This window comes from Colwellia sp. BRX8-9 (assembly GCF_014077245.1).
Lineage (GTDB): Bacteria > Pseudomonadota > Gammaproteobacteria > Enterobacterales > Alteromonadaceae > Colwellia_A.
In genome coordinates this window covers 173,015-352,426 of sequence record NZ_JACGVN010000001.1, presented here as the reverse complement: position 1 = coordinate 352,426, position 179,412 = coordinate 173,015, and the positions used below count along the sequence as shown (strand labels likewise).

Genomic DNA, 179,412 nt, shown 5'->3' with positions numbered 1-179,412 from the left:
TACAAGCAAGTAATGCCCCTTCATCGAGCAGGGCTTGAGATTTAAAGCGTCCTTCCCAAAAGTGCCCAGTACATTCATCTTCTTTATTGGCTTGTCGAGCAATAGGCTCGTTTAATGCCCGCATATACCAACTGATATCGATTAAGCGCTGTTTATAGACCTGTGCTGTTTCTTCAACCATTTCCATTTCGAATGTCGTTAATGATTGCTCTTGTTGATATTGACGGGTCAACAGGGTGCCTTTAAACAACTTATGCCAACGGAACAGTACCTCGAGCGTCGTCCAGTTGTTAGCTTTTTCACTATCAACATGAAGGACTAAATGTAAGTGATTATTCATGACAGCGTGAGCACAAATATCAATAGCAAAGACTTGAGATAATGTAAAAATACGCTGTTCAATCCAATGACGCCTGTGCTCGTAACTGACACCGGTTTCTTTATCAACACCACATAAAAAGGCTTTTCGAACGGTTTGACTGCAAATATGATAATACGGTGTATCAGATAAACTAATTTGTTGTGAACGAGGCTTGGGCATAATAATCACCACACTTATAAGAGGGTAATTTAAGTGTAGTTTATTATTGAAAATACAAACAAGTTATTATGGGTGGCTTAATTAATGTTTTTTATGAGGAGTACCGATAACACTACTTAAATCACATCTAAAAATAGACTAGTTACCATCATCATGAACGTTTAAGAAACATATTACCCTATCTCCTAAATTTTGCTTCTAAAGGCATAGATTTATTTGGTGTTAGTTACCTGCGGAACTAAAAGATATATTCTGATATCATCAAAAAAACTGTTTTTTGCTTAATGGGTTTAGTCATATAATCATTCATTCCTGATTTAATCGCTTTTTCAGTATCTTGGATACTAGCATGAGCTGACATACCAATAATTACAGTATCATTATCAAACATTCTAATTTGTTCTGTGGCTTGTAGTCCGTCTAACTCAGGCATTTGTATATCCATTAACACTAAAGAATAAGTATTGTTTTTCATTTTTTCTACTGCTTGTAAGCCATTCTCTGCTATATCAATTGAAATACTTAATGGCTCTAGTGTTTTTTTAGCTACAATTTGGTTGATTCTATTGTCTTCAACTAGCAAGATTTTTTTTCCATACAAAGCTGCTTTTAATTTTACTAAATCAAAATCAGCTGATTCTTCTATTTTTTTCTCTAACTTTTCAGTAGAGTATGTCAAAGGTATGGTGAATGTGAATTCAGTGCCTTTATCTCGTTCACTTTTTAGTGTGATTTCCCCCCCCATCATTTCGACTAATTGCTTACTTATCGCTAATCCTAATCCTGTGCCACCAAACTTTCTAGTGATTGAATTATCGGCTTGAGAAAAAGCTATAAATAAGTTTTTTTGTTGTTCTGGCGTTATACCTATTCCTGTATCTTTAACACTTAACTCTATGATAACGTTATTTTCGTTTTGTCTTTTTAGACGAGTGTTAATATCAATACTGCCATGTTCCGTAAATTTTATAGCATTACTAACCAAATTAATGATGATTTGTTCTATTTTTAGTGGATCACCAATTAAGTGGCTAGGAATCGAATCATCTAATAGGAAATTTAATGATATATTTTTTTTATCAATATCCGACTTACAAATTTGTGTTATTTTTTTAAGAATAGCACTAAAGCTAAATGAGATTTTTTCCAACTCAAGTTGCTTGGATCCTATTTTAGAAAAGTCTAATACGTCATTAATTATTTGCAGTAAGTGTTCACCTGAACGTTGTATTTGTTCAAGTGAATCATCTTTTTCAAATAAAACTTTGGTGTTTCTTCCTATTTCAGCAAAACCTAACACTGCATTCATAGGGGTTCTTATTTCATGGCTCATGTTTGATAGAAAAATAGATTTTGCATTATTTGCTGCATTTGCTTTATCAATAGCATCATTTAGCGCATTATTCTGAGACTTTATCTTTGATAGATTCTTTGAAATTTCTTGGCTCATGGTGTTTATCCCTTGAGCTAAAGTACCTAATTCATCCGAACGACAATCTTTAATTAAGTCTTTATAATTACCTAATGCAATGTTATTAACTGATTTGTTCATCACGATAAGTCGTTTAAAAACCAGCTTGTTCAAAAAATAAAGTGTAAGTGCAATAACGCTAAAAAGAAGTAGGGTGCCAACTAAAAAGAGAGGCAGAATAACAATACTTCCTTCCATTGCTTCTTTTGAAAATAAACTCATTGCATACCATTCTATTTCCTCGATATACACAATAGCGGCTATATAATTAATTTCATTAATTCTGATATCAATCGTTTTTACCAAATGACTATTAGTATTATTTTTTAGTTTTATTAAGCTGCTTTTATCTAGATCATCCCCGATGACTTGATGCCATTCTTTGTTGGACAAAAACTTTGAAAGAGAGGGATGATAACGACTGGTATTTTCATTCAAACTAGTACGAAATACACCATGATTATCAATAAGTACATCTAAAATATCTTGGTTAGAGGTACTGAGTAATTGATTAGTAATAGTTGAGACTAATGCGTAGCTTCCAACCGTTCCAATGACTTGATCATTTTCTCTTACTATATAATCAAAAAAAACATAGGTGTTTCCATCAATAGTATTAATATCAGCATCGACATAAAACTCATTATTTTCTTTTAGCTTTTTTGGTAGCCAAGAATTTTCTTCTAATTTCAGCGGAACCGTTTTTATGGTATTGCTCTCTTTATTCCAATCAATACTAGTAAGGGGGGCAATTGAAAGGATAAACCAGCCATAGCAATCTATAACTTGACAGTCTTTTTCAACAGACTGAATCGCTTTTGTTTTAAATTTTTCATTATCGTTATTTTTCATCCAGTCTTGATATGTATTATTGAGCAAGGAACGTTTAACTAGATTTAAGTTTTGTGTAAAATGACTGAGGGCTTTTTCTTTGTTGATAATGGCATGTTGAAGCACCATTTTTTTACCTAAATCTTGTTCAACTCCAGTAATAAAATCTTTTAAAAAATATGAAAAAAACACTAATACAAGAGTAAAAACCAAAATAATTAAAAAGATTATTCTAAGACGAATCGATTTGTTTTTTATGGATTTATTAGTCATCAATTGGGGCGATTTATTAATATTCTTACCGTAGTTATAAACCAAATATCATTATTAAGCAAAGCAAAGTCTATACTGATAAGGCAATACATTATATGTAACCTTATAGCTAAGGGCACCTGCTGTTAGCGTTTGATATCGGGTATGTTATCTCCCCACTTAATTTAGGAGATAAACATGAGAATTACGCTTAGCCAAGAACAATGGCAAACCATCATTGACTATTGCCAGTGATCAACTTCGAGCTTTTATGCGTGGTGATCTGCTAATCATTGTAGGCGGACACCTGAAATAATTTATAATTTTTCGCGTCAAAATTAGTAAGAAAAAACAGTCATGAACCTTTTATAGTTTGGATGAAGTAGAATATTACTTTTAAGGTGATTTAGGTGAAATCGTCATATAAATTTAGATTGGTTTGGCGAATATTACTCAGACATCTCAATAAGCTGAACATAAAGAAATTGTAGATTTTATTTTAATAAAAATATTAATTGTAACTATATACGGTATCACTATTTTATCGGCTTACTATTTATCAATACACACTAAAGATATAGTTAATTTATTAGAACACTTTAATTACCATCGGGGGAAAGAGTTTCTTTCAAGGAGTCTCTATAAGTTTTTTCATAAATATCAATATTCATTTGTTGCAATATTAAAGTCAGTTTAGGAACCAATTTGTGATGTTTTTTATGGAGATAATGAAACAACGGTTCACGGCCTAGTGATTCACTGTAATGGCTGGTAGAAAATTTAGAATCGACGCTCTTAAAATAGGCACCTATCGTTAGAGGTAAAAGTAACACGTCAATTCTATTTTTATTTAACATATTAATACCTTCTTTGTGGCCATTAACTTTATAGCAGTCCACTTTCATTGTTGTTGATATTTTTTCCACAAGAATAAGTCCTCGAACACATCCCATCCGATAAAAACCATTTATGTTATTTTTCTTCTCCAATAGCTTTTTATTATAAGTAAACATTCTGATATCAATATGATTAATTGGTACTGGAATTTTTATTAAGTTGCCATATTGATTTTCAATTTTTGAAATTCTTGAGACATCACCATCTATTATGCCATTGTTTGCCAAGACCAAAGATCTAGCAATGGGTACATGTATTACCTTTAATTCAATACCTATTTTTTGATATGCTTTTTGAAGTATTAATTCAGAAAAATTTTGTAATACAGCATCTTCCCCTCGACTCAACGTTATTGATTTTGAAAACGTTGATAGTGAGAAAAACGATAATAATATAACAAAAGCACAAAATTTCATAAAACACCCAACCTTTAGAGCGAAATATAATTATAGCAGATGTAAATTGAGGGAAAAGAAACGTTATTGTTTTGTTCAAATACCCTAGTGGACTTCCTTGACTTTGCTTATAAACACCTCTAGTTGAGGTTACAATGTAACTCATTTGTTTTCTAGCAAGGTTAGGGAAGTTCATAATGTCTGTTTTGATGACACTGTGGGCTAATTATTGAATTGAAATAAACCTAAAAAATGTCGGCTTTCGGCTCATTGTGACTGCTAGGAATAGTGATTATGTTCTCAATTTACGAGCGCTTACTGTCCCAAAGCTGTAGGTATGGTTCTAACACCTTAGGTCTTCAAATCGGCATAAGTGACGGTTAAACAAAAGTCCAAACCAATTTAGTTTTAGCCTAATATTTGTAGGTTCTAATGTCCCCTTGGTGCGCTAAAGCGGAAATTAGCAAGTAGTTATAGCTAACGTCTAGTTCAAGGCTCAAAAAAGACACTCAGCGTTATTAGCAATAATGACTTAATTGAACGATAAGCAATGATTTAATATACTTCATTTCTCAGATTGTGAAATCATTTAACTTTATAAGTGACTATAGGTATGAAGACAATTGGCAAGCTCGCCAAAGAGTTAGATATAAATATTGAGACCATAAGGTTTTATGAAAAAAAAGGACTTATTTCTCAACCTATTAAGCCAGAAAATGGTTATCGTTTATATAGTAGTGCTATTGCAGACAAGCTTAGGTTTATCGCTAAAGCAAAAGCTCTTGGCTTTACATTAAAAGAGATATCCTCACTAATGTCTATGGAAAATAACTGCGCCCAAGTAGAAAGCCTAGGTTTGCAAAAATTGGATATAATTCGAAATAAAATATTTGATTTACAGCGTCTAGAGAGCGTTATTAGTAAAATGACAAATTCATGTAAAACCAATCAAGACCAATATTCTTGCCCTATTATTGACTCATTAAAGTAATTGTTGACTCCGTATCTGTATACGGGGTTTATCGTGATGATAAATTACTTAGGAATGATTCTATATGATAAACAAATTACTCGATAAAGTTGGCTCTGGTGGGGTTTGGATAGCAGCCCTTAGTTGTACTGCCTGTTTTCCTGCATTAGGCTCGTTGGTATCCGTATTTGGTTTGGGATTTCTTTCGTCTTTTGAAGGCGTTGCAGTAAATACTTTACTACCTATTTTCGCTACCCTTGCGTTACTCGTAAATATATATAATTGGTATCGCAATAAAAGCCATTTAAGAGGTGCTTTAAGTATTCTTGGTCCTACAGCTGTTTTACTAACACTATATCCTCTTTGGCAATATGGTTGGAGTACCTATTTATTCTACTTTGGCATAAGTTTAATGGTCGTAATGTCAGTATTAGATATTGTAAAACCTATAAAGGAGATAATATGCAAAGTATAAAATTAAACTCAACAATAACTTGTCCTGAGTGCGGACATAATAAAACAGAAAAAATGCCAACCAATGCCTGTCAGTGGTTCTATGAATGTGAATCATGCAAAGCATTATTAAAGCCCTTAAAAGGTGATTGTTGCGTTTTCTGTTCTTATGGAACTGTTAAATGCCCACCAATTCAAGAAGGACAAGGTTGCTGTAATAGCTAACCGTCTATGTCCGCTGTGGTGGCATTTTTGCCAGTAATGAGAGAATTATTGGTTCGGTCAAATCTATGTGTTTTGAAATACCCATAGTTGACGTAACCATTTGAAGTGGCTTGATTTAAGCTTGGTAATAAACAGTTCATATTGAAACCATAATAATTATATTGGACAAAAATGATAAAATTTAAAAAGTTATTAATTTCTTTACTAGGGTTTAGTTTTTCGATAGCAACTCATGCTAATTCTTTATGTTATAGCTCATGCACCTTTGTTCTAAAAAGTGAACAGTCTGGTGAATACAGCATTATAAATCCCGAAAGGGCTGTTAAGCGAATGACACCTTGGTCAACATTCAAAATTCCACATTCCCTTATAGCTTTAGATACAGGCGTCATTAAAAATACTGAAGTAGAGCTTACTTTTGATATAGCGGATTATCCAATTCAAAAGTGGTGGCCTAAAACTTGGTATGAAGCACCTATTTCTTTAAGGGAGGCTTATAAGTATTCGGCAGTTCCTATCTATCAAGATACAGCAAGTAAAATTAATAAAAAGAGAATGAGTCAATACTTAGCTGATTTTCAATATGGTAATCAAGATATATCATCAGGTATTGATAATTTTTGGTTGAATAAAAGTATAAAAATAAGTGCTAAAGAGCAAGTCGACTTCCTTCAACGCTTATATAATCATAAGTTAGCAGTATCGAAAAGTTCATTGATGCAGTTGAAAGACATCATGTTAGCTGAAACTACCGAAGATTATAAACTATATGCCAAAACGGGAGCTGGTGGAGTCGCTAAAGATAAGGCCCTAGGCTGGTATGTAGGGTTTATTGAAACCAAGAAAGAAACTTATTATTTTGCTTTAAATATTGATGGTAAGTCTTTCAAAGAGGTCATCAACACTAGGATTGATGCTGCAAAAGAGCAACTATCGTTAGCGGGAATAATATAACTTAATAATAAATAGCCACTTCAGAATAAAATGCCCTATTGGTACTGAGCTAGTATTCGTTTTATGATGAATGTCGGCAATGGCCAAGCAGACCTTTGGCTATGATAAATTAAACAAAAATTAAGACCGCTTTGTAGCTTCCTGACATAATCGATTAGAACAACCCTTCTTAATAGGAAACACCAACCTAAAGTAGAACATACTTAAGGTCTTTATAGTCTCTGATAACTGTTGATGGGTTTAATAGATGTGTAGATTTACGGTTAAGAGGTGTAAAAAAGTCAATTAAAGTCTAATTACATTGTTATATAACAGGACGATTATTTACAATTTATTTTGTTACATTAATTGCTACAATCTATCGATAAATTCGCAATATGTAATTTTTTGAATCAGCGAGTATATATGAGCTTGCAACACCTTCATGTGTACCGAGGCGTTACTTCTTGGGTCGCACGGAATCATCATGTAATTTATCCCCTAAAGACCTTATATCATCAGACTCACTTAGTTTAGGATCTGTCCGTAGTAAATTGGTCACTTGTTGAAGGGAATTTCTTTAGATACCATCTACAAATCAATAAGAGATAGTTATTTAGATTAGCCGTAACAATTTGTTTATTAAAGCAAAAACGGGATTACATCGCTGTAATCCCGTTCTTTAATTTGGTGCCGCTACTGGACTCGCTTTATGGTTTTAACCTTATGATTCTTAATGCTTTATTCTTTGTTTTCTTTTGGTGGTACTGCTTTTGGTACTGCTTTTTAAAAGTGTTACTCACCCAAAATATAAAAACAATTATACGTCGTCGGTTCGAGTTCTATCGATAATCATTTTATCGAAAGTCGATTTAAACAACCCGCGCCCTATAGTTAGAGCCTCTGCGTAAGAGGTCAGATGATATAGGTCATTGTTCAAAAGGGCATATACAACTTGCCTGACAATGCCCATTATTTAGAGTAATAACAACAAAAATGTCTATTAGAATACAGGTATACCTCCCTTTAGCGCTATTTCAAAAAACAACCGTGATAACTAATTAGTATCTCGGCTGTTCTTCTTAAACACACGGAAATAATGGCGTTCGTCAAGTCATAAATGATACACATTTCGATTTAGTACACCATTTAGTACACCATTTAGTACACCATTTAGTACTATAAAAATAATTTTATTTTTTGTTTGTAATTCAAATAGATAAGTGTGAATCTATAGCTGTCCGATATGGTTTTACACGACACTATAACGAATGAATATTAGCTGACGGTTTTGTTTTTAATTAAGATTGAATGCTATAAATGAATGCGACCCCAAGACGGCAATCTTGAGGTCGCACGGACAATAACGTCCACTAACAAAACAGGAGTCTCACCACAAATGAGCACCCCCAAACCAAATGTAGTCGATCCCGTTGATCAGATCAACGAATACAAGCTTCTAAACTTCCCTCTAGCAGTTGATAAGTTAAAGCTTATAAGAAAAACAGAAGTTTTAGCCCTAACTTGTATGTCAAAAAGTACCTTACATTTAAAACTCAAAGACGGCCTTTACGCACCATCAATTTCAATTGGTGATCGGGCGGTTGCATTCATTGAATATGAAGTTTTATCGGTTATTTCAGCGCAAATTCAAGGGAGAAGCAAAGAAGAAATACGCTTGCTTGTAAAAGAACTTGTAGCTCAACGTCAAAATATCACCGTAGGAGCGTAAGCATGGAATATATTAATGAAATGATCACATTCGCTCGTGAACAAGGTGCGTCGACAAATACCATAATTCCTGATGGAAAATTACGCCGCTATAATTCAGCTGAGAAGCCAAAGAGTCATGAAATTTGGGCAGTAGCGTCGCAAACGCATATTACTGTAGGCAATTGGCGAACTGGCATTCAACGTACATGGCATCCAAAAGGGCATGTGGTAACATCCCAAGATAAAGAAGTACTTAGGCTTGCCCGTTTATCATATAAAGCAGAGAGCGCTAAAAAGCAGCTTGAAGCAGCCAAAGAATGCAATCTTATTTGGTCGCAAACGTTGCCAAGTCATGAGCACCCTTATTTAACGCGTAAAAATATTCAAACTGGTATCGCTCGTGTCGATCGATTCAATAATCTAGTTGTACCGTTAAAATCACTCGCTGGGGAGCTTATGTCGCTTCAGTTCATTACCCCTGCAGGTGATAAACGCTTTAAAAGTGGTGGGAGTCTGAAAGGTAATGCCGCAATGATTGGAAGCCTTAAAAGCGCTACTACTTTACTTGTGTGCGAGGGCTATGCAACAGGTTGCTCATTGCACGAGGCAACAGCATTAACCGTCGTTGTCGCATTTAATGCCGGCAACTTAGATAGCGTCTGTACTTCACTCAAGCTTAATCATCCAATGTTAGAAATCATTCTTTGTGCCGACAACGATCACCGAGCAGAACAAAACGGTCAAAAAAATGTGGGGCTAGATAAAGCGAACGCCGTTGCTAAGGCTTTAAATCTTCAAATGATATGGCCTAAGTTTGATACCGACAGTTTAGGTAGTGATTTCAATGATGTGCACTGTCAGTTTGGCTTAGATGGCTTGCGAATAATGCTATCACCTTCTTTAGATTGTGAGATTTCATAATGACATTTTCAATGAATGTTGAAGAGTATGCGATAAAACAAGGCTTCCTTCATTTGCTACGACCATTACCAGATCCAATAAAGCCATCCGATTTAAAACCGTTAGAAAAGTGTACGAAAACCGAACCTATTGTTAATAATCCAACCCTTGGTGAAACCTTGCCTGAAAGGCTGGGTATGAGAACAATTTCTAGTGACTTTGATGCTGCAACTATCCCAAAACGTAACTGGATCATTGAACGCTACGTTTTAGGTAACTACATAGCAATTATTGGTGCTGGTGGCGCTACAGGTAAATCAATGATTACACTCTGCCTTGCTGTTTCAGTGGCATTGGGGAAAGATTTACTTAACTTAGGCGATACGGTTCAAGGCAATGCTTTAGTGATAAATAACGAAGATGACGATGACGAATTAGATCGACGACTTGCCGGCATCTTTAAGCTTTATCGAATAAAGAATCATGAAGTAACCGATAAGCTTTATATAAAAAGTGGTTATGGTGAACGGGTCACTATTTCAACTAACTCAACTATTACAGGTAGTACGTCTATGATGTCACCAAACGTTGAAAAAATTATTAAAGAAATTAAACGTTGTGATATTAAGTTGCTAATCGTCGACCCTTTTGTGAGTACTCATCAGGAGAGTGAAAACGACAACTCAGCTATCGACAATGTGATGAGCTACTACCGCCATATTGCGAGTGAAACGGGTGTGGCTATTTTCCTTGTTCACCATACGAGAAAAGATGGTGATGAAGCTGATAGTCGTGCCGGTGATGTTGATGTAATGAGGGGCGCGAGTTCATTAAAAGATGCCGCAAGACTTTGTTTCACCTTAGCAAAAATGGGAAAAAAAACTGCGAAGGATCACGGAATAGATGATAAAGCTAAAAATCAATTGTCGCGCTTAGACGATGCAAAAAACAACTTCACATTATCAGATGGCAAAGCCAAGTGGTTTAAAATGGAAAGTGTACAAATAGCTAACGGTGAGTGGCTGGGCGTACCTCGCTCTTATGACCTGCCAGATGCCATAAACGGCAAGGAGGCTAGCAGTGAGTCAAAAGAACACACCACCTTTAGCTATATCGTCCGTGGTGTTCTTTCGCTTAAAGGCCCAGAAGGTGGCGCTGTAAAACGACCTGAGCTGATGGATCAATTGTCAAAAGAGTCCGGTCATAAAAATACTAAGTTAGGTGATGACTTACAAGCACTACCTACAGGTTCATCTAATGCAAGGCGTGTAAATGTATATGGCCGTTTTTATCGAATCCATCAAGTTGAAGGTAACCATAGTAAGGCTGCAAAAACTATACACGTAATACTAGATGAATAGGTAATCCACATACCCGTTTATCCCCCATATTTAAGCGGACAACCTATTTCTATTGACCTAGAGAGAAGTTTATCCGCATATCCGCTAAAACTTCAGGGTATGACCGTGAAACATACCGTGAAACCACTGTCAATGCTGAATACCCGCATACCCGCATATCCGTCTACTACGTAGATGAACCAAGGTTGGGTATGGCTCAACTGCCGTAGTACTCATATGTTAAAACATTAAACTAATAATAAATAAAGAGGTAAACCATGAGCGAACTAACCACTAAGCAAGATCGTTTCGTTGAGGAATATGTAACAGACTTTAATGCGAGCCGATCGGCTGTCAGCGCCGGTTATTCTGAGAAAACAGCTCGTTCTATTGCTAGCGAGTTATTGACCAAACCTGACATTCGTAGCGCTATTAAACTGCACTTAGAAAAGCTATCGACTGAAACATTCATTAACCGAGAAATGATTTTAACCGGTTTATTGAAAGAAGCTATGGATCGAGGGGAACGAAGCACTTCAGCATCTCGTGTCAATGCGTGGGACAAGCTAGCTAAGGTTTCTGGACTTTATCTTGATGTTCAGGTGACAACGACTGTTGATGATATTATACGTGATATAACACAACGTAATGCGGATAGTCGCGCTGTAAAAGGCTTGCTGCCGAAGGATAATTGTTGGATGCCGCCGTTAGAAGTTGACGAACAACGTGAGTATTATACTCGAAGAAAATAAAAGTAATATTAGCCCCCCCCCATAGTCCATACAAATAAATGTGGCGGGGGCATCTATATATACAGATCAATTATGGGAAAAATATTAAATTTTAAGCTTCAACACGTCTTTGGCTAATGCTAGCCTTATGTTCGCTTGGTACGATTAGTTGGCGTAAGGGATTGAAAATATTAATGTCTCCTTAGAGCGAATTGCAGACGTACAGCCAGCACCTTTTGTGCTACCATCAGCCCAATAAATATTGATCATAGTGATACTTGAACATGGATGGAAAGCAGCAAATCACGATTGAAAAGCATCATGCGAAATCAGAAAAGATAGATGAACTTTGCGATGCAAATGATTTTGATGGAATCATATCGATTTGCCGTGAGCTTGTCTCATATACGCATTCTTCTGCATTAATCAGACTTCACATTTACTACAACATAGGTTCTGGTTACAGCCATGTGGCTTCTCGACGTGACAATCAGTTTGGCAGCAAAACATCCGGCCTGGCGCTTCTTAACTTTCGCAAAGCAATGGCGGAGGCTAGTTTAATTGAGCAAGAAAGGTTTACAGGTTTATACACCCAAAACGAGATACTGGCCTTTGATGAACTCAAAAGTAGGCTTCAGACGAATTTGGCAAATGAACTCGATTATCAAGGTCGTCGATTAGAGGCACTTGCAGCATATGAGCACCCGATAAAATCTGGAAACGTTTACGCTGTTATGGGAAGAGCCAGATGCGTTTATCGTTTGGCAGAAAGTGTTTATGATGGCGGTCATGCTTTTTATCTTTACCGAGAATCAGCCAGATGCTACGAAGAAGCGTTAGCCAGGATCAATGAGTTCGCACCAATACAGCGAGCAGCAATTCAGAGTGACCCGTTTTTTCAGCATTTTTTGAATTGGTTTCAGCAGGAAGAGCAAAAAATCGGTTCCGATTATGCTGAACTTGAAGATCTCCCTGGTACTATGTTCGATACCAGAAAAGAGAAGGAGTACTTCGCTTGGTGTGCTGAGCATCGACTATTCGTAAATGAGTTGAATGCAATTTCAACGGCAGAAGTCGTTAATCATGACATATTAAGCTTGCCTGACTTTTCGGCTCGTATTAATCCACTCCTTACCTCTTCAGAAGAGCTTGGTTTCCACGGCCACTTCGACGAACTCAAAACAGACTATTGTTACGCAAGATATTTGGCCTATATGGGAAGCTCTATTCCCTTGTTCGACGAGCATTTCTTTAACTCAACATTCGAACACGTTGACACGCTAGATTACGAGATAAACAATTTAAAAACCAATCATCTCAAATCTTGCTTCAGGATCAACTATTCCATCTTCGACAAGATTTCATTTTTTCTTCACCGTTTTTACAGAATTGATGGAACACAGAATGATCACAAAGTAGATTTCAAAACCCTTTGGTTCAAACCAGGCAATCAACACTTGAAGGATATGTTTGAAAATAGCGATAACGAACACTTCAGGGCCTTATACTTCCTTTCTCATGAGATAAGACAAGGTAATAGGAATACTCCAGAAGACGAAGATTTGTCTTATTGGTTTGATCCAGACACTCAGCGTCTTTTCAGAATCAGGAATGCGATGGAACATCGCTCCCTTAAACTGGTGGATAACTTTTGCCACAGACATGTTGGACATTTCAGTAACGACCAAGATGCCATTGATAACCACGTTTCCGATATCGATAGAATACGTTCGGAACTGCAACAACTACGCAAAGCAAAACTGAAAGATCCATCTTCGGATCTGGACAACCAAATATTGGCGTTAGAAAAGCGTATTGTTAGACTTGAACAGGATTTAGATGAAAAAAATCGCATGTCCAATTATGCGTTGGTAATTGGCGTGGAGGAATTTGAAAAGCTGACTCTGAAGCTTCTGACGTTGGCTAAAGATGCATTGATATATCTATCTCTTGCGATACATCATGAAGAGATGAAAAAGCCACAAGATGGCTTAGTCATTCCAAAGTTGATACCAAAAAAGTAAAACGTTCCTTTTTACGTAATGAAGCTTTCTAAAAGCATAATTGAAGCTTAGTATGCTCATTAGACGTCTAATCCTGCATCCACTACGACCGTCTGCTAGTGGTACTAAAAAACCGTCTCAAAAGTACGGTTTAGTACCTATAATATGTCAGTAATGTGGCATTACTAGCCCTTAGTTGGTAACAGTAATATCTTATATTAAGCACTACTGAGGTATACAATTACCAAACACCAGCAGACTTACACCTGCTTTTGACAATATCGTTATCGCTTTGCTGTATGCCAGTGATCTTCTTAGCTCTCGCACACTCCCAAGCATTTACAGGGTACATTTTATCCCAAGCATTCATAAGCTGGCGCTGTGGTTTACTCATGTTATATCGCTTATAAGTGCCTTCCATATATAGATACGTGCGAGCTATTTGACCTCTAGCAGCTTCAGGCGGTTCTGCTTTATGGTTATCTATTTTCATGGTGCAACTACCAAAGTCACTTTTTACATTAGGTAGCATGGTGAAGTTATAATTACTTCTTAATGCGTTCACAGCTCCAATAGCAGGGTAAAGGTTAAACATGTCGGCTTGCATGTAACGATATTCAGTATTTACTTTCTCAGCGCACTTACGGCCTTTAAATGCTTTGCCTTTATTACCAATACACTTTTTATGGCCATCACGCCACTCACTAAAGGTACGGCCAAAGTTTTCAGCCGGCACAACATGTTCCCATTCGACTTTTTTAGCCCGCTTAACATATTTAGTCGTAGTGAAGCCTTTTGGTGGTTTTACCTTTTTCTTAGCATCAAAAGTAGCACCACAATAGAGAGTCTTGCGGTAATTGTTGTAAACCTGCTTTTCTAAGATCTTTTTAGCTTTACCAAATGATTGAACTTCTTGGTTGGCTGCTAAGGTTGAAGTGGTGACTAATGATGTGAAGAACAGTATTGTTATTGCTTTCATTTTTGTTCTTGAAGTTTAATTTGGATGTGAATATGCCAGTAATTTTTAATTGGTGCAATGCGTGAGTGTGCTGTGTAGGTTATTGTAAACTGATTTTCTACCTTAATAGCCCATTATGATAATCCTAACTTTTAACTCAGTAAGGGGATTTATGATCGAGTAAATGTGGCATATCTTTTTACCGTGGGGCAATGATAGCCTTCACATTAATACTTTCTTGTTCTTATTAATTAATCTTTCTATGCCCCTGTAACTCAATCCTAGAGCATATTTTAATCGGAGTAACATACTGAGCTTATATCTCATAAAGCTTAGTTTTTTGATCTGTAGAGCTAAATTGAAGGGGATAACGATGTTAGATGTTGATTACAAAAATGCCTCACAGGTTATAGCTAATATCTTCGTTAATTCCTGTAAATAAAGCTCTCTAATGTAATGATGGTTTACGGACAGGACTTAAATGGATAAAATATAGCTTTTATAAAGCTCTTTTACATTAACTTAAGGTTGTACGAAAACTATATGGATATTTCAGATTACGCGAGTAAGTTTAAAGACTGGAAAGAGCAGTACGACTGGGATACGTGTAAAACAAACAGGAAAGAGTTTGGCTCTTTTATTGCGAACTTCCTCACGACTGAGAGTCGGGTTATAAACTTGGATGGTACATATGGTTCAGGTAAGACCGAGTTCATTAGGCGTTTATATGTAGAGCTTGCAAAGAAAGGGCATCCTGTAGTTTATATTGATGTTTGGGAGAGTGATTTTTCTAACAACCCTCTTGCTGTTATCTGTAGTGAGCTACTCCAGCAGATTGAGTTTGTACTTAGAGAAAAAGCACCCAACGGAAAAGCTAAAGAAAAAGGTGAAGCCAAGAAAGTATTCAACAAGATGAAAGATAAGCTAGGTATTTGTTTGAAATACCTAGCGACCATGAGCCCACTGATAGGAGAACCTGTCGTTATAGGTAGCACGAAAGCAGCATCAGCAATTGTAAGTGCAACACCTGATTTAAAAACTCAAACAGATTCTCAGAAGTATGTAGAGATAGTTCAAAAAAATCACATAGAGGCTGTTCAGGCCGTTAAAGATATAAAGGAATACATAACCTATTTGTCTGATTTGATTGAAATTATTTACGAATTAAGGATCCCGATAGTCATTTTAATTGATGAATTAGATAGATGTAAGCCTACCTATGCTATCGAAGTCTTAGAAGTCATAAAGCACTTCTTTGAAGCGAAAGGCTGTACGTTTTTAGTGGCTACTAACACAAGCGTTTTGGAGCACTCTGTTGAATCAGTTTACGGTCAAAATTTCGATGCAAAGCTTTATTTGAGAAAGTTTTTTGACCGAAAGATTAACCTGCCACAAGTTTCTCTGTTGGAGTACTTAATGGCCAAAGATCTTGATTTTGATAAATATAAGACCGGCTCTCTTCTTCTTTATCCATTTACTGAAAATCAGCAGGGTAATATTGGACTGTTTGCGGCTTTGTTTGAAAATAACAATATTGAATTAAGGGATGTTGAGCAAATACTTAATAGGTTTTTTGCTAGCTTAGATTACGCTTTAAAATTCTTGTCAGCTTCCGATACACTTGTAAATACTGTGGTATTGATGGTCGGGTTAATTGAGCAGCACTTAGACAAAGATATGCTCAAGAGTCGAACCAACAAAAGCGACACCTCTGTTGCGATAAATATTAATGATAATGATGTTATTGGTTATTCCTTAAGTGGTATGGTTCGGCACATGTTGAGGTGCGTAACTACGACAACATCTAAAGAAAGGCATGAGGATGGTCGGACTAAAACTTATAGTGTACCCCAAGAAATGCTAGCAATACAATCTAACTCCTTCTCAGGTATTCAATTGTTAGGTCAAAATAACTTTTCTGACAAGTTGATTATTGAGTTGATTAAGTATGCAGATAACGCTAATTGTAATTATTGGATGTGGAAAGATTACCAGAAGGTAATTGAACTATCTGGGCATATTGAGTAAGAGAAAGTTATTAAGACACCCATGATAAATTAACAGGGACAGTCATTCAAAGTAGCGCGGATATCGATACAATTTCTAATATAAAGTGTGAGTTGGAGTTAATTCATAATGACCGTTTTGTGCCTAAGCAATCCTTAAAATGCTGCTTTTTAATTTCAGTATTTGGTCAGCAAAGTGGCAACAGCAGTCTTTTGCACTGACCACACCCACCTTAACAGTTGCTTTTTTATTGGGGCAACTTAAGTGTTTGCTGTAGTGAGTGATGTCGATATGCTCCACATTGATAGCAGTTGGCTAAAGTCTTTTAGTTCATTGTCGGTGGCGCTGTCGTTAAGCACTTTATCCGCCAAAATATTCAAACGGTCAAAGTCATCAGTAGTCATATTATCTTCCTTGATTATATTGATACTGAAAGCTTAGATTACAGCTGAACATATGCAAGCTGTGCGGCTGTTTAAGGGGTGATATGATGTTATTGAATAATGTATGGCCGCGGCGAATAAAAAGGCTTCATCAGACCCTCGGAACATAGCGGTAAGTAAGGCCGGGGCTTTATATAGATAAATGGTTACCGATAAAACTATTGGTTATCGATAATTATACCTTCTTAAAATTTAGTTCCTAAATAATAACGGCAACGTAAGTAATTGATAGAATTTCGTTAAGGGACTTTAAGAAGCAAACTAAAAGCCAATATGCCGCCTCTTAGTTCTTGTATTAAATAAACTAATCTGTACCGCCATTGTGGTTAACATCCAAAATTTTTGATCTTAGCGTGCCTTGGCGTTAACTGTTTTTTACTTTATTTATCTTATTACTCAAACACTTGATTTAAGGTGGCTTTCATCTATTTCTATTGACAATAAGTTACAATTATCGCACCTTGTATGCTGCATAACGGACAAGCAGTAACACCAAGGCAAAATCATGGACAAAAAAAAGCTCTCCGAAACCGACATAATCAGCAAATTTATCATGCCCGCAGTACAAAGCGCTGGTTGGAATTTGATGAAGCAAATACGCCAAGAAGTTAAATTACGTGATGGTAAAGTTATCGTTCGTGGTCAACTCGGAGTACGTAAAACCGTTAAGTCTGCTGACATTGTGCTTTACCATAAACCTAATATGCCACTGGCTGTTATTGAAGCTAAAGCCAACAAGCATGAAATAGGCAAGGGCATGCAACAAGGGCTTGATTATGCCCGTTTGCTTGAAGTGCCCTTTATCTTTGCCTCAAACGGCGATGGCTTTATCTTTCATGATAAAACGAACCCAGCACAACTTGAATCACGCATAGAGCTTTCAGACTTTCCAACCCCAGAACAACTATGGCAGAAGTACTGCGCTTATCGCGGCTTTACAGCAGCACAGCTACCGTTAATTACGCCAGACTATCATGATGATGGCAGTGGAAAAGCGCCGCGTTATTATCAACTACAAGCGATTAATAAAACCATTGAAGCGGTATCTAACGGGCAAAACCGTATTATACTGGTTATGGCTACGGGCACTGGTAAAACCTATACCGCCTTTCAAATTATTTGGCGCTTATGGAAGTCTCGTCAGAAAAAGCGTATCTTGTTTTTAGCCGACCGCAATATATTAGTCGATCAATCAAAAAATAATGACTTCTTACCTTTTGGCTCAGCCATGACCAAAGTGACGAAGCGAACAGTCGACCCAGCTTTTGAGATACACCTTGCACTTTACCAAGCATTAACCGGCCCTGAAGAAAGCCAAAAGGCTTACAAACAAGTTGATAAAGACTTCTTTGACCTTATCATTATTGACGAGTGCCATCGTGGCAGTGCAAGTGAAGACAGCGCATGGCGTGAAATACTAGAATACTTTAGCGCTGCGACTCAAGTTGGTTTAACGGCAACACCCAAAGAAACCGAAGAAGTATCAAACATCGACTACTTTGGTGAACCGGTATACACCTATTCACTTAAAGAAGGCATTGAAGATGGCTTCTTAGCACCCTATAAAGTCGTGCGTGTTGATATTGATGTTGATCTACAAGGTTGGCGACCCACCAAAGGGCAAATTGATAAACAAGGCGAACTCATTGATGACCGTATTTATAACCAAAAAGACTTTGATCGCACCTTAGTCATCGACGAACGCACAACACTGGTGGCACAAACCATTACCAGTTATTTAGAACGTACAGATCCTATGGCTAAAACCATCGTCTTTTGTAACGATATCGATCACGCTGACCGTATGCGCCGCGCCTTGGTTAACTTAAATCCTAAACAAGTGGCTAAAAACGAAAAGTACGTGATGAAAATCACCGGTGATGATGAAATAGGCAAAGCACAGTTAGACAATTTTATTAACCCCAAAAAAGCTTATCCGGTTATTGCCACTACCTCTGAATTAATGAGCACAGGTGTTGATGCTAAAACCTGTAAGCTCGTTGTGCTTGACCAAAACATTCAATCGATGACCAAGTTCAAGCAAATCATTGGGCGCGGCACTCGCATTGACGACAGATACAATAAACTTTGGTTTACCATTCTCGACTTCAAAAAAGCAACAGAGCTGTTCGCCGATGAGAAGTTTGATGGCGAAGCCGTTAAAGTCATGGTGTCGAAACCAGAAGATATTATTGACGATGAAAACGACTCATTTATTGATGAACTTACAGGTGATGAGCAAGTAGACACAAGTGAAGGTGCTAATAATACAGTTACCGAACCAGAGCAAGACTTTGACACTGGTGCTAACCAAGATGATGGAGAAATTGATGCAGACTGGGGCGATGATGAAGACGAAAAACGTTTTATCAAATTCCAAGTATCAGGTGTTAAGGTTAAAAAGATGGCCGAACGTATCCAGTATTACGATACCGACGGCAAGCTAGTCACCGAATCGTTTAAAGACTACACCCGTAAAACCATTCAAAAGCAATTTACCTCACTTGATGACTTTACCCGTAAGTGGAATGCGAGCGAGCGTAAACAAACAATTATTGACGAATTAGCCAACGAAGGTGTTATATGGCAAGCACTCGAAGACGATATAAGCAAAGAACTCGACCCGTTTGACCTTATATGTCATATCGCCTTTGACCAGCCACCATTAACGCGACAAGAGCGTGCTAACAACGTTAAAAAGCGTAACTACTTCACTAAGTACTCAGAACAAGCACAAACAGTCCTTAATGCCTTACTCGATAAGTACGCTGACTCAGGTGTCACCGAGATAGAAAGTATACATGTGCTTAAAGTTCAGCCGTTCGATCAAATGGGCAAGCCAATGGAGATAGCAAAGCAAGCCTTTGGCAACAGAAAAGGGTATGATCAAGCCATAACCGATTTAGAAACAGCGCTTTATCAACATAGTAAAATCGATAAAGCCAGTTAACCTTAAACAAACAATTTTTAATGCACCATGAGCCAATCATAGGTGCATTTTATTATCCGAAGTAATAAGTAGAGCCCAATATGTCTGTCAGTTCAGTGATCAAGTCCATTCAAGATATTATGCGTAAAGATGCCGGTGTAGACGGCGATGCCCAACGATTAGGGCAAATGTCTTGGTTACTTTTTCTTAAAATATTTGATGCCCAAGAAGAAGCATTAGAGTTTGAACTTGAAAACTATCAAGAGCCAATACCAACGCAGTATTTATGGCGTAACTGGGCACAAGATAATGAAGGCATAACGGGTGACGAATTATTAGAATTTGTTAACGACCAACTCTTTACCGATCTTAAAAACTTAACCGCACCAATAAAGCTTAACCCACGCGGCTATGTCGTGCGTGAAGCCTTTAGCGATGCCTTTAACTACATGAAAAACGGCACACTACTGCGCCAAGTGATCAACAAGCTTAACGAAATTGACTTTACCGACTCACAAGAGCGTCATCTGTTTGGTGATTTATACGAGCAAATACTAAAAGACTTACAAAGCGCTGGTAATGCTGGCGAGTTTTATACGCCACGCGCCGTTACCCGTTTTATGGTTAACCGTGTTGACCCTAAGCTTGGCGAAAGCATAATGGATCCCGCTTGTGGTACAGGTGGCTTTTTAGCCTGTTCGTTTGACCATGTTAAAGACAACTATGTTAAAACTTCTGCTGATCACCAAATATTACAAAAGCAAATTCACGGCGTTGAGAAAAAACAATTACCGCACTTACTCTGTACCACCAATATGCTACTACACGGCATTGAAGTACCGGTACAAGTAAAACATGGCAATACCTTAAACAAACCGCTTTCAAGCTGGGATGAAGAATTAGACGTTATTGTAACCAACCCACCTTTTGGCGGCACGGAAGAAGACGGTATTGAAAAGAACTTTCCTACGGAAACCCGTACCCGTGAAACTGCTGATTTATTTTTACAGCTAATTGTTGAAGTGCTGGCGTCACCAACTGTTGGCAAAGATAACGAAAAGCAGGGTGGTCGTGCTGCGGTAGTATTACCCGACGGCACTTTATTTGGTGAAGGCGTTAAAACCAAAATCAAAAAGCTATTAACCGAAGAATGTAACTTACATACTATTGTGCGTTTACCTAATGGCGTTTTTGCCCCATATACCAGTATTAAAACTAACATACTGTTCTTTACCAAAGGCAAACCCACGTCAAAAGTATGGTACTACGAGCACCCATACCCAGCCGGCGTTAAAAACTACAACAAAACCAAACCAATGAAATTTGAAGAGTTTCAAACAGAAATTGACTGGTGGGGTAACGAGGCTGACGGTTTTGCCTCGCGTGTAGAAACCGAACAAGCATGGCAAGTGAGCATTGACGACATTATTGCCCGTAACTTCAACCTTGATATTAAAAACCCACACGTTGGCGAAGTGATCAGTCATGATCCACAAGAGCTATTAAGTAACTACGCTAAGCAGCAAGATGATATTCAAGCACTACGCGATCAGCTTAAAGGTATTTTGTCCGCGGCACTTGCAAGCGATGGTAAGTAATCATGACTGATGTTAATAAGCTAATTACCGACAATATCGATGTTTGGACTAGCGCCATTAAAAAGCGTAATGCCGTAGGGCGCGGTTCAAGTAATAAGATTGAATTAACCGGTATAAAAAAGCTAAGAGAGCTGATCTTAGAACTCGCCGTACGTGGCAAGCTAGGCACACAAAATGTTAATGATGAGCCTGCGAGTATTTTACTTGAAAAAATAGCAGAAGAAAAAACACAACTTATTGCACAAAAAAAGTTCAAAAAACAAATAGCGCTTCCTGTCATCACAGATGAAGAAAAAACGACTGAATTACCTATAGGTTGGGAGTGGGCAAGATTACAATCTATTATTCAAATATCATCAGGAAATGGTTTAACATCTAAACAAATGAACATGGAAGGAAAAGTTCCTGTCTATGGTGGTAATGGTGTTACAGGTTATCATGATGCTCATAATGTTGATAAGCGCACATTGGTTATAGGCCGTGTTGGCTTTTACTGTGGTTCAGTACATATTACTCCTGTAAGAGCGTGGATCACTGATAATGCATTTGTTACAACATTTTCTGAAGAAAATATTTATATTGATTATTTGTCTTGGCTATTAAAAGCAACAAACTTAAATGAGAATGATAGTGCAACGGCTCAGCCTGTAATTTCTGGCCGTAAGTTATATCCAATAGTTGTATGTTTACCACCACTAGCCGAACAACACCGCATCGTCGCTAAAGTCGATAAACTAATGGCCTTGTGTGACCAGTTAGAGCAACAAACCGAGCAAAGCCTAACTGCACACCAAACCTTGGTTGAAGTGCTACTAGCGGCGCTTACAGATGGTGCTGACGCAGATGACTTCCAAACAAGTTGGCAACGTATCGCCGAGCACTTCGACATCCTGTTCACCACCGAACACAGCATAGAGCAACTAAAACAAACCATCTTACAGCTAGCGGTCATGGGAAAACTCGTCCCACAAAACCCAAGCGACGAACCCGCAAGTATCCTCTTAGAGAAACTTTCTTTTGAGCAAAAGTCTTGGTTAGAAAGTAATTTAGCTGACAATGCTGAATGTAAGACCATGCTGCGTAAACTTAATAAGTTAAAGTCAGCAAATGCTCCATTTCTTTTACCAAAGAGTTGGGCTTGTGTTCATTTAATTCAAACAACACAGCTTTTAGTCGATTGCCACAATAAAACAGCTCCATACACCGACTCAGGGATTCCAATAATAAGGACAACGAATATTCGTGAACGTGAATTTCGCTTTGATGGCTTAAAGTATGTGAACGAAGAAACATATGATTATTGGTCACGCAGGTGCCCCCCTAAGAGTGGTGACATAATGTTTACTCGTGAAGCACCAATGGGAGAGGCTGCAATCATACCAGAGGATGTTAAGTGGTGCTTAGGCCAAAGAACAATGCTTATAAGGCCTATGCATGAGTACGTTTCTAACAAGTTTATACTTTTAGCTTTAACTGAACCTCATTTATTGGAACGAGCGTCGGAGCATGCGGTAGGTTTAACTGTAAAACACTTAAGAGTCGGTGATGTAGAAAACTTGAACATACCTTTGCCACCACTAGCCGAACAAAACCGCATCGTAGCAAAACTCGACGAACTAATGGCCTTGTGTGAACAACTCAAAGCCCGCCTAAGTGACGCACAAACCACCCAAATCCACCTCGCCGATGCCGTTGTTGAAAATGCATTAAGTGCTCCGGCATCAAGTTAATCAGCGGTAAATTAACGCGAACAAATTAAAAGGACTTTCATGTTTAAAATTGATTCAAGCAGTAACCGTATTTCACGTATTCAAAGTAAGAGTTTTTCTGAGCTAGGCTTTACAGAGCGGGCACATCTCCAAGAATGGTTAGCTAATGAACCAAATGCATTGGGTGAAGAGCTGTTGATCATTCAAAAAGAGTTCGATGGCTTTGATGATACGCGTGAGCGTCTTGATTTACTCGCGTTAGATAAAGACGGCAACTTAGTTGTTATTGAAAATAAACTCGATGACAGTGGCCGTGATGTGCTTTGGCAGGCGCTAAAATATGCGTCTTATTGTTCAAGCTTAACTAAACAACAAATAGTCGATATTTATCAGAAATATTTGAACCGTTACTGTGACGGTGAAGATGCTAAAGCTAACTTATGCGAGTTTTTTAATCTTTCCGATCTTGAAGAGTTGGTACTTAATAGCGGCAATGCCCAACGGTTAGTGTTTGTAGCAGCTAATTACCGTAAGGAAGTTACCAGCACTGCTTTGTGGCTGCTTAGCCATAACATTCAACTACAGTGCTTTAAAGTAACGCCGTATGCGATGAGTGATGAACTATTTTTAAACGTTGAACAAATTATTCCGACACCTGAAGCCAAAGAATTCATGATTGGTATTAACGCTAAAGAAGCTGAAGAAATCCAAACTAAAACAGAGATAAGCAACCGGCATAAAATACGGTCAGAGTTTTGGGGGCGTTTGTTAGACGTTCTACATCATAGTGATTGTAAGTTATTCAACAATATAAGCCCTAGCAAAGACAATTGGGTCTCTACAACGGCAGGAGTTTCAGGTTGTGGTTATTTCTTAATTTTCAACAAAAAGGAAGTACGAATCGAACTTGTATTTCAACGAGGTAAAGCTGAACGTAATAAACAATTTTTTGATAAATTAAAAGTAAATGAAGATGTTATCAATGACACCTTTGGTCAACCCCTTACATGGTTAAGGCAAGATAATGCCAAGCAGTCTAAAATAGTGATAGTAAAAGAATGTGATGCTTATGAAATTGACAACTGGCCCGAACTTATTCAGTGGTTTCTTGCTACCACAATAAAATTTGAAAGTGCGTTTAGGGTGCATTTACCTAAAACGAACCAACAGTTAAAAAGTATGTAGGGTGATAAATTATGGATGATTTACTAGAACAATCAGAAGCCCTTAACAGTGAATTCAGTCGTTATTTTGACATTTAGATAACGACTCTATTTTCGCGTTATCTTCGAATTACCCTAGATGTGTACTAAATGACGGTTCTATATGAGCCGTTTTTTTATGCCTGGTCTTTGGTGAATTCGTAGCAAATCGCGCAACATTCTTTGTAACGGGGCTAGTTTTGGGCGTATCAAACCGTCAAAATACGCTGTATAAAAAATAGGCGAATGCTCTACAGAGCAACGCTTCCACGTACCTCCAGAGAAGTTACGTTTGTAACGGTGCTGAAAAGCTAATAGGAATTAGAGTAAATACTTCAAACATGGCTGTAGGCGTTGGTATATAAGGGTTTGTTTTTGGTTTTATTGGTTTTGAATGTTTGAATCGGTAATACTATGGGGGGTATATTTGGATAAGCTCCGCTTATCTGTTCGGCGTGACAAGTTGGAAGTTCCTTCCTTTGTCTCGTCCGACAAATATATCCTATGAATACATAGTTTGTCTATAGTGACCGACGTGTTTTAATTACTAATTTTTGTACTAAATAGGCTAGAGGTCAAAAAAGCCAGTCGAAATTAAATGAGTGATTTTCTTGTTTGAAAGATGAATGTTTAGAAGTGAATATATTTGTACGTTCAATTGATAGTTGATTATTGATGTATAAATTTACCTTGCCGTTTCCACCATCGAACAATACTTATTATAGACATGTTGATGATAGGGTGTTGTTGAGTAAGAAAGGGCGCGATTACAAGCAAGCTGTTGTTGAAATATTGCAAAGGCTTGGACTTGCTAAAATAATGATTGAAGACGCTGTATTGATTCGTTTAGAGCTTTATCGCGGTGATAGACGTTCTTATGATGCTGATAATTTTAACAAGGCTGTTTATGACTCATTATCTCACGGTGGCTTCTGGGTCGATGATGAATTTCAAGTTGAGGGCATCGTTACGCGATCAATACGCATACACCGCAAAACAAGAGAGTTATCGAATGTATGCTTTCGTTGATGAAGCTTCTACTATATGTCAGCAGAGAAGGGTTTGATCCCTTAATCCGAAACAAGTCAGTTGTAGTGCTAACTAATAATTACGACTTCACTTGTGCTGACCAGTATATTAATCCAATAGTGAGTCGTTTCTTCAGGTTACAAAATTACGGCAACTTGATTGATGACTGGCATGGGTATCCACATGACCATAGTAAAAAAGTTCGGCGAGAAGAACGTTTGCCTGAGTGTGTTGCTTTAGGTAAACTCCTACACTTGCTTACACAGCTAGCAATTCGTCTAAAAAGCTTTCCGGCTATTAGGTTGTTGCCGTTGAAAGAACGAGCAAAAAACAGCATGTGAAGCGAGGCTTTTACCGCCAAGTTACACTAGTAAGTGGCGAGATATTTCTAAGGTTTTGTGTTTAACATACCTATTGTTGCGCAATATTCGTAACAGGGTGGTATTTTGTACAGCTTTAGTTGCTATTCACTAACTTAAGCTCATTTAAAGTACTCGCTAAGCTTAAATTCCCCGTTGAAGCATGCTCGATATAATTTGACCACCAAGCCATCATTACCGTTCTTGGTATTAGATAATCAGCACGGTTGTATGCTCGGCGTACTTTATCTTTAATTAGATGAGCTAATGCAGCTTCAACAACGTCAAAGTCGAAGCCTTGTTCATTTTGGGCTGTACTTGCAATTGAACGCATACCATGTGCTACTAATATCCCATGATAGCCCATACCCTTAATTGCGTTATTCGCAGTTGATTCATTTGCATGTCTGTTTGGATTTGTGTCCCCAGGAAATATAAACTCACGATGGCCGCTAATTGGCCTTATTGATTCAAGTATTTTTAATGTTTGCTCAGTTAATGGCACTGTATGATCGCGATTTTTTTTCATGGTCTCTGCCGGAACATTCCACAGCTCTTTGACAAAATCAATTTCTGACCATCGCGCTTTTGCAGCTTCTCCGGGTCTAACCATAGTATGAAGTTGCCATTCGATTAAAAGCCTCGTCACAAGTTTTGCACGAGAAAGGCTTAATGCTTTCATGAACTTTGGTAATTCTTCAGGCCTGATGGTTGGCACATGTTTGGTTTTAGGTGTTTCAAAAACAGATTTTATGCCAGCTAGCGAGTTATGGTCAATAATGCCGGCGTTAACTGCATGGGTCATAATTTCGTTTAAATATCGAATTATTTTAGTGTTAGTTTCGAGAATGCCACTTGCCGCAACTGGCTTTAATATTTCGATGACCTCTGGCGCTGATATTTCTTTAATTGGTCTTTTTCCTAACTCCGGAAGAATATACTTGTCGAGTTTCCGGAAAATACCGTTTGCGGTATTTGCTTTAACCTTGGTTTTTTTCAATTCGAACCAAGTAAGCATAACGGCCTCGAACGTATTATTAGTCGATAGCACTTCTTTGCGCTCTAATTCTTCCCGATGTTTTTTGGGATCTATATTGTTGTCTAGGAGTCTTTTTGCATTCTGTCTATGCTCTCTGGCTGATGCCAGTGATACGGTAGGGTATGTGCCAAAACTGATGCTTACACGCTTTTTGGTATATGGCTGTACATAGTCTAAACCCCATGATCTTGATTTATTCGGCCTTATTCTGAGGTGTAGGCCACCACCATCACGCAATATAAACACTTTACCTTCTGCCATAGCAGCTTTAACTTTTGGGTTAGATAACGATTGCTTGACTTCCGTAGAGCTTAGGGGGGTTACTTTCGGCATAAAGCAGTACCAGTTGTATGCTATTTGAACGGTACTGTTTACAGTACTGCTTTTTTTTGAGGATGTCACGAGTTTATATCGGAAGCTATAAGACATAAAAAAACCGGAAAACCTTGTTTGATTAGGGTTTTCCGGTCTCTATTGGTTCTTAAAGAACCTATGTTTGGTGCTCGCTACTGGACTCGAACCAGTGACACCTTGCATGTCATGCAAGTACTCTAACCAACTGAGCTAAGCGAGCAATTGTTAGTTGCTTTAACCAACGGGCGTCATATTATCGATATGAAATGTTAGTTGCAAGTAGTTTTATGTATTTCAATTTAAATAATTAACTGTTTGCTTATTAATGCGCCATTTCGACTCTTTTTTGAATGATACTGAGTCGCCAAGCTAATAATACGGCTGCAGTTGTTAAGCCAAAAATTATACCTATCCAAAAACCATAAGGACCAATCGGGTCAATTATCCAGTTGGTTAACCCTAAAATTAGCCCTAAACTTAAGCCAATGACCCAATATGAAAAGAAAGTAATGTATAAAATAGACTGCGTATCTTTATAGCCTCGCAATGCTCCCGCAGAAATAACTTGTATTGCATCGGAAAACTGAAATAAAGAAGCTAAAAACATTAGGCTAGCGGCTAACTCAATCACTTTTCTATCTAGCGTATATATTTCTGCGATGGGGTAGCGTAAAGCAATCGTTAATAGTGCAGTACCAACTGCAATAACAAGTGACAATATCAGTGAATAATTGCATATTTCTTTCGCGTTAGCTAAATCATTATTACCAACGGCATAACCCACCTGTATAGTCACGGCCATAGCTAAACTTAATGGCACCATAAATACTAAGCCTGAAAAGTTAATGGCTATTTGATGGCTTGCAACAACCTCTGCACCAAAGGGCACCAAAATAATTGCGACTACGGCAAATAAACTCACCTCAAACAGTAATGACATTGCAATAGGAAAACCGATCGTCAGTATTTCTTTTATTTCTAGCCAGTTTGGCCAGTAAAAACGTTCAAATAATGAGGCATGTTTTAATTTTTTTGATACGTAACAATAAATAAACATCGAGACAAACATAACCCAATAAACGATAGCTGTGGCGATACCACAACCGGCACCACCTAGTGCAGGCATGCCAAACTCACCGTAGATAAAAATATAATTAGCCGGAATATTAATTAACAAACCTATGATACTGATGATCATTGTTGGTTTGGTATGCGACAAACCTTCAGAGTAGTTTCTTAAGACAAGATATAAACAAAAACCTGGCCCCCCCCAAACGATATAGCCTAAGTAATCAAAAAGTAATTGTTTTAAATGGCTTTCTAGTGGGATTTGTTCAATGACTAAGGGGGTGATCGCATAATATAAAACGATCAACAACAAACCTAAGGTTAATGCTATCCATGCTGTTTGATAGGTCGCTTTGGCAACGTAATGGAATTTTTTTGCTCCAGCAAGTTGCGATACTATGGCAGCAAGTGCCATAACTAAACCATATATAGTTAGTATTAAGGGTAGCCAAACACTGCTAGCAACGGCTACTGCAGCCATGTCGGTAGCGCTCACTCGACCAGCCATCACCGTGTCTGCAAATCCCATTAGGGTTTGCACAAGTTGAGCGATCAAAATAGGATAAGCCAATTTCATTAGGCTTTTGGTGTTTTTTCTAAAGTCAGTAATATTCATTAGGGAAGAGTGCTTATAAAACCATCATTTTAAGAAGAAAAATGATCAAGATGAGAATGATATAGGTTTAAAGCAGTTGTGCAATGTTTCTCTAGTGAATTTAGCCTTTATAAAAAACAATGGTGAAGCGAAAACACGAGTAATAATTACTAAAAAACTTGTTCGTCATCACTGTCTATCGCTAATTGAATTTTTTGGCGGTATTCATCAATATGCATATTTAAGTGAATATCTCGACAACAAGAAGGGCACTCTTCGTAATAATCTTGATCACCAGCCGATGTATCTAAAGATAAATGTAAGTGATGACCGCAATGAGGGCAGCTAATACGTTTTTCTTTTATCGCTTGTAAGCTTGATTCCTGGGACATTTTGCCTCCTAGATTCTTTTGGTTACTGATGATTAAGTATGTTCATATTTGTAAAAATCGCTAACAAAATCAAAAATAAAGTTGTCTAAATTATTTAACTTATTGTGTGCAATCAATTTTATTTTAACATTAATGTAATGATAAAATTCGAGATAACAAAGCTCTTGATTGATCAATATAGATACCACCAAATAGATTCGCATGATTTAGGATATGATAAAAATTATAAATGAGCTTTCGTTGCTCATAGCCTTTTTCAAGGGGGAAAATATCTTGGTAACCCTGATAAAAATCATAAGGTAGTTGGCCAAAGAGTTCGGTCATCGCAATATCGACTTCTCGGTCACCATAATAGCAAGCAGGATCATAAATGACTGACAAAGAGTCTGTGAAGCCTAAGTTACCCATCCATAAGTCACCATGAACTAGGCAAGGTTTAACATCGTGATGATTTAATGCGTCGTGGCAAATATCAGTAATATGGTCAATGTTACCCAGTGTTATTGATTTTTCGCTCAGTAATTGTAATTGCCAAGCAACTCGTTGTTCTGAGAAGAAGGTTTTCCAATTACTACGCCAGTTGTTCGGCTGTAAAGTGTCGCCAATATAATTGTCGTGTTGCCAACCAAATTGTCCATGTGGCGAACCTTTATGCATCAAGGCGAGCTGTGCACCTAAATTATACCAATGTTTTTCGGTAGCGTGTGAAAATGGAATGTAATCAAGCACAATAAAGCTTTTATCAAGGGTGCTTCCTAATGCTATAACTTCGGGGCAAGTGATTTGTTTAAGAGAACGTATTTGATTTAGGGCGTAAGCTTCTGATTCAAAATGGTTGAAGTGATTTTTATCTTTAATTTTAATAAAGTAATGATCATGCTTATTGCTTAGTTGGTAAGCTAAATTGCTTTCACTTGTTGAAATAAGGCGCTTTTTTTCAATAGTGAATTGCTCACCGGTTTCAGTTTTGATTGCTTGCTCAATAGATTGCCACATAATGCACCAATTATTCATTGACCCTGTTGGTGTGAGTATAGTTAATAATTGAGCAATGTGTTTATTTTGCTGAGCTGATTTTAATTTTCAATAATTAAGTGAGCTATTTTATTGGGTACGCCATCCCATTCCTGTGCATCGGCAGGTGCGGGTTTTACTTCGGTTATTCTCGGCCATACTTTAGCTAACTCAGCATTGAGTTCGATAAATTCTTTTTGATCTTCAGGAACGTCATCTTCTTGATATATAGCGCCTGCAGGGCATTCAACCGGACATAAGTCACAATCAATACAGTCTTCAGGACTGATGACTAAAAAATTAGGACCTTCATAAAATGCATCCACTGGGCATACTGCTACACAGTCGGTATATTTACATTTTATACAATTGTCGGTAACTACAAATGCCATAACGTACTCTTTTGATGAGATGAAATATTTTCGAGCTGATCATACCTAGCTTAGCAATAATTTCAATTGTTGATTTAACTGAGAGGTATGTTCAGGTAAAATGCCGAAAAATTCCCTTTTCTCTTTTTGGAACCGCTCACTATGTTGCGTTTAACAAATATCCAACTGCCGCTTGATCATGAAGAAGCTGATATAAAACTGGCTATTCTAGATACATTATCAATTTCTGAAGATCAGCTAATTGATTTTACGGTTCATAAGCGCGGATATGACGCACGTAAAAAAGCAAAAATAGTGTTGATTTATACGCTTGATGTAGACACTCGCCTTAATGAAGAATTACTTGAAAAATTTGCTAAAGACAGCCAAGTAAAAGTAAGCCCTGACATGAGCTACAATTTTGTTGCCCAAGCGCCAGAAGTCTTATCACAACGACCTGTTGTTATTGGCTTTGGTCCATGTGGCTTATTTATCGGATTAGTACTTGCTCAAATGGGATTTAAGCCGATTATTTTAGAGCGCGGTAAAGAAGTACGTCAACGCACCAAAGATACCTTTGGCTTTTGGCGCAAAAAAATACTCAATACTGAATCTAATGTACAATTTGGTGAGGGTGGTGCAGGTACTTTTTCTGATGGTAAACTCTATAGCCAAGTTAAAGACAAGAAACATTATAGCCGTAAAGTGCTGCATGAATTTGTTGATGCAGGCGCGCCTGAAGAAATTTTATTTGTGAGTAAACCGCATATTGGTACCTTTAAGCTCGTTACTATGATTGAGCAAATGCGCGCTAAGATTATTGCGCTTGGTGGTGAAATTCGTTTTGAACAACGCGTTGACGAATTTCATTTTGATGAAGAGCAAGGTGCTGATGGACACAAACGTATTAATGGCTTAACACTGGCCAGTGGCGAACGTATTGATACCAATTATGTTGCTTTAGCCGTAGGTCATAGCGCTCGTGACACCTTTGAGATGCTTGTTAAAAATAAAGTCTCGGTAAAAGCTAAACCTTTTTCAGTTGGCTTTCGCATAGAACATGAGCAATCAGTTATTGATGATGCACGTTTTGGTGACAATGCCGGTAATGAAATATTAGGCGCTGCAGATTATAAATTAGTACACCATTGTAATAATGGTCGAAGTGTTTACAGCTTCTGTATGTGTCCTGGCGGAACTGTAGTTGCAGCGGCATCAGAAGAAGGGCGCTTAGTCACTAATGGTATGAGCCAATACTCGCGTCATGAGCGTAATGCGAATAGCGCAATTGTTGTTGGTATTGAGCCTAGCGACTTTGCTAATAAAGATGATCCTTCAGACGTATTATCGGGTATTGAATTTCAACGCCGTTTAGAAGAAACAGCCTTTAAACTCGGTGGAGAAAATTATGATGCGCCAGTGCAGTTGGTTGGTGATTTTCTTGCTGGACGTAAAAGCGGTGAGCATGGCGAAGTTAGCCCTTCATACAAGCCCGGCGTTAAATATTGCGACTTAAGTGAAACCTTACCTGATTACGCTATTGCCGCTATTCGTGAAGCATTACCTGCCTTTGAACGTAAGATAAAAGGTTTTTCAATGAATGATGCGACATTAACGGCTGTTGAGACAAGAACATCATCAACCATTCAAATTACCCGTGATAGAGAGTCACTGCAAAGCATTAATGTCGAAGGTCTTTATCCGGCTGGTGAAGGTGCTGGTTATGCAGGTGGTATATTATCAGCGGGTATTGATGGTATTAAAGTCGCAGAAGCGATGGCGCTGGCAATGATGGCAAAAAGATAAGTCTGTCTTTATATTGCAAATAAAGGGGAATTCCCCTATATTTGCGACCTCAAATATTTCCCAAAAGAAATAGTTTATATTATTAAAAATATATTCAAGCGTCACTTTGTGTGTGACGCCACTGAAATAAAGGAAAATTAATGCCTGTTATCACTCTCCCTGACGGTTCAAAACGTTCATTCGACAATGCAGTATCGGTAATGGATGTTGCCTTAGACATAGGACCTGGTCTTGCTAAAGCAACCATCGCGGGTCGTATCGACGGAAATCTTGTTGATGCTTGTGAATTAATTACCCAAGATGCTTCTTTACAACTTATCACTAATAAAGATAACGAAGCTCTTGAGATTATTCGTCATTCTTGTGCGCATTTACTAGGGCATGCTATTAAGCAGTTATACCCAAATGTTAAAATGGCGATTGGACCAACGATTGATAACGGCTTTTATTATGATATTGACCTTGAAGAGTCAATTACTGAAGACGATTTAGTCAAACTTGAAAAACGTATGACTGAACTAGCACGCACCGGTTATGAAGTTGTTAAGAAAACAGGTTCATGGCAAGACGCTTACGATGCGTTTACTGAGCGTGGTGAAACCTACAAATTACAGATTCTTGATGAAAACATCGAGAAAACTGATACGCCTGCTTTATATCATCACCAAGAATACATTGATATGTGTCGTGGTCCTCATGTACCTAGTATGCGTCATTGTCATCATTTTAAATTGATGAAAGTTGCTGGTGCTTATTGGCGCGGTAATTCTGACAACAAAATGTTGCAACGTATTTACGGCACAGCTTGGGCTGATAAAAAGCAACTTAAAGCGTATATCGTTCGTTTAGCAGAAGCTGAAAAGCGCGATCACCGTAAAATTGGTAAAACATTAGATTTATTTCATTGGCAAGAAGAAGCACCAGGCATGGTGTTTTGGCATAACGATGGTTGGACAATTTACACTGAGTTAGAGAAATTTATTCGTGAAAAATTACACGAATATGATTATGACGAAGTTAAAGCGCCGATGATGATGGACAGAAGCCTTTGGGAAAAATCAGGTCATTGGGAAAAATATGCCGACGGCATGTTCACCACTGAGTCTGAAAAGCGTGAATACGCGATAAAACCAATGAACTGTCCAGGTCATGTACAGATATTCAACCAAGGTTTGAAATCGTACCGCGATTTACCTTTACGTATCGCTGAGTTTGGTTGTTGTCATCGTAACGAGCCATCAGGTTCATTACATGGCTTAATGCGCGTTCGTGGTTTTACTCAAGATGATGCTCATATTTTCTGTATGGAATCACAAGTACAAGCCGAAGTAAAAAAATGTATCGAGATGGTATACGATGTCTATGGTTCATTTGGTTTTGAAGATGTTGTTGTTAAATTATCAACGCGTCCTGAAAATCGCATTGGTAGTGATGAAATTTGGGACAAAGCTGAAGCGGGCCTTGCACAAGCATTAACCGACAGCGACATCAAATTTGAATATTTACCAGGCGAAGGAGCATTTTATGGTCCTAAGATTGAATTTACCTTAATGGATTGTTTAGGTCGTGCTTGGCAATGTGGTACAGTGCAGCTCGATTTTGCTTTACCAGAGCGTTTAGGCGCAACTTATGTTGGTGAAGACAACGAAAGATACATCCCAGTGATGATTCATCGTGCTATTTTAGGTTCACTTGAGCGTTTTATTGGAATTTTGATTGAAGAGTTTACCGGGAAGTTTCCGACCTGGTTATCTCCAATTCATGCAACTGTGATGAATATTACCGACAAACAGGGTCAATATTGTGAAAAAGTTGTTAAAAAACTAAAAGAAAGTGGATTTAGAGTAAAACTAGACTTGAGAAATGAGAAGATAGGCTTTAAAATCCGCGAGCACACTTTGAAGCGTGTTCCATATTTGTTAGTTGTTGGTGACAAAGAAATGGAAGCAGGCGAAATCGCTATTCGAACGCGAAGTGGTGAAGATTTAGGCAAAATGTCTGTTGATGACTTTATTTCTAAACTAAGTGAAGAAGTTAACTCTCGCAGTTAGCGTTTAAATTACTTATAATAACGTTTATAACATACATCAAAATATTTTATTAATCTGAGTAGTTGTTAAGTTAAAAATAACACCAGCTACTCGGAACAAAGTTCTTTGGAGGAACATGGCTATTAAAGGTGGACAACGAGGCGGGCAAAAAGAGCCAGCACATCGTTTAAATGAGTTAATTACAGGTATTGCTGATAATGAAGTTCGTTTGATTAGATTTGACGGAGAGCCTGGTGGCATCGTCACATTAGATGAAGCAATGGATCAAGCTGACGAAGCTGGTGTTGATCTTGTTGAAATAAGCCCTACGGCTAAACCTCCTGTACTCCGTGTTATGGATTACGGTAAGTTTATCTATGAAAAAGCTAAAGAACAAAAAGAACAACGCAAAAACCAGAAACAGATACAGGTTAAGGAAATTAAATTCCGTCCTGGAACAGATGAAGGCGACTATCAGGTAAAACTACGCAACCTGAAGCGCTTTTTAGAGGGTGGCGATAAAGTTAAAGTAACTTTACGTTTCCGTGGTCGTGAAATGGCTCACCAAGAACTCGGTTTACAACTACTAACTCGCGTTAAAAACGATTTAGAAGAGTTAACTGTACTTGAATTCTTCCCGCGTCGTGCGGAAGGAAGACAAATGGTGATGGTACTAGCACCTAAAAAATAATCAATAACCGGTATTTCAAGTAACTTAGTTTGATGTAAATTAAAATAAGTTCACCATTATTGATTTTAACGGGTAACTTTAGGCCTGAAAGTAAAAACTAACGTTTATTTTTGTTTATCCTTAAATAAACGCGTTAAGTTTTTCGCCTAAGTTGCTAAATTTCAATGGCAATGTTTATGTGTAATAGCACAAACATGAATGCGGAGTAATATTCATGCCTAAAATGAAAACTAACAAAGGTGCTGCGAAGCGCTTTAAAAAAACAGCCTCTGGCTACAAGTTCAAACAAGCTGGCCTTCGTCATATCTTGACTAAGCGTCGTACTAAAGTTAAACGTCATCTTCGTGCTAAGTGCATGATTTCGGCGGCTGACATTAAGTCAGTTAAAAAACTTTTACGTCACGGTTAATAGGAGAGATATAGAATGGCTAGAGTAAAACGTGGTGTACAAGCTCGTGCACGTCACAAGAAGGTTCTAAAGCAAGCTAAAGGTTATTACGGAGCACGTAGCCGTGTTTACCGTGTTGCTTATCAAGCAGTAACTAAAGCAGGTCAGTACGCTTACCGCGATCGTCGTCAACGTAAACGTCAATTCCGTCAGCTTTGGATCACTCGTATAAATGCAGCAGCTCGCATAAACGGTTTATCTTACAGTGTTTTCATTAATGGTCTTAAAAAGGCTGCTATTGAAATCGATCGTAAGATCCTAGCTGATATTGCAGTATACGACAAAGCAACATTCACATTCTTAGTTGAAAAAGCGAAAGCTGCTTTAGCTGCATAGAACTTGAAAAAGCTTTGAGATAAGGACGCCATTAGGCGTCCTTTTCTTTTTTTAATTATACTAACTTGTTCTTTAGCTCACTTTCTGCGTTTTAAAGTACTTACTAATAGTTATTAGCACCGTTCTTTACTTTGGAAATTAAACTAAACACCTTGGTTATAATGTATTAAAATGTTTTTATTAATTATACCGAATACTATTTTATCTTTTGGGATAACGCGCAAAGATATTATTCGCTACAATTAATATTAACTTGATAATTAAGGTTTAAACCGATGAGTCTTGCAGATCAAATTTTAGCGGTAAATAATGATTTACCTATTCGTACCGATGCACCAGTTCACAGCGGTAAAGTGCGCAGTGTTTATTGGTTAACCGACGCGGATAGTAAGCGACTAATTCAAGAGAAAGGCTATGATGTTGCCGACGACACACCTTTAGCCATTATGGTTATTAGTGATCGTATTTCTGCTTTTGAATGTATTTGGCAAGGCGAAGGTGGTATGCAAGGTGTACCTGGAAAAGGTGCATCACTGAATGCTATATCAAATCATTGGTTTAAATTATTTAAAGATCAAGGTCTAGCCGATAGTCATATTCTTGATATTCCACATCCGTTTGTTTGGATCGTACAAAAAGCTAAACCTGTAATGATTGAAGCTATCTGTCGTCAGTATATTACCGGTTCTATGTGGCGTTCATACGTAAAAGGTGAACGTGATTTTTGTGGTATCGAATTAGCTGAAGGATTATTGAAAGATTCAAAGCTACCTGAACTTCTACAAACACCTTCAACAAAAGGTATTTTAGAAGGCATTCCGGGCGTTCCTGCGATTGATGATGTTAATATTACTCGCAAAAATATTGAAGATAATTTTGAAGCCTTTAATTTTAAAACGCCTGATGATATTACTTTATACGAAAAATTATTAACGGAAGGTTTTGACGTTATTTCTGATGCGTTGGCAAAGCTTGACCAAATCTTTGTAGATACTAAGTTTGAATTTGGCTATGTAAAAGATAAAGCTGGCAACGACAAGTTAATTTATATGGACGAAGTGGGTACGCCTGATTCTTCACGTATTTGGGATGGCGAGCAATATCGTGCCGGTAAAGTGGTTGAAAACTCGAAAGAAGGTTTCCGCCAATTACTTTTAGCACATTTCCCTGATGCTGATATTTTATTAAATAAAAATCGCATGGACGAGCGCTTAGCTTTAGCTCGCAACAATGAGTTACCGGCATCCGTATTAATGGATGTGTCACAAACATACACAGCGATCGCTGAGAAAATTACCGGTCAAAAAATTGTTTTGTCTGCTAACCCTAAAGCTGAAATTATTGATATTTTACGCGAGCAGTATCAGCTAATCGATTAAGTCGTTATTGTCTCTGCTTAAAAGCTCTACACCCGTAGGGCTTTTTTTTTGTGCGCTATTTACCATCTCTAACCTTTGCTAATACTAAACCTTCAATTTTGCCCTTTACACTTTTTCTTAAACATAAAATCTGACTAATGGTCATAATCTGCGCACCAATATGGTGTTTGGGTTGTGTTTGTGTGTAACATTTTGGTGCATTTGAGCGGTGTAATATTAATTATTATTTTTTAACTTATTGTTTTTTAATTGATTGTCTCTTTGGGCACAAATGGTGCTTAAATAAATTTATATAAACAATCTTAAATAATATGCACTAAAGGTGAACAAATGAAGTTGATAACCGCAATAATCAAACCTTTTAAACTCGATGATGTTCGTGAAGCACTCAGTGAGATAGGTCTAGAAGGATTAACGTTAAGCGAAGTTAATGGTTTTGGCCGTCAAAAAGGTCATACCGAACTTTATCGTGGTGCCGAATATGTTGTCGATTTTTTACCAAAAATGAAACTTGAGCTCGCTGTTAAGGATGAAATGGTTGAGCGTGTTATCGACACTATTCTCGAAACAGCACAAACAGGAAAAATAGGTGACGGTAAGATATTTGTCACTAACATCGAACATATTGTTAGGATCAGAACAGGTGAAACAGATAATGAAGCTATTTAAACAGTTACACTCAAGCATAACGATGAATAAAGTATTAACACTTTTTGTTTTACTTTTGTCCGCGGTCGCATTGCCAAGTTTTGCCAGCAATGACGAATTGAACGGCGCAAATACGGCGTGGATCCTCACATCAACGGCTCTAGTCCTAATGATGACCTTACCCGGACTCGCTTTATTTTACGGTGGATTAGTTCGACGTAAAAATATTCTTTCTATTCTTATGCAGTGTTTTTCAATTGCTGCTCTTTCTTCGATACTTTGGTTTGTGGTCGGTTATAGCTTAGCCTTTGGTGAAGGTAATGCGTGGATAGGGGATTTTAGCAAAGTACTTATGATGGGAATAACCAAAGAAACCCTTGTTGGTGATATTCCGGAAAGCTTGTTTGCTTTATTTCAAATGACGTTTGCGGTTATTACTCCAGCACTTATTATTGGCGCTTATGCAGAAAGAATGAAGTTTTCTGCAGTCTTAATTTTTAGTGGCTTATGGTTGCTAGCGGTTTATGCTCCGGTAACTCATTGGGTTTGGGGCGGCGGTTGGTTAGGCCAAATGGGCATTTATGATTTTGCCGGTGGTATTGTGGTGCATATTACCTGTGGTGTTGCCGCATTGGTTGCTGCTGTTGTTTTAGGTCCTCGATATGGTTTCCCTCGAACGCCTATGTTGCCACATAACTTAACCATGACTATTACGGGGGCAGGTTTGCTTTGGGTCGGTTGGTTTGGTTTCAATGGTGGTAGTGCCTTAGCCGCCAATGGTGACGCAGCAATGGCTATGTTAGTCACGCATTTATCCGCTTCAGCAGGTGCACTGACTTGGGCTGCTATTGAATGGAAAAAATTTGGTAAAGCGAGTGTCTTAGGCGCGGTAACGGGCATGGTTGCCGGTTTAGGGACAATAACACCTGCATCAGGTTTTGTTGGCCCAGGTGGCGCACTAGTTATAGGAATTTCTGCGGGTTTTATTTGTTTTTATTCAACGGTCTATATTAAACAAAAGTTAAAAATTGACGATTCTTTAGATGTTTTTCCCGTGCATGGTGTCGGGGGTATTTTAGGCACTTTATTAGCGGGTGTGTTTTCTTCTACAGAGCTAGGCGCTTTTAGTGGTTATGGTTATGCAGAGGGTATCACCACGATGTTAGGGCAGGTCAGTGTTCAATTAGTGGGAATTGGCGCTGTTATTGTCTATACGGCGGTTGTCTCTTACCTGTTGTTTAAGCTTGTTTCCTTGATGACTAAAGGCTTAAGGGTTGATAAAGAACAAGAAATAACGGGCCTTGATTTAATTGAACATGATGAATCAGGGTATAATTTGTAGTTAAATTTTGTGATTTAGACGTCAAAAAACAGCAAGGCCTTTATTGAAATAGAGGCCTTTTTCTTATCTGAGCTGTTTTTTCAGTAAAAGCACTCTTTTCACTACATAATCAATTGATTTTTGTGTAAAATCATACACCATTTATATTAATACCATCAGTCTAGCCAAAACCTTCAAATTTACTGAACGGTTTTAGAGCCGTTTTAGAGGAACTCATGAATTTAGACGATATAATATTGCAGGCAGAACAAGCTATTTCTGCAGCAAAAGATCCAGTAGAGCTTGATCAAGTTCGCGTTAATTTTTTAGGTAAGAAAGGTTTGTTCACTGAGCAAATGAAGGGCTTAAGTAAATTACCTAAAGAAGAAAAACCTAAAGCAGGGCAAGTGATCAATATTGCTAAGCAGCAAGTACAAAAATTATTAACCGAACGTGGTGAGTTATTGCGTGCAGAGGTTATTGCTAAACAGTTAGCTGCTGAGTCTATTGATGTAACATTGCCAGGGCGTAGTAATGACCTAGGTGGTTTACACCCAGTAACACGTACTATTGAGCGTATAGAAAGCTTTTTTGGTGATTTAGGTTTTTCTGTTAAAGAAGGTCCTGAGGTTGAAGACGATTTTCATAATTTTGATGCACTGAATATTCCAGAGCACCATCCTGCACGTCAAGACCATGACACTTTTTACTTCAATCCTAAGTTAGTTTTACGTACACAGACTTCTGGTGTACAAATTCGTACTATGGAAAAAGAGCAACCGCCTTTACGTATTATATCTCCAGGCAAAGTTTATCGTAATGATTACGATCAAACGCATACGCCAATGTTCCACCAAGTTGAAGGCTTAATGGTTGATAAAGATGTTAGCTTTACGCATCTTAAAGGTATTTTACACGACTTCTTACATCACTTTTTTGAAGAAGAAGTTGAAATTCGTTTCCGTCCTTCTTATTTCCCTTTTACTGAACCTTCAGCAGAAGTGGATATTATGGGCAAAAATGGCAAATGGTTAGAAGTTTTAGGTTGCGGTATGGTTCATCCTAACGTTTTAAAATCAGTAGGTATTGACCCTGAAGTATACACAGGTTTTGCTTTTGGCATGGGCGTTGAACGCTTAACCATGTTGCGCTACGGTGTAAACGATTTACGTTCATTCTTCGAAAATGATCTTCGCTTCTTAAAACAGTTCAAGTAGGAAAGCCAACAATGAAATTTAGTGAATCTTGGTTACGTGAGTGGGTTAATCCTGCTATTTCATCGAGTGAGTTAGCTCATCAAATAACTATGGCCGGCTTAGAAGTTGACGCTGTAGAACCTGTTGCGGGTGAATTTACCGGTGTATTAATTGGTGAAGTTGTTGAATGTGGACCTCACCCTGACGCAGACAAATTACAAGTAACAAAAATAAACCTAGGTAGCGAGTTTAATGATGGCGAGTTAGTTGACATCGTTTGTGGCGCTAAAAACTGTCGTTTAGGCCTCAAGGTTGCTGTTGCAACGGTTGGCGCAGTTTTACCGGGCGACTTTAAAATTAAAAAAGCTAAATTGCGTGGCGTGCCTTCTCATGGCATGTTGTGTAGTGAGTCAGAAATTGGTTTGTCTGAAAGTGCTGACGGTATTATGGAGCTTGCACCCGATGCACCAATCGGTATGTGTGTTCGTGAATACTTAGACTTAAATGACGTTACCATCGATGTTGATTTAACGGCTAATCGCGGTGATTGTTTAGGCCTTAAAGGTTTAGCACGCGAAGTCGGGGTGTTAAATAGTGCTAATATTACTGAACCTGAAATTGTTGCTGTTGTTGCAACGATTGATGATGTGCGTGACATTACTTTATCTGCACCACAAGCTTGTCCGCGTTATTTAGGACGAGTGATTAAAAATATAGATGTAACCGCGAAAACACCGTTATGGATGGTAGAAAAATTACGCCGTTGTGGCACTCGCTCAATTGACCCTGTTGTCGATGTAACTAATTACGTGTTGCTTGAGCAAGGGCACCCGATGCACGCTTTTGATTTATCAAAAATCGATGGTGGTATTAATGTTCGTTTTGCTACGTCAGGTGAAAAACTTGTTTTACTTGACGGTAATGAAGTGACGCTTTCGAGCGAAACATTAGTGATTGCTGATGAAAGTAAAGCCTTAGCGATGGCTGGCATTTTTGGCGGAAAAGAATCGGGTGTTAAATCTGATGAAGAAGAAAAATCAACTGATATTTTCTTAGAAAGTGCTTTCTTTGCTCCCTTGGCTATTTTAGGTAAAGCCCGCCAATATGGTTTACATACTGATTCATCACATCGTTACGAACGTGGTATTGACCCTGAATTGCAGCGTAGTGCTATGGAACGTGCAACGACCTTATTATTAGCTATTGTCGGTGGCCAAGCAGGACCTATCGTTGAAGCATTAAGTGATGAACATTTACCAAAAGAAAAAACAGTAACCTTACGCCGCGAAAAACTTGATGGACGCATTGGTCATCATATTGAAGATGCTAAAGTGACTGAGATTTTAACGCGTTTAGGTTTCGAAATTGCCTTTGTAAATGATGTTTGGACCGTAGTGGTACCAGCATATCGTTTTGATATTAAAGTTGAAGTCGACTTAATTGAAGAAGTTGCGCGTATTTTTGGTTACAACAATATTCCAAATGTGTCGCCTAAAGCAACGTTGGCGATGCGCGAACAAAAAGAAAAGTTCATTCCGTTGAAACGTTTACGCAACGTTATGGTTAATCGTGGATATCAAGAAGCAATAACTTATAGTTTTGTTGACCCAAAAGTTCAAGCGCTTATTCACCCTGAACAAGCGGTGATGACTTTACCGCATCCAATTTCTTCTGAAATGTCGGTGATGCGTTTAAGTATGTGGACAGGCTTATTGCAATCGGTTATTTACAACCAGAACCGCCAGCAATCTCGCATCCGTTTATTTGAAACAGGTTTACGTTTTGTTCCAGATGAAGCCGCAGAAAACGGTGTTCGCCAAGAACAAATGTTTGCAGGTGTTGTGACCGGCCAGCGTAATGAAGAACATTGGGATATGGAAAAGTCTGCAAGTGATTTTTTTGATATTAAATCAGACGTAGAAGCCTTACTGGCTCTTACTGGCGATGCTTCGTTATATCAGTTTTCAAAAGATGAAATAGTCGCACTTCATCCTGGCCAAACCGCCGCAATCCATAAGAATGGTGTGCTGGTGGGACATGTTGGTACCTTACATCCTGAATTAGAAAGAAAATTAGGACTAAACGGTCGTACATTTATTTTTGAGCTATTATTGTCTGAAATTTCAACACAACAAATCCCTGAAGCTGGTGATATATCTCGCTTTCCTGCCAATAGACGTGACATAGCAGTGATCGTTGAAGAGCAAATTAATGCAAATAATGTCTTACAACTTATTGAAAAGGTTGGCGGAAATTATTTAGTTGATCTAAACTTGTTTGACGTATACCGAGGAAATGGTATTGAAGAAGGGTTTAAGAGCTTAGCGATAGCGATGACTTTACAGGATTGTGATAAAACCCTCGAAGAAAAAGACATTAATGAAGTCGTTGAACGTGTCGTAGACACATTAGAAACTGAGCTAAATGCATCACTGAGGAATTAGGTAATGGCGCTTACTAAAGCAGAAGTAGCAGAACATTTATTCGAGAAAGTTGGGCTGAGCAAACGCGACGCAAAAGATATGGTTGAGGTGTTTTTTGAAGAAATACGCGAAACGTTAGAAAGTGGCGAACAAGTTAAGCTTTCTGGTTTTGGTAACTTCGATCTTCGTGTTAAAAGCGAACGCCCAGGTCGTAACCCTAAAACGGGTGAAGATATTCCAATTTCTGCTCGTAAAGTTGTTACTTTCCGTCCTGGACAAAAATTAAAGAGTCGCGTTGAAAACGGTAACGGCTAATTAATAACGTATAAAGTTAGAGCATGCTTTTCTATGTATTCAATAATAGATGAGATGATGTTTATAGAAGGTTGCTACGGCAACCTTTTTTTATGCTTGCGAGAGAGCTGGGATAGATAAAATAGAGCCAAGCAAGGGTGGCAAGGGTAGTCTTTATTGATATCGTTTAGTTACGGTATCAATGTGTCTCTATGCGTGATCTAGAGTAGCGCTTAACTATCTTGCTTTAGTGTGAACTTTTTTGATGATTTAGTGACATCTTTTTACCTAGTAACTTAAGCAAAGAAACAATTATTTCCTTCGCTATTAAACCAACAATAGCGATGACCGCTCCAGTACTTAGTGCATTTATCTCAAGTGGGATAGTCAGTGAAAAATCAGTTAAGGTATCTTTAATAATGACTTTATCGCCATAAACAATAAAGTTATAAATCCGTTCAATATAAACGTCGCTAGTTATCACGCTAAGTTGTGACTGCAAATACTCAACCCGTATGACCAATTGGTTAATAATTTCGGCAGTATTGACTATTGACGGCTCAGAATTAGCTTGATACTTCGTTATCATCGCTGATAAATTACCTTGGTAGTGCAGATCTGCAATGTTTTGAAATTCTACTAGGTGCAGTTTTGCTTCAGATAAGTGTCCGGACAGGCGATGTTTATATTGAATGATAAATGCCGGTAATTGCACACCTACTATAAATGTTACAGTGAAGAAACAGCGGTCAATAATATTATTAATCACTCTAAACATAGCTAACTTATCGCTTAAATATATATTCACAAAAAATAACATTAGCATATATTTGTTTATATTTTAAAATTTTTATGGTTTAAAAATTGCATATTTATAAAATAGATTATGCATTTGATATGAATGCAATAAAGAGTCAAATTTTTGATGGTGGTATCAATAGTGAAAATTAATATAGATAACAACGAACAAGAAAATTTAATATTGCAACACTCTCATTTGGGAAGAAATATAATGGTTAAAAATTTAAGTAAGCTGCGGAACACTTTTGCCGTTGGCGGTATCTTTATTGCTTCAAGTCTTTTTTCATACAGTGTTAATGCTTTAGAAGTAGCAGGTAACATTCACAAAGGTCAAGACGCTAACAGCCAAGGTTATAGTTTTTCTTTAGCAGACAGCTTTACTAAAGGTGGAAATTTCTATTGGACTGCTTCTTATAATAACTTAGAAAAAGTAAAATATGATTTACCTTTCACCATAACCGACGAACGTTTTTTTAAAATTAATACCATTGATGGGCTTGTTAGTTATCGTCATAAGATACAAAGTTATAATGCTTTTTTCAAAAAATTAACGATTGAATATCAACTGGGCGCTTCACTAGCGCTCACTGAAAATAAACTTACCTATACCGACCCAAACAGTTCAGATACAGTGGAAATATACCCTTCGCAAGAAAATGATATAAACATGGTACTAGGCGTTGTTGCCCATTATAAGTTTAATAAAAATACTGCATTAAACCTAGGTGTTAAACATCAACCTAATTTTTCTGAATTTGGTGCTATAACATCTGTTTATGTTGGTCTAAGTTATCGTTTTGGACGAGGCTTAGATTATTAAGTTTGATAGAAAAAGTTGTCTAGCCTAGCATTTAAGGTCTTTGTTGATGATATTTGCTAAAGTTTAAAGAAGAAATTAATAATGATCGCCATTAAATAGGTGGTCTTGTTAATTTCAAGACGTAATAACTTACACCTGTAAGTTTAAAATATATTGCTATTGGTGGGGATGTTTATGCCATTAAGAATTCATTCAGTCGTTTTTCCTCTCGTATTAACACTTATGAGCAGTTTTCCTGTTTATGCGGTTGTACCACAATGCCCTCCGCCAACTCCTTTACTCGATGCTGATGGTGATGGTTACGACGATACTATGGTTATTGGCGGCGCTTATGATTTATTTCCAACTGACCCAACCGAGTGGTATGACACAGACTTAGACGGTATTGGTAATAATGCTGATCCTGATGATGACGGTGATGGTGTACCCGACGGTTTTGATTTTAACCGTGATGGTGACCCTGTACTGAACGCATACGATCCTTTTATCGAAAATTCTTTTGAATGGCTTGATACCGACGGTGATTGCTCTGGCAATACGGTTGATCTTGATGATGATGGTGATGGCGTTGTTGATGTTGTTGATATATATCCCCTTAATCCACTTGAATGGGACGATACCGACAGTGATACGATAGGCAACAATACCGATACTGATGATGATGGTGACGGTATCATTGACCGCTATGATGCTTTTCCGCTTGATGCCTCTGAACAACTTGATACCGATTCTGACGGTATAGGTAATAACACTGATACCGATGACGATGGCGATACTATTCTAGACGTTGATGATGCTTTTCCACTTGATAGCTCAGAGCAAAGAGATCTTGATAGTGACGGTATAGGTGATAATGCTGATAACGATAGTGATGGAGACAGTTACGCAAATGGTATTGATGTATGGCCCAATGATGCCTCAAGATGGTTTGATACCGATGGTGATGGTATCGATAATAATATTGATACCGATGATGACACACATGATGGTACGGGTGTTGGTGATGGTTTCCTTGATATAAATGATGATTTTCCGCTAAATGCGAGTGAATGGTTAGACACCGACAGTGACGGTGTTGGCGATAATGGTGATACAGATATTGATGGCGATGGCCATTTAAATGTAAACGATGCTTTTCCGCTTGATAACACTGAATTTATTGATACTGATGGTGACGGTACAGGCAATAATGCAGATACAGACGACGATGGTGATGGTGTCTTAGACAGCAGTGACCCTTTTCCGCTTAATGTTAATGAGTCAGTAGATACTGATTTTGATGGTATAGGTAATAACTCTGATGCCGACGATGATAATGATGGCGTTTTAGATGACATTAACGGCAATGGTATTATCGATGGTTTAGATGATGTCTTTCCATTAGACCCTAGTGAATATATTGATACTGACGGTGATGGAACAGGTAATGTTGCTGATACCGATGATGATGGCGACAATGTAGCTGATGGCGTCGATAGATTTCCATTAGATGCAAGTGAGTGGCTTGATACTGATGGAGACGGCGTTGGTAATAATACTGATACAGATGATGATAACGATGGAATATTAGATGTAAATGAAACACCGGCAAACTCACTGTTACCCTTAGCAACCACAGATACCGATGGTGATGGCGTTGCTGATAATACCGATCTTGATGATGACACGCACGATTTTACCGGTGTCGGTGATGGTATTCCTGATACGATAGATCTTTTTCCTTTCGATGCAACTGAATGGAATGATTTAGATGGCGATTTTATCGGCGATAATAGCGATCCAGATATTGATGGCGATGGTATTGCCAATGCGGTTGATCCCGGACCAACCGATCCTTTAGCAAGAACAGATACGGATGGCGATGGCCTAGCTAATGAAACTAATGATAATGATGACGACAATGATGGTGTTGTAGATAACATTGATTTATTTCCGTTAAATGCGGCTGAAAGCATAGATACTGACGGCGATGGTATTGGTAACAACGCTGATCCAGATGATGATGGTGACGGTTTTGCTGATAATGCTGATGCCTTTCCATTAGATGTGAGCGAATATTTAGATACCGACGGTGATGGCACAGGTAATAATGTTGATATCAACGATGATGGTGATAGTGAACCAGATGCTAACGACCCTTTTCCTTTAGATCCTAACGAGTGGCAAGATACCGACGGAGATCTTGTTGGTAACAATAGCGACAGTGACGATGACAACGATGGTTTAGTTGATAGCCTAGATGCTTTTCCATTAGATGTTAATGAAAGGCTTGATACCGATAATGACGGCATAGGGAATAATGCAGATACAGATGACGATAATGACAGTTATCTTGATAGTAATGATTTATATCCATTAGATGCAACTGAATGGCAAGACTCGGATGGAGATGGGCTAGGCGATAACGCTGATGCCGATGATGACAACGATAGTATTCTTGATACTGATGATGCTTTTCCGTTTGATCCAGGAGAAATATTTGACACTGATGGCGATGGTATTGGTGATGTACTTGATACTGACGACGATAATGATGGTGTGCTAGATAACGTTGATTTATTTCCCTTTGACCCGAATGAATCACGTGACAGTGATAATGACGGCATTGGAAATAATAGCGATAGTGACGATGATAATGACGGTGTGCTTGATATCGACGATGCTTTCCCACTCGATCCGATAGAAAGTGTTGATACCGATGGTGATGGTATTGGCAATGTTAACGATATCGATGATGATAACGACGGTGTCTTTGATTATCTCGACCAGTTACCGCTAAACCCGACAGAGTCACTAGATTTTGATGTTGATGGTTTAGGTAATAATGCCGATCCTGATGACGATAATGACGGCATGAGTGATGTCTTTGAGCTTCAATATGGTTTTAACCCATTTAACGATGCTGATGCACTAATTGATACAGATTCAGACGGCACGGCAAATGTTGATGAAGAGCGTAACAACACCAATCCATTAATTGACGATTATGCGCCAGTGATAACGGTCCCACAAGCAGTTCACCTTGATGCTGATCATACCTTTACTGCGCTAACACAAACACAATTGGTACAGTTAACCGACGTTTATGTTGAAGATGGTCGTGATGGCGCTAACTGTTGTGCATTAACACCGGTGGGTTTTGAGCGCGGACAAAAATATATTACCTCAGGGTTGTACAATATTATATGGCGAGCGGTTGATGAGGCTGGTAATGTTTCAACCACCCCACAAGTGCTTAATGTTTATCCGTTAGTGAACTTTAGTGCGACGCAAACAATAGGTGAGGGCGCTACGGCTCGGGTTGAAGTTGTCTTGTCAGGCAAAGCGCCGGCTTATCCCATTGAATTACCTTTTGCTATTTCTGGTAATGTAGATGCCCTTGATTATAAGATAACAGACAATAAAATTGTTATTACTGAGGGCACGTCAGGCTTTATTGATATCTTGATTAATAAAGACTTTCAAGCAGAAAGTGATGAACAGCTTGTGCTGAGTTTTGGCAATGAAATAAATGCCGGTGTCAATAATAGCCACACCATAGTTATTACTGAAAATAATATAGTACCGACAACACAATTGCGTATGACTCAGCAAAATATAGCGGTTTCTAGTATCAGTAAAGACCAAGGTGAAGTGACCATAGAGCTACAGATAAATGATGATAATCCAAATGATTCACACATTATTAATTGGTTACTGCCTGAGTATATCAATGCCGAAATAAGTGCCAGTCAATTAAAGGTTTATTTGCAACCTGACAACTTTGTTTTACCTGAAGAAATAAGAGGATTAATTACGGTAGAAGTCAGTGTTACTGATAATGGCAGTGGCGAATTGTCACAAACTCATCGCCTTAGTATTCCGGTTAATAGCATTTTAGCTCGACTCGACGGTAGTGATACGGACAGTGATGGTATCGCAGATAATATTGAAGGTTATGCTGATGACGATAACGATGGTGTTCCGGCATTCTTAGATAATAATGATATTGCTTATTTGCAGCCATTACATGTTAATGCCGGTAAAACTAAGTTAATGGAAACTGAGCCAGGCTTAAAGTTACGCTTAGGTAAATATGCGTTACAGCAGTTTTCAGATGGCGTGCAAATGACACAACAAGAGATGGATGCAACCGGTTTAGTCGCAACGGACACTTATGATCATCGTAGTGATTACTTTGACTTTGAAATTCATCAGGTGACTCCTTTTGGTGCCTCTGCAGCTGTGGTTATTCCGTTAAATGATGGTATTCCACAAAATGCGCTTTACCGGAAATTTAATCGTGACAGTGGTTGGCAAAACTTTGTTGAAAACAGCAAAAATACCTTAGCGTCTAGTCCAGCAGATAACGATGTATGTCCACCGCCACAGAGTGCTTTATACCAGACAGGTTTAACTGAAGGGCATCAATGTGTACGCTTATTGATTGAAGATGGCGGTGCAAACGATGCGGATGGTTTGGTTAACGGTATTATAGACGACCCAGGTGGTGTTGCCGTTGTGCCTAATGCTGAAGTTGCCAAGAAAACCGATCCTGAGCAATCAAGTAGTGGCAGTATTTACTGGTTATTATTACTGGTATTAGTGAGCTTACGATTGAAAAAGTTAAGTAAGTAAGTCATAACGCGACTTTGACAAACAAGTGAACATTTATGTTTGTTCGCCCGCTATTTTCCTATAAAATAGCGGGCAAATTTCCTCTTTCAATAATAAGTAGTTTTATGTTTGAACTTAAATACCATACGCCAAAAGAATGGGCGCAAGTTGCTCTTGCTGATTTCAATGCCTTTTTACTTGATCATGCAACGGCAGAAAAAAAAGCGTCAGGTATGGCGATGTCAATGATTTCTCATTATCCCGATAGAAAAAATATGGTTAAAGCTATGGCTGACTTAGCGATAGAAGAGCTCATTCATTTTAAACAAGTGTTAAAATTAATTAATGCGCGTGGCATTCAGCTCGGCGCTGACACCAAAGACCCTTATATTACCCAAATTCGTAAAGCCTTTCGTAATGGTGCAGAAGTGTTTTTTATGGACCGATTAATCGTTGCTGGTGTGATTGAGGCACGAGGATACGAACGTTTTTCGCTTATTGCCCAAGCATTGCCTGAAGGCAAAGACAAAGTCTTATATGACGCGATTGCAAAGTCAGAAGAAAAGCATAAAAATTTATTTATCGAACTCGCTTATGAATATTTTGATAAAGACGAAGTCAATATACGTTTAGAAGAAGTACTGACATTAGAAGCTGAGATTTGTGCAAAACTTCCCTTTAGAGCGGCTCTGCATTAATTATTTAACGATAAATGGTTAACGGGTAAGCTGATGTCAAAAGTGTTTAACCAATATTTTAGTCGCTATGCTGAAAGTGAAGTTGCGGTACTAACTCAATATGAATCAGGGTTACCTGATGAGTTTACTGTTGACCATGTTGTGGTTATTCCTGCTTATCAAGAAACAAGCGCTTTTATTGAGCGCTTTTTAGCTTCACCACTTTCAAAATCTCCAGTGCTTATGGTGCTGGTAATTAATGAACCTATTACCGAATCGATCGCCGAACCTATTACCGAACTTATCGCCGAGTCTGTTACTGAATCTTTACGCGAAGATAATTCAGTGGCTAATTATAACGAGATAAATCAACAAAAAGCACTTTATCAATATGCACTTTCTTGTGGTGATAACTGCTGGCAATACGATAACCTAACCCTAATTAAGGTAGCACAAAGTCAAACATGGCTGCTAGTGGTTGACCGTTTTACCCGTGCTATCGATAAAGAGCAAGGCGTAGGGCTGGCACGTAAAATAGGCACTGATCTCAGTGCTTATTTAATTTCAGTAAACCGGATCAGAAAAACTTGGATCTGTTCTAGTGATGCCGATGCATACTTACCCGATGATTATTTTAACGCTTTACATACACGTGATAAAAATACCGTAGTTTGCTGTTTTAACTTTAAGCATAGCAGTGAAGATAAAAGCATTCATCAGGCTAATTTTCTTTATGAAAGCGCTTTGCGCTATTATGTTGCGGGCTTACATTATGCCGATTCACCTTATGCCTTTTTTACTATTGGGAGTATTTTAGCGTTTAAAGCGGAAGTATATGTTCAGGCTCGTGGTTTTCCAAAGCGCAGTGCTGGAGAAGATTTTTATTTAATAAATAAATTAGCTAAGTTAGGTGCTGTTGAATTTATTGAAGAGGTAACAGTAAACCTTGATGCCAGAACGTCTCAACGTGTGCCGTTTGGTACTGGACCTGCAGTGCAAAAAATTCTTGATTTACAAGCAAGTCACCTCGATTATTGTTATTACCATCCTCAAGTATTTACATTGCTCAAAGCTGTATTGTCTGCTTTTGCAAATTTATGGCACTATCGTGGCGATTTAATCGCATGGTTAGAACCGTTATCTGAGCCAATAGTTACCGCATTAAATCAAATAGGTTTTGAAGCTTTTGTTGAAAAACAAATAAATAATAGTGAAAAGCAGTTTAATAAACAGCTAGTCGTTTGGTTTGATGCTTTTAAGACCCTGAAATTTATTCATAATATTCGTGAAAATCACTATCAAGATATCCCTTTAGCGCAGGCTTTATTAACCGCGCCATTTAGGCTTAAATAAAGAGCTGAAATTAATCAACCGTATATAGGTTACCCATTTCATTCGTTTATTTGAGTAGCGTATAAATGCTTCTAATAATATTGACAATAAAATAACGGCTTAGCGGCTTAATTACTTTACAATTCAAAGAAAAATAGGGTATGTTTAAGTTAATAATAATTAATAAAATTTTAGCTCTGATATATGTATAACACTTATATAGCAAGACAAGCGATACTTGATAGAAACCATGTCACGATTGGTTATGAGCTGCTCTTTAGAGATAGCGCAGATAACAAATTTCCTGACATTGATTCAGATGTTGCTAGCTCAAAATTAATTATTCAAAATCACCTACAAGGTGACATTCGCTCTATCAGTATGGGAAAACTTGCTTTTATTAATTTTACTGAAAAATGTCTGATTAATAAATATCCGCTGATGTTTGATAAAAAATCTATTGTTATCGAACTTGTTGGCCATAAAGTACCAACGGAACGCTTGTTTAAAATTGTTAAGTTTTATTTTGATAAAGGTTATAAAGTTGCGTTAACTGAATATGATCTTGATGCAAAGTGGGATGTTTTATTTCCATATATATCAATTATTAAAGTTGATACCGATAAAGTTAATCCGAAACGTCTACATAAAGTTATCGAGCGTTTAAAAGATCACAACATTAAACTTGCCGCAGAAAAAGTTGAAACTAACTTTCAATTACAAGCTTTAGCAGAAGTAGGATTTGATTACTATCAAGGGTACTTTTATCACGAACCTGAGATAGTCGAGGGGCAAACACTTGCGCCAATCAAAACACAAATGCTGCATTTGATCAGTGAAACATTTCATTCACCATTAGATTTTGACAACATTGCCACGATTATCAGTCATGATGTTAACTTAACTGTTGGCTTGTTAAAAATGGTTAATAACGTAGCAACATCAACTCGTATTGAAATTACTTCATTAAAACAAGCCGCGGCCTATTTAGGTGAAGATAAACTTAAACAGTTTGTGACTATCCTCGCTTTATCTAAATTGACCACCGACAAGACCGATGAAATCTCTAAGCAGGCGCTCATTACTGCAAAATTAATGACGGCATTAGCCAAAGAAGGTGCCTTTAAAGAGATCAGTGATTTTGCTTTTATTACCGGCTTATTAAGTGCTATTGAAATTATTTTGCGTATGCCGATTAACGAAATCGTTAAAACAATGCCACTCGCCATTCCAATTGAAAACGCGCTAGTTGACCACTCAGGTTTACTCGGCGAATTACTTGATTTTACGGTTAAGTACATCAGGGGTAATGGTGAGAATATAAAGCAATTAATTGAAATGTATTCACTTGACGAAACGTATATTCAGCAAGAGTTTGTTGCCGCTTGTCAATGGTGTAAAGAACTCGGTATTTAAGTTATTTCAGCTCAGCGATTTGATAGATACCTTAAAAGCTTATGCCTGTTGCTTAAGCTTTTTTTTAGGCAGTTACTGCGCTGTTAAGGCGAGAATATTTTCTTGGGCTGAAACTAAGCTTTCACTGACTTTTTCTTTATGTTGAACGGCAACATCCAGAGGAACTGTGAGTAATTGATTATTACGTTCGCCAATCATAACGTTACTCTTTCCTGCTATTAGCGCTTGTACTGCAGCAACCCCCATTTTTGTTGCTAAAATTCGGTCTTTAGCTACCGGTGAACCACCTCGTTGAATATAGCCAAGTATACATGCAGTACAGTCAATGTTTGCGGTCTGTTTTAATTGCTTAGCGAGCTGCACAGCGCCACCGGGCCATAAGTTCTCAGCAATAACTATAATATAACTGGCATGCCTATTGTGCTGTGCTTGTTTGATTTCTTTAGCTAAATGACTGAGTTTTTCTTGCTCGTCGGCTTGAGAAAAATTCTCAAAAGATAATATTTGCTCAGCTGCACTGGCGATACCGACATTAAAAGTGATGTGTCCACTTCGCCTGCCCATGACTTCAACAATAAAAATGCGCTCAAAAGCTTCTGCCGTGTCACGTATTTTATCTATCGCTTCAATACCTGTATTGACTGCAGTAGAAAAGCCTATGGTGAAATCTGTACCATCAATATCATTATCTATGGTCCCTGGAATACCTATAATAGCTCCTGACCAATATTTACTTAACGCCAGTAAGCCGTTAAAAGAGCCATCGCCGCCAATAACGATTAAGGCGTCTATTTGTTCTTTTCTAAGGGTTGCCGCGGCTGATTTTAAACCTTGCTCAGTGAGCATGGCAGGGCAGCGAGCACTTTTTAAAATAGTTCCTCCTCGGTGGATAATGCCATTAACACTTGCAGGTGTTAGCAATGTCGAACTCGTTTCAATTAAACCGTTATAACCAGAAAAAAAACCAATCGTGGGCAATGCATAGTGATGCGCAGCAAGTACGACCGCACGTATCGCCGCATTCATGCCGGGAGCATCGCCACCACTGGTTAATACCGCAATATTTTTTATCGTCATAATAGTTTTTAACCTTATCTAGTAAAATCTATTCTAAGGAAGTTTTTTGCATCCGTCATTATTTACCTTGATTATCTTTTGCACATAAAAAAAGGTAGCTATTGAGCTACCTTTTTGGATCTAAACTTTTTTGCTTGCCAGCTTAAGGTAACTGCTTGAAGCTTTACCTTAATGGGTCATAGCAATTGATTAGCTGAGATGTTTTTTTGTTACTGTTAACACTTTCATCGTATTCGTTGCGCCAACCGTTTCCATCATATCACCGTGGGTGAATATCACTATGTCGTCAACTTTTAAGTCTGCTTTAGTTAAGACTTTATTGAGTACCGCATTAGATAATTCTTCATCAGGAAAATGTGTAGAGTCAAATTCAACAGGATAAACACCACGATAAATAGCAGTTTTATTTAATGTTTTCTGATGACGAGATAAAGAATAAATAGGCAAACCTGAAGTAATACGCGACATGATTTTGCTGGTATGTCCAGATTCAGTCAATGATATAATAGCTTTAACACCCACTAGGTGATTAGCTGCATACATTGCTGACATTGCGATTGTTTCTGAAATCTCAGAAAAAGTGAGTTCATTACGGTGGTTTGAAATGTTTACTGAACGATGCTCTTCAGCGCCAATACATACTGATGCCATCGCTTTTACTGTTTCTACCGGGTATTTACCTGCGGCAGTTTCAGCACTGAGCATGACTGCATCAGTTCCATCAAGCACGGCATTTGCAACATCCATTACTTCAGCACGAGTCGGCATAGGGTTTTCAATCATGGTCTCCATCATTTGTGTTGCGGTAATAACAACACGGTTTAACTGACGACTACGAGCGATTATATGTTTTTGCTTACCGACTAAAGCAGCATCGCCAATTTCAACACCTAAATCACCACGAGCAACCATGACAACGTCAGAGGCTAGAATAATTTCATCAAGCACTTTATCATCATTTACTGCTTCTGCACGTTCAATTTTAGATACTAAGCGTGCATCACAACCAGCTTCTTGCGCTAATAAACGTGCTTCACGCATATCTGCAGCATCACGAGGAAAAGATACCGCTAAGAAGTCGACATTAATTTTTGCGGCTAATTTAATATCTTCTTTATCTTTAGCTGTTAATGCTGGTGCTGTTAAGCCACCGCCTTGACGATTAATACCTTTATTGTTTGATAAAGGTCCACCCACCGTTACTTCGGTGAAAACTGATTGCCCTTGTGTACTTAAAACTTTTAATTGCACACGACCATCGTCAAGTAAAAGAATATCGCCAGGGACGACATCTTGTGGTAATTTTTTGTAATCGATACCCACTTTCTCTTGGCAGCCTTCACCTTTTGGCAATTCTGCGTCAAGTTCAAATTTATCACCAATGGCTAATTTAATTGGACCATTTTTAAAAGTAGATACGCGTATTTTAGGGCCTTGTAAATCACCTAAGATACCAACATATATACCCAATTCTTTAGCTATTTCGCGAACATTGTTGGCACGGTCAATATGATCTTGTGGAATACCATGAGAGAAGTTTAAACGAACCACATTTACACCAGCGGCTAATACTTCTTTTAATACGGCTCTGTCGTCAGTGGCTGGCCCTAAGGTCGCTACAATTTTAGTTCTTCTAGGCATCTTAATCCTTATTATAATATTGTTTGATTTTGACGATAAACAAATCAGTGTTAGTCGCCATCGATAATGCTGTTTAGTCTTTGCGCTCGAAACGAGAGCTACGTAAACTGTCTTTAACTTTCTTTAAGTTTTCTCTAAATTTTGTACCACGTCTCAGGGTAAAGCCTGTTGCTAATACATCAATCAATGCAAGTTGAGCGATACGTGATGACATAGGCATATATAAATCGGTGTCTTCAGCAACATCAACAGATAAAACGATATTACATTCTTTTGCCAGAGGACTACCCGCCGTTGTTATTCCGATAACAATGGCATCATTTTCTTTTGCTAAACTGGCGACTTCAACCAATGACTTGGTTCGCCCCGTATGAGAAATTACAACAACAACATCACCTTGGCGACTATTTATAGCACTCATACGTTGCATTAATATGTCATCGAAATAAACTACTGGCACATTAAAGCGAAAGAATTTATTTAAAGCATCATGAGCAACAACTGCGGAAGCGCCCAAGCCAAAAAATGATATTTTGTTCGCTTGTGTTAACACATCAACAGATCGGTTGATCACATTTGCATCTAAACTTTTACGGGCTAATTCAAGATTAGCCATGGTTGATTCAAAAATTTTATCTGTATATTCATCAGCCGTATCGTTTTCATCAACATGCCTATTAACATAAGGGGTACCGTTGGCTAAACTTTGGGCTAAATGAAGTTTAAAATCGGGATAACCTTTAGTATCTAAACGACGACAAAACCTATTAACAGTAGGCTCACTGATATTTGCTTGTTTAGCTAAGGCAGCGATACTGGCATGAATAACGGTACCCGGAGAAGACAATATTACCTCTGCCACCTTACGTTCAGATTTACTGAAAGTATCTAATTCGTCGGCGATCTTTTCTAATATATTCATGTCGGTCAATCCTACTTTTTACAATAATTGTAATTAATTTTCTGTCTAAATGACGAGAATAATGAAAATTTATTTCATAATTACAGCTAATATAAAACATATTGGCAATTTTTAGCAAACCTTTAATTAATGTTTCATACGAATAACCACTAACCAACAATGAACTTTGAGTAAAATTGCCGCGTAAAGCTTTTATTTATTCATAATACCTAAAATGTAATTTAATTACAAAAAGTTCTTTACTGATGCCAATATACCCGTTAAATTATGGATAAATGTAGTTTAGTTACAATATGTGCTAGGTTTATTGATGAGGTAATTTTAGTTATTATCAGTGTTCAATAAAGAAAGCCAAAAAAAGAGATATTGTTTATGAAAAGTTCTGATCTTCAGTCTGCCAGTGAAATTGTTATTTTTGGTGCACTTGGTGACTTGTCTCGTCGCAAATTATTACCCGCTTTATATCAATTAGACCAAGCTGGCTTATTAAATGTAGAAAGTCGAATTTTAGGTGTCGCCAGACAAGACCATTCGGTAGAAGAATTTACGGCTTTTGTTATTGAGAATCTTACTGAGTTTGTCAAAGAAGGCTTAAACGAAGAAGTACTTGCTCGTTTTATTAGCCGTATGGTTTATCAACAGTTAGATTTTAAAGACACTGTCTCTTATAGTAACTTAGCTGCAACGTTAAAAGGTGGCCATGATACACGTGTTTATTATTTTTCAACGCCTCCTGCTATTTATGGTGATATTACCGACGGTTTAAAGTCAGCTAAACTTATTACTGACGCTGACCGTGTTGTGATGGAAAAACCGATTGGCAACTGCCTTGCATCATCAAAAGTTATTAACGATCAAGTTTCTCGTTATTTCAATGAAAACCAAATTTATCGTATCGATCACTATCTAGGAAAAGAAACCGTACTGAATCTATTAGTACTGCGTTTTGCCAATTCACTTTTTACCAATAACTGGGACCGTAATAGTATTGACCATGTACAGATAACGGTTGCTGAAAGTGTAGGAATTGAAGGGAGATGGGGTTTTTATGACGACGCAGGGCAAATGCGCGACATGATACAAAACCATTTATTACAAATTTTATCACTCTTAGCGATGGAGCCTCCTGCTGATTTAAGTGCAGAAAGTATTCGTGTTGAAAAGTTAAAGGCAGTTAAAGCTCTCGCGCCCATTAATCGCTTGAATGTGAAAGAAAAAACAGTTCGCGGTCAGTACGCCGATGGTTACTTAAATGGTTTACCAGTGCCGGGTTACTTAAATGAAGAAGATGCCAATCAAAAAAGTGATACTGAAACTTTTGTTGCTATAAAAGCGGAAATTGATAATTGGCGTTGGGCTGGCGTGCCTTTTTACCTTCGTACGGGTAAAAGAATGCCTGCTAAGCACAGTGAGATAGTGGTGCAATTTAAACCTCAAGCGCATAATATCTTTAAAGATAGCCATGCTGATCTACCGGCAAATAAATTAACGATTCGTTTACAGCCTGACGAAGGCGTTGAATTACAGATGATGAATAAAATTCCAGGTATTGCTTCACAAATGCATATCCAAGAAAATAAGCTTGATTTGAGTTTTTCAGAAACTTATGAAAATCAGCGTGTTGTCGATGCATACGAACGATTGATGCTAGAAGTTATCAACGGTAATCAATCGTTATTTGTTAGTCGTGATGAAGTCGAAGCTGCTTGGACTTGGGCTGATAGTATTATCGAAGCCTGGAAAACAAGTAATGAAGCACCTAAAGCTTATCCTGCTGGAACTTGGGGACCCGTTGCCTCTCTTTCTATGATCGCTCGTGATGATCGCCAGTGGGTTGAATAAATAAATTTTAGAGATAACGTGAATTTCAGGAAATAACTATGTACCAATTAAACGATTTCGCTCAGCGAACAGATTTAGATAATGCCTTAGCCAATAATGTCGCTGAACTTTTATCAAACGCTTTGAGTCAGAAAGGTAAAGCAAGCTTGGCTGTTTCTGGCGGGTCTACACCCAAAGGTTTTTTTACGGCTTTATCGACTAAAGATATTGATTGGCAAAACGTAACCGTCACGTTAGCGGACGAACGTTGGGTTGAGTTTGAGTCTGAGGCAAGTAATACCCGTTTGGTACATGAAAACCTGTTAAAAAATAAAGCAGCCGCTGCACAATTTTTTCACCTTAAAAAAGAGGGTGAATGTGATCAATCAACCCTAGTGCAATTAAATACTGATGCTAAAAGCCAGTTATTGCCCTTAGATGTGCTTATTCTTGGCATGGGTGAAGACGGTCATACGGCTTCTTTATTCCCTTGTAGCGAGCAAATATCATCAGCACTTGCGCTTGATAATTCAGATGCCCTAATGAAGGTTGTCCCCAAAACAGCTCCTAACGACCGTATAACTTTTACTTATGCTCATTTAGCGCAGAGTAAAAATATTATTTTGCATGTTTGTGGTGCCGGGAAAAAGGTCGTTTTAGAAAAAGCACTTTCAAGTAACAATCAAACAGAAATGCCAATAAGGGCATTTTTACAAAACCCAGATATCAATACACAAGTGTATTGGGCGGAGTAACATATGACTATTAAAATGAATGAAAAAATCGTCGCTATTACCAATGAAATTATTGAGCGTAGTAAAGGCAGTAGGGCTAAATATTTAGCTAAGATAGAAGCTGAAAGCTCGCAAACAGTACATCGTGCCGGTTTGTCGTGTGGTAACTTAGCTCATGGTTTTGCTGCTTGTGGTAAAGAAGACAAGGCCTCATTACGTGGCATACATCACTCAGACATCGCTATTGTTTCAGCTTATAATGATATGTTATCTGCTCATCAGCCCTATGAAACTTATCCTGCGATTATTAAAGCAGCAGTGAGAGATGCGGGTGGTGTTGCACAATTTGCAGCCGGTGTACCTGCTATGTGTGACGGTGTTACTCAAGGCCAACCGGGTATGGATTTAAGCCTAATGAGCCGAGATGTTATTGCAATGTCTGCAGCGGTTGGCTTATCGCATAATATGTTTGATGGCGCATTAATGATGGGCATCTGTGATAAAATCGTACCGGGCTTGTTGATTGCCAGTATGACTTTTGGCCATTTACCCACGGTATTTATTCCTGCGGGCCCTATGCCTTCAGGTTTACCAAACAAAGAAAAAGCACGTGTTCGCCAGCAATATGCTAAAGGTGAAGCTAACGAAGAAGAGCTTCTTGAAGCTGAATCTGCCTCTTATCACTCTGCGGGTACTTGTACTTTCTTTGGCACAGCCAACTCAAATCAATTGGTTGTTGAGGTCATGGGACTTCATTTACCTGGCGCTTCATTTATCGCACCGAATACGCAGCTTCGTGAAGAATTAACAAAAGCAGCGGCACGTCAAGCAACTCGTTTAACGCAACAGTCGGGCAACTATATGCCGATTGGCAGAATGGTTGATGAGCGTTCAATTGTTAATGCAATTGTTGCCTTACTTGCTACGGGCGGTTCAACGAACTTAACCATGCATATTATTGCGTTTGCAAAAGCAGCGGGTATTATCATTAACTTCCAAGACTTTAATGATTTGTCTGAAGCGGTGCCACTATTAACACGTATCTACCCGAACGGCGAAGCAGATATAAATCAATTTCAAGAAGCCGGTGGTATGGCACTACTCTTTAGAGAATTGATTGAAGGCGGTTTAGTTTTTGAAGATGTTGAAACTATCTGTGGCCGCGGTTTAACGCGCTACACTAAAAAACCTGTACTCGAAAGCGGTGAACTTAAGTGGGTTGACTGTGTTGAAAAATCTCTCGACGATAGTATTATTGCAACCGTTGCAAGCCCGTTCAAAGCTACTGGCGGTTTACGCGTTCTTAAGGGTAACCTAGGTGTCTCTGTCATTAAAACATCTTCATTGCGTGAAGGTAGTTTTGTTATTAAAGCACCTGCCGTCGTTTTTGAAGATCAACATGAATTACAAGCGGCATTTGATGCGGGTGAATTAGAAAAAGATTTTGTTGCTGTTGTTAGATTTCAGGGACCTAAAGCGCGCGGTATGCCTGAATTACATAAACTAACACCACCACTTGGCGTTCTTCAAGACAAAGGTTTTAAGGTCGCTATGGTAACTGATGGCCGTATGTCTGGCGCCTCAGGTAAAGTACCTGCTGCTATTCATTTATGCCCAGAAGCCCTAGATGGCGGTTTGATCGCGAAAGTGAAAACCGGTGATATGATTTTAGTTGACGGCGAAACTGGAGAATTAACCTTATTGGTTGACGAAGCAGAGCTTGCCCAACGTGACAACGCTATTTTTCAAGTCAATGGTCATCATCAAGGCATGGGCCGAGAGCTTTTTGGTTTTATGCGTCGTAATTTAAGTACCGCTGAAACCGGTGCTTGTTCATTATTTGATGAAACTGATATTGATGGTAAAGCTTCGTGAGTGAGTCAATACTTAACTTAGTCGCTGACATTGGCGGTACTAATATCAGGTTTGGCCTCGTTAATGACGATGGTCAAACCTCAGATATTAAAACTTATCAGTGCGACCAATATGATAGCTTAGCCGATGTTATTAGCGTTTATTTAGCGTTACATAACGCTGCGGGTAAAACAATCAATGCGTGTTTAGCCATTGCTTGTCCGGTTGAAACAGATCAAATTACCATGACTAACTTGCCATGGACATTTTCTCAATCGTCCTTGAAAAAAGCATTGAATATTAGTCAGTTATTTTTAATAAATGACTATACCGCAATAGCTCATGCAGTACCTTTGCTAACACAAGCACAGAAAGTGCAAATTGGAGAAGGGGTCGCAATTGCTGACAAACCTATTTCTATTTGTGGCCCTGGTACCGGACTAGGTGTTGCTAATTTAGTACCGACCATAGACGGTTGGTGTTGTTTAGGGGGAGAAGGAGGCCATGTCGACTTTGCTCCTGTTGATGCTGATGAAATTAAAATATTAAGTTATTTACTTGAAACTAAACAACATAGAATATCCTATGAGCAATTACTTTGTGGCAGAGGCTTAGAGCAAATTTATCAAGCCTTTTTGTCAATTGATAACTTGCCCAAGAGTAATTTATCAGCTGAACAAATCTCCGCTAAAGCGATAGATGGCTCATGTCCAATATGTGAAAAAGCCTTACATCAATTTTGTAATACTTTAGGCAGCTTTGCCGGTAACTTAGCCTTAACGTTAGGTTGTTTTGGTGGTGTATATATTGCCGGTGGCATTGTGCCTCGTTTTATAGATTTCATCAAAAACAGCAATTTTAGGCAGCGTTTTGATACAAAAGGCCGACTATCTAGTTTTATTAATAATATTCCGACGTATGTGATCACCGAAAATCAACCCGGTTTGATAGGGGCGTCTGCCTATATTCGTCAACAATTATCTTCAATGAAAGGACACATCTAAATCATGACCATAACAAATAATTGGCAGTTATCGCCAAAAGAAATTTTCGCTATGGGGCCTATTGTGCCTGTTCTTGTTATTAAAGATGTTGAAGATGCCTTACCTATTGCTAAAGCCTTACTCGCTGCAGGCATAAAAGTCTTAGAAGTAACTTTGCGCACACCAGCGGCACTTGATGTGATTAAAATTATCGCGCAAGAGTTACCTGAAGCTTGTGTTGGCGCAGGTACAGTAACAAATCGTGAAATGCTACAACGCTGTCAAGAAGCAGGGGCTAAGTTTGCAATAAGTCCTGGCTTAACAAAAGATTTATTAAAAGCGGGTAATGAAGGTAATATTGCTCTAATACCAGGAATTTCATCAATTTCAGAAATGATGGACGGAATTGACTTTGGTTATGATCATTTGAAGTTTTTCCCCGCAGAAGCTTCTGGTGGTGTTAAAGCGATTCAATCTATGGGCGGACCATTCCCTGACATTCGCTTTTGTCCAACAGGTGGTATCAATTTAAGTAATGTTAAGGACTATTTAGCCTTATCAAACGTTGCTTGTTGTGGTGGCTCTTGGTTGGTTACCGACGAAATAATTAAAAATAAAGATTGGGCTAAAATTACTGAATTAGCTAAACAAGCACTTGCTCATGTAAAATAACGCGTAAAGTGAATACCAAAAAGGCTGAAGCGCTATTGATAGTGCTCCAGCCTTTTTTATATATACGACTTCTTGTCCGCCTGACATCAATCCTCATATATCCTTTTATAAGCAAGTAAAGGCAGTCGATAGCTAAATAACATCTTTATAGGGATGCTACAGGTGAGAGCCGTAAATCCACTAGTCAAGGTTGTTCAAGTAAGGGGCTTTGACTAACATTTATCTCAATAAAAAAGCCAAATAAAGATATTTGGCTTTTTTGATATAACTTTTATTCTAAAGATGATTAATTTTTATAAGCGCTGACGTAAGCCACTAAATCAAGTACCTTGTTTGAATAACCAATTTCATTGTCGTACCAAGAAACGATTTTTACAAACTTATCGGTTAGTGCTATACCCGCACCCGCATCAAAGACTGACGTACACGTTTCGCCAATGAAATCATTAGAAACTACTTGATCTTCGGTATAGCCTAATATGCCTTGCAAATCACCATGAGCTGCTGATTTCATCGCATCGCAAATTTCTTGATAGGTTGCGCTACTTTTTAAATTAACAGTCAGATCTACAACAGATACATTTGGTGTTGGTACACGAAAGGCCATACCAGTGAGTTTGCCATTTAATTCAGGGATAACTTTACCAACCGCTTTTGCAGCACCCGTAGATGAAGGGATTATATTTTGTCCTGCACCACGGCCACCACGCCAATCTTTAGCTGAAGGGCTATCAACAGTTTTTTGTGTTGCTGTAGTTGCATGAACCGTCGTCATTAAACCACTTTCAATTCCCCAATTATCATTAAGAACCTTAGCAATAGGTGCTAGGCAATTAGTAGTACATGAGGCGTTTGATACAATATCTTCGCCTTTATACTCATTGAGGTTTACACCACAGACAAACATTGGGGTGTCATCTTTTGAAGGGGCAGAAAGTACAACTTTTTTAGCTCCGGCGATCAAATGCTTTCGTGCTGTCTCATCAGTTAGAAATAAACCGGTTGATTCAACAACAACATCAACATCTATTTCATCCCATTTAAGTTCTTCGGGGTTACGGATAGCGCTAACGCGAATAACTTTATCATTAACAATCAACTGACCATCTTTAACTTCTACCGTACCGTTAAAACGACCATGTGTTGAGTCATACTTAAGCATGTAAGCCATGTAGTCAATGTCGATTAAATCATTAATACCGACAATTTCAATGTCGCTTCTCTGCGCAGCAGCTCTAAATACAAAACGACCGATACGGCCAAAACCATTGATGCCAACTTTAATAGTCATGTTAAAATTCCAAATGAAAATAATGTAGTAAAATTACATCATTTTGAGATTTATACAAGCGATACTTGTCGTATTTGGCCTTTTATTGATAAAAAAGACGTTTTATTACGAATTGGGTCGGCTTTAATTGCTAGTGGCTTAGTTTTGTTCATGGTAGAATAAATGCCATTGTATTTCTCAGTATTTATGGACTTTCTACTATGACACAAGACAATAGTTTGTGTGACATCGGCTTTATTGGCCTTGGTGTAATGGGTAAAAATTTGGTGCTAAACTTAGCCGACAACGGTTACAGTATTGCTGCTTTTGATTTAGATAATGAAAAAGTGCTTGGCGTTATTGCCCAAGACAAATTGGAAAATGGTGAAAATAAGCAACGTGTTCACGGTTGCTCATCATATACAGAATTATTATCGCGATTAAAAACTCCCCATCTTATTGTACTTTCTGTACCTGCTGGTGCTCCTGTTGATCAAGTCTCTGAGAGTTTGATTGGCGCTGGTATTCAACCCGACGATATTATTATTGATACAGGTAATAGTCTGTGGGTTGATACCGTTGCTCGTGAGAAAAAGTATAAGAGTAATTTTATTTTATTTTCTTCAGCTGTCTCTGGCGGTGAAGTCGGCGCTCGATTTGGACCTGCTTTAATGCCCAGTGGCTCTCCTTATGCATGGACTCGCATCAAACCTATCTGGGAAGCCATATCAGCTAAGGTTGACGCCGAAACAGGTAAACCTTTAGAGCGGACTAAGCCAGGAGAAACCATTAAGAAAGGTGAACCTTGTGCCGCCTATATTGGCCCAGCCGGTGCGGGTCATTATGTAAAAATGGTTCATAATGGTATTGAATATGCGGATATGCAGATTATCTGTGAGGCTTATCATACTTTACGTGCGGGTTTAAATTTATCAACAGATGAGATTGCTGATATTTTTGAACAATGGAACCAAGGTCCTCTAGACAGTTATTTAATGGAAATATCTGTCGAAGTACTTCGCCATAAGGTGACCGAAGATAACATCCCGCTAGTGGATTTGATTCTCGATAAAGCGGGGCAGAAAGGTACAGGTTTGTGGACTGCGATGAGCAGTTTAGAATTAGGCACACCAGCTCCCACTATTGCCCAAGCGGTATACGCACGTTCCATCTCTTCATTTAAAGATTTAAGAGTGCAGAGTTCAAGTCTGCTTAACGGCCCTGAAGCTAAGACCTTAAATGCACAAGAAAAAACAGCGTTTATTGCTCGTTTACATGATGCGATTTACTGTGCGAAAATTTGTGCTTACGCCCAAGGTTTTCAATTAATGAAGCAAGCGGAGCAAGAGCATGATTGGGAGCTAGATTTTGCCAGTATTGCAAAAATATGGCGAGCGGGTTGTATTATTCGTGCAGCATTTTTACAATCTATTACCGATGCTTTTAAACGTAATGCGAAGTTAGAAAATTTAATGCTAGATGCATTCTTTGTGGAGCAATTAAATGCTCATCAATTAAATTGGCGTAAAACTGTTGCAGAAACCGCTTTAATGGGAATTTCAACCAGTGCAATAAGTTCATCGTTGACCTATTATGATGCGATGCGTACTGCGGTTCTTCCTGCAAATTTATTACAGGCACAAAGAGATTTTTTTGGTGCACATACTTTTGAACGTGTTGATCAAGCGCCAGGAAAGAAATTTCATGTTGAATGGTCACACCCTGAGCGCGAAATGATCGAATTTGGTCATTCAAAATAAAAAGGTGAAAATATATGTCTAAAGACCCTTATCAAGATAAGTTAACACCCGAGGCTTTTCGAGTATGTCGCTTGGCTGCCACAGAGCAACCGTTCAGTGGCGAGTATAACGATCATTGGCTAGCCGGTGTTTATCATTGTGCCTGTTGTGAAAAGGAGCTCTTTTCTTCAACAGATAAATTTCAATCGGGTTGCGGTTGGCCAAGCTTTTCTGCCGCTATTAGCCCAAATGTCGCCTACATTGAAGATGACAGCCTTGGAATGATGCGTACAGAAATCACTTGCAGTACGTGTGACTCTCATCTGGGTCATGTATTTGATGACGGCCCACAACCCACCGGTAAACGCTATTGTGTTAATTCATTAAGTTTACAGTTTAGCGCACTTTAAAAAGACAAGGTTTAATCTCTTGATTAAACCTAAACCTTTGGTGATTCAAAGGTTCCCGCTTCAATTTTATCTAAGGTTATATTGGCAATTTTATCTAATAATGTTTTATTTAATTTATAACCTACAACATAATTATTTAAAGACTTTTCAGTCACTTCTTTATTTTCTGGCGAATGTAAACGTAAAATTCTTAACCAAAGATAAGCTTTTTTAACATCTTGCTTTTCTATAAATATCGTTGCTATTGACTGAAAGATTTCTGCATTTATTTTCTGATCTGGTTGGTATAATTGCAAAGCTCGATAAAGTAACGTTAAGGTCTTTTTAGGATCTGTTTTTGTATAATGCGTCGCTAAGTTATATTGCGACCTTGAATTTTCAAGGGCTTTTGTCCCTTCTTGTGCTAAAAATTTATTTAAAGATTCTTCGTTGATATATCTCGACCAGTGATAGTAGAGCAGGTGAGGGTGATCTGAGGTTATTGTTTCTTTTGATATCTCTTTGATACGATTCTGTGCTTGAATTGCGTTATCAACTCTCATCGTTTGTTTATGTTTTAATTTAATATGCTCAATTTTTGAGGCATGAACCATACATTGTGCATAATCTTCGTAAGCAATGAGTTGATGATATTTATGTAGATCTGAACTAGCCAATTTTTCCTCTAAATTAGAAAAACCCACCGTAATACGTTCTCGTTTACACCATGAGTCTTCTTGAAATTCATTACAGATTTCAGAATTACTTTCACAAAGTTCAGCAAAGTTTGGCTTGCTATCACAAGCGGTTAATAAAAAAATTAGAGAGAAGTAGGCTATTATTGTCTTCATTTTTGTCCCATATTTGAGCGTGATATTATCTGTAACTAGTGGCGAAAGTTTTCAGGTTCGATTACAATAGTGCCGCAATTAATTATTATTGTTATTAGTGCTAATATTAATAATAACTCATCGTTCAATTGACTGAAATAAAAAGGTTTACGCAATGACTTCTCATCTTGAGGAACAATACCAAGCTAGCTGGCAAGAACGCCAAACATTTGCTGAAAATATGCAACCTATTATAGGGCAACTTTTCAGAAACAAAGGTCTCGAAGTATCTATTTATGGTCGTCCATTAGTTAATGCTTCTGCAATTGATATCATTAAAGCACATAAATCTGTTGCGCTACATGAAGACAGTAAATTACGTTTACGTGAAAGCTTTCCTTTTATTGATGCATTAAGACACATGGATTTAGCACCAGCACGTATTGATGTCGGTAAATTGGCCTACCGTTATTTATTTCTAGGTAAAGCTAATGGTCTGTCAATTGAGCAGTTTTTAGAAAAAGAATTAGTATCAATTAATAAAAATACTGACCCACAAAAGTCTAAAGATGTTGTTCTTTATGGTTTTGGTCGTATCGGTCGCTTATTAGCGCGTCTGTTAATTGAACGCGCAGGACCCTGCTCAACATTAAATCTACGTGCTATTGTTATTCGCCCAAGTGGTAAAGGTGATTTAGCAAAACGTGCCAGCCTATTACGTCGTGATTCAGTGCATGGTGCTTTTAACGGTAGTATTACTATCGATGAAGAAAATAGTGTCATTAAAGCTAATGGCGCATTTATTCAAGTTATTTACGCAAAAAATCCTAGCGAAATCGACTATACCCAATATGGTATTAATGACGCTTTAGTTGTTGATAACACCGGTGTATGGAGTGACGAAGAAGGTCTAGGGCAACATTTGCAATCAAAAGGTGTTGCTAAGGTATTGTTAACAGCACCCGCTAAAGGTGATATTAAAAATATCGTTTATGGCGTGAATCAAGATATGATTTTAGCGGATGACAAAATTGTTTCTGCAGCGAGTTGTACCACTAACGCTATTACACCAGTGTTAAAAGCCATTAACGATGAGTTCGGTATTAAGAATGGCCACGTTGAAACGGTTCATTCATATACGAACGATCAAAATTTAATTGATAACTACCATCCAGCTCCTCGCCGCGGTCGTAGTGCACCATTAAATATGGTTATTAGCACAACGGGTGCTGCTAAAGCGGTTGCTAAAGCATTACCTGAATTGAAAGGTTTGTTAACGGGTAACGCGATTCGCGTACCAACACCAAACGTTTCAATGGCTATCATGAATTTGAATTTGAAAAAATCAACTGATAAAGAAGCGTTAAACGATTACTTACGTAATATTTCGTTAAATTCTAAGTTACAAAATCAAGTAGATTATACGGCTTCAACTGAAATCGTCTCTACTGACTTGGTTGGCTCTCGATACGCTGGAGTTGTTGACTCTCAAGCAACGATTGTTGATGGCGATCGCGCTGTATTGTATGTATGGTATGACAATGAATTTGGTTACAGCTGCCAGGTAGTTAGAGTAATGCTAGAAATGTCAGGTATTCAGGTACCAACATTACCCGTTAATTAGTCTATAAGTTGATAACATTGTTGGTGTGAGTTGATGCCAACAATTTATAGCGAAAAAAAAGCCGCACTTTATTTATATAGTGCGGCTTTTTAGTTTATACGGAAAAATTATTTTCCAGCGTTCGCTATTATAGCTCTCGCCATTTCATCAGCTACTTTACCTGTTGGTAAGTTTTTCTCGTTCGCAGTTACAAAAACATTCATTAGTGTGTGATAAATATTTTCGACCAAACTTGTCGCCTTATCAGCACAATAAGGTTCAGGATAAATTTCAAGGGCAACATTTATAATTCCCCCAGCGTTAATGACGTAGTCAGGAGCATACAAAATACCCTTGTCTAAAAGGACTTGGTCATGGCGACTTTCTGCAAGTTGGTTATTAGCACAGCCGGCAATGATCACCGCTTTAAGTTCTGCAATGCTATCGTCATTAATCGACGCGCCTAACGCACAAGGTGAAAATACTTCAACATCTTGTTTGTAAATATCGTCTAAGCTAACAACTGTCGCATCTAACTCGGCAACGGCTTTATCTAAAATTTCTTGGTTAATATCAGTGACGATTAATTTCGCACCCGCAGCATGAAGTCGCTCACAAAGTGAATAACCAACACTACCAAGCCCTTGAACAGCCACTTTAATACCGGTTAAATCATCAGATCCTAATTTAAACTTAACCGCTGCTTTAATACCTAAAAATGTACCTAGCGCAGTGAAGGGGCCTGGATTACCACTTTTTCCTTCAAGACCCGAAACATAGTCGGTAACTTGATTAACAATAGCCATATCACCAGTAGTAATATTTACATCTTCAGCGGTGTAATAACGGCCACCTAGATTATTAACGGCTTTGCCATAAGCTTTGAATAAATCGTCTGACTTTAAGTGTCTAGGGTTACCAATAATAACCCCTTTACCACCGCCAAGTTTTAACCCAGCCATAGCATTTTTGTAGGTCATGCCTTTTGATAAACGTAAAACATCTTTTAATGCTGCTTCATCATTTACATAATCCCAAAAACGACAGCCACCTGCTGCCGGTCCAAGTGCAGTACTGTGTACTGCTATGATAGCTTTTAAGCCTGTTGCATCATCGCTGCAATAAACAACTTGTTCATGATTGTCGAAATCTACTAAATCAAAAATTGCCACTTCTAAATCTCCACGTAAAAAGTTTTGTTAATATTCTTTTTACTTCTGTAATAAGAGTTGTATTGTTTCGATGCGCACAATACCACTTAGCCTAATGTTGCGCTAGCCGTCAGATCAAAATATAACGGTCACTATGTTAGGGTAAATGTATAGAATAAAGCACAAAATTTAATAATAGTGGCAAAAGGATAAGAAGAGTGGCTTATTAGGAGAGTAGGAATTAATAAACTAGTGATTAAAAGCGAAGCGGGTAGATTTTTTTATATTCTCAACAGCACAGGTCATACGCTGTCTTGGCATACCTGCTTCCATAAATACTGCGCCAGCACTGATAAAGTTAAATTTTCTAAAATATTCAACATCATCAAGTGGACTATAAATAAATACTTCATCAAGTTTGAGATCTTTAGCAATAGCCAGTAAACCTTTGACAACATCTCTGTCGATGTTTCTTTTTCTAAAAGACATCAATACTGCGATGCGAGAAATTTCACCCGTAGATAATATACGGCCCGTTGCAACGGGCTCTTGAGTAATATCATCACAAACTAAGACATGAAATGCATAGTGATCTTTTCGGTCAAACTCTATTTTTCGTGGAATACGCCATTCACAAATAAAAACTTTTTCGCGGACATCTCTTAATAGTGATGCCGCTTGTTCCCAATTTACTCTACTGACACTGAACGACATTATAACTATTCCACGTGTTGTTATTCAATATACCAAAAGCCCATATTTAGAACACTAGTCAATAATTGTTCATTTTTCAAATTTGTTAGTAAACTTTTTACTGTTTGAGTGGTCAAAGTTTGCTGTTTTGTTAGGTATGTCGCTAATGTGATTGTTTCTTTATCAATTAAAAAGCTTTCACCATTAATATATAAAAAACTTGTTTCGTTGGGCGCTTGTTCCTGATGTTGAAAAGGAACAATTAAGCTTTTTATCCCGGAAACAGGCACTAAGGTGTTTTCTGCTTCAGCCAGAATATCGGAAAGTTGTTCGCTGTCGATAGGCGTGACCGGCATTAATATTTCTAAGGCATGGTGGTTCTGTGTAAGATATTTGCCGATAAAAGGAGTAAATAACTTATCGTCATCAAGTTGTGCTTTCATGAACGCCTTTAACTTTTCGATATCCATTTGTTCAAGTTGTTCGGGATGACTGGTTAGTGTACGTTCATTATCAGGAAAACGTGCTTCTCCAAGGTTTTCATCTATTAATTTATCAGCAAAACCAGACCATAATTCCTGATTGTTCGGTGCTTGAAAACCAATAGAAAAATTCATCGAGTTCTCTAATGACACGCCATTGTGTGGATGATTTGGTGGAATATAAAGTAAATCACCTGCTTCGGTTATTTCGTCGATAACAGCAACAAAACTAGAGACTTGTTTTAAATCAGGGTGAGGTAATAGCTGTTTTAGTGAACTATCAGGCGCACCAACTTGCCAGCGACGCTTTCCTTCACCTTGCACAATAAAGACATCGTACTGGTCTAAATGAGCACCAACACCGCCATTGGGTGTTGAAAAGCTAACCATTACATCATCAATACGCCATTGTGGAATAAAATTAACAGCTGCTAGCAATGATTGGGTATCGCGAGACCAATTATTTACCGCCTGCACCAGTAGCGTCCAGTTCTGTTCGCCAAACTTATCGAATGAATCAAAAGGACCTTGCTCTACTTGCCAGTCACCATTATTACAGGCAATAATACGCGATTCAATTTCGCTTTCCATCGCGAGGCCAGCAAGTTCGTTGGCATCAATTGGGTCGGTGAAGTCTTTGAACGCACCTTTTATTAATAACGGTTTTTTTTGCCAATATTCTTTTAAAAACTGCTCAGGCGTTAATTCGCCCCAATGGATTTTTTGCATTACGTGTTACTCTCTATTTTACTACTGTTAATTGGCGTGCATAAATGCACTAATACCATAATAAATCAGGGCGTTGCTAAAAAGCCAAGACATATAGGTTTCCGTTTATCCTGAACATATACGTTCATTGGCATCCATGCCATCACGTTATACCGTTCATCCTGAACATAAAAAGGAACCGCGAGGTTCCTTTTTATTAGCATACGTTTAGATAAAACTAGTCTAATTCGTTAATAAACTCTACTGCGCGACCTATGTAACTCGCGGGTGTCATTTCACATAACTGTGCTTTAGCCGCATCAGGTAATTCAAGCGTCATAATGAAAGCGCGCATTGAGTCGCCATTAACGCGTTTACCGCGAGTTAGCTCTTTTAATTTTTCGTATGGCTTTTCGATACCATAACGACGCATTACTGTTTGTACGGGTTCAGCTAAAACTTCCCAGTTGCTGTCTAATTCAGCAGCTAGATTTGCTTCATTTACTTGTAACTTACTAATACCTTTTAATGTAGCGCCGTAAGCTATCATCGCATGAGCAAAACCAACACCTAAGTTACGTAAAACCGTTGAATCAGTTAAGTCACGTTGCCAGCGAGAAATCGGTAATTTTTGCGCCAAGTGGGTAAATAATGCATTAGCAATGCCTAAGTTACCTTCAGAATTTTCAAAGTCAATTGGATTAACTTTATGTGGCATTGTTGATGAACCAATTTCACCTGCAATGGTTTTTTGCTTAAAGTGACCCATCGCGATGTAACCCCAAATATCACGATCAAAATCGATTAAGATGGTGTTAAAGCGGGCAATGGCATCAAATAATTCGGCAATGTAATCATGTGGTTCAATTTGAGTCGTAAAGGGATTAAACGATAAACCTAATGAAGTAACAAATTCATTAGCAAATTCATGCCAATTAACTTCAGGGTAAGCTGATAGGTGTGCATTGTAATTGCCAACAGCACCATTAATCTTACCTAATAATTCAACATCAGCAATTTGGGCACGTTGACGTTTAAGACGAATATAAACGTTGGCCATTTCTTTACCCAAAGTACTTGGAGAAGCAGGTTGACCGTGAGTACGACACATCATTGGAATGGTTTTGTATTCAATTGCTAGTGCTTTAATTGCCGCTAATATTTTATCCATTTCTGGTAATAAAACGTCGGTACGACAGTCATTTAACATTAAACCGTGCGAAAGGTTGTTAATATCTTCAGATGTACAAGCAAAATGAATAAACTCAGTGACTGCGTTTAATTCAGCATGATCAGCAATTTTTTCTTTTAAGAAATACTCAACCGCTTTTACATCATGATTAGTGGTCGCTTCAATGTCTTTAATACGCTGTGCGTCTACTTCACTGAAGTTATCAACAATCGCATTTAATGTTGCCGTAGCGTCATTACTAAAAGCCGGAACTTCTGCAATTTCTGTCGTTGCTGCAAGTTTTTGTAACCAACGAACTTCAACGGTAACACGGTATTTTATTAAACCAAATTCACTGAATATAGGGCGTAATGACTTAACTTTGCTGCCATAACGACCATCTACTGGAGATATTGCACTTAACGCTGAAAGTTCCATAGGGTTTTCCTAATATTTAAAGTAAGGTTAAAAACTAATTTTGAATTTGTTTAACAAGCTTTGAGCAGCTGCTCGGCACATTCAACCAATTTTGAACGTGAAAATAAAATACTTCGGCGTTGTCCACCGACCTGTCGCCATAAAACACTTGAGCGAATACCGGCTAATAACAAGGCACGTATCTTATGTTGATTGACTGATTGCTTTAATATAGCGGGTTCGCCTGCTACCTGGATAGGTGTTCCGAGCGGGCTGATCAAATCGCTATAAATTGACGCTAAGCTCGAAACGAGTGTTTCACTGGTAATGCCATAATGTACTAATTGACGTTGGCTTTGGCTAATTCGTTCACCGAGCGCATTCATTTTATCGCTATATTTACTTAAACGACGCTCTAAACCCAGTAAGCTCACCACATAACGGGTGATCTCAGGATCTTTGTTAGTTGATTTATTGCCTAAATGGTTAACTAGTGTTGTTAATCCTATTTTTAAATGACTCATTTCACCACCGTAAACTTCCATGGTGTTTTTAGGCGATGTGATCATGACACTATTAAGTAATAAGGCGAGTTCGTCTTCGTCTATTTGCCCACTACGAGATATTTTTTGTACCCAATAAGCGACTTGACAAACCGCGGCAAGTGTTAGGGTTTGTTCATTTATACTGTTCATAACTATTAACTGCTCAACTAATTTTCGTTATAACTTAACGGATAAGTGTGTTGATGATACCGCCGCCAAGACAAATATTATCTTGATAAAAAACTACAGATTGTCCTGGTGTTACTGAACTTTGTGCTTCATCAAACATGACTAAATATTCACCATCGCTCATCGGAGATAGATGACAAGGGACATCATCTTGGCGATAGCGGGTTTTAACGGTACATTTTATTGGCGTATCAAGAGGTTTGCGGTTCACTAAATGCAATTGATTACCGATTAAACCTTTAGAAAATAGACGAGGGTGGTTATGACCTTGACCAACAATTAAAACATTGCGCAATAAATCTTTTTCAACAACGTACCAAGGCTCTTCTCCGGCATTAGCTAAACCGCCTATGCGAAGGCCTTTGCGCTGACCTAGCGTGTGGTACATTAAACCGTCGTGCTCACCAATGACATCGCCTTCAGCGGATTCAATTTTTCCTGGCTGCGCGGGTAAATATTGACCTAAAAAATCTTTGAATTTACGCTCACCAATAAAACAAATACCCGTACTGTCTTTTTTATTATGAGTGATTAAGTCAGCCTGTTCGGCAATGGCGCGTACTGCAGGCTTTTCGATATTACCCACAGGGAATAATGTCCGTCCCACTTGCTCATCGCTTAGCGTATATAAAAAGTAACTTTGATCTTTATTACTGTCTAAACCGCGTAACATAGCCCACTGACCATCAATAAACTCACGCTGAACATAGTGTCCGGTGGCAATATAGTCGGCATCTAAGTCTTCACAAGCAAACTCTAAGAAGGCCTTAAATTTGATTTCTTTGTTACACATAATATCAGGGTTCGGCGTGCGACCTGCTTTATATTCAGCTAAGAAATACTCAAAAACATTATCCCAGTATTCTGTTGCGAAATTAATGGTGTGTAACTTTATACCGAGTTTGTCACAAACAAGTTGTGCATCTTCGAGGTCTTGTGCCGCTGCACAGTATTCATCGGTATCGTCTTCTTCCCAATTTTTCATGAACAGGCCTTCAACTTGATAACCTTGTTCAATCAATAAGTGTGCAGAAACAGAGGAGTCAACACCGCCAGACATACCAACAATTACTTTGGTGTCGTGTGGTGCTTTACTTATAGGCGCGGTGTTTTGGTTTTCAGCGCTCGATGATACTTGTGATGACATTAAAACTACAAATCTAGAGAAAAAGGCGAAAAATTATAGCATGTCAGGATTTAGGGGCATAGATTAAAGATTGGATTTTAATGAAGATAATGATATTTTTTTTCCATTTTTCAAAACAGCTAAGTAATCCTCAATACATTCCAAGACCAGCGTGCTGCGTAATTGTGCAGATTTTGCTTTTATTTCATCAAATGACAGCCAATGGGTGGCAATAATCTCATCATCTTGAGGGATACTTTGTAGAAATTCATCAAGTTCGATAACAAAACAAAATCGAAGGTAATAAAGATTAATATCCGGGCGATAAAAATAATAAATACCTGAAACATAATTCGGCGAAAGTGCTAAGCCTGTTTCTTCAAGAACTTCTCGTTCAATGGCACTAATTAAGTTCTCATTCGCCTCTAAGTGTCCAGCAGGTTGGTTAAAGACTTTTTTACCTTTTTCAATTTCTTCAACCAATAAAAACTTATTTTGATGAACAATAATAGCTGCCACGGTAGCATTGGGCTTAAATTGATCTTCGCCATGGTCATTACCGGCAGTGTTAACCGCTAGTGTCATATTCTTATTCACTTTTAAGTTGTTGGTAATGGCCATTTTCGATACCGTCAAGGCTGTATTGACCAATGCTGTAACGGATAAGTCGTAGCGTTGGAAAATTAATAGCCGCGGTCATTCTGCGGACCTGCCGGTTCTTTCCTTCGGTAATCGCGATACTGAGCCATGTCGTGGGAATATTCGCTCGATCGCGTATCGGCGGATTACGTGGCCAAAGGTCTGGTTCATTGATCACTTTTACTTTCGCTGGTAACGTTTGGCCATCTTTTAGTTCTACACCCTTTCGAAGTTTTTGTAAATCAGCTTGCTGTGGTACACCCTCGACTTGTGCCCAATAGGTTTTTTCAGTTTTTTCGGTTGGGTTAGCCAGTTTGTGCTGCAATTTCCCGTCATTGGTCAGCAACAATAAGCCTTCACTGTCGCGGTCTAAACGCCCAGCGGCATAAACGTCTTTAATCGGAATAAAATCTTTTAAGGTTTTACGCTGCTGATCGTCAGTAAATTGTGACAGTACATCAAAGGGTTTATTGAAAAGTACTAACACTCGATCTGCTGGGGCAGGGCGAGGCTTAACATCTTTTAATGCGCGACTCTTAGATAATCGACGATTAGTTGAGTTTGACGCTTTTGCACGCTTAGTGAGGTTAGTCAAAGCTTATCCTTTTGAAATAATTTGATAGGGCGGTAAAGAATCAAGTAATTGCTTACCATAGCGCTTGGTCACTAAACGTTTATCCATTAAAGTAATGATACCGGTATCTTTCTCATTTCGCAGTAATCTTCCTGTCGCTTGAATCAGTTTTTTGGATGTTTCTGGCACTGAAATCGACATAAAAGGATTGCCGCCTTTAGCGGTAATGTATTCAGCTTGTGCTTCTTCAACGGGTGATGTTGGAACAGAGAAGGGTAATTTGGTAATAATCAAATTCGTTAAATATTTACCGGGTAAATCTAGACCCTCAGAAAAACTTTGTGTGCCAAAAATTATACTGGTTTTATCTTCATCACAGCGTTTTCTATGGGCCTCTATAATATGCTGACGTGACTGCTCACCCTGAACTAGAATCTCCATTTTGTGCTGCTCTCGTAAGGATTTAGCTACTTGCTCCATTTGCCAATACGAAGAAAATAGCACTAAACAGGCTTTTTCTTGCTTAATTAACGCCGGTAACTCATTAATTAATTCATCGGTGAACTGAGGGCTACTTGGCTCATTTTTCATTTTAGCGATAACAAGTTGCGCATTGTTTTGATAATCAAACGGAGAGTCGACTTTTTGATATTGGGTGCCATCATTAATTTGTAAACCGACCTGGCGTCGAAAATGCTCAAACGAATTCAATGCTAAAATAGTGGCTGAACATAATACCGCCCCTTCACATTTTGACCAGAGAATATCTTCAAGGGTAAAGCCAACTTCAATAGGGGAAGCCGACACTAAAAAGTCACTACGTTTCCCTGTCAGTTTTTCGAACCACCTTGCCATTGGAGCGCCTTTCTCACTGTCTGTTTTGGCATACATTTTCCATAGTGAGTTGAAATTTTCTAACCGTTGGATCATAAAACCAGCTTCTGCAAGTAAGGGCTCGGCAACAAACATTTTACACTCCCCGTCTTTCACTGACTCCATCAATAAGTTATATAGCTTGTTGCAATGTCCTAAACATTTTTTACTGAGCTCTGCTAAATCTTTAGCTGAGTTTTTTAAGTTCGGTGGAACGATTCCGTTTTCAAAACGATATAATGCCGCCTCGTCATCACGAGAGAAACGGCTATTTTCTTTAGCTTTTTCATTGAAATATAACGCCTGATTGTTTTCGATAAAGCTCGCTACTTTTTGCATTTCCATTAATAAATCTTGGCAATCGTCCCCTAACTTTAACGAGGGTGAAATGGCCGAAGTCGACTTTATTAATTTTGCCATCTTATCGCCGGTTTCTTTTAACTTAGTTAGCCAATCAATGGCACCTTTAATGGCAACATTCGCACTTGAATGATCACGGGTTACTTTAGGCAGATGATGTGCTTCGTCAATAATGTAAAAAGTGTCTTCTGGCGAGGGTAAAATAACACCTCCACCAAGCTCTAAATCAGCCAGTAATAAACTATGGTTAATGACCAACACATCGGCAGACTCCATGGTTTCTCGAGCTTTATGAAAAGGGCAATGGGTGTGATCGGCTAAATGTTTTAAACAACTGTGTTTGTCACATTGAATTTGTTGCCATAAATGATGAGGGATAGGGTCAGCCCAAGAATCTAGATCGCCTTGCCATTTATTATCCGTTAACGCTTTATGTAAATGATGTAATAGCTTTATATCCATGGCATTAGGTTTTTGCGCAAAGGTGAAACCGGCCTGAGGTGAATCGTCTTGACTGACAGCCAGCGCTAATTTTTGCCGACAAACATAGCGTTGGCGACCTTTGACTAAGGTGAAATTAAAATCTAAGCCTGAATGTTTTTTTAAGAAGGGTAAATCTTTATCCACTAATTGTTCTTGTAGCGCAACTGTTGCAGTAGAAATACAGACCTTTTTTTGACGTGACATCGCTAACGGAATAGCGCCTAATGAATAAGCCAAGGATTTACCCGTACCGGTGCCGGCTTCTATGGTAATAATTTTTCGCGCTTTATCGTATTCTCCCGCAAGAGTTTTAGCTATTTCGGCAATCAAAAAAGTTTGCTGTTTTCTTGGATGAAAGTTTTCTAAATTTTCACCAATGGTTTTATACGATGTGCGAATTGCTACTTTAATTTTATCGCTTAGCATGCTGTTAGCCATTTAGGGTTCATTAGGTTATATACTCATTCCAGTTAAATAGGCTGAATCCTGTATCTTCAAATAGGATGAGTATATACTGCTGTATGTATTAACAGTTTATCGTTATCCGCAACGAATTAAAATAATTAATGTCATTAACTGTAGAAAAATTAACGCCTAGCTTGAATTATGGCTTTTTATTAACCCGTCAAGCCTATGATACCAAACAAGGTATCGAATTGTCTTTATGGGTTAAAACCCTTCAAGGTGCTGTTAATGTTATTGTGCAAAATCAACAGGCATTATTTTTTGTTGAACAAACGCAGCAACTACTCGCGCAAAGTCTCCTGTCGGAGCAGCGAATAGTAACGGCTAAAGTTACCCCGCTTGCGCTTAAAACCTTTAATCAACAACTCGTCAGTGGCTTTTATTTTTCAACGATGCGTGAATTCTATCGCGCACGCGATGTTTTAAAACAAGCCCAAATAAAATGCTATGAAGACGATTTTCGCCCTGATGAACGCTTTTTAATGGAGCGCTTTATTACCGCTGGTATTGAATTTATCCCTCGGTTAACAGCTTCATCGGTAACCGAATCTGCCAAACAGTTTTCACAGACTAACTTTGCTACCTTTTATAGTGACAAATGCCGTGCAACGGATAAGACTCAGTTACTTGATGATATTGCTTTAACTATGGTATCACTTGATATTGAGTGTTCAATGGCAGGGGAGCTTTATTCTATTGGCTTACATTCTCATAAAATGTCTGATGGTAAGCCGATAAAATGTGTTTTGATGATCGGTGATCAAAACAAGTTTTTAGCAAAAATAACGCAGTCCAAGTTATCTGACGCTGAGGCGACAGAAATCGCAGAGCACATCGTTTGGCTTGACAATGAACAAGCGTTGCTCGCTGAGCTGATCGCTTGGATAAAAATCCACGACCCCGACATTTTTATTGGTTGGAACGTGATTAACTTTGATTTTAATTTGCTACAAAAACGCTGTGATATTTATAATATCCCTTTTAATATCGGCCGCAATGATAAGTCACCTCGCTGGCGAACACGTTCGGCAGGCGGTAGTCAAAATGAGCAAAAATTTATTGATGTCGCTGGCAGAGTGGTCCTTGATGGTATTGATTTACTAAAAAACGCGACTTATAACTTTCCAAGTTTTTCCCTTGATTTTGTTGCCAATGCCTTATTAGGTAAAGGGAAGAAGGTTGATGATGTTGACAATAGAATGCAAGAGATTAACGACAACTTTACCAATGACAAGCTAGCTTTAGCCGCTTATAACCTTGAAGATTGCCATTTAGTTACCCTGATCTTTGAACAATCTCTATTACTAGAATTCACGCGTTTGCGCGCCAAACTAACTGGTTTATCTATAGACCGTATTGGCGGCTCTGTGGCAGCGTTTACCAATTTATATTTACCTAAATTACACCGTAGTGGTTATATTGCGCCCAATATGGGCGATGGCTTGCAAGGGCTAATTTCTCCTGGTGGTTATGTGATGGACTCTATTCCGGGTTTATATAAAAATGTTTTAGTACTTGATTTTAAAAGTCTTTACCCCTCTATTATTCGAAGTTTTAATATTGATCCTATGGGCCTAATTGAAGGTTTACAATCACCTGAAACTAGTATCAAAGGTTTTGATGGTGCTTATTTCTCTAGAGATAAGCATTTTTTACCTGAAATTATTAATGAGTTGTGGTTAGAGCGTGATATCGCTAAAAAAGATAAAAATGCGGCATTGTCGCAAGCGATAAAAATTATTATGAATTCGTTTTACGGGGTCTTAGGCTCTACGGGATGTCGATTTTTTGATCCACGTTTATCGGGCTCAATCACTAAACGAAGCCATGAATTATTAATCACCACTAAAATGTGGCTAGAAGATGATGGTTATCAAGTTATTTATGGTGATACCGATTCTATTTTTGTCAGTGTTGACGATGATTTTAGTCACCAGCAATGTCAAAAGCTGGGTAAAACCTTACAAGATAAAATTAATCTTAGGTGGCAAGCAACGCTTAAAAAAGAATTTGCGATAGAAAGCCAACTTGAAATTGAGTTTGAAACACATTTTAGCCAATTTTTGATGCCAACCATCAGAGGGCAAGATGTCGGTACTAAGAAGCGTTATGCTGGCATTGTAGAAAAGAATGGCTCATCAGAATTGATTTTTAAAGGCTTAGAAAGCGTCCGCACCGATTGGACTGAACTGGCTAAAACTTTTCAACGAGAGTTGTATTTAAAAATATTTAATGGCGAACCTTTTGCTGACTATGTACGCAATATTGTTACTCAAACATCAGCAGGGCAATTAGATCATTTACTGGTGTATCGTAAACGCATTCGTAGGCAGTTAGATCATTACGTTAAAAACGTGCCTCCACATGTGAAAGCGGCACGTTTAGCCGATGATATAAACAAGATAAATAAGCAACCGCTAAAATATCAGCAACGTGGTTGGATAGAGTACTTGATCACGACTTCTGGACCGCAAGCAAAAGGTTATGTTAACGCGCCACTCGATTACCAGTTTTATATCGATCGGCAATTAGCGACCGTTGCTGATGCTATTTTACCTTTTGTCGGGAGTAGTTTCGAAAAATTAACCAGTGATCAAATGAACTTGTTTCAATAGCCTCTGCTGTTTTAATTAATATAAATAAATCGTGCATCATGCTTGGAAAGATCATAAGGTGACTTTATTGAGTTAGCTATTTAGATGGCTAAATGAATTTTATGTTTTAGGATGAAAGATCATGATCAACGATACCAAAATAGTCAATGCGGGACGAAAATCAAAATGGACACGTGGCGTTGTTAATCCCCCAGTAGAACGTGCATCAACCGTTGTTTTTAATACGGTTAAAGAAATGAATCACGCAACAGCAAATCGTGGTAATCAAGTACTTTTCTATGGCAGAAGAGGCACCTCAACGGCTTTTGCTTTCGCCGATGCTATGACTGATCTCGAAGGAGGCGCTGGTTGTGCCATTTATCCATCGGGTACTGCGGCGATCACTAATGCTATTCTTTCGTTTGTTAAAACCGGTGACCATATCCTTATGGTCGATACGGCTTATGAACCCACGCGTGATTTTTGCGATAAAATATTGGTCAATATTGGCGTTGAAACGACTTATTACGATCCAACTATTGGCCGAGATATAGCCAGACTTATTAAAGAAAACACCCGACTTATTTTCTTAGAGTCTCCTGGCTCTATTACCATGGAAGTTCAAGATGTTCCCGGTATAGCTGAAGTTGCTCACCAGCATGGCTGTATGGTTATGCTCGATAATACTTGGGCTGCAGGGGTTAATTTTCAACCTTTTGATTATGGTGTCGATATTTCGATTCAAGCAGCGACTAAATATATCGTTGGTCATTCAGATGTGATGTTAGGTACGGCAATAGCCACTGAAGAGTATTGGCCACAACTGCGTGAAAACAGTTATCTGATGGGGCAATGTACTTCACCCGATGATCTATATTTGGCAATGCGTGGCATTCGTACCTTAGGTGTGCGTTTAAAACAACATCAAATTAGTGCGCTAAAAGTGGCTAATTGGTTAGCAACACGCGAAGAAGTTGATGTTATTCTTCATCCTGCATTCGAATCGTGTCCGGGCCATGAATATTTTAAGCGTGACTTTACTGGTGCTAACGGTTTGTTTTCATTTGTGTTAACCCGCGGTGATAAGCAATCACTTAATGCCTTACTTGATGGTATGGAACATTTTAAAATGGGCTATTCGTGGGGCGGTTTTGAAAGTTTAATTTTGGGTAATACCAATGTTGGGCGTTTGCGAACAGCGACAAAGTGGAATTATGAATATCCATTAATTCGCCTGCATATAGGTTTAGAGGATGTTGATGACTTAATTGCCGACCTTGCTCGAGGCTTTGATAGATTGAACACTGCCTTAGAAAATAAATCTTAGACAGTATTTTATTAAAAAATAAAGCTTAGGCTTTACGCGTTAAAAGTTTGGAATTTACATGCTGCTATGCACAACACAAAGGTTAACCATTAGGCACCTGAATGAGCAGGACCATGAATTTGTTCTGCAATTATTGAATGATGATGCTTTTATTAAAAACATTGGTGATAAAGGGGTTAGAGAGACTAAAGATGCAATTGCCTACTTAGTTAATGGTCCACTAGCAAGCTATAGCGAACAGGGTTTTGGGTTAAATTTAGTCGCTTTGAAAAGTGATAATACACCGATTGGACTCTGTGGTTTGTTAAAGCGGACTGAATTGGAATTCCCTGACTTAGGTTATGCCTTGTTACCTGAATATTGTTCGCAAGGCTTTGCTCGAGAAGCCTCATTAGCCGTATTAAAAGTTGCTTATGACAATAATTATGCAGCAAATGTTGTCGCGATCACCTCACTAGAAAATACTCCCTCTAACGTATTATTAAAAAAGCTTGGTTTTGTATTTGAACAGACTATAGAGTTTTATGGGTCAACCAATAATCTTTATAAAGTTAGACTGGCTTCAATTTTTGAACAGTAACCAACTTTAAAGACAGTAACGTTTAACACTAGGATATGGACTTAAGTGTAAATATCCTAGTGTTGCCAATTTCCTCTCAAACCGTTTACATTAGGGTAAAGGACAAACCTCTAGCTCTTTTTGTTGATAATAATCAGCGGTTAGCCCGAGTAATTGTGGCACTGTTGCCGCAATTACAATAGAAGAGAAAGTGCCCACTAAAATCCCTGAAAATAGCGCAATAGAAAACCCCGCTAAAGACTCCCCGGCAAAACCCCATACAGCCATAATAGTCACTAAGGTTGTTCCTGAGGTGATCATCGTTCGCACTAAGGTTGATTTAATGGCTTGATTGATCACTTCATCTATTGTGGTGTCATGGGTAGATTTCATTATTTCTCTGATTTTGTCACCGACAATAATAGAGTCATTTAACGAGTAACCTACAATAGCTAATAAACTCGCTAATATTGTTAAATCAAAGGGGATACCAAACCATGCAAAAAGCCCGAGTACAATAAGTACATCATGAAAAAGGGCAATAACAGCCCCCGCAGCTAAACGCCATTCAAATCTAAAAGACAAATACATTAAGATAACAATGATTGCGGTTAATAGTGCTAAGCCACCTTGGTTAATTAAGTCTTCTCCGACTTGGCTGCCAATGTAAATAGCATCTTGAGGGCTAATGTTTAGTTGATTTTTGTCAGCAAAATCAGATAGCCATGCCTTATCTTGTAAACTGACGTTATTATCTGCTTGTTGAACACTCCAATGAGTCCCTTGCTCTGCAGAGGTCAGTTTAAAGCTTTCTGGAAGATAGTTACTGAGTAAGTTATTCATATCCTGTTGACTGAGTGATTTCTCGGTTGAAAATTCAGTTAAGTAACCACCGGTAAAATCTAAACCAAGTGCTAAACCTTTATTTAATAGTCCTACTAGCGCTATAACAACAAAAATCATAGCTATAAAACAACCCACTAGGCGAAAAACACTTAATTTAGACGTGCTATTTATTTTAAAATTTTTCATACATTAACACCTAATAATTGAGCTTTATTTTTTCGAATGACAAGGTTTGTTAAACTTTTAGAAACAAAAACGCCGGTGAACATACTGGTTAAAATACCTAAACACAAAATAAGGGCAAAACCTTTTACTGGGCCGTTGCCTATGGTGTATAAAATAATACCAGTGATCATGGTGGTTACATTGGCATCAAGAATTGTTGAAAATGCACTTTTATAGCCTTGCTCAACAGCTGAGAGCACTTTATGTCCACGCTTTAACTCTTCTTTTATCCGCTCAAAGATAAGTACATTGGTATCTACAGCCATACCAACCGTCAATACTAAACCAGCAATACCCGGAAGTGTTAGTACTGCCCCAGGGAGTAACGACATCAACCCTAGTAAGCTTATTAAGTTTAATGTTAACGCTACATTAGCGATAAGCCCCAAAGTTCTATACCAAAAAACCATGAATAACAAAGTAAACCCCATGCCTATACTCAGTGCTTTTATACCATTTTTGATATTATTTTCGCCGAGTGTCGCTTCAATGGTGCGCTGTTTTACTATAGTTACTGGCGCTGTTAGCGAACCTGCTCGCAATAATAATGACAGTTCTTGTGCCGCATGTTGGCTGGGCATGTTGGTAATACTAAACTGTGAACCTAAGTGTTGTTGAATGGTGGCAACATTAATTATTTTACTTTTTTTGACCATTTGATCACCAGCATCTCGATAGAACTCAGAAAACACCGTCACCATAGCATTACCAATATTTTGCTTAGAAAATTGCGACATCTTCTTACCACCTAAGGCATCTAAGGTGAGGTTGACTAAAGGCATGCTCATTTGATCTTGTCCTGCGCGAGCATTTTCGATATTACTACCTGAAAAAACTACCTGACTGTTTAAGGTAAACGTTCTGCCATGTTCGTCCGCCATGCGTAATATACCTGCTGCATTTGAGTTTTCGGCAAGCTGATAAAAATCAAGTGATGCCGTGGCACCTATAATACGTTTTGCTTCCTCGGGATCATGAACACCAGGCAATTCAATACGAATATGGTTTTTACCTTGTTGAAGTGTAACCGCTTCGGTTATTCCCAACTCAGCTATTCTTCCACGCATCGTTTTTAATGTTTGCTGCATAGTTTCTTGGCGAAATTGAGCTTTTTTTTGCGAGGAGTATGACAAGATCACTTGGTCATTTTGATTTTTTTGTTGAGATAAATCAGGGTAGGCTGCTTTTATTTGAGTGAAAAGTATAGCCATTTTACTTTTGTCAGCGTTAGAAAAATTCACCGAAAGGTTTTGATTGTCCGCATCACTAGTAAGATCAATCTTATGTTGAACAACACTAACGCCTCGAATACGTTCTTCCATAGCAAGGGTTTTTATTGCTAATGCGATGTTTTTAAGTCGGTCAAATAAAGCTTGTTTTGTGTCGACATCAAGTACAAATAATACTCCACCACTTAAATCTAAGCCTAATTTTATTGGCTTAGCGTCGAATGATTGCAACCATGAGGGTACGCCACTTATCACCGAGGTCTCAACCCGATAATGATTAAACTCATTAGATAAACGTGTGTTAACTGACGCTATGTCGGCTGTATTACTGAGTGTTATTGACGTTGTCTTATCAATAGTATGAATTTTATCAACGGTTAAGTTGTTCTTATTCAATAAACCTTTAAGCTCACTAGTCGTTAGTTGTTGCACGTTCGCATTAATAGGTGAGAGGACAATTGTGACTTTATCTTTATATATGTTGGGTAGGGCATTTACTAATAAAAAAACTAAGGTGAAAATAATTAATAGGTTTTGCCATGTAAAGTAACGATATGGCTTTTTTCTAGGTGAATTCATCATAAAATCTCGAAATTTTGCTACATTTACTCTCTAAATTTTAGAAAAGCGCCTGCAACAAGGGTCACTGTTAAAGCAGTGACGGGAAAAAGGAAAAATAAGTTAATAATGGTTAGATGATGAATCTATGAATGATAAGTCAGGCGAGCTGTGTATAGCGTATTGCCATCTTTCCAACCAGCAAGTCGATTAGAGTTTGAACGATGACTGAGTTGTTCATACCAATTAAGTTTAGCAGGAGGGTTTGCAAGATTTTTAAATAAACTTGCAGAGAGTTTTAGCGTAAAAAACTCAGTAACGAGAAGATAGTTTGGCGTGGTTTGTATTTCATTAATAAATAAAGAGGCGGAAATTAAATTTAAGCGCGGTAAGTTAACCACATCATCGGGGGCAATATTATCTATTAATACCGAAAAGTTTGATGTCGGGTGCGAGTGACTTTTTCCAATGGTCGATATACTAGAAAAAGTTAAATCGCTATTAGCTGAATTTTCAATAGGTAAAGCATTAGCCGTGGCAGCTAAGACAAATAAAAACAGGGTTATCGAAAAAGTACGCCACATAAGAAAAGTAAATTAATTATTAATATGGTGTATGTGTGGCAAAATATTTGTTTTTCAAGTGCAGAGGTAAAATATATTGACTAAAGTCGCGTTGATTATTGTCGAAAAATCACCATTGTTGCCAACATTATCGATATATTGTTTTTAAGGCATTTTCTATTGGTATTGTCCGATTAACACTGCTAAGTTGTTGATGGGTTACCCATCTAGGAGTCTAGCCAGCGAGTTAGACATACACAATGAAAATAAATTCTAAGCGGTGCAATAACTGTACTTTTTAGCATTGAAGTAAAGAGAAATGACTATGTTCTACCAAACCGACGACGTTCGCATCAGTAAAATAAAAGAATTATTACCTCCAATCGCACTTATTGAGCGATTTCCAGCTTCTCAAGAAGCATCTAAGTCGGTATTTTCTGCACGTAAAGCCATTAGTAACATTTTTAATAATAAAGATGATCGCTTGCTCGTTGTCATTGGTCCTTGTTCAATACATGACACCGATGCAGCATTAGAATATGGCCAGCGACTAGTTAAACTGCGCAAAAAGTATGAAGACACGCTTGAAATTGTTATGCGAGTTTATTTCGAAAAGCCAAGAACAACGGTGGGTTGGAAGGGCTTAATTAATGACCCTTACATGGATAACACCTTTAAGCTTAATGACGGCCTTCGAATTGGCCGTAAATTATTACTCGACCTCAATGATATGGGGATGCCGACAGCGGGTGAGTTTTTAGACATGATAACACCACAGTATATGGCTGATTTTATGTGTTGGGGAGCAATCGGGGCTCGTACTACTGAAAGCCAAGTTCATCGAGAACTCGCCTCAGGCTTATCTTGTCCAGTCGGATTTAAAAATGGTACAGATGGCACCATTAAAGTGGCAATAGATGCAATTGGCGCAGCAAGTGCTTCTCATCATTTTTTGTCGGTCACTAAATATGGTCATTCTGCTATTGTTCAAACAACGGGTAATAAAGATTGTCATATTATTTTACGAGGCGGTAAATCGACAAATTTTGACGCAGACAGTGTAAAAGTTGTGACTGAGCAATTAGAGAAGTCTTCACTTAATACCAAGATCATGATTGATTTTAGTCATGCTAATAGCAGTAAAAAGTTTAAAAATCAAATGCTCGTTTGCGATGATGTTTGTCAGCAAATTAGTGGCGGGAATGACAATATATTCGGTGTCATGGTTGAAAGTCACTTAGTAGAAGGTCGCCAAGACCTGATTGACGGAGAAGTGGCGACATATGGTCAAAGTATTACCGATGCTTGTATTGGCTGGTCTGATACAGAAGTCTTGTTGGCACAACTGAGTGAGTCAGTCGTTACTCGTAGAGCTTAAGTTTATTTTCCCTCTTCTTTAAGTGTATTAGTAAAGCCAATCAATTTTGATTGGCTTTTTTATTTGTAAACTCAATGTCGAGCGCTGATGTTATTGCCACTGTTTGAAACAAAATAACACTCGCATTTTGTTAGCTGTGCCTTTATGGTATTGAAAAATAATCACTAGCAGGCGTTAATTTGTTGAACATCCATAGACTATCTATTCTCACGCAATTTGAATTGAAGCGTATTTTTAATACTAAAAATGGCTTAATCGCCTTAACGGCATTTTGTGCTGTTTGGTTCATACTTTTGACTTATGTGATCAGCTCAGCCACTGAACTGGTTTTTTCCGATGGATTTAAGGTGGCAGCAAGTACTTTATTTGGTTCATTGGGAGTAAGTGCTTTGTTGAAATGGCCCGTTGCTGAATTTTCTATTTATTGGCTAGTCGCGGTTTATTCATTTCCAATATTCACTTTTTTAGTCAGTAGTGATCAAACTTGTTCCGACCGTGCTCGCGGAACGCTTCGTTTTATTACTTTAAGAGCCTCACGCAGTGAAATACTGCTAGGACGATTTTTAGGTCAATTCCTTACACTTGTTAGTCTTATATTACTAACGTTAGTGGCATGTGTTATTTTAGCCACAGTTCGTGATAATGCTTTGTTTTTACCGGCATTAAAACAAGCTGCAGTTTTGTTTATTGAATTAGCAATTATAATTTTACCTTTCATTGCTCTGATGTCATTTTTTAATAGTATTTTATCCTCAGCAAAAATGAGTATTGTTGCTGGTATTTTGTTTTATACCATAGGAGCACTATTGATAGGTTTTATTCAATTTCAATTAGACAGTGGACTTTTTCTTAACTTTATTTTTCCGGGTACACAAATTAGCAGTGTAGTTTCATTAGATGGACTCGATTTTTACCATTATTTAATTCCTATATTACAAACAATTGTCTTGTTATTTGTTGCGGATAAACTACTAAAGAGGGCATCAATATGAGTTTACTCAATAGCCAATCTGCGCCATTAATTCAAGTTGATAATCTTTCAAAATCATTTGGCGATCATCTAGCTTTAGACAACGTATCATTCAGTATAGAAAAAGGGCAACCCATTGCTTTAGTTGGACCCAATGGTGCTGGTAAAACAACTTTATTTAGCCTTTTATGTGGTTATCTGTTGCCCAGTAGCGGCACTATCACTATTGCAGGATTAAGGGCTGGAGACGCCAACCTATTCGGCAGATTAGCGGCTTTACCACAAGATGCTCAGTTTGACCCACGTTTTTCTATTGCACATCAATTAACCTTTTATGCCCAACTGCAAGGTCTAACTCGCAAGAATGCACAAAAAGAAGCACAAAGAACGTTAGAGCTTGTTGGCTTAGCTGACACGCTAAAAGCCAAGCCTGATGAGTTATCACATGGCATGCGTAAACGTGTTGCTATTGCCCAAACGTTAATTGGCTCGCCAGAAATAGTTATGTTGGATGAAGCGACAGCGGGACTTGACCCGATAAATGCACGAGAAGTTCGTCAGCTCGTTGCTTCATTATCATCAGAAATTACCTTTATTTTAAGTTCTCATGATTTGAGTGAACTAGAGCGGTTATGTAGCCAAGTCTTATATATAGAGAAGGGAAAATTAAAACAACATCAAAACTTGCAAAGCGAAGATCAGCAAGGTTTCTTAACGATTAGAATGAGGAAGGCGTACGATAACTTCTTACCTTTAATGGCTGGCGTTGCCGATGTACAGCATATTGAACAGACGCAAAACAATGAGTTTTTAATCACTACTGGTATCATTTCTCCTGAAAGCGAACCGTTAGATTTACAAATATTAAAGCTTTGTCATCAACACAAATGGCAATATTCACAATTAACTAACGGTAAAACTTTAGAAAATAGATTATTCTAGATTTTATCAGCTGGAATGAACTCACCATCAAGGTCGACACGTTTTTGTGTTCGACCATTGTTTTGTGAAGCCAGCCAGTCAAGGTAATCATCAATGGGCATTGGTTTTGCGTAATAGTAGCCTTGGCCAATATCGCAGCCAAAACTACGCAATGTGTCTTCATCTTCTTGGCTATTAATACCTTCAGCAACAACTTCTAAACCTAAACCCTTTGCCATTTTAACCGTAGCTTCAGCAATGGTTTTACGTTTGTGATCATCATTAACATTCTCAACAAATAGTCGGTCAACTTTGAGCTCTTGAAAAGGAAGATGGCTAATTTGCGCCATGGAAGAATATCCTGTGCCAAAGTCATCAATACTGATAGTAAAACCTAAATCGCCTAATTTTTGGATTAACTCAAGAGATTGCTTGTTATGGCTAATTGACGCCGATTCAGTTAACTCTAAAATTATTTTCTCAGCGGCTATGCCACTTTCTTCAATAATACTTAGAGCATTAGTAAAAAAGTGCTCATGAGCAATATCTTTACCACTAATATTAATTGAGACCATATGATTATTATTGACTAAAATTTGTTGATGCTGTGCTAAAGCGCGCTTAATAACCCATAACGTTAGTTGATTAATAAGGCCTAAATCTTCGGCTAAAGGAATAAAAATGTCAGGTGAGATGAAACCTTCACGAGGATGTTCCCAACGAATTAGACACTCGCTACTGCATACACGTAAGGTTTTAAGATCGATTTGTGGCTGATGGTATATAGCTAATGTGTCATTCTCTATTGCTTCTTTTAAATCGGTGGCAAGTTTGAGCAAGTAACTGGTGTGATCTGATTTTTCGCTTTGATAATAAGCCCAACGTCCATAGACAAGTTGCGCATCGTTTACCGCTAACTGGGCATGATTAATCAATAAGTAGTTAGCACTGCCATGTTCTGGGTGGTTAGCGACACCAATTACTGCTGACAAGGGTAACTTAAGGTCATCTATTTGAAATGTCTCAGAGGTAAGCTGTTGTATTGATTTGATCAAAACAGGCAAGTCTTGCTGATTTTTCTCGTTATTAACGATTATAGCCAGGCAGTTATTTTCTAAAAAACAAATTTTTTCGTGGTTAGAAGATAATTTTACGATAGCATCATTATGAATAAACAATGAGCTTAAGCGACGACTTAGGCGTTTAAATAAAGCCGCGTTAGCTTTATCATCAATATAAAGTGATATTTGTTCGATATGTTCTGGTTTAATTATTAATACACAAAAATCGTTTTTACCCGAAATTTTCATTTCGTTCATCGCGTTTTCAAGCATCGACTTACGGGGTAATCTGGTAAAATCATGGTAACTAATATCATGAATTCTATCTTGCTCATTCCTGCGCATCCGCTCAGCGAGTGCAAAAGCCATAAAAGTAATTTCAATCATCACCGCAAATAGAAATGCATTACGTGTAATGAATGTCGAATCAACATAATTTAATAACACGAGTGGTTGAATTGCCGCACCAGCTAAAAAAGGTACCCATGAAATGAAATAAAATCGTGCCCAGGCAAAATCTTTAGACAGTCTTCTAAAAATGATAAATAGTGCATATAAAATAAATATCGGTTGAATTGAAAAAAACAGTTTGGTTTGTGCAATTTGATCTAAGGTCAATGAATAAAAAGCGACAACCATTAACAGTAGGCAAGATGTTAGGCCCACTTTATAAAAATTCCCTTTTATTTGGTCATAACGTAAGAAATATAATGAGAAAAGTAACAAGAAAAATATCATAAAATAATCTAAAAATAACGAGTACTCATGGATTATATATTGAATGTTTTTTGAGAAAATTAGATATCCATACCCCGTTACTCCAGCTATAACAATAAAAGCAGATAATAAATAGCCAATATATACCAAGTAAACTTTATCTTTTGTCGCAAAAAATAGCACAAAGTTATAGGCTGCCATTAAAAGCATAATGCCAATAAAAATCCCAAAAGTCATTTGCACATAATCAGCACGTTTATCAAAATTGTCTTTGCTATAAAGTATTAACGGGATATTTGGTGCGCCATTACTTTTTACATGCACAATAACTTGTGCCGTACTCTTTGCAAGGAGATCAAAAGCTACATGTGGAAATACATCCAATAAGGTTTCTTGCTCAGGCGTCTGTTTTTGTTGAGCTATTTGTGTCGTACTTCCCAAAATAGCATTGACTTTATAAACATCAAAAAAAGCCAAACGACTGTTATCGGCATGCAATACAACACTTTGGGGGGTTGGAGTATTGTTACTAATATTAATTTTCACCCAATAGGATTGAAGACCTAATGCGTAAGGAATGTCATTAGCTAACGAGGGAGTGAATCGCGCTTCTGCCTCTTTGCTTTTAATGAGAGTTTTGATATTTAAACTATTGTCACGGTCAATAGCGTAGCTAAAATTACTTGTTACTAAAGGAGAATCTTCACTAAAAGAAAGATCATCGATATGACTGATGAACTGCCATACACTGTTAAGAATAAAAACTAACACCAGCGAAATCATTAGGATAAAGACTAATTTGGTACTGTTATAAACACTTGAGGGTAACTTGATCATAAGGATAATTTTAAGAATAGCGTGATAAGTTTAATAAGGTTAATTTAGCAGAATATCGCAAATAAAGGCAGGAAATTAATAAAATAAAAAAGCCTACTGTCTAAAAGTAGGCTTTAACATATATAACGTAAGGTATTATTATATGAGTCTTAGATAAGTCTTAGATAAAACAAGACTAAAATGAAGTAGTGTCAGTAAATAAGCCTACTTTTAAATCTTTAGCGGTATAGATAACCTTGCCATCAACTAATACTTCACCATCAGCAATACCCATAAACAATTTGCGCTTGATAACACGCTTTAAAGTGATTTTATAAGTTACTTTTTTGTTGGTCGGTAAAATTTGACCTGTAAATTTAACTTCACCTACACCCAACGCTCTACCGCGACCTGGACCACCTGACCAACCAAGGAAGAAACCAACGAGTTGCCACATAGCATCTAAGCCTAAACAACCAGGCATAACAGGGTCGCCTTTAAAGTGACAATCAAAAAACCAAAGGTCTGGGCTAATATCAAGTTCAGCAATAATCTCACCTTTACCATATTCACCACCATCTTCAGTGATAGAAATAATTCGGTCCATCATCAACATATTGTCTGAAGGTAATTGACTATTTCCTTCGCCAAACATTTCGCCAGTTCCTGCTTTTACTAAGTCTTCTTTAGAGTATGAATTTTGATCTAACATGAGGTCACTTTATTTTCAGTAATTAAATTATTCGCTACTTTAGCGAACACCTGTACACTAAACAACTCCGAGCAGTGCTTTATTTGAGTTTTATTAATATAAAGTTAGATTATTATCACTTTTTTATATATTATTTGGTTACGCATAACCTTGTTTTTATTTTAGATAATTTGGTAACTAACTGATGAAAGAGAATAAAAAAGCATTTAGTAACGCAGAGAAACAAAAGCGCTATCGCGAACGACAAAAAGAGAATGGCAAAAAAGAAATGCGTGGCTATTTGTCTCCAGAAGCACAAAATTGTTACGAACTCATAGCCGAGCAGACGAAATGGACGGACAGCGTCATTTTAAGTAATGCGGTTAGATTGACTTATGCTGCTTATAAAAATGGTCAAATTGGTTTGTTAAATAATTGGTTAAAGAAGCATGATCTTTAGTTAAAATTTAGCCTAACAGTAGGTTAATAAAGCAGTGCTATAACTATGCTGCACTTTTTCAATGTAAGATGGTTGAATTCAATTGTACTGCTTGCTAATACCCTATATGCTCTAATCATATAAGGAATATTTCTTACAGTATTCTCCAAGATAATAAAAATTGTAAATTAAGGTGAACCTCCGTTGATAAATGTTTTATTGGTCGATGATCATGAGTTAGTTCGTACGGGAATACGTAGAATTCTAGACGACGTAAAAGGACTTAAAGTCATAGGCGAGGCCGAAACCGGAGAAGAAGCCGTACAATTTTGTCGTAAAAGTCAACCCGATGTTGTGTTAATGGACATGAACATGCCGGGGATAGGTGGTTTAGAAGCGACTAAAAAAATAATTCGTTATTCACCTGACATAAAAGTTATCGTGTTAACTGTGTATTCAGAAGACCCTATTCCTACCAAGGTCATGCAAATTGGCGCTGCAGGTTATTTAACTAAAGGTGCTGGTGCTGATGAAATGGTTAACGCTATTCGAGCAGTAAACAGTGGTCAGCGTTATATAACACCAGATATTGCTCAACAAATGGCATTAAGTCAGTTTAAATCGAATGAAGAAAATCCATTCAATACCTTGTCTGAACGTGAACTTCAAATTATGTTGATGATCACCCGTGGCGAAAAAGTCCCCCATATTTCAGAACAACTCATTTTAAGTACTAAAACGATTAATAGTTACCGATATAGAATGTTTGAAAAGTTGAACGTTGGTAATGATGTAGAACTTACTCATCTCGCTATTCGTCATGGTATGATCAAAACAGAAACATTATAAAACTTGTCAATTTCTCAATCTCTTTTTGATCACCAAGCTTTTCTTTCTTCCGTTTCTGAGCAAGCGGGTGTTTATCGGATGTACGATAAACACCAAACGGTTATCTATGTAGGAAAAGCTAAACAGCTTAGAAAACGCCTTGCCAGTTACTTTCGTAAAGATGTCGGCAGCACCAAAACCAAAGTATTAGTCAGCCATATTATGGCGATTGACGTCACTGTTACTCATACTGAGGGCGAAGCGTTAATTCTTGAAAACAACTACATTAAAAAATATCTCCCTAAATATAATATTTTATTACGAGATGATAAGTCTTACCCCTATTTACTAATAACAGACCATAAACATCCTAAGCTAGGCGTTCACCGAGGCGGTAAAAAAGTTAAAGGTGAATACTTTGGTCCATATCCAACTGTTGGTGCTGTTTGGGAAAGCCTTCGTTTAATGCAAAAGTTATTTCCGGTTCGTCAATGCGAAGATAGTTATTATCGTGCGCGCAGTCGTCCTTGTTTGCAGTATCAATTAAATCGTTGTTCTGCACCCTGTGTCGATAAAATATCAGCGGTTGATTACCAGCAACAAGTTGACTTAGCTAAACTATTTTTACGAGGAAAAAGCTCAACGGTTATTGACAGTTTAGTGGTTGAAATGGAACAAGCTAGCCACACATTAGACTTTGAGGCTGCGGCTAAGTACCGAGATCAAATCGCTACGTTACGACAAGTTCAAAAGCAACAGTTTGTCAGTGGTATTGTCGCTGAACTTGATGTTATCGGTATCTATATTGAGAAATCACAGGTTTGTGTACACGTTTTATTTATACGTGATCAAAAGATACTGGGTAGCAAAAGCTATTTCCCTAGTATTCCTGCCGAAACTGAACAAGCAGACGTTTACCAAGCCTTTATAAGCCAGCATTACTTAGGGCAAGACTTGAAAAGTGCTGCGATACCTAAAGAAATAGTGATCAGTGAAAGTTTTGAACACATTGAAGAGCTTACTAAGCTTTTGAGTGAGCAAGCCGAGCGCAATGTTAAAATATCAACGAGTGTTCGCAGCGAACGTGCCCAATATTTAAAGTTGGCCTGTACCAATGCGCAAAATGCATTAGTCACTAAGAATAGTCATAAAGCGTCAATGCAAGCGCGTTTTTCGGCATTAAATGAAGTTTTTGAACTTGATAATGGCATTAACCGAATTGAGTGTTTTGATATTAGTCATACCATGGGGCAACAAACCGTGGCATCTAATGTGGTGTTCAATCAAGAAGGGCCTTTAAAGAGTGATTATCGTCGTTATAATGTTTATGGCATTACACCGGGTGATGATTATGCGGCGATGGCGTTTGCGCTTAACAAACGTTATGGCAAGGTGAACACCATGGAAAATATGCCTGACATTGTTTTTATTGATGGCGGTAAAGGACAATTATCAAAAGCAGAAGCATTTTTTGCTCAATGGCAAATAGATACCGCTTTAGAAAAAATCCCACTATTAGTTGGTGTCGCTAAAGGAGAAGGGCGTAAGCCTGGACTTGAAACGCTAATCTTAGCAGGTAGTCATCAGCTAATTTCATTACCATCCACCTCACCAGCTTTACACTTAGTACAGCATATTCGTGATGAATCACATCGTTTTGCCATTACAGGACATCGAGCCAAGCGTCAAAAAGCCAGCAAAAAATCGACACTTGAATCTATTGAAGGAATTGGCGCGAAAAAACGTCAAGCCTTATTAAAATATTTAGGTGGGCTCCAAGAAGTTATGCAAGCCGATAGGTCAATACTTGAAAAGGTGCCTGGTATTAGTGCTGTTTTAGCCGATACAATATATAACGCCTTACATGATAAATAAGTTAAACGTCTTCCTGTAATAAACCCACCTTTGTTGTCTACACTTATTATTGCTATTTTTTGATAAAAATTTACGTCTCTGCCTGTAATGTGTAGAATGCGGTAACGCTTGTTGCTTTAGTAGTAAAATAAATTTATGTGGACCATTCCAAATCAAATCACCATGTTTCGGATAGTATTAATACCTGTTTTTTTAGTGGTATTTTATTTACCAGTCTCATGGAATCATTTCGGCGCATTTGCCGTATTCTGGCTTGCTGCTATTAGTGATGCTCTTGATGGCTATCTAGCACGTAAATTAAACCAATCTTCAGCATTTGGCGCTTTTATCGACCCAGTAGCTGATAAATTAATGGTTGTTGCTGCTTTAGTGCTACTTATTCAAGATTATCAACTGTGGTGGATTTCAATTTCAGCAATATTAATGATTGCTCGTGAAATTTTTATTAGTGCCTTGCGCGAATTTATGTCTTCACGCGGTAAACGCGATGAAATTGCTGTTTCTCAAATGGGAAAATATAAAACAGCTGCGCAAATGCTAGGTATTATGGGATTAATTTGGCAACCTGATTATGATATTCCGTTAATTTTGTTTAATTTTCCACATGAAATATTAATGTTTATCGCTTACAGCTTTTATGCGATAGCCACAGTGCTTACTTTTTGGTCAATGCTGGCATATTTTAAAGTAGCTTGGCCAGAGTTAGCGAAACAAAATAGCTAGAAAATGATATATTTAGTTAAAAAAACGTCAAATTAGCCGCTTTTTGAGCAGTCAAAACAAAATTGAAATTAAACTGTTGACTCCAAATAATTTCAATGTAGAATGCGTCCCAAGTTGACAGGGAGTCAGCAGATGAAGCGGCTGTAGCTCAGCTGGTAGAGCATCACGTTGCCAACGTGAATGTCACGAGTTCGAGTCTCGTTAGCCGCTCCAAGTTTGATTTATAATGATTTTTTTTAAATCGTTATCTATTCAAAGGATTCGGCGGGTTGGCAGAATGGCTATGCAGCGGATTGCAAATCCGTGGACCTCGGTTCGACTCCGGGACCCGCCTCCATTACTTATTTATAAGTGTTGGATGTATGAAGGACTTAGTTTAAATACTAAGAAGTAGGGAACCAATCACTACTATAAAAAATAATTATCCGATGCCCGGGTGGTGGAATTGGTAGACACAAGGGATTTAAAATCCCTCGCTCATAGAGTGTGACGGTTCAAGTCCGTCTCCGGGTACCACTTTGTTTTTAACAGAGTAAAGTGGGTAGTTAAGATGGTGTATGTTGGCGCATGCAGATAAAATTTAAACCTTGTTTGTAATAGCAAGTTATGAAGCGGCTGTAGCTCAGCTGGTAGAGCATCACGTTGCCAACGTGAATGTCACGAGTTCGAGTCTCGTTAGCCGCTCCAAATTTTATTAAAGAAAAGAAAACCTTAAGTAATGATATATTACTTAATCTACGAAGCGGCTGTAGCTCAGCTGGTAGAGCATCACGTTGCCAACGTGAATGTCACGAGTTCGAGTCTCGTTAGCCGCTCCAATATTTAGCGTTTAGTTAGATAAGCTAGATAGTAAAAATCTCTTAGTAATTAAGAGTTAGTAGGGAGCCAATCTCTACTTTAAAAAGAATTATCCGATGCCCGGGTGGTGGAATTGGTAGACACAAGGGATTTAAAATCCCTCGCTCATAGAGTGTGACGGTTCAAGTCCGTCTCCGGGTACCACCTTTTTTTCTGTACTTCCTAGTTAGTTAAAATCCTCTCCATTATTGCAAGTCATTATCTACATCGTTTAGATTTTTTCTCTTGAATAAAAATCTCGTCACTTTACTTGAACATAGAGTGTGACGGTTCAAGTCCGTCTCCGGGTACCACCTTTTTTCTGAACTTCCTAGTTAGTTAAAATCCTCCCCATTATTGCAAGTCATCATCTACATCGTTTAGATTTTTTCTCTTGAATAAAAATCTCGTCACTTTACTTGAACATAGAGTGTGACGGTTCAAGTCCGTCTCCGGGTACCACCTTTTTTTCTGTACTTCCTAGTTAGTTAAAATCCTCCCCATTATTATAAGTCATCATCTATATGGTTTAGATTTTTTCTCTTGAATAAAAATCTCGTCACTTTACTTGAACATAGAGTGTGACACCTCAAGTCTGTCTCCGGATACCAACCTTTCACTCGACAATACTCACTTAACTCAACTTCCAATAGTGTGGCTTTTTCCAATACAATTGAAAACTTTTCCTCACTTGACCACTTATCTGATGAACTCACTTTTGACACATTTAAACCCGAGGTATTAAATTGCTTTTGCCAACTATACAGGGTTGAGATGTTAATGCTTTCTTGCACTGCAAACTGCTAACGGACAAGGCATTTTGACTGGGCTTAGTTAATTGGAGTAATTAATCCGTTTGGTATTAAACAGCGTCTTGTTATGGAATGCCAAAACTTACTAAGTTCGACAGCGAACAGACATTGCATATATATTCATTGATAATTAGACATTGGACGATGCACCTAATTCACTATCATCAAAGAATATAGACGCAGTGAAGTAATATTTCAGTAATGTGTATTTGAATGTGATCGTTGGATGTTTATAACAACAACCACAATTCATGGAGTAGATAATAATGTTAAACGAAGGCTATCACGAACCAACAAGTGAACTAACAGTTGATGCTTTTAACAATGAAAAATTAAAAGTAATTCTTGTACATAATCGAGATGAAGAAAAAGAGCATGCCGCAATGCTCCAAGAATTGATCAGAAGGCAAGATCCAACCTTTGATAAAAAATTAAAAGATTACCTCTTTACAGATAAGACAATAACTCAGAATAACAGGGAGATTGGCAGCGCGTAGATGTTTAAAAAAGAGACTGATAATTAAAAATAGGTGATTAACCTAGTATTTAAAATATATACGGTTCTCTTCAAGTGCTATCAGCACTCAAACAACTACCCATTGAGTTCTTCTAATAGTGACCAATTCTAGTATTGTAATCGGTTAGGCTATCTCCGAAAAAACATTGGAGAACTAGTCGTTAAAGTAAATCTAAATATCAATTGTTCTAATGTTAATGTTCGCAAGCCTATCAGCTGAGTTGTCAGATCGGCATATTAATATCTTTATATCTAACCCTGTTTAACTATTTTATTTGAAGGAGAAATACCTCATGTTACGAACTATTAAAAATCTAGAAGGCTACACTATCCAAGCGACAGATGGCAACATTGGTCATGTCACAGATTTTTATTTCGATGACAAAACTTGGTGCGCTCGCTATCTGGTTGTTGACACAGGCACTTGGCTTTCGAGTAGAGAAGTCCTTATATCACCTATCTCGATAGGCATAGCGAACTGGGCGGACAAGCTCCTACCGGTTTCGATCACAAAAGACCAAGTAGAGAACAGCCCTGACATCAATACCCAAAAGCCAGTCTCTCGACAGCAAGAGATCCAGTTATTTGAGTACTACGGCTATCCATATTATTGGGGAGGTTATGGGATGTGGGGCGAGGGTATGTATCCGAGTATGATGTTAACTAGACACGATGGCTTTATTTTGCCACCCCATGACGAAGATCCAGAAGCGACGAAGGCTTCTAGAGCTGAACAGCACCAAGATGATGATATTCATCTTCGTAGTTGTCAAGCGATAATCAACTACCACATTCATGCTACCGATGGTGACATCGGCCACATAGAGGGCCTGCTTATCGATGAAGATACTTGGGCCATTCGATACATGATAGTGAATACAAGTAACTGGTGGCTAGGTCATCAAGTGCTCATTCCTCCACATTGGATTGAGGATGTTAGCTGGGTGGATGCTAAGGCGTCTGTCAATCTGACACGACAGGATGTGAAGGATGCTCCGGCGTATAACGAAGCAATGCAAGTGGATCGTAAGGCGGAAATGTATATCTACAATCATTATGGCCGTCTCGGTTATTGGGTGGATGATGAGAGAAATGACACCCAAAAACCACAGTTATAGTAGCGCGGTAGAAGCGACTGACAATAATATTAGAGGTGTTAAATGGTATCAGAATCTATGTCTAAATCCACAGAATCAGCCACAAAAACGAAAAGTGTTGCTGTTTTTGGTGGCGGAATTTCTGGACTGACGGTAGCGCATGAATTTTCAAAGCTTGGCTATAATGTCAAGGTGTTTGAGGCGAATTCTGATGCTGGTGGCTTTTTTAGAAGTGCCAGAAGGAAAGAAGATGAAGGCATGCCTTCTGAATACTCTTGGCATGGAATGGGTCCTTGGTATAACAATTTTTTCGAACTCATCAAGGAAATCCCCTTTGATGAGTGCTCCAGTCTCTATGAAAATATCCTTTCACGGCCAGTAGTATTCGGATTGGCGCCAAACTCAGGAACGGCTCATTTTGGCGATTCTAATCCCAACAATGTCGATGTGGAAAACCTTTTTAGTATGACGACCAAAGAAAAATGGCTGTGGGGTTGGCTTATACTAAAGGCCTGGTGCTCAAATAACCGCAGTAGCCATAAATACAGTACTATCAATGCTAAAGAAGCTTGGCGGCCCTATTTATCTGCTTCGACACTTAACACGTGGAGCTCCACCTTTGGCCCTTGGGTGGGCTCTGATTGGTGTAATGTTTCTTTCCATCATGTCGCTCATTTTTTCCGTAAGCAATTGGTCACTAAATATTCGTATCGTCATTCAGGAGATAGTGAAGGTGGACCGTGGGATCACACGGCGCGCACAGGATGGTTACTTTTGAACGGGCCCAGCAGTGAGGTTTGGTTTGATAAGTGGATCAATCACCTAATGCAAAACCAGGTTGAGTTCTTCTGGCAGACTCCACTTCATCGTTTGAGTTTTGAAGAAGACAAGATTACAGCAGCAGAATTAGTCAATGGTGAAACCGTTCAGGCCGATATCTATGTGCTTGCACTGAATCCCTTTAGTGCGGCAGATATATTGGCGCGAACCCCTCTACTTGAAGATAAACCGGAACTTAATCTTTTTCAATCCTTAGTAAAGCAGGGGCCTCACACTCAGGTATCATTTAGAATCGGCTTCAAAGAAAAAATGCTTTGGCCTCGAAAAAGATGCGCACTTGTTATTTCAGATTCCGCCTTTAACCTGACTCTTTTTTCTCAGGAACAAGCTTGGGGACAGCTTAGTGCTCTAGGGGAAGATATTAAATCACTGTGGACAGTCACGGCTTGCGTATCAAAGGTTCCAGGTCCAGTACATGGTCTTTGTTTGGAACAATGCACTGAAGAACAATTCCTTGATGAAGTGTTATTTCAATTAAAACAGAGTCATGCCTTGGAAGATTTGGTGAAAAAAGCAAACGGCGGTAAAAGTTGGACAGATTTTTCCATTGTAAAGATCAAAGTTTGGCATGAGTGGGAATTTTCTTCTGAAGGAATAAAATCGTCTCAACCAAAATGGGTGAACTCGACAAATACCCAGCAATATATGCCGAAGCAAAAGACCACAATATCTAACCTTGTTCTTGCTGGTGCTCACACCAAAACGACGGCAGATGTTTGGAGCATCGAGGCAGCGGTCGAGAGTGGAAAGCTAGCGGTAAAGGTTTTTGAGCCACAAGTAAAAGTCACATCACAGTCGAACCTACTCGTGCTAAAAGTCCTTGGGAAAATTGATGACTTTCTTTATTACTGCAAACTTCCTAACGTGTTGGATGTTGGTTTGATATTAATTGTAATGTTATCGGTTAGCGCAATCGCCTTTGAGATTGCCAAATAAAGAGTTACGTCTGCAAAGAATAAATATCGGAAGGCCTATGAATGACCATGTATATAAAACATCCCATTATAGTCTGACATTAGTTAGTGCAACCGCGCTTGGTATTTTGGCATTTACAAAACCTAAAAAAGGTGCTGAAAAAACGACGCCCAAGCAGCTACTAACAGTATTGATTCTATGCTGAATTTTCAAACATTTCCTATCTGGCTAAACATAATATTATTTTTATTAGCCGGAGTAACAGTATGGATTTCTGGAACACGCTTAACTGCGTATGCAGACATCATCTCTGATCGTAAAAATTGGGATAAAGCGAGTATGGGATTTATATTTCTAGCCCTTGCAACACAACTCCCAGAAATAGTCACTAACACTGCAGGTGCTTTGCATGGTAACGGGGAACTTGTTTTAAATGCTATGTTTGGCGGTATGACGATGCAGACTGCTGTACTTGCTATCGCCGATATATTCATTATTGGCACGGCAACGTTGAGTGTTGCGGCTCAAAAGTCCATCAACTTACTTCAGGGGGTCGTATTGATCTTGCTGCTATCTTTGGTTTTAGTAGCAACGATGCTGGGTGATACTGTTGTGTTTGGGCATATAGGAGCAAGCCCTATTTTATTAGCTATTTTATACATACTAGCAATCTTTATATTTTTAGACTACGGCAAGAATAATAGTTGGAATGTTGCAAATTTCCATGAAGATATAAAACAAAAAGCAAACCCAAAGGATAAACGAGCTAAAAACTCACATGCTACAAAAAAACTCTATTTATATAGTGGTTTTGCCAGTTTAGCGATTCTTGTTTCAGGTGTCGTACTCGTGCAAATAGCGGAAGCTATCGCCACACAATCAGGGTTAGGCTCAAGCTTTATCGGTGTAACCTTACTCGCAAGCAGTACCTCTTTACCTGAACTTAGTGCGAGTATTGCTGCAGTACGTCTGGGTGCTCAGAGCATGGCCATATCCAATATCTTTGGCAGTAATCTTATTATGATATTTTTACTTTTACCTGCAGATATGTTTTACCTCAATGGCGCCATACTCAATAGCGTGAACGACTCTGCAAAATTTGCGCTTGTCTCAGGCATCGTTGTCACGGCTATTTATGTTATTGGACTTATTGTAAGAAAATCTCAAACCTTTCTCCGAATGGGCATGGACTCCATAGCCGTTTTGATTATTTATCTCATCACGCTCTACATACTTTACACACTAAGAGGCGTATAAATGTCAGAAACAAAACTCAATCGTTCCATATCACTGCCCATGCTGATCCTTTATGGACTAGGCACTATGATCGGTGGAGGTTTTTTTGCCTTGCTTGGAGAGATCGCTGATGAAGCTGGACTCTTTATGCCGTTGGCTTTTTTACTTTCAGGGGGATTGGCATTTATTAGTGCCACCTCTTTTGCTGAGTTATCATCACGGTTTCCTTTTAGTGCAGGAGAAGCGCGCTACACTCAGGAAGGATTTTCAAGTAAAAATTTCTCAACGCTTGTTGGTTGGCTGGTTATCTTAACAGGGATTGTTTCAGCTGCCACTATAACCGTTGCTACGGCTGGTTTTATACAAGACTTTATCGCTGTATCGCAAACACTTACGATACTTTTTTTAGTGCTTGGTATGGGAATTATTGCAGGATGGGGGATTGGAAAGTCCGTCGCTTTTGTTGCCGTTATAAGTGTCATACAAATAGGTGCATTAGTCTATATTGTCTTTGTTGGTGGAGACAGTTTACAAGCCTTACCAAGTAGATGGACAGAGCTCTTTATCCCAACAAGTAGTACCGTTTGGTTGGGTGTATTTTCAGGCGCCTTTTTAGGCTTTTATGCTTTTATCGGTTTTGAAGATATGGTCAATATGGCTGAAGAGGTCAAAGATGTCAGAAAAAACCTGCCTATTGCCATCTTAGTGAGTATTGTCTTAACAACTCTTATATACATAGTGGTATCTACCATTGCCGTATTAACCGTATCGCCTCAGATGATCTCAAGTAGCAACACCCCTGTTGCAGAAATTTTGCGTGGTCACGGCGATTTTTCTATGAAAATACTGGGAATTGTCAGCATTTTAATTATCAATGGCGCATTAGCACAGATTATTATGGCTTCACGTGTTATTTACGGTTTATCTAAAAAAGATAAAGCACCAACTTTTTTAGGAAAGATCAACGCTAAAACCCAGACACCGCTTCGTGCAACCGCTCTCATAACCCTCATTGTACTTGTTTTATCCGTTTTTTTCCCGCTAAAAACCTTAGCAGAATCTACCAGTTTTATTATCTTGATCATTTTTGCCATCGTTAATCTCTCTCTTTGGCGTATTAAAGGGAGAGAAAACCGTGATAGTAAACAGAAAATATATTTTCCTCGTTGGATCTCACTCTTTGGTTTTATGACCTCTATTGTTGTCATCGCATTTCAGGTGTGGCAGAGGTTATTTTAACTCGTCTTTTGCTAAGTATTAAAGTTGAAAACTGCTTGCTTTTTTACTCGTATGAAAATGGTTTATGAATACAGTCGAAGATAGAATTCGGTCACAGCTATACAAAAACAATTAAAAAATAGCTGTTTACGATGGCCTAGGTAAAATCAAAAACAGGAGGAATTATGTCAAAAAACGTATCAGAACATTTTGTAGAAATGCTGGTAGAAGCTGGTGTTAAGAAAAATTTACGCGGTGACTGGTGACAGTCTTAACCCAGTCAATGATGCTGTGCGAAGGGATGGTAGATTACAATGGAGCCACGTCAGGCACGAGGAAGCTGGAGCCTATGCTGCTTCTATGGAAGCAGAGTTGAATGGTATCGGTTGCTGCATGGGAGGCTAAGGAATCTAAAGAGGTGGAATTAGTGCATTGTCAAACGGTTTCAAACATAAGGGTCCTGCGATAATCAATATTTTTACTGATCCCAATGCCCTAGCAATGCCGCCTTCACTTAACTTTCAACAAGTGAAAAGCTTTGCACAATCTATGGCAAAATTAATGGTCAATGGAAAGTTTGCAGAAATAGTAGATACGACCAAGAACGATCTAAAATACTTACGCGAATTATGATAAAAAAATTATGAATAGAGCCATTAAATTTAACCTAACCGCTGGCTGAATTGATAGATCTCAATGATTTTTCTTCATCTTCTTTGTCTGTCGAGTAGGGGCTTTTACTTCCCTTACTACGCTTGGCAACGCTTAAGTCAACAGGATCAAATCTTAAGTAAACAACATGATTATAGCAAGTATAACGAAAGGAGATAACAAATGAAATTTACTATCCGTTCAATGGTGTTGATTAGCATCCTCGGAATCACATCGCAGTGCTATGCGATAACGTCGACTGACAAAACGTCAATAGAAGAGGTTAAGCAAGAAGCACAATATTTACTTCAGACGCTTGACGCGTATACCGCTGAGCGAAAGAGCGAGGCGATTTACAAAACAAAAGCGGCATTGGATAAACTGGATAAGCGCATTGACGCGTTGGAGGCAGATGTTGATGAACGTTGGGACAAAATGGATAAGGATACGCGCAAAAAAGCTCGTGATAGTCTCAAGGCGCTACGCAAGCAGCGGAATCAGGTAGCCCAATGGTATGGCAGCCTGAAAAGTAGTACTGATAAAGCCTGGAAGCATATGAAAAAAGGTTTTTTAGATGCTTATAAGGCTCTCAATGATGCCTGGGAGAAATCAGAAAATGAGATCGGTTCAAATAGGTAAACTACCTAACGCTCAACTCGGAAAGTAAAAATCTCTGCGTTGTATTTTCGAACAATAATGAAATTTCATTATTTAAAATGAAATATAAAAGACTTGGATGTCTAGTGCAATATTTGGCGAAGATATTCACAGCCCCTAATAGGAAGAATCACCATGTTCAACAACATTGTTTTGTCATCTAGTTTTCATTGCCGTTCGACCGCGCGTCTGTTTCGGTCATTGCTACTTCCTGTGCTGCTCTGGACTTCCCTAACACCGAGTTATGCCGATCCAGCATCGGAATCTAAGCTACCGCTAGGCGGGCGTGTCGTGGTCACCGGCTCTGTCCCCTTAGCGAATTTAATCAGCCTGTGGGCAGACGACTTCAGCTACCGCAACCCCCGTGTTGCCATCACCGTCGCCGATGGAGGCAGTTCGGTGGGTGTTGAAGCGTTAATCAACGGTAGCGCCGATTCTGTGCTCATCGATATGCCTATGAGCCGGCAAGAGGAGGAGCGATTTATGGATCGCTTCGGTTATGCGCCCACGCTATTTCCTGTGGCCATGGACGGGGTGGTTTTATATGTCAATTCACTCAACTCGTTACGGCAAATATCTATCCCACAGCTTGACGCTATCTACTCTGCTAGCTTGCGCTGTGGTGCCGATCAGCCCTTTGAAAACTGGGGCCAGTTGGGTGTGAAAGGAGAATACAGTAAGGATCCGATTACAGCACTGGGTTTGACAGCAAGCAGTGGTGCCTACCTCTTATTCAAACACGTCGCATTGTGTGACGGCGACTTCCGTGCCAACTTCCAAGCTTTGGCTGGTCCCGCAGCCGTGGAGTGGGCTCTGACCGACAACCCGGCCGCTATTGGTTTCGCCAGCAGTGCGCGTCACTCAACTGGTATCCGTGCATTGGCAATAGCTACACATAGGGATGATGAAGCAGTTTCTCCCTCGATTAGAGCGATTCAAAGTGGACGTTATCCACTTGCACGCAGGCTCAGTATTATTATCAATATCCCTCCTGGCCGCAATGCCAAACCAGCGATACAGGCCTTTCTTGATTATGCCCGTTCGAAAGCAGGTCAAGCGGTCGCAAAGAAGGCTGGTTATGTTCCACTGCCATTACATTAGAGTGGCTAAGTTGTACCAGAAGCAACTCGTCTAGCCATAAAGCATGATAGTGCTGTACGGCTAGACTAAAAATCAATAGAAGAGGTAAAGCAAAAAAATGGCTTATCAATCGACTTTAAAAGAGTAGGAAGTGGTTTTTTTCTCACGCTGCTAGTTTATGATTTTCAATAACTTATCACCAGTTAGTGTGTTGGTTGCTTTAAAAAGATATTTTATATCTGCTAGGTAGTGATAAAACTCTGAAGGTTTGTTACCGCCTAAATAATTTTTTGTTTCAGAAGCTTCTGATTTTAAAATTGTATTGGCCATGTCAGTTTCCTTTTGTGGGGGGGAATATAAGATGTACCCGGCTATAAATTAAGCTTGCTGATAATTATAAATCACATAAAAAATAGCATAGGAAATCAGCCCATCTCGTATGGAGTGCTTAGCATATTAAACCCACTTAAAATGGCATAATGTGCGCCAACGTACAGAAAGCAATGGTATTTTGGCCTAATCTATTATAACTGCATTATTTTTAGGGAAGTTATAAACTCAATCCCCCATCTGTTTGTGATGAGACTCTGATTAAAAACAAGAGTATGTCGTTAGGCAAGAAGAGTTAATGTTAGATCGTACACAATAAATGGGGCTGACCGCTCCAAAAATGACGGTATTAGTTGGCGGTATGCATGTACTTGGCACTAATTATTCATTCACAATATTAAGCAACCAAGGAGATAAGCAATGAACATGAAAGTAGCTTACCAAAAAAAACTGCAAGCACAATTGGACGAGTTGGTAGCAGAGATAGATAAGCTCAAGGCAAAAGCAGATAAAGCTGAAGCTGATGCACAACTTGAGTACTACAAGCAAATCGAGGAATTGCGAATGATGCAAGAAGCGGCCAACAGCAAGCTTGCCGAACTTCAGGAAGCCGGAGACGATGCATGGGAGGATCTAAAAGCAGGCATGGATAGTGCGTGGAACTCACTCAATAATGCGCTGAAATCGGCTAACTCCAGATTCAAATAAACAGTATGCTCATTGCAGCCATAATGAAATAAACCGTAGGATATATTAATAACAGAGGTCTCGATGAAGTTAGTAAAGGCAATAGTTTCACGAACCATTTTGATATTTATTAGTCTTTCAGTAGCCAACGCTGGAGTTCATGATGAACGACAAGTATTTGAGCAAGTAAAGTCCGCAACCGACAACATAGTCGCCATTTTGGTTGATCCTACACAATTAAAAAGTGTTAAATCAAACAAAATATTTTCAATCGCCAATGGCTTAATTGACTTTGAGCTTATGGCTAAATTGAGTATCGGCGGGAGCGCATGGAAAGAACTCAATCCCAAACAGAAAAAAGAGTATCTCGGTCTATTTATCGAGCGTATTAGTTCCTTGTATTTAAAGACAATGTTTGCTTTTTCTCAACAAGAAATTATTGTCGAAAAAGCAGAGCATTATAAGACAACACGAATTGCTGTCACAACTTATATTCTTGATTCTAAAGATAGAATCAAGTTGTTGTATAAATTTTACCTTAAAAAAGACAATCTATGGCTAGCCTATGATATCAAGGTGGATGGTGTAAGCATTGTTCAGACTCAACGTTCTCAATTTAAAGAGATATTAAATGCTTACTCCATCGATGAATTCCTTGAAAAACTAAGGCAAAATAATGAATCAAAACGATAGTGTAAAATTAGTCGCCATGATTAATAAATTTTATAGCCGTATGGTTATAGAGTATCCCTATCTAGTCTTGTTCGTTGTTTTACTCATTGCTGTAATTATAGGCAGCCAAGCATTTAATATTAAGATAGATGCTTCAGCTGAAACCTTGCTGCTCAAAGATGATAAAGATCTGGCCTATAGCCGAAAAATTACAAGAAACTACTATAATCCAGACTTTTTAATCGTTACCTATACTCCCAAGGAAGGTCAATTACTGGATAAAATAGTACTGAAAGATATTGAGCAACTTACCAGTGAAATCAAACAACTTGATTTAGTTGAAAGCGTTACGTCAATACTCAATGTTCCATTACTACAGACGTTCAGCCAACCATTTTCTGAGCTGCTAAAAAATGTTCAAACATTAAAATCAATCAATATCGAAAAAAATAGGACTAAGGTTAAGAATGAGTTCTTATCAAGTCCTATCTATCAGCAGAACTTAGTCAGTGATGATTTCAAGACGACAGCCATACAAATATTTTATAAGCAAGATGAATCCTATTTCGAGCTACTTAAACAACGTAACCAGCTATTAGAGCAAAAATTATCTCATGGCTTAACTGAAATGAGTGAAGTTAACCAAGCGACACTCGATCGTTTAGAAATTGAGCTTGTAAATCACCGAGAAAACTTTCGTGAAAAGAACCATCAAACGATTAGCCAAATACGAAAAACTCTAAGCAAACACCAAGAAAAAGCGGTTGTTTTTCTTGGTGGAATTAATATGGTCGCGGATGACATGATTAGTTTTATTCGCGATGATTTAAAGCTATATGGCAGCACCCTGATCGGACTATTGATTCTTGTTTTGTTTATTGTTTTCCGCCAAATGAGATATGTCGTTATTCCAATATTAATTTCTGCCCTGTCAATCGTTGTTACAGCAGGACTACTGGGTTACTTCGGCTGGGAAGTCACTGTTATTTCTTCAAATTTCATATCTATACAGCTCATAATGACTATGTCTCTAGCTATCCACCTTTGTGTTCGCTATCGTGAATTAATCAGAAAAAAGGAAAGTTCTACCCACAAAGAAATAGTGCTTGAGGCAACCTTGTCGATGTTTTTACCATGTCTTTTTGTAGTATGCACAACGATTACTGGATTTAGTTCGCTGGCGATTAGCAATATCTTACCCATCATGAATTTTGGTTGGATGATCAGTGCGGGCATGATTGTTTCTTTCGTCATTGTCTTTCTAGTATTCCCTGCAACAATGTCTTTATTAAAAAAAGAACCCGTTTACTTGGGCTTTGAAAAGCACATTAAGTTGATCGGTCAACTTGGCAATATGGCTGAAAAATATCGAGTTACCATTATTGTATCTAGTATTGCATTGCTTGTGTTCAACGCTACTGGCGCAAATCGGTTGATTGTAGAGAATAGCTTCATTAATTATTTTAAAAGCGACTCTGAAATATATCAGGGCATGAAAGTGATTGACACATCGTTAGGCGGCACGACACCGTTGGACATCATCATTGATTTCCCTGAGAATGAAAAGAGTGATAAAGAGGGAGAAAACGAACCATCAGACGCCCAACCTGAACCAGGTACGCTTTTTGATGAGTTCGAAAATGAATTCAAAAGCGAAGAAGACGATCACGCCTATTGGTTTACGGAGTTTAAGATGAAGCGAATAGAAGCGGCTCATAACTACTTGAATTCACTAGAACACACCGGAAAAGTGCTTTCTTTTGCCAGTATATTAAAGCTTGGCCGAAATATAAATGAGGGGGAATCGCTTGATAATTTAGAGCTTGCGCTGCTTTATACTAAAATGCCAAAGGAATTTCGTGATGTTACCATTACGCCTTATCTCGATTTAGAAAACAGTCAAGTTCGATTGACCACTCGAATTATGGATTCTAATAAAGACTTACGGCGAGATGCTTTACTCAAGAAAATTAGTCAGGAGTTAGCGGTAGAGGCTGATATTGAACCTGACAACGTACACCTTTCTGGCATGATGTTGCTTTATAACAATATGTTACAAACACTCTTTGATTCTCAAATAAAAACATTAGGTTTGGTTGTGTTTGTTTTGAGTATCATGTTTTTGATATTATTTAGATCGATTAAACTCGCTTTGATTGCCATGTTGACAAATATTGTGAGTGTATCATTTATTTTTGGCATAATGGGTTGGGTAGGTATCCCGCTTGATATGATGACGATTACTATCGCTGCTATAGCCATGGGTATTGCTGTTGATGATACCGTTCATTATATTCACCGCTATAAAAAAGAATTCGAACTAGAGCATGATTATTTAAAGGCAATACACTTAACTCATAACAGTATTGGCTACGCTATTTTTTATACTTCTATGACCATTGTGATTGGTTTTTCATTATTAATGTTTTCTAACTTTGTACCTACTATCTATTTTTCTTTACTGACCGCTTCAGCGATGATAATCGCTTTGTTTGCCGATCTTCTGTTGCTTCCAGTGCTATTAATTTGGCTCAAACCATTCAATTCTAACTGAGTGGGGAAGAACTTAATAGATTTGGTATAACATATCAGTGGCATGAGATAACGTTCAAGCTGAGCTAAAGCAACTGAACCTCAGTACTCGCCGGATAATCCTCTTTAATTGCATAATCAATTGCCGCTAACATCTCTGATGTCGAGGGTCGGGCAAATGGCATGGATTGAATAGTTTCATAATAGAGCGTTGAATCCGGCTTTATTAAATACAAAGCTGGCTCACTGAATATCTTGGGCTCATTAATACCAACAGATATTTCTCCCAGTGATTCACTAAGATAAAGACCCAGTCTCGCGCATTTTGCAAGCTCATTCCATAAGCCACCTTTACGCCACTGGCATTTATTTTTTCTGCCATTTTTATCACGCGCTCTTTGGTGTCTGTACTTACAGCAATAATATTTACGCCGCGACTAGCGAATTCGCTTGAATGCTTTTCAAGCTCTTTTAAATACTTTGCGTAAATGGGGCAGTGTATGCCGCTGTAAAACAACAGCATGTCAAAGTGTTTTGCGGGGGTGGCTCCTGTTAAATTATCTTACATAGTAAGACTTTTTGATGATATTGCTTAATGAGATAAATATCTCACTCCACCTACCGTTCACCTATGCACTGTCGAATATTCTTCCGGTTATTTACATGAAATCTATCGGTTGATACTGTGAGTGATATTGAGAATAGAGCGCTTATTTTGTTTTACTACTACTTTATTCTAACGACTACATAGTCGCCAAAAACTTTTCATTAAGTACGTTAACGTACAGAATAATTATAAATACAAGGATAAAGTAACTATTACTTAGCCTTTACCAATAAGGCTGTTTTTTATTATCGATATTGGTTCAGCCAATATTTAGGAGTTACCCATGTATGGATTCAGTGTGCAATTACAAATACCTTTTGATATAGCGCTTAATCATGTTGTTGAATCACTCAAAAAAGAGGGTTTTGGTGTACTTAGTGATATAGACATCAAAGTAACGCTAAAAGAGAAGTTAAAGGTTGATCACAGACCTTATCGTATTCTTGGTGCATGTAATCCACCATTGGCACTTCGTGCCATTGAAGCCGATGCTGATATAGGGTTATTGCTGCCCTGTAACGTGGTGGTACGAGAAGAAATAGATAGCAGTATAACGGTTGCTTTTATTGATCCAGAAGCCTTATTAAAAGTGTCGGATAAGCCAGAAATACACGAATTAGCTAAAGAGGTAAAAGGGTTATTACAACGTGTATCAAGCAGCCTTAGTAGTGAATACTAATAAACCTTAACTCAGGATAAGCAATGTCTTTCGTTAGCATTAAATAACACTTATTAATAAGGGGTTAAACATATCAAATCTTCTCAAGATAATAGAAACCCATTGCAACGATGCCTTGAATTATTTCACGAGCCTTTTTCTAATTTTATGCGCGCCCAGGCCACCGCCGGTGTCTTTTTATTAATAGCCACAATCACTGCACTTTGGTGGGCAAATTCAGCTTACGCCTTGGCTTATCAGCAACTGGTAAATACGCCTATAGGTTTTTTTATTGGTGATTTTGAGCTGCGAGCTTCGTTCAAGCACATTATTAATGATGGATTGATGGTGATTTTTTTCCTTTTGCTGGGGCTTGAGATAAAACGGGAAGTTTTGGCTGGAGAACTTGCAAGCCCTGAACACAGGCGCATGCTGATTTTATGTGCGATGGGGGGCATGATAGCACCTGCGGTCATTTATTCTATTTTTAATTGGTCGCTCGACTCACAAATTGGTTGGGCCATTCCCATGGCAACCGATACAGCATTTGCCTTGGGTGTACTGAGCCTTGTCAGAAAGTATATTCCTATAAGTTTGATCGTTTTTATCGTTGGCTTTGCCATTGTTGATGATGTGGGAGCGATAGTTGTTATTGCCTTGTTTTATACTCAACAAATATCAATGGTTTACTTGTTAGTGACCATCGCACTGACTGTCATGTTGATTTTAGCTAACTACGCAGGCGTTCGTCAGCCGTTATTCTATATTATTGCCGGCATTGCGACTTGGTGGGCTATGCTGCAGTCTGGTGTGCATGCGACGGTAGCTGGTGTTGTCATTGCATTTACAGTGCCAGCAAAACCCAAATTAGCAACGGAAAAGTTGCTGGGTAATGCCAAATCAATTATTAGTTCGATACAAAAAAATACTGAGGATATCGATGTTCTGGCCAGTAAGAACGATCACAAAAAAGTGTTAGCAATAAGTGAGTTATCGGAGCACGCTAATACACCTTTGCGTCGTTGGGAAAATACCCTTCATTTACCTGTGGCGATATTTATCTTACCACTATTTGCGTTAATAAATGCAGGGGTTGTCTTTAGTGAAAATTCTTTTATAGATAGCCTGACACAACCTGTAGGGCTGGGCATTATCTTAGGGTTAGTAGTTGGTAAAGTCCTCGGGATTTCTGGTGCATGTTGGCTTGGCCTGCGTTACCGCATAGGTTGTTTACCCAATGACATCACCTTTAAACATGTTATTGGGGCATCACTGATCGCAGGAATAGGCTTCACTATGTCCACTTTCATTGCTTCGCTTGGTTTTGATGGCCAACCAGAACATCTACATAATGCAAAAACATCGATTTTAGTTGCCTCGGGTTTATCAGCATTATTAGGGATATTGTATTTTCGAATTACAGCGATATCGATAAAGGAGAAAAAATGAATCATGATCCGGTTTGTGGAATGAAAGTTGCGAATGATGCTACAAGTAATAGTGAAAAGACAGTCGAGTGGGAAGGAACTGTTTACTATTTTTGTAGTTCGTCTTGTGCTGATAAATTCAATGCCGATCCTGAGCATTATGCCCATACAGGTAAGAGCGATCGTAATTATCCGGTGTGCGGCACAGCCAAAATACAGAAAGAGACAAATGCCGCAAGTAATAATAAAAGTAGCGAAAATAAAAATGTATTTTTTACCTGTCCAATGCATCCAGAAATCAGTCAAAACAACCCTGGCTTGTGCCCCAAATGTGGCATGGCGCTAGAAACGATAACCCCTGTTGACAATGATGACGATACAGAACTCAAAGATATGACACGACGCTTCTGGTGGAGTTTGAGCTTGAGTTTACCTTTGCTTATCATCACTATGGGAGACCTTATTCCGGGTGTAAATGTGGGTAACTGGCTACAGGCAACTTTAGCAACGCCTGTTGTATTGTGGGGGGGATGGCCGTTCTTTGTGCGTGCATTTGAGTCATTCAAAAGTTGGCAGCTCAATATGTTCAGCCTAATTGGGTTAGGTACCTCTACCGCTTTTGTATTTAGTTGGTTTACTTTATTATTTTCCTCACAACTGCCTGAAGCCTTTAAAATAGCAGGTAGAGCACCGCTTTACTTTGAAGCAGCAGCGGTGATTATTACCTTGGTATTAATGGGGCAGGTGCTTGAGCTGCGTGCTCGTTCAAAAACGAACAGTGCTATTAAATCTTTATTGCAATTGGCGCCCAATAAGGCTTTGCGTGTTAATTCAGATGGCAGTGAAGAACAAGTCGCGCTTGATGAGGTTAAAGAAGATGACCAATTACGGGTGAAACCGGGGGGGAAGATCCCAGTAGATGGTGAAATTATCGAAGGTCACTCTCATGTTGACGAATCTATGATCACTGGCGAACCTGCACCGGTAAACAAAACAACAGCGAGTAAAGTGACGGCAGGAACGCTAAATACCACAGGTTCATTCCTACTTAAAGCCGAAAAAGTAGGCAGTAATACCTTACTGGCAAGAATGATTGAGTTAGTGAATGAGGCCGGTCGCTCGCGCGCTCCCATCCAAAAACTAGCAGATAAAGTGTCTAAATGGTTTGTCCCTGCAGTTATCTTGGTTGCCGTCGCTGCTTTTACTGTTTGGGCGATAGTTGGACCTGCACCTGCATTGTCAAATGCTTTAATTGTTGGGGTATCTGTGCTCATTATCGCTTGTCCCTGTGCCTTGGGATTGGCAACGCCGATGTCGATTATGGTTGGCATTGGCCGAGGGGCACAAGAAGGCATATTGATTAAAGACGCCGAAGCATTAGAACTGATGGAGAAAGTGGATACCTTAGTTGTCGACAAAACCGGTACGCTGACAGAAGGGCGGCCAACAGTGCAATACATATTGGTAAGCGATGAAGCCGAAAAAGAAGGTTTGACGGAAAACGATGTATTGCTATTTGCAGCAAGTTTAGAAACGTCAAGTGAACATCCATTGGCTACGGCTATCGTAGCACATGCAAAACAGGAGAAATTAGAGCTCAAACCGATCAATGATTTTAAATCAATTACCGGACAAGGCGTCAGCGCGACAATCGACGGTAAATCTATATTAATTGGGAATAACCGCTTAATAGAAGAACAAAGAATAGACGTTTCTTCGTTGCGTTCTCAGACAATGTCAATGAGAGAAAATGGACAGACCGTTATCTTTGTTACCATAGACGGCCTGTTGGGAGGTGTTATAGGTATTGGTGACGCTATCAAAAAAACCACAGTTGAAGCAATAGAACAACTCCATCAAGCTGGCTTGAAAATAGTGGTATTAACTGGCGATAACGCGACCACAGCTAAGGTTGTCGCTAAAACCCTAGGCCTTGATGACGTGGAGGCGGATGCTACTCCAGAAGACAAACTTAATTATCTTAAAAAATTGCAAAAACAAGGACATATTGTCGCAATGGCAGGTGACGGTATTAATGATGCACCAGCACTTGCCAAGGCTGACGTGGGCATTGCAATGGGAACAGGTACCGATGTTGCCATGAATAGCGCAAGAATAGTACTGGTTAAAGGCGATTTGCGTGGTATCACCAAGGCCCGTTTACTTAGCCAAAACACCATGAAGAATATCCGTCAGAATTTATTTTTCGCCTTTATTTATAATTTTCTCGGTGTGTCAGTTGCTGCTGGTATTTTATATCCTTGGTTTGGTTTATTACTCAGCCCAATGATAGCCAGTGCAGCAATGAGCCTTAGCTCAGTATCCGTCATCGTCAATGCCCTTAGGTTAAAAACTCAAACGCTTTAGCGGTCAATATCGTTGAGCATGATATTCCCTAATCATTTTGGTTATGGGGACGTTATAGAACAGAGTATTAATGTTTCTGGCCTTATAGTTATAATTATTTATGTGCATACATCATTACTATTGATGGCCATGATGTTGAACTAGCGGTAAAGTTAAGTAACAGGTTATCAAATGAAAAGTTATTTGAGCATAAAAAGTATATCATCAAACATAGTCAAGATATGCTTGAAATTGTTGGTTGGCGGTGGACACCAACAATATGTGTACCTTTTCATGAAACCATCTGAGAATGAAATAAATATTGGCAATATAACGGCAATACGCGGCAGTGTAATTTACGGATATTTTTGAGGGGAAATTACCGCGGTTCTACTCAATACTTAGTATTGATTTAAGTAAAAGTGAATCAGCTGATATAGACAAGTGGTTATTGAAGTATTAGAACAACGAAATGCTAAGCAGGTACGATGTATAGTCTTAACACCTACCCAAGGCTTGTCACGCGGTATGCAAGTGGCGACAGTGGAAAACCTTTGTTAGCGCCGGTTGGTAAAAAGTATTTTATCGCGGATGTTCGATGTTTTTGGTAAGCTGATATACCGCCAAGAAGAATTGGCTGACGTTCAATGGCGTTCAGTACACCGGGCACCCTTTTTCTAAACTTCGTATTCAGTTAATTAAAATATCTCTCATTACTACAAGTCATTATTCACATCGTTTATATAGTTTTCCCTTGAATTATATTGCATTAATAACTTCGTAAAAATGTTCAAAGATTCACAGCTGAATTTGATTGTATTTTCTGCTTAACGAGAGAATATCGATCATGGCTAATAACTCTGTTGTTATAAACGATAGAGGCTGTAACAATTATCTTTTTAATTTAAACTCAAAATATTCTTGAATAAAATATCGTCACTTTACTTGAAAGTAGTGCATCTGTAATTATTGTCAGTTTGATATAAGGCTAATTTTTTTGGCGTGTTTGACGTAAACTACTGAATAACATAGTATCATCGAATCCATAATCATTAACCCAACAGAGCCATTGTTTTATAGGAGTACCATTAACTATATTACAACTGTTCATAGAGAAATTATGTCTAACCGACCCCCAAAGCAATTAAATATTATTATCGCCATGTATCTTGGCTATGCCGCCATGATGATTTGTCGTCAAATGGTCACTATTCTTAGTCCTGCCTTGCTTGCCGATGAAACCTTAGCCTTAACAAAAACTAATCTGGGTGATTTTGCTGCTTATGGTACTTTAGGTGCATTGGTTGGCAAGCTCATTTGGGGGCCCCTTGCTGATATTATAGGTGGGCGCTTTACTTTTTTGATTGGCATTTTTCTAACGGCGCTCTTTGTTATTGCTTTTGGACTCTCTCCTAATGTAATGGCTTTTACTGTTTTTTCATTCCTATTGTACTGTACAAAATCTTCAGGTTGGCCAGCGATGACCAAACTGGTTGGCGAATGGTATCACCCTCATCATTACGGGCGAGTTTGGAGTATTATTTCTACCAGCTCTAGATTTAGTGTTGTGTTAGCGACTTTATTCTTTGGTTGGTTATTAAGCTTTATGGATTGGCGTTCAGTCGCTTTCATCGCTGCGGCTTTTGGACTGGTTGTTTTTATTGGTTGTTATTTTTTTCTACAAGAAAAACCAGAAAACCCCAACTTTTTTAGAGAAATTGAAAGTGATCATACTGATACCAGTGCCGAAGGTATAGCGCTAGCCAAAGCAGCAAAGCAGGCTGTTGATAACAAATATAACCACCCACTTCAAGATACGAGTATGGGTGCAGGTATGTTGGCATTTATTAAAAGTCCAAGAGTTTGGCTCGTGGTGCTAATGCTAATGATGCTTACTTGTATGATGGCCTTTTTAGACTTTGTTGCCGTTTATCTTATGGAAACCTATCAATTATCTCCTTCACAAGCAGCAATGGCTTCTACTATTTTCCCCGTAGGTTCTTTGGCTGGATTGTTAGCTTCGATAGCATTTTACGACCGATTTTCAAAGAAAGGTATTCGCACCGTATTAACGATAGCGATGACTGTGAGTTTATTGAGTATCCTGACCCTGAAGTATTTATCTTGGTTTGATTTGAGTGTTGAAGTGAATTACATTGTCGCTTTGAGCGCAATTTTCTTATTCGCCTTTTCAATTTCTCCCGCTTATTACCTACCTATGTCAATATTCTCTATCGAATATGGTGGACCCCACAGTGCAAAGTTGGTGAGTTTTATTGATGCTTTTGGTTTTGCGGCCAGTGCAACATTTGCTTTTATCGGCGGCAGGTTAGCTGATAGTGCGGGTGGTTGGTCTAGCTTTATGAATATGCTTATATTGATTTCAGCTGTGGGTATTATATCTGTTTGGGCATTTATGCATGCGGAATATAAAGCGGCAAAGTCAGGGGAAAGTGTCGTCAAGTAAGGTATTTAGTGCGATAAACTCTTTAACCCTTTAAGAGTTTATCGCCACAAGCTTAAATAAACCCCGTGAGTCGTTCTAAACGTTACTTCTTCAAAATACCATCTTTTCACCGAAGTTTACTGTTTATTTTAGCTATATTCAGTAATCTTTCCGATATTGTAGTATGCTACAACTCAAAAATTTCTGTGATATTAATCATTAAGTTATATTACAGGCTATTTTAACGACACAGCTGTTTGCGAAAACTTTTGACGGTTTGTCACAAAGAAGCAAAAGGCTGTCACTTGATAAGCGTTTTGCTTCGATATTGATCTATTAATTTACTTAGTATCTGCTAAGTCACAGAAAATAATCAACGAGGGTACTTATGTATCATAAAAACCGACCAGTTAAAACCGTATTGACCATGGCAATCGCTCTTGCATTGAGTAGTAGTGCCGTTCAAGCTCAAGAAAAGAGTAAAGCAGAAGACAAAAAAGTTGAGACTGAGCGCCAGATTGAAACTATAACGGTTACTTCAACTCGCCGTTCAGAAAACCAACAAGCAGTGCCGCTTGCTGTTCAAGCCATTAGTGGAGCACAACTTCAGCAACTGGGTATTGACAGCTTTGAAGATTATATTGCATTACTACCGGGTGTTAGCTCTGAAGGTCAAGGTCCTGGTAAGCAAGAAACCTATATCCGTGGTGTATCCGCCGGTCGTGCTGATGTTAGACTTGCAGGCATAGGGGGCGAGCCAAGCGTTGCTTTTTACCTTGATGAAACTCCAATCACTACTCCAGGTCGTAATATAGATTTATATGCGGTTGATCTGCAACGTATCGAAGTGTTAAAAGGTCCTCAAGGCACATTGTTTGGCGCTAGTTCACAAGCAGGTACCGTTCGCCTTATTACCAACAAACCGGAATTGAACGAATTTAGAGCCGGTGGCGAGGTAGGTATGTCATCGACCAAGAGCGGTGGCATCAGTAATAAAACTGAAGGTTATGTCAATCTTCCTATTATAGAAGATGAGTTTGCCATACGAATTGCAGCTTATAATTCTACTGATGGTGGATTTATTGATAATGCGCTGTCTACAACGCAATTACCATTAACTAATCCAGGACTGGGTGGCAGCGTTCCTTCATCTCGACAAGTAGTCAGTAACTCTACACTTGCAAAAGATGATTACAATGAAGCGACACACCGTGGCGTTAGAATTAGTGGCTTATGGCAAATCAATGACGAATGGGATTTGTTAGTACAGCACACAAACCAACAGCTAGATACTGAAGGTTCTTTTGAATATGATCCCTCTATCAGCACTGAAGACGACTTAAATACAGCCACTTTTTCGCCGACGGCTGGTGATGATAAAGTTGACCTAACACAGTGGACATTGAATGGTATGCTTGGCGGCCTTGAAGTTATTTATAACGGCTCGTTCACCAACCGCACGTTCCAAGGTAATACTGACTATACTGCTTATATAGAAATAGGACCATATGTTCCTTACTACATTTGTAGTTACCCAGGTTATGATGAATGCTTTAGTCCTGTGATGACTACTTCTGAGCAGTTTGAAACAGAACGCGTTGTGCACGAAATTCGTGTTGCAACCAATGCGGAAGACCGTTTTAGAGCGATTGGTGGTGTTTTCTATGATGATCAGCAACTTAATACGTTAACTGACTTTACTTATGCGGGTTCTATTGCCGCTGGATTTTCACCAAACTTTCCAATACCGGGTGCTTTCACTAACACCGATGGCAGTGCTCGACCGCCGGGCGTAACTTATTTCAATGATTATCAATCAGACCGTGAAGAAATGTCTGTATTTGGTGAGCTTGCTTACGACGTTACTGAAGAGGTAACCGTAACAGTTGGTGCACGTCACTATAATATTGAAATGGGCTTAATGGGACAATCTCCTTACGGTCAAAGAGCATCTGGACCAGAGGCAGATGCCGGAACAAATGTCGATTCAAGACTGGCTGGTTTAACGCCTGCAACGATATCGGGAACCATTTACAAAGCCAATATACGCTGGGAAATGAATGCTGACGCGATGTTTTATGCTACGTATTCTGAAGGTTTTAGAGGCGGTGGATTCAATCGTGCAGTTGGCACTGGTGGTATTCCCGCTACTTTTGATACCGATGATGTTGTCAGTGTTGAATTAGGCTGGAAAACAACTTGGCTTAATAATACTTTGCGTTTTAATGGCGCGATATACAATGTTGATTTCAGTGACATGCAGCAAGGCGTTCTTGATCTTAGTATCGCTAATAGCTCATTCTTTGATAATGTTGGCTCTGCTGATATCAATGGTGTTGAATTTGAACTTAACTGGGCTGCGACCGATAATGTCGACCTTTTTGGCTCATTTAGTTACATTGATTCAGAGTTGACTGATATTCCAAACACCTTAGTTAATATCACACCAGTAGGGTCTAATCTCCCTTACGCACCAGAAAATGAAGGTGTGGTTGGCGCGCGTTACTATCAAAATATCGGCGACTTTGCTGCTGTTTTTCAAGGCGTATTCAAATGGACAGACTCACGTTTTAATAGCTTAGTTGCTGCTGATCGTGTCGAGTTACCGTCTTATAATCAAGTTAACCTATCTGCCTCTATTGGAAAAGATGACTGGAAAGCAACACTCTTTATTGACAATGCTACCGATTCTCTTGGACAAGTTGCTGCGGGTTCAGCTGATAATGTCTTTAGGGTTTCACCAACGAGACCCCGAACAGTTGGCTTTAGAATAAGCTATGATTATTAGCATTTTACATTATTTTAAAGTATTTTAAGATAAGATAGGGTCGGCGTTTAATAACGTCGACCCATTTTTTTTGTATATTTATAGACAATATCAACCATCTCTTGATATTTACCGAGACATTATTTTGCCAAATCAATTGAAAAACCTCCAACCAGACCAAGTTATTAAACAGTGTCAACTTTTGATTCAAAAAGGCCACTTAAGCCAAGCAGCTAAGAACCTAGAAGATATGCTTGCGGAAAATCCAGGACATATTGAAGGTGTTTATTGTCTTGCAGTCTGTCAGCGTAAACAACAAAAATATAATCTGGCTATGGCAAGTCTTGATCAAATTCTTATAAAACAACCGGACCATGGCCGGGCGCATCAAGAGCAAGGTTATACTCACAAAGCAATGGCGAACACTAGCCAAGCGATAGCATCCTTTGAAAAAGCAGTCGCCTTAAATCCAGCTTTGTTTGGAAGTTGGCGCGCTTTAGCAGACCAACCTGGTTATCCGATGCATCAGGAAGCAAAAAAACGTGCTGATTGGCTCTCCAGTTTGCCGCCAGCATTAGTTTCTGTTTCTAGCTTAATATATCAAAAGCAATTACATCGTGCTGAATGGCTCTGTCGTCATTTTCTCAAAGACAATCCCCATCAACCAGAAGCTATGCGCTTATTGGCTGAGTTAGGAACAAAGTTTCAAATTCTTGATGACGCGGAGTTCTTATTAGCCAGCTGCCTTGAATTTGAACCAAATTACAAAAGAGCACGCCTTGACTATGTTCATGTTCTGCATAAACGACAAAAATTTAATAAGGCACTTGAGCAAGCAAAAATTCTATTAGATTCAGACCCGGAAAATGCAACGTTTAAAATTGGTCTCGGCAATGCGCAACAAGCCACTGGAGATTTTGAAGCAGCTATAAGCACCTTTGAAAGTGTATTGGATAGCAACGCAGCTAATTATTCTATCTATTTAACTCTTGGGCATGCATTAAAAACGATGGGGCGTGTTGAAGACGCGATTCAAGCTTACCGTAAAAGCTACGATCTCAAACCTGACTTTGGTGATGCTTTCTGGAGTTTGGCCAATTTAAAAACTTACCGATTTACCTCTGATGAACGTCAGCAAATGAGGGTTCAAGAAGCAAGTGCCACTACATCGATAAATGATAAAATTCATTTTTGCTTTGCGCTTGGCAAAGACTTAGAAGACAGTGAGCTCTTTGACGAAGCCTTCTCTTTTTACCATCGCGGCAACAAACTCAAGAGCGAGCAAGACAAATTTGACAGCAAATCTCTCGAGTTATCGTTTGAATTTCAGAAAAATAATTTTGACGCTGCGTTTTTCAATCGCCATAAACAAACCGGTTGCTCTGCTGCAGATCCTATATTTATTGTTGGACTACCCAGAGCGGGCTCGACACTTTTAGAACAAATTCTCTCTTCACACTCACAGGTCGATGGGACAATGGAATTGGCCAACATTATCGGTCTAGCACATCGCTTAAATGGTCGACAAGCCACGCGTGACACCCCCAAATACCCGAGTATTCTAAGCAATATTACTGCTGCTGACCTCACTAAAATGGGCGAGCTGTATATTGAAGAGACTCGGCATCATCGCCAAGGAGCAATGTTCTTTATCGATAAAATGCCAAACAATTTCCGGCATATTGCGCTTATCAATCTGATCTTGCCTAACGCGAAAATTATCGATGCGAGACGCGATGCTTTGTCCTGTTGTTTTAGTGGTTTCAAACAATTGTTTGGTGAGGGGCAGCAGTTTTCCTATGATCTTGAAGACATTGGACATTATTATCGTAGTTATGTTGAGTTGATGGACCATTGGGACAAAGAATTACCCGGTAAGATTTTACGTGTGCAGTATGAAGATGTGGTTGCTGATCTGGAAAGCCAAGTTCGGCGGATATTAGACTATTGTGGACTTCCTTTTGAGCAGGCTTGTATTGATTTTCATACAAATAAACGCGCTGTTCGCACGCCTAGCTCTGAGCAAGTTCGACAACCTATTTATCAAAGTGGTCTTGAACAATGGCGCAATTATGAGTCTCATTTAACACCTTTAAAAAATGCATTAAAAAGCTAGGTAGGCCTTCTAAAGTGCTAGAACTGTTTTTATAGCAGTTGGGTGTTAATGAGCGCTATGCGTATTGATATTGTCGTGTTAATTATTTTACTATAGAAAATAAAGAGAAATAAATTTTGGATAAAAAGATACTAAAAATAGGACATCGTGGCGCAATGGGTCATGAACCTGAAAACACGCTAAGGTCTTTTAAAAAAGCATTAGCGTTAAATGTTGATGCGATCGAATTAGATGTATATGTATGTAAAACAGGTGAACTTGTTGTTATACATGACGATAAAGTAGACAGAACAACTAATGGTATAGGCTATACTGAAGATAAAACCTTTGTTGAGCTAAGACAACTAGACGCGGGAAAAGGTGAACTGATACCAACACTTGAAGAAGTCTTAGATCTTGTTGATAAAAGCGTGATAGTAAATATAGAATTAAAGGGAAGAAGTACCGCAATTGCAACGTATCAGGTAATAGATAAATACATAAAAGAAAAGGGCTGGTCTGAGCTTGATTTTATGGTTTCTTCATTTGATCATCATGAATTAAATAAATTTAAACATTTGTATCCTCAAATACCCATCGGTGTTTTGCTTGAAGGCGTTCCTCTTTCTTATGCTGATTGTGCCGTTGAACTTAATGCTCAATCCATCAACTTAAGTCTAGATTTTATCAATCAGGACTTTGTTGATGACGCACATCAAAAAGGGTTACAAGTTTATGTTTATACGGTTAATGACTATGATGACATTGCCAAAGTAAAAGAATTAAATATCGATGGTATTTTTTGTAATTTTCCAGAAAGATTATAATTAAGACACGATTGCCTGCGATACTAAACGATAAATAGCGTGGGATTTTGTATGGGGTGTTTTGATTTGAAAATCCCTGTTATTTAAAGATGAACTAGATTTTAATGTTAACGCACATGAGTATTATTTATTTTGCGATAAAATATATATTTAGTTTATAAGCGAACTTATCAAGGATCTAATGTATGCGTCGTGGGGAAAAGCAGTCAGAAAATAGTGAAAACTATGTTCCAAATGATATCCCTTTACCACAGCGGGTAGCTAAAAAAATACTTATTATTTTTTTACTTTGCTATGGCAGTTATGGTGTCTATAGCGGTACTCTTTATCTCCCCCTGGGAAGAGGTGAAGTTACCTTTCAAGGTAATGCAGTATATTTTTCTTTTGCTGCTCTTTTGTTAGGTGCTTTATATCTTTTGATTGAAATTATCGATCATTACGATAAAAGGAATAATGAATTCTCATATAAACGTATAAAAGGTGTAATTAAAGGACTTGCTGCTTTAATATTGTTATTTACTATCGCTATAAGTGCCGCACTTACACAAAAACTATAAGTCACTCAAATCGGCGCTTAACGTGGCATTTGTGATTAAAGGATTATCGTGATATCAAAATTACCTCGGTGGGTAGAGTATGGCTCGTTTGTTTTAGCACTGGTTGCGGGCTTTATTAACGCTGTTGGACTTTTAGGATTTAATCACCAATCTATTTCACACTTATCTGGAACAGCAACACTGCTTGGCGTAGGTGTTTTAAACTCAAGTTTTTCTGATACGCTTCATTTGGTTTTAATTCTGCTTAGCTTCATAGTAGGCTCTGCCATATCAGGCTATTTCCTAAATAGTGCTTCGTTAAAGTTGGGTCGTAATTACAGTCGACTGCTTATCTTGGAGGCAATCATTATTTTCGCATCAATGTATTTCTTATCCAAGGGATCACTATTTGGCCATTATTTAGCTTCGGCTGCATGTGGGCTTCAAAATGCACTAGTGACAACCTATAGTGGCGCTGTTGTTCGAACAACACATGTAACTGGGTTATTTACCGATCTTGGTCTTATGTTAGGTTCAAGACTTCGAGGCGAACTCTTTGATAAAAGAAAGGCGGTATTATTTCTACTGATAATAACGGGATTTATTGTTGGTGGAGGATTGGGTGCTTATTTTTTCAGTATGTTTAAGTTTAATGCTTTATTAATTCCTGCTGTTATTTGCTTGCTATTAGCATTGTTCTATTCTGTTTACAGTGCAAAGGTGAGTAGTTAACAGCCGTATGTTCGCTGTTATCAATACAAAATATAGTGGCTATTATATGCTGGCAAGACCTAATCATCTGACTAAATAAAACAGCAATGATATTTCTATTATTGCTGTTTTAGATATTTTATTTACTGAATGTCGAGTAGTGTCACTTCAAAAATAAGTAACGAACCGGGGGTTATTTTTCCTGCAGATTTATTGCCATAGCCTAAGCTTGATGGAATAAAAAACTTAAATTTATCACCAACAACCATTAATTGAAGACCTTCAGTCCAGCCAGGTATCACTTGGTTTAAGCCAAAACTAATGGGTTCACCGCGATCAACTGAGCTGTCAAATACACTGCCATCGAGTAAAGAGCCATGATAATGCACTTTCACTTTTGAACTGGCACTTGGGTGCTTTAATCCATCACCTTTTTCCAATACTAGATATTGCAAACCTGAAGCTGTTTCAACAACATTTTCAAGGGTTTTATTTGTAGCTAAGAACTGGTTAGCTATCGCTATATTTTCAACTGCGGCTTTTTTATCATTTGAACTTTTTGAAATAAAGAAAATTACCAAGGCAATAATTATAACCAATACAACATATTTCATAACTGATCCGATTAATTTGAATTATTGTGTATTCTAGCATTCGATTCTTTTGCAGGTCACATTAATTTAAAATTAATATGAGTGCTATTTTTTTAATTTTTAGGTAAGTACTTGATTTTTATGGGTATTAATTCATTCAAAAGAGGTGTCTTATGCTGTTTACAGTGATGGGGCCTTGAATATTTACCCTTTAGTTATAGAAAAACCCGGTAACATGCATGTTACCGGGTTTAATAAGTAGATTAACAGCTACCTCAAGTTATGTGATTATTGCTAGCGTTTACATTAGCTATTATCACATGTTTTTATCTAATGCTTATCCAGTTTTTGTGACAAGTTTTCAATCACATCAACGGCGCTATAAGTCGATTCATTAGGCATAATGCCTTTGCCCATTCGAATCTCTAAAATACTATGCACTTCTTTACGGTTATTGCCGCTATTAAAGGCAATTCCTATTTCACTATGTGGGCGTTGGTAGGTTTCACAGTTGAATAGGCCACAACGGCGTTCAATGCGCTGTTGATGCGATAAACCAAATGCAGAGGCAACCTCTACTTTTTGAGACTCAACAAAAGTTTCTTTATTGGTCACGACAAACCAATCAAAACCTTGCTTTTGAGTGAGCTCCGCGGATCTTAATAGCGCATAATCAGATGCATCAGCGACACTGTTAGAGATGATTTTAAATTGTACACGATACCTATCACTGGTAATTTTTTGCTCACTATAACCTGATGACCCTTTAGTTGAAGGGCGGTAGTCAGGTTGAGAAGCACAAGCTGATATTAATAAAGTTACGAATAAAAAGGGAATAAATGATTTCATAATGTACCTCGGTTATTGTTTATTTGTTTGCCAGTTATTGTTTATTTGTTTGCCAGTTATTGTTTATTGCTCGTTGTTCTTGAGCGCTATCCATTGCTTGTCCTTTGATCATCTCATCTATAGCGCTGTCTAGTTGTGCCTCGTTACTGGCAACACGGTAATTTTCCATATCTTGGGAAAACGCTACGTTTTTGGTGATTTTAAGCTGCCACTGCTGATTTTCTTTACAGGCAATGTTGATACTGGCCGCTTGTAAATTAATGTGCTGAAACTGTCGACAAAAATTACCCGCATGATTAGTGAAACTTAAATTAGCCATGACCTTATCACCTTGGTCTGTTGACGACATTTCACCACTTTTTGCCTTATCTAACACTTGTGATATCTCTGCAGTAATCGCAGTTGTTTGCTCTGACTGCATTAGGGTTATTGTTCCTACGCCAAATATCATCGAAATACCTGCCGCTAAGGCGTAATGTTTTTTAATGCGTTGGTTAACACTTTTCCAGCGTGACAAGCTAACAACATTTTCAGGCGTCTGGTCTTCTTTATTTTCTGCTGTTTTTTTATCTAAGGCTTGTGCTAAGAGTAAGATACTATCAGGCATTGTAGTGCTATCAATAATGGCAGCATTTTCGTCAACCCAGTGATCAACTTGTGATAAGTCAGCCAAACGCATCACTAAATCGTCGTCAGTCTCTAGCGCACAACGGACCTCTTCCATTGCTTCTTCGCTCAGTTCGGCGTCTAAAAATGCACTCAATATTTCATTGTCTATTTTCATAACCTGCTCCTATCTGATAGGGTTTCATCATATCCATTAGTGCAACACGTGCACGAGATAGCCGACTCATCACCGTACCAACAGGGATCTCCATAGAAGAAGCCACTTCTTTATATGACATGCCTTGAACGGCCACTAAAGATAAAATTGCCCGTTGATCGTCAGGCAAGGTACTCATTGCTTTATTAACGTGTGCCAGCGTTTCTTTGTTGTCAAATTGTTGGTGTTCATTAGCAGTTTGTGGCTCTTGAAGCTCTGGTTTGAGTACCGCATTCTGCCTAACTTTTCGTGACCGATATTCGTCAATCCAAACATTGCGACAAACCTTAAATGCCCACCTAGTTTCGTCTACTCCACTAGGCACACCTTTATTGAGTATTTTCTCTAGCGTGGTTTGTACTAAATCATCTGCATCAGCAGGATTACCCGTTAAAGAGTAGGCAAAGCGTCTTAGCATTGGTAGTATATTTTCTATAGGTTTATTCATTTTTTACTCCTCTCTACTAAGTAGACGTATCTAAAAAATATTTATTCCATAAAAGGAAATTTATTTTTAGTTGAAACGTTTTATTAACGACACACTTATTTTTTAGGCTGAAGACTAACATGAAAACCTTACCACTTACCGCCATATTTATTTCAATTCTTAGTACATCGCTACCGGCACAACAACTCACTAGCGGTGATGTTTTAGGAAATATAACCCTAGTAGAACGCAATTTAGGCGATATTAGCCAGCAAATAAAAGTACCGCGTAAACTAGCGCCATTTGCGTTAAGTAGCTTACCCAATGTTGATAAATTGACGACTGAGCCACTTACGGCTTTATCTGATTCATTATCAATAGAAACAGTAACAGGAAAACACCTTTGGTTTGATGTTGAGGTAGAACAGGGATGGCGAGCCGTGAAGGGACAATGGATACTCTTAGCCGACGACCTTAATAAGGCACGCTTAATTGGCCAGGGTGCGGTGATAATTAATGAATCTCGTTATTCTGGTTTGGGCATGACATTGTTACGTTTTAATGTGCCACAAGCTCTCGACTCAAAGAAAGCCTTAATAAATATACTTTCTGCCAAAGCGTCACTGAGTTTAGCTAGAAATCATATTTATCAAACACAAAGTCAAGCCCGTCAGCTTACGAATAAAAAAGTAGTCGGTGAAAAGCTAAAAACTAAAAGCCCATTTAATGCTTGTCAGCTAAAGGTAAAAGTTGGTCTAGTTGATAGTGCAATAGACACCAACCATGATGCTTTTAAGCAGGCAAGTATTACCGCAAAGTCTTTTTTGCCTGCTGAATTAGCTGCCTCAGTTCAACACGGTACCGTGATCGCAAGTTTATTGGTTGGCAAGACCGTGCAGTTGGTACCGCTTTTACCACAGGGTCAAATTTACTCGGCAGAAGTATTTTACCAGCAGTCAGATTATGTTCAGGGTGCAACTTTGTCAGCGATGATAGCGGGAATAAATTGGCTAATAGAACAAGACGTAAAAGTGATCAATATGAGTTTAGCGGGCCCAGATAATAAAATTTTGCAGGCTGTGCTTACTTCGGCCATGGCAAAGGGCGCTTTAATTATTGCTGCAGCCGGTAATGAAGGTCCGGCGGCTCCTCCGATGTTTCCAGCGGCTTATAAAGATGTTATTGCGGTGAGTGCTATTGACCAATTTCAACAACCTTACCGTTGGTCAAATCGCGGTGATTATGTCGATTACTCTGCCTTAGGGGTTAATGTCTTAACGGCACAAAGTGGTCAGCGGGTGGGGCGGGAGTCAGGCACATCGATTGCCGCACCTTACGTAACCGCAGCTTTAGCCTGTTTAATTGCAAAAATTGGCGTCAATAGAAATCAATTATTAGAAAAGCTCAATGAATCAACAATAGATTTGGGTCCTCGCGGTAAGGACCCTATTTATGGTGTCGGCGCGATAGTAAGCCGTTAAAATTGCGCTTTAATCGCTAAAGTCGAAAGGGTTTGAGTGTATGTTTGGCTATCAAGCTCTGAACGGTAGTCGCCATATTCAACGTTGCCAATAACCACTAAATGTTCGTTAACGTTTAACTGCCACTGTCCGTGAAATATATGCCTATGTTCATCTGCTTTTGATTCACGCTGACTAGGGATATCATTATTGCTGACTGCTTGAAAATCTTTCGATTGAAAACGCCAACCGATAGTTGCTTTGTGAGCTAAGCCAAATAATTCAAATTTTTGAGATAACTTAGTGTTAACCCCATAGCCACCATAATTAAACTGTGAGTCTGTTGCCGTTTCTTTATCTGCGCTAAGCCCTAGCATCAGCATAGTGCGACCGTCATTGATAAAGTGAAATAATTCAGTACTTACAGCAAAAGTGTTGGCATTTCGGTGAGTTATTACGGCAAAGTCTTTACGCTTTATTTTAAGGCTAGTGCGTAAAAATGTTTGGGGTTGAAGAAAAGTTCCCAAGTAAATACTGGCTTGTTGAAAGGTTAAATATGTCTCGCCTGCTAACTTAGCTTTAGCACCGTCATAACGTAGCCCTAAATCTTTTTCCTGCCATTTATAGGTCCCATCAATACTGACTTGATGTAAGGCAAGATCAAAAGAATCTAACTGATGATAATCTTGGTCATTATATCGATATGATGACGTTAACTTTGCTTTATTATTGAACGTCCACAAGCCAGTAACCGCAGCCGTTTTTTGAATGCCACTGTCACCCTGTGAGGAAACTTCATCAAGCTCATCGACACTAAGCGCTGAGTTGTTTATTAAAGCCAGCGAAGCCTCACCACTAAAAGTAAATGTCTCTGGCGTTGCTGCCATCACTTGCATACTAAGGATGCACCCTAAACTGCTCAACATATATTTCATCTTAATTTCCTTAAATAGGATGCGCCAGGGTAACTGGCGCATTTAACAAGTTAGTCAGTAAGATTACAAGCCAATAGCTAAGTCGCTTGCCAAAGTGCTTACCACTTCAGCGGCAGTTGCTGCAGCAATTTCAGCGTTAACCTGCTCAGTAACTACACGACTAATTTGGCTATTCACGTCTTGAGTAATAACACTTTGCGTATCGCTGGTAATTGAATTAACAATATTGGCATTAATACTTTGCTCCAAGACTTGCGTGGTTTGTGCTGCTGCATCTGCAGCGGCAATGTTTTGCAAATCTCCTGACAAACTCTGCGACAGTTGCGAGGAACCAGTTAAAGAGGTGGCGGTATCTAACGCACTGGCATTTTGTAAGCCTCCCGACATATTTTCAAACATGCCTTGCGATAAACTCTGCGACAGCTGCGACGTATTAGCAAAAGACGTTTGGCTATCAAGGTTGGACGCCCTAGCAACCTCTTCAGATTCAGCTAAGTCTTCACCAGGTGTCGCTTCACTCTCTTGGGGAATATCATCTTCTGGTAGCTCTGTTGTGCTTACTTGGGTAAGTGATGGGGTCAGTGATTGGCTCAACGTGGCCGCAACACCAGCGGTTATATTGACAGTGCTTCCCATATTATTTGTTAGGGTCGCAACCATCTGATTATTGCTATCAAAAGCTTTAACGCTTGTTGCATTAACGCTATTACTGATTTGCTGCTCTGTTGGTTCGCTTTGCGCTGGTTCACTTGGAGCAGAGGCTTGCGGATTGTTGTCTGCGTTATTAGCCGTAACTTGTGTATTACTCGTTGCGGAACTGTCTGAATGTACCGACATTTGTGCTGAATTATCAGTGCTATCAACTCCTTGAGATAATTGAGTATTCTGATTAACTTGGGCGTCTTGATTAATTTGAATCGTGTTTGCTTGTGCAACACTTACCCAACAACTTAATCCGCTTACTACCAATACTTTTGCAATTTTATTTAATGAAGTCATGTTTGCTTCCTCTAAGGTTTGTTTATGTTAATGACACTTAGATAACGGATGATGTGAGATATTTATTCCAAGTTTATTTAAATAAAAATACAAATTTAAAGGTTTTGTTTTTTTTAAGTCTGTATATCAATATTTTAGGCTGGCTTTTTGTTTTACTTTTTTTCCTCTACATAGATAAGCAGTAATAACACTGGGGGTTAATACCTAGTGTAAAAGAGGGAAATACCTGATTATTTTTTGTCTGAGAAATGGGCACCCTAACTAAGTAAATAATTTTCTTACCCATAAAGTGTCCATGAAAGCGAATGATGTTGACTTATATGTTTAATTATCATGCTCAAGGTCACAAATAATAAAAGGTGATTACAATGAAGAATACATTAATATCAAGTGCCATTGCTTTTGCACTGACTGTTCCGCTAAGCGTTATATCTAGTCAAGTTCATGCATCAACAAGCGATATCATTACTGGAAGTAATGCTGCTAATAAAATCTTAAATTTTGACGTTGCTGGTGTACCAAACGTTAATCAAATTCAAGATACGGGCCTAAATACTTTAATGAGTTTAAGCGCTGATCAGGCTCAAGCCATCAGTCACTTTCAAGCAGCTAATCCAAACGCACAGGTAAATATCAATCAAGCAACAGGGACTGTTGATGCTATTACCGGTATGACCGTTAAAACGGCGGGTACCTCTGTTGAGAATATGGCGCGTAATTTCATTACCGACAATCAGCAAATTTTTGAAGGTTTAAGCAATGACCAATTGAAATATAATCCTAATCGCTCTAAAGCAGCATTAGGTGGACAAGTTGTTCGTTTCGATCAAGTTGTCGATGGTATTCTTGTTGATGGCAATGGTTTAGGTGTTGTTATTGATGGTAACAACAACGTTCGCGCCATTATGGGTCCTTATCAAAAAGCCCTTACAGTAGCGGGTCAACCGGGATTGTCTGCTGATGATGCGGTGTTAATGGCAACGCGTAATCTTGTACAATTCCAAAAAAATATCCCCGCAGAGGCTATGTCAATACTAACCCCGGCCTATGAATTAATAGCAGCAGAGCTAGGTGTGTTTAAAACACCGATACCAGAGCTACGCATAGTGCAAACGGCTGATAGCCATAGTTTAGTTTGGCAGTTTTATTACTACTCAACGAATCCTTTTGGCGTATTTAAATACATGGTTGATGCACAAACCGGTGAGATAGTTTACCGTGAAGATCAAGTGCGCACGGCCGAAGAGCCACAACCCACCGATCAATTTGCTGATTATTTTCCGACTTTCCCACCGATCACTAAAGAATTACAAGACTCTTGTGAAATTGTTGATGCAGATGGCGGTTTAACGGGCACACCTGAAGGGTTATTGCGCATTAAATTAAGAAAATTTGATGAAACTAACCGAGTAACAGGTGTTGGCAGTGTATTAACGGGTACTAATGCACTTATTCTTAATGCTTCATCGAGCAAATTGCCATTCGCTCAAGCGGCTTTAGGCACTTATTATTTTGACCAAGACGCTGCACCTCTTTATGGCCGCGTTAATGAAAAAGATCATACTGCTGAGCCTGCACAGCAATTCGATGGTATTAGTCAATTTATATATATCACTAACTTAATGGAATATTTAGACTATTTACACAAAGATGGTGACGATGTTCATGCTAGAGGGTTTGGCAGTGGTAGTTTTCCTGATCAATACCCTAATGAGTCAACGCCTTTAGTAGGTGTCGTTCATATACCTAACGTGTTTATGGCACTAGAAGCTCAAGATATAGACTTTAGTGATCCTGAGCTATTAAATAAAATAGTAAACTTAGATAATGCTTTTGCTATACCACTTACACAAGAAATTGGTGGTCAGGAAGTGGTTGTTAACCCAACATTTTATGGTCATGGATATTACTTTAACAACTTAGCAATAGACTTTAGTGTACCAATGCACGAAGGTACGCATGCGACTATCACACCTATTGCTGGCTTTGAAGGTAGCCCTGAAGGTGGCGCCTTGAACGAAGGGCAAGCCGATTTATGGGCTTATACTATAGGTGAAACACCTGATTTAGGTAGTTACCCGGTTGCAGGTTGTGGGTTAAGAGACTTATTACGCGAAAATGGTACAGATCCTGATTCTTTTGAATATATTCGTAGTGGCCAAAGCCAATTACGTTATTCACAATTAGGCACACGCGAAGACGACTTTGAAGTACACAGAGATGGCGAAATATATGCCGGCGCGATGTGGGACTTACGAGAAATTATGCTCGAGATGTATCCAGCTAACGACTTTGCTCGCCCAGATCCAACAACGGGTGATGCAACACAGTTAACCAGTTTAGGTAAAGAAACGTGGGAACGCATTTTCCTTGGCTCTATGTATGTTTTAGGTGTTAGTGCGCCAGATACCTTTGTTAAAGCGCGAGATGCGGCATTAACAGCTGACGCTATGCTATATCCAGCTGACTCTGTAGATGCTAAATCTCTAGGTCAACATCATGCTATTATTGAACGTGTATTTGCCGCTCGTGAATTGGGATTAAACGCTTCAGCTCCATTAGGTGGTGTGCAGATGATTTCAACAGCGGTAAGTAAATTTACTGCGAATCAAGAAGCACCAGCTGCACCACAAAATATTGTTGCAACGATTACAACACCAGACACGATTGAAGTGACTTGGAATGAAGTAGATAATGCCATTGGCTATCAAATATTAAAGCGTAAAGGTGGCAGTCCAGCTCGTTTATTCGCTGGTGTACCGGGTCGTGAATATGTCGACGGCGATATAGAAAATAATGGCTATACCCATGTTGAATTTGTAACGAGTGCCAGTTACAGCGATAAAGGACAAGGTTTTGGTCGTGGCGCAGGTCAAGGTATTGATGCTTATGATTATCAATATGTTGTTCGTGCTATTGAAGTTAATGCTTCGGGTCAAGTTGGTTTTTCTGATTTATCAGGCACGGCGATGACTCAGTTAAAAACAACGGATATTACTGATAATATTGAATATAAATTCAGTAATTATTTAGTTCCGGACGGTCAGGTTAGTATTGATTATACGTTAACAAATACAGGTGACGTGGATTTATTTGGCCCTATTAACTTTAATATTGTTTCGATTAATAACGCTAGAGTGACTTTGGATAACGCTGATAATGGTGGTACTGGCCAAGATGGAAATACCGCAACGTTTACGTATAACGAATCTTTAGCACCAGGAATGGATTCTTCTGCTCGTACTTATGTGTTCAACAACCCAAGGTTTGAACAGTTTACCTTTACGGCCGAAGTGTTCGCTAAAGTACTAATGCCATCACAAGCGGCTAATGGTAAGCAAGCACCTGTTGATACATCACCAAGTGCTGATCGTACCGTGGTTTATCATAATATCTCTGAGCATAAAGGCTTAGTTGCTATTGGCACTACAGACGTAGAAGTTGCTGACGGTGTTGATTATGTTGATGTGGTCTTTACAGCAGAGACAAGTGCACAAAGTATTGTTGCAACCTTAACAGCAGATACTGAAGTGGGGGGAGCCTATCCAGATTTGGATTTCTCAATGCTCGACAGTGAAGGTAAAGTCATGGTTACTTCTGGTAACTTAGGTCCTTCAGAGCAGGTAGGTAGTACGGTTGTTGGTGGTGAAAGCTACACCTTGCGTGTTAAAGGTTATGCCAATGGTCCAACTCAATTTACTATTGTGTTAGACCAAATGGTACTAAATGAATCAGATGCGAGTACCGAAGCAAGTACTGCTGAGTCTGCTGTAGGTTCTGTGGAGCTAGTTGAGTTTGTAGTAAACCCAGCTAATGGCACGATTATGGTCGTCGAACCTGACGATGCTAAGTCAGTAACTGCTGCGCCAATGATGGGTACAACAGCGACACTTTAATCATTTACTAAAAAAGTAATAGCCCACTTAGTGATATAAGTGGGCTTTTTTTTGCCTTTTTTTTTGTTAAAAGTGTTTTACCACCCACCAAAAAAATATCTTATTAGTGAGGAATCAACGATAAGAGAAGGTATAAATATACGTATTGAATAAATAGTGCATCCATTATTTAATTATCCATCCTGATGGTCAAGTGGCCACTACTTTTAAGCAGTATTAGTAAGTTAAACTGCATTTTCTTTGTTTTTATTTAAACACCCTATATTGCTCTCTATTATTGAAAATGATCGTTTCAATTAATTATTTTCACTACTAATTTTTGGTGAAATCGATAAAGTGGCTTTGGTACGCAATTTTTTACAAAGTCTGGTATACAAAACGGGCACCCGATGCATTTGCACGAGTAGTTAATCTTGAGTGCAACATTTGGCGGAAACGCTAACGCCGGAATCATTACTCTTTCACCTTTTGCTATGTTGTGGAGTCAAGTTGGAAGTGGCGTAGCTATTGGATTTGTTGATTTTATTCCATCGAGTGGTGATTTTTTATTAGGAAAGTTCACATTGCAGGCAATAGAAGCAGGGACGACCGATTTTTCTGTAGTGGTAAATGAATTTACCTTGAGTGACCCATTTAATATGTTCGCTGTTGCAACGCCTGTTAACGCTGATGCATTGGGTAAAGTATCTTCATCAGTAACCGATGTTCCTGAGCCGTCTACATTAGCAATATTTGCGTTAGGGCTGATGGGATTAATGACGAGGTCTTTAAAGAAAAAATCTTAATTTAGATTGTAATCTTTGATTATAAAAGCGCTAATCGTCATGATTAGCGCTTTTTTTATTCGTTATTTAATTGGACACCGATGGTATTACGCTATTAATTGTTAACATTCATCTTTACGTTCGTGTTAATAAACCTTTTTGATACTCATCTAGTACATTACAACGTATCGCTTTTTTGGCTTTAGTGATCGTTAAAGGTAGTGACTCTACTGTCTTATTTGCGCAAGAAACGCTAAACCAGAAAGTAGCATTGATGATTAATGACTAGGTTGAACAAAATAAATAAATAAAATAAATAAAAATCAGCCATAAAAAAAGCCGCTAAGTTTATCTAGCGGCTTAATACTTAAACTAAATAATTAATCATTAGTTTCAAGTTTTGATGTTGTTACTGCAATCGTATAGTCAGTAGCTACTGAAATATAACCATTAACGCGTAGCGTATAAAGTCCGCCGCTAGTTGGGCGAAAGTTAATTTCTTCTGGGTTATCTAAAGAGGCGCTGTTAGCGACAACTTCACCGGCTTCGTTAAGCAAGTCAAAGTCTAAATCTGCAACACCTGACCAAGTTAACACAGCATTAAGCATAGAAACGTTGTCTGTCAGCTGTATATCATGGTCTGACACTTCCATATTTTCATATGATGGGCCAACTGAACCGGCAAAGTTACTGTCTGTTTTTATAATGACTGCAGCTGAGTCGACTAATTGACCGTCGAGTAAAATACCGTCAAATGAAACTGTACCGTTAACGCGTTTAAGACTTATGCTATGAACGCTATCGGTAGATAAATCTCTAAATGCAACGGTTTTAACTTGACGTTGAGGTGAATAATAATCTAATAAACCTTGGCTTTTACCATCAAGAAATAATTCGGCATGACCTTTTCTATTATTAGTTATATATTTTAATTGAACGCTATCACCAATGAAATCAAAGCTAATTTGCGCGTTTCTACGTCGTGTTTGCTTAAAGGTGCCATCTGACGATAAGGTACTATTTTTTACAGCCCAACGTTTTTTGTAATTAATATTGTTATCAGTTTCAGAAACTTCAGACCAAACGCCTTGGCTTGACCAGCCAGTTTGTCCGTTGATAAAGTCTGCTCTTTCACCGATAGTAACTCTGGCCAAATCTACAGCCGCTTTTACGTTAATATGACCCGCACCTACTTGATGAACTTTATAACCCGGCATTTCATCTGCGCTGTCTTTTAAAATTTGTTCAACTTGATCGGGTGATAACAGTGGATTCACTTCCAACAATAAACCGACCACACCAGCAACAAATGGTGTTGCCATTGACGTACCACTCATACTTGCGTAGTACAGATGATATTCTGGATGTGCAGGGTCGATAATAGGACCTGCAGCGCCCAATGGCGTGTTAAGTGCTCGTGTTGATACAATCGCGCTACCTGGCGCAGTAATATCAGGTGTTTTAATCCAGTCACCTTCAACGCCTCGGCTTGAAAAATCAGCTAATTGACGGTCTGTTGTGCCAGCAGCAACGTTAATAACCCATGGGGCAATTGCATATTGATTAAGGGTGTTGTCATCTGGACCACTATTAGAAGCGGCAAATGTCACTACGATGCCTTTTTTGTAAGCTTGATAAGAAGCTTGATTGGTTGGATTATTTGGATCAAAGCTTGCACCGTCACCTCCACCCCAACTGTTAGTTATTACATCTATGCTATAACGTTCGCTATTAGCAATTGCATAATCAAAGCCAGCAATAGCATAAAGAATTGAAATTGCTTCACCAGCGCCTAGACCCACCAAAGTTGCTTTTGGGGCGATGCCTGCCTGGTAAAAACTTCTACGTTCATCATCTCTTGATGCTTCACCGCTACCGGCAACAGTGCCGCCAACATGTGTACCGTGTCCTGAACTCGTATCCGAATTTGGCACACCTTCTAAAAATAAGTTTTTACCACCAGCAAAATCAAGATCACCAGCAATTTTAACATTTTGGATAGTTTTTTCACCGAGTAATAAATCAGGGTGTGTTGCATCAACACCTGAATCTAGTACTGCAATCGTTGAACCTTCACCATAAACACCATAATCGTCATGTACTAGATGACCACTGGTAATTTCGCCAGAGTTATAGTTGTAATATTCTAAAGGCGCATCAAAATAAATACTCTTAACTCGTGAATCTTTAGCTAAGCTATTGATTTGGCTGCGAGTTAAGGAAGTTCCTGCCATAGGTAATACTTTTAACGCTAAATAAGGAACGTTTAAAGTTGCCATAACATTGTCGAGTTCATTGTAATGGTGAGTTGAAACAATCACTTTAGTACTTTGAACTAAAGTGGGTAACAACGTTTGTAATTTCGAGCCAATAAGCGCATCAGCATTAACATTAAATGTGGTCGCTGCAAGTACACTAACCGATAGTGCCAAAAGTGTCTTTTTCATTTTCTTATACCTTTTGAATGATTATAATTTTGAATGAGTTTTCTTTCATTAACTTAGCTACTGTGCATAATTTTTTTGAGCGTTATAATCGGGAAGAACCCCTAGGACAATGTGATAAAACTACTTAGCAATTATTTTAACTGGCTTAAAGGGGAGTGATGAAATAATAATGGTGACTTATATATCAGTCAGGCTTGATAAAATTAATACCCGTAACTTAATGAAAGTCATAATAATTCATTGAGTTAATAGTGAGGTTTGTCGAATGAATAAATGCAGGAGACTACTTATGGAAATGTTCAAAAACTATGAGTTTAATCGTTAAGCTGTTTTATTACCTTGTTGTCGATTTGATTTCTTAGTTGATAAATGAACACAGCTACTTTTTTTATTTGGACATCGCTTGGTATATTTATTTTTCCTATTCTTATAGGGGTTTTTACGTTTCGCTATAAAATCAATAGTTGACCTGTCATCTATTTGATAAATTCCAGAGTTAAATGCTTTAGTCTGTTGAATTAAAGGGAGTAACGAAAATTGTGATGTTGAACTAATAAATACACCTGTATTGGTATTAATTATTTTTATAATCAATACACTAATAATCATAACAGCAATTTTATTTCTCATGACTTTATTTCTTTTAACGTTTTATACCACCAATCTACTGTGTACTATTTAGTTTGACACTATAATCCGGAAGAACCCCTAGCTGAGATTGATAAAATCACTTAGCCATATTTTTATTAACCTGGTGCTAATATCCTACATGGGGTATACCATAAGCTAGCGTGGTAATTTTCAATTAAATCATTGCTTTCGCTTTATGCTTTTCACTAGGGTGAACCGCTTTATTTGGGTGATATATACCTTAATCAGCTTGGTTTTTTTAGGGAAACCCTCTAAACAAATAATAGCAAAAGTGGTGATAGAGTCACCCCGCGAGTTTCAACGGTTTACCAAATTGATAATCATCAATCAATAAAGCTGCTTTACTCGGTTGGTTTTAACTCACCTAATTTTACCCAATTATTTATTAATATTCCTGGCACGATAGAAGGCAATCCTAATTTAAGAGCTGAACTTGTTAAAACTACCGATCTGGCTTATTCGTATGAAAAAGATAATACATTGTTTGTTGCTAACGCTTATTTGTTGAAAGCAGATGATTTTATTCAAAGAGGCTTCAGTAACAATCTGGTCAGTTTTTTTAATTCAGGCAGTTTTAATCGAAGTGGTATTGAATTGGATTATCAACGTGTTTTAAAAGACTACACGGTATTTGCTAATTTTGCTTATAGCCACCAAGGAAACAGGGAGATATCTGATGATAAATTAGCTGCAATTGTCCCCAGGTTTACCACAGCTTTTGGTCTATCATATCCTTGGGATACGCGACAAACTTTGGGATTTTCATTACGCACGATCAGCAAGCGAAATAAAGCGCAAGCCTCATATTTACTTAATGCACATTATAATTATAAAACCGAGCGATATTCGTTGTTCTTTACAGTAAAAAACTTACTGGGGGAAAAGATTGTTTATCCAGATACTCAAGATTTTGTAGCAGAACACTTAATTGGAGGTGATAATAATATAAATCTGTCGTTATCACTAAAATATTTATTCTAGTTTACGACAACTCAGTTACAACTTATCTTGAATTTCAAATAAAAACTAAACAAACACTTTGTATTAAATCTGTTTGTTTAACCAAACTAATGCATCGTCTTCATTATCAAAATACTCTATATTTTGAACCGCTTTGGAGGGCACCCATTGTTGGTCAATGCTTTTTATTACCTGCGAAGTAATAACGATAGCTTTTGCTACCATATTTTGACCATTGAGCCACTCATTAAACTTATTAGAGATATTAAATGCGTCTGGCGTAGCACCATCCAAGTTTGAAAGATCAACAAGTATCAGAAACTTATTTTGATTGAGCGACTTAATTATTGCTGATGTCTTTTGCGAGACTTCTTCAGCACCATACTCATTAAAAGATCCTTTCAACGTTATATGTATAATATTTTCTTTTAAAATTATTGTGTTATCACCATGCTCTATCGTCAATTTGGTACTCCAATAACATAACCATTTATTAGTCGTGTTTAGTTAATAGACTAAAGTCCTGCATTGTAACTGAATTATTGTAAATATCGCTGTTTATCTTTCATTAGACGATGGCACATTACATTTAAACGCTAAACGCTACTAATAATAAAATACAAACACCGATTAAAACGACTGACACATAGGTTGACTGCATATTCAGTGGCATGACTTCCTGAGGTGAGAGCTTTTTATTAATAAAAGATTTCAGTTGAGCCATTAAGCCTAGATCAATAGCTTTCTCTTGCTCAATATTTGCTATTAGCTTTTCGTTTGTTGAGAAAGGCTTATTTATGGCTATTAGCTTGGATGCATCGAGGCTGAAAATTGCGCGTCCGTCTAGCTTAAAGGTCACCAGTAATTTATAGACAACAACGGCTAGAAATATCGGGATTAACGATGATATAAAGCTGTTTAGGGTCACCAGTGAAAATAAGCTGGTTAAGGTGTACTTTTCATTAAGTAAATACCAAGGCGCTAACAGCACTAGTAGGGTGTTAACTAAGCAAACAACCAGTAATGGGTATTGAGGTTTACTGTCATGAGCGCTACTTTTCTGACCTTTGTAGTAAGCCATATGGATAAAACGGCACATTAATAGTCCGGTAAATAATGCACTGACAATAATCGCATATTTTAAATAAGGTAAGTCACTCAACAAATTTTTGACTTCATTTTTAGCGAAAAAACCACTGGTAAAGGCTGCCCCAACCAAGGATAACGCAGGTAATATCATGGTGATATAAGTCATACCGCGTAAATAGACTGGCGTATTACTTTGTTTATTTAATAGTGGCGTAATTCCCACAGATAAAAACAAAGCCGACTTAGCTAACCCGTGATGAATAGCATAAAAAATAATAGCCGTGGTCATTGCATCTCTAAGTGCTGGAAATACTAATATCACACCAAAACTAGCAGATAATATGCCCATTTGGCTTACCGTAGAATAGGCAAGTACCGCTTTAGGATCCTTTTGACTCATGCCCTTTATTGCCGCATAAAATGCGCCAAGGGCACCAATGCTAATAGTCAGTAAACCTAACTGAGAGAATGTGGCCAAATCATCTGCTTGAAAAGGGAAAAACTTAAGCCAACCAATCATACCGGCTTTTACCATAAAACCACTTAATAAGGCACTAGCGGGCACCGCAGCAACGGGGTGTGCAAGAGGTAACCAAGAATGGAAACCAAATAAGCCAATTTTTATACCAAAACCAACAATCAGCATCAGTCCCATAAATTGTAATAACGTTGGGCTAACAGTGTGTTGGGTTAAGTCCATATAATTGAGAATACAAAAAGCACTAAAAATAGCAACTTCACCGATAATGACCCACTTTATATAGACATTAGCGGCTGTTATTGCGGCGGCTGTTTTATCTCTAATAATGAGCACATAAGACGACAAACTCATAAAAGTAAAAAAGGTCAAAAATCCAAACATGTCTGTGCTCAGTACTAAACCAAAACTACTGGCCATGGCGACACAAAATAACGCCATAAAGTTAGATTTATTATTACCCAAATGAGGATAAAATAAAGCATACGTTGAACTTAGTAACCATAATAGCCCCGCCAGCAATAGAAAACCTTGGCTGAGCTTATCAAGTGAAAGTTCACTACCAAAAAATAAGAACGGTATGCTTTGAAAATAATATTCAGGTTGTAAGCCTAAATAAATAGCAGGAATGGCGCAAAGTGGCATTAAATAGGTAAGTTTGATAGCTTTGGGACGTATGATAATTAATGCGGCTAATATCAAGGGTAATATAATAGACCAAACTAACCAGCTTGACATTTGCTGAGGTAAAATCGACGATTGCAAAAGAGTTGTTGTTTGATTAAACCCAATAGATTCAGAGGTTGCGATCAGCTTTGACCAGCTTAATGCACTGTATTGACTATTAGCGAATAATCCCGCCAAAATAGCAAAAGTTATGGTAACAACCGGTGGTAAAAGCATCATCCAATGTGCTTCTAGCGTTGGTTTGTTCTCTACATGGTTTTGATGCTCAGTATGTGGCTCTGCAGGTAATTCTGCGTGTTGGGTAGCATGTACCGGTGTGGATAATTGTCTTGGTAAACTGGCGTGATCGGTATCTTGATTCTCTTGTGATGGAGCAAGGAACCATGCACGATAAACCAAAGGTAAGAAATAAATTGCGTTTAATAAACTACTACCCGCTAGCACTGCTATTACCCAAGCATTACCTGTTTCAATAGCGCCAACACCAAGGTACCACTTAGAAACAAAGCCCGCGATTGGCGGTATACCAATCATGCCTAAAATTGCGATAGTAAAGGCAGTCATGGTGATCGGCATTTTTTTAGCAATGCCATTTAACTGGCTAACTTTATAAATGTGATGTGTTTCAGCGAGCAGACCAGCACAAAAGAACATAGTGATTTTCATTAGCCCTTGATGCACTAAATGCATAATAGCACCAACGGCCGCAATAGGGCCGGCGAGTGCTATGCCTAGCGTTATATATGACACCTGACTAACCGTTGAATAAGCAAGACGCTTTTTTATATCATCTTGATAAATAGCCCTAACCGAACCATAAATAATGGTAAAACATGCAAAGACCAACAGGACTTGTAAAACACCTAAAGAACTTGCTAGGTCGACGCCATACACATCATAAACCACACGTATAATGCCAAAAGCTCCAGCTTTTACTACCGCTACAGCATGCAGTAATGAGCTAACCGGTGCGGGTGCTGCCATTGCACGAGGTAACCAACCATGCAGAGGAAATAAAGCCGCTTTAACGCCTAAACCTATCATCAGCATAACAAAAATAATAGTGATGGTGGTTGGGTCAATATTAGGGGTATTAAGTAAGATATCTGGCGTTGAAAAATCTAAAGCACCCGCGATAGACTTTAACCAGACAACCGCAACCATTAAGATAGCGCCACCGATCATCGTATAACGTAAATAGGTTTTACCAGATTTCAACGAATCGTCATTACCTTTATGAACAATTAATGGGTATGTCGCTAAGGTAAGGAGCTCATAAAAAATTAGAAAAGTAATTAAATTACCCGCTAAAGCGACCCCTAATGTTGAAAAAACACAGAGACTGAAAAAGCCAAAGAATCGACTTTTGTGTTTCCCTTTCTTAAAGTAACCCACGGCATAAATAGTGGTAAAAAACCATAACACGCCCGATAGTGTCACAAAGGCTAAAGACAGAGCATCAGCTTTGAGTACTAAGTTAATATCAGGTAATAGCGGTAATCTTGTTTCAAATACAGCGCCTTGAGAAACGCCCAAGAGCATTATGCCAATTAAGATAATATTAATTGCCGCACTCGTTAAATTAACAGATGTTCTGAGTTTTTCATTTTTCTCATCGATGACCATCATCAAAATGCCGGTACTAAAGGCAACGATTAAAATAATAAGCGGTAGCCAGTCGTTTAACATGCTAATTGTCCTTGAAGCTCATTTACAACATTAATCATTAGTAACTACCCGTAATTAGGTTAGTTAACCACATCGCATTTAAACCAATAATGATGGTAATAACAGAGAGTCCAACTGCACCTAAAAGCTTACTTTCACTGATAGCTAAAACGGTAAGTGAGTTTTCCTGAGTCGGTGTGGTAAACGCCAAATTGAGTACTCTAAATAAATAAGCACTCGCTAATAGGCCGCCAATAAAGAGGGTTAATACCCACCACCATTGTTGAGCTTCTACGGCATTATTCAATAATAACCATTTAGCAATAAAACCTCCGCTTGGCGGCAGCCCAATTAAACTAGCACTGGTTACCGCAAAAACAAAAATACTAATGGGGAGCTGTGATGCTATGCCTTGTAGTTGTGATAATTGATCATGCCCCATCGCTTTCTGAATAACGCCGGCGGCTAAAAACATCGCGGCTTTTGCACAGCCATGGGCAACAATAAAGTAAATTACTGCAGTTCGTGCTAAATCAGGCGTGGTAAACATTAACGGAAATGCGAGAAATAAATAACCAATTTGTGCAACAGTAGAGTAGGCAATTAATTGCTTTAATCTGGGTGAAGTAAAAGCCCGATATGAGCCATAAATGACCGCCATGGCGCCAAATATACCCATTATAGTCACCGCCGTAAATGTAACCACTGGCGCGAGAATTTTAAACCAAAAGGTAAAAAGGATAAAAAATGCGGCTTTAACCACTAAAGCAGACAACATTGCACTTACTGGCGCAGAAGCATTGGAATGGGCTGAAGGTAGCCAAAAGTGTAATGGAAATAAAGCGCATTTCATCATCATACCCAAGGTAATAAGGGCTAACGCTAACTGCATACTGCTATTACTTTCAACTAAATTAGCAACCAGTTGATTGTCGAGAACGCCATAAGTACGATAAATAATAGCCACACCCAATAAATACATTAACGAACCAAACAGGCCAACTAATAGGTATTGAAATGATGCTTGTAGTGCTTGTTGCGTGCCTTGAATAGCAATTAAACTTACTGCAGAAAGCCCCAAGAGCTCGAGCATAATATAAGTATTAAAAATATCAGACGAGATAAAAATACCATTTAAGGCGGTGATTAAAAACCACCATAAAGGCCAGAAGCGGACTTCTTTTTCGTTATCATCAAAATATTGTGTGCTGTAAAATGTGATAGCTAAACCTATTGTCGAGGTCATTAACAGCATAATGGCGCTAAATTCGTTAATCGATAATCTTATGCCTAGTGGCGGCTGCCAGCCACCAATAATTAACTCAATGGCTACGGCTTGTTGTAAAACATAACCCGCTTGTAGAGCACAGATAACCACTAACGTTATCGAGCTAATAACACTGATTAGTCGGCTTAATTTCGTATTACCTGCCACAAAGCAAATAATAGCAATAACCATAGGGAGTATCATTAATGCCGGTAATGAAAAAGTTGTAATGAAATTATTAATCAAATTAACCTCGACCTTGAGTATCATTGCTACTATTTTCATAGACCGACTCTGATTGTGTAGCCGCTTCTTCTTTTTGTACTAATCGCGCGAACTTGGCTATTTTAGAGGCTAAGTTAAGACCTAAAGCGGTACCAGCTGCAGCAACTATTATTCCTGTTAACACCATGGCATGAGGAACAGGGTCAATAGCATTAGGGTAGGTATGCGCAATAGCAAGTAGCAACATAAAAATAGCAATTCCAATGACATTTAGGCCCAATAATTTACGAATAAAGTCGCTATTCAATAAAAATCCTAGTAAGCCAATAGCGAACAATAAAATTGAGCAAAGGGTGTATAAATTAGTTTGGGATAATTCCATTACGCATGCCCTTTGTTAATCGATTCAAAACAAAGAAATAATATTAAGGCAATCGCGAAAGTTGCAAAAAATTCGATCACTAAAATACTGGCACCGGCTAACTCAACAGGAAACGTGAGAAAAGCATGGGACTGCAAATAAAGAAGTAGTATTACAGCAATAAAAGCGATGAGGCCTAACGACATTAACAAGCGATAGCGTAGTTTAGTAAAATCGATAACTTGTACGTTTGCTAATGATAATAAAACTATACAGCCGGCTAGCAAAGCCGAAGCTTGAAAAGCGCCACCGGGCTTTGTTGAACCAATCCACAGTAAATAACCGGCCATAATAATGGTTAAGGGGATAAAGACCTTGGCGATGAGTAAGACTTGCGACTCTTCCTGAAGGGTAAAGGTCAAAACAGGGGTATCTAATATGTAGGGTAACACGGCTATCGCCACCACTAAAAAAACAGCAAATTCAATAAAAGTATCGTAAGCACGATAATTTAACAGCACAGCGGTAACGATATTCGTTACACCCGTTTTATCAAGCGAATTTAACGCTAACGTTTGTAGTTCATTGCCATGTGGTGCCTGGTTAAATAAAGCAAAAATGAAAAATGCAGTAAACAGGGTGACTAAAATAATAATGAGCGTTTTTTCAATAACATCACTATTTTTTGCTAAAAATTTTATCAAAGATCACCTCGACCCTTCTTATCTGTGGGCTTATCTATTGATAGTTTGCGCCATGACGCTAGCAACATTGCTCCCGTTAAACCTGCGCCAATGGCCGCTTCAGCGATCGCAACATCAATGGCATTCAACTGGATCCAGCAAAGGGTGATCACCAGTCCAAGACTAATAAACAATACAATGGCGGTGAACGACTGTTTGACTAAGAACATTGAACCGGCAATAACTAAAACGCAAAGACACAATAAGATATCAATCCATAATTCACTATTCATTTGTTATTGTTCCCGTTGTTGTGCTGATTACCATCATGTTCCACCATTTGTCTTCTGCGTTCATGGCGGGCCACTAAATGACAGCTCGTCGCACTTGTCAGTAATAATAATGCCCATACCAAGATGACTTTTATTGCCATAGAAACACTATTAACTTGTGGTAGTAACCCTAAGGTGATTAAACCTACGCCTAAATTATCAGATTTAGTCAAAGCATGTAGGCGACAAAATACGTCAGGAAAGCGTAATAGTCCTATCGTCCCAGCGATAAAAAATAGGCATCCTAATGACAACATTATGATGGTAAATATATTAGCTATCATGTTTATGATTCTCTGATGGGCTAACGTTGTCGATCGGCTGCTCTGCTAACTTTAAAAAGGCAATGACGGTAATCGATGCTAATAAGGTAAAGACTAAAGCAACGTTAGTGATAACTTCGTTATTTTGTAATACCGAAAAAACAAGAACGATTGTTGTGCCTATGGTGCCAAATAATTGTGCCGCTAACATACGGTTGGCGTTATCAGGGCCAATTAATACTCTGAGCAGCCCAACGATTAAGCAGATTAACAAAATGATAACCACGATAGTGTAAAAAAAAGTCATTACTTACTCGCTATTTTCGTCGATGAATAATTTTCTTGCGGAGAAATATCTAAATGATAAAGCTCACAAATAGCGAGTTCACATTTATATATATCTTCTAATGAACTGCTGGTAACTGTTAGCACATGAACCAGTACACGGGTAGGCTCTCTAATAACACTTACCGAACCTGGCAATAAGCTAACCACGTTCATAAATAAGTTCATTGGTGAACCAGCCGGTAAATGCTTAATTGAATAGTGAATAAATTCAGGCTGTAATTTCATGTCAACAGAGAATACTCGCACTGCTGTGTCGGTTCCGCCTTTTATCGATTGATAAATGAAAAACCAAATGAATTTAGGTACTTTAGCAATGTTGATGTAAAAAGTGCGATTAGCACTGTTGGTTTTTTCTGACAATTTGGCAGATACAAAAATGCTCATGGGGATGAAAACAACACCAACAAGCAATGAAGCAAGATCACCATCAGTAAGTAAAAACCAAAAGCCGGATAATAAAAGGCTGGATATGAAGTAAAACAAGATTTAACGCTTAATATTTTTATTGATCATAATATTCACAATTATAGAAGTTAACGTCAACAAAGCCTACAAAAAACTGTCATCTTTTTGGTATTTTAAAGATATAATATAGAAAATATTTTTGTTGGATATCTTCAGGCAAATTAATGAATTATATAATGATGATTGCAGGACTGTTGATGTTAATCATTGGCGGTGAACTTTTGATACGTGGAGCTATGTCTGCCGCGAACAAACTTAACGTTTCACCCTTTTTAAGTGGTTTAGTCATTGTTGGTTTTGGCACCTCCATGCCAGAATTAATCGTTTCAGTAAATGCCATAATGAATAACAATTCAGCTGTGGCATTAGGGAACATCATGGGGAGTAATATAGGTAATATTGGTCTTATTATTGGTACTTGTGGATTAATAGCCCCTTTGGCGTTTAAACAGTCTGCCCTTAAACGTGATGCGATAGTGATGCTAGGTGCTGTTTCTTTATTGATTTTAATAGGGCTAACCGGTTCTTTCTCTATTATTTCTGGTGTGGTGATGATTAGTGCGCTTTTGGCTTATTTAGGTTTCACCATTTACAAAGAGAAAAATCATAATACGGCTTCGCATAAACTCCACCAAGCTGAAGGAAAAGAGCTACACACTAAACCTCACAAAACTTGGCTGGTGATATTATCGATTGCATTCGGTTTAGGTTTTCTTATGCTAGGAGCACAATGGTTTGTTACTGGAGCAACGATTATTGCCAAAGCCTTAGGAGTATCTGACGCGCTTATAGGGCTCACTTTAGTTGCTATAGGGACATCACTGCCCGAATTTACTATTTCGGTAATGGCGGTATTAAGAAAACACATGGATGTAGCTGTTGCAAATGTTGTTGGCAGTAACATTTTTAATATTCTGGGTATTCTTGGTGTTTCTTCTTTAATTTCACCCATTTCGTTCCAAGGAAGATTTGCTGAGTTTGATCAGTGGGCTTTATTATTTATTACGTTAGTATTGACCGTGTTCTTATTGTTTGGTCATTCAATAGGCAAACTAAAAGCAATCTTTTTACTGTTGTTTTATGTTGCTTATGTTTCGCTTGGGTATATCTATTTCAATTAGTTACAAGCACTGATAAAAAAATACCTGGTTGCTAGATGAGCAAACAGGTATTTTATTGTATTATTGCAGCGCAATAGAAAATTATTCCTCACCCATAGCTTCAATTTCATCAGGTGTAATACTAGCAGCATGATGGCCTTTGGGGCCTGCATTTAGTTCATAATCAACGTCTTGACCAGCTTTTAATGTACGGTATCCTTCCATTTGGATTGTTGAATAATGCGCGAAAATATCTTCACCACCATCCTCTGGACGAATAAAACCAAACCCTTTTGCATTATTAAACCACTTCACTGTCCCGTGAGCCATACTTCAACTTCCTTCTACATCGGTAATTAGGTATGCTTGCATAAAAGCATTAACATAAATGTATTAATGATTAAAAAATAATCACTAAAGTAAACAGTAGACAAGTTATATAAATAATCAAGTTAATTTTATCAGTTAATTGAATATTTATTTTTTAAATGTTAAAGCAAAATCACTAGGTACAGACTAATATAAAATTATGAGCAAGTGGAAAGAGTTACTAGATAATCAAGAAGTCCTTGAAGACGAACTTGTAGAGCAATTTGAAAAGCCCCCTATGTATACTGTTGTGTTACTTAACGATGATTATACGCCGATGGATTTTGTCATAGATGTGCTGTGTCGATTTTTTAATATGAACTCAGATAAGGCGACCGACGTAATGTTAGAGATTCATTATAAAGGAAAGGGGCGATGCGGTACTTTTACTGCTGAAATAGCAGAAACAAAAGTTGAACAAGTTAATCAATACGCATTAGAAAATGAGCACCCATTGCAATGTACAATGGAAAAAGCGTGAATTCGCATGGTTTAAAGTGGAGTAGTCTATGCTGAACAAAGATTTAGAAATATCATTAAATATGGCTTTCCGTCAAGCCAAGGACTCCCGTCATGAATTTATGACGGTTGAGCATTTATTATTAGCCTTATTAGATAACCCTTCATCAATCGAAGCGCTTAAAGCTTGTGCTGCCGATATGGGAAAAATACGTAAAGAGTTATTAGATTTTATAGCAGAAACAACGCCAGTGATCCCAGAAGGGGAAATTGAACGTGAAACTCAACCAACGTTAGGTTTTCAGCGTGTGTTACAACGAGCTGTTTTTCATGTGCAATCTTCTGGAAAAAGTGAAGTTAACGGTTCCAATGTCCTGGTTGCTATTTTCAGTGAACAAGAATCTCAAGCGGCTTATTTTCTGAAAAAATCAGACATTAGCCGTTTAGACATTGTAAATTTCATTTCTCATGGAATTTCTAAAATTGAACAGACGGATTCTCCACAATCTACCGAAGAAGCTCACGTTGAAGAACCCCGTACTATTGAAAACTTTGCTACTAATCTTAACGAAGAAGCGAGAAAAGGGAATATTGACCCGTTAATTGGTCGCGATAGCGAATTAGAACGAACTTTACAGGTGCTAAGTCGTCGCCGTAAAAATAACCCATTATTTGTTGGTGAAGCAGGGGTGGGTAAAACGGCTATTGCCGAAGGACTTGCCAATTTAGTTATTTCTGACGATGTACCTGAATTCTTAGCTGAAACCACTATTTACTCGCTTGATATGGGCGCTTTATTAGCGGGCACCAAATACCGTGGTGATTTTGAAAAACGTTTTAAAGGCTTATTAAAAGAGTTGGAAGAAGAGGGCAATGCCATTCTATTTATCGATGAAATTCATACGATAATTGGTGCTGGTGCTGCTTCCGGTGGCATGATGGATGCTTCTAATTTAATAAAACCATTATTATCATCAGGAAAACTTCGTTGCATGGGTTCAACGACCTACCAAGAATACCAAAGTGTTTTTGAAAAAGATCGTGCATTAGCGCGCCGTTTTCAAAAAATAGATGTTGTTGAGCCAAGTGTTGATGACACCACTAAAATATTGCATGGTTTAAAAGAAAAATACGAATCACATCACGGTATTCGTTATACCAATAAAGCCTTGCGTGCAGCTGCACAATTGTCGGCTAAATATATCAATGAGCGTTTTCTTCCCGATAAAGCCATTGATGTTATTGATGAAGCAGGTGCTAAACAACAATTAGTTGCTGCTTCGAAGCGTAAAAAAGTAATTAACGACAGTGATATAGAATCTATTGTTGCCAAAATGGCGAGGATCCCTGAAAAGTCAGTTTCATCATCAGAAAAAGACAGTCTTAAGACATTAGACCGTAATTTGAAAATGGTTGTTTTTGGACAAGATCACGCTATTGATGAACTGACTTCAGTAATTCGCTTATCTCGTGCTGGTTTAGGTAATGAACACAAACCTGTTGGTTCGTTCTTATTTGCTGGGCCAACTGGGGTGGGTAAAACAGAAGTAACACAACAATTAGCTAAATCTTTAGGTGTCGAACTATTACGCTACGACATGTCAGAGTACATGGAGAAACATGCGGTAAGCCGCTTAATAGGTGCTCCTCCAGGTTATGTTGGTTATGAGCAAGGCGGTTTATTAACGGATGCAGTAATCAAGCATCCTCATTCTGTGGTCTTGTTAGATGAAATTGAAAAAGCGCATGAAGATGTTTATAACATTTTATTGCAGGTCATGGACCACGGAACATTAACCGATAATAACGGTCGTAAAGCTGATTTTAGAAATATTGTTTTAGTGTTAACAACCAATGCGGGAGCTCATGAAATAACTCGCCAATCTATTGGTTTTAAACAACAAGATCAGTCAATTGATGCAATGGGTGAAATTAATAAAACCTTCTCACCTGAATTTAGAAATCGTTTAGACAATATTGTCTGGTTCAACCATTTAGATGAAGTTGTTATTCAACAAGTGGTTGATAAATTTATTGTTGAACTACAGGCACTACTTGATCAAAAAGGCGTTTCATTAGAATTAACGAAAGACGCTAGAAAATGGTTGGCTGTTAACGGTTATGATAAATCGATGGGCGCTCGACCTATGTCACGTCTAATACAAGAGCACTTAAAGAAACCATTAGCTAATGAATTATTGTTTGGTGATCTAACACACGGTGGCGTGGCGAAAGTTGGTGTCAAAAAAGATAAATTAGTACTCAGTTATATTCAAAAGAAAGAATTGGTTGAGCATTAGCAGCAAACGGAGCTAACCAAACACTTTACGTCACGGTGTTTGGTTTCGTTTCATTTAGATAAATTTTGCTGAATATAAAAAAGCCGCAGGGGAGTTATCCTCAGCGGCTTTTTTTATTTAAGCGTTGAAATATACCTTATAGATAAATTTAACGTTGAGTTGAACGTTTAGCTTGAACAGCCGCCGATAACTCATCTAACAAACTGACACTGGTGTCTAAGTTAATACAGGCATCAGTGATACTTTGTCCGTAGGTGAGTTTGTTAACATCAACCACTTTTTGATTACCCTCAACTAAGAAGCTTTCAACCATTACACCAAATATAGCCTTGTCGCCTTGCTCCATTTGAGCTCTTAAAGAGCGAGCAACGTCAATTTGTTTGCTATGGTCTTTAAAACTATTACCATGGCTACAATCGATCATAATACGATTTTCTAAGCCAGCTTTAGCCAATACTTCTCCGGTCTTACTAATGTTTTCTGCGTGATAGTTCGGCTCTTTACCGCCACGTAAAATAACATGAGCAAATGGGTTACCATGCGTTTGATAAATACACATTTGACCACTTTTATTGGGTGAGTATAAAACATGAGGCACACTTGAGGCGTTGATGGCGTCGACAGCAATCTGTACATTACCGTCAGTGCCATTTTTAAAACCTACCGGACATGAAAGTGCTGAAGCTAATTCTCGGTGAACTTGGCTTTCAGTTGTTCTAGCACCAATAGCTCCCCAGCTTATTAAATCTGAAATATATTGGCCGGTCACCATATCTAAAAATTCAGTACCTGCAGGTAAACCGAGCTTATTAATATCCATTAATAACGATCGAGCCAGGTTTAAGCCTTTGGCTACATGAAAAGATTTATCTAAATCAGGGTCACTGATCAAACCTTTCCAGCCAACCGTTGTACGAGGCTTTTCAAAATAAACACGCATGACAATCAATAAATCATCTCGGTACTTATCATGTAATACTTTAAGTTTCTCTGCGTAATCTACAGCAGCAGTGGTGTCGTGAATTGAACACGGGCCAATAATGACCAGTAAACGGTCGTCGTCACCGGTGATAATCGCTTCAATGTCTTTTCTGCTTTGGATGATAAAACTCGCTGTTTCATCATCTAGTGGGATTTGCTGTGCTAATTCTTCAGGAGAAACAAGGTTTTCAATTAGCGTGGTTCTAAATTCATCCGTTTTAATAGTCATGGTAATCTAATTTTTTTATTTGAAGGCGTTAATGCGCAATAAAAAAGCCAGCGCAATATAATTTATCGCGCTAACATAACCAAATTAGCGGCTTATGTGAAATGCTTTCTGTATTTTCAAAGATTAATTTGAACTAAGTTAATATTTATAGCGTTGTAACCCTGTTTCATTGAGGATTTTTGCTGATATTTCTTCTACTGAAAACTTTGTGCTGTTAAGGAAGGGAATTTTTTCTTTTTTATACAGTTTTTCCACTTCTCTAACTTCCATTCGACACTGTCGTGCTGATGAATATTTACTGTTCGCTAATCTTTCACCGCGAATATCAATTAAGCGTTGTGCGTCGATAGTTAAGCCAAACAGTTTCTTTTTATGAGGTTTTAAAAAGTCAGGTAAAGTCAGGTCGTCCATATCATCATCAGTAAAAGGGTAATTCGCTGCTTTGATACCATATTGTAGAGCGAGGTATAACGAGGTTGGTGTTTTACCCGAACGCGATACACCCACGAGAATAACGTCGGCATGCTCATAATTGGTAACATTTGAACCGTCATCATTGGCCAGTGAATAATTAACCGCATCAATTCGATAATCATAACTATTTTCGTGAATACTGTGCGTGCGATGAGCGGTAGGCTTAGCGTCTAGTTGCAGTTCTTTCTCAAGTGGCGCGACAAAATGCTCTAGGAAGTTATAAATAACGCCATCACAACTATCAATAATTTTTCTAATATCGTTATTAACAAAGGTATGAAAAACTAACGGTGGCATACCGGTACGTTTAGCGGCCTTATTAATTTTTATTTTTGCCGCTTCTGCTTTTTCAACAGTTTCAACAAATGAAATAGTGTCGTGATCAAATTCCATTGGGAAAAGTGAAAGCAAAGCATGACCAAAAACCTCTGATGTAATGGCTGTGCCATCAGAAATATAAAAAGCAGCGCGCATTTAAAAACCTCTTTATTATTTTTAATACCCAACCAATAAAATTAGCTGAGTTTTTTTATAGTTAAAATAAATGACTACTGCCAGATAAAATTAATAAGTAGGTTAATGACTTAATAAATTTTATGCAGGACATTTACCCATTTTTCTGATGAAAACTAGGCCATTCAATTAATCAATTGGGTATAACTGTAACTTATACTGAAATGTTTCAAATAACATTTCAGTTTATAAAGTTCGCAGTGTAAAATGTCTTAAGCTATAAATATACTGATATAACTCATAAATCTATTTATTTTTGTTTCTTTTTTTTTGGAGAAGATGTCGTGCAAGAAAATGTACTTTGGTATGAAGTTTTAGGAATGAATGATGTTGACCGCGTTGGCGGAAAAAATGCATCACTTGGTGAAATGATCTCAAACCTTTCAAACGTAGGCGTGCAAGTCCCAGGTGGTTTTGCTACGACTTCCTACGCATTTAATGAATTCTTAGAACAAAGTGGCATCAACGACAAAATATATCAGTTACTTGATAATTTAGATGTTGATGACCTAGCCGCATTATCAAAATCAGGTGAAACAATCCGTAATTGGATCATAGAAACACCATTTCTACCTGAAATGCAGCAAGATATAGCAAAAGCCTACACCACCTTAGCCGATGGTTTTGCTGACGATGCTTCATTTGCTGTTCGTTCTTCAGCAACGGCAGAAGATATGCCCGATGCTTCTTTTGCGGGACAACAAGAAACTTTCTTAAACGTACGTGGTTTTGACGCTGTGATGATAGCGATCAAACATGTTTACGCTTCTTTATTTAACGACCGTGCTATCTCTTACCGTGTTCATCAAGGTTATGACCATCGTGGTGTTGCTTTGTCTGCTGGCATTCAGCGTATGGTACGTAGTGATATTGCTTCAAGCGGTGTGATGTTCTCTATTGATACTGAGTCTGGCTTTGAAGACGTAGTCTTTATTACCTCAAGTTACGGTTTAGGTGAAATGGTGGTGCAGGGCGCAGTTAACCCTGATGAATTTTATGTTCATAAACCTACACTTGCTAAAGGTAGACCGTCGGTTGTTCGTCGTAATATCGGTAGTAAAGCCATAAAAATGATTTACACCACAGATCAAAGTCATGGCAAACAAGTTGAAATTGTTGATATTGAAGAAAAGTTGTCTAATCAATTTTCATTAACCGATGATGAAGTTCAAGAACTTGCCAAACAAGCCGTTATTATTGAAAAGCATTATCAACGTCCAATGGATATTGAATGGGCTAAAGATGGCTTAGACGGTAAGCTTTACATCGTTCAGGCGCGCCCTGAAACAGTTCGTAGCCGTGAAAGCGCTAATGTCATGGAACAGTTTCAATTACAAACAACCGCTGATGTTATTTGTGAAGGTCGCTCAATAGGTCACAAAATTGGTAGTGGTGAAGCAAAGGTTTTAGCTTCACTGGCTGAAATGGACAAAATTAAGCCCGGTGATGTTTTAGTCACCGATATGACCGACCCTGATTGGGAGCCTATTATGAAGCGTGCTTCTGCGATTGTTACTAATCGTGGTGGTAGAACTTGTCATGCTGCAATTATTGCTCGTGAAATGGGAATTCCTGCGGTTGTTGGTTGTGGTGATGCGACAAAACGTATTGCTAATGGCGATGATATTACCGTTTCTTGTGCTGAAGGTGATACCGGTTTTATCTACAAAGGTAAACTTGATTTTACTGTAACCACTTCACAAGTTGATTCGATGCCAGAAGTTCCATTAAAAATAATGATGAATGTTGGTAACCCAGACCGAGCCTTTGGTTTTGCTCGTTTACCTCATGCGGGTATTGGTTTAGCGCGTTTAGAATTCATTATTAATAAGATGATTGGCATTCATCCAAAAGCGTTGTTAAATTTTGATGAGCAATCTGACGATTTAAAAGATGAAATTAACGATATTATTGTTGGTTATGCCAGCCCAGTTGAATTTTATATTGCTAAGCTAACTGAAGGTATTGCAACCTTAGCGTCAGCTTATTCGCCTGAGAAAGTAATCGTTAGAATGTCTGATTTCAAATCAAACGAATATGCTAACTTAGTTGGCGGTGACGTGTTTGAACCGGAAGAAGAAAATCCAATGATTGGCTATCGCGGCGCAGCACGTTATATTTCTAAAGATTTCCGTGAATGTTTTGCACTTGAGTGTGAAGCGATTAAACGCGTGCGAAACGACATGGATTTTACCAACGTTGAAATCATGATCCCATTTGTTCGAACCGTAGAAGAAGCCGAGCAAGTTATTGAAATACTCGCTGAGAATGGTCTAAAACGTGGTGAGAATGGTTTGCGCGTTATTATGATGTGTGAATTACCGTCGAACTGTTTGTTAGCTGATCAATTCCTAGATCATTTTGACGGATTTTCTATCGGTTCAAACGATTTAACGCAATTAACACTAGGTTTAGACCGTGACTCTGGTTTAATCGCTCATTTATTTGATGAACGTAATCCAGCCATTAAAGCCTTATTGTCGATGGCGATTAAAGCTTGTAAAGCGCGTGGTAAATATGTGGGTATTTGTGGCCAAGGCCCGTCAGATCACCCTGATTTTGCCGCATGGTTGGTTGAAGAAGGTATCGACAGTGTTTCGCTTAATCCAGATACGGTATTAGCGACTTGGTTGTATATTGCTGAAAATCACAAGAATAAATAATCGTATAGCGTGGTTTATCGATTAATAATGTGAGGTCATAGCCTCACTGGCAATATAATAAACAAAGGCTAGGTTCTTTTTACTATAAGTTTAGTTAAAAAGTTCTTAGCCTTTTTGCATTCTTCAACAAAACTTGAGTCATAATTCAAAATTGACGTGATATACTAAGCTTAACCTTAAATCGTTAATATGTTTTTCGTCTATGTCTCAGAGCTTACCTTCATTAGAACACCAAGAACTTATCGCTCCACTGTATCAAAAGTTTTCTCAGGAGCTTGGTAACACTCAATATAGCGGTGAAATTAATTGCCAATATAGTGCTCGGCTAGCGGTTGCTACCGACAACAGCATTTATCAACAATTACCACAATTGGTTTTACATCCTCGAAGTAAGCAAGACGTTCAATTGATCAGTCAATTGTCTTCAACGCCAAAGTATCAAAGTATTAAGTTTAGTGCGCGTGGCGGTGGAACCGGCACCAATGGACAAAGCTTAACGCCAGGCATTGTCGTTGACTTGTCAAAATATATGAACCGTATTTTAGAAATTAATATTGAAGAAAACTGGATACGTGTTGAAGCGGGCGTCATCAAAGATCAATTAAATGATTATTTACGTCCACACGGTTTTTTCTTTTCTCCAGATTTATCAACCAGTAGTCGTGCAACCATTGGTGGCATGATTAATACTGATGCTTCCGGACAAGGCTCTCTGGTCTATGGCAAAACCTCTAATCATGTTTTAGCCCTAGAGTCGGTTTTAGCCAATGGTGACTTTCTGTCAACATCTCCGATGTCCATTGAGGAAGCGGAAGAACTCGCGCAACAAAATAGCAGTTACGGCCATATTGTTAAACAAGTACTGGCCTCATGTCGTGACAACCGAGCCTTGATTTTAGAAAAATTTCCCCGTTTAAATCGTTTTTTAACGGGTTATGATCTAGAAAATGTTTTTAATGATGATTTAAGCCAAGTTGATATTTCTCGTTTGATCACCGGTTCAGAAGGTTCGTTAGCCTTTGTTTGTGAGGCAAAACTCAACTTAACGCCAATTTTAAAAGCTAAAACACTGATTGTAATTAAATATGACAGTTTTGATTCTGCGCTGCGCCATTCACCGGCACTCGTTGAAGCTAAAGCGACTTCAGTTGAAACCATCGATTCAAAAGTCTTAAATTTAGCCAAACAAGATATTGTCTGGCATTCGGTGCGTGATTTAATCACCGATGTTGACAGTAAAGTCATGGACGGTATTAATATTGTTGAGTACAACGGCACCAGTATTGAAGCGTTAGCCGATCAGGTCGCACAATTAACAGCTCGTTTAGATAGCGACATTAGCAATAATACCGGTGTTATTGGTTATCAAGTGACCACTGATTTAAGCAGTATCAATAAACTTTATGGTATGCGAAAAAAAGCCGTTGGCTTGTTAGGCAACACAGCAGGTAGTCAAAAACCATTAGCTTTTGCCGAAGATACTGCCGTGCCACCCGAAAACTTAGCGGATTACATTGTTGAGTTTCGCGCATTACTCGATGGTTATGGTTTGCACTACGGCATGTTTGGTCATGTTGATGCGGGTGTTTTACATGTCCGCCCAGCACTCGATATGTGCGATCCTGAACAAGAAAAGTTGCTCCGCGAAATCTCTGATAAAGTGGTAACGTTAACCGCTAAATATGGTGGTTTAATGTGGGGTGAACATGGCAAAGGTTATCGCAGCGAATACAGTCCAAAATTTTTCGGTGAACATTTATTTACTGAACTAAGAAAAATTAAAAGTGCTTTCGACCCGCATAATAAAATGAATCCAGGTAAAATTTGTACGCCACTTGAATCGAGTGAAAAACTAGTCTCGGTTGACGACACTAAACGGGGTTTCTATGACCGGCAAATACCTATAACGGTAAAAGATTCATTTAGTTCAGCGCTCGACTGTAATGGCAATGGCTTGTGTTTCAATTATGATGTAGACAGCCCAATGTGTCCTTCAAGCAAGGTAACGCGTGACCGAAGACATTCGCCGAAAGGTAGAGCAGGCTTGATGCGTGAGTGGTTACGTCTTTTAGAAGCTAAGGGAGTCGATATCCTTAGTTTAGAAGAAAACATTCAGCATTGGTCTGTAAAACGTTTATTAGATAAGATAAAAAATCGTTTTTCAGCACATCAAAAAGAAGATTTTTCTCACGAAGTGATGGAAGCGATGCAAGGCTGTTTAGCCTGTAAAGCTTGTGCGAGTCAATGCCCTGTAAAAGTAGATGTTCCAGATTTTAGAGCGCGCTTTGTTAACTTATATCATTCAAGATACTTCCGTCCGTTAAAAGATCACTTAGTCGCTAATGTAGAAACATTAACGCCATTAATGGCCAAATCCCCGAAATTAATTAATTCGGTATTATCCCATAAATGGTACGACAAATTTTCACGAGCAACGATTGGTTATATTGATACTCCGATACTTTCTGTACCTACCTTAGCAAAGCAAGTCAGAGAAAAAAATTATCAATCCTTTGATCTTGCTTATTTACAAGGGCTCAATAAAGAGCAACAAGCGAGTCATGTGCTGATCGTTCAAGACCCGTTTACTTCTTTTTATGATGCTAACGTCGTTGAAGCTATGATGGCATTAATTGAAAAGTTAGGTTTTACCCCAATATTATTACCGTTTAAACCTAATGGTAAACCGCAGCACGTAAAAGGATTTTTAGCTAAATTTGCAAAGACAGCTAAAAATACCGCTGAATTTTTAAATGAACTTCATCAGTTAAATATACCTATGGTCGGTTTAGATGCTTCATTAACGCTTTGCTATCGCGACGAATATAAACAAACGCTTGGTGATAAGCGTGGCGATTTTCACGTGCTGTTAGCCCATGAATGGTTATTAACGGTTATAGAACATCAGAATACTAAAACAGCACTTTCATCACTAACGGGTGATAAACAAGTAGCGCCTTATAAATTATTTGCGCATTGTACTGAGAAAACGGCATTAGCCGGTAGTGAAGGGCAATGGCGTGAGATATTCAAGTTATTTGGTTTGACACTTGAAAACGTCTCTGTGGGCTGTTGTGGTATGGCTGGTACTTACGGACATGAGCAAGTAAATTTTGAAAACTCGAAAATGTTATTTGAAATGAGTTGGCAAGATAAGTTAGCTAAATTAGAGGCTAAACAAGTCTTAGTGACTGGCTACTCCTGTAGAAGCCAAACAAAGCGTTTAGGAAACATGCAGACTCGTCATCCTGTGGAAGCGTTATTATCAGCTTTTGAGTAAATGTTTTCATCGACTAAAGTTATGATAAAGAGAGTCGATATAGTTTGTGACAAATGTTGTACTTGTTCTAACTTGCTATGTGCATAGCTAAAACGTGAGAGGCTTTATGTCGTTATCATTGAATAATATTGAAAGTGTGCAAACAGATATAACTACAGGTTATGCATTAAAAACCGCAGCCTTATCTAAAGGTCAGCAAGAGCTTGAAGGTGAAATGGCGCTAAAGCTTATCGCCTCGGCTGGCAGTATTGACTCCGTGGCATTACCAACATCAGGTAGCAGTGGTTTCACTATCAATATTAAAGTTTAATATTGATAGTCGGAGAGTAAAACGTTTAAATACAGCGTGCTGGTTTGGGTAAACCAGCATACTTTGTTGCTTGTTTTGCTGGCCCTTCTTTGAATAATCGATATAAGTACCGACTACTTGATTTTTCTTCGCCAAATTCTGCTTTCATCGCTTTTGTTAACGCTCTTATTGCCGGGGACGTATTGTAAGTCAGGTAGAACTCTCTAACAAAGCGTATAACTTCAAAGTGTTGCTCCGTTAATACCAATTGGTCTTTATCAGCAATTATCTGCGCTAAATCTGTATGCCAGTCTTTAAAGTTAATTAAATAACCTTGCTTGTCGGTGGCGATTTCTTGCTCATTAAAAAATAAACTCACTGCCAAGTTACCGATTTTTCTGTTGCACAAATCAATGTCATTAATGCATCGAGTGATAAAGTGTTTATTTTTTCTTTATCAATCGTTATAGCTCTTGCTTGTGCGTGCGCTTCAACAATATAAAGCGCGGGCAGCGCTATTTTACTTAAGGCTTGTTGCCATAAATCATGACTAAGGTTGTAGCAACCATCATCAAGTAGCACGATAGTGTCATTTGCTTGTATTACGTCAAGACATTGTTCAAAGTCGCTTGTTTGAAAAGCGGATGTGCGCACTAAGTGAAGCATACTCATGTGGGTTAAAACCTTAATATTGATTGATGTTGGTGTAATGATATCGAGAACTCTGCACGGTCAAGTACTGCTACGTTTTCAATAGAAAAATCGTTAGCCAAGCCACGTTGAGTCAGTGAATGTTGGCAAACATAAATATTTTCAATATCATAAAACTCTAATGCCGCTAACGTTTTTAAAAAGTCTTTTTGTTGGATAAATTCAGGTTGTTGTTTGGGTATTAATTGATAAACGCCATCGCCTTGAAAATACAAACTAATGGCTTGTTCATAAGAGCCAAAAATAAGGGCAACATCAAGAGAATCTTTAGCATTTGCTGCTGAAAAGGGTGCGCTGGCATTAACGATAGCAAGTGATTTTTTGGCTTCAGACATGATAAATACCTTACAGTTGAATTAGACGATCAGCGTTGACATTCAATTCTACTAACTCACCTAGGCCCGATAAGGTAAATGCCTGATGAATAGTAGCGGCTTGACCATCATTAATATCATCACTTAGTCCACGTTTTTCTGCTGCAGTAGCACATAAGTGTAAAGGAATATCATAGTCGTGATGTAATTGTTGCCATTGTCGATGGGCTTGGTATTCGTCATTAGGGAGTGCAAGGTGCTGGCTACCATTTAAAACACCGTCTTGATAAAAAAATACGCCAACAACGTTAATATCACTCTTTAACGCAGCGGTAACCATATTAATAGCAGTAGCCGTTAAGTTACTGTTGGGCGGGGTGGTAATAACAAAGGCGAGTTTTTTCACAAAATGTCCTACATACACAAGTAAATAGTGATTATAAATGAATATAAAAAAACCTCGGTGACCGTAAGATCAACGAGGTTTCATATTATAAGCAATAACTCACTTACATTCTATTATCTTACGATATTAATCATCGCCGCCCATTACGCCTAAAAGGTGTAATAAATGCACGAAGATGTTGTAAATATTCAAGTATAAAGAAATAGTTGCTCGAATGTAGTTGGTTTCACCACCATTAATTATACGACTAGTATCAAACAAGATTAAACCAGACATAATCATGATAATAGCTGCGCTAACTGCTAATGAAAGAGCCGGTATTTGAAAGAAAATATTTGCAATACTTGCAACTATTACCACAATTAAACCGACCATCAAAAAACCACCCATAAACGAGAAGTCTTTTTTGCTAGTTAATGCATAACCCGATAAGGCGAAAAATATTAATGCAGTGCCACCTAAGGCTTGCATTATCATTCCAGGACCTGCAGGCATTGCAGCGTAATGGTTAAGCATAGGGCCTAGAGAGGCTCCCATTAAACCAGTGAATGCAAAAATCCAAAAAATACCACTCGCTGAATCAGCTTTTTTGTTTACAACAAACATTAAGCCAAAAGCGACTAATGTCATTATAAGAGCTGCGCCGTGTGGCAAGTTCAACGACATAGAAATAGCGGCAGTAACGGCACTAAAAGCTAATGTCATTGATAACAACATATAGGTATTTTTAAGTACCTTGTTAATTTCTATAGCTGAGCTTTTACTCGCTTGTAAACCAATATTTGATTGCATAAAACTTCCTCTGATAACTTTAGTTATACTTTTTAGATAAGGCCATTTAAGTCAAATTCAAGAGTACTCTTAAACTTTCTTTATGACATCTTGACATATTATGACATGGCGTTTTTTAAAATACTATTATTTAGTTGCTTAAATTTGTTGATATTTACTAATAATTTGTGAATATTTGTAACTAAAAAATTTAGCCGCATTAACTAGCATTGGTGGCTTGTTGGTGATTGTTATTTTTCCAAGGTATTACTCACTTATTTTCTAAAACAGCTATTTGAGTGGTCATTTATCAATCCGGTTGCTTGTAAATGTGAATATAAGGTTGTTGAGCCTAGAAATTTAAAGCCAATCTTCTTCATGTCTTTGGCTAATCTATCACTAATAGGCGACGTAGCAACTGATTTCTCTGTATCATTTATACTGTTAACTTGGGTTTTATTATCAACATAAGACCAGATGAACTGACAAAAACTTCCGTACTCTTGCTGTATTTCAATAAATCGTTGTGCATTATTAATAGCCGCTACTATTTTTAGCCTGTTGCGTACTATTGAGGCATCTTGCATTAAACGTTCTACATCGTCGTTAGTAAACCTTGCAACTTTATTTACATCAAAGTCTAAAAATAACGTACGGTAACCTTCACGTTTCTTAAGAATAGTGTACCAACTTAAGCCAGCTTGTGCAGATTCTAAAACAAGGGATTCAAACATCACTTTATCGTCATGAACCGGCACTCCCCATTCTTCATCGTGGTATTTTACATAATCAGGTTTTGAGGTATCAAGCCAAGAACAGCGGCACTTGTTTACAGAAAAATTGTTATTACCCATACACACCCTTGAAGATTGTTTAAATAGCTAGCGATTTGTTGTTTTTTTTAGCAAACAAACATTTTTGTTAAATAAATGCTTTACAAGTCTTTTTCTACACTTTAATATTCGCCTCGTCTTCAAGCAAGCAATTGTTTTGAGACATTCAGGTGAGATGGCTGAGTGGTCGAAAGCACTGGTCTTGAAAACCAGCAAGGGTTTATAGCCCTTCTAGAGTTCAAATCTCTATCTCACCGCCAAACAAAGAAAAACCGCTAATCGAAAGATTAGCGGTTTTTTGCTTTTTGATAGTTAGAAATTTTAAATAAGGGTTTATAGCACTAAACCTTGAGTAGAGTTCAAATCTCTATTTCACCGCCAAACAAAGAAAAACCGCTAATCGAAAGATTAGCGGTTTTTTGCTTTTTGATAGTTAGAAATTTTAAATAAGGTTTATAGCACTAAACCTTCGAGTAGAGTTCAAATCTCTTTCTCACCGCCAAACAAAGAAAAACCGCTAATCGAAAGATTAGCGGTTTTTTGCTTTTTGATAGTTAGGAATTTTAAATAAGGGTTTATAGCACTAAACCTTCGAGTAGAGTTCAAATCCACTCTCACCGCCAAATAAAGAAAAACCCATTACGAAAGTAACGGGCTTTTTGCTTTTTTTTCAATATCTTGTAATCTTCTTCAACACCCTAGCGTTAGAAATACAAATCAGCAAAAAGAGCAGTAGGATAAGCTTGTAAATCTGTTAATGATGAAACTAAAACTTCTGGTTCACAAGATGGTAGATCAACTCGTACTAATCTTAAATGTAGTGAACCGGTCGATATTTTATCTTTCCTACATCGACGAAGAGACTTTTCAGCACAAGGAAAATCAACGATATTATTATATTTCCCACTTTCTAAAAACGCTTTAATAACATTAGAGCTTTTAACAATGCGCATGCAAAAATTAACACTTTTTAACCTATGATATTTATAAAACCAAACGACAGGATAACCTCTGTCATAAACGATTAAGTCGCCTTTTTGGGTTTTATTTAAATGCTTTATAGTGATATTGGGTATAGAAACGCTTCTTTTGTCTTACTACTACTTTATTGTAACGACTACATAGGCGCCAAAAATCTTTTATTAAGTACGTTAACGTACAGAGTAATTATAAATACAACGATAAGGTAACCTTTACTTTGCCTTTACCAATAAGGCTGCTTTTTATTATTGATATTGGTTCAGCCAATATATAGGAGTTACCCATGTATGGATTCAGTGTGCAATTACAAATACCTTTCGATATCGCGTTTAGTACTGTTATTTACACACTAAATATGAATGGGAGATAAACATGTTATTTCGCCAATTTTTTGATTCTGAATCCAGCACTTATAGCTATCTGTTGGCTAGCGATAGTGGCCACGAAGCGTTACTAATCGACCCGGTAATAGATAAGGTGGATATGTACCTGAAACTAGTCGAACAACTCGATGTTCGATTAGTGCGAGCCATCGATACTCATACCCATGCGGATCACATCACCGGTCTTGGAAAGTTGCGAGAAAAGACCGGTTGCATCACTGTAATGGGCGAACAGACAGAAGCGGACTGTATGTCTGAAACCATTCGGGAGGGCGAGCACATCCGGTTGGATGGTATTGATCTAGAAGCGTTGTACACACCTGGCCATACCGATGAGTCTTATAGCTTTTTGCTTCACAGCGAGCGTCCAGCAATATTCACCGGCGACGTGCTGCTGATTCGTAGCAGTGGCCGAACCGACTTTCAAGGTGGTGACGCTGGTCAAAGCTATGATTCTATTACTAAAAAAATATTTACGTTACCGGATTCAACGCTGGTATACCCGGCGCACGATTATAAGGGCTGGACCCGCAGCAGCGTTGCTGAGGAAAAGGCTCATAACCCGCGATTAGCCGGCAAGAGCCGTGCGGAATATATCGACATTATGAACAACCTGGATCTGCCTGATCCTAAGATGATGGATGTGGCCGTTCCGGCGAACCTTGGCTGCGGTTTAGCTGCAGATGCATAGCGAACTAACAGTTTGAACATTCATTCACACTACAATCAGGAGAAATTTTTATGCTTACGTTTTTAACTGCACAACAAATGATCGATGAAGCCAAAAAAGTGGTTGACACCGTCGACCTTGAAAAGGTAAGGGCTCTGCGTGGCAGCGGTGCGCTAGTGCTCGATGTTCGTGAACCCAATGAGTGGCAGGAAGGCCATCTGGAAGGTGCCGTCGCTATACCTCGTGGTGTATTGGAAATGAAAATTTCCGACGAAGAAAGCGATCACCAACGGCCTATAGTCACCTATTGTGCCAGCGGTGGACGTGCCGCGCTAGCCGCAGCAACGTTACGACAAATGGGCTACATTGCAGCTCTTGCATCGGAAGCAGGCTTTGACGATTTGCAGGCTACCGGACTACCTTGTAATAAGCCGGACTAAATTTCCACACAAACATAGGCATGTGCCTGTGCGATAGCAACTCGGAGCACGCAGACGGGTCCCGCTTGCGTGGTCTCACGGAATGTCAACTGGAGAGAACAGAAATATGATGAACGATATGGGTATGGGATTGGCTATTGATCGGCTGGAAGACGATCCAAAGCCAGGTAACCATTGTCATCATCCCTCACGAATAAGCCCTCGTGTTCAATAAAACCAGTCGCATGCTGGCTAATGCGATGAGTAAGAGTATTCAGTTCACTTTTTTCGTAAAAATTCAGTCGAGTTTAAAAAGACTTAGATTAAATTTATTTCTCCAAGGCAACTAGTTAATCTTTTGGATATCTGGCAGTTATTGGTAAAGCCGAACCGCCAGATCCCGTGATACGACGTTATGTCAGCATCATTGAATGAAACCAGGGATCAACTGTGAACCTTCTCCCATTGCTTGACCTGATCTTCGCCCCCAAAATCTATTCAACGGTAACCACTGAATTCATTTCCCGTCGAACTTTTCTTGTTCGCTCATAGATAACTTTTCGCATTCTGTTCATGGCGCCCAAAGGCTTATGCTCGGATAAACTGTTCCAAGGATTGAAAGCTAGGTTCTCGCAAAATGTATTTTGTGCATCTGTATCGAAGGTCTGTTTAGGAAAGTGGATACGCGCTACAACAGTAAAAGGTGCCTGCACTTCTTGCCATTCGATCATGGAATTTTCGACACTCATTTCGTCGTTTTCTCGAAGTTGAACCAGAAACTCCATGCAGCTTGGATTTTGGTCAAGGCTCGTCTTCATCGCCTCGCGAAGATAATCTGCACCGGCTTCCTCGGGAGCTTCATTTGTCGTGGCTGTACATGGGCGAACTGAGTATTTCACGGCTTTCCGCTGCTGTCCCATCCCAAGCTGGTAGGGAACTTCAGACCAATACCGTGTATGTAAAGGGTTGGCAATTTTTTTGCTAGTCAACTCGAGGCCAATAAGTGAACCTTGAAGTCCCAAATTAAAGGGTATTGCCAATTTATCCCAAAATCCGTCAGACGATAAATTTCGATGTACGGCCACATAGGTTTCAGGTTCTTTAACCGGAAAGACAGGGTGATTAATTAAGATAAAATCCTGCACTGTGCTTTTATCTGCTATGTGCCAGCCAGCCTCGGCTGGCGAAGAAAGCAGCTTTATTGCCATCCCCCTTGCGTCCCCTTTAATGTCCGGGCGATCAGGATCAGGATTTCCATTAGAAAAACGCACCCACGCGGAATAGGATTTACCTGCTTGGAATACACCTTGGCTTAATGATTTAGGTAAATCGTCTAGCACGTCAAACTCTGCGTTTAAACAGCCATGAGCTTTGGGGTGAACATCACGCCTGGCTTCTCCATTGGTATATCGATGGCGGATAATACCTTCAATGAGGTCAGCTGTTTCGTCGGCTAAAAGTGCCTCATGTGGATATAGTTTTTCCCCTAAGGCGGCATCTGCCTCGGGATAGATATTTTCAATAGTCGCAATTTCTTCAACGGAACGGTTCTGAGACTGATTTGCTGGTGAACTGCAACCAGCCAGTATGAGAAGAAATGATAGGAGTGGCGTCAACAGTTTCATATGAATGTTCCTTTAATAGCTTAACGAATAGGCAGGTAAAACGTGAATACTGAAAATTGAACAAAACGGATAGAAAGCACATTTTATTGTCAATCCTAGTCAATAATATTTAATCGGATTCCTCCTAGCACTTCTACTATACACCGTTTTATTCTACCTATACACACGCACTTATACGAGGTTAAAAATGAATAATAAAAAACAGAATCAGCGGCGCACTTAGTGATCGATGGGGTAATATTAAAGAGCGGTTTTGAGGCGCTTGTTTTAAATTCTAAATTATGTGAAAACAGTTGAGTAATAGATGAAAAATCGCCGATTTCCACCCCCTCAAGGATATAAAAGAGATGTAAATATGAGGGAATATGTATCGTTACTTTATAAAACGACATTTTATTTTACCTATAAACCACATCAGCTACGTCTGGTCCCGCTTGATTACTACAAGACCAATAACGTTGCGCTCCTATGACTGCAAATATTTAACAAAGCTATTCCGTTTAGTAGTCACTTTGCATAACTATTTCTGTTTGGGAATATTCTTGATTAACTTAATGATAACGCGATTATCATTAAGTTTGGCTAAGTCGAGCAAATAGCTTTTTTCAAGTTCTTGCACCGGTATTTTTGATAATAATTCTTTTATCAACTCCTCTTAACCATTTACTATGGCAGTTTTCAAGATTACAAAATTCGCTATACTGTGTTCATTTTGAACAGTCATGTTAGAACCCGTTAGTTACGCCTTGTTAATTTTTCGTTTTAAAGTTATCGCTTACGATTAGCAATATAAATTTATCTGCTGTAATGCTGCGGTTTGGATCAGCTAGGGCTTAAACTGAAGCAATAACAAACAAGTCCATAAAGCGGTTTACTGCTTTGGACTCAAGCGCGGCTTGATCTTTACACAGCGTGAAAATAGTTTTGCATTGATGGCTCGGAAACCGCGTCGCTAAGTTCGCTTTGAACTTTTGCTCCAATAGCGGGATCCCTTCTTGGCGCCGGCGACGATGTCCCACAGGGTATTCCACTAGCACTTCTTCTGTGCTGCTGCCATCGTTGAAAAAAATTTGAATGGCGTTAGCGATAGCGCGTTTATCTGCTTCTAAATACTCTGCGGTAAAGCGTTTATCTTCGACAACCTCCATTTTATCGCGCAGTTCATCAATGATGGGATGTGCCTTGTGAAAGTCGTCTTCGTAATGTTCGGCGGTTAGCCCTCCAAACGCCAGCGGCACCGCAACCATATACTGCAAACAGTGGTCACGATCTGCAGCATTAGCAAGTGCACCTGTTTTAGAAATAATGCGAATGGCCGATTCGTGGGTTCGAATGACGATTTTCTTAATATCCGCTAAGCGATTTCTCACCTCAGGATGCAGGATAACCGAAGCTTCCGCGGCAGTTTGCGCATGGAACTCTGCGGGGAAAGAAATCTTAAACAAAATGTTTTCCATCACGTAAGAACCATACTCTTGAGAAAACGAAAACTGACGTTCAGCCTCTGGTTTAAGTGCTTGGTCTTTATTCGTCTTCGAAAAAGAGACGTCGTAAAAGCCCCACTGCGGAGCGGTTAATACGCTTGGAATACCCATTTCACCGCGCATCGACATGTCGGCCAAACGCACAGCTCTTGAGGTCGCGTCGCCCGCGGCCCAAGATTTACGAGAACCCGCATTGGGTGCGTGACGATAGGTGCGCAGCGCAGAGCCATCGACCCAAGCTTGCGAGACCGCCGCCATGATTTGTTCTCTATTGCCGCCCATCATTTTTGTGATAACTGCCGTTGAGGCGACTCGAACTAACAATACATGGCACAAACCAACGCGATTAAAAGAATTTTCTAGCGCTATTACACCTTGAATTTCATGCGCCATGATCATGGCTTCAAGCACTTCTCGCATGGTAAAAGGCTGTTCGCCCTTCGATAGTCTGACCTGAGATAAATGATCAGCCACTGCCAAAATCCCGCCTAAATTATCCGATGGATGTCCCCATTCAGCGGCCAGCCAAGTGTCGTTATAATCGAGCCAGCGGATAATACAACCTATGTCCCAAGCGGCTTTAATCGGGTCGAGCGACAACGATGTTCCTGGCACTCGCGCGCCGTTAGGCACAAGGGTGCCTTGTACGATAGGACCAAGGTGTTTTGTACATTCAGGAAAGCGCAGCGCTAGCAATCCGCAACCGAGGGTGTCCATTAAACAGTTGCGCGCGGTATCGAGCGCTTCTTCGCTAGTGACTTCAAAATTCATGACATAATCTGCGATATCTTGGATGACATGATCGTAATCGGGACGGTTGTTAATATCTGTATTACTAATCATTTCTTATCCTTATTCGTTTGATTTTTTAAGATGAGATGATAATTCGATACTTTTATCCTGGCGGATTTAATATGTATCGTCACTTTATAAAAAATGACGTTTTTCTTTTACCTATACTCTAAAGTCATTAAGGTGAAAAGTCGGTTTTGAAAAAACCATTTGGCCTACTGTTTGCGTGAGTGTCAAATGAGCGTGAGCCGCAGTTATTGAGCCGCGAGTAATACTCTTATAGTGTTCTGCCTATTTGCAAAGTCTCAGGCTTATTTGTAAATAAGCCTGACGGTATTATTGAAATAATACCTTGAATTAAAACCAGAATCTTAAACCTGCGATAAGGCTGGTGTCGGATTTCTTACCGCCTTCGGCGATTAGGTAGTCGGCTGTTTTACCAAAGGCTTGATTAAACTTAAGCCCGATGTAGGGCGCAAATTTTCTAGAAAATTCATAGCGTAAACGCAACCCTAGTTCAGCAGATGATAATCCAGATCCAATTCCCATAGATGCATCATCGGAAGAATAGGCACTGAGTTTTAGGCTGGGCGTTAATATCAGTTTTTGAGTAAATAAAGCCTCGTATTCCGTTTCGAATCTAAAACCAATATTTTTGTCGTTGAACACCACTGCTGCATTAGTTTCAAAGAAATAAGGGGCAAGGCCTTGTAAACCGATTACGGCCCAGTTTTGGTTTTTTTCAGGAGTCGTGTCATAACCAACCCCCATTTGAAGATCCCAATATTTTTCAATGGGATGACTGTAGAGTAGCTGGTTCTCAGATTCGGTTTGTCCATGAAGTGTTTCCCCTTCGGATTTAAGGTAGAGTTTGTGCCAATCCTTACCTATCCAAGACGTGACACCCCAAGAAGTAGGGTTGCCAGTTTGGTCGCTAATTTCAAGCGTATCCATTAGAAAGTACGTTAATAAAGGGTCTCTTTCTCCACCTGCATGCACTTGTGATGTCATTAGTATGGACGAGATAAATATGGTGCGTAATATTACTTTGAATAATTTTTTCATTATATTTCTCCTAGAATACTGAATTTGACTATCGGATTTGTACACGTCTAAACATACCCATCATGTGATAGAGCATGTGGCAGTGGTATGCCCAATCACCACGAGCGTTCATAGTCACTCGATAACTGATTTTGGAACCTGGTTGTACAACGATTGTATGTTTTCTAGGAATATGATTTTCATCTCCCGTTTCTAAATCACTCCATACACCGTGTAAGTGCATAGGGTGATTCATCATGGTGTCATTAATAAACGTAACGCGAATGCGCTCACCGAAGTTAAACTTTAATGGTTGTGCTTCACCATAGGGGATGCCGTTAATTGACCACATATAACGCTCCATATTGCCCGTTAAGTGCAATAGCAGTTGTTTAGTGGGTTTAGGTTCATGGCGTGTCGGATAAAGGTTTTTTAAATCGGCATAGGTTAAGACCTTGCGGCCATTATTTCGTAAGCCAACGCCTGGATCATCTAGCCGATATTTTGCGCCAGTGGCACGCATCGCTATTTGTGGGCCTTCTTTTTCAGGCACATCAATGAGAGGTAGTTTTGGATTCATATCCATTGGAATTTGCTCGTCATCTAAATTAACATTCATGTCATTATCGTTCTGATTCTTACCATTCATTTGCATGCCAGTAAGCATATCCTGACCACTCTGATCCATGCCGTCCATTTCCATACCCATGTCTGTCATGCTTAAAATAGGTAATGGATCCATTGCTGGGACAGACGCCAATTTTGAAGCATTAGAGGTGATGGAGCCTATCGCATAACCGGAACGGTCAATGGCTTGAGCAAAAATCGCATAAGCTTGTTTATCTGTATCAGGTTCCACAATGACATCATAGGTTTCTGCTACACCAATGCGGAATTCATCAACCTCTACCGGTTGGATTAAGTTTCCATCAGCAGCCACAACGGTCATTTTTAAACCAGGGATCTGTACATCAAAGAACGTCATAGAAGAGCTATTAATAAAACGCAATCTTACTTTCTTGCCAGATTCCACCACGGTACGCCAATGTGCATTAGGGGAGAGCCCATTCATTAAATAGGTGTAGGTTGCGCCAGTTACATCTGACAAGTCTCGATCGGACATTTTCATGTTGTTCCACATTGAACGATCTTTCCAGGCTTGAGAAAATCCTTTTTGTTTTAATTCACTCCAAAAATCGCCGACCGTTCTTTGGTGGAAATTATAGTAATCACCCATCTTTTTAAGGTTTGCATAAATGGTTTCAGGAGGGGTATCTGACCAGTCAGAGAGTTGAATCACATAGTCATGGTCGGAGTGAACAGGTTCTTGTTTTTTTGGTAAAATAACAATTGCACCGATGACACCTGTTTGCTCTTGATACGCGGAGTGACTGTGATACCAATAGGTACCATTTTGTTTTACGGTGAATTGATAGACATAAGTTTCACCGGGCTTAATGCCGTCATAACTTAAGCCAGGTACACCATCCATATTCGTTGGCAAAATAATCCCATGCCAATGAATAGAGGAATCTACCATTAATTTGTTAGTCACGCGGAGTGTGATTTCATCACCTTCATGCCAAACAAGTGTTGGTGCAGGTAAAGAGCCGTTAACCAATGTTGCTAAAGCGGGAGTGCCGGTAATATTAACGGTCGTTTCGGAAATGGTTAAATCAAACTCAGTTCCCGTTAACATGGGTTGTTTTGGATTGAACTTAGTCGAGCCTTGCGAGATAAACTCATTGCTGGCAAAGGTTGATGGAATGTTTGATGCAACGGCAGCCGCTACTGAAGTTAATGCTAAACCGCGGACAAATTGACGTCGATTAATTATCGAGTGTGTGTTTTTAGTTGAAGAGGTCATCATTAACTCCTTAAAAATAATAAATAAAAGGCTTTGTTTGAAGGTGAAAATGGTCGTTCATCATAAAATTTATAGATGGATCTAGATTAAGCTAATATTCACCCTCGTTCGGTGCGACACCGAACAGATTGAATAGGATATTTGATGCAAACTGAGAAATGTTGACTCTATTAACAAAGCAATTATTTATTGTTTTTAACCTTTAATCTGGAGCAAATACATCATGTTACATACAGTTAATGATTTAAAAAATATCGCCATTCAGGCCTCTGATGGCGATATTGGATTGACCAAAGATCTTTATTTTGATGATAAGCATTGGGTGATCCGATATTTGGTGGTGGAAACGGGGTCTTGGTTATCAAGCAAAAAAATATTGCTTTCACCCATATCAATCAAAGAGTTTAATCAGAAAGATAAAACGCTTACTGTCACAATCTCAAGAGAACAGGTAAAAAACAGCCCTGATATAGAAAGCGAAAAACCGGTCTCTAGGCAGCATGAGGTCGATCATATGGAATATTATGGTTACGAACATTACTGGGGTAACACAGGTATTTGGGGAAGTGAATCTAGTCCTAACATGATGGCACTTGGTTATTATAGTGTCGCGCCAAAGCCAGATAACTTAGATAACCCAGAAATATCCGCAGACATCAAGGCTGCACTATCACGGGATAATGATCATCATCTACGCAGCAGTCATGCCGTAGTGGGTTATCACCTTGATGCAATAGACGGTGAATTGGGTCACTTGCAAGGTATGTTGATAGATATCGACTCTTGGGCTATTCGTTATTTGATTATTAACACCAGTAATTGGTGGTTGGGTCATCTGGTTTTAATTGCGCCTAAATGGATTAAAGAGGTGAGTTGGCCTACCTCTAAAATTTATGTTGATATGACGCAGCAGCAAGTGAAAGATGCACCAACGTTCGATCCCTCAGTGCCTTTTAGTTTTGAAGATGAGAAAAATTTGCAAACTCATTATAGTTGCAATGATAAATAACATTATTACCTCTCTATGATGGATTTCTGCTTTCTTACTTTCTAGCATTTGAAAAATCATATTCTTAGGCCAAAAATGGATAACTGAGACATATGTACTTATTTCGAGCAATAAATCCATCCAAAAATTTTGTTCATAATCTAAAAGTTGATAAGGGGTTATAAGCCCCCAAACACTGAGAGCAAGAAAAATCTGTTGCCTTAGCATATTCTGAGAAGTTTTGAGTAATAGACGACAGTTCGCCGACTTGGATATAAAAGAGATGTCAGTATGGAAAACATGAGGCAACATGTATTTTCATTTTATGAAAAATGACGTTTTATTTTACCTATATTTGACACTAGATAAGCTAATACACTGGCTGAATCTACATTAAAGGATGATGATAAAAAATAACGGGAATAATATTAATGGATCTCTCTGTATTAGATAAATTCTGGCAGTTAATTGACGAAAAATTACAAGGCTGGCTGGAAGCTGGCATTAAACACTTACCCAATTTTATAGTCGCCATTCTCTTAGTCATATTTTTTGGCTTACTGGCTAAATATGTTGGCAGAGCCGTTCGAAAAGTGCTTCATAAAACCCTAGAATCTGAACAAATTGCTGATCTACTTACGTCTATTATGAAGATGCTTGTGCTGTTCACAGGGCTATTTATCGCCCTAGAATTTTTGGGGTTAACCGGCACAGTAACATCACTCTTAGCTGGCGCTGGTATCATTGGCTTAGCACTTGGTTTTGCTTTTCAAGATATGGCAGAGAATCTTATTGCCGGTATTGCGATGGGTATTCGTAAGCCATTTCAAATTGGCGATGTGGTTGAAGCAGAAAATGTGCTTGGCATAGTAAAAACAATTAATTTACGTAACACATTAGTAGAAACGTTTTTTGGCCAGATAGAAGTTATTCCAAATAAAATCTTGTTTCGAAACGTACTAACAAATTATACGACCACAGGCAGCAGGCGAATCGAAGTACCCGTTGGTATTTCTTACGCAGACGACCCAGAAAAGGCAGCTGGAGTTATTGAAGAAGCGATAAATGTCTGTGATTTTGTTATAAAAAAAGAAGAAACTGCCGTGTTTGCCAAGGAGTTTGCAGACAGCAGTATAAATTTAGTTGTCTGGTTCTGGATTGACTATCCAGGCGACACTGGCTTTATGAAAGCTCGCCATACGGCGGTTGTAGAAATCAATAAAGCGCTGGCAAAAGCTGATATCTTAATTCCATTTCCTATCAGAACATTGGATTTTGGCGCCAAAGGTGGTGAAAAGCTCAATACCATGTTGTCGAAAAAAAATTCAGAAGATAAATCAGCAGACTCAAAAAAGTCATCATCGTCTGAAAATGAAAAGTAACCTCTGGGATCAGAGCAAACTTTCATTAACTAAACGTCCGCTTTGTCGCATCTGACTAATTTATTTACACTGCCCAAATCATTTATAAGGCTGGCTGAACGCTCATTGAACTCTATAAAAACAGTTGGCCATTGGCTTTCTGCTTGTAGTACATGTTTGCTGCAGAAGGCTTGTAGGTCGGTAACACTGAGATAGCCGACGTTCAGGTTTTTCTCTGAGATTTAAATATAAGCGCATACCAAAGTACGTTGAGCGAGATTTTGATGATTTTTTGTGCTGTGGTCGTCTCGAGTATGATTTTAAGCGTGTGATATGCGGTGATTGCTATCATTAGAAACTGGTTGCCTTTCTTTGTTCACTGATCCCGCATTTTTATCACAAAGAGTGGAAGTCAACGTGCCTGTCTAGCGCTTTTTGTCGATTTACTGGATAAAATTGATACCTAACACTATCAAATCCTAACCTTCTCATCCATTAACCTGCTTCAACAGTTGATCCAATGACCCTGAACCCAACAAAATCAGATCATGTTAAATAGATCAGGTATGTGGTTTATTCTTTTGTACTTTTTTCTTTGGGTCATTTATTCGCCACTAACATCGGCTCGTTGATGTTTGCTCGCGGTAGTGTTGGTAAGCGAACAGACAACTCACTCCAACGGACTGATAATACACTTGAGCTAACGCCAACGGCGTTTGCCTATCAGACCCGGAAGGAGCAACCATGTCGACAATCACCACCATTAATCCTGCGACCGAAAAAGAAACCCATACCTACGACATAATTACCGAAATACAAGCGACGGATCGGCTTGCTAATGAAAAAGCTATTGACTGGTCGGTGGGATCTTTTCAAAGGACGAGAAACGTCCACACGGTGGCTTTGGAATAAAAAAAATTGGTCAACGTAAAGTCGATTTTCCTGCCATAACCTGGCTTTAACTACCTAATTTAGAACATTTAATTTAACATTAAGGATTTTTCTATGAGTATGAACATTCTTGTCGCCGGTGCCACCGGAAAAACGGGCCAGTTTCTGGCCCAGTACCTGATAGAACAGGGCCATAAACCAACAGCGCTGGTTCGCGAAAGTTCGGATACCAGTTCGTTGCCCTTGGGGGTAGATGTTCGCCATAGTGATCTTACAGAACTGAAAACCGGCCTGTGCGACGGCATGGACGCGGTGATCTTTGCTGCAGGCTCCGGCGGAACCACCGGCCCTGAAATGACCAAAAAAGTGGATCGGGACGGCGCCAAACGACTGATTGATCTGGCGCTGGAATCAGGCGTGAAACGTTTCGTGATGCTCAGTTCGATCGGCGCAGATCTGTCCAACCCAACCGGTGATCTGGCCCCTTACCTGAATGCCAAGCACGAAGCGGACGAATACCTTAAGGCTTCCGGAGTGACCTACTCGATCCTGCGCCCCGTAGCACTGACCAACAAGGGTCGCGGCACTGATGTGATCTTGGGCGAGGACGTCGATAAATCAGCAAAGGCGTCCCGAGCAGATGTGGCCCATGTGCTGGTGGAGGCCGCCACTACAGGCTGTTACGACGGTATGGCGCAGAATATGCGGTCCGCATGACTGTCACGGCGTAACATCAAGCTTGGAACCTATAACTTGTAATATTTAATAATTCATTTCAACAGGAGAAAACCAATGTCAGAAATCAATGGCAAAGTCGTCATCATTACCGGTGCCAGCAGTGGTCTCGGTAAAGCCACAGCGCAACGCTTGGCAAAAGGTGGCGCCAAGCTGGTGCTTGCTGCCCGCCGTGAGGAACGCCTTGTGGAGTTGCGTGATACGATCAAGGAGCAGGGTGGTGACGCTATTTATCAGGTTACCGACGTCACTGAACGCGCTCAGGTTGAGTCGCTGGCCAAGGCAGCGAAGGAAGCGTATGGCCGCATCGACGTGCTGGTCAACAACGCTGGCCTGATGCCGCTGTCGCCCCTCGATGAGCTCAAGGTCGACGAGTGGGAGAAGATGGTTGATGTCAATATCAAAGGCGTGCTCTATGGTATTGCCGCTGTGCTGCCGACCATGCGCGAGCAGCATGTCGGCCACATCATCAATCTGTCGTCGGTAGCTGGGCATAAGGTCTTTCCCGCGTCCGCCGTTTATTCCGCAACCAAGTTTGCCGTTAAGGCGTTATCAGAAGGCATTCGTCAGGAAGGCGAAGGGGAAATCCGCTCCACCAATATTTCGCCTGGAGCTGTGGCGACCGAACTGACCAGTAAAATCAGCGACCCCGATACTGCTAAGGGTGTTGATGAAATGTACGAGATGGCAATTGACTCTGATGCGATTGCGCGTGCAATTGCTTATGCAATCGAGCAGCCGGCAGATGTTGATGTCAACGAGATTATCATCCGTCCCACCAGACAGCCGCTCTAACCAGGCAGCCACTCTATTGGACAGGAGCAATAGAGTGGCATGGTAAAAGTATTGAATTACAGCGTCTTAGGGTCTACTGTTAAAACACTTATATTGGAAGCCAACACTGGAGAATGATTTTTTAGCGCGGGCTCGAACGGATTTACGGATGCTAAGGAAGTAATGGAAGAGCGGAAGGATCCGCTGCCTTAGTGTATATGTTCTCATTTCTCAGTAAATCCTTTTTTACTCTGAGGTGAAGCAAACGACGAGTATCAACTGTCTATCCCTGATGCCGACCTAATCCATGAGTTCGGTCAAAATTACCTGCAACGCGATTCAACTCTTTTATCGCAATGTGCGGAATAAACCCTGTAGAAACTTGCATTCCAAAAGTCATCCCCCTATGGTGGGAATTAAAAGTAAGCTAATGTTTTAATTAACCAACAAAAAGGGAGTGCGACGAATGGAAAACAACAACGACCAAAGCATAACTAACTTTGCCGCCATAAAAACTACCATTGCCAATAACGAAGAACAACGGCTCAAAGAATTACTGGCAGGCCAAGTAATGCAAGAACTTGAAAAAAGCTACCTCATTGACCTAGCCAAATTAGGAAATAATCACGCGATTTTGAAGATATTAGAAGACATCCCTGTGGAAAATCAAGAATAGAAATAAGCTGAGTTTCAACCTTATAAAAGTTTTGAAAAATAATATGAATTTGATGAGCAACAATTTGATTAGAATTTTCAAGCATTATTATCATACTGCGAGCTGCCTCAAAACTTGCATTGCTACTAACGCGTGAGTTCAAGGGCATTTGAGAGGAAACCTGTTTTTTCGACAGAAAACATGGATTGCAGGTCAAATGTCTGGTGCAACAATTTGTTAAGCACAGTAAATTATCAATGGTCCTGCCTGATTGAAACAATGCCTAGGTATTCACGGAAAGGTCGCTCAATAAGTCAATTTAATTGTTAGATCAAGGTTTTCCCCATCGTACGTAAATCTAGCGGTTTCAAACGAAGGTGCGCTCATCGAGGCCTTTGCACCACTTGAAAAACCGTAGGCTTCTGTCGGCACCCCTAGCAAGTTTGTGCCAAGCTTACCATCCATATTTTTATCATGAATGACAACCAAGGCATACGTTCCCGGAGGGATATCTAAAAAGTTGCAACGCGCCTGCGTATCTCGAATTTTCATCATCATTATATTGGTTGCAGAGTGCAAAAATTCAGTAGGGAAACCTACTGAAGATTCGAAAAGCGCACAAGCTACAACTCCAGTGTTATTTTTAATGTTCGGAATTTTTACTTGAATTCCGGAGCACGATGATTGGGCAAAAACGATGGCGGGAAGATGCGCAAACACCAGCACGGCCCAACATGCTAAACACCGGCCTCTTTTAGATAAACGCGTCACAGGATGCCTGAAAGTCTTGGCCAACGTAGACCTCCGATTAGTTGATTCACTCATTAGTTCCCTCATAGCTCCGCTCTCTCTGGCTTGGTAGGATCCGCGATTATACGCCTAACGTCTTGATAACCTGCGACGGGTTGCAAGCAATAAGGCTGATTACTGCCGCAACCTTGGTAAAACCAATGAACTTCAATTTTTCTCATTGGTCGTGGTCAGCGTTTATTAAATTGTTCAGCAATTTTTGCCGTTTGAGTCCAATATTATCCATTTTGCCTCAAAATCAACAATGCGGCCTAGGAGCATCAATTACTACATGGTACGTGAACCAGCATAGCATTAAATATTAGTTACCCAGCCTGTTCATGCCCCAGGCTCAATAACATTCCCCTTGGATTAATTTTTTAGGTTGATAGAAAATATTGAGGTCGTTACCGATAACAAGGCC

General features: G+C 38.7%; 153 protein-coding genes, 8 tRNA genes and 3 pseudogenes. 97 read left to right on the top strand and 67 right to left on the bottom strand.

Going from position 1 to position 179,412, the window contains the following annotated elements; all coding sequences use genetic code 11:
- The 3 genes and pseudogenes from H4J70_RS01670 to H4J70_RS01660 form a co-directional block, all read right to left on the bottom strand.
- Positions 1-541: pseudogene (locus H4J70_RS01670) on the bottom strand (transposase); the annotation flags it as partial.
- A 238-nt stretch (positions 542-779) separates the two neighbouring features.
- On the bottom strand, positions 780-3,116 hold the full coding sequence (locus H4J70_RS01665; protein WP_182250533.1) for an ATP-binding protein: 2,337 nt from the start codon (positions 3,114-3,116) through the stop codon (positions 780-782).
- 578 nt (positions 3,117-3,694) lie between these two features.
- The gene (locus H4J70_RS01660) at positions 3,695-4,408 is read right to left on the bottom strand and encodes a hypothetical protein (RefSeq protein WP_182250532.1); all 714 of its coding nucleotides are present in this window, start codon (positions 4,406-4,408) and stop codon (positions 3,695-3,697) included.
- Positions 4,409-5,000: 592 nt separating this feature from the next.
- Between H4J70_RS01660 and H4J70_RS01655 the strand changes: the two genes are divergently transcribed.
- The 9 genes from H4J70_RS01655 to H4J70_RS01615 all read left to right on the top strand — a co-directional run bounded on the left by H4J70_RS01655 (position 5,001) and on the right by H4J70_RS01615 (position 13,676).
- On the top strand, positions 5,001-5,378 hold the full coding sequence (locus tag H4J70_RS01655) for a MerR family transcriptional regulator (RefSeq protein WP_182218027.1): 378 nt from the start codon (positions 5,001-5,003) through the stop codon (positions 5,376-5,378).
- A 64-nt stretch (positions 5,379-5,442) separates the two neighbouring features.
- Positions 5,443-5,832 (top strand): organomercurial transporter MerC, encoded by a 390-nt coding sequence (gene merC / locus H4J70_RS01650; protein ID WP_182218008.1) that lies wholly within the window; start codon positions 5,443-5,445, stop codon positions 5,830-5,832.
- Positions 5,820-6,035 carry a GDCCVxC domain-containing (seleno)protein gene (locus tag H4J70_RS01645; RefSeq protein WP_182218009.1) on the top strand — a complete coding sequence of 72 codons (216 nt, stop codon included), beginning with the start codon at positions 5,820-5,822 and terminating at the stop codon, positions 6,033-6,035. The genes merC and H4J70_RS01645 overlap by 13 nt, the downstream gene beginning before the upstream one ends.
- A gap of 171 nt (positions 6,036-6,206) precedes the next feature.
- Positions 6,207-6,989: a class D beta-lactamase gene (locus tag H4J70_RS01640; protein WP_182218011.1), complete on the top strand. Its 783-nt coding sequence runs from the start codon at positions 6,207-6,209 to the stop codon at positions 6,987-6,989.
- Between the two features lie 1,378 nt (positions 6,990-8,367).
- On the top strand, positions 8,368-8,700 hold the full coding sequence (locus H4J70_RS01635; protein WP_182245119.1) for an AlpA family transcriptional regulator: 333 nt from the start codon (positions 8,368-8,370) through the stop codon (positions 8,698-8,700).
- Positions 8,701-8,702: 2 nt separating this feature from the next.
- Entirely contained in the window at positions 8,703-9,602 is a 900-nt protein-coding gene (locus H4J70_RS01630) for a toprim domain-containing protein (RefSeq protein ID WP_182245118.1), read from the top strand.
- Positions 9,602-10,942 carry an AAA family ATPase gene (locus tag H4J70_RS01625; RefSeq protein ID WP_182250531.1) on the top strand — a complete coding sequence of 447 codons (1,341 nt, stop codon included), beginning with the start codon at positions 9,602-9,604 and terminating at the stop codon, positions 10,940-10,942. Before H4J70_RS01630 ends, H4J70_RS01625 begins: the two co-directional genes overlap by 1 nt.
- Positions 10,943-11,199: 257 nt before the next feature.
- Entirely contained in the window at positions 11,200-11,673 is a 474-nt protein-coding gene (locus tag H4J70_RS01620) for a terminase small subunit (RefSeq protein WP_182250530.1), read from the top strand.
- 263 nt (positions 11,674-11,936) lie between these two features.
- Entirely contained in the window at positions 11,937-13,676 is a 1,740-nt protein-coding gene (locus tag H4J70_RS01615) for an LA2681 family HEPN domain-containing protein (RefSeq protein WP_182244488.1), read from the top strand.
- 220 nt (positions 13,677-13,896) lie between these two features.
- Here the strand turns inward: H4J70_RS01615 and H4J70_RS01610 are convergent, their stop codons facing one another.
- On the bottom strand, positions 13,897-14,634 hold the full coding sequence (locus H4J70_RS01610) for an endonuclease (RefSeq protein WP_182244487.1): 738 nt from the start codon (positions 14,632-14,634) through the stop codon (positions 13,897-13,899).
- Between the two features lie 522 nt (positions 14,635-15,156).
- On the opposite strand from H4J70_RS01610, the gene H4J70_RS01605 reads away from it, so the two are divergent.
- The gene (locus H4J70_RS01605; RefSeq protein WP_182244486.1) at positions 15,157-16,641 is read left to right on the top strand and encodes a P-loop NTPase fold protein; all 1,485 of its coding nucleotides are present in this window, start codon (positions 15,157-15,159) and stop codon (positions 16,639-16,641) included.
- A 239-nt stretch (positions 16,642-16,880) separates the two neighbouring features.
- Here the strand turns inward: H4J70_RS01605 and H4J70_RS01600 are convergent, their stop codons facing one another.
- Positions 16,881-17,024, bottom strand: a complete 144-nt coding sequence (locus tag H4J70_RS01600; RefSeq protein WP_182244485.1) for a hypothetical protein — start codon at positions 17,022-17,024, stop codon at positions 16,881-16,883.
- A gap of 544 nt (positions 17,025-17,568) precedes the next feature.
- Here H4J70_RS01600 and hsdR point away from each other — a divergent pair.
- The 6 genes from hsdR to H4J70_RS01570 all read left to right on the top strand — a co-directional run bounded on the left by hsdR (position 17,569) and on the right by H4J70_RS01570 (position 25,871).
- On the top strand, positions 17,569-20,013 hold the full coding sequence (gene hsdR, locus H4J70_RS01595) for an EcoAI/FtnUII family type I restriction enzme subunit R (RefSeq protein ID WP_182244484.1): 2,445 nt from the start codon (positions 17,569-17,571) through the stop codon (positions 20,011-20,013).
- Positions 20,014-20,093: 80 nt separating this feature from the next.
- Complete coding sequence (locus H4J70_RS01590; protein ID WP_182244483.1) at positions 20,094-21,590, top strand: type I restriction-modification system subunit M; 1,497 nt, start codon at positions 20,094-20,096, stop codon at positions 21,588-21,590.
- Between the two features lie 2 nt (positions 21,591-21,592).
- Positions 21,593-23,320: a restriction endonuclease subunit S gene (locus H4J70_RS01585; RefSeq protein WP_182250529.1), complete on the top strand. Its 1,728-nt coding sequence runs from the start codon at positions 21,593-21,595 to the stop codon at positions 23,318-23,320.
- A gap of 39 nt (positions 23,321-23,359) precedes the next feature.
- Entirely contained in the window at positions 23,360-24,484 is a 1,125-nt protein-coding gene (locus tag H4J70_RS01580; protein WP_182244481.1) for a DUF4268 domain-containing protein, read from the top strand.
- A 692-nt stretch (positions 24,485-25,176) separates the two neighbouring features.
- Positions 25,177-25,530 carry a RusA family crossover junction endodeoxyribonuclease gene (locus H4J70_RS01575; protein WP_182244480.1) on the top strand — a complete coding sequence of 118 codons (354 nt, stop codon included), beginning with the start codon at positions 25,177-25,179 and terminating at the stop codon, positions 25,528-25,530.
- Between the two features lie 65 nt (positions 25,531-25,595).
- A complete protein-coding gene (locus tag H4J70_RS01570; RefSeq protein WP_182244479.1) occupies positions 25,596-25,871 on the top strand; it encodes a hypothetical protein in 276 nt (91 codons plus the stop codon).
- 115 nt (positions 25,872-25,986) lie between these two features.
- Here the strand turns inward: H4J70_RS01570 and H4J70_RS01565 are convergent, their stop codons facing one another.
- The 6 genes from H4J70_RS01565 to fdxA form a co-directional block, all read right to left on the bottom strand.
- Positions 25,987-27,261 (bottom strand): tyrosine-type recombinase/integrase, encoded by a 1,275-nt coding sequence (locus tag H4J70_RS01565; protein ID WP_182244478.1) that lies wholly within the window; start codon positions 27,259-27,261, stop codon positions 25,987-25,989.
- A 164-nt stretch (positions 27,262-27,425) separates the two neighbouring features.
- Positions 27,426-27,502, bottom strand: a tRNA-Val gene (locus tag H4J70_RS01560).
- 102 nt (positions 27,503-27,604) lie between these two features.
- Positions 27,605-28,966, bottom strand: coding sequence for an MATE family efflux transporter (locus H4J70_RS01555; protein ID WP_070373752.1), 1,362 nt, complete (start codon positions 28,964-28,966; stop codon positions 27,605-27,607).
- A gap of 149 nt (positions 28,967-29,115) precedes the next feature.
- Positions 29,116-29,337 (bottom strand): CPXCG motif-containing cysteine-rich protein, encoded by a 222-nt coding sequence (locus tag H4J70_RS01550; RefSeq protein WP_182172011.1) that lies wholly within the window; start codon positions 29,335-29,337, stop codon positions 29,116-29,118.
- Between the two features lie 129 nt (positions 29,338-29,466).
- Positions 29,467-30,333 (bottom strand): fructosamine kinase family protein, encoded by an 867-nt coding sequence (locus H4J70_RS01545; RefSeq protein ID WP_182244491.1) that lies wholly within the window; start codon positions 30,331-30,333, stop codon positions 29,467-29,469.
- Positions 30,334-30,413: 80 nt separating this feature from the next.
- The gene (gene fdxA / locus H4J70_RS01540) at positions 30,414-30,743 is read right to left on the bottom strand and encodes a ferredoxin FdxA (protein ID WP_182218013.1); all 330 of its coding nucleotides are present in this window, start codon (positions 30,741-30,743) and stop codon (positions 30,414-30,416) included.
- A gap of 141 nt (positions 30,744-30,884) precedes the next feature.
- Here fdxA and H4J70_RS01535 point away from each other — a divergent pair, with 141 nt between their 5' ends.
- The 11 genes from H4J70_RS01535 (at position 30,885) to H4J70_RS01485 (ending at position 43,315) form a co-directional block, all read left to right on the top strand.
- A complete protein-coding gene (locus H4J70_RS01535) occupies positions 30,885-32,528 on the top strand; it encodes an NAD(P)/FAD-dependent oxidoreductase (RefSeq protein ID WP_182218015.1) in 1,644 nt (547 codons plus the stop codon).
- A 140-nt stretch (positions 32,529-32,668) separates the two neighbouring features.
- Complete coding sequence (gene thrS / locus H4J70_RS01530) at positions 32,669-34,579, top strand: threonine--tRNA ligase (RefSeq protein WP_070373747.1); 1,911 nt, start codon at positions 32,669-32,671, stop codon at positions 34,577-34,579.
- Positions 34,580-34,694: 115 nt separating this feature from the next.
- A complete protein-coding gene (gene infC, locus H4J70_RS01525) occupies positions 34,695-35,249 on the top strand; it encodes a translation initiation factor IF-3 (RefSeq protein ID WP_070373746.1) in 555 nt (184 codons plus the stop codon).
- Positions 35,250-35,463: 214 nt separating this feature from the next.
- On the top strand, positions 35,464-35,658 hold the full coding sequence (gene rpmI, locus H4J70_RS01520; protein WP_070373745.1) for a 50S ribosomal protein L35: 195 nt from the start codon (positions 35,464-35,466) through the stop codon (positions 35,656-35,658).
- A 15-nt stretch (positions 35,659-35,673) separates the two neighbouring features.
- Complete coding sequence (rplT, locus tag H4J70_RS01515; RefSeq protein WP_070373744.1) at positions 35,674-36,033, top strand: 50S ribosomal protein L20; 360 nt, start codon at positions 35,674-35,676, stop codon at positions 36,031-36,033.
- A 275-nt stretch (positions 36,034-36,308) separates the two neighbouring features.
- The gene (locus H4J70_RS01510) at positions 36,309-37,412 is read left to right on the top strand and encodes a phosphoribosylaminoimidazolesuccinocarboxamide synthase (protein ID WP_070373743.1); all 1,104 of its coding nucleotides are present in this window, start codon (positions 36,309-36,311) and stop codon (positions 37,410-37,412) included.
- 330 nt (positions 37,413-37,742) lie between these two features.
- On the top strand, positions 37,743-38,081 hold the full coding sequence (locus H4J70_RS01505; protein WP_070373742.1) for a P-II family nitrogen regulator: 339 nt from the start codon (positions 37,743-37,745) through the stop codon (positions 38,079-38,081).
- Positions 38,068-39,402: an ammonium transporter gene (locus H4J70_RS01500; RefSeq protein ID WP_259367729.1), complete on the top strand. Its 1,335-nt coding sequence runs from the start codon at positions 38,068-38,070 to the stop codon at positions 39,400-39,402. Before H4J70_RS01505 ends, H4J70_RS01500 begins: the two co-directional genes overlap by 14 nt.
- A gap of 215 nt (positions 39,403-39,617) precedes the next feature.
- Entirely contained in the window at positions 39,618-40,598 is a 981-nt protein-coding gene (gene pheS, locus H4J70_RS01495; protein WP_070373741.1) for a phenylalanine--tRNA ligase subunit alpha, read from the top strand.
- 11 nt (positions 40,599-40,609) lie between these two features.
- Positions 40,610-43,021, top strand: coding sequence for a phenylalanine--tRNA ligase subunit beta (gene pheT / locus H4J70_RS01490; protein WP_182244477.1), 2,412 nt, complete (start codon positions 40,610-40,612; stop codon positions 43,019-43,021).
- A 3-nt stretch (positions 43,022-43,024) separates the two neighbouring features.
- A complete protein-coding gene (locus tag H4J70_RS01485) occupies positions 43,025-43,315 on the top strand; it encodes an integration host factor subunit alpha (protein ID WP_070373739.1) in 291 nt (96 codons plus the stop codon).
- Positions 43,316-43,541: 226 nt separating this feature from the next.
- Here the strand turns inward: H4J70_RS01485 and H4J70_RS01480 are convergent, their stop codons facing one another.
- Positions 43,542-44,102 (bottom strand): DUF2937 family protein, encoded by a 561-nt coding sequence (locus H4J70_RS01480; RefSeq protein WP_182221999.1) that lies wholly within the window; start codon positions 44,100-44,102, stop codon positions 43,542-43,544.
- Positions 44,103-44,234: 132 nt separating this feature from the next.
- Between H4J70_RS01480 and H4J70_RS01475 the strand changes: the two genes are divergently transcribed.
- The 5 genes from H4J70_RS01475 to H4J70_RS01455 all read left to right on the top strand — a co-directional run bounded on the left by H4J70_RS01475 (position 44,235) and on the right by H4J70_RS01455 (position 52,936).
- On the top strand, positions 44,235-44,915 hold the full coding sequence (locus tag H4J70_RS01475; protein ID WP_182250528.1) for a hypothetical protein: 681 nt from the start codon (positions 44,235-44,237) through the stop codon (positions 44,913-44,915).
- Between the two features lie 174 nt (positions 44,916-45,089).
- A complete protein-coding gene (locus H4J70_RS20530; protein WP_182244475.1) occupies positions 45,090-49,532 on the top strand; it encodes a thrombospondin type 3 repeat-containing protein in 4,443 nt (1,480 codons plus the stop codon).
- Positions 49,533-49,636: 104 nt separating this feature from the next.
- Positions 49,637-50,209, top strand: coding sequence for a tRNA-(ms[2]io[6]A)-hydroxylase (locus tag H4J70_RS01465; protein ID WP_070376952.1), 573 nt, complete (start codon positions 49,637-49,639; stop codon positions 50,207-50,209).
- A gap of 33 nt (positions 50,210-50,242) precedes the next feature.
- Entirely contained in the window at positions 50,243-51,541 is a 1,299-nt protein-coding gene (locus H4J70_RS01460) for a hypothetical protein (RefSeq protein ID WP_182244474.1), read from the top strand.
- A 183-nt stretch (positions 51,542-51,724) separates the two neighbouring features.
- Positions 51,725-52,936, top strand: a complete 1,212-nt coding sequence (locus H4J70_RS01455; protein WP_182222003.1) for an EAL and HDOD domain-containing protein — start codon at positions 51,725-51,727, stop codon at positions 52,934-52,936.
- 72 nt (positions 52,937-53,008) lie between these two features.
- Here the strand turns inward: H4J70_RS01455 and H4J70_RS01450 are convergent, their stop codons facing one another.
- The 3 genes from H4J70_RS01450 to H4J70_RS01440 form a co-directional block, all read right to left on the bottom strand.
- Positions 53,009-54,013 carry an ATP-dependent 6-phosphofructokinase gene (locus H4J70_RS01450; RefSeq protein ID WP_182243430.1) on the bottom strand — a complete coding sequence of 335 codons (1,005 nt, stop codon included), beginning with the start codon at positions 54,011-54,013 and terminating at the stop codon, positions 53,009-53,011.
- A 189-nt stretch (positions 54,014-54,202) separates the two neighbouring features.
- A complete protein-coding gene (pyk, locus tag H4J70_RS01445) occupies positions 54,203-55,654 on the bottom strand; it encodes a pyruvate kinase (RefSeq protein ID WP_070373732.1) in 1,452 nt (483 codons plus the stop codon).
- A gap of 73 nt (positions 55,655-55,727) precedes the next feature.
- Positions 55,728-56,576, bottom strand: coding sequence for a MurR/RpiR family transcriptional regulator (locus tag H4J70_RS01440; protein WP_070373731.1), 849 nt, complete (start codon positions 56,574-56,576; stop codon positions 55,728-55,730).
- Positions 56,577-56,948: 372 nt separating this feature from the next.
- Here H4J70_RS01440 and zwf point away from each other — a divergent pair, with 372 nt between their 5' ends.
- From zwf to H4J70_RS01415, 5 genes are read left to right on the top strand one after another with little or no spacing between them, the layout of a single operon-like run.
- Complete coding sequence (gene zwf, locus H4J70_RS01435; RefSeq protein WP_182217616.1) at positions 56,949-58,418, top strand: glucose-6-phosphate dehydrogenase; 1,470 nt, start codon at positions 56,949-56,951, stop codon at positions 58,416-58,418.
- Between the two features lie 38 nt (positions 58,419-58,456).
- On the top strand, positions 58,457-59,152 hold the full coding sequence (pgl, locus tag H4J70_RS01430) for a 6-phosphogluconolactonase (protein ID WP_182222005.1): 696 nt from the start codon (positions 58,457-58,459) through the stop codon (positions 59,150-59,152).
- A 15-nt stretch (positions 59,153-59,167) separates the two neighbouring features.
- Positions 59,168-61,006 carry a phosphogluconate dehydratase gene (gene edd, locus H4J70_RS01425; RefSeq protein ID WP_070376951.1) on the top strand — a complete coding sequence of 613 codons (1,839 nt, stop codon included), beginning with the start codon at positions 59,168-59,170 and terminating at the stop codon, positions 61,004-61,006.
- Positions 61,003-61,989: a glucokinase gene (locus H4J70_RS01420; protein WP_182222006.1), complete on the top strand. Its 987-nt coding sequence runs from the start codon at positions 61,003-61,005 to the stop codon at positions 61,987-61,989. The genes edd and H4J70_RS01420 overlap by 4 nt, the downstream gene beginning before the upstream one ends.
- Before the next feature lie 3 nt (positions 61,990-61,992).
- Entirely contained in the window at positions 61,993-62,640 is a 648-nt protein-coding gene (locus tag H4J70_RS01415; protein ID WP_182217619.1) for a bifunctional 4-hydroxy-2-oxoglutarate aldolase/2-dehydro-3-deoxy-phosphogluconate aldolase, read from the top strand.
- A 286-nt stretch (positions 62,641-62,926) separates the two neighbouring features.
- On the opposite strand, the gene gap is transcribed toward H4J70_RS01415, so the two are convergent.
- Positions 62,927-63,931, bottom strand: a complete 1,005-nt coding sequence (gap, locus tag H4J70_RS01410) for a type I glyceraldehyde-3-phosphate dehydrogenase (protein WP_070373727.1) — start codon at positions 63,929-63,931, stop codon at positions 62,927-62,929.
- Positions 63,932-64,131: 200 nt separating this feature from the next.
- Here gap and gndA point away from each other — a divergent pair, with 200 nt between their 5' ends.
- Together gndA and msrB are read left to right on the top strand one after the other, a co-directional pair.
- On the top strand, positions 64,132-65,670 hold the full coding sequence (gene gndA, locus H4J70_RS01405; protein WP_182222007.1) for an NADP-dependent phosphogluconate dehydrogenase: 1,539 nt from the start codon (positions 64,132-64,134) through the stop codon (positions 65,668-65,670).
- Positions 65,671-65,684: 14 nt separating this feature from the next.
- Entirely contained in the window at positions 65,685-66,059 is a 375-nt protein-coding gene (gene msrB / locus H4J70_RS01400) for a peptide-methionine (R)-S-oxide reductase MsrB (RefSeq protein WP_182217623.1), read from the top strand.
- Between the two features lie 29 nt (positions 66,060-66,088).
- On the opposite strand, the gene H4J70_RS01395 is transcribed toward msrB, so the two are convergent.
- Positions 66,089-66,889, bottom strand: a complete 801-nt coding sequence (locus H4J70_RS01395) for a DUF2989 domain-containing protein (RefSeq protein ID WP_182217624.1) — start codon at positions 66,887-66,889, stop codon at positions 66,089-66,091.
- A 154-nt stretch (positions 66,890-67,043) separates the two neighbouring features.
- Here H4J70_RS01395 and H4J70_RS01390 point away from each other — a divergent pair, with 154 nt between their 5' ends.
- Entirely contained in the window at positions 67,044-68,492 is a 1,449-nt protein-coding gene (locus tag H4J70_RS01390; protein WP_070373724.1) for a glyceraldehyde-3-phosphate dehydrogenase, read from the top strand.
- Positions 68,493-68,599: 107 nt separating this feature from the next.
- Here the strand turns inward: H4J70_RS01390 and H4J70_RS01385 are convergent, their stop codons facing one another.
- The 9 genes from H4J70_RS01385 to dinG all read right to left on the bottom strand — a co-directional run bounded on the left by H4J70_RS01385 (position 68,600) and on the right by dinG (position 78,308).
- Positions 68,600-69,643, bottom strand: a complete 1,044-nt coding sequence (locus H4J70_RS01385) for an amino acid dehydrogenase (protein WP_182217626.1) — start codon at positions 69,641-69,643, stop codon at positions 68,600-68,602.
- Positions 69,644-69,871: 228 nt separating this feature from the next.
- Positions 69,872-70,336 (bottom strand): GNAT family N-acetyltransferase, encoded by a 465-nt coding sequence (locus tag H4J70_RS01380; protein WP_070373722.1) that lies wholly within the window; start codon positions 70,334-70,336, stop codon positions 69,872-69,874.
- Positions 70,337-70,356: 20 nt separating this feature from the next.
- Positions 70,357-71,526, bottom strand: coding sequence for a cupin domain-containing protein (locus H4J70_RS01375; protein WP_182222008.1), 1,170 nt, complete (start codon positions 71,524-71,526; stop codon positions 70,357-70,359).
- Between the two features lie 217 nt (positions 71,527-71,743).
- Complete coding sequence (gene purB / locus H4J70_RS01370) at positions 71,744-73,114, bottom strand: adenylosuccinate lyase (RefSeq protein ID WP_070373720.1); 1,371 nt, start codon at positions 73,112-73,114, stop codon at positions 71,744-71,746.
- 50 nt (positions 73,115-73,164) lie between these two features.
- Entirely contained in the window at positions 73,165-73,788 is a 624-nt protein-coding gene (hflD, locus tag H4J70_RS01365; RefSeq protein ID WP_182244472.1) for a high frequency lysogenization protein HflD, read from the bottom strand.
- 34 nt (positions 73,789-73,822) lie between these two features.
- Positions 73,823-74,974: a tRNA 2-thiouridine(34) synthase MnmA gene (gene mnmA / locus H4J70_RS01360; RefSeq protein ID WP_070373718.1), complete on the bottom strand. Its 1,152-nt coding sequence runs from the start codon at positions 74,972-74,974 to the stop codon at positions 73,823-73,825.
- A gap of 63 nt (positions 74,975-75,037) precedes the next feature.
- Entirely contained in the window at positions 75,038-75,538 is a 501-nt protein-coding gene (locus H4J70_RS01355; protein WP_182217640.1) for an NUDIX hydrolase, read from the bottom strand.
- A gap of 4 nt (positions 75,539-75,542) precedes the next feature.
- A complete protein-coding gene (locus H4J70_RS01350) occupies positions 75,543-76,187 on the bottom strand; it encodes a pseudouridine synthase (RefSeq protein WP_070373717.1) in 645 nt (214 codons plus the stop codon).
- Between the two features lie 3 nt (positions 76,188-76,190).
- The gene (gene dinG / locus H4J70_RS01345) at positions 76,191-78,308 is read right to left on the bottom strand and encodes an ATP-dependent DNA helicase DinG (protein ID WP_070376947.1); all 2,118 of its coding nucleotides are present in this window, start codon (positions 78,306-78,308) and stop codon (positions 76,191-76,193) included.
- Positions 78,309-78,448: 140 nt separating this feature from the next.
- Here dinG and H4J70_RS01340 point away from each other — a divergent pair, with 140 nt between their 5' ends.
- From H4J70_RS01340 to H4J70_RS01330, 3 genes are all read left to right on the top strand, one after another.
- Positions 78,449-80,962, top strand: coding sequence for a DNA polymerase II (locus tag H4J70_RS01340; RefSeq protein WP_182217635.1), 2,514 nt, complete (start codon positions 78,449-78,451; stop codon positions 80,960-80,962).
- Positions 80,963-81,083: 121 nt separating this feature from the next.
- Positions 81,084-82,268, top strand: a complete 1,185-nt coding sequence (locus tag H4J70_RS01335) for a cystathionine beta-lyase (protein WP_182217637.1) — start codon at positions 81,084-81,086, stop codon at positions 82,266-82,268.
- Between the two features lie 58 nt (positions 82,269-82,326).
- A complete protein-coding gene (locus H4J70_RS01330; RefSeq protein WP_182217638.1) occupies positions 82,327-82,848 on the top strand; it encodes a GNAT family N-acetyltransferase in 522 nt (173 codons plus the stop codon).
- A 90-nt stretch (positions 82,849-82,938) separates the two neighbouring features.
- On the opposite strand, the gene secF is transcribed toward H4J70_RS01330, so the two are convergent.
- The 3 genes from secF to H4J70_RS01315 form a co-directional block, all read right to left on the bottom strand.
- Positions 82,939-83,859: a protein translocase subunit SecF gene (gene secF / locus H4J70_RS01325; RefSeq protein WP_182218308.1), complete on the bottom strand. Its 921-nt coding sequence runs from the start codon at positions 83,857-83,859 to the stop codon at positions 82,939-82,941.
- Positions 83,856-85,706, bottom strand: coding sequence for a protein translocase subunit SecD (gene secD / locus H4J70_RS01320; protein WP_404842401.1), 1,851 nt, complete (start codon positions 85,704-85,706; stop codon positions 83,856-83,858). The genes secF and secD overlap by 4 nt, the downstream gene beginning before the upstream one ends.
- 125 nt (positions 85,707-85,831) lie before the next feature.
- The gene (locus H4J70_RS01315) at positions 85,832-86,269 is read right to left on the bottom strand and encodes a hypothetical protein (protein WP_182218305.1); all 438 of its coding nucleotides are present in this window, start codon (positions 86,267-86,269) and stop codon (positions 85,832-85,834) included.
- 304 nt (positions 86,270-86,573) lie between these two features.
- On the opposite strand from H4J70_RS01315, the gene aroG reads away from it, so the two are divergent.
- The 3 genes from aroG to H4J70_RS01300 all read left to right on the top strand — a co-directional run bounded on the left by aroG (position 86,574) and on the right by H4J70_RS01300 (position 89,538).
- On the top strand, positions 86,574-87,626 hold the full coding sequence (gene aroG / locus H4J70_RS01310; RefSeq protein ID WP_182218309.1) for a 3-deoxy-7-phosphoheptulonate synthase AroG: 1,053 nt from the start codon (positions 86,574-86,576) through the stop codon (positions 87,624-87,626).
- A gap of 179 nt (positions 87,627-87,805) precedes the next feature.
- Entirely contained in the window at positions 87,806-88,618 is an 813-nt protein-coding gene (locus tag H4J70_RS01305) for a hypothetical protein (protein WP_182222018.1), read from the top strand.
- Positions 88,615-89,538: an ABC transporter ATP-binding protein gene (locus H4J70_RS01300; protein WP_182250527.1), complete on the top strand. Its 924-nt coding sequence runs from the start codon at positions 88,615-88,617 to the stop codon at positions 89,536-89,538. Before H4J70_RS01305 ends, H4J70_RS01300 begins: the two co-directional genes overlap by 4 nt.
- On the opposite strand, the gene H4J70_RS01295 is transcribed toward H4J70_RS01300, so the two are convergent.
- Together H4J70_RS01295 and fabA are read right to left on the bottom strand one after the other, a co-directional pair.
- Positions 89,535-92,132 (bottom strand): EAL domain-containing protein, encoded by a 2,598-nt coding sequence (locus H4J70_RS01295; protein ID WP_182250526.1) that lies wholly within the window; start codon positions 92,130-92,132, stop codon positions 89,535-89,537. The genes H4J70_RS01300 and H4J70_RS01295 overlap by 4 nt on opposite strands.
- A gap of 175 nt (positions 92,133-92,307) precedes the next feature.
- Positions 92,308-92,823 carry a bifunctional 3-hydroxydecanoyl-ACP dehydratase/trans-2-decenoyl-ACP isomerase gene (gene fabA, locus H4J70_RS01290; RefSeq protein WP_070373707.1) on the bottom strand — a complete coding sequence of 172 codons (516 nt, stop codon included), beginning with the start codon at positions 92,821-92,823 and terminating at the stop codon, positions 92,308-92,310.
- 184 nt (positions 92,824-93,007) lie between these two features.
- Between fabA and H4J70_RS01285 the strand changes: the two genes are divergently transcribed.
- The 10 genes from H4J70_RS01285 (at position 93,008) to H4J70_RS01240 (ending at position 97,669) form a co-directional block, all read left to right on the top strand.
- Entirely contained in the window at positions 93,008-93,262 is a 255-nt protein-coding gene (locus tag H4J70_RS01285; protein ID WP_070373706.1) for a hypothetical protein, read from the top strand.
- Positions 93,263-93,445: 183 nt separating this feature from the next.
- Complete coding sequence (gene uvrY / locus H4J70_RS01280; protein WP_070373705.1) at positions 93,446-94,090, top strand: UvrY/SirA/GacA family response regulator transcription factor; 645 nt, start codon at positions 93,446-93,448, stop codon at positions 94,088-94,090.
- A gap of 9 nt (positions 94,091-94,099) precedes the next feature.
- Positions 94,100-95,944 (top strand): excinuclease ABC subunit UvrC, encoded by a 1,845-nt coding sequence (uvrC, locus tag H4J70_RS01275; protein WP_182222048.1) that lies wholly within the window; start codon positions 94,100-94,102, stop codon positions 95,942-95,944.
- 135 nt (positions 95,945-96,079) lie between these two features.
- The gene (gene pgsA, locus H4J70_RS01270) at positions 96,080-96,667 is read left to right on the top strand and encodes a CDP-diacylglycerol--glycerol-3-phosphate 3-phosphatidyltransferase (RefSeq protein ID WP_070373704.1); all 588 of its coding nucleotides are present in this window, start codon (positions 96,080-96,082) and stop codon (positions 96,665-96,667) included.
- Positions 96,668-96,804: 137 nt separating this feature from the next.
- Positions 96,805-96,880: transfer RNA gene (locus H4J70_RS01265), tRNA-Gly, on the top strand.
- A gap of 50 nt (positions 96,881-96,930) precedes the next feature.
- A tRNA-Cys gene (locus H4J70_RS01260) sits at positions 96,931-97,004 on the top strand.
- Positions 97,005-97,097: 93 nt separating this feature from the next.
- Positions 97,098-97,183, top strand: a tRNA-Leu gene (locus H4J70_RS01255).
- Positions 97,184-97,278: 95 nt separating this feature from the next.
- Positions 97,279-97,354: transfer RNA gene (locus H4J70_RS01250), tRNA-Gly, on the top strand.
- Positions 97,355-97,409: 55 nt separating this feature from the next.
- Positions 97,410-97,485: transfer RNA gene (locus tag H4J70_RS01245), tRNA-Gly, on the top strand.
- A 98-nt stretch (positions 97,486-97,583) separates the two neighbouring features.
- Positions 97,584-97,669: transfer RNA gene (locus H4J70_RS01240), tRNA-Leu, on the top strand.
- 434 nt (positions 97,670-98,103) lie between these two features.
- On the opposite strand, the pseudogene H4J70_RS01235 reads toward H4J70_RS01240, so the two are convergent.
- Positions 98,104-98,342, bottom strand: a pseudogene (locus H4J70_RS01235) (IS3 family transposase); the annotation flags it as partial.
- 240 nt (positions 98,343-98,582) lie between these two features.
- Here H4J70_RS01235 and H4J70_RS01230 point away from each other — a divergent pair.
- The 9 genes from H4J70_RS01230 (at position 98,583) to H4J70_RS01190 (ending at position 106,548) form a co-directional block, all read left to right on the top strand.
- Positions 98,583-98,813, top strand: a complete 231-nt coding sequence (locus tag H4J70_RS01230; protein WP_182217174.1) for a ferritin — start codon at positions 98,583-98,585, stop codon at positions 98,811-98,813.
- A 313-nt stretch (positions 98,814-99,126) separates the two neighbouring features.
- Positions 99,127-99,951 carry a PRC-barrel domain-containing protein gene (locus tag H4J70_RS01225; protein WP_182217176.1) on the top strand — a complete coding sequence of 275 codons (825 nt, stop codon included), beginning with the start codon at positions 99,127-99,129 and terminating at the stop codon, positions 99,949-99,951.
- A 57-nt stretch (positions 99,952-100,008) separates the two neighbouring features.
- Positions 100,009-101,706 (top strand): FAD-dependent oxidoreductase, encoded by a 1,698-nt coding sequence (locus H4J70_RS01220; RefSeq protein ID WP_259364776.1) that lies wholly within the window; start codon positions 100,009-100,011, stop codon positions 101,704-101,706.
- A 177-nt stretch (positions 101,707-101,883) separates the two neighbouring features.
- Positions 101,884-102,942, top strand: a complete 1,059-nt coding sequence (locus H4J70_RS01215) for a sodium:calcium antiporter (protein ID WP_182217179.1) — start codon at positions 101,884-101,886, stop codon at positions 102,940-102,942.
- Positions 102,943-104,160: an APC family permease gene (locus H4J70_RS01210; protein WP_182217181.1), complete on the top strand. Its 1,218-nt coding sequence runs from the start codon at positions 102,943-102,945 to the stop codon at positions 104,158-104,160.
- Between the two features lie 213 nt (positions 104,161-104,373).
- A complete protein-coding gene (locus tag H4J70_RS20960) occupies positions 104,374-104,544 on the top strand; it encodes a thiamine pyrophosphate-binding protein (RefSeq protein WP_220466039.1) in 171 nt (56 codons plus the stop codon).
- A gap of 27 nt (positions 104,545-104,571) precedes the next feature.
- Positions 104,572-104,772 (top strand): hypothetical protein, encoded by a 201-nt coding sequence (locus tag H4J70_RS01200; protein WP_259364777.1) that lies wholly within the window; start codon positions 104,572-104,574, stop codon positions 104,770-104,772.
- A gap of 201 nt (positions 104,773-104,973) precedes the next feature.
- The gene (locus tag H4J70_RS01195) at positions 104,974-105,429 is read left to right on the top strand and encodes a hypothetical protein (RefSeq protein WP_182250525.1); all 456 of its coding nucleotides are present in this window, start codon (positions 104,974-104,976) and stop codon (positions 105,427-105,429) included.
- A gap of 153 nt (positions 105,430-105,582) precedes the next feature.
- On the top strand, positions 105,583-106,548 hold the full coding sequence (locus H4J70_RS01190) for a PstS family phosphate ABC transporter substrate-binding protein (RefSeq protein WP_182217185.1): 966 nt from the start codon (positions 105,583-105,585) through the stop codon (positions 106,546-106,548).
- Positions 106,549-106,698: 150 nt separating this feature from the next.
- Here H4J70_RS01190 and H4J70_RS01185 read toward each other — a convergent pair whose 3' ends face one another.
- On the bottom strand, positions 106,699-106,857 hold the full coding sequence (locus H4J70_RS01185) for a hypothetical protein (protein WP_182217186.1): 159 nt from the start codon (positions 106,855-106,857) through the stop codon (positions 106,699-106,701).
- A gap of 420 nt (positions 106,858-107,277) precedes the next feature.
- Between H4J70_RS01185 and H4J70_RS01180 the strand changes: the two genes are divergently transcribed.
- The 3 genes from H4J70_RS01180 to H4J70_RS01170 all read left to right on the top strand — a co-directional run bounded on the left by H4J70_RS01180 (position 107,278) and on the right by H4J70_RS01170 (position 110,770).
- The gene (locus tag H4J70_RS01180; protein ID WP_182217188.1) at positions 107,278-107,565 is read left to right on the top strand and encodes a coiled coil domain-containing protein; all 288 of its coding nucleotides are present in this window, start codon (positions 107,278-107,280) and stop codon (positions 107,563-107,565) included.
- A gap of 63 nt (positions 107,566-107,628) precedes the next feature.
- Positions 107,629-108,237 (top strand): phospholipid-binding protein MlaC, encoded by a 609-nt coding sequence (locus tag H4J70_RS01175; RefSeq protein WP_182250524.1) that lies wholly within the window; start codon positions 107,629-107,631, stop codon positions 108,235-108,237.
- A complete protein-coding gene (locus tag H4J70_RS01170; protein ID WP_182250523.1) occupies positions 108,221-110,770 on the top strand; it encodes an RND family transporter in 2,550 nt (849 codons plus the stop codon). The genes H4J70_RS01175 and H4J70_RS01170 overlap by 17 nt, the downstream gene beginning before the upstream one ends.
- A 204-nt stretch (positions 110,771-110,974) precedes the next feature.
- On the opposite strand, the gene H4J70_RS01165 is transcribed toward H4J70_RS01170, so the two are convergent.
- Complete coding sequence (locus H4J70_RS01165; RefSeq protein ID WP_182250522.1) at positions 110,975-111,271, bottom strand: redoxin domain-containing protein; 297 nt, start codon at positions 111,269-111,271, stop codon at positions 110,975-110,977.
- Between the two features lie 367 nt (positions 111,272-111,638).
- On the opposite strand from H4J70_RS01165, the gene H4J70_RS01160 reads away from it, so the two are divergent.
- The 3 genes from H4J70_RS01160 to H4J70_RS01150 all read left to right on the top strand — a co-directional run bounded on the left by H4J70_RS01160 (position 111,639) and on the right by H4J70_RS01150 (position 115,807).
- Positions 111,639-112,034, top strand: coding sequence for a DUF302 domain-containing protein (locus tag H4J70_RS01160; protein WP_182217195.1), 396 nt, complete (start codon positions 111,639-111,641; stop codon positions 112,032-112,034).
- Between the two features lie 102 nt (positions 112,035-112,136).
- Positions 112,137-113,462 carry a Na+/H+ antiporter NhaA gene (gene nhaA, locus H4J70_RS01155; protein WP_259367980.1) on the top strand — a complete coding sequence of 442 codons (1,326 nt, stop codon included), beginning with the start codon at positions 112,137-112,139 and terminating at the stop codon, positions 113,460-113,462.
- On the top strand, positions 113,459-115,807 hold the full coding sequence (locus H4J70_RS01150) for a heavy metal translocating P-type ATPase (protein ID WP_182250521.1): 2,349 nt from the start codon (positions 113,459-113,461) through the stop codon (positions 115,805-115,807). Before nhaA ends, H4J70_RS01150 begins: the two co-directional genes overlap by 4 nt.
- Before the next feature lie 484 nt (positions 115,808-116,291).
- On the opposite strand, the gene H4J70_RS20845 is transcribed toward H4J70_RS01150, so the two are convergent.
- A complete protein-coding gene (locus tag H4J70_RS20845; protein WP_310733595.1) occupies positions 116,292-116,456 on the bottom strand; it encodes a hypothetical protein in 165 nt (54 codons plus the stop codon).
- Positions 116,457-116,906: 450 nt separating this feature from the next.
- Here H4J70_RS20845 and H4J70_RS01140 point away from each other — a divergent pair, with 450 nt between their 5' ends.
- From H4J70_RS01140 to H4J70_RS01115, 6 genes are all read left to right on the top strand, one after another.
- Positions 116,907-118,253: an MFS transporter gene (locus H4J70_RS01140; protein ID WP_182250520.1), complete on the top strand. Its 1,347-nt coding sequence runs from the start codon at positions 116,907-116,909 to the stop codon at positions 118,251-118,253.
- A 367-nt stretch (positions 118,254-118,620) separates the two neighbouring features.
- Entirely contained in the window at positions 118,621-121,020 is a 2,400-nt protein-coding gene (locus H4J70_RS01135) for a TonB-dependent receptor (RefSeq protein WP_182250519.1), read from the top strand.
- Positions 121,021-121,156: 136 nt separating this feature from the next.
- Positions 121,157-123,115 carry a tetratricopeptide repeat-containing sulfotransferase family protein gene (locus H4J70_RS01130; protein ID WP_259367979.1) on the top strand — a complete coding sequence of 653 codons (1,959 nt, stop codon included), beginning with the start codon at positions 121,157-121,159 and terminating at the stop codon, positions 123,113-123,115.
- 116 nt (positions 123,116-123,231) lie between these two features.
- Positions 123,232-123,921 (top strand): glycerophosphodiester phosphodiesterase family protein, encoded by a 690-nt coding sequence (locus H4J70_RS01125; protein WP_197517634.1) that lies wholly within the window; start codon positions 123,232-123,234, stop codon positions 123,919-123,921.
- A gap of 185 nt (positions 123,922-124,106) precedes the next feature.
- Positions 124,107-124,478 (top strand): hypothetical protein, encoded by a 372-nt coding sequence (locus tag H4J70_RS01120; RefSeq protein ID WP_182250517.1) that lies wholly within the window; start codon positions 124,107-124,109, stop codon positions 124,476-124,478.
- A gap of 48 nt (positions 124,479-124,526) precedes the next feature.
- Positions 124,527-125,189, top strand: coding sequence for a YoaK family protein (locus H4J70_RS01115; RefSeq protein ID WP_182250516.1), 663 nt, complete (start codon positions 124,527-124,529; stop codon positions 125,187-125,189).
- 122 nt (positions 125,190-125,311) lie between these two features.
- On the opposite strand, the gene H4J70_RS01110 is transcribed toward H4J70_RS01115, so the two are convergent.
- The 4 genes from H4J70_RS01110 to H4J70_RS01095 form a co-directional block, all read right to left on the bottom strand.
- On the bottom strand, positions 125,312-125,782 hold the full coding sequence (locus H4J70_RS01110; RefSeq protein ID WP_070373680.1) for an FKBP-type peptidyl-prolyl cis-trans isomerase: 471 nt from the start codon (positions 125,780-125,782) through the stop codon (positions 125,312-125,314).
- 309 nt (positions 125,783-126,091) lie between these two features.
- Positions 126,092-126,610, bottom strand: a complete 519-nt coding sequence (locus tag H4J70_RS01105) for a CC0125/CC1285 family lipoprotein (protein ID WP_182250515.1) — start codon at positions 126,608-126,610, stop codon at positions 126,092-126,094.
- Between the two features lie 34 nt (positions 126,611-126,644).
- The gene (locus H4J70_RS01100) at positions 126,645-127,394 is read right to left on the bottom strand and encodes a hypothetical protein (protein ID WP_182250514.1); all 750 of its coding nucleotides are present in this window, start codon (positions 127,392-127,394) and stop codon (positions 126,645-126,647) included.
- Positions 127,378-127,881 carry an RNA polymerase sigma factor gene (locus H4J70_RS01095; RefSeq protein WP_182250513.1) on the bottom strand — a complete coding sequence of 168 codons (504 nt, stop codon included), beginning with the start codon at positions 127,879-127,881 and terminating at the stop codon, positions 127,378-127,380. Before H4J70_RS01095 ends, H4J70_RS01100 begins: the two co-directional genes overlap by 17 nt.
- A 119-nt stretch (positions 127,882-128,000) precedes the next feature.
- Here H4J70_RS01095 and H4J70_RS01090 point away from each other — a divergent pair, with 119 nt between their 5' ends.
- Positions 128,001-129,341: a S8 family serine peptidase gene (locus tag H4J70_RS01090; protein WP_182250512.1), complete on the top strand. Its 1,341-nt coding sequence runs from the start codon at positions 128,001-128,003 to the stop codon at positions 129,339-129,341.
- On the opposite strand, the gene H4J70_RS01085 is transcribed toward H4J70_RS01090, so the two are convergent.
- Complete coding sequence (locus H4J70_RS01085) at positions 129,338-130,255, bottom strand: surface lipoprotein assembly modifier (RefSeq protein ID WP_182250511.1); 918 nt, start codon at positions 130,253-130,255, stop codon at positions 129,338-129,340. The genes H4J70_RS01090 and H4J70_RS01085 overlap by 4 nt on opposite strands.
- A 63-nt stretch (positions 130,256-130,318) precedes the next feature.
- Positions 130,319-131,254 carry a hypothetical protein gene (locus H4J70_RS01080; RefSeq protein ID WP_182250510.1) on the bottom strand — a complete coding sequence of 312 codons (936 nt, stop codon included), beginning with the start codon at positions 131,252-131,254 and terminating at the stop codon, positions 130,319-130,321.
- 368 nt (positions 131,255-131,622) lie between these two features.
- Here H4J70_RS01080 and H4J70_RS01075 point away from each other — a divergent pair, with 368 nt between their 5' ends.
- Positions 131,623-135,150, top strand: a complete 3,528-nt coding sequence (locus H4J70_RS01075; protein WP_182250509.1) for a M36 family metallopeptidase — start codon at positions 131,623-131,625, stop codon at positions 135,148-135,150.
- 413 nt (positions 135,151-135,563) lie between these two features.
- On the top strand, positions 135,564-135,935 hold the full coding sequence (locus H4J70_RS01070; protein WP_259367978.1) for a PEP-CTERM sorting domain-containing protein: 372 nt from the start codon (positions 135,564-135,566) through the stop codon (positions 135,933-135,935).
- Positions 135,936-136,294: 359 nt separating this feature from the next.
- On the opposite strand, the gene H4J70_RS01065 is transcribed toward H4J70_RS01070, so the two are convergent.
- Together H4J70_RS01065 and H4J70_RS01060 are read right to left on the bottom strand one after the other, a co-directional pair.
- Positions 136,295-138,361 (bottom strand): S8 family serine peptidase, encoded by a 2,067-nt coding sequence (locus H4J70_RS01065; protein ID WP_182222033.1) that lies wholly within the window; start codon positions 138,359-138,361, stop codon positions 136,295-136,297.
- A 321-nt stretch (positions 138,362-138,682) separates the two neighbouring features.
- Positions 138,683-138,991: a hypothetical protein gene (locus tag H4J70_RS01060; protein WP_182250508.1), complete on the bottom strand. Its 309-nt coding sequence runs from the start codon at positions 138,989-138,991 to the stop codon at positions 138,683-138,685.
- A 291-nt stretch (positions 138,992-139,282) separates the two neighbouring features.
- Here H4J70_RS01060 and H4J70_RS01055 point away from each other — a divergent pair.
- Positions 139,283-139,993 (top strand): annotated as a pseudogene (locus H4J70_RS01055) (TonB-dependent receptor domain-containing protein); the annotation flags it as partial.
- Between the two features lie 63 nt (positions 139,994-140,056).
- Here H4J70_RS01055 and H4J70_RS01050 read toward each other — a convergent pair.
- The 9 genes from H4J70_RS01050 to H4J70_RS01010 form a co-directional block, all read right to left on the bottom strand.
- Positions 140,057-140,437, bottom strand: coding sequence for an STAS/SEC14 domain-containing protein (locus H4J70_RS01050; protein ID WP_182216019.1), 381 nt, complete (start codon positions 140,435-140,437; stop codon positions 140,057-140,059).
- 124 nt (positions 140,438-140,561) lie between these two features.
- Positions 140,562-143,915: a proton-conducting transporter membrane subunit gene (locus tag H4J70_RS20520; protein ID WP_182250507.1), complete on the bottom strand. Its 3,354-nt coding sequence runs from the start codon at positions 143,913-143,915 to the stop codon at positions 140,562-140,564.
- Between the two features lie 37 nt (positions 143,916-143,952).
- Complete coding sequence (locus H4J70_RS01040) at positions 143,953-145,446, bottom strand: complex I subunit 5 family protein (protein ID WP_182222038.1); 1,494 nt, start codon at positions 145,444-145,446, stop codon at positions 143,953-143,955.
- On the bottom strand, positions 145,409-145,768 hold the full coding sequence (locus tag H4J70_RS01035) for an NADH-quinone oxidoreductase subunit K (protein WP_182216014.1): 360 nt from the start codon (positions 145,766-145,768) through the stop codon (positions 145,409-145,411). Before H4J70_RS01035 ends, H4J70_RS01040 begins: the two co-directional genes overlap by 38 nt.
- Positions 145,768-146,451 (bottom strand): Na(+)/H(+) antiporter subunit B, encoded by a 684-nt coding sequence (locus H4J70_RS01030; protein ID WP_182250506.1) that lies wholly within the window; start codon positions 146,449-146,451, stop codon positions 145,768-145,770. Before H4J70_RS01030 ends, H4J70_RS01035 begins: the two co-directional genes overlap by 1 nt.
- On the bottom strand, positions 146,448-146,723 hold the full coding sequence (locus H4J70_RS01025) for a DUF4040 domain-containing protein (RefSeq protein WP_182216011.1): 276 nt from the start codon (positions 146,721-146,723) through the stop codon (positions 146,448-146,450). Before H4J70_RS01025 ends, H4J70_RS01030 begins: the two co-directional genes overlap by 4 nt.
- Entirely contained in the window at positions 146,720-147,046 is a 327-nt protein-coding gene (gene mnhG / locus H4J70_RS01020; RefSeq protein ID WP_182216009.1) for a monovalent cation/H(+) antiporter subunit G, read from the bottom strand. Before mnhG ends, H4J70_RS01025 begins: the two co-directional genes overlap by 4 nt.
- Positions 147,036-147,332 (bottom strand): monovalent cation/H+ antiporter complex subunit F, encoded by a 297-nt coding sequence (locus H4J70_RS01015; RefSeq protein WP_182216008.1) that lies wholly within the window; start codon positions 147,330-147,332, stop codon positions 147,036-147,038. Before H4J70_RS01015 ends, mnhG begins: the two co-directional genes overlap by 11 nt.
- On the bottom strand, positions 147,332-147,856 hold the full coding sequence (locus H4J70_RS01010) for a Na+/H+ antiporter subunit E (protein ID WP_182250505.1): 525 nt from the start codon (positions 147,854-147,856) through the stop codon (positions 147,332-147,334). Before H4J70_RS01010 ends, H4J70_RS01015 begins: the two co-directional genes overlap by 1 nt.
- A gap of 146 nt (positions 147,857-148,002) precedes the next feature.
- On the opposite strand from H4J70_RS01010, the gene H4J70_RS01005 reads away from it, so the two are divergent.
- The gene (locus tag H4J70_RS01005; RefSeq protein WP_182250504.1) at positions 148,003-148,959 is read left to right on the top strand and encodes a calcium/sodium antiporter; all 957 of its coding nucleotides are present in this window, start codon (positions 148,003-148,005) and stop codon (positions 148,957-148,959) included.
- A gap of 81 nt (positions 148,960-149,040) precedes the next feature.
- On the opposite strand, the gene cspD is transcribed toward H4J70_RS01005, so the two are convergent.
- A complete protein-coding gene (cspD, locus tag H4J70_RS01000; RefSeq protein WP_070373660.1) occupies positions 149,041-149,268 on the bottom strand; it encodes a cold shock domain-containing protein CspD in 228 nt (75 codons plus the stop codon).
- A 199-nt stretch (positions 149,269-149,467) separates the two neighbouring features.
- Between cspD and clpS the strand changes: the two genes are divergently transcribed.
- Both clpS and clpA read left to right on the top strand, forming a co-directional pair.
- Positions 149,468-149,788 carry an ATP-dependent Clp protease adapter ClpS gene (clpS, locus tag H4J70_RS00995; protein ID WP_070373659.1) on the top strand — a complete coding sequence of 107 codons (321 nt, stop codon included), beginning with the start codon at positions 149,468-149,470 and terminating at the stop codon, positions 149,786-149,788.
- A 28-nt stretch (positions 149,789-149,816) separates the two neighbouring features.
- Positions 149,817-152,066 (top strand): ATP-dependent Clp protease ATP-binding subunit ClpA, encoded by a 2,250-nt coding sequence (clpA, locus tag H4J70_RS00990; protein WP_182250503.1) that lies wholly within the window; start codon positions 149,817-149,819, stop codon positions 152,064-152,066.
- Between the two features lie 148 nt (positions 152,067-152,214).
- Here clpA and H4J70_RS00985 read toward each other — a convergent pair whose 3' ends face one another.
- A complete protein-coding gene (locus H4J70_RS00985; RefSeq protein ID WP_182216001.1) occupies positions 152,215-153,276 on the bottom strand; it encodes a 3-deoxy-7-phosphoheptulonate synthase in 1,062 nt (353 codons plus the stop codon).
- A 138-nt stretch (positions 153,277-153,414) separates the two neighbouring features.
- A complete protein-coding gene (locus H4J70_RS00980; protein WP_070373656.1) occupies positions 153,415-154,224 on the bottom strand; it encodes a pyruvate, water dikinase regulatory protein in 810 nt (269 codons plus the stop codon).
- Between the two features lie 323 nt (positions 154,225-154,547).
- Between H4J70_RS00980 and ppsA the strand changes: the two genes are divergently transcribed.
- From ppsA to H4J70_RS00965, 3 genes are all read left to right on the top strand, one after another.
- Positions 154,548-156,926, top strand: coding sequence for a phosphoenolpyruvate synthase (ppsA, locus tag H4J70_RS00975; protein ID WP_182222042.1), 2,379 nt, complete (start codon positions 154,548-154,550; stop codon positions 156,924-156,926).
- 202 nt (positions 156,927-157,128) lie between these two features.
- Positions 157,129-160,206 carry an FAD-binding and (Fe-S)-binding domain-containing protein gene (locus tag H4J70_RS00970; RefSeq protein WP_182250502.1) on the top strand — a complete coding sequence of 1,026 codons (3,078 nt, stop codon included), beginning with the start codon at positions 157,129-157,131 and terminating at the stop codon, positions 160,204-160,206.
- 106 nt (positions 160,207-160,312) lie between these two features.
- On the top strand, positions 160,313-160,516 hold the full coding sequence (locus H4J70_RS00965) for a cytoplasmic protein (RefSeq protein ID WP_182243372.1): 204 nt from the start codon (positions 160,313-160,315) through the stop codon (positions 160,514-160,516).
- Positions 160,517-160,541: 25 nt separating this feature from the next.
- Here the strand turns inward: H4J70_RS00965 and H4J70_RS00960 are convergent, their stop codons facing one another.
- From H4J70_RS00960 to H4J70_RS00935, 6 genes are all read right to left on the bottom strand, one after another.
- The gene (locus tag H4J70_RS00960; protein ID WP_182216104.1) at positions 160,542-160,880 is read right to left on the bottom strand and encodes a TusE/DsrC/DsvC family sulfur relay protein; all 339 of its coding nucleotides are present in this window, start codon (positions 160,878-160,880) and stop codon (positions 160,542-160,544) included.
- Positions 160,871-161,167, bottom strand: a complete 297-nt coding sequence (gene tusB, locus H4J70_RS00955) for a sulfurtransferase complex subunit TusB (RefSeq protein WP_182171813.1) — start codon at positions 161,165-161,167, stop codon at positions 160,871-160,873. Before tusB ends, H4J70_RS00960 begins: the two co-directional genes overlap by 10 nt.
- A 5-nt stretch (positions 161,168-161,172) precedes the next feature.
- Entirely contained in the window at positions 161,173-161,541 is a 369-nt protein-coding gene (gene tusC / locus H4J70_RS00950) for a sulfurtransferase complex subunit TusC (protein ID WP_182215997.1), read from the bottom strand.
- 10 nt (positions 161,542-161,551) lie between these two features.
- Complete coding sequence (tusD, locus tag H4J70_RS00945) at positions 161,552-161,926, bottom strand: sulfurtransferase complex subunit TusD (RefSeq protein WP_182243368.1); 375 nt, start codon at positions 161,924-161,926, stop codon at positions 161,552-161,554.
- A gap of 126 nt (positions 161,927-162,052) precedes the next feature.
- Complete coding sequence (locus tag H4J70_RS00940) at positions 162,053-162,718, bottom strand: Bax inhibitor-1/YccA family protein (protein ID WP_070373648.1); 666 nt, start codon at positions 162,716-162,718, stop codon at positions 162,053-162,055.
- 254 nt (positions 162,719-162,972) lie between these two features.
- Positions 162,973-163,551 (bottom strand): DNA-3-methyladenine glycosylase I, encoded by a 579-nt coding sequence (locus H4J70_RS00935; protein WP_070373647.1) that lies wholly within the window; start codon positions 163,549-163,551, stop codon positions 162,973-162,975.
- A 148-nt stretch (positions 163,552-163,699) separates the two neighbouring features.
- Here H4J70_RS00935 and H4J70_RS00930 point away from each other — a divergent pair.
- Positions 163,700-163,790, top strand: a tRNA-Ser gene (locus H4J70_RS00930).
- 444 nt (positions 163,791-164,234) lie between these two features.
- Here the strand turns inward: H4J70_RS00930 and H4J70_RS00925 are convergent.
- Entirely contained in the window at positions 164,235-164,483 is a 249-nt protein-coding gene (locus tag H4J70_RS00925; RefSeq protein ID WP_259366429.1) for a hypothetical protein, read from the bottom strand.
- 400 nt (positions 164,484-164,883) lie between these two features.
- Here H4J70_RS00925 and H4J70_RS00920 point away from each other — a divergent pair, with 400 nt between their 5' ends.
- The 3 genes from H4J70_RS00920 (at position 164,884) to H4J70_RS20515 (ending at position 166,218) form a co-directional block, all read left to right on the top strand.
- Complete coding sequence (locus H4J70_RS00920) at positions 164,884-165,585, top strand: MBL fold metallo-hydrolase (protein ID WP_182217748.1); 702 nt, start codon at positions 164,884-164,886, stop codon at positions 165,583-165,585.
- A gap of 50 nt (positions 165,586-165,635) precedes the next feature.
- Positions 165,636-166,004, top strand: a complete 369-nt coding sequence (locus H4J70_RS00915; RefSeq protein ID WP_259364988.1) for a rhodanese-like domain-containing protein — start codon at positions 165,636-165,638, stop codon at positions 166,002-166,004.
- Between the two features lie 82 nt (positions 166,005-166,086).
- Complete coding sequence (locus H4J70_RS20515) at positions 166,087-166,218, top strand: hypothetical protein (RefSeq protein ID WP_259367976.1); 132 nt, start codon at positions 166,087-166,089, stop codon at positions 166,216-166,218.
- Positions 166,219-166,477: 259 nt separating this feature from the next.
- Here H4J70_RS20515 and H4J70_RS00910 read toward each other — a convergent pair whose 3' ends face one another.
- The 4 genes from H4J70_RS00910 to H4J70_RS00895 form a co-directional block, all read right to left on the bottom strand.
- Entirely contained in the window at positions 166,478-167,608 is a 1,131-nt protein-coding gene (locus tag H4J70_RS00910) for a catalase family protein (protein ID WP_182222650.1), read from the bottom strand.
- 833 nt (positions 167,609-168,441) lie between these two features.
- The gene (gene prpD, locus H4J70_RS00905; protein WP_182250501.1) at positions 168,442-169,935 is read right to left on the bottom strand and encodes a 2-methylcitrate dehydratase; all 1,494 of its coding nucleotides are present in this window, start codon (positions 169,933-169,935) and stop codon (positions 168,442-168,444) included.
- A 306-nt stretch (positions 169,936-170,241) separates the two neighbouring features.
- The gene (locus H4J70_RS00900; RefSeq protein WP_182250500.1) at positions 170,242-170,949 is read right to left on the bottom strand and encodes a copper resistance protein B; all 708 of its coding nucleotides are present in this window, start codon (positions 170,947-170,949) and stop codon (positions 170,242-170,244) included.
- A 28-nt stretch (positions 170,950-170,977) separates the two neighbouring features.
- Positions 170,978-172,795 (bottom strand): copper resistance system multicopper oxidase, encoded by a 1,818-nt coding sequence (locus H4J70_RS00895; protein WP_182250499.1) that lies wholly within the window; start codon positions 172,793-172,795, stop codon positions 170,978-170,980.
- A gap of 223 nt (positions 172,796-173,018) precedes the next feature.
- On the opposite strand from H4J70_RS00895, the gene H4J70_RS00890 reads away from it, so the two are divergent.
- From H4J70_RS00890 to H4J70_RS00865, 6 genes are all read left to right on the top strand, one after another.
- Complete coding sequence (locus H4J70_RS00890; RefSeq protein WP_182250498.1) at positions 173,019-173,804, top strand: PRC-barrel domain-containing protein; 786 nt, start codon at positions 173,019-173,021, stop codon at positions 173,802-173,804.
- Positions 173,805-174,214: 410 nt separating this feature from the next.
- Entirely contained in the window at positions 174,215-175,165 is a 951-nt protein-coding gene (locus H4J70_RS00885; RefSeq protein WP_182217758.1) for a mechanosensitive ion channel family protein, read from the top strand.
- A gap of 723 nt (positions 175,166-175,888) precedes the next feature.
- Positions 175,889-176,056 (top strand): hypothetical protein, encoded by a 168-nt coding sequence (locus H4J70_RS00880; RefSeq protein WP_182222653.1) that lies wholly within the window; start codon positions 175,889-175,891, stop codon positions 176,054-176,056.
- Positions 176,057-176,149: 93 nt separating this feature from the next.
- Positions 176,150-176,752: an SDR family oxidoreductase gene (locus H4J70_RS00875; RefSeq protein WP_220465339.1), complete on the top strand. Its 603-nt coding sequence runs from the start codon at positions 176,150-176,152 to the stop codon at positions 176,750-176,752.
- A 75-nt stretch (positions 176,753-176,827) separates the two neighbouring features.
- Complete coding sequence (locus H4J70_RS00870) at positions 176,828-177,565, top strand: SDR family oxidoreductase (protein ID WP_182217761.1); 738 nt, start codon at positions 176,828-176,830, stop codon at positions 177,563-177,565.
- 445 nt (positions 177,566-178,010) lie between these two features.
- Positions 178,011-178,220, top strand: coding sequence for a hypothetical protein (locus H4J70_RS00865; RefSeq protein WP_182217763.1), 210 nt, complete (start codon positions 178,011-178,013; stop codon positions 178,218-178,220).
- Positions 178,221-178,505: 285 nt separating this feature from the next.
- Here the strand turns inward: H4J70_RS00865 and H4J70_RS00860 are convergent, their stop codons facing one another.
- Positions 178,506-179,024 (bottom strand): DUF2141 domain-containing protein, encoded by a 519-nt coding sequence (locus tag H4J70_RS00860; protein ID WP_259364975.1) that lies wholly within the window; start codon positions 179,022-179,024, stop codon positions 178,506-178,508.
- Positions 179,025-179,412: the final 388 nt, after the last annotated feature.

What these genes read in the sequence shown, in the direction of transcription:
- H4J70_RS01165 (WP_182250522.1), bottom strand. Translation starts at nt 111,271, where the DNA reads ATGCTGTTGTTTTACAGCGGCATACACTGCCCCATTTACGCAAAGTAT.
- H4J70_RS01585 (WP_182250529.1), top strand. Translation starts at nt 21,593, where the DNA reads ATGACTGATGTTAATAAGCTAATTACCGACAATATCGATGTTTGGACT.
- mnhG (WP_182216009.1), bottom strand. Translation starts at nt 147,046, where the DNA reads ATGATAGCTAATATATTTACCATCATAATGTTGTCATTAGGATGCCTA.
- H4J70_RS00940 (WP_070373648.1), bottom strand. Translation starts at nt 162,718, where the DNA reads ATGCAATCAAATATTGGTTTACAAGCGAGTAAAAGCTCAGCTATAGAA.
- H4J70_RS01040 (WP_182222038.1), bottom strand. Translation starts at nt 145,446, where the DNA reads ATGAAAATAGTAGCAATGATACTCAAGGTCGAGGTTAATTTGATTAAT.
- H4J70_RS20530 (WP_182244475.1), top strand. Translation starts at nt 45,090, where the DNA reads ATGCCATTAAGAATTCATTCAGTCGTTTTTCCTCTCGTATTAACACTT.
- H4J70_RS01015 (WP_182216008.1), bottom strand. Translation starts at nt 147,332, where the DNA reads ATGACTTTTTTTTACACTATCGTGGTTATCATTTTGTTAATCTGCTTA.
- dinG (WP_070376947.1), bottom strand. Translation starts at nt 78,308, where the DNA reads ATGCTAAGCGATAAAATTAAAGTAGCAATTCGCACATCGTATAAAACC.
- H4J70_RS01660 (WP_182250532.1), bottom strand. Translation starts at nt 4,408, where the DNA reads ATGAAATTTTGTGCTTTTGTTATATTATTATCGTTTTTCTCACTATCA.
- H4J70_RS01655 (WP_182218027.1), top strand. Translation starts at nt 5,001, where the DNA reads ATGAAGACAATTGGCAAGCTCGCCAAAGAGTTAGATATAAATATTGAG.
- tusC (WP_182215997.1), bottom strand. Translation starts at nt 161,541, where the DNA reads ATGTCTGAAGCCAAAAAATCACTTGCTATCGTTAATGCCAGCGCACCC.
- H4J70_RS01615 (WP_182244488.1), top strand. Translation starts at nt 11,937, where the DNA reads ATGGATGGAAAGCAGCAAATCACGATTGAAAAGCATCATGCGAAATCA.
- rplT (WP_070373744.1), top strand. Translation starts at nt 35,674, where the DNA reads ATGGCTAGAGTAAAACGTGGTGTACAAGCTCGTGCACGTCACAAGAAG.
- H4J70_RS00880 (WP_182222653.1), top strand. Translation starts at nt 175,889, where the DNA reads ATGTCGACAATCACCACCATTAATCCTGCGACCGAAAAAGAAACCCAT.
- H4J70_RS00865 (WP_182217763.1), top strand. Translation starts at nt 178,011, where the DNA reads ATGGAAAACAACAACGACCAAAGCATAACTAACTTTGCCGCCATAAAA.
- H4J70_RS00895 (WP_182250499.1), bottom strand. Translation starts at nt 172,795, where the DNA reads ATGACCTCTTCAACTAAAAACACACACTCGATAATTAATCGACGTCAA.
- H4J70_RS01230 (WP_182217174.1), top strand. Translation starts at nt 98,583, where the DNA reads ATGTTAAACGAAGGCTATCACGAACCAACAAGTGAACTAACAGTTGAT.
- H4J70_RS01215 (WP_182217179.1), top strand. Translation starts at nt 101,884, where the DNA reads ATGCTGAATTTTCAAACATTTCCTATCTGGCTAAACATAATATTATTT.
- H4J70_RS01315 (WP_182218305.1), bottom strand. Translation starts at nt 86,269, where the DNA reads ATGTGGCGTACTTTTTCGATAACCCTGTTTTTATTTGTCTTAGCTGCC.
- H4J70_RS01100 (WP_182250514.1), bottom strand. Translation starts at nt 127,394, where the DNA reads ATGAAAATAGACAATGAAATATTGAGTGCATTTTTAGACGCCGAACTG.
- H4J70_RS01185 (WP_182217186.1), bottom strand. Translation starts at nt 106,857, where the DNA reads ATGGCCAATACAATTTTAAAATCAGAAGCTTCTGAAACAAAAAATTAT.
- H4J70_RS01545 (WP_182244491.1), bottom strand. Translation starts at nt 30,333, where the DNA reads ATGTGGCAATCTATTGAGCAAGCAATCAAAACTGAAACCGGTGAGCAA.
- H4J70_RS01225 (WP_182217176.1), top strand. Translation starts at nt 99,127, where the DNA reads ATGTTACGAACTATTAAAAATCTAGAAGGCTACACTATCCAAGCGACA.
- msrB (WP_182217623.1), top strand. Translation starts at nt 65,685, where the DNA reads ATGTCTAAAGACCCTTATCAAGATAAGTTAACACCCGAGGCTTTTCGA.
- H4J70_RS01075 (WP_182250509.1), top strand. Translation starts at nt 131,623, where the DNA reads ATGAAGAATACATTAATATCAAGTGCCATTGCTTTTGCACTGACTGTT.
- H4J70_RS01220 (WP_259364776.1), top strand. Translation starts at nt 100,009, where the DNA reads ATGTCTAAATCCACAGAATCAGCCACAAAAACGAAAAGTGTTGCTGTT.
- pheS (WP_070373741.1), top strand. Translation starts at nt 39,618, where the DNA reads ATGAATTTAGACGATATAATATTGCAGGCAGAACAAGCTATTTCTGCA.
- H4J70_RS01640 (WP_182218011.1), top strand. Translation starts at nt 6,207, where the DNA reads ATGATAAAATTTAAAAAGTTATTAATTTCTTTACTAGGGTTTAGTTTT.
- H4J70_RS00900 (WP_182250500.1), bottom strand. Translation starts at nt 170,949, where the DNA reads ATGAAAAAATTATTCAAAGTAATATTACGCACCATATTTATCTCGTCC.
- H4J70_RS01380 (WP_070373722.1), bottom strand. Translation starts at nt 70,336, where the DNA reads ATGTCGTTCAGTGTCAGTAGAGTAAATTGGGAACAAGCGGCATCACTA.
- H4J70_RS00870 (WP_182217761.1), top strand. Translation starts at nt 176,828, where the DNA reads ATGTCAGAAATCAATGGCAAAGTCGTCATCATTACCGGTGCCAGCAGT.
- H4J70_RS01505 (WP_070373742.1), top strand. Translation starts at nt 37,743, where the DNA reads ATGAAGTTGATAACCGCAATAATCAAACCTTTTAAACTCGATGATGTT.
- H4J70_RS01060 (WP_182250508.1), bottom strand. Translation starts at nt 138,991, where the DNA reads ATGAGAAATAAAATTGCTGTTATGATTATTAGTGTATTGATTATAAAA.
- H4J70_RS20520 (WP_182250507.1), bottom strand. Translation starts at nt 143,915, where the DNA reads ATGTTAAACGACTGGCTACCGCTTATTATTTTAATCGTTGCCTTTAGT.
- H4J70_RS01580 (WP_182244481.1), top strand. Translation starts at nt 23,360, where the DNA reads ATGTTTAAAATTGATTCAAGCAGTAACCGTATTTCACGTATTCAAAGT.
- H4J70_RS00915 (WP_259364988.1), top strand. Translation starts at nt 165,636, where the DNA reads ATGCTTACGTTTTTAACTGCACAACAAATGATCGATGAAGCCAAAAAA.
- H4J70_RS01295 (WP_182250526.1), bottom strand. Translation starts at nt 92,132, where the DNA reads ATGATCAAGTTACCCTCAAGTGTTTATAACAGTACCAAATTAGTCTTT.
- H4J70_RS01565 (WP_182244478.1), bottom strand. Translation starts at nt 27,261, where the DNA reads ATGCCGAAAGTAACCCCCCTAAGCTCTACGGAAGTCAAGCAATCGTTA.
- H4J70_RS01550 (WP_182172011.1), bottom strand. Translation starts at nt 29,337, where the DNA reads ATGTCCCAGGAATCAAGCTTACAAGCGATAAAAGAAAAACGTATTAGC.
- H4J70_RS01080 (WP_182250510.1), bottom strand. Translation starts at nt 131,254, where the DNA reads ATGACTTCATTAAATAAAATTGCAAAAGTATTGGTAGTAAGCGGATTA.
- rpmI (WP_070373745.1), top strand. Translation starts at nt 35,464, where the DNA reads ATGCCTAAAATGAAAACTAACAAAGGTGCTGCGAAGCGCTTTAAAAAA.
- H4J70_RS01415 (WP_182217619.1), top strand. Translation starts at nt 61,993, where the DNA reads ATGACCATAACAAATAATTGGCAGTTATCGCCAAAAGAAATTTTCGCT.
- thrS (WP_070373747.1), top strand. Translation starts at nt 32,669, where the DNA reads ATGCCTGTTATCACTCTCCCTGACGGTTCAAAACGTTCATTCGACAAT.
- H4J70_RS01025 (WP_182216011.1), bottom strand. Translation starts at nt 146,723, where the DNA reads ATGAATAGTGAATTATGGATTGATATCTTATTGTGTCTTTGCGTTTTA.
- H4J70_RS01605 (WP_182244486.1), top strand. Translation starts at nt 15,157, where the DNA reads ATGGATATTTCAGATTACGCGAGTAAGTTTAAAGACTGGAAAGAGCAG.
- H4J70_RS01575 (WP_182244480.1), top strand. Translation starts at nt 25,177, where the DNA reads ATGTATAAATTTACCTTGCCGTTTCCACCATCGAACAATACTTATTAT.
- cspD (WP_070373660.1), bottom strand. Translation starts at nt 149,268, where the DNA reads ATGGCTCACGGGACAGTGAAGTGGTTTAATAATGCAAAAGGGTTTGGT.
- H4J70_RS01390 (WP_070373724.1), top strand. Translation starts at nt 67,044, where the DNA reads ATGACTTCTCATCTTGAGGAACAATACCAAGCTAGCTGGCAAGAACGC.
- H4J70_RS01180 (WP_182217188.1), top strand. Translation starts at nt 107,278, where the DNA reads ATGAACATGAAAGTAGCTTACCAAAAAAAACTGCAAGCACAATTGGAC.
- zwf (WP_182217616.1), top strand. Translation starts at nt 56,949, where the DNA reads ATGAAAAGTTCTGATCTTCAGTCTGCCAGTGAAATTGTTATTTTTGGT.
- gndA (WP_182222007.1), top strand. Translation starts at nt 64,132, where the DNA reads ATGACACAAGACAATAGTTTGTGTGACATCGGCTTTATTGGCCTTGGT.
- H4J70_RS00910 (WP_182222650.1), bottom strand. Translation starts at nt 167,608, where the DNA reads ATGAAACTGTTGACGCCACTCCTATCATTTCTTCTCATACTGGCTGGT.
- H4J70_RS01330 (WP_182217638.1), top strand. Translation starts at nt 82,327, where the DNA reads ATGCTGCTATGCACAACACAAAGGTTAACCATTAGGCACCTGAATGAG.
- H4J70_RS01110 (WP_070373680.1), bottom strand. Translation starts at nt 125,782, where the DNA reads ATGAAATATGTTGTATTGGTTATAATTATTGCCTTGGTAATTTTCTTT.
- H4J70_RS01090 (WP_182250512.1), top strand. Translation starts at nt 128,001, where the DNA reads ATGAAAACCTTACCACTTACCGCCATATTTATTTCAATTCTTAGTACA.
- H4J70_RS01645 (WP_182218009.1), top strand. Translation starts at nt 5,820, where the DNA reads ATGCAAAGTATAAAATTAAACTCAACAATAACTTGTCCTGAGTGCGGA.
- H4J70_RS01035 (WP_182216014.1), bottom strand. Translation starts at nt 145,768, where the DNA reads ATGGAATTATCCCAAACTAATTTATACACCCTTTGCTCAATTTTATTG.
- H4J70_RS01665 (WP_182250533.1), bottom strand. Translation starts at nt 3,116, where the DNA reads ATGACTAATAAATCCATAAAAAACAAATCGATTCGTCTTAGAATAATC.
- H4J70_RS00885 (WP_182217758.1), top strand. Translation starts at nt 174,215, where the DNA reads ATGGATCTCTCTGTATTAGATAAATTCTGGCAGTTAATTGACGAAAAA.
- secD (WP_404842401.1), bottom strand. Translation starts at nt 85,706, where the DNA reads ATGAATTCACCTAGAAAAAAGCCATATCGTTACTTTACATGGCAAAAC.
- H4J70_RS01065 (WP_182222033.1), bottom strand. Translation starts at nt 138,361, where the DNA reads ATGAAAAAGACACTTTTGGCACTATCGGTTAGTGTACTTGCAGCGACC.
- H4J70_RS00985 (WP_182216001.1), bottom strand. Translation starts at nt 153,276, where the DNA reads ATGACTATTAAAACGGATGAATTTAGAACCACGCTAATTGAAAACCTT.
- H4J70_RS01285 (WP_070373706.1), top strand. Translation starts at nt 93,008, where the DNA reads ATGAAAGAGAATAAAAAAGCATTTAGTAACGCAGAGAAACAAAAGCGC.
- H4J70_RS01465 (WP_070376952.1), top strand. Translation starts at nt 49,637, where the DNA reads ATGTTTGAACTTAAATACCATACGCCAAAAGAATGGGCGCAAGTTGCT.
- H4J70_RS20515 (WP_259367976.1), top strand. Translation starts at nt 166,087, where the DNA reads ATGTCAACTGGAGAGAACAGAAATATGATGAACGATATGGGTATGGGA.
- H4J70_RS00925 (WP_259366429.1), bottom strand. Translation starts at nt 164,483, where the DNA reads ATGCGCATTGTTAAAAGCTCTAATGTTATTAAAGCGTTTTTAGAAAGT.
- H4J70_RS01395 (WP_182217624.1), bottom strand. Translation starts at nt 66,889, where the DNA reads ATGAAGACAATAATAGCCTACTTCTCTCTAATTTTTTTATTAACCGCT.
- H4J70_RS00920 (WP_182217748.1), top strand. Translation starts at nt 164,884, where the DNA reads ATGTTATTTCGCCAATTTTTTGATTCTGAATCCAGCACTTATAGCTAT.
- aroG (WP_182218309.1), top strand. Translation starts at nt 86,574, where the DNA reads ATGTTCTACCAAACCGACGACGTTCGCATCAGTAAAATAAAAGAATTA.
- H4J70_RS01195 (WP_182250525.1), top strand. Translation starts at nt 104,974, where the DNA reads ATGAAATTTACTATCCGTTCAATGGTGTTGATTAGCATCCTCGGAATC.
- H4J70_RS00890 (WP_182250498.1), top strand. Translation starts at nt 173,019, where the DNA reads ATGTTACATACAGTTAATGATTTAAAAAATATCGCCATTCAGGCCTCT.
- H4J70_RS00935 (WP_070373647.1), bottom strand. Translation starts at nt 163,551, where the DNA reads ATGGGTAATAACAATTTTTCTGTAAACAAGTGCCGCTGTTCTTGGCTT.
- H4J70_RS01600 (WP_182244485.1), bottom strand. Translation starts at nt 17,024, where the DNA reads ATGACTACTGATGACTTTGACCGTTTGAATATTTTGGCGGATAAAGTG.
- H4J70_RS01510 (WP_070373743.1), top strand. Translation starts at nt 36,309, where the DNA reads ATGAGTCTTGCAGATCAAATTTTAGCGGTAAATAATGATTTACCTATT.
- pgl (WP_182222005.1), top strand. Translation starts at nt 58,457, where the DNA reads ATGTACCAATTAAACGATTTCGCTCAGCGAACAGATTTAGATAATGCC.
- clpS (WP_070373659.1), top strand. Translation starts at nt 149,468, where the DNA reads ATGAGCAAGTGGAAAGAGTTACTAGATAATCAAGAAGTCCTTGAAGAC.
- H4J70_RS01135 (WP_182250519.1), top strand. Translation starts at nt 118,621, where the DNA reads ATGTATCATAAAAACCGACCAGTTAAAACCGTATTGACCATGGCAATC.
- H4J70_RS01175 (WP_182250524.1), top strand. Translation starts at nt 107,629, where the DNA reads ATGAAGTTAGTAAAGGCAATAGTTTCACGAACCATTTTGATATTTATT.
- infC (WP_070373746.1), top strand. Translation starts at nt 34,695, where the DNA reads ATGGCTATTAAAGGTGGACAACGAGGCGGGCAAAAAGAGCCAGCACAT.
- H4J70_RS01150 (WP_182250521.1), top strand. Translation starts at nt 113,459, where the DNA reads ATGAATCATGATCCGGTTTGTGGAATGAAAGTTGCGAATGATGCTACA.
- H4J70_RS01140 (WP_182250520.1), top strand. Translation starts at nt 116,907, where the DNA reads ATGTCTAACCGACCCCCAAAGCAATTAAATATTATTATCGCCATGTAT.
- H4J70_RS01105 (WP_182250515.1), bottom strand. Translation starts at nt 126,610, where the DNA reads ATGAAATCATTTATTCCCTTTTTATTCGTAACTTTATTAATATCAGCT.
- H4J70_RS01375 (WP_182222008.1), bottom strand. Translation starts at nt 71,526, where the DNA reads ATGCAAAAAATCCATTGGGGCGAATTAACGCCTGAGCAGTTTTTAAAA.
- H4J70_RS01610 (WP_182244487.1), bottom strand. Translation starts at nt 14,634, where the DNA reads ATGAAAGCAATAACAATACTGTTCTTCACATCATTAGTCACCACTTCA.
- H4J70_RS01355 (WP_182217640.1), bottom strand. Translation starts at nt 75,538, where the DNA reads ATGACACTAGCGGTTAACACTGCCGGTAATGACCATGGCGAAGATCAA.
- H4J70_RS01450 (WP_182243430.1), bottom strand. Translation starts at nt 54,013, where the DNA reads ATGACGATAAAAAATATTGCGGTATTAACCAGTGGTGGCGATGCTCCC.
- H4J70_RS00970 (WP_182250502.1), top strand. Translation starts at nt 157,129, where the DNA reads ATGTCTCAGAGCTTACCTTCATTAGAACACCAAGAACTTATCGCTCCA.
- merC (WP_182218008.1), top strand. Translation starts at nt 5,443, where the DNA reads ATGATAAACAAATTACTCGATAAAGTTGGCTCTGGTGGGGTTTGGATA.
- fabA (WP_070373707.1), bottom strand. Translation starts at nt 92,823, where the DNA reads ATGTTAGATCAAAATTCATACTCTAAAGAAGACTTAGTAAAAGCAGGA.
- H4J70_RS01620 (WP_182250530.1), top strand. Translation starts at nt 11,200, where the DNA reads ATGAGCGAACTAACCACTAAGCAAGATCGTTTCGTTGAGGAATATGTA.
- H4J70_RS01210 (WP_182217181.1), top strand. Translation starts at nt 102,943, where the DNA reads ATGTCAGAAACAAAACTCAATCGTTCCATATCACTGCCCATGCTGATC.
- fdxA (WP_182218013.1), bottom strand. Translation starts at nt 30,743, where the DNA reads ATGGCATTTGTAGTTACCGACAATTGTATAAAATGTAAATATACCGAC.
- H4J70_RS01485 (WP_070373739.1), top strand. Translation starts at nt 43,025, where the DNA reads ATGGCGCTTACTAAAGCAGAAGTAGCAGAACATTTATTCGAGAAAGTT.
- secF (WP_182218308.1), bottom strand. Translation starts at nt 83,859, where the DNA reads ATGAAAAATTTTAAAATAAATAGCACGTCTAAATTAAGTGTTTTTCGC.
- H4J70_RS01120 (WP_182250517.1), top strand. Translation starts at nt 124,107, where the DNA reads ATGCGTCGTGGGGAAAAGCAGTCAGAAAATAGTGAAAACTATGTTCCA.
- purB (WP_070373720.1), bottom strand. Translation starts at nt 73,114, where the DNA reads ATGGAACTTTCAGCGTTAAGTGCAATATCTCCAGTAGATGGTCGTTAT.
- H4J70_RS01555 (WP_070373752.1), bottom strand. Translation starts at nt 28,966, where the DNA reads ATGAATATTACTGACTTTAGAAAAAACACCAAAAGCCTAATGAAATTG.
- H4J70_RS01160 (WP_182217195.1), top strand. Translation starts at nt 111,639, where the DNA reads ATGTATGGATTCAGTGTGCAATTACAAATACCTTTTGATATAGCGCTT.
- H4J70_RS01340 (WP_182217635.1), top strand. Translation starts at nt 78,449, where the DNA reads ATGTCATTAACTGTAGAAAAATTAACGCCTAGCTTGAATTATGGCTTT.
- H4J70_RS01335 (WP_182217637.1), top strand. Translation starts at nt 81,084, where the DNA reads ATGATCAACGATACCAAAATAGTCAATGCGGGACGAAAATCAAAATGG.
- H4J70_RS01590 (WP_182244483.1), top strand. Translation starts at nt 20,094, where the DNA reads ATGTCTGTCAGTTCAGTGATCAAGTCCATTCAAGATATTATGCGTAAA.
- H4J70_RS00980 (WP_070373656.1), bottom strand. Translation starts at nt 154,224, where the DNA reads ATGCGCGCTGCTTTTTATATTTCTGATGGCACAGCCATTACATCAGAG.
- H4J70_RS01500 (WP_259367729.1), top strand. Translation starts at nt 38,068, where the DNA reads ATGAAGCTATTTAAACAGTTACACTCAAGCATAACGATGAATAAAGTA.
- H4J70_RS01440 (WP_070373731.1), bottom strand. Translation starts at nt 56,576, where the DNA reads ATGAATATATTAGAAAAGATCGCCGACGAATTAGATACTTTCAGTAAA.
- H4J70_RS01535 (WP_182218015.1), top strand. Translation starts at nt 30,885, where the DNA reads ATGTTGCGTTTAACAAATATCCAACTGCCGCTTGATCATGAAGAAGCT.
- hsdR (WP_182244484.1), top strand. Translation starts at nt 17,569, where the DNA reads ATGGACAAAAAAAAGCTCTCCGAAACCGACATAATCAGCAAATTTATC.
- H4J70_RS00875 (WP_220465339.1), top strand. Translation starts at nt 176,150, where the DNA reads ATGAGTATGAACATTCTTGTCGCCGGTGCCACCGGAAAAACGGGCCAG.
- H4J70_RS01630 (WP_182245118.1), top strand. Translation starts at nt 8,703, where the DNA reads ATGGAATATATTAATGAAATGATCACATTCGCTCGTGAACAAGGTGCG.
- edd (WP_070376951.1), top strand. Translation starts at nt 59,168, where the DNA reads ATGAATGAAAAAATCGTCGCTATTACCAATGAAATTATTGAGCGTAGT.
- H4J70_RS01095 (WP_182250513.1), bottom strand. Translation starts at nt 127,881, where the DNA reads ATGAATAAACCTATAGAAAATATACTACCAATGCTAAGACGCTTTGCC.
- pgsA (WP_070373704.1), top strand. Translation starts at nt 96,080, where the DNA reads ATGTGGACCATTCCAAATCAAATCACCATGTTTCGGATAGTATTAATA.
- H4J70_RS01085 (WP_182250511.1), bottom strand. Translation starts at nt 130,255, where the DNA reads ATGAAATATATGTTGAGCAGTTTAGGGTGCATCCTTAGTATGCAAGTG.
- H4J70_RS01170 (WP_182250523.1), top strand. Translation starts at nt 108,221, where the DNA reads ATGAATCAAAACGATAGTGTAAAATTAGTCGCCATGATTAATAAATTT.
- H4J70_RS01455 (WP_182222003.1), top strand. Translation starts at nt 51,725, where the DNA reads ATGTATAACACTTATATAGCAAGACAAGCGATACTTGATAGAAACCAT.
- H4J70_RS01190 (WP_182217185.1), top strand. Translation starts at nt 105,583, where the DNA reads ATGTTCAACAACATTGTTTTGTCATCTAGTTTTCATTGCCGTTCGACC.
- tusB (WP_182171813.1), bottom strand. Translation starts at nt 161,167, where the DNA reads ATGAGTATGCTTCACTTAGTGCGCACATCCGCTTTTCAAACAAGCGAC.
- H4J70_RS01625 (WP_182250531.1), top strand. Translation starts at nt 9,602, where the DNA reads ATGACATTTTCAATGAATGTTGAAGAGTATGCGATAAAACAAGGCTTC.
- gap (WP_070373727.1), bottom strand. Translation starts at nt 63,931, where the DNA reads ATGACTATTAAAGTTGGCATCAATGGTTTTGGCCGTATCGGTCGTTTT.
- H4J70_RS01460 (WP_182244474.1), top strand. Translation starts at nt 50,243, where the DNA reads ATGTCAAAAGTGTTTAACCAATATTTTAGTCGCTATGCTGAAAGTGAA.
- hflD (WP_182244472.1), bottom strand. Translation starts at nt 73,788, where the DNA reads ATGAACAGTATAAATGAACAAACCCTAACACTTGCCGCGGTTTGTCAA.
- clpA (WP_182250503.1), top strand. Translation starts at nt 149,817, where the DNA reads ATGCTGAACAAAGATTTAGAAATATCATTAAATATGGCTTTCCGTCAA.
- prpD (WP_182250501.1), bottom strand. Translation starts at nt 169,935, where the DNA reads ATGATTAGTAATACAGATATTAACAACCGTCCCGATTACGATCATGTC.
- H4J70_RS01635 (WP_182245119.1), top strand. Translation starts at nt 8,368, where the DNA reads ATGAGCACCCCCAAACCAAATGTAGTCGATCCCGTTGATCAGATCAAC.
- H4J70_RS01300 (WP_182250527.1), top strand. Translation starts at nt 88,615, where the DNA reads ATGAGTTTACTCAATAGCCAATCTGCGCCATTAATTCAAGTTGATAAT.
- mnmA (WP_070373718.1), bottom strand. Translation starts at nt 74,974, where the DNA reads ATGTCATCACAAGTATCATCGAGCGCTGAAAACCAAAACACCGCGCCT.
- H4J70_RS00965 (WP_182243372.1), top strand. Translation starts at nt 160,313, where the DNA reads ATGTCGTTATCATTGAATAATATTGAAAGTGTGCAAACAGATATAACT.
- pyk (WP_070373732.1), bottom strand. Translation starts at nt 55,654, where the DNA reads ATGCCTAGAAGAACTAAAATTGTAGCGACCTTAGGGCCAGCCACTGAC.
- H4J70_RS00860 (WP_259364975.1), bottom strand. Translation starts at nt 179,024, where the DNA reads ATGAGTGAATCAACTAATCGGAGGTCTACGTTGGCCAAGACTTTCAGG.
- H4J70_RS01005 (WP_182250504.1), top strand. Translation starts at nt 148,003, where the DNA reads ATGAATTATATAATGATGATTGCAGGACTGTTGATGTTAATCATTGGC.
- pheT (WP_182244477.1), top strand. Translation starts at nt 40,610, where the DNA reads ATGAAATTTAGTGAATCTTGGTTACGTGAGTGGGTTAATCCTGCTATT.